The following is a 226,141-nucleotide window of genomic DNA, read 5'->3' as shown; positions in this document are numbered from 1 at the left end:
CCAGCAGGGCGGAGGACGGGTCGCCGCGCCAATCCGCGCCGAGCTTGTCGATCTCGTCCAACAGGAAGAGCGGGTTGGAGGTCTTCGCCTTCTTCATCCCCTGGATGACCTTGCCCGGCATGGAGCCGATATAGGTCCGCCGGTGGCCGCGTACCTCCGCCTCGTCCCGCACGCCGCCCAGCGACATGCGGACGAAATTGCGGCCGGTGGCCTTGGCGATGGACTTGCCGAGCGAGGTCTTGCCGACGCCGGGCGGGCCGACGAGGCAGAGGATCGGACCCTTGATCTTCGGCGAGCGGCTCTGCACCGCCAGATACTCGATGATCCGCTCCTTGACCTTGTCCAGGCCATAATGGTCGGCGTCCAGCACCTTCTCCGCCTCGACGATGTCGTTGCGGACCTTGCTGCGCTTCTTCCACGGGATGGAGAGCATCCAGTCGAGGTAGTTGCGCACCACCGTCGACTCGGCGCTCATCGGCGACATGGTACGAAGCTTCTTCAGCTCCGCCATCGCCTTCTCGCGGGCTTCCTTGGAGAGCTTGGTGGCCTTGATGCGCGCCTCGATCTCGGCGCTCTCATCCTTGCCGTCCTCGCCCTCGCCCAGCTCCTTCTGGATCGCCTTGAGCTGCTCGTTCAGGTAGTACTCGCGCTGCGTCTTCTCCATCTGCCGCTTGACGCGGTTGCGGATGCGCTTCTCCACCTGCAGCACGCCGATCTCGGATTCCATATGCGCGAAGACGCGCTCGAGCCGGCCGGTGGTGGAGGGGGTCTCCAGCAGCTCCTGCTTCTCGGGAATCTTCAGGGAGAGATGCGCGGCGACGGTATCGGCCAGCTTGGTCGGGTCGTCGATCTGGTTGATCGAGACCAGCACCTCCGGCGCGATCTTCTTGTTCAGCTTGATGTACTGCTCGAACTGGCCGACCACGGTGCGGGCCAGCGCCTCGGTCTCGGCGGCCGGCGGCGCGGCTTCCTCGATCGTGGTGGCGTAGGCTTCGAAATGGCTCTCCGTCTCCTTGAAGGCGACGATGCGGGCGCGGCGGCCGCCCTCGACCAGCACCTTCACCGTGCCGTCCGGCAGCTTGAGGAGCTGCAGCACCGTGGAGACGGTGCCGACCTGGTAGAGATCCTCCGCCGCCGGGTCGTCCTGCGCCGCGTTCTTCTGGGCGACGAGGAGGATCTGCTTGTCCTCCCGCATCACCGCCTCCAGGGCGCGCACGGATTTCTCCCGCCCGACGAAGAGCGGTACGATCATATGGGGAAAGACGACGATGTCCCGGAGCGGCAGAACGGGGAACAATTCGCCGCGGAGTGTTTCTGGCTTATCCGCCATGATGGACCTCACGAAAGGACAGTCGACGCGGAAGACGCCCTATCGAGGCACGCCCCCCGCGTCACGGGCATGCAATGCAAATGGGCAGCGCGGCACCCCACAACAAGCCCAGATGGGACAAGCCCAGATGGGACAAGCCTGGGGGCCACAAGCCCCGGCAGCGCGCGGCACCGCCGGGGCCGCCACGCCAACTCAGGCGGAGCTCTGCTCGGCCGCCCGCTCCCCATAGATGAAGAGCGGCGTGGCGCGGCCTTCCGCCACTTCCCGGTTCACCACCACCTCATCCACATCGTCGAGCCCGGGCAGGTCGAACATGGTGGAAAGCAGGATGGCTTCCATGATGGAGCGCAGGCCGCGCGCCCCGGTCTTGCGCTGGATGGCGCGGGTGGCGACGGAGCGCAGCGCATCCTCGGTGAAGGTGAGCTTGGTCCCCTCCATCTCGAAGAGGCGCTGATACTGCTTCACCAGCGCGTTCTTCGGCTTGGTCAGGATCTCGACCAGCGCCTTCTCGTCCAGATCCTCCAGCGTCGCAACCACCGGCAGCCGGCCGATGAATTCCGGGATCAGGCCGAATTTCAGCAGATCCTCCGGCTCCACCTCGCGCAGCACGGCGCCGGTGCGGCGCTCATCCGGGTCGCGCACCTCGGCGCCGAAGCCGATGCCGCTGCCCTTGCCGCGGGCGCCGATGATCCGCTCGAGGCCCGCGAAGGCGCCGCCGCAGATGAAGAGGATGTTGGAGGTATCCACCTGCAGGAATTCCTGCTGCGGATGCTTCCGCCCGCCCTGCGGCGGGACGGAGGCGACGGTGCCCTCCATGATCTTCAGCAGCGCCTGCTGCACGCCCTCGCCGGAGACATCCCGGGTGATGCTCGGGTTGTCCGATTTGCGGCTGATCTTGTCGACCTCGTCGATATAGACGATGCCGCGCTGGGCCCGCTCCACATTGTAGTCGGCGGCCTGCAGCAGCTTGAGGATGATGTTCTCCACATCCTCGCCGACATAGCCGGCCTCGGTCAGCGTGGTCGCATCCGCCATGGTGAAGGGCACATCGAGGATGCGGGCGAGCGTCTGCGCCAGCAGCGTCTTCCCGCTGCCGGTCGGGCCGAGCAGCAGGATGTTCGACTTGGCGATCTCGACGTCGTTGTTCTTCGCCCCATGCGCCAGCCGCTTGTAGTGGTTGTGCACGGCGACGGAGAGCACCCGCTTCGCATGGTCCTGGCCGATCACGTAATCGTCCAGGACCTTGCAGATCTCCTTCGGCGTCGGCACCCCGTCCCGCGACTTCACGAGATGCGTCTTGTGCTCCTCACGGATGATGTCCATGCAGAGCTCGACGCATTCGTCGCAGATGAACACGGTGGGTCCGGCGATGAGCTTGCGGACCTCGTGCTGCGACTTGCCGCAGAACGAGCAGTAGAGAGTGTTCTTGGAATCGCCGGACTTGCTCATGGGCACTCCGCCTGAATGGGGTGGCCGGAGACGCCGGCAGGCGCATCCGGGGCCCCCTCCCCCCATAGCCAGGGGGGGCTGGTTCGATCGACTGTAGCCCCCTTGTCATCGAGGGGGAAGCATTCCGCGGCAGTCGGCCTCGGCCGCAACGAGCCGTGCGGGGGCGGGTTCCGCCCCCGGCCATGCGCCGTGCCGCGGGGCAGGGCGGGGGTCAGCTCTTCGCCTCGGCACCGGGGGCGGGCGGGCGCTGATCCACCACCTGGTCCACCAGGCCGAAATCCCGGGCCTCCTCGGCCGACATATAGGTGTCACGCTCGAGCTTTGCCTGGATCGCCTCGAGGGGCTGACCCGTGTGCCGCACATAGATCAGGTTCAGCTTCTCGCGCAGCTTCAGGATCTCGCGGGCCTGGATTTCGATATCCGTGGCCTGGCCCTGGGCGCCGCCGGAGGGCTGGTGCACCATGATCCGGCTGTTCGGCAGGGCGAAGCGCTTGCCCTTCTCCCCGGCCGTCAGCAGCAGGGAGCCCATGGAGGCCGCCTGGCCGATGCAGACCGTGCTGACCGGGGAACGGATATACTGCATCGTGTCGTACATCGCGAGGCCGGCCGAGACCACGCCGCCCGGGCTGTTGATGTAGAAGGCGATGTCCTTGTTCGGGTTCTCCGATTCCAGGAACAGCAGCTGGGCGCAGATCAGCGCCGAGACCTGGTCGAAGACCGGCCCGGTGAGGAAGATGATCCGCTCCTTCAGCAGGCGGGAATAGATGTCGAAGGCCCGTTCGCCGCGGGCCGTCTGCTCGACGACCATGGGCACCAGGGTGTTGTTGTAGACTTCGACCGGATCGCGGTCCCGCATGATCGTGCCTTTCACTCCACCGGGCGGGGCCTGCGCGATGCCGGCCAGCCGCCCCTTCGGCCTGTCCCGGTCGGGCTTCCTGGCGGGCTGCCCCGGGGGAAGGTCACCCTGGCGACCTATCCGACCTGGACCATGCCCGAAACCTATCCCGGGAATCTTAATGTGGGCGAGCCCCACCGGGGGCGGAAGCCCCCCATTCGGCGGAGCCCGCCCCGGGGAAAGGACGGGCGGCGCCGGACCGGCCGCCTCGCCCCCGGGGGCATCAGGCGGCGGTCAGCGCCGCCGGCGGCACGGTGCGATCCGTCACCTGGGCCAATTCCAGCATGAAATCCACCACCTTCTCCTCGAAGATGGGGGCGCGAAGGTTCTCCGCCGCCTGCGGGTTCTTGCGGAAGAACTCCATCACCTGCTGCTCCTGCCCCGGATAGCGCGCCGCTTCCTGGCGCATGGCGCGGGACAATTCCTCATTCGTCACGGTAATGTTGTTGGTCCGGCCGATCTCGGACAGCAGCAGGCCGAGGCGGATGCGGCGCTCCGCGATGCCACGATACTCGGCCTTCAGCGCCGCCTCATCCTTGCCCTTATCCTCCTCATCCGCCCGGCCGGCCTTCAGATCGGCCTCGATCCGCTGCCAGATCTGGGCGAATTCCTGCTCCACCATGCCCTCCGGCACCGGGAAGCTGGCCTGGGCCGCGAGCCCGTCCAGCAGCGCCCGCTTCACCTTCATGCGGGAGAGGCTGTCGAACTCGCCCTGGAGCTGGCCGCGGATCGCCTCCTTCAGCTTCTCCAGGCTCTCGAAGCCGAGGGTGGCGGCGAAGGCGTCGTCGATCGCCGGCAGCACCGCCTTCTTCAGCCCCTTGGCCGTCACCTCGAAGGTGGCCGCCTTGCCGGCCAGATTGCGGGAGCCGTATTCGGCCGGGAAGGTCACGGCGATGGTCCGCGTCTCGCCCGGCGCTAGCCCTTCGAGCTGCTCGCTGAAGCCCGGGATGAAGCCGGGGCCGGCCACCTCGATCGGCGCGTCGGTGGCGCTGCCGCCGGGGAAGGCCTCGCCCTCCCCGGTCGCGCTGCCCGGCTCCGCCAGCTTCGCCTCGGCGATGCGGAGCGTGAGGTCGAAGGGCCCGGTGCTGGCCAGGACCAAGCCGGTGCTCACCGCAGCCGTCTCCTCCCGCTGCAGCGTCGCCTCCACCCGGGCAGAGGCGGTCCCGCCCCCGGCCAGCGCCGCCACCAGATTCTCGCCGCCGACGATGTCGAGCGAGCCGCCATCGGCCTTGCCGCCACGGATGCGGAGCGCGAGGCTCCGCAGCCCCTCCGTGCTGCCGCCCACCAGGGTGATCCGCGCCGAGGCCTGCCAGGTGCTGCCCGGCTGGGCCGGAATCTCCCGCAGCGCGTCGAAATTCAGCACCTGATTGCTCAGCGCTTCCTCGCCATGCAGGCGGATATCGATGCTGCCCTCGCCGCGCCCGACCACCTCCAGCCTGGCCTTCATCTGCGGCACCCAATGCTCCGGCAGCGCGCCTTCCGCCGCGCCCGGGGCGGCGGCGCCGCCCGGGTTGCGCAGCCGGTTCGCCGGCTCCGGCGCCAGCCGCCCGACGAAATCGCAGACCAGGATGTCGCCCTGCACCGCCGGGCGGCTCTCCGCCACCTCTTCCAGGCTGCGGTTGCGGCTGGCGATCTGCTCCAGCGTCTTCTCCACCTCCGCCTCGTCCGGCGCGGCCTTCAGCCGCTCCAGGCTGATGGCGGCGAAATCCGGCAGCGGGATCTCCGGCATCAGCTCCAGATCCACCTGGAATTCCAGGTCGGCATCCGGGGCGAAATTCACCAGCTCGATCTTCGGCTGCAGCGCCGGGCGCAGGCCGCGATCGGTCACGATCTGGTCGGTGGCCTTGCTCACCGACTGCTCCAGCACCTCGCTCAGCACCGCCTGGCCGTAGCGCTGCTGCACCACCTTCGGCGGCACCTTGCCGGGGCGGAAGCCGGGCAGGCGCAGGTCGCGGCCGAGCTCGGCCAGGCGTTTGTCGCGCTGGGCCGCGATGTCCCCCGCGGGCACCACCACCTTGAAGCCCCGCTTGAGTCCTTCGTTCGCGACCTCGGTCACCTGCATCTTCGTTCCACCCAATCCTGAAAACGGGCTGGCCCTGCTGGTGCGGGCGGAGGGATTTGAACCCCCACGGCTTGCGCCACTGGAACCTAAATCCAGCGTGTCTGCCAGTTCCACCACGCCCGCGCCGCCAGCCCGCGCATGCAAGAGGGCGCGTGTAGCGCAGCGGCGGCCGGTTTGAAAGGCGGCGGGGCGCCGCCGCGCGCGGTTCCGTCGCCGTGGCGGTTTCCTTCCCTGGCCCGCGAGGCCCCGGCCTTCGCGCCCGCCGGCGCCCGGGCCTTCGCTTCCGCTGAACTCCCCGCTTCTGTCCCCAGGGACGGCTCTGGTTGCAGCGGGCCGCCCCCCCTCCCGCAAACTCACTCGCCAAAGGCCAGTTGGACGCAATGCGTCCAACCCTTGGCACCCGTGAGCCTAGCCGAGCAGGGCCTGCGCGCAGGCGTCCAGGATGGCGTCGCTGTCCAGGCCGTACTCCCGATAGAGGTCGGGAATGTCGCCGGCCTGGCCGAAATGGTCCACGCCCAGCGGCACCACGCGCTGGCCACGCACGGCGCCCAGCCAGGCATGCGCCGCCGGGTGGCCATCCAGCACCGTCACCAGGGCGGAACCGGGGGCCATCGGCGCCAGCAGCGTCTCGATATGGCTCGGCGCCCCGAAGCCCTGCCGCGCCTTCCGCCGCGAGGCCAGCCATTCCGCATGCAGCCGGTCCGGGCTGGTGATGGCCAGCAGCCCCGCCCCGGGCTCCTCGCTGCGCAATTCCTCGAAGGCGGCCATCGCCTCCGGCGCCACCGGGCCCTGATAGCCCAGCGCGATCCGCGCCCCCGGCGCCGGCGGCACCAGCCAATGCGCGCCCGCGATCACCGCGGCCGGGTCCAGTTCGCGCTCCGGCTGCTCCAGCCCGCGGGTGGAAAGCCGCAGCCAGACGGCGCTGCCCTCCGGCTTCTGCATATGCTCGAAGCCCCAGCGCATCAGGATGCTCAGCTCATCCGCGAAAGCCGGCTCGAAACTCGCCAGCCGGTCCTGCGCCATGCCGATCAGCGGGGTGTTCACCGATTGGTGCTGCCCGCCCTCCGGCGCCAGGGTGATGCCGGACGGCGTGCTCACCAGCATGAAGCGCGCATCCTGGTAGCAGGCATAGATCAGCGCATCGAGGCCGCGATTGACGAAGGGGTCATACACCGTCCCCACCGGCAGCAGCCGCGCGCCATACAGATCATGCGCCAGCCCCAGCGCCGAGAGCAGCAGGAACAGGTTCTGCTCGGCGATCCCCAGCTCGATATGCTGCCCTTCCGGTGACATCCCCCAGCGCTGCGCGCTGGCCAGCTTGGCGTCGCGGAACACGTCGTTCTTCTTGTGCCGGTCGAAGACGCCGCGGCGGTTCACCCAGGGGCCGAGATTGGTCGAGACCGTCACATCCGGGCTGGTGGTGACGATGCGCCGGGCGATCGCCGCCGCCTCACCCTGCCCGCGCCCCAGCTCCGCCAGCACCTCGCCGAAGGCCGCCTGGGTGGAGAGCTTCCGCCCCGCGGGCACGCGCGGCCGCGGGAAGCTGGCCTCGCCGGGCACCGGCACTGCCGGCGCCGCCAGCCGCCGCCCTTCCGGCGCCAGGGGCCGGGCGAAGGGCACGCCGTCGAGGAAGGCCTGCAGCCGGGCCTCGGGAATCCCCAGCCCCTCGAAGCGGTCCCATTCTTGGCCGTCGCGGATGTTCATCTCCGCCTTGAAGCCGGCCATCTGCTCCTTGCTCATCAGCCCGGCATGGTTGTCCTTGTGCCCGGCGAAGGGCAGGCCCATGCCCTTGATGGTGTAGGCGATGAAGCAGGTCGGCTGGTCGCCGGCGGCATCCTGGGCGCGGAACGCCTCCAGCAGGGTCGCCACGTCATGCCCGCCGAGATTGGTCATCAGCGCGCCGAGTTCCTCATCGGAGAGCGGGTCGATGATCGCCCTGATCCCCTCCTCGCGCCCCAGATCGGTCAGCAGCGCCGCCCGCCAGGCGGCGCCGCCCTGGAAGGTCAGCGCGGAGTAGAGGCTGTTCGGGCAATCGTCGATCCAGCGGCGGAGCGATTCCCCGCCCTCCCGCGCGAAGGCCGCCTGCAGCTTGCGGCCGTATTTCAGGGTGACGACGTTCCACCCCATGTCGCGGAACAGCCCCTCGATCCGGCCGAACAGCCGGTCCTGCACCACGCTGTCCAGGCTCTGGCGGTTGTAGTCGATGATCCACCAGACATTGCGGATGTCGTGCTTCCAGCCTTCCAGCAGGGCCTCGTAGATATTGCCCTCGTCCAGCTCGGCGTCGCCGACGATCGCGATATGCCGCCCGGCGGGGATCTCCGGCCGCCCCAGCCCGTGCAGCTTCACGTAATCCTGCACCAGGCTGCCGAAGCTGGTCAGCGCCACGCCGAGGCCGACGGAGCCGGTGGAGAAATCCACCTCCACCCCGTCCTTCACCCGGCTGGGATAGGGCTGGATGCCGCGGAATTGCCGCAGCGTCTCCAGCTTCGCCCGGTCCTGCCGGCCGAACAGGTAGTTCACCGCGTGGAACACCGGCCCGGCATGCGGCTTCACCGCCAGCCGGTCCTCCGGCTTCAGCATCTCGAAATAGAGCGCCGCCATGATGGAGATGACGGAGGCGCAGGAGGCCTGGTGGCCGCCCACCTTCAGCCCGTCCCGGCTGGGGCGGACATGGTTCGCATGGTGGATCATCCAGGCGGAAAGCCAGAGCAGCTTCCGCTCCAGCGCATGGAGCAGGGGGAGCTGCTCCGCCTCCTCACCCGGTTGCAGTAACTGCACCGGCCGTTCCAGCGTCATCCCCGCCTCTCCTCCCCGGCTGCGTTCCGGCCGGCAGCATAGACGGCGGCGCGGGGAAGGCGAAGCGGCGGCTGGGCCCGGGGGGCCGGACGGCGTCCCTCCCCAGGCGCCGGCCTTTCCCGCGGGCCCGGAGGCCGGCCGCCGCGCCCGCGCCCAGGCTCCTCCGCCCAGGCCCGGCCCGCGCGGCGCCGCAGCCCCGGCGAGGCCGAGCAGCCCCGCGCCGAGCAGCGCGGCGCTCATCGGCTCCGGCGCCGGGGGTGACCACCACCTCCTCGATATCGTCGCCAAGGACATAGGCAGAGGTGATGGTGGCGGACTCTCCGGCGGCGAGGTCGCCGATGAACCGGCCATGTCGAGCCCGTAATCGCCGACCACGGTGCCGGGAAAGGTGGCGCCGCCCCCGGCGAGGATGGCGAAGGGGTCGTCATGGGCCGCAGCAGCCGCCATCGCTCCGGGTGTTGGAGGTCAGCCCCTCCGTGGTGTTCAGCAGAGCCAGGACGTAGCCGGTGGCGCCGCGGTATCCGGCCCGTGTCTCCGGCGGTCGCCTGTCCGCCCCGCCTGTCCGCCCCGTCCGCCGGAACTCCGGCGGGCGCCGCGGTCAGGCCATCGGCTGGGCAGCATGTGACGATTCGGCAATAGAATGCAACCTTACAACGATCATGCTAATTTGGCAAAGACCTGATTTCACGGACTCTTCAACCCGACCCGCGTCCCGCCTGGCTCGGTCTGTAAAATTATCCGACAGGCCCGCCATCCGCCGGCTTTCCCGCCGCCGATCGCCGCCCGCCCCTCCCGCCGGTCTCGCTTGCCCTCGGCGGCCGGAGCCGGTAGCGGTGGCGGATACCGTGCGAGACCGGCTTGCCCCTCACCAGGACCACCTTCGGCCGCGTAACCCTCCTCCTGATGGCGGTCGGCTTCGCCGCCCTGCTGGCGGTCGGGGTCGGCCTCGTCTGGCTGGTCGAAAGCTCCCGCGGCTTCAGCCAGGCGGTGACCGCCACGCAGAATGTCCGCCTCGCCTCGGTCCGCGTCCTCTCCCTCATGCAGGACGCCGAAACCGGCCAGCGCGGCTACCTCCTGACCGGCGACCGCAGCTACCTCGCCCCCTATGAGGCGGCGGTCGCCGCCCTGCCCGAGGCGCTGCCGGACCTCGCCCGGCAGGTCATCGCCGATGGCGGCCTCGCCGGCCCGGTCGAGGCGCTCGCCCGGAATGCGCAGCGGAAGCTCGACGAGCTGGCGCATACCATCGCCCTCGCCGAAACCGGGAACCGCGAGGCGGCGCTCGCCGCGGTGCGGAGCGGCCTCGGCCAGGCCAGCATGCAAGACGTCCGCGCCGAGCTGGCCGCCCTCGAGACCCGCAGCGCCGGGCGCCTCGCCGCCCGCACCGCGGCGGTGGAGCGATCCGGCCGGGCGCTGCTGGCCGGCGCCGCCCTCGCCCTCGCCCTGATGTTCGCCGTCACCTTCGGCGCCGGGCTGATCAGCCACCGCTACCTGCGGGCGCTGGAGCGGGCCGAGGCCGCCACCCGCGTGGCGAATGAGGGGCTGGAGGCGCGGGTCGCCGAACGCACCGCCTCCCTGGCCGCGGCCAATGCGGAGATCCAGCGCTTCGCCTATATCGTCTCGCACGACCTCCGGGCGCCGCTGGTCAACGTCATGGGCTTCACCGCAGAACTGGAAACGAGCCTCGGCGAGCTGCGCGGCCTGGTGGAGCGGCTGCAGCAGGAGGCGCCGGCGCTGCTGACCCCGGCCATCCAGGCGGCGGTCACCGAGGAGGTGCCGGAGGCGATCCGCTTCATCCGCAGCTCCACCGAGCGGATGGACCGGCTGATCAACGCCATCCTCCGCCTTTCCCGGGAAGGCCGCCGCGCCCTGAAGCCGGAGCGGGTGGAGCTGGCGGCGCTGCTCGATGCGCTGCTGGCCACCATGCAGCACCAGCTCGAGGAGGCGGGCGCCACGGTGGAGCGGCAGCCCAGCCTGCCCGCCCTCGTCACCGACCGGCTGGCACTCGAACAGATACTCGGAAATTTGATCGACAACGCAGTGAAATACCTGGACCCCGCGCGGCCCGGCCGCATCACAATTACCGCAGAGCGCCGAGGGACGAGGATCGAGATCGAGGTCGCCGACAATGGCCGCGGCATCGACCCGCGCGACCATGCCCGGGTCTTCGAATTGTTCCGCCGTTCCGGCCGGCAGGACCAGAAGGGGGAGGGCATCGGCCTCGCCCATGTGCGGGCCCTGGCCCGACGGCTGGGCGGCGAGGTTTCGCTGCAATCCACCCCAGGCCAAGGCTCGCGCTTCCGTGTCATCCTGCCCGCCATCCTGGCCCCGGAGCCGGCCGCTTCCGAGGAGAATTACGCATGAATGCCGTCCCTCTGGCCGTGACCATCGTCATGATCGAGGACGACGAGGGGCATGCCCGGCTGATCGAGAAGAACCTGAAGCGTGCCGGCGTGTACAATGAGGTGCGGCATTTCGCCGATGGCACCTCGGCGCTGGACTACCTGCTCGGCCCCTCCCATGGCGGGCAGCGGCCGCTGCTGGTCCTGCTCGACCTCAACCTGCCGGATATGAGCGGTTTCGACATCCTGGCGAAGATCAAGGACGACCCGGTGCTGCGCCCGGCCCCGGTCATCGTCCTCACCACCACGGATGACGAGCGGGAGATCCGCCGCGGCTACGAGCTGGGCTGCAACGTCTACATCACCAAGCCGGTGAACTACGAGAGCTTCGCCCAGGCGGTGCGCCAGCTCGGCCTGTTCCTTGCCGTCATCCAGGTGCCGCCCCCGACATGACCGGCCACCGCATCCTCTACATCGATGACGAGCCCGGGCTGCGCCGCCTGGTGCAGCGGGACCTGATGCGCCACGGCTATGCGGTGGAGACCGCGCCGGATGGCGAGGCCGGCCTCGCCCTGGCCCGGGCCGGCGGCTTCGACTGCATCTGCCTGGACCACTACATGCCCGGGCCGGACGGGCTTCAGATCCTGCCCTCGCTGCGCGCCCTGCCGGAGACGCCGCCGGTCATCTTCGTCACCGGGGCCGATGACGGCAGGCTGGCCGTTGCCGCGCTGCGCGCCGGCGCCTCGGACTACGTCATCAAGGAGGCGGGGGAGGATTTCCTCGTCCTGCTGCGCTCCGCCATCGAGGCGGCGATCGACCGCGCCGCCCTGCGCGCCGCGCATTACCGGGCCGAAGCCGCGGTGCGGGAGGCGCGGGACCGGGCGGAGAGCCTGGCCCGCCAGCGCGCCGTGCTGCTGCGGGAGGTGAATCACCGCGTCGCCAACAGCCTGCAGCTCATCGGCTCCCTCGCCCGGCTGCAGGAAGGCAGCGTGACCGACCCCGGCGCACGCGCCGCGCTGGCCGCCATGCGCAACCGCATCGCCGCCGTCGCCCAGGTGCATCGCCGCCTCTACACCTCGGAGGATGTGCAGAGCGTCGCGCTGCACGACTACCTGGCGGGGCTGATCGAGGAGATCGGCCGGGCGGGGGATGCGCATGCCATCTCGCTGGAGGCGGAGCCGCTGGTGGTGCCGACCGACCGCGCCGTCTCGCTCGGCGTCATCCTCTCCGAGCTCGTCACCAATGCGATGAAATACGCCTATCCGGACTCCGGCCAGGGGCCCATTCGGGTGCGGCTGCAGGCCACGCCGGAGGGGGGGGAGATGGCGGTGCAGGATGAGGGGGTGGGCTCCACCGGCGCCGAGCCGGGCGGCACCGGGCTCGGGCGGCGGATCGTCGAGGCGCTCTCGGCCGGGATCGGCGGGACGGTGGAACATGCCTCCGGCCCCGGCGGCACGCGGGTGAGCGTGCGCTTCGCGCTGGACTAGCCGGCCCGTCCCGTCCAGCCCCGGCCCGCGCGGCCTGAGGCCGCACACGAGGCTCGGGCCGGGCATCGCCGGTTCAGACAATGGGCAAACCCATATCGGCGCGGCCAGGGCGGTGCGGGTGCAGCCTCTTCGGGGCTCGCCTGCCGCGGCCGGCCGCCAGCGGCGCGGCTGGAGCGTGATCGGCTGAGGTCAAATCGACCGAAACCTTGAATCACGCGACCACACGATGAGCCGGAGCGGGACGGGTGAGCGAAGCTCAGCCGATCCCGCTCCGGGGACCCACGCCGCGCGGCCGGCCGTGGCGCCGCGGCGCCCCTCGGCGCCGGCCTCGGCCGGGCGACTCGCGCTTCCGGCTGACAGCCCGGGCGAGGCAGGGTTGAATGCCGGCATGAGTGCCTCACCCCAGCCAGCCGCCAGGGTCAGCCTGAGGCTCGATCTCGCCTCCGGGGGGCGAATCGGGCCAGGGAAGATTGCCTTGCTCGAAGCCATCGCCCGCAGCGGGTCCATCGCGGCCGCGGCCCGGGAACTCGGCATGTCCTACCCGCGCGCGCTGCGGCTGGTGGAGGCGCTGGACGCGGCGCTGGGCGTCGCCGCCGTCACCCGGGCGCCGGGCGGGCAGCGGGGCGGCGGCGCCAACCTGACCTCGGCCGGCCACGCGCTGATCGCCCGGTACCGGGAGGTGGAAGCGGCGGCGCAGGCGGCGGCGGGGCCGGTACCGGGGAAGGGCGTGGTGCCGGAGTAGGTCGGGGCTTCGGCCCCGAACCCCAGCAGGGGGCGCCGCCCCCATCGAACGCATGCGTTCGATCCCCGCCGGGGACCGGACCGGTCCCCGGACCCCGGTGTGGGTTTCAGACCCGACGGTTGAACCAGCCGGGCCAGGGCGGGAAGTTTCGGCGGGGCATGGTCGTCCCGCCACAGGCTGGCGCTCCTGGGGCCCTGCCCCGTGCTCCGGCCCGGTTTGCCGCTCGCCGCCCGGTCTTTTCTTCGCTGTGAATGGCGGGCAATATCGAAGGACGCCAGCAAGGATCCCCCCATGCGACGCCGCCTGCTTGCCCTGCTCGCCCTGGCCCTTCTTTGCCCCGCCCCGCTCCGCGCCCAGGGGACGTCCGGGGGCAGCGACCAGCCCCTCACCCTCTTCGCCGCCGCCTCCCTGCAGGATGCGCTGCGGGCGCTGGAGCCCGCCTGGCGCGCCGCCGCGCCGGGCAATCGGCCGCTGCGCCTCTCCTTCGCCGCCTCCTCCACCCTCGCCCGGCAGATCGAGCAGGGAGCGCCCGCCGATCTCTTCCTCTCCGCCGACGAGCCCTGGATGGACTATGTCGCGGAGCGCAAGCTCATCGTGCCGGAGACCCGCGTCAGCCCGCTCGGCAACGCGCTTGCCCTGATCGCCCCGGCGGACAGCCCGGCCCGGCCCCTCGCCCTCGGCCGCGGCACGGATCTCGCCGCCCTGCTCGGCCCGCAGGGGCGGCTGGCGGTGGGCGACCCGGCGCATGTGCCGGTGGGCGTCTATGCCCGCGCCGCGCTGACCTGGATGGGCCAGTGGGACTCGCTGCAGCCCCGCCTCGCCCGCGCCGAATCGGTGCGCGCCGGCATGCTGCTGGTGGAGCGCGGCGAGGCGCCGCTCGGCATCGTCTACGCCACGGATGCGGCGGCGAGCCAGAAGGTGAAGCTGCTCGGCACCTTCCCGGCGGAAAGCCACCCGCCGGTCAGCTACCCCTTCGCCGTCACCACCCGGGCGGCGAATGACGCCCAGGCGCGCGCCCTGCTCGCCTGGCTCGCCGGGCCGGCCGCGGCCGGCACCTGGCAGCGCTTCGGCTTCGTGGTCCGCGCCCCGTGAACTTCCCGCTGCCAGATGCGCGGCTCGCCGCCCTGCTGGCCGAGGATGCGCCCTATGGCGACCTGACCACGGCGGGGCTCGGCATCGGGGAGCGGCCCGGACGCCTCGCCTTCCGCGCCCGCGGCACCATGACGCTCGCCTGCATCGAGGAGGCGGAGCGGCTGTTCCAGCTTGCCGGCTGCGCGGAGACGCGGCGCTATGCCGCGAGCGGCGCGCAGGTGGAGGCGGGGGGCGATCTGCTGTTCGCCACCGGCCCGGCCGCCGCGCTGCACCGCGCGGCGAAGGTGGCGCAGGTGCTGGTGGAGATCGCCTCCGGCATCGCCAGCCGGGCGCATGCGCTGGTGCAGGCGGCGCGCAGCGCCAGGCCGGGCATCGCCGTGGCCTGCACCCGCAAGCATCTGCCGGGGGCGAAGGACATCATGCTGCGCGCCGTCACCGCCGGCGGCTGCATCGCGCACCGGCTGGGGCTTTCGGACAGCCTGCTGGTCTTTCCGGAGCATCGCGCCTTCCTCGGCCGCACCCCGCCGCATCTCTGGGTGGCGGCGCTGCGCGCGGCGCAGCCGGAGCGCAAGGTGGCGGTGGAGGCGGACGGCATCGACCTCGCTTTGCAATTCGCCCATGCCGGCGTGGATACGCTGCAGCTCGACAAGCTGCCGCCCGAGGATGTGGCGGCCGTGGCCCGCGCTATATCCGGCATGCCGCGCCGGCCGCTGCTGGTGGCGACGGGCGGGGTGAATGTGGCGAATGCCGCCGCCTATGCGGCGGCCGGGGCGGATCTGCTGGTCACTTCCTTTCCCTATGCCGCGCCGCCGGCCGATGTGGCCGTGGCGATGCTGGCGCTGGATCGCTGAGCGCCGAAAGGATCAAGGAACCAGGGGAAGATCGGGGGCGCTGCCCCCGAACCCCCGCCGGGGAGGGGACCCCTCCCCGGACCCCGGTGTGGGTTTTGCGGTTCGACCTGCTGGCTCGGGCCGGGATCCGGGGGGCCCACCCCCGGTGGGGGTCCAGGGGGGCGGAGCCCCGTCCCCTAATCCACCCCGACGATGACGTCCGATGCCTTCACGATCGCCGTTGCCGCCTTGCCCACCTCGAGTCCCAGCGCTTCCGCCGCCTCATTGGTGATGGAGGCCGTGACGACGAATCCGGCCGCCACCTCGATCTTCACATGCGCCGTGGTCGCCCCCTTGGTGACCGAGACGACCTTGCCCGGCATGACGTTGCGTGCGGACAGCTTCATGGCGTGCTCCTCCGTGCTGGCCGGCGGCCGCGGCGCGGCGCCGGCGCCCTGCCTCCTACCCCCGATTCCCCGCCGGGGCGAGGCCGCGGCATTCCGGCCACGCCGCGCGCCCGCCAGGGCCGCCCCGGCAACGCCAGCTTGGCGCTGTTGCGCCGCTTCGGTATCAAGGTCGCGTGCGCACATTTCCCGCCTTAGGCCTTGCCCTGGCCCTGATCGGCGCCGCCGTCCCGGCTTTCGCCGATCCCCTACCCGCCCCTGCCCTGCCCCTGGCGGCGCGCGCGGAAGCGCAGTCCCGCCTGGCGGAGCGGCTGCGGCGGCTGGAGGAGGACGGGCTGGAGCCGCGCCTCTACGCCATCCCCGAGGAGAGCCAGGCCCAGGCCGACCCCGCCGCCTTCCAGGCGGCGCTGCTGCGCGCCGCCGGCCAGGCGCTGGCCGATCTGCTGCATGGCCGGGTCGCCGGCCTGCACAACCGCCCGGATCTCCGCCGCGACACCGCCGCCCTGCCGCTTGCCCCCTGGCTGGCCGAGCTGGCGGCGAGCCCCGAGCCGGCCGCCCTCATCGACCGCGCTGCCCTGCTGCCGCCCGAAGCCGCGGCGCTGAAGCGGGCGCTGGCCGCCGCCCGGGCCCAGGTCGCCGCCGGCGGCTGGCCGGGCGTCCCCGCCGGCAGCGATACGCTGGAGCCGGATGCCATCGACCCGGTCCGGGTCCCGGCGCTGCGCGCCCGGCTCTCCGCCACGGACGCCCTGGTGCCGGCGACCGGCAGCGACATCTACGACCCCGAGCTGGTCGCCGCGGTGAAGCGCTTCCAGGCGGCGGAGGGGCTGGAGCCGGATGGCCGCATCGGCCGCCTCACCTTCCTCGCCCTGAACCGCCCGGCCGAGGCCAAAGTGAACCAGCTCCGCGTCGCGCTGGACATGCGCCGCGCCGCCGCCGCCGAGCCGCGCGAGCGGCATATCGAGGTGAATGTCGCGCATCAGCGCCTGGCGGTCATCGAGGCCGGCCGCACCCTGCTGGCGATGAACGTCATCGTCGGCAAGCCGGCGCGGGCCACGCCGATGATGCGCGTGCGCCTCACCAGCGTGCAGTTCAACCCGCCCTGGGGCGTGCCGGTGCGCAATGCGCGGGAGGATCTGCTGCCGCGCTTCCGCCGCGACCCGCGGGCGATGATGGAGAAGGGCTTTCGCGTCTTCGGCATGGTGGAGGGGCAGCGCGTCGAGATCGACCCGACCACGATCGACTGGCGCAGCGTGAACCCGGAGCGCTTTCCGTACTTCATCCGGCAGGATGCGGGCGATGCGAACGCCCTCGGCCGAATCAAATTCGTGATGCCGAACACCGAGGACATCTACATGCACGATACGCCGGACCGGCACCTTTTCCGCCGCCCCGACCGGGCCTTCTCCTCCGGCTGCATCCGGCTGGAGCGGCCGATGGAGCTGCTCGACATCGTGCTGCAAGGGGCGGCGGGCTGGGACCGGGCGCGGGTGCAGCGGGTGCTGGACGGCCGGCAGACCACCAACGTCACCGCGCCGCGCAGCCTGCCGGTACGGCTCTACTACAGCACCGCCGTGGTGGAGGGGGATGAGGTGACGCTGCGGCCGGATATCTACGGACTGGACGAGGCCTATCTGCGGGCCCTGGACTCCACCCGCGCGCGGATCGCCCAGCGGTGAGGGCGTGGCGTTGCCCCTGCTGCGCCGGAGAGGCGCAGGGCCTGCTGCACCGGCGCGGCCTGCTGGGCGCGGCGCTGGGCCTTGCCGCCGCCTCGGTGCTGCCGCCGGCGGCCATGGCCCAGCTCATCACCGGCGGCGCGCCGCGGCGGCTGGCGATCCAGCGCATGGTGACGAATGAGAGCTTCGACGGAATCTACTGGCAGGATGGCCGCTACGACCGGGAGGCGCTGAACAGGCTGAACTGGGTGCTGCGCGATCCCACCCGGGACGAGGCGACGCCGATGGATCCGCGCCTGTTCGACGTGCTGTTCACCATGGCGGAGCGGCTGGACGCCACCGAGGGCTACCAGGTGATCAGCGGCTACCGCGCGCCGGAGACCAATGCCGCCAAGGCGCGGCAGAGCCGGCGGGTCTCCCGCGCCTCGCTGCACATGTCCGGCATGGCGGCGGATGTACGGCTGCCGGGGCGGGACAGCTACGCGCTGGCGCGGCTGGCGGCGGAGATGCAGGTCGGCGGCGTCGGGCTGTACCGGCGGGACGGCTTCGTGCATCTGGATTGCGGCCCGGCCCGGCGCTGGTGAATGGCTGCCCTCCCTCCCTCGCTGGCGGGGGAGGGCTGGGGTGGGGGTGGGACCTGCGGCGAGGCGTAGAGATGGAGGCCGCCGGGCCGTGGCTGCGGGACTGGCGGCGCCGTGCCCTGCATCGCCGCCCGGCCGGCCGGCCTAGCCGCACCCCCTCCCCGCTCCGCCGGGGGAAGGAAACCGCCTACTCGGCGTAGATCATCTTCCGTACCATCCCGCCATCCACCACGAAATCCCCGCCGGTGACGAAGCCCGAATCCGGCCCCAGCAGCCAGGCGGCCAGCGCCGCCACATCCTCCACCCGGCCGACGCGCCCGGCCGGGTGCTGGATATGGTCCTCCGGCCGCGGCGCACTGCCCCTGGTGTGGATCCAGCCCGGGCTGATGCAATTCACCCGCACATCCGGCCCCAGGCTGATCGCCAGCGCATGGCTGAGCGCCACCAGCCCGCCCTTGGAGGCGGCGTAGCTCTCGGTATCCGGCTCCGACTGCCGGGCACGGGTGGAGGCGATGGTCACCACCGCGCCATGCGCCGCCCGCAGCATCGCCTCCGCCGCCCGCACCAGCAGGAAGGTGCTGGTCAGGTTGGTCGCCAGCACGCTGTTCCATTCGCCGAGCGTCAGCGCCCCGAGCGGCTTGCGCAGCATGAAGCCGGCATTGCAGACGAGCCCGTCCAGCCGCCCTTCTTCCACGTGAATGCCCCGCACCAGGGCGCCGACCGCGCCTTCATCGGCCACATCCGCCATCACGGCGCGGCCGCCCGGCGGCGGCGGCGCCTCGTCGCGGTCGGCGACCACCACTCGCCAGCCGCCCTCCGCCAGCCTTGCGGCGATGGCTGCGCCGATGCCGCGTGCCCCTCCGCTGACCAGCGCCACACGCTGTTGCCCCGCCATGCCGGCCTCCTTCGCCACCGCTATGAACCGAGACGGCTAGGCCAGGGTTCCCGCCGGCGCATTGCGCTGTAGCATGGACGCCGACGCGAAATGAGGAAATCGCCCATGGCCCAGCCCCTGCTGTTCACCCCGATGGAATTGCGCGGCGTGACGCTGAAGAACCGCGCGGTGGTGGCCCCCATGCACCAATATGCCGCGGTGCGGGGCTTCGCGACCGATTGGCACCTGATGAATGCCGGGCGCTATGCCGCCGGCGGCGCCGGCCTCGTCATCGTCGAGAGCACCAAGGTGGAGCGGCGCGGCTGCGGCACCGTCGGCGATCTGGGCATATGGGAGGATGGGCATATCCCGGGCCATGCGCGCATCGTCGAGTTCATCCGCACCCATGGCGCCGTCGCCGGGCTGCAGATCGGGCATTCCGGCCGCAAGGCCCGCCGCTTCCGCCCCTGGGAGGGCGGCCGGCCGCTGGTGAACGGCCCGGGCATCGAGGATTGGGAGGGGTGGGAGCTGGTCGCCCCCTCCGCCATCAACAGCCCGGAGAGCGACCCCACCCCACGCGCGCTGACGCGGGACGAGATCCCGGCGGTGATCGAGCGCTGGGGCCAGGCCGCGCGCCGCGCCAACGCGGCCGGCTACCAGGTGCTGGAGGTCCATGCCGCGCATGGCTATCTCATCCACCAATTCCTCTCGCCCTTCAGCAACCGGCGCAATGACGATTACGGCGGCTCCGAGCTGAACCGCATGCGCTTCTGCATCGAGGTGGTGGAAAGCGTCCGCGCCCATTGGCCGGCGGAAAAGCCGCTGTTTGTCCGCTTCTCGGTGGATGACGATGCCGGCTGGGACCCGGACCAGAGCGTAAGGCTGGCGCGCCTCCTCAAGCCCAAGGGCGTCGATGTCATCGACTGCTCCTCGGGCGGCATGCGCGGCGCGCCGGTGGTCTCGGCCGGGCCCATCACCTATGGCTACCAGGTGCCCTATGCCGCGAAGCTGCGGCGGGAGGCGGAGATCATGTCCATGGCGGTCGGCCTCATCGTCCATGCCGACCAGGCGGAGGGCATCCTGCAGCGCGGCGAGGCCGATTTGATCGCTCTGGCGCGGGAGCTGCTCTACAACCCGAACTGGCCGATGGATGCGGCGCAGAAGCTCGGCGTCGATGCCGAATTCGCCCTGGTGCCGCCGCCGCAATCCTACTGGCTGGAAAAGCGCGCGCGGCAGGTGAAGGAGCTGGTGCCGAGCACCTTCCGGGAGAAGCTGGGCGCATGAGCCCGCGGCGCAACGGCGGCAGGCCGGAGGGCGGCGGGCGCGTCCCGGACGGGCGCCCGAAGGCTGGGCATGCTGGGGTCGGGCATGCTGGGGCCGGGCATGCTGAGGCAGGGCATGCTGAGGCAGGGCGCCGGCGGGTCGGGCGGCCGGAGGCTGGACACCTCAGGACGGGGCATCCCGGCGCGGGTTGCCCTGGGGCCGAGCATCCTGAGGCCGGGCATCTCGGAACCGGGCGCCCTGGAGTTGAGCACGCTGGGGCCGGGCATCGGGCGGAAGGCGGCCTCACCCGCCGCGCCGCCCTGGCCGCGGGGCTGGGCGCCGGGGCAGCGCTCGCGGCGCCGTCCCTCTGGGCCCAGGGCGCCTGGCCGAACCGGCCGCTGCGCATGATCGTGCCCTACACCCCGGGCGGCGCCACGGACGCCATGGCCCGCCTCGCCGCGCTGAAGATCGGCGAGGCGGTGGGGCAGAGCGTGGTGGTGGAGAACCGGCCGGGCGGCAATGGCGTGGTCGGCACCGCCGCGGTGCTGCAGGCGCCGGCGGATGGCTACACCATCCTCGGCAGCGCCTCCACCCATGTGCTGATGCACCTGGTGCTGAAATCCCCGGGCTATGACCCGCTGGCGGATTTCCGGCCGGTGGCCCGCACCGCCTGGGCGCCGGCCATGCTGGTGATGGACCCGAAGCGGCCGCAGCGGACGCTGCCGGAGGTGGTGGCGGCGGCCAAGGCGCGGCCGCGGGACTGGAGCTTCGGCGTCTCCTCCCTCGGCGCGTCCGGCCATCTCGCCGCCATCGCCTTCAACCGCGCGACCGAGGCCGGCATCGAGATCATCCCCTATCGCGGCACCGCGCCCGCGCTGACCGACTTGCAGGCGGGCAGCATCCAGCTCATGTTCGACAGCGCCTTCGCCCTGCTGCAGCCCGCCCGCGCCGGCAATGTCCGGGGGCTGGCGATCGCCTCGCGGGAACGGACGCCGCTGGCGCCGGAGCTGCCGACGGCCATCGAGACCGGGCTGCCCGACTTCGAATTCGCCTCCTGGTACGGGGTCTGGGCGGCGCGCGGCGTGCCGGACGGGATCGTGCAACGCATGCATGAGGCGCTGCGGGCCGGCTTCGCCGATCCCAGCGTGGTGCAGCGCCTGACCGCCCTGGTCTGCGAGCCGGTGACGGAGAGCCTGGCCGCGACCGAGGCCTATATCGCCGCCGATGTCGCCAAGAACGCCGCCCTGCTGCGCTATGCCCGCTTCGAGCCGGTGTGATGCCGCCGGCCGCGCGGGCCGGTCGGGATGGGTGGAGCGGCCATTTGCCGTGGCGGGCCGGCCGCATTTGGTGAAGCGCCCGCCTGCCGCGGTGGGATGGCCGGGCTGGGCGAAGCGCCCATTCGCCGCGACGGGACGGCGGGGATGGACGAAGCACCCACCTGCCGCGGCGGCGCGGCGGGGATGGGCGAAGCGCCCGCTCGTCGCGACGGGACGGCCGGGACGGGCTAAGCACCCACCTGCCGCGGCTGGGCGGCGCGGCGGGCGCTGCCGCAGGCCGGCCGGCCCCCTGGCATGAGCGCCATCATCCAGGGTGGTGCCGTGCCAGCTATCCGCCACCGCTTCCTCCGCATCGTCCTGCCCTTCGTGGGCATGAGCTTCATGAACCAGGCGGCGCGCAGCGTGGTGGCCACGGTGGGGCCCGCCATGGCGCTGGAATTCGGCCTCTCCGCCAGCGGCCTCGGCGCCCTCGCCGCGGTGTTCTTCTTTGCCTATGCGGCGACGCAGCTTCCCCTGGGCCTTGCCATCGACCTCTGGGGGCCGCGGCGGGTGCAGGCGGCGCTGGCGCTGGTCGCGGCGCTGGGCTTCGCCCTCTGCGCCCTGGCGCCGGACCCCTTCGTGCTCGGCATTGCCCGCTTCGTCACCGGCATCGGCATCGCCGGCGCGCTCATCGGCCTCATCAAGGCCAATGTGCAGTGGTACCCGCCGGCGCGGATCGCCGCGATCACCGGCGCCGGCGTCTTCATCGGCGCGGCCGGCGGGCTGGCGGCGACGGTGCCGGTGCAATGGGCGCTGCCCTTCTTCGGCTGGCGCAACGTCTTCCTGCTGCTCGCGGGCCTCTCTGCCGCCGTCTCGCTCTGGATCCTGCTTTCCGTCCCCAACCGGGCGCCGGGGGCGAAGCCGGCGCAGCGGCGGCGCCTCGGCGTCGAGATCGGCGAATTCGGCCGCATCTTCCGCCACCCCGTCTTCCTGCGGCACATGCCGGCCGTCGCCCTGCTGTCCGGCCTGGTCTTCACCTATCAGGGGCTCTGGGCCGGGCCCTGGCTGCGCGATGTCGGCGGGCTTGGCGACCTGCCGCGGGCCCAGGTGCTGCTGACCTATGCGCTCGGCATGATGACCGGCCAGCTCCTCGGCGGCCAGGTCGCCTCCGCGCTGCAGGCGCGCGGGCGCAACCCGATGGTGGTGCCCTTCTTCGGCCTCGGCGCCATGATGCTGGTGCAGGCGCTGCTGATCGCCGGGCCGCGCGACCTGCTGGCGCTGCACCTCCTCTGGTTCCTCTTTGCCTGCGTCGGCTCCTGCGGGCCGGTGGCCTATGCGGCGCTCGCCCAGCGCTTCCCGCCGGAGCTGACAGGGCGGGTGGCGACGGCGTTGAATGGCAGTATGCTGGCCCTCGTCTTCCTGCTGCAGAACCTGATCGGCTGGATCCTCGACCTCTGGCCGCGCACCGCGACCGGCGGCTGGGACCCGGCAGGCTATGGCTGGGCGCTCGGCGTCACCCTGGCCGGCCAGGTGCTGACCCTCCTCTGGCTCCTGCGAGGCCGCTGATGGACGCCAAGACCCGCCGCAAGCTGCTCGCCCGCTACCGGGTGGAACAGGGCAAGGGCTTCCGCCTGAAGGAGCACGACCCGGACGACACCGCCGGCTACAGCCTCGCCAAGCCCACCGCCGCCGCGCTGCTGCAGGAGGGCGTCGAGTACCTCTCCACCATGCAGGACAAGCTCTATGCCCAGGACCGCTGGGCGGTGCTCTGCATCTTCCAGGCGATGGACGCGGCGGGCAAGGACAGCGCCGTCAAGCATGTGTTCAGCGGGGTGAACCCGCAGGGCTGCCACGTCGCCGCCTTCAAGGCGCCCAGCACCCTGGAGCGGGACCATGATTTCCTCTGGCGCCACGTCACCGCCCTGCCCGCCCGCGGCATGATCGGCATCCACAACCGCTCCTGGTACGAGGAGGTGCTGGTGGTGCGGGTGCACCCCGAGATCCTGGCCGGGCAGAAGCTGCCCGATGCGGTACGCGGCAAGCAGATCTGGCAGGAGCGGCTGGCCGATATCGCGGCGTTCGAGGCCTATCTCGGCCGCCAGGGGGTGAAGGTGGTGAAGTTCTTCCTGCATCTGAGCAAGGAGGAGCAGCGCCGCCGCTTCCTGAAGCGGATCGAGGAGCCGGAGAAGCACTGGAAATTCGAGGCCGGCGACGTCGCCGAGCGGCGCCATTGGGCGGATTACCAGACGGCCTATGAGGCGGCGATCCGTGCCACCGCCACGCCGGAGGCGCCCTGGTACGTGGTGCCGGCGGACAACAAATGGTTCACCCGGCTGGTGGTGGCGGAAGCCCTGGCGGCGACGCTGGAGGGGCTGGACCTGCACTACCCGACGCCCGGCGCGGCCGAGCTGTCGGCGCTGGCGGCGGCCCGGAAGGCGCTGGACGAGGATGGCTGAGCCGCCGCGCGGCGTCGGCGGCTGGCTGCTTTTCCTCTGCCTGACGCTGACGGTGCTGATGCCGCTGGCAACGCTCGCCGCCAACCTCACCGGCTGGCCGGCGCCGGCGGTGCTGGAGATGTTCCCCCGGCTCGAGCTCGCGCTCTGGGCCGTGGTGTGCGGGGAAATCCTGGTCAATCTTTACGCCATCGTTACCGGGGTGGGGCTGTGGCGGGTCTCGCCCGGGGCGCTGCCGCGGGCGCGGCGCTTCCTGCTGGCGCTGCTGGGCTGGCGGCTGGCCGCGCCCTTCCTGATGGCCGGGCTGGCCGGGCTGCCGCCGGAAGGGACGCAGGCGCTGCTGCTGGACGGGCTGAAGGACACGGCACGGACGGCCGTCTTCGTGCTGCTCTGGTGGCTCTATCTGAAACGATCCCGGCGGGTGGCGGCGACATACGGCGCTTGACCTCTGCGGGAAGGCTGGCGAAGCTTCCTCCTGTGAGAGACCTTGTCAGCGTCAGGGGCGGCGACGAGGACACGCTCTGGGCCGTTTATGCCACGGTCGGGCGCACCCATCGCCTTGCGGAGGTCTTTCGCAGCCGGGCCGCGGCCCTGGCGGACCGGGACTGGCGGGCGCAGCAGGTCAGCGCCTATGCGGATTTCCTGACCCGTACCAAGCAGCCCTTGCCGCATTACAGCGTCGCGCCGATCCGCCGCAGCGACATGCCGCGCAAATGGACCCCGCTGCCCGCGCTGGGGTTTTTGCGGGGGCAATTCGTTTAATCCCCAAGGCGCCGCTCGCGCGGCGCCTTGGGGGCCTGGAGTCGCCGTTCTGACGAGGCCTCGCACAGCCTGACGCGGCAAAGCCGCGCCAGGCGCTGGGCGGCGCTCTTCGGGCGGGGGGGGCTTGAGGCCTGGCGTCTGGCCGGGGCTCGGGAGAAGCTGCCGCTCGCCGAGGTCCCCATCCCCTCCCCCGCTTTGCGAGGGGCGGGGTGGGGGCGGCAGCATCAGTGGCGGTGATGCGGGACGCCGGTCCCAGGGCCCCGCCTCCCCGTGAGACCTCGCGGCCGGTCCCACCCGCTCCCCGTTGGACGCGGTGCATCCACCCCCCCGCCAGCGGGGGAGGGAGACCGGCAGGCTGCCTTCACATTGCCCGGCGAGAGGCGCGGCGAGCCGGCCGAGACCGACCCTTTCTCCCACAGCCCCGCCCCTGCCGCATGACCGCCGCCGGCGATATGCAAGCTTGTCACTTGCATCATGATAGTGACTACCTCAGCCTCCGCCCATGCAGCACACCCGCCTGGCCGCCATGCCCTGCCCCATCGCCCGCAGCCTGGACCGGGTCGGCGAATGGTGGAGCATCCTCATTCTGCGGGACGCCTTCGCCGGCATGACCCGCTTCGAGGAATTCCGCGCGAGCCTCGGCATCGCCCCCAACATGCTGACGCGCCGGCTGAACGCCCTGGTGGAAGCCGGCCTGCTGGAACGCCGGCCCTATTCGGACCGCCCGCCCCGGCACGAGTACCTGCTGACCCCGCGCGGCCGGGATTTCCGCCAGGTGCTGCTGGCGCTGCTCACCTGGGGCAACCGGCATTTCGCGCCGGAAGGCGCCAGCGTGCAGATCCTGCATGCCGAGAGCGGCGCCTTGGCCGAGCCGGTGCTGGTGGACCGCGCCACCGGCCTGCCGATCGACGGCCCCGCCTTCCGCCTTGCCCCTGGCCCGGCGGCCAGCGCCGCCACCCATCGCCGCCTGGCCCGGTCCCGTACCGGCGCCGCTGGTGCCGATATGGCCGATCCTGCCCTCGCCGCGCCTGTCGGCGCCGCTGCCGGTCCTGCCGGCGCTGACGCTGTCGGTCCCGCGCTCCCTGGCGCTAGCGGCGGCGCTGCCGCCGCCCCCGGCCCGGCGGGTGCCGGCGCCACCCCCGCCGATCCCGCCCCCGCTGGCACTGCCGGTGCCGGTCCCGCGGCCGCTGGCGCCGCCCGGCCGCCTCTCGCCTAGCCCAACCCCGCCGGCCCGATCTGGCCCCCTCGCCTGGCCCAACCCCACCGGCCCGGCCGGCCCCCGCCCCCGACAGCGCCCCCCGAAGGACCCGCCGCATGAACGCCCTGGCCCCCGCCCGCACCGCCCCGGCGCCATCACCACCGCCAGCGCCGACGCAAAGCGCGATGAACCCGCGCACCCGCCGGCTGCTGGAAGGGCCGATCCTCGCCACCCTGCTGCGCCTTGCCTGGCCGAATACGCTGGTCATGCTGGCCCAGGCCTCGGTCGGGCTGATCGAAACCTGGTGGGTCTCGCATCTCGGCACCGAGGCGCTGGCCGGCCTGGCCCTGGTCTTCCCCGGCTACATGCTGATGCAGATGCTCTCCGCCGGGGCGATCGGCGGCGGCATCTCCTCCGCCATCGCCCGGGCGCTGGGCGCCAACAAGCGGGAGGATGCGGATTCCCTCTTCTCCCACGCCCTCATCATCAATGGCGGGCTCGGGCTGTTCTTCAGCGCGCTCTTCCTGCTCTTCGGCCGGGAATTCTACGCCGCGCTGGGCGGCGAAGGGGGCGCGCTCGATGCCGCCCTCGCCTATTCGGACGTGGTCTTCGCCGGCGCCGTGCTGGTCTGGCTGGGCAATGCCTTCGCCAGCGTGCTGCGCGGCACCGGCAACATGGCGCTGCCCTCCTTCGCCATCATCCTCGGCGTGGCGCTGCTGCTGCCGCTCTCGCCGCTGCTGATCTACGGGCTGGGGCCGGTCCCCGGGATGGGGGTGGCGGGCGCCGGCTGGGCGGTGGTTCTCACCTCCGCCCTCACCGCGGGACTGCTGGGCTGGGCGGTGTTCACCGGGCGCAGCATCGCCCGGCCGCGCCGCGGGAAGCCGCAGGCCAGGCTGTTCGGCGACATCCTCCGGGTCGGCGCCGTCGCTTCCATCAGCACCTTCCAGACCACGGCGACGGTGGCGCTGACCACCGCCCTGGTGGCGCATGCCGGCGGTACCGATGCGGTGGCCGGCTACGGCACCGGCAGCCGGCTGGAATACCTGCTGATCCCGCTGGTCTTCGGCCTCGGGGCGCCGCTGGTGGCGCTGGTGGGCACCAATATCGGCGCCGGGCAGCGGCAGCGGGCGCTGCGCATCGCCATGACCGGGGCGGGGATCGCCTTCCTGATCTGCGAGGCGGTGGGCATCGCCGCGGCGATCTGGCCGCGCGCCTGGCTGGGGCTGTTCGGCGCCGACCCGGCGATGCTGGACACCGGCAGCGCCTATCTGCGGCTGGTCGGACCGACCTATGGCTTCTTCGGCATGGGGCTGGCGCTGTATTTCGCATCGCAGGGGGCGGGGCGGCTGCTCTGGCCGCTGGCGGCGGGGTTCCTGCGGCTGGTGGTGGCGGTGGCGGGGGGATTCCTCGCCATCTCGCTTGGCACCGGGCTACAGGGGGTGTTCGCGGCGCTGGCGGTGGCGCTGGTGATCTACGGCGCGTTGGTCGGCGGGCTGGTGGGTGGCGGGGTGTGGTTCCGGGGCGATGGACGTTGGGGATAGCCAGGGGCTCTGCCCCTGGACCCCGGCAGGGGGCGCTGCCCCCTGCACCCCCGCCGGGGCCAGGACCTGGCCCCGGACCCCGGTCAGAGTTTCAGATCCGGGGTTTGAACCCGCAGACTCGGGGCGAGGTCCGGGGGCGATCCACCCCGGCGGAGGTGCAGGGTCGCGGGCACTGGCCGCGAGAACCACCTGCTGGGAGCGGAGCCCCGATCACCCCGCCCGGATGTCGAACTGCTGGATTACCTTGCGCCACTTCGCCGATTCCGCCGCGATCAGCGCCACAAATTCCTCCGGCGTGGAGGGCTGCGCCGGCGTGCCAAAGCCCTCGAACACCGCGCGGATCTCCGGCCGCGCCAGCGCCTTCCGCGCGGAGTCCGCCAGCGCCGCCAGCACCGGGGCGGGCGTGGCGCCCGGCGCCACCAGCCCGTAATAGATGATGGCCGCCGCCGCCGGCTGCCCCGCCTCCGCCACCGTCGGCACCCCGGGCAGCGAGGGCAGCCGCACCGGCCCGGTGATGGCCAGCGCCCGCAGCGTGCCGGCCTGCAGCAGCGGCACCAGGGGCGGCAGGCCGGAGAACACCATGTCCAGCCGGCCGGCCAGCAGATCGTTCGCCATCTCCGCATTGCCGCGATAGGGCACATGCACCAGCTCCAGCCCCGCCGCCGCGGCGAAGGCGGCGCCGGCCAGGTGGTTGGTGCTGCCGACGCCGGAGGAGCCGTAGCTGAGCTGTCCCGGCCGCGACTTCGCCAGCGCCACCAGCCCCGCCACGTCACGCGCCGGCAGCTCCTTCGCCACCGCCAGCACATTGGGCCCGATCGCCACCAGGCAGACCGGGGCAATCTCGGTGGCGGGGTCGAAGGGCATGCTGGGCATCAGATGCGGGTTGATGGAAAGCGGCCCGGGGGTGCAGAGGCCGATCACATGCCCGTCCTTAGCCGCCTTGGCCACGGCGTCGATGCCGACATTGCCGCCGGCGCCGGCGCGGTTCTCCACCAGCACGGGCTGGCCCAGCCCCTCCCCCAGCGGGCCGGCCATGGCGCGGGCCATGAGGTCCACCGTGGCGCCCGGGGCGAAGGGGGCGATCAGCCTTATGGGGCGGGTGAAGCGCGCCTCCGCCCGCGCCGCGGCGGGGAGGAGGAAAGGCAAGGCCAGCGCGGCGCGGCGGCAAATCATCGCTTCAGCCCCAGCTCGCCGGCGATGTCGTTGTGGATTTCGCGGTGGCGGAAGCGCCAGCCGGAGGGGGTGCGCACCAGCTCATCCTCATAGGTGCCGGCGAGGGCGAGCAGCGGGCCGGTTTTGCTCTCCCGTACCATCAGGAAGTTGGATTTCACCCGGGCGCGGTCGCCTTCCAGCGCGATGACGATGTTGGTGGTGAGGTGGCGGCGCTTCGGCCCCTCCCCCGCCACCGGCACGATGGAGCGGGCCAGCGCGGCGATCTCCCGCGGGCCGCGGGCCTTCTGCGGCAGGCGCTGCGGGCCCCATTCGGCATCCTCGGCGAAGAGGGCGCCGAATTCCTCGAAGCGGCATTCATCCAGCGCGAAGCAATAGGCAGCCAGCAGCTCCCTTATGGCCTCACGGTCCTCGAGCGCGGACGGCATGGCTTCCCCCCATAGATGCTTTGGGAAAGGCTCCGCGGCCCAGGAGAGGCTGTCAACCCGGCGCCCCTGGCCGGCCTGGCGCCGGCCGCCGCCCGGATGGCCCTGGCGGGCGGCGGAGCATGCGGATGGGTGGCTCCGCGCAGGGGCCTTATCACCGGAAGCCCAGGCGGCTCGCTCTCCGGCGCCGCATCGGGTCAGGCATGAACGCTTCGGCCTGAAAGAGCGGGCGCCGCGATCTCCGGTGCCGCATCGGGCCGGGCATGAACGCTTCGGCCTGAAAAAGGGCGCCGCGATCTCCAATGCCGTATCGGGCCAGGCATCCGCTCTGTCCTCGAAGGGGCCGCCGCCCCGGTTTCTGCCGCCACGGCGCGCCCGGCCGACACCCTGCATCGCCGGCGGCAAGCACCTCAGCCATTCAGCAGCCGGTCGATCTCGTCCTGGTCGAGGTCGGCGCTGGCCTGCGCCGCCTCGGAGACGGTGTGCAGCACCGCCTTCACCTCCAGCTTCTGCTCCGCCGGGGTGGCGCTGATGGCGGGGACGATGCTCTCCAGCATGGTCTCCACCTGCTGCAGATGCTGGATGGCCCGGCGGATGCGCTGGCTGGTGACGTCCTGGAAGGAGCAGGCCTCGAAGATCGAATTCACCTTGTCCGAGAGGGCGCGGAGCGAGGCGGTGTCGTGGCTGCCGCTGCTGATCCAGTCCTGGATCGCCTCGGCGGCTTCCATGATGGTGTTGGCGGCGGCCTCCGTCGCCTGCACCACCGCTTCCAGCTCCAGCCCGCTGTTGCGGCTGTTGGCGGCGGGGATGGCGACCAGCTTGACGATCTGGTCGTGGATCTTGCTGAGCTGGCCGGAGAGGTTGGCCTCGGAGAAATCCATAAGCTGGACCGTGGCCGCGACCTCGGCGCTCACCTCCTGAATGCGGCGGTCGAGGAAGCTGCGCAATTCCTCGAACATCGGGAGCAATTCCGCCCGCAGCCCGGCCCGCAGCGAGTCCGGCGCCGGCGAGGGGGTCTCAAGCAGCATCAGGCGGCCTCCAAAGGGGTGCGGGCAAGGCCCGCTACCCATGGCATGGAGAGTGTGAAGACCGGGTTATGCCTTGCTGCCCCGACCCGGCGGCTGCGTTGTCCCTGGCCTGCTGCTCCGCGCCATGCGGCGGAGGGCTGGCGAAGCGGGCGGGCGCGACATCGGCCGGCGCCGCGCTTTTCCCCCGGGCGCGGACGGGGTAGAGGCCCCCTCCATGGGGGCAGCAGGGGCTGGATGACGGTCGCGATCGAGCTGGGGTCGGCGGAAGGCGGCGCGCCGGCGGTGCCAGTGGTGATAGATCTGGAGGAATTGCTGGCCACCCGCCTGCTGGTGCAGGGCAATTCCGGCTGCGGCAAGTCCCACCTGCTGCGCCGGCTGATGGAGCGCAGCGCGCCCTGGGTGCAGCAGGTGGTGATCGATCCAGAGGGGGATTTCACCTCGCTCGCCGAGCGCTTCGGGCATCTGGTGATCGACGCCGCGGTGCAGACCGAGGCCGGGCTGGTGCTGGCCGGGGACCGGGCGCGGCGGCACCGGGTCTCCGTCGTGCTGGACCTGGAGGGGCTGGACCCGGAGGGGCAGATGCGCCGGGCGGCGGCCTTCCTGAACGGGCTGTTCGATGCGCCAAGGGAGTTCTGGACGCCGCTGCTGGTGGTGGTGGATGAGGCGCAGCTCTTCGCCCCCTCCGGCGCGGTGGAGGTGGGGGAGGAGGCAAGGCGGGCCTCGCTGGGAGCGATGACCAACCTGATGTGCCGCGGGCGGAAGCGCGGGCTGGCGGGCGTGATCGCCACCCAGCGCCTGGCGAAGCTGGCGAAGAACGTCGCCGCCGAGGCCTCCAACTTCCTGATGGGACGGACCTTCCTCGATATCGACATGGCGCGGGCGGCCGATCTGCTGGGGATGGAGCGGCGCCAGGCGGAGATGTTCCGCGACCTGGCACGGGGGCAGTTCATGGCGCTGGGCCCGGCGCTGAGCCGGCGGCCGGTGCGGGTGGCGGTGGGGGCGGTGGAGACGGAATCGCGCGGGGCGGGGCCGAAGCTGACGCCGCTGCCGGCGGCGCCGGTGGAGGATGCGGCGGCGCTGATCCTGGCGGCGCCGCCGGTGACGGAGGCGGTTAGGCCGGCACGGCGGGCGCCGGCGCCGCCCCCGCCGGATCTGCTGGCGCAATTGGCGGCCGCCCGGCCGGCGGCGCCGGTGGCGGCCGCGCCGGTTTCAGCGGAGGCGCTGGCGGAACGGGGGCGGGCGCTGGCCGCGATGGTGCGGGCGGTGCTGGCGGAGGAGGCGGCGGCGTTCCGGCCGGTGGCGGTGCTGTACCAGGATTTCCTGGTGCGCTGCCGGATCGCGGCGCTGCCCGGGCCATTGGCCGAGCTGGCCGAATTCCGCCGGCTGCTGGCGGTGGGCCGGGCGGAGGTGCCGGAGGAGGTGGCGGCGCGGGAGGAATGGCCCGAGGCGGAGCGGATGGCCGCCGCGCTGCCGGAGGAGCTGCAGGGGGTGTTCCTGAAACTGGCAGCCGCGGCGCTGGCGGGGGCGCCCTGCCCGGGGGATGCGGCGATCGCCCGGGCCTATGGCACGCGCAGCGTAGGGCGGGCGCGGCGGGCGGTGGGATTCATTGAGGAAGCGGGGCTGGTGGTGGTGCGGGAGGATGGGCAGGGGCGGCGGGTGGTGGCGGTTGTGGGGGTGGGGTGGGAAACGAGGTCATGAGCATAGCAATGCTCTACGTCTATGGGCTCTTTTTACCATCTATCTTCACTTCGTAAGGCGAACCATCCCGCACTTTCACCAGCAAATTCAAAGCATCCTTTGAATATTTATGAAATTTAGTTGTGTTGACCATCTCGGTCCTATGGTACCTATTGTCTGATATTTTTACATCAACCCCTGTTTCGTTTTTCATTCTTTCTAACAGTTCGTTTGCAAAATGCCATCCATTGCCACCAAGCAGCTTCCCGAGTTGAGTCGGGCTATAAATGTGATGTGCAGAGGCGGCACTCCAGTCGTCAATATAAGCAATACCAAATAGTTTCGCAAATGAATTAGAATCCGCAACCGAATCGGTGAGCGTTTTAAAATCAGCCTGTATAGGCATACTGGGGATATCATGTCGCACGAGATGATAAGAGCGCGCAAGCAGTGCGCGCAGCACCCTAGGGCTTACATTATTCAGGGTTGGATTGGCGGCGAACGCATCGAATACCCAAGAAAAATCTGTCGTCTCAATCAATTTGACTCGTATCGTACGGTCATCCTCCGTAGCTATGACCCTTTCCTTCGCTGGAGAACTGTCGTTCGTTAGGCTAGGATTCCATTGGAGAATATAGACATTCGGCACAATTCCGCCTTTTTCTGGGAGGGCTTCATCTATATCTGCGAGTATTGCCCTAATGTTTGGATCGGACGCGCTATATCCGACGAACAACAAAGGGTGCTCGTTGAAAAATGTGAGAAGCTTTGCGCTCAGGAATTTCTTTTTCCTTTCAAACGAACGGTAGTCACTTTCTATTATGACAAGACTATTTACATTACTTACACAACCATGTATTTTAAATATCTCTCCGATTGAAAATTGTTGGCCTCTCAGTATTTTTTGGCCTATGACAGGTTCATGCTCCGGAAAGAGCATTTCTAGCATTCTGTCATAATTTGTGGTTATAATCGCGTGTGGCCTTATATTGACGAAAGAATCTATTTCTGCTCCATGTGCAGCGCGGTTGAGTTTGTCGGGTGCTGGCGGAGTTACAGAGCGAAGGTGTTCAGATATTTTGAATTTAAGATAAACCTGAGAATCTGCACCAATCTCGAACAACGTCTTCGGGAACTCATTTCGCCCTGCTCCCCACGCCCATTCCTGATAAATTCTAGCAAACTCTTCCCCGATCGCCGGTGCCGTCCTGTACGCCTGCTTATAAAAGCCCAGTTCTTTTTTTATGTCCGAACAACTCGCCGCTATGTGAGCTAATAGCTCATCCCAATTCGGCGCATTCATGTATCTCTTAGAGAGGCCGCTACCAACAAAGAGAATGGGTTGGCATCCCATACTTCTCACCGTTTCAGAAATATCCTCTGATACTTCCTCGATATATCGAGCATATTTCTGTGAAGCTGGCGCGGTTTTTTCGTCGGTCATGGCATTACCTCGGCCGTGCTCCTTCGACTTGGACGCTCGTTCAAATAGCAGGTTTGTACCGACTCGACGTAGGCTGGACGGGAGAGGGTATCACACTTCCCGTTCGTTTCGCCAAACTCGGTATCAAGCACAGCTGCCGTCGCTGCTGTCTCTGGAAGAGGCTTCGCACAGGAAAACAGGCGCCGAAGCTAAGGCGAAGCACTCGCCATTGCTCAAGTAGAGCACAACCGGGACAGCGTTCCCACTGAAGCAGGCACGGCGCAGCGCTCGCGCTTCAACCGAACGCCCCCACCTCATGCGTAATCGCCGCCCCGCACCCCCGCACCAGCCCGAACAACCGCCCCATCGGCCCGAACAGCGCCGCGTGTTCCGCCGCATAGCTCAGCCCTTCCCGCGGCGCCGGCGGCTCGTGGAAATCCAGCCCCAGCACCTCGCCTGGCGCCGCGGGAAACACCTCCGCCAACAATTTCAGCGCCGGCTCCACATCAAGCTGCAATAGCCGCAGCACCAGCGCCTCCCGCGTCGCCCCATGCCGCGGCGAGAAATCCGGGATCGCCGCCGCCAGCAGCCAGATGCGGTGGATCAGCGCCAGGCGCAGCGCGTGCAGCAGCACCAGCCGGTCATTCATCACCGGCAGATCCGGCCAGGCCGCCTTCAGCGCCAGATGGTCCGCCTGCAAGCGCCGGAACAGCCGCCGCACCAGCGCGTCCAGATCCAGCTTCTCCACCGCATCGGCGACCGCCAGCAACTCCTCCCGCCGCCCCGGCCGCCTGGTGAACCCCGCCCTATCCAGCCAGGGGCCCGGGTCCAGCGTATCCACCACCGCCCGCAGCACGCCGAGGTCGCTGCACGCCACCGCCCGCTGCGCCAGCCGCATCGCCCGGGCGAAGCGGGGCGAGCGCGCCCGCAGATCGGCGAAGGCATCCGGGTTGGCGGAGGCCGCCACCCCCAGCCCATGCATGGAATTCGCCATCCAGCCGAGCTGCTGCAGGATGGCGTTGTTCGGAATGGCGCGTAGCTGCGAGGGGTGGCTGATCCGCACCGCCCCGCCCATCCCGTCGCTCTGCCGCACCGCGGGGCGGCTGCCCGTCCGGTCCAGCAGCCCCGGCCCGAAGGCGCCGAGCAGCGCGGCATAGCCCGGGTCCGCCACCAGCGCCTGCATCTCCCGCCGTACCGTTGCGAAGAAATCCGCGACGTAATCGGCCTCGGCATAAACCGGGTCGTCGCCCTCACCCGGCGGGGTGAAGGCGTGGCAGGCGATGCCGGCGATGGTCGCCTCCGCCAGCTTCAGCGTGCCGAACAGCAGGTAGCCATCGCCGCCCTGGAAGGCCGTCTCCTCCCGCAGCTTCAGCCCGGCCTTGTCCAGCGCCGCCCGCGCCAGCGGTGGGGAGAGATAGGCCAGCCGATCCGCCAGGCTGTCCGGATGGCCGCCGCGGCCGACGCTTTCGCCATGGGTGTCGAACAGCACCACCTCGATGCCGTCCAGCTTGTGCCGCCGCAGCAGTTCTACGAGTCGCAGCTTCAGCCGCTCTGCGAGATACGAGCCAGCGAGTTGCCCGACATATCGCCCGGAATCCGAATAGCCGAATTGCAGGCAGATACGGCCATGCTTGCGAAGGTAGTCGCGGTAATGCGGGCTGCGCAGCGCCTCCTCCAGCACCCGCTCGCCGCGGTCCAGCGCCTCCGCCGTCTCGAACAGCGGCGAGAGCTCCACCGCATGGTCGACGCCGAAGCGCCGCGCCAGCCACAGCGCCGCCAGCAGGGTGTAGCCCGTCTCCGTCTCGGCGATGAGGAAGCGGATCGGCGTGTCGCCATCCACATGCTTGGTGATCTGCGCGCAGGTCAGCATCAGCCGCACCGCGCTCGCCGGCTCGCCGAGCAGCGCGCCGTAATCCACCTTCTGCGCTTCCACCTCGGCCAGCGCGGCGTTGATGGCGGCCAGCAACCCGCGGCGCTGCGCCATATCCTCGGCGGAGATGGTCAGGCCCAGCCGCTGCCGCGCGGCATTGTGCACCTGCGCCGCGTTCAGCCGCATATGGGTGTGGGCCAGCGCCAGCCCATGCGCCACCAGCCCGGCCCGCGCCACCGCCAGCGTCAGCCGCGCCGCATCGTCCGGCGCCTTGGCGATCGCCTGCTCGAACAGCGTCAGCAGCGGCTCCACGGAGGTCAGCGCCGCCGCCTTCTCGCCGACCATCAGCGCAGCCAGGCGCTGCACCTTTACTGGTTCTGGCGCCTCCGGCACTGCCTCGATCTGCGCGGCGACGGCGGCGACCGCGCCCTCTACCCGCAGCAGCAGCGGCGTGGCGCATTCGCCGAGCGGCGCCACCTGCCCGGCCAGCCTTTCGAGCTGCAGCTTCTTCATCACCAGCCGCAGCCGCAGCGTGTCCCACCAGCCGATATCGGTGCGGCCATCCGTGTCGTAGCCCACCCAGGTGGAGAGCAGCACCGGCCGCGGCACCAGCCGCGCCCAACGGTCGGGCCACACCCCCTGCGCCGCGCGCAGCAGGGCAGCGGAAAGGCCATCCAGCGCGTCGCGGCCGCGGCGGATCGCCGCATTGGCCTGGCGGAACTCCTCCTCCAGCGTCGGGGCGGGCGGGCGATGCGCCAGCCCTGGCGGCAGCGGCGCGCCGCTCGCCGCCTCCGCCAGGGCGACGGCGGTGGCGTAGGGCAAGGAAAAGGTCGGGTGGGCGGTGAAGACGGCGGCGAAGCGCGGCTGCTCCACCAGGGCGCGGTAGCGGGCGAAGGGGATGGGGCTGTCATCCGGGTCGGGCCGGACCAGCCTGGCGGCCAGCGCATCCAGGCTGGGCACGCCTTGCTCCAGCGAGACGTAGCGGGCGAGGCGCCTCGCCCGGTCCGCGGCGGCGGAATCCGCCAGGCGCTGCACCATCTCCTCCACCCTGGGCAGGTCCAGCGTACCGTCATCCAGCCGGCGGCTGATGGCCAGGGCGATGAGCAGGACCGGATCGCCGAAAGGGTCCTGCGCCGCGGCGTCGCGGGCCTCGCGCAGGCGGAGGAGAAGCTCCTCCAGGGGGTCGGGGGCGCTGTCTGGCATGGGGGCCATGTTGCATCTGCGAAGGCGGCGGGCGCCAGGGTTTTGGCAGGGGGCGCTGCCCCCTGCACCCCCGCCAGGGGCGCTGCCCCTGGAGCCCGCCGGGGGGTGGACCACCCCCCGGACCCCGGTGGGAGTTTGCGATTCAACCTGCCGACTCTCCGGGGCCGCTCCGGTCCCCGGCGGGAGTGCAGGAGGGCAGCGCCTCTGCCGGGGGGGTTGGCGGCACTGCCGCCAACGGGCAAAGCCCCGATCTTCACCCCGCCGAAAGCGGCGGCCGCTCCCGCCGCACGGCATCCAGAATCGCCCGGGCCCGCGGCGAGGCGAACAGCGCTTCCACCGGCACCGGCAGGCGCCGGCGCCAATTCGGCCGCTGCCAATCCGTGCCGGGCAGGTTCACCGCCACGCGCTCCCCGGCCAGATCCTCCGCCTGCACCAGCAGCAGCGCGGCCGGCGTACGCGCCGCCAGGGCGTGGATCGCGGCGGGCAGATCGGCCTCATCCGCGGGCCACAGCCCTTCCGCCTCCAGCAGCCGGCGCAGCGCCGCGCGCTCCGCCTCCCGCCCGGCGCGGGCCGCCGCCATGTCGCCCAGCCCCAGCGCCTCGCGCTCCGCCAGATCCTCGCCGCTCCACCAGCCGAGCAGCGTCGGCAGGTCGTGCGTCGCCACGCAGGCGGCCGCCAAGGCCGGCCAGCGGGCCGGCGGGATGAACTCCTCGCCCTCGCGCTCGAACCACAGCACGCGGTAGGAGAGCACCCGCTCCGCCGCCAGCTCGGCCCGCAACCCGGGCGGCACGGTGCCGAGATCCTCGCCCACCACCAGGCAGCGCGCCCGGTGGCTTTCCAGCGCCAGCGCCGCCAGCCTTTCCTGCAACGGGTAGCGCAGATAGGCCCCCTCCCCGCCCCGCGCCCCGTCCGGCACCAGGAAGAGCCGCGTCAGCCCCAGCACATGATCGATCCTGAGCGCCGCGGCATGCCGCATATTGGCCCGCAGCAGCGCGGCGAAGCCGGCCTGGTCCGCCGGGTCCGGCGCCGGAATGCCCCAGACCTGCCCTTCCGGCGCGAAGGCATCGGGCGGTGCGCCGATGGAGAGGCCGGCGAGGAAGCGCGCCTCGCTGGACCACAATTCCGCGCCATCCGGCGCCGCCCCCACCGCCAGGTCGCGGTACAGCCCGGCGCCCTGCCGCGCCGCCTCGCCAAGCTGCCGGTCGGCGAGGAATTGCTGGAAGATCTCGAAGCCGATCTCCTCCGGATGCGCGGCGACGAAGCCGGCGACACCGGGCGCGTCGCTGCGGGCGAACTCCGCCGGCCAGGTCCTGGCATCCGTGCTGCCGCGCCAGGCGGCGATGGCGTTGAAGGCGGCGAAGCCTTCCAGCGCCGCCCCACCCGCCTGGCGGAAGGCCGCCATCTCCACCTGCCAGGGATGCGAGGCGGGGAAGGCCCGCCAGGCGGCCAGCAGCCCGGCCCGCTTCGCCTCCCATACCGCGGGGTAGTCCACCAGAGGCCCCTCCGGCAGCACCGGCGGCTGCGGGCCGAAGGGGATGGCGCCCAGGTCAATGAAAGCCGGTTCCAGGAAGCGCCGGTCGGAGGGCTGGTAGGGGCTAGCCCGGCTGCGCTCCAGCGGCGGCAGGGCGTGCGGCGGGGAAATGCCCAGCAGCATCGCCCCCGCCGCCTTCGCCCGCCGCGCCGCCTCCGCCAGGGCGGTGTAGTCGCCGATCCCCTGATCGCCCCCTTGGTCCCCTGGGCGCCGCAGTGCATAGAGCTGCGCCGCGACGCCGAAGCCGCGGCCGCCGGCCGCCAGCGCCTCCGGCAGGAAGCTCGCCGGCGGGGCGATGGTGACGGTGCAGGCCAGTTCCGGCCTGCCCTCCGGGAAGACCAGATGCCGGCCGAGGGGCAGCGGCGGCAGGGTCACGCGCCGCACCGGCTGCCGGCCGGGCGCCTGCTCCCAGGGACCGGTCACCGCCAGGGGCCGGGTGGTGCCATCCTCCAGCGCCAGCACCAACCAGCCTGCCACCCCGCAGGGCAGGGTCGCCGCCTCGCCCAGGCGGAAGCTGGCGGTCCCGGGCAGGGGGCGGGGCGCCGCCAGATGGGCCAGGCTCTCCCGCGCCTGCGCCGCGCTTTCCGCCGGCAGGCCGAGCGCCGCCAGGATGGCCCGCAGGCTGCCCTCCGGCACCAGATGCGCCTGGCCATCCAGCCCATGCCATTCGGGCGCGATGCCGGCCGCCTGCGCCAGCTCGCGCAGCAGGGCGGGCTCGGCCGCCGCCTTCGGCGCCAGCTTCTCCTCCGCCAGCAGCAGCACGCTGCGCGGGCCGATCGGCAGCCTTTCCGTCACCTGCCCTGCCCGCGCCGGGTCGGCGCTGTCGGCCAGCAGCCGCCAGCCCTGGCCCGGCCGGGGCGGCGGCAGCACCAGCTCCGCCGCTTCCTCCGCCCCGTGCACCGCCACCGCCACCCGGTCCCCGGCGGCGTAGAACACCGCCACCACGGCCCGGGTACGGCCCCAATCCTCGGATTGCTTCGGCCGCCCATCCAGATGCCGCCAGGCGACATCGGGGATGAAGCTGGCATCCACCGCCTGGCCGGTCAGCGCCGTGCCGGCGGTCAGCGCCGGGTGGTCCAGCCGGGCCCGCACCAGCCGGGCAGCGAAATCGCACAGCCCCTGGTCCATCCCGGCCCAGTCGAACCAGGAGGTCGCGTTGTCCTGCGCATAGGCGTTGTTGTTGCCGTGCTGGCTGCGCCCCGCCTCATCCCCCATGCCGAGCAGCGGCGTGCCGCGTGCCGCCAGCAGCGTGGCCAGCAGCGCCCGCTGGTCCGCGAGGCGCCTGGCCTGGATGGCGGGGTCGTCGGTCGGGCCCTCCACCCCATGGTTCCAGGAGTGGTTGCCGGGATGGCCGTCCCGGTTGTCCTCGCCATTCGCGGCGTTGTGCCGATGCACGTAGCTGACCAGATCGGCCAGGGTGAAGCCGTCATGCGCCGTGATGTAGTTGACGCTGTCCGCCACCCGCCTGCCGCTGCGGAACAGGTCGGCGGAGCCGGCGAGGCGGGTGGCGATCTCCCCGGCCATCCCGGCATCGCCGCGCCAGAAGCGCCGCACCGCGTCGCGGAAACGGTCATTCCACTCGCCCCAGCCGGCGGGGAATTCGCCCAGCCGATAGCCGCCCGGGCCGATATCCCAGGGCTCGGCGATGACGAGCCGGTCGCGCAGCAAGGGCTCCTGCCGCATGGCGGAGAGCAGGGGCGCGGCGGGGTCGAACCCTTCCTGCCGCCGCCCCAGAGTCACGCCAAGGTCGAGGCGGATGCCCTCGATGCCCGTCTCCGCCACCCAATGGCGCATCGCATCCATGGCGAGGCGCAGCGGCCAGGGCCGGTCCAGCGCCATGGTGTTGCCGCAGCCCGTGTCATTGCCATAGGCGCCGTCCGGCAGCAGGCGGTGGAATTCCGCGTCGGCCAGGCCGCGCAGGGAAAGGGTGGGGCCGGCCACATCCCCCTCCCCGCTATGGTTCAGCACCATGTCGAGGATCACGCCGATCCCCGCTTCCCGCAGCGCGGCGACCGCGGCGCGGATTTCCGCCATGCCGCCCGGCGCCAGGCGCGGGCAGGGGGCGAGCAGCGCCACCGGGTTATAATTCCAGTAATTCCGCAGGCCGAGCGGCGGCAGATGCCGCTCATCGATCCCCGCGGCGAGCGGCATCAGCTCCACATGCGTCACCCCCAACCGCTGGAGATGCGCGATGGCAGCAGGGTGGCCGAGGGCCGCGACGGTGCCGCGGACATCCTCCGGGATCTCCGGATGCAGCCGGGTGAAGCCCCTGGCGTGCAATTCGTAGATCACCCGGGGGCCGCGGCGGGGTGGCGGGGCCGGCTCCGGCGTCGCCCTGGCCACCACCACCGCCTTCGGCATCAGCGGCGCCGTCTCGGCGCCGAAGCGGCCGAGGTCAGGGTGGTAGGCGAAGGGCCGGTCGATGCGCCGCGCCCAGGGGTCCAGCAGCAGCTTGGCGGGGTCGAAGCGCCGGCCATGCGCCGGGTCCCATGGCCCCTCCGCCCTTAGCCCGTAGCGGGCGCCGGGGCCGATGCCGGCGATATGGCCATGCCAGACCTCGCCGCTGCGGGCGGGCAGGCGATGGCGGGCCAGCTCCTCCTGCCCCGCCCGGTCGAACAGGCAGAAGAAGACGGCGGTGGCGGCAGGCGCCACCACGGCGACGTTCACCCCCAGCGCATCGGCGGTGACACCGAGCGGCTCCGGCCGCCCTTCAGTCAGCAACGGCATGGGGCAGCAAAGGCATGGGGCCGGGCGGGTCCAGCAACGGAAATCGAAACCGGTCCGGGTGGCGCCCGCATCCTGAGGTCCTCTCTTGCCGCGTCGCGGCCTCCAACGGCGAAGACCGCGTCCGGTCGCATGCCGCGGGGCATGGGCGGAGCGGAATAGGCGGTGGCCCGGGGAAATGAAAATGAAAAGGCAAAAAAGGGCTTGCCCCCGAACCCCCACTGGGGGCCCCTCTCCGGGCCCCGATGGGAGTCTGCAGGTTGAACCCTCGGGGCCGAAACTCATGGGGTCCGGGGGGAAGCATTCCCCCCGGCGGGAGTGCGGAGGGCAGCGCCCTCTGCCGGGGGGTTGAGGGCGAAGCCCCCATTCCTGCCAAGTTGACCTCCTGGGGCTTTGCCTCCGGAGCCCGCCGGCAGTGCCGGCAGCCCCTTTCCCGGACCCCGGCGTGAATCGGCCTCACCCGCCCCGCGTCAGCGCCCGCTCCAGCGGCAGGATGATGTCGCAGACCAGCCCTTCCTGGTGCCAGTGCCGCTCCACCGTGCCGCCAAGCTGGTCGCGCAGCGTCGCCTCCAGCACGCGGGAGCCGAAGCCGCGCTGCGTCGGCGGACCCGCCACCAGCGGCCCGCCCGTCTCGCTCCAGCGCAGATGCAGCGTCCCCGCCGCCACCTCCTGCCACCAGCCGATGCCGAGCTGGCCGTCCGGCACGGAGAGCGCGCCGTATTTCGTGGCATTCGTCGCCAGCTCATGCAGCGCCATGGAAACCGCCTGGGCGGCGGTGGGGGCCAGGCGGAGTTCCGGCCCGCCGGTGCGCAGCCTGCCATGCGCGAAGGGCGCCATCTCCGCCGCCACCAGCGCGGCGAGGGAGGCGCCGGTCCAGCGGCCGCGCGCCAGCAGGGTATGGGCCCGGGCCAGCGCCATCACCCTGCCTTCCACCGCCTGGGCGAAGCTCACCACATCCGTCTTCGGCGTCAGCCGCAGCGCTGCCTGCACCACCGCCAGCGCGTTCTTCGCCCGGTGGTCCAGCTCCCGCGCCAGCAGCGTCCGCTCCTCCTCCGCCCGCTTCAGCTCGGAGAGGTCGCGCATGATGGCGGAGTAATTCTCCACCTCCCCGCCCGGCCCGTGATGCGCCAGCACGACGAGGGAGACCGGCACGTCCCGCCCGTCCGCGGCCATCACCAGCCCCTCCCCCACCCAGGATCCGTCCCTTGCCGCGACCGGCATCGCCTCCTCCAGCAGCGTCTGCGCCACTGCCGGCGGGTGGCAGGCGAGGAGCTGCACCGCCTCCGGCGGGGTGTTCTCGCCGAGGCCCAGCAGCCGGCGATAGGCGGTGTTCAGATAGACGGCGCGGCCGGTCCGGGCGTCGCTGATCGCCACCAGATCGGGCGTCGCTTCCAGGATGGCGGCCAGCCGGGCGAGATTCGCCTCTATCGCCTTGCGGCCGGTGATGTCGAAATGCGCCCTGTACGCGACCTCCCGCTCCCCCAGCCGGATGCCCTGCACCCGCACCAGCACGTCCCGCAGCAGGCCGGAGCGCAGGCGGTGCTGTGCCTCAAATTCCTGGGTGCCGGGGCGGATGGCATGGGCGCGGGCGCGGCGGCGGATGGCATCGACATCGCCCAGCGCATCGACATCGGCGATGTTGAGCCGGGTGAATTCCTCCGGCGTGTAGCCGAATTCCTCGCTGGCCGCGGTATTGACGTCGAGGATGTTCAACGTCGCCGCATCCAGCACGATGACGCCGAAGGGGGCGGAATCGAACAGCACCCGGTAGCGTGCCTCGGCCTCGCGCAGCGCCTGCTCGGCGCGTTTCCGCTCGGTGACGTCGAAGGTGATGCCGGCGGCCCGCAGCGGCCGGCCGGTCCCCGGCTCCCGCTCCGTCACCCTGCCCTGGCTGCGCAGCCAGCGCACCGCGCCATCCGCCCCGACCACGCGGAATTCCACCGCGTCGAAGGCCGCTTCCTCCGGGCCGCGGCCGATGGCGCGACGGATCGCCCGGGTCATCGCCGCCTGGTCGGCCGGGTGCGCCGCCGCCACCACCGCGGCCAGAGTGCCGAGGCTGCCGGGCGGGCGGCCATACAGCGCCTCCCGCCCCGCCGAGCCGGTGAGGCGGTCGCCTTCCGCCTGCCACTCCCAGGTGGCCATGCGGGCGGCGTCCAGCGCCAGGCGCAATTGCTGCTCGCGCGCCGCCAGCGCCGCCCGGCTCAGGGCAAGCTCGGCATTGGCCCGGCGCAGCGCCTCATTGGCCGCCTCCGCGGCGGCCAGGTCCCGCCGGACCCGCGCTGCCGCCGCCTCGTCATCTCCCGTCGCGCCCACCAGGCCCAGATCACCCATGGCGTTGCATAGGCGCCCCACCACGCCTTTCCCGCAACGGTTCTGCAAGCCGTTGCGGGATGACGAAATCGCGATCAGCCCGCCCGGGGCTCAGCGCCCCGGGACCGGGTTGGCGAAGCGGAAAGCGTCCAGGGCGAATTCCCCGACCCGGAACCAATTATTGGAGGAATCGAGGAAGGGCCGCCAGCTTGCATAAAGGGCGCGGAAATCCTCGTTCTGCGCCGCCACCTCCTCGAAGGTCTCGAAGCTGGCCTTGTAGGCGGCTTCCAGCACCGGGCGGGAGAAGCTGCGGAGTTGCGTGCCCTGGGCGACCATGCGGCGCAGCGCATCCGGGTTGCGGGCGTCGTAGCGCGCCATCATCAGGCTGTTCTGCTCCGCCGCCGCCACCTCGAACATCTCCTTGAAGACGGCCGGCAAGGCTTCCCAGGCGGCGACATGGACGATGCCGGTGATGCTGCCGCTGCCTTCCCACCAGCCCGGCGTGTAGTAGTAGCGGGCGACCTTGTGGAAGCCGAGCTTCTCATCGTCATAGGGGCCGACCCATTCGGCGGCATCGATCGTGCCGCGCTCCAGCGCCGCGTAGATGTCGCTGGCCGCGAGCTGCTGCGGCACGGCGCCGAGCTTCGAAAGGATGCGGCCGCCGAAGCCGCCGATGCGCATCTTGAGGCCGTTCAGGTCTTCGACCGTGCGGATCTCCTTGCGGTAGAAGCCGCCCATCTGCACGCCGACATTGCCGACGACATGGTTCACGATGTCGAACTTCCGGTACATGGCGCGGAGGAGATCCCTGCCGCCGCCCTCATTCACCCAGGTGGTCTGCTGCCGGGAATTGAGGCCGAAGGGCAGGCCGCCATCGAAGCCGAGGGCGGGCGACTTGCCGATGAAATTGGTGGAGAGGATGTGGCCGCATTCCACCGAGCCGGTCTGCACCGCATCGAAGGTCTGCAGGGCGGGGACCAGCTCGCCGCCCGGGAAGGGGCGGATCTCGAAGCGGCCCTCGCTGATCTGGCCGATGCGGCGGCACAGCGCCTCGGCGGAGCCATAGAGCGTGTCCAGGCTGCGCGGCCAGGCGGTGGCCATGCGCCAGCGCACCGCAGGGGCGGGCTGGGCAAGGGCGGGCGTGGCCAGGGTCGCGCCAAGAATGGCGCCCCGGGCAAGGCGGCGGCGATGAAGCGTCATGCGTGAAGGCCCCGGTGTTGTTGTGGGCCGTGCTTCTGGCGTGCCGTTGTCGAGGGGGAGCGCTGCTCCCCCTCGTTGGGCGCAGTGCGCCCAACCCCCTTCGCCAAGGGCCGAAAGGCCCCTGGAACCCTTGAGTCAGCGCCGGAACAGGCGGCTGCGCAAAATCCCCCACAGCAGCGCCAGCACGCCGATGGGGCGGGCCGGCGGCGGCGTCTCGCCGGCGATCAACGCCTCCAGATTGCGGGCGAAATCCTGCGCCACGCGGCGCACCACGTCGCGCACCAGGCCCGCGCGGTTGAACTGGGCGAGGCCGCCGGTCAGGCGCCAGCCCAGCGTCACCTCCACCTCGCTGCCGCCCGGCGCCGGCAGGAGCTGCCAGGCGATCTCGCCCTCGGCCCGGCTGCCGGTGCCGGCATCGCCGCCCTGGCCGCGCAGCCGACCAGCGCGGGCGGCGGCATCCAGGGCCACCTCGCCGCTGCCGGCGAAGCGGGCGCGGATCGGGCCGAGAGCGACGGCCACGCTGCCGGTGACCCGGTCGCCCTCAACCCGGTCCAGCACCGCGCCGGGCAAGCAGGCGGCAAGGCGCGGCAGATCGGAGAGCACCGCCCACACGGCATCGGGCGGGGCGGCGATGGCGACGCGCTCCGTCAGGCTGTTGCCGCCACCGGAGGGGGCGGGCCGCGGCGCCGGGGCGGCAGCCGGCGCCGCCGCTTCCGGCTGGGCCATGCGCCTCGCCTCCGGCACCAGCGGCACCGCGGCGGGCTGCGGCGCCCGGCCCGCCGCCACGGCCTGCACCGCCGCGACGATGCCGACATAGCCGGTGCAGCGGCAGAGATTCCCCGCCAGCTCCTCGCGCAGCCGCGCTTCCGGGATCTCGCCCAGCCGCAGCACGACATCCCGCGCCGTCACCAGCATCCCCGGAGTACAGAAGCCGCATTGCAGCGCGTGGTGCGCGGAAAAGGCCTCGCGCAGCGCCGCCATGGTAGGGTCGGCGTCGAAGCCCTCGATGGTCGTCACCGCACTGCCCTCGCAATCCACCGCGAAGGCGAGGCAGGCGCGCTGCGGCTTGCCGTCGATGAGCAGGGTGCAGGCGCCGCAGACGCCCTGCTCGCAGCCCAGATGCGTGCCGGTGAGGTTGAGCTGCTCCCGCAGCGCATCCGCCAGATGGGTGCGCGGCTCCACCAGCAGGGTGGCGGGGTCGCCGTTCACTGTGAGGGCGACGGGGCGCGGCCTCATGCGCCCGCAAGCCCGGCCAGGGCACGGCGCAGCGCGACCAGACGCAGCGCCTGCTCCGCCGCCGGCAGATGCGCCAGGCGCAGCGCGACCTCCTCCGGCAGCGCCGCCCCCGCCGCTGCCGCGCCGCTGGCGAGCAGCGCTGCGCTGCTCTCCGGCAGCAGGACCGGCGGGCCGTCCACCGCGCCGGCGACGATGCGCGCCAGGCCTCGCCCAGGATCCAGCACGGCGATGCCGATGGCCTTGGCAAATTCGCCCGTCTTGCGGCAGATCTTGTGGTAGCCCCAGCGCGCCTGCGGGCTCAGGCGCGGCAGTTCCACCGCCTCCAGCACCTCGTCCTCGGCGAGGTCGGTGGCGAAGGCGCCGTGGCAGAATTTCTCCACGGCGAGGCGGCGCTGCTCGCCGGCCCTGCCCTCGATGGTCACCGTGGCGCCGAGGCCGACCAGGGTGGCGAGCCAATCCGCCGCGGGATCGGCATGCGCCAAGCTGCCGCCGATGGTGCCGCGGTTGCGCACGGCGCGATAGGCGATGCCGTGCGCGACATGGCGCAGCAGGCCACGCGTGGAATCCTCCACCACGCCATCCTCGATCTCCGCATGGGTCCAGCCGGCGCCGAGGCGGAGCATCCGTGCATCCGCCGCCAGCGCGCGCAGCGCCGGGATGCGCTTCACATCCACCAGCCGCCGTGGCCTGGCGAGGCGGAGGTTCAGCATCGGCCCCAGCGACTGGCCGCCCGCCAGCAGCCGCGTTTCGCCCTCCGCCAGCAGCGCCGCCGCCTCGCCGATGCTGGCGGCGCGGAGGTGTTCGAAGGCAGCCGACTTCACGACGCGTCGCGCGCCGTTGCGCGCGCGGAGAGGGTCTGCGCCGTTGCGCGCACGGGGAGGGTCTGCGCCGTTGCGCGCACGGGGAGGGTCTGCGCCGTTGCGCACGCGGGGAAGGTCTGCGCCGTTGCGCGCGCGGGGAAGGTCTGCGCCGTTGCGCGCGCGGGGAAGGTCTGCGCCGTTGCGCGCGCGGGGAAGGTCTGCGCCGTTGCGCGCGCGGGGAAGGTCTGCGCCGTTGCGCGCGCGGGCAGGGCTTGCGCCTCTGTGCGCGTGGGCAGGGCTTGCGCCTCTATGCCTACGGCAGCGGCTTGCGCCTTGGCCAGCGCCGCCAGGATGCGCGCCGGCGAGGCAGGAATATCCGCCAGCACCGCACCGAGCGGCGAGAGCGCGTCATTGATGGCGTTCACCAGCGCGCCCGCCGGGGCGATGGCGCCGCCCTCCCCCACCCCCTTGATGCCATGCGCCGTATGCGGCGAGAGCGTCTCGCTGTGGCGGATGCGGAAGCGCGGCAGCTCCGCCGGGCCGGGCAGCAGATAGTCCAGCAGCGTCGCGGCCAGAGGCTGGCCCGCGGCATCATAGGGGCTTTCCTCGAACAGCGCGGTGCCGACGCCTTGCGCGGCGCCGCCATAGGTCTGCCCCTCGACGATCATCGGGTTGACCATGCGGCCGCAATCCTCGGCGATGCAGTAGTCGAGGATCTCGACCAGCCCGGTCTCGGCATCCACGGCGACCTTCGCGGCGTGGCTGGCGAAGGAGAAGACGCCGTTGTCGGTGGCTGGCTTGTAGGCCTCGGTCGCTTCCAGCCCGCCGCTGTCCACGCCTTCCGGGAGCTGGTCCGGCCGCATATACCAGACTCGGCCGATATCGGCGTAGGAGAGGCTGGCGGCGCCGGCATGGATGCGCCCTTCGGCGAAGGTCAACACAGCCGGATCCGCCTGCAGCAGATGCGCGGCAATGGCGCGGATGCGCCCCGCCACCACCTCCGCGGCGCGGGAGACGGCACCGCCCGCCATGACGATGCCGCGCGAGGCATAGGCGCCGGTGGAAAAGGGCGTGGTCGCGGTATCGCCCAAGGTCACGCGGATATCGGCGAAGGGCACGCCCGTCATCTCATGCGCGAGCTGCGCCAGCGTGGTTTCCAGCCCCTGGCCGATGGTGTGGATGCCGGCCTTCACCTCCAGCGCGCCATCGGGCGTGAGCTTCACGCTGGCCTGGTCATAGCCCGGCACCAGCGGCAGGCCCCAGGCGGCGAAGACCTTGGTGCCGTGTGCGGATTGCTCGGTATAGGTGGCGAAGCCGATGCCGAGCCAGCGGCCGCGCGCGTCGCGCTTCGGGCCCGCGCGGAATTCCTCCAGCCCGATCATCTCCCGCACCGTGGCGAGCGAGGCGGGGTAGTCGCCGCTGTCGTAGTGCTTGTTCGTGACGTTCACATAGGGCATCGCCGCACCCGGCACGAGATTCTCCGCCCGCACATCCGCCGCCTCCCGCCCGACCGCGCGGGCGATGGCGTCGATCGTCAGCTCGATGGCGAAGCACACCCCCGGCCGCGCCACGCCGCGATAGGGGGCGAAGGGCGGCTTGTTGGTGGCGACGGAGAAGACCTTGCAGCGATAGGCGCGGAAGTCGTAGGGGCCGGGGAGGTTGCCGCCGGCCTGCGCCGCTTCCAGCACGGCGGTGAAGGGCCAGACGGAATAGGCGCCGGTATCCACCTCCACCTCCGCATCCAGCCCCAGCAGGCGGCCGCGCCGGTCCGCATAGGCCGTCAGCTTGTAATGGTGCTGGCGGGCATTGGCGCCGGCGGTCAGATGCTCGCGGCGATCCTCCACCCAGCGGAAGGCCGCCTTGCGCGTCAGCGCCAGCCAGGCAACGGCGATCTCCTCCGGCTGCAGCAGGCATTTATAGCCGAAGCCGCCGCCCACATCCGGCGGCGCCACCCGTACCATGGCCTGCGGAATGCCCAGCACCTCCGCCAGCCCCGCGCGAATGAGATGCGGCACCTGGGTGGAGCTGTGCACCACGAGCTGCGCCGCGCGATGGTCCCAGAAGGCGACGACGCCCTTGCCCTCCATCGGATGCATCGCCTGCCGGGCGCAGGAGAGATCCAGCTCCACCTTCACCGGCGCGGTGGCGGCGACCTCGGCGATGCCGGTGTCGATGGTGGTCTGCAGGAAGAGGTTGTCGCCCCACTGCTCATGCAGCAGCGCGGCGCCGGGGGCGCGGCCTTCGGCGCAGCTCGTCACTGGCGGCAGCTCGGCGAATTCCACCTCCACCAGCTCCGCCAGATCCTCCGCCGCGGCGCGGCTGGGCGCGACGCACATGGCGATGATCTCACCGACATAGCGCACCCTATCCGCCGCCATCACCGGCCATTCGGAAAGCTTGTAGCCGGGGATGGCGGAGCGGGTGACGATGGGCGCGACGCCGGCGAGGTCATCCAGGAAGAAAATACGCCCTTCCATCCCTGCCGGCCGGCGGCGGGAGAGGATGCGCGCATGCGCCACCGGGCTGCGCAGGAAGGCGACATCCTGCATGCCGGCGATGCGGATATCGCCGACGAATTGCCCGCGCCCGGCCAGGTGCCGCGCATCCTCCTTGCGGCGGACCCGGGCGCCGATGCCCTCTCCCTGAACCGGCAGTCCGTCCATCTGCTGCTCCCGGCCGAATAGGGGGTATGCTGATTATGTCGCCTGCGCCCGTCAATCCGATTTGTCGGGAAGGCCGCTACGGACTACTGTGCCGCCATGCGAGGCAAAGGCGGCATGGCGCAAGGCAGCAGCGCGGAAGCAGCGGCAGCAACGGTCGCCGAGGCGGTTCAGGACCCGGAGCTGCGGCAGCTCATGGAACGCCTGCCGCTCTGGCGCCGGCCGGGCTTCCTGGTGCGGCGGCTGCACCAGATCCATACGGCCATCTTCGCCGAGGAATGCCAGCATTACGAAATCACCCCGGTGCAGTACGCGGTGCTCACCACGCTGTCCCTGCGGCCGGGAATCGATCAGGCGGGGCTGGCCCAGGAAGTGGGCATCGACCGCACCAATGTGGCGGATGTGCTGGCACGGCTGGCGCAGCGCGGGCTGGTGAAGCGGCAGCGCAACGCAGCGGACCGCCGGGCGGTGCTGGCGCGGCTGACGCCCGAGGGGGAGAAGACGACCCGGGCGATGCTCGCCGCCATGCGCAGGGCGCAGGAACGCTTCCTGGAACCGCTGGACGCGGCGGAGCGGGAGCAATTCATGGCGCTGCTGCTGCGGCTGGTGGATGCGAACAATGGCAGCGGGCGGGCGGCGCTGGGCCCGGCGGCCTGAGGGGAGCTCTGCTCCCTCGTTGGACGCAGTGCGTCCAACCCCCTCGCCAAAGGCCCGAAGGGCCTCTGGAAACCATGAGTTAAACGGGAATGCACAGGGCCGTCGGGATCAGCAGGTTGTCGTAGATGCAGCGGCGCTCGCGCAGCTTCAGCGCCCTGCCTTCGCGGACGAAGACATCGCGGTATTCGCCCATTTGCAGCACGCGCGCCTCGGGGCGGTCGGTCAGCACCTCGAACACCACGAAATTGGCCCGAGCGGCCACCTCGCCCTCGCCCGGCGTAACGCTGAGATTCGACACCATGTGCCGCAGGTAGCGCGGCCCGAACATCGCCGTCTTCAGCAGGGCGAAGGCGCGGTCCTGGATCATGCCGCGCCCCTCGCAATAGATCAGGCCGACCGGCTGGTTGCGCTCGAAATTCTCCCGGCTGATGACGGTGTAGAACCCGTCCTCGGCGAAGCACTGCACCCAGGCTTCCAGATCCTGGCGGTCCAGCAGCGCACAGTATTCGGTGTTGAAGGCTTCGATCTCGGCGCGCAGCAGCAGCGCTTCCAGGCGCGGATCGGTCACAGCCCCATCACCTCGCGCCAATGGCGGTACATGGCGCGGATGGCGGATTCGGAAATCAGGGTCTCCGAGGTGCCGAAGGGCGTCTCCGGATCCAGCGCCACGTAATGCTCCTTGCCCGGGACGCGCAGCATGCCGTCCTGGACGAATTTGATGGCCTCGTTGTCCTCCAGGCCGAGGAAGCCGGCCGGGCCCATGAGGTTGCCCTGGCGCAGCCGGTGCCGCGTCATCTCCTCGCTGTCGCCCGCGAAGCCGAACATGGTCCATTTCATGATGAACTCGTTCGGCCCCTGCGGGATGAGCTGGCGGATGCCCAGCGTGTTCATCTCCCGCTGCACGATCAGGTTCGGCCAGATCGTCGCCATGGTCACGGACCATGGGCTGTCGAATTCGTCGACGAATTCCATCATCCGCGGATCGGCGAGCCGCATGCCTTCGCGATAGGCGCGCATCTCCGCCTTGTCCTCGGCCTTCAGCTTGCTCGGGTCGGATTTCGCGCTGCACATCACACCATGGCGGCCGGAGCTGTCCGCCAGCATCAGCGACTTGTTCCCCGCCACCAGCAGCCCGAAGGCGACCAGGAAGGTGTGCAGCAAGGTGGCGTGGTAAGGGTCCTTCAGGTTCTCGTGGTACAGCTTCCAATTGCCTGGCAGGCTGTGCCGGTAGTGGCCCAGCACCACCAGCTTGCGGCCATCGAAGGTCGCCTCGAATTCCCGCATCACCTCGGCGCCGAGATACTCGGCCAGCGGTTCCATATCGGCGGCATAGCTGGCGAAGACGACGCCACGATGGGTGGTGACGGCAAGCTGGCGCGGGTTGTGCTCGCTTGGCCTGAATTCCTTCGGCATGCCGCCCTTGCCGGCGACGCCGCGGCGGAAGGGCACGCCCTGCAGACTGCCCTTCAGGTCATAGGTCCATTGGTGATAGGGGCAGACGAACTCCTTCACATTGCCCGTCAGCTCCCGGCAGAATTCCGCCGCGCGATGCGCGCAGCGATTCTCGAACACCGCAATGGAGCCATCCTTGGCGCGGGAGACGACGACCGGCGTCGGCCCGACATTGCTGCGGATGAAGTCGCCAGGGTTCGGGATCTCCGCCTCCAGCGCCACGTAATTCCAGCAGCGCCCGTGGAAGATCCGCTCCACCTCCCGCTCATAGACCCATGGGTCGGTATAGACCCAGTCGGGGATGCGGTTCAGGTCGTCGCCCGGCCAGACATAGCGGCCAGGCATGGGCGTGAGCTCGGGGGAGATGTCCATCGGGGTGTGTCTCCGGCGATTACTCAGTATGCCCCGCTTTTTTGCCCGAAGCAACGGATGCCGCATTGCGCGCCGCCGGCGCCGCGGCATAGCCTTGCCGCATCACCCTTGCGGAGAGCCCCCATGGCCCAGGAACCGCTGGCGACGCGCGGCAACTTCCTCCACATCTATGATTTCCGGGTGACACCGGGGAAGGAAGCGGAGTTCATCCGCCTCTTCGAGGAATTCGACTACGGCCCGGACAACCCGATGCACAAATCCTCGGCCCAGGTGAAGGACGGCGTGCTGTGCCGGGACACTACCGATCCGCAGCGCTTCTTCCTCATCGCCGAATGGGCGAGCATCGAGAAGCACGCCGCCATCCTGCCCATCCTGAAGGAGATGAAGCCCGCCTTCATCCAGCACATCGAGGGCGGGCCGGCGGCCTTCAAGCCGAAATACGTGGAAGTCGTCTCCTCCACGCCGGATGAGATCCTGAAGAAGGCGCAGGGCTAGCGTCCTGCCCGCGAAGCTCGCCGGATTTCCAGCGAACGCAGCGGACAAGCAGGCCACTAAAAAGCAAGGCTGGTGGCCCGAGAACGAAGCCCGCAGGACTGCGGAAGCGGGATATTAGAGCGTGATCGGTTGAGGTCGAATCGACCGAAACCGTGAATCACGCGACCGAACAATGAGCTAGAGCGGGGCGGGTGAGCGCAGCTCAACCGATCCCGCTCTAGCGCGCGATCGCTTTCGGTGGAATCGCCGAAAGCGTGACGCACGCGACCGGACAAGAACCCTGGAGCATGGGCCGTGAGCGCAGGCGAATGGCTCATGCTCCAGGGCGTGGCGGCGTCAGTCCAGCCTGGCCAGCTTGCCCTGCGCCACCATGCCCTGCCAGCGCGCCACCTGTTCGCGGTACCAGGTGCCGAAGGCCTGGCCATCCTGCGGCAGCGGCACCGCGCTGGCCTGGGCCAGGCGTTCCTGCACGGCGGGCGAGGCGATGGCGTGGCGCAGCGCCGCTTCCAGCTTGTCCCGCGCCGCCTCCGGCGTGCCGGTGCGGGCGAAGAAGCCGAACCAGGTGAGGAATTCGTAGCCCGGCAGCCCCTGCTCCGCGATGGTCGGCACGCCGGGAAAGGCGCCGGCCCGCGCCGTCGCGGAGATGCCAATGGCGCGCACCGCCCCCGCCACCGCCTGCGGCGCGGAACTGCCCATCACATCCAGCAGGAAGCTGATGCGCTGCGCGATCAGGTCCGGATAGACGGCGCCGGAGCCGCGATAGGGCACATGCGTCATCTCCACCCGCGCCTCCGAGGCGAGCAGCGCGCCCGCCAGATGGCTGCCGGTGGCCGGGCCGCTGCTGCCATAGGAGATCTCGCCCGGCCGCGCCCGCGCCGCGGCCAGCAGATCCTCGACGCTGCGGAAGGGGCTCTCCGGCGAGACGATCAGCAGGCTCGGGATGGCGCCGAGCCCGGCCACCGGCACCAGCTCCTTCACCGGGTCGAAGGGGATGTTCTGCAGCGCCGGCGCGGTGGAGAGGGAGATGGAGGCGAAGAGCAGCGTATGCCCATCCGCCCGCGCCGTATTCGCCACATAGGCGGCGCCGATATTGCCGCCGGCGCCGGGGCGCAGCTCGATGACGACGCTCTGGCCCAGTACCTCCGACATGACGGGGCCGATGGCGCGGGCCAGCACATCGGCGGAGCCCCCCGGCGCATAGGGCACGATCATGGTGACCGGCCGGTCGGGGAAGCCTTGGGCAAAAGCCGGCGCGGCCAGCAGGGCCGGCGCAGCAAGAAGGGTCCTGCGATGCATGCTCCATCTCCCCGGCGACGGGTGACGGCGCTTCGTCCCTAAGCCTCGGCGAGATTCTTGGCCGCCAGCGCGGCGAGCTGTGCCTTGTCGATCTTGTTCGTGCCCATCAGCGGCAGCGCGTCCAGGAACCAGATGCGGCGCGGATGCATGTAGGCAGGCGCGTTCGCCAGCGCATGGGCCTTCAGCGCGGCCTCATCCACCGGCGCGCGGCGCACGACGAAGGCGACCGGCTTGGTGCCCTTGATGTCGTCCGGCACGGGGATGACGGCCGACTGCTCCACGGCGGGGTGCGTCTCCAGCACCTTCTCCACCTCGCTGGGAAAAATATTCTCGCCGCCGGAGATGAACATGTCGTCCACCCGGCCGACGACGGTGAAGAAGCCGTTCTCGTCGCACCGGAAGACGTCGCCGGTGACATAGAACCCGTCCGGCGTCAGCGGCGGCTTCAGGTCGGGGCGGTTCCAGTAGCCATTCATCAGCGCCGGGCATTTCTGCTCCAGCACGCTGTCGGCGTTGAGGCGGAGCTGCACCGCGGGATGCGGGTAGCCGACGGAAAGCGGCGGCGTCGGGATACCCTGCGGATGCGGGCCGAACACCACCGGCCCGGCTTCCGTGGTGCCGTAGCCGTTCACGAATTTCGCCTGTGGGAAGGCTGCGTTGATCGCCGCCAGCAGCGCCGGCGAGACGGGGGCGGAGCCGCAGCGGACATGGCGCACGCTGCTGGTATCCGTCGCCGCCAGCGTCTCGCGCTCCTGCAGCAGCATGGCCATCATCGGCGGCACGCCGGTGATCCAGGTGGCGCGGTGGTTGCCGATGGCGCGGATATAGGCCTTGGCCTCGAAGGCTGGCAGCAGCACCACGGTGATATGCGCGGCGGAGCAGAGCTGCGCCAGCGCCAGCCCGTTCATGTGGTAGAGCGGCGCGGCGATCAGCGCGCGCTCTTCCGACATATCCGCGCCGGCCAGGCGCTGCTCCACCACCCAGAGATGCGATTGGTGGGAGAGCACCACGCCCTTCGGCCGCCCGGTGGAGCCGGAGGTGTAGAGGAAGAGCGCGGGCTCGCGCTCCTCCGGCAAGATGGCGGTGAAGGCGCCGGGGTCCAGCAGCGCGTCCCATGCGGCGCTGCCGAAGGTGATGGCGGAGAGGTCGGCGGGCACGGCGGTGCGGCGGGCCTCGTCGCACAGCACCAGGGAGACGCCGGCATTGTGCAGCACGTAATCCACCGTGGCGGGCGGGAAGCGGTAATTCACCGGCACCGCCACCAGCCCGGCCCGCATGGCGCCATGCGCCGTGGCGAGGAACTCTGTGGAATTCGCCGCCAGGATGCCGACCCGGTCGCCGCGCTTGAGGCCATGCCGCAGCAGCCCGCGCGCCGCCGCATTGGCCAGCGCATCCATCTCCGCATAGGAGATGTGGCGTGGCGCGGCGCCGGAGAGGTCGATCAGCGCCGTCTTCCCCGGGTCCTTCCCCGGGTCGATGAGGGCGCCGAGATTGGTAAAGCCCGTCACTTCGGCGGCGCGGTCAGGTAGGTGCCGCGGCCGGAGGCGCAGAGCTTGCCGTCCAGGTCGAAGATCTGCGCTTCCGCCGCCGAGACCATGCCGCCCTGGCGGATGACCTTGCCCTTGCAGATCAGATCGCCCGGCATGGCGGCGCGGTGGTAGTCCACGCGCATATCGACGGTCGGGATCCCCCGCCCGAGTTCCACGCCCAGCGCCCAATCGGCGGCGAGATCGACCAGCGCCGCCAGGATGCCGCCATGGGTGTAGCGGCGATCCGGGTTCACCACCCATTCCTCCCGCCAGGTGGCGCGGATGGTGATCTCGCCCTGCCCCACCTCCTCCACCTTCAGGCCGAGCCATTGATGGAAGGGCGCGCGGGTGAGGAGCTTCTGCGCTTCCTCGATGCTGATCGTCATGGCGTCACCACCACCTTGCCCATCACCTTGCGGTCGCGGATCAGCGCCAGCCCCTCGGCGGCCTTTTCCAGCGGCACCACGGTGTCGATGACGGGCTGCATCTCGCCGCGCTGGATCATGCCCAGCAGGCTCTCGAAATCCTCGTTGTAGAAGCTGTTGCTGCCGATGACCTGCAGCTCGAAGGTCCAGATGAAGCGGAGGTCCTCCTTCGGATCGAAGCCCGCCGTCGCGCCGCAGACCAGGATCTTGCCGCCGCGCTTCACGCAGCGCAGGCCGGGGCCCCAGGTCTCGCCGCCGGTGTAGTTGATGAGGACATCGACGCCGCCCTCATAGCTGCGGCGCTGCGGCTTGCCGAAGCGCTCGACGGCCCATTTGGAGAAATCGACCTCGTTGTAATTGATCGCCTCGTCGGCGCCGATTTCCTTCAGGCGCTCGCATTTCTCCGCACTGCCGGCGGCCGCGACGACATAGGCGCCGAGCTGCTTCGCCAGCAGCACGCAGCCGGTGCCGACGCCACCCGAGGCGCCGAGGATCAGCACCTTGTCCCCCGCCTTGATCGTCTTGTGCGTCACGATCATCCGGTGCGCCGTGCCATAGGCGACGGGCAGCGAGGCGGCCTGCTCGAAGCTCACGCCCTCCGGGATACGGATGAGCTGGTCGGCCTCAACCAGGCAGTATTCCGCCATGCCGCCATCCAGCATCTCGCCCATCAACCCCTTCTTCCGGTTGATGGGATTGACCATGACGCGGGTGCCGGCGGCCCAGCCGGAGACGCCCTCTCCCACTTCCGTAATTTCGCCGGCCATGTCGAGGCCGATGACGACCGGCATCGGCACCTTGATGCCGGGCATGCCCTTCACGGTGAAGACGTCATGGTAGTTGAAGGAGGAAGCACGAACGCGAATCACCACCTGGCCGGGGCCGGGCTTGGGCGTCGGGTAATCAGCTTCCAGCGTCAGGCGGTCGAGATCGCCGTGCTGGCGCAGGACAAGGGCACGCATCTTCGGTGAGGGTCCTTCCCGGGTTGGCCCGGGAGAGTGGGGCAGAGGGGCTTGGGGATCAAGGTGGGGGTCGAGGGAGGCTCTGCCTCCCTCTCGCATCGGACGCAGTGCGTCCGATCCGCCAAAGGCCGAAGGGCCTTTGGAAGGCAGGAGTCTGGCACCTCGACCGTCATGCCCAAGGAGGGAAGCAACGCTCGCCCTCAAGGCCCTAGAAGGCCAATTGCACCTTCATCGCCCTGCCACGGTCGCCGGCCAGCTCGAAGGCCGCCACCGCCTCCCCCGCCGGCAGCGTCGCCGACAGCAAGGGCAGCGGGTCGATATCGCCGCGCGCCAGCACCTCCACCGCCAGGGCGAATTCCTCATGGAAGCGGAAGGTCCCCCGCAGCGTGATCTCCTTCGCCACCAGCACGGAAAGCGGCAGGGGCACGTCGCCGCCCAGGCCAAGCTGCACCAGCACCGCCTGCGGCCGCGCCGCCTGGATCGCCGCCGCCAGCGCCGCGCCGCTGCCGGAGGCCTCGAACACCACGTCGAAATGCCCCTTCTCCAGGCTGTAGGGCGCCAGCGCCTCCGGGTCCTCATGCAGGGCGATGGTGCGGTCCGCACCCATCCGGCGGGCGAAGAGCAGCGGCGCGGCGTGCAGATCGGTCGCCACCACCTCCCGCGCCCCGGCATGGCGGGCGGCGGCGATGGCGAGGCAACCGATCGGCCCCGCCCCCATCACCAGCACCCGCGCGCCCAGCAACGGCCCGGCCTGGCGCACCGCATGCAGCACCACGGCAAGCGGCTCGGCAAAGGCCGCCAGCTCCAGCGCCATGCCTTCCGGCAGCTTCACCGCCCGCTCCGCCTCGCAGACCAGATGGCCGATGAAGCCGCCCTGCACATGCGGCAGCCGCATGGCGCTGCCGTAGAAGCGCATCTCCAGGCAGTGATTGGCCCGGCCGGCCAGGCAATGCCGGCAGGCGCCGCAGGCCAGGCTGGGGTTCACCGCCACCGCATCCCCCACCGCGAGCCTGTCCACGCCCGGCCCCAGCGCGGCGACGCGGCCCGCCACCTCGTGCCCCAGCACCATCGGCTCCCGCAGCCTGACCGTGCCGAAGCCGCCATGCTGGTAGTAATGCAGGTCGGAGCCGCAGATGCCGCCACGGACGATGCCGATGGCGATCTGCCCGGGGCCGGGCGCCGCTGCCTCCCGCGCTTCCAGCCGCAGATCGCGCGGCCCGTGGATGACGACGGCCTGGGTCATGGCCTGATCTCCGTCGGCAAGGGCTGACCGGCGAAATGCGCGGCCAGGTTGGCCTGCATCAGGGCGCCCATGGCCCTGCGCGTCTCCACCGTGCCGCTGGCGGCGTGCGGCGCCAGCAGGACGTTCGGCAGGGTGGTGAATTCCGGGTCGATCCCCGGCTCGTTGCGGAAGACGTCGAGGCCGGCGAGCGCAATCCGCCCCTGCCGCAGCGCCGCCAGCAGCGCCGCTTCATCCACGCAGCTTCCGCGGGAGACATTGACGAAGATCGCTCCCGGCGGCAGGGCCTCGATCGCCGCCCGGTCGATCAGCCCTTCCGTCGCGGCGCCGCCCATGGCGCAGCAGATCATGATCTCGCAATGCGGGGCCAGGGCGGCGGGGGTGGGGTGGTAGGCATAGGGGACGTCAGGCTTCGGGGTGCGGCCGCTATAGGCGATGGTCATGCCGAACCCCTCCGCCCGGCGGGCGACGGCGCGGCCGATGCGGCCGAGGCCGACAACGCCCAGGCGCCGCCCCCAGACACGGGTGGTGAGGGGCATGGAGCACTCCCGCCCCCAGCGCCCGTCGCGCACCCAGGCATCGGCCTGCGGGATCTGCCGCGCGACGCCGAGCAGCAGGGCGAAAGCCATGTCGGCCACGTCCTCCGTCAGCACGTCCGGGGTGTTGGTCACGGGGATGCCCCGGGCGGCGCACCAGGCGCGGTCGATGGCATCCACCCCGACGCCGTAGCAGGCGACGATCCCGAGCTGCGGCAGCCGCTCCATCAGCGCGGCGCTGGCGCCGATCTCGCCCTTGGTGACGATGCCGCTGATGCGCGGGGCGCAGGCGGCCAGCAGCGCCTCCGGGTTTTTCGCGCCGTAGAGCAGGTGCAGGGTGTAGCGCCCGGCCATCGGGTCGAGATCCCAATCGGGCAATTCGCCCATCACCAGCAGCTCTGGCTTGTCCATGGCCGTTTCCCCTGCTTCCCTGCCGGGCCTTTACGGGGAGAACGCCATGTCGCTCAAGCTTTTCGACCTGACCGGCAAGCGGGCGCTGGTCACCGGCTCCTCCCAGGGGATCGGGCTGGCCCTGGCGCGCGGCTTGGGCGCCGCCGGCGCCGCGGTGGTGCTGAACGGGCGGGATGCGGCGAAGCTGGAACGGGCGGCGGAAGGGCTGCGGGCCGAGGGGCTGAAGGTGGCGATCGCCGCCTTCGACGTGACCGACAGCGCTGCCGTGGAAGCCGGCGTGGCGGCGGTGGAGGCCGGTGGCCAGATCGACATCCTCTGCAACAACGCCGGCGTCAACCTGCGCGGGCTGCTGCACGAGATGCCGGACGAAACCTGGCACACGGTGATCGCCACCAACCTGCACAGCGCCTTCTACTGTGCCCGGGCGGTGGCGCGCGGCATGGTGGCGCGGGGGCGGGGCAAGATCATCAACACCTGTTCGGTGATGAGCATGCTGGGCCGCCCCACCACCGGCCCCTATACCGCCACCAAGGGCGCCATCGGCATGCTGACCAAGGCGATGTGCGCCGACTGGGCGAAGCACGGGCTGCAATGCAACGGCATCGCCCCGGGCTATTTCAGCACGGAGCTGACGGCGCCGCTCAGGGCCAATGCCGAGTTCAACGACTGGCTCTGCCAGCGCACCCCGGCCGGGCGTTGGGGGGAGCTGCCGGAGCTGGTGGGGGCGGCGATCTTCCTCGCCTCGGATGCCTCCTCCTACGTCAACGGCCACCTGCTCTATGTGGATGGCGGGCTGACCAGCGTGGTGTAGGCATCGCCACCATCGAATGTCGTCGGCTGAAGGCGACTTGAGGCGCCTTCGACACCGAAGGCGACCATTCGCGAACGCCATGGCCCGGATTTCGTGTCGAGGATGCCGCGCAGCGGCACCCCGCCTCGCGCGGCTGCGTCCTTGACACGAAATCCGGACCATGGCCTGGGCTTGAGGTGTGCTCGGTCGCGCCGGAGGCGCGCCTCTGGCGCGACGTCGAGCGCACGCAGAAGCGTGCCTCGGCCGACGACCTCGGCAAGGCTTCAGGGAATTTCCCATCGCAGCGGGCGCCCGGCGAAGAAGCAGTCCAGGCTCTCCTCCAGCGTCGCCTGCTGCGCCGCCTGCGCGGCGTAGGAAAGCGCTGCCATATGCGGCGTCAGCACCACATTGGGCAGTGCCCGCAGCCGCTCCGGCACATGCGGCTCCTCCGCATAGACATCGAGGCCCGCACCGGCGATCACCCCCTCCTCCAGCGCCTGGCAGAGCGCCGGCTCATCGACGATGACGCCGCGGGCGACATTGACCAGCACGCCCTCCCGCCCCAGCGCCTCCAGCACCTGGCGGTTGACGCTGCCGCGGGTCTCCGGGCTGGCGCGGGTGGCGACGACCAGCACATCCGCCCATTCGGCGAGGCCCAGCAGCGTGGGGAAATAGGCGTAATCCACGCCGGGATGGGGCGCGCGGCCGTGATAGCCGATCGCCATCTCGAACCCCGCGGCGCGTCGCGCCACCCGTTCCCCGATGGCGCCAAGCCCATAGACGCCCAGCCGCTTCCCCTCCAGCCCCGGCACCAGCGGCATGCGGTCGATGCGCAGGCTGGTCCAGCCGCCGCTGCGCACCAGCCGGTCCCCCGCCAGGATCGCCCTGGCGGTGGCGAGGACCAGCCCCATGGCGAATTCCGCCACCGCCGTCGCATTGGTGTCCCGCCCATGCGTCACCCGGATGCCCCGCGCCGCGACGGCGTCCCGGTCCACCCCCTCAATGCCGGTGCCGTAGCAGCAGACCAGTTCAAGCCGCGGCAGGGCGGCCAGCAGGGCGGCATCCGTCGCGAAGCCCCCCAGCGTGACCAGGGCCCGGGCGCCGGCGGCCTCCGGCGGCACCGCCTCCGGCACGACCCGCTCCAGCGGCCCCAGCACCTCGTACCGCCCGACCAGGCGGGCGACCAGATCCGCCGGCAGGGGCATGGCGAGAAGGATCGGGGGTTTCGGCATCGTCACCTCTCCTCGCCTGCTGCATGGCAGCATGCGGCCCGGGACCCGGCCGCGCAAGCGGCGCCAGGCGGGCGCCGGCACGGGGGGGGGCGGCCATTCCGCCCGGCCTTGCCGCCGCCCGCGCCGCCCGCCGGCCGCAACGCCGCGGCGCCATGCTTGACGCCGGCCGCGCCACAGGGAAGGCTGCGCCGCATTCGATAGCTAGCGAATGAAGGGAGAGGGCCAGAGCCCATGAGCATCAGCGGCAAGGCCTATATCGTCGGGGCCTATGAGCACCCGACCCGGAAGGCCGACGACAAATCCGTGGCGCAATTGCATGCCGAGGTCGCCTATGGCGCGCTGCAGGATGCCGGCCTGACCAAGGACGATATCGACGGCTATTTCTGCACCGGCGCCGCCCCCGGCCTCGGCCCGCTGAACATGGCGGACTACCTTGGCCTGACCAAGCTGCGGCACCTGGACAGCACCGATGTCGGCGGCTCCTCCTACGTGCTGCATGTGGGGCATGCGGCGGAAGCCATCGCCCTCGGCCTGTGCAACATCGCGCTGGTGACGCTGGCCGGCCGGCCGCGCGCCGAGGCGATGGCCACCGGCACCGCGCCGCGCACCTGGGGCGCCAACGTCCCGGACGACCCCTTCGAAATCCCCTATGGCCGCACGGTGGCGAATGCCTACGCCATGTGCGCCATGCGCCACATGTATGAATTCGGCACCACCTCCGAGCAGCTCGCCTGGATCAAGGTCGCCGCCTCCACCCATGCGCAGTACAACCCGCATGCGATGCTGCCGAAGGTCGTGACCGTCGAGGATGTGGTGAACTCCCCGATGATCTCGGACCCGCTGCATCGGCTGGATTGCTGCGTCATCTCCGATGGCGGCGGCGCGCTGATTCTGGCGCGGCCGGAGATCGCCAAATCGCTGAAGCGCCCGCTGGTGAAGGTGAAGGGCCATGGCGAGGCGACCAAGAACCAGAATGCCGGCTACACGGATCTCACCTATTCCGGCGCCCGCTTCTCCGGCCCCCGCGCCTTCGAGGAAGCCGGGGTGACGCCGCAGGACATCCAGTACGCCTCGATCTATGACAGCTTCACCATCACCGTGCTGATCCAGCTCGAGGATCTCGGCTTCTGCGAGAAGGGCCAGGGCGGGAAATTCGTCGCCGACGGCAACCTCATCAGCGGCGTCGGCAAGCTGCCCTTCAACACGGATGGCGGCGGCCTCTGCAACAACCACCCGGCCAATCGCGGCGGCATGACCAAGGTGATCGAGGCGGTGCGGCAGCTCCGCGGCGAGGCGCATCCGAAGGTGCAGGTGCCGGGCTGCACCCTGGCGCTGGCGCATGGCACGGGCGGGCTGCTCGGCACCCGCCATGGCAGCGCGACCGTGGTCCTGGAGAGGGAGTGAGACAGATGGCAACGCCTGCTTCCAACCGCGCCCTGCCCGCCATCCAGGTGGACCCGACCAACAAGCCCTATTTCGACGCGGCCCGCGAGGGCAAGCTGCTGATCGGGCTGTGCAAGGATACCGGGAAGTATTTCTGGTATCCGCGCGGCTGCTCCCCCTTCACCCTCTCCAACAACGTGGAGCTGGTGGAGGCGAAGGGCACCGGCACCATCTACACCTATACGGTGATGCGGACGAAGGAGCCCTACTGCGTCGCCTATGTGGAGCTGGAAGAGGGCGTGCGCGTCTTCACCAACATCGTCGATTGCGACCTGGACGCGGTGCGCATCGGCCAGAAGGTGAAGGTGGTGTTCAAGCCCACTACCGGGGATAGTCCGCCGGCCACCATGTTCACGCCGGCGTGACCCGGCGGGGGCGGCTTCGTTGCACGCTTTGGCGAGCGCCGTCGCCGCCCCTTGCCGGCTGACACGGAATTTGCATGTGCTCCGCCGCCATGCAGTCGATCGAACGCCTCCCCTTCTTCCGCGCCTTCAGCCCCGAAGCCCTGGCGCCGCTGCAGGCGGCCGCGAGCTGGCGGAGCTTCGAGGCCGGCCAGGTGGTGGTGGAAGGCGGCGACGCGACGCAGGAGGTGTTCTTCCTGGCGGAGGGCGTCGTGCGGGTGCTCGGCCGCACCTCCGGCGGGCATGAGCTGATCCTGAACGAGCTGAAGGCCGGCGACATGGTGGGCGAATACGCCGCCATCGATGGCGGGCCGCGCTCCGCCGCGGTGGTGGCGCTGACCCGCACGCGGCTCTGCGCCCTGCCCTCCGCGCCCTTCATGGCCTTCGTGCTGGCGACGCCGGCGGCGGCGCTGGAGCTGCTGCGGATGCTGACGGCCCGGGTGCGGGAACGCGATGCCCGGCTGATCGAGCTGGTGGCGCTGCCGGTGCGGCTCCGCCTTGCCTCGCTGCTGCTGCGGCTGTCGCGGCCGCGGGCGGCGGGCGGGCGGGTGATCTCCCCGCCGCCGCCGCATCACGAGCTGGCGGCGCGCATCGGCACGCGGCGGGAGGTGGTGAGCCGCATCCTCTCCCAGATGCAGCGGGAGGGGCTGCTGAGCTCCGACCGCAGGGCCATCGCCCTGCCGCAGCCGGAGATGCTGGCGGCGGCGGTGGAGGCGGGGTTCCAGCAGGCTTCGGGCGGGGGGTAGGGCGTGTTCGGTTGCGGTCGAATCGGCCGAAGCCGTGAATCGCGCGATCATTCGATGCGCTGGGGCGGGTGAGCGACGCTCAGCCGATCCTGCTTCAGGGGTCGCCGGCCATCGGGCCGGGACGATCCACGGGGCCAGGGCGCCGTGGCGCGCGTGGGGGCGCCGGCGCATGCATCCAACGGGCGAAGCCACCGACGACGCACCCCGCATGACCTCCGGCGGTAAAGCGCCTTACCGCCGCCAGCAGGGCCGTGCGGCATAGGCGGCCAGCGCGGCGCGGCTGGTGCCGAAATCCGCCAGCACCGCGTCCGGCTCCCGCAGCAGGGCATGCAGAGCCGCCCGCCAGCGGGCCCGGCGCCACCACAGCAGCGGCCAGGGAAGGCCATCCCGCTCGAACCCCGGGGCTGTGAGATTTTCGCCTGGGCCGGCCGCGTCCGACCGCTGCGGGCGCCGCGGCCGTCGCGCGGCCAGCACCACCACCTTCCCCGGGGCTGTCTCCGCTTCTGCCTGCATCGCCATGCTCCGCTGCGGCCTCTTCATGCCGCGTGCCGGCTTGTCGTGCATCCGAGTTCGGCGCAGCATGCTGTGCGGAACGCTCACATGCCCCGCCGCCGCCTGCCGCCCCTCTCCGCCCTGCCGGCCTTCGAGGCCACGGTACGCCTGGCCTCCATGAGCCGCGCCGCGGAGGAGCTGGGCCGCACCCACGGCGCCGTCAGCCGCCAGGTGCGGGCGCTGGAGGAGGCGCTACGCCTAACCCTGCTGGACCGCAGCGCGCCGGGGCTGCGGCCGACCCGGGCGGGGGCGGAGCTGTTCTCCGCCGTCAGCACCGCCTTCGCCACGCTGGAGGGTGCGCTGGAGCGGCTGGCACCGCGGGACGGGATGCAGGCGGTGCGGCTGGCCTGCGGCTCCACCTTCGCGGCGCGCTGGCTGGTGCCGCGGCTGCCGCGCTTCTACGCGCTGCATCCGGGGATTTCCGTCTCCCTCGTCATGGTCCGCCGCAGCTTCCAGGAGAGCGAGGAATTCGACGTGGCGACGAGCTGGGACCGGCTGGGCTATGCCGCGCCCAAGGGGCGGCATGTGCATGTCATCGGCGAGGCGCGGCTGGCAGCGATCGCGGCGCCCGCCCATGGCGCGCGCTGCGCGGGCGGGGTGCTGGAGGCGGAGTGCCGGCTGGTGGCGGAGACTACCATGCCGACGGCCTGGGACGCCTTCGCTGCGCGCTGCGGCCTGGCGCTGGCGACGCGGCGGGAAATGCGCTTCCCGCATCTGCACCATTGCATCGAGGCGGCGCTCTCCGGCCTCGGCGTCGCGCTGGTGGAGGAAAGGCTGGTGGAGGAGCACCTGGCGAGCGGCAGGCTGGTGGTGCTGGGGGAGGTGCTGCGCTTTCCGGAGGGGTTCGTGGCGATCGAGAACCGCCAGCGAGGGCCAAGTGCGGCGGTGCGGAAGCTGGTGGGGTGGTTGCGGACGGAGCTGTGTTGAGACGGGCTCTGCCCCTCTCGAACCCCCGCCCGTTTCCGGTGCGACGGTCCAGACGCCAAACTCAAGGTTTCCAAAGGCCCTTCGGCCTTTGGCGGGAGGAGTTTGAGGAGGGCAGAGCCCTCCTCAATGCGCGGTCTCCAGCGCCAGCGCGATCCCCTGCCCACCCCCGATGCACAGCGTCACCACGCCCCGCCGCAGCCCGTCCCGTCGCATGGAATGCACCAGCCGCGTCACCAGCACTGCCCCGGTGGCGCCGATCGGGTGGCCATGCGCGATGGCGCCGCCCTCCACATTGATGATGTCCTCCGGCAGGCCGAGTTCCTGCGCCACCGCCAGCGGCACTGCCGCGAAGGCCTCGTTGATCTCGATCCGCTCGATATCGGCCAGCGACCAGCCAGCCCGCGCCAGCGCCTGCCGCACCGCCGGCACCGGGCCCAGGCCGAACAGCCCCGGCTCCACCGCCGCCACGCCATAGGCCACCAGCCGCGCCGCCGGCGCCAGGCCCAGGCGTTCCGCCGTGTCCCGCGCCGTCACCAGCATCGCCGCCGCGCCGCTGTTCAGCCCCGGCGCATTCCCGGCGGTGATGGTGCCTTCCGGCCGGAAGGCCGGTTTCAGCTTCGCCAGCACCTCCACCGTGGTGTCCGGCCGCGGCGCCTCATCCTGGGCGAAGCGCGTCTCGGCCTTGCCGGCCTTCACCGTCAGCGGCAGGATTTCCGCCGCGAAACGCCCCGCCGCCTGCGCCTTGGCAAAGCGCTGCTGCGACCGCGCCGCCCATGCATCCTGCCGCTCCCGCGAAAGCTGCGCGCGGGTGACGAGATCCTCGGTATGCCAGCCGGAATGCTGGCCGGAGAAGGCATCGTTCAGCCCATCCGTCAGCACGCTGTCGAGGATCTCCGCCGGGCCCATGCGGTAGCCCCAGCGGCCATTGCCGAGCAGGTAGGGCGCGCGGTCCATATTCTCCATGCCGCCGGCGACCATCACCTTCGCCTGGCCCAGCGCCACCTCCTGCGCCGCGCTGACAATGGCCTGGGCGCCGGAGCCGCAGACGCGGTTGACCGTCATCGCTGGCACCGCCACCGGCAGCCCGCCGCCGATCGCCGCCTGGCGGGCCGGATTCATCCGGTTGCCCGCCTGCACCACATTGCCGAGGATGGCGCCATCCACCTGCTCCGGCGCCAGCCCGGCGCGGGAGAGCGTCTCCCGCACCACCGCCGCGCCCAGATCGGTGGCGGGGGTGCCCTTCAGGCTGCCGTTGAAGGCGCCGATGGCGGTGCGCACGGGGTGGCAAAGGACGATTTCTGCCTGGCTCATGCTCCGGTCTCCTGTCCCGCTGGCTTGAGATGATGGTTATCATATCATCCAGGTCAAGCGGAGGCCCGCGGAACCGGCCCCGCCTGACGCGCAACCCAGCCCCCACCTCGACAATGGGATGACGGCCGCCATAGCATCGCCACCCAACCCGGGCGGCGACCGCCCCCGGCAGGGCCAGGCCAAAGCCCGGTATTCAGGCAAGGAGCGTCCACCCATGAAGCTGCTCATCGTCGGCGCCGGTTCCACCGGCGGCTATTTCGGCGCCAGGCTCGCCGCCGCCGGGCGGGACGTCACCTTCCTGCTCCGCCCCGGCCGGGCGAAGCAGATCGCCGCGCAGGGGCTGCAGATCGTCAGCCCGCATCATGGCGACCTCAGCATCACCCCGCGCGTGGTGACGACGGGCAGCATCGACGGCGCCTATGATGCCATCCTGCTGACGGTGAAGGCCTATCACCTGGACCAGGCGCTGGAGGACATCGCGCCCGCGGTCGGGAAGGAGACGATGATCATGCCGGTGCTGAACGGCATGCGGCATGTCGATGCCATCACCGCCCGCTTCGGCGCCAAGGCCCTGATCGGCGGCGTCTGCAAGGTGGCGACCACGCTGGACGCGGAAGGCCGCATCCGCCAGCTCGCCCCCTTCCAGAGCCTGACCTATGGCGAGATGGACGGCAGCGAGACGCCGCGCCTCCGCGCCCTGGACGCGGCGCTTTCGGGTGCTGGCTTCGACGCCGTCCTCTCGCCCAGGGTGGTGGCGGAGATGTGGGAGAAATGGGTGCTGCTGGCCTCGCTGGGCGGCGTCACCTGCCTGGGCGGCGGGCCGGTGGGCCAGGTGGTAGCAACGCCGGGCGGCTCTGCCTTCATCCTCGGCCTGATCGACGAGGTGGTGGCGGTGACGAATGCGGAGGGCTTCCCGCCGGCGCCCGCCTTCCTCTCCCTGATCCGGACGCAGTTCAGCAACCCGGCCTCGCCCCAGGCCTCCTCCATGTTCCGCGACATGCAGGATGGGCGCTGGGTGGAGGCGGACCAGATCCTCGGCGACATGGTCGCCCGCGGCGCGCAGCACGGCATCGCCACGCCGCTGCTGAACGCGGCGCATACGCGGCTGCGGGTCTATCAGGCCGGCATCGGCCAGGCCTGATCGCCCGCAGCCGCCGCCGGATGACCGCGCGGCGCCGCCGAAGGATGGAGCGTGACCGGCGCCGCCGCATCACGCACAGGGGTTGAGCCGAAGCCGGATGCGCTACGACAGCGAACACAAGGCGCAAACCCGCGACCGCCTGCTGCAGGAGGCGGCGCGGGCCATCAAGGCAGCCGGGCCGGAAGGCGTCGGCATCGCCGAGGTGATGCGCCGCGCCGGCCTGACCCATGGCGGCTTCTACGCGCATTTCCCGAACAAGGAGGCGCTGGTCGCCGCCGCCCTGGACCGCATGTTCGAGGAAGCCGTGGCGCGCTTTGCCAAGCGCATCGACGGGCTCCCGCCGCGCGAGGCGTTGGCCCACACCATCGACGCCTATCTTTCCCCGTTGCACCAGGATTCCGTGGCGGAAGGCTGCCCGCTGCCGGCCCTCGCCCCGGATGTGGCGCGGCTGAGTCCCGCGCTGCGTGCCCGCTTCGGTGCCGGGCTGGCGCGGATGCAGGCGGGGGCGGCAGCGCTGCTCCGCGCCCTGGGCCATGGGGAGGAAGAGGCGGCGCAGCTCGCCGCCTCCCTCTACGCGGAGATGGCCGGCGCCATCGCCCTGGCGCGGGCCTGCGCGGAGCCGGCGCAGGCCGCCGCCCTCCGCAATGGCTGCCGCGTCGCGCTGAAGGCGCGCTTCGGCCTTAGAGCAGATCGCCGGAGGGCGGCATCGCCCGGAGGCGTGAATCTGCTCTACAATCCATGAGCTAGAGCGGTTTCGCGCTGCACAGTCAGCGTGAAACCGCTCTAGCGCGAGCAGGGCCTGATCACCTGCTCCCCGAAGCGGGCGAGGTTGGCTTCCAGATCCGGCATGAAGGCCGTCAGCGGCAGGACGACGCGCTGCACGCCCAGGGCGCGGCGCGCCTCCACCGCGGCGACGGGATCCTTGCCGGACGTGGGCAGCGCATCCGGGCAGCCGGTGATCATCTCGATCGCCGCGGGGTCGCGCCCCGCCTTCTCCGCCGCGGCACGGACGACATCGAACAGCGGAAAGACATCGGTCTGCGAGCCGATGGAGGGGAAGAAGCCGTCGCCCAGCCGCCCTGCCCGCTTCGCCGCCGCCTCGGAGCTGCCGCCGACGATGATGGGCACCTTGCCGACCGGCTTCGGATAGCAATGCAGGCTGGGGAAGCGGACGAACTCGCCCTGGAATTCCGTCGGACCGGGCGACCACAGGGCGCGCATGACGGCGACGAATTCATCCGCGCGCTTGCCGCGGCGCTCGAAGGGCATGCCCAGCGCCTCGAATTCCTCCTTCAGCCAGCCCACGCCGATGCCGAATTCGAAGCGGCCGCCGCTCATCATGTCGAGCGTCGCGACCTGCTTGGCCAGCACCACCGGCTCCCGCTGCGGCAGGATGACGACGCCGGTCAGCAGCTTCAGCTTCGTCGTGGCGGCGGCGAGGAAGGCCAGCCAGACCAGCGGGTCCGGCCAGTCGCCATCCATCTGCCCCGGCAGGCGGCCATCGGCGGAATAGGGGTAGCGGGTGGCGAAGCCCTCCGGCAGCACCACATGGTCCACGGCCAGGACGGAATCGAATCCCGCCGCCTCCGCCGCACGGCCGAGGCGCGCCGCGCCGGCGGCATCGGGGAACACCAGATTGCCGAAATGCAGCGCGAATTTCACCGTCATCCTCCCGCTCCTGCTTGCGGGCACTACCGCATGGCTGGCCGCCCGACGCAAGCCAGCGCGCCGCAGCGGCGCGACCCTCCGGCCTGAGACGCTACTCGACGAAGAAGGGCGTCTCCGCCCCGCCGCGCAATTGCAGGTCGAAGCGGAAGGCGCGGCAGCCCGCCGCCTCGCCATCCGGCTGCGCCAGCAGCAGGGGGCGGCGCGCCGCCGGCACCGCGGCCAGCACCGGGTCCGCTTCGTTCGGGCCGGGGAAATCCGGGAAGAAGACAGTGGTGAAGAGGGTGCGCATCAGCCCGCTCGCCATCACCGCCAGCTCGATATGCGGGGCGCGGGGGCCGGCGGCATCGGTGAAGCCGCCGGGCAGCAGGGTATGGAATTCATAGCCGCCCGCGGCATCGGTCCAGGCGCGGCCCCAGCCGAGGAAATCCGGATCCGCCAGCGCGCATTCCGGGTCCTTCGGGTGGCGGAAGCGGCCGGCGGCATCGGCCTGCCAGGCTTCCAGGATGGCGTTCACGCAAGGAATGCCCCCCTCCCGCCGCACCACCCCGCGCAGCAGGATGCGCTCGCCGCGCGTGCTCGGCGCCGCCGCGGCGGAAACGCGCGTCAGGTCGTTGTCGCCGGCCTGGAAGAAGGTCTGCGGAAAGAACGGCCCGATGGTCTGGGAGGGGGTGGGCAGCAGGGGCGCGTTGGGCTTCAGCATGGCGGCGTCGCCGCCCGGCCGCGCAGCACGATGTCATGGCGGAAGCCGAGCCAGCCGGCCCCCACCTCGGCCGGCGGCAGGGCGGTGGCGAGCAGCCGCTGCCGCGCCGCCGCCTCCGGCACCGCCATGAAGATGTGGTCGAAGGGGTTCAGCGGCTCGCCGGGGAAGAACATCTGCGTCACCAGCCGGCTGAGGCTGGCCGGGCCGATGACCGAGAAATGCACATGCGGCGGCCGCCACCACACCTCCTTCGTCGGCACCGGATAGGCGCCGGGCTTCACGGTGAAGAAGCCGAAGCCGCCTTCCGCATCCGTCCGCACCCGGCCATTGCCGATGAAATTCGGGTCCAGCGGCGCGTCCCGCGTGGTGTCATTCGGATGGAAATAGCGGCCGGCGGCATTGGCCTGCCACAGCTCCACCACGGCGCCGCGGACCGGGCGGCCATCCTCGTCCAGGATGCGGCCGGCGATGTGGATGAGCTGGCCGATGGCTGGCCTGCCGGGGTTGGGCGTGGCCAGGTTCATCTCGTCGCAGGGCAGCTTGCGGTCGAGGTCGAGCGGGCCGGTGAACTGGCCGCGGCCGGCCGGGCGGCGGATCGGCGCCTCGGCGGGGCTGTGGGTGAAGGTGCCGGGGTAGCCTGGCGTCGGCACCACGGGCTGGACGCCGGGCGGCCAGGGGTCGAAGCGGTCGGGCAGGCTGTCCATGGCGTTTCCCTCCGGCGGCGATGCTACCGCCCTGGCGCGGCGCATTGCCAGGGGCGGGCGGGATGCCGGGGCCCCCGCCGGCCGGAACCCGCGCCCCGTCGACCTGGCTGGGCTAGGCTGGTCCGGGATTCAGCTTGCCGGCGGATGGTGACGCCTGGCCTTTCCGGCCAGCCGCACCACGCGCCGGAAGGCGGGAGGAGACCGAAATGGCCGAACGCCGCATCCTCGCCCGGGGCGAGGCGCGCATCGAGGTGCTGGAGGAGGGCGAGGGCCCGCCCGTGCTGCTGCTGCCCTCGCTGGGCCGGGGCGCGGAGGATTTCGCCGCGGTCGCGCCGCTGGTCGCCGCCGCCGGCTTCCGGGTGATCCGGCCGGAGCCGCGCGGCATCGGTGCCTCCCAGGGCCCCATGGAGGGGTTGACGCTCTACGACCTGGCGGCGGATGCGGCGGCGGCGCTGCCCGGGCCGGCGGTGGTGGCGGGGCATGCCTTCGGCAATTGGGTGGCGCGGGCGCTGGCGGCCTCGCAGCCGGGACTGGTGCGGGGCGTGGTGCTGCTGGCAGCCTCGATCGGGGTGAAGGCGGCGCCTGACATCCGCGCCGCCATCGATGGTAGCTTCGACCCCGCCCTGCCGGAAGCGGAGCGGCTGCGCCACCTGCAGCGCGGCTATTTCGCGCCGGGACATGATGCGCGGGTCTGGCTCAGCGGCTGGCATCCGCCGGTGGCGCACATGCAGCGGGCGGCGACGGCGGCGACGGACGAGGCCTGGAAGCGCGTGGCCGACCGGGTGCAGACGCTCTATGTCGCAGCAGCCCAGGACACCATCGCCCCGGTGCCGACCGAAGCGGAATTGCGCCGCCTGATCGGCGCCCGGGCGGAGCTGATGGTGGTGCCCGATGCCGGCCACGCCCTGCTGCCGGAACAGCCCGAGGCGACGGCAGCGGCGCTGGTTGCCTTCGCCCGGGCGTGTTGACTGGTTGGGGGCTCCGCCCCCGAACCTTGCTGATTGGGGGCTCCGCCCCCCAACCCCCGCCAGGGGCTCTGCCCCTGGACCCCGCCGGGGGGTGGACCACCCCCCGGACCCCGGTCTGAGTTTGGGACCTGAGGTTTGAACCTGCCGACTCTCACCGAGGTCCTCTGGTGGGGCAAGGGGGGCGAAGCCCCGTTCCGGCCCGGATTGCCCCCGCCATCGCCCCGCGCCTATGCTTCCCGCAACGCGCCGCCGCAGGCGGACGAAGGGAGGAACCGCATGGCTCAGAGCCCATCAGCGGCCGCCGCGGACTCCGCCCGGGCCCCTGGCCCGGCGCAGGACACGCCGCTCGTCGACACCCACTTCCACCTCTACCTGCGGGACATGCCCCTCACCGGCTGGGCCTGGCACCACCCGCCGGAGGATGCGACGGCCGAGCAATTCCTCTCGGTCATGGATGCGCATGGCGTCGGCTTCGGCGTGGTCGCCGCCGCCAGCCTCCATGGCGACTACCACGACTACACCGTCCGTTCCCTGCGCCGGCATAAGCGGCTGCGCGGCACCGTCTTCCTGCGGCCGGAGACGGATCTCTACACCATGGAGCGGATGAAGGCGGACGGCATCGTCGGCATCCGCCTGTTCTTCCGCCGCGTGCCCAACCCGCCCGATCTGCGCTCCGCCGAATACCGGCTGCTGCTGCGCCGCGTGCGCGACCTGGGCTGGCATGTGCACACCCTGGTCGGCAGCCCGATGCTGCCGGACATCATCGCGGCGATGGAGGAGGCCGGGGTGAAGCTCGTCATCGACCATATGGGCCATCCCGATCCGGCGCAGGGCGTGAACTGCCCCGGCTTCCGGGCGATGCTCGCGGCGGTCGAGCGCGGCCGCACCTGGGTGAAGCTTTCCGCCGGCTTCCGCGTCGCCTCGCCGGAGGCGGCGCGGGCGCATGCCAGGGCGCTGCTCGCCGTCGCCGGCGGGGAACGGCTGGTCTGGGGCAGCGACTGGCCCTTCGCCGCCTTCGAGGGCCGCGTCACCTATGCCGACACCATCACCGCGCTGCGTGACTGGGTACCGGATGCCGCGCTGCGCCGGCAGATCACCGGCGATACGCCGATGCGCCTCTATTTCGCGGAATAGGACCTGTTGAGGAGTGGGAGAGGCGGAGGCCCGACGGGGAATTCTTCGCACTGGGCAGGGTTGCGGCACCGCCGCAACGGCGCGGCCAGGGCAGGTTGCCGCGGCGGGCCGGCTGCCGAACCCGGCCGCCGCAAGGACCCGCCAGAGCGACCCTCGCCGTTCCGCAATCGGCCCCGGGCACGGAAACGCAACACAAGGGAGGGATCGCCATGGGGGAGATCACGCGCCGCGGCCTCGGCGCCTTCGGCACCGGGCTCGGCCTCGCCGCCGCCCTGCCGGCCCTGGCGCAGCCCGGCTCGCCGCAACCCTGGCCCAGCCGCGCGGTGGCGCTGGTGGTGCCCTTCGTCCCCGGCGGCTCCGCCGATGTCATCGGCCGGCCCCTGGCGCAGCACCTCTCGGCGGCTTTCGGACAGAGCTTCGTCGTGGACAATCGCGGCGGCGCCAATGGCAATGTCGGCACCCATCTGGTGGTGCGGGCGGAGCCGGACGGGCAGATGTTGCTGGTCACCACCAACGGCCCGGTCTCGACGAACATGCTGCTGTTCCGGACCATGCCCTACAACCCGCTCACCGATCTCACGCCGGTCGCGCTGCTCTCCGACCTGCCGGTGATCGTCGTCGCACGGCGGGACGCGCCCTATGCCTCGCTGGCGGAGATGTTCGCCTATGCCCGGGCCAATCCGGGGAAGATCAATTGCGGCGTGCCGGCGACCGGCGCGCTCGGCCACCTGGCGGCGGAGCTGCTGCAGCGGCGGGCGGGGATCGAGTTCACCATCGTGCCCTTCCGCGGCGGCGCCACGGCGGCGACGGGGCTGCTGAGCGGCGTGGTGGAGGTCTCGATCGACCTGGTGCCGGCCTACCAGGCGCATATCCAGGCGGGGACGGTCCGCGCCCTCGGCGTCGCCGCGACGGAGAGGCTGGAGGCGCTGCCGGGAGCGGAGCCCATCGCCTCCCAGGGGCTGCCGGGCTTCGAGGCGCTGGGCTGGACGGCGATCCTCGGCCCGCCGGGGCTGCCTGCCGGAATCGTGCAGAAGGTGAACGAGGCGGCCAACCGCTTCCTGGACAAGCCCGAGATCAAGGCGATGCAGAGCGCATTGGGCTCCCGCATCCTGGGCGGCACGCCGCAGGACCTGGCGCGGCGGATGCAGGCGGAAGTGGCGCTGTGGCGGCCGGTGATCGCGGCGGCGGGGATCACGCTGGACTAGAGCGGGATCGGTTGAGCTGCGCTCACCCGCCCCGCTCTAGCTCATTGTTCGGTCGCGTGATTCACGGTTTCGGTCGATTCGACCTCAACCGATCACGCTCTAGGCGTTGGGGGCTTTGCCCGTTGCAGCGATGCCGCCCCCCCCCGCCACGGGCAAGGCCTCCCTCCGGACCCCGCCCCGGCTGGTTCAACCCACGGGCCTGAACCTCACATCGGGGTCCGGGCCAGGTCCTGATCCCAAAGCGGGGTTGGCGGCACAGCCGGCAACGGCAGCGCCCCGATCTTCCCCTTCGGTGCAACCACGCCCGCGGCCCCCCGTTGCTGCCCGAAAGCGAGAGGAGCCCGCGATGGTGCAAACCCGCAGCGATGCCGAGGCCAAGCGCAAGGTCTGGGACATGATCAAGGATGTCGAAGTCGCCATGATGGTGACGCAGGACAGCGAGGGCCGCTTCCGCGGCCGCCCGATGCGCGCGGTCAACCGCGAATTCGACGGCGTGCTGTGGTTCTTCGCCACCGCCGGCGCGCCGGTCACCGGGGAGACGGCGGAGGATGGCCGCGTGCTGCTGGCCTATGCCGATCCGCGCGGCCAGAATTACGTCTCCATCTACGGCACGGCGGAGGTGGTGAAGGATCCCGCGAAGCAGAAGCAGCTCTGGTCGGAGCCGCTGCGCGTCTGGTTCCCCGGTGGCGCCGAGGACCCGAAGGTGGCGCTGATCCGCGTGGACTGCGAGGGCGCGGAATACTGGGATGCGCCGAGCAGCACGCTGGTGCACGCCTATGGCTATCTGAAGGCCGTCACCACCGGCCAGCCGCCGCATCCGGGGGCGAATGACAAGGTGGATCTCAACAAGAAGGCGGGCTGAGCGGGCGCGGTCGCCCCCACCACCCCATATGCCATCCCCACCCTGACCTCCCCCGCTGGAGGGGGAGGGCTGGGGTGGGGGTGGCTGTCCACCCGCGAAACACCGTCAGGCGCGCAGCAGCACCCGCACATGCGCCGCCGCGCTGGCCGCCAGCGCCTCCAGATCGTAGCCGCCTTCCAGCAGGCTCACCACGCGGCCGCGGCAATGCCGCTCCGCCAGGGCGCAGATCTCCGCGGTCAGCCAGGCGAAATCCGCCTCCCGCACCCGTAGCTGGGCCAGCGGGTCGCGGGCATGCGCGTCGAAGCCGGCGGAGACCACCACCAGCTCCGGCGCGAAACCCTCCACCGCCGGCAGCAGCTCCGCCGCCCAGGCGGCGCGGAAGGCCTCGCCATCCGCGCCCGGCCGCAGCGGGGCGTTGAACACATTGCCCACCCCCCGCTCCCGCGCCGCCCCGGTGCCGGGGTAGAGCGGGAATTGGTGGGAGGAGGCGTAGAGGATGCTCGCATCGTCCTCCACGCAGGCCTGGCTGCCATTGCCGTGATGCACGTCGAAATCGAGGATCGCGACACGTGCCGCGCCATGTGCCCGCTGCGCCTGCCGCGCCGCGATGACGGCGCTGGAGAAGAAGCAGAAGCCCATGGGCCGGCGCGGCTCGGCATGGTGGCCGGGCGGGCGCACGGCGCAGAAGGCGCGGCGGACCTCGCCGCGCATTACCGCATCCACCGCCGCCACCGCGGCGCCGGCGGCGCGGGAGGCGGCCTCGGCGCTGCCATGGCTCATCAGCGTGTCGGCATCCAGCGGCACCGTCTCGCCCTCCGCCGGGCGGATGCCGAGGATCGCCGCCACATACTCCGCCGGATGCGCCAGGGCGAGCTGCTCCGCCGTCGCCTCCGGCGCCTCGCCGCGGATCAGCTCGGCGAATTCCTCGTCGTCCAGGGCGCGCAGCACGGCGCGCAGCCGGTCCGGCGATTCCGGATGCCCCTCCCCCGGCTCATGCCGCAGGCAGGCGCGATGGGTCAGCAGCAGCACGCTCATGCGGCGGGCTCGGCCCGCTTGCGCAGGACGAAGCGCAGCACCTCTCCCTCCTGCGCCTGGGTCACCAGGGTGTGGCCGGTCTCGGCGCAGAAGGCGGGGAAGTCACGGGCAGCGGCGGGGTCGGTCGCCAGCACCGTCAGCTCCGCCCCCGGCGCCAGGCCGCGCAGCGCCTTGTTCGCCTTCAGCACCGGCAGCGGGCAGGACAGGCCGCGGACATCGAGCAGGGTTTCCACCATGGCGGCCAGTCCAGCACCGGGGCGGCCCCGCCGCAAGGCTTGCGGCAGGGCCGGCGGCACCGCAATTTCCCGGCATGACGCTGCGCATCGGCATCGACCTCGGCGGGACCAAGACGGAGATCGTGGCGCTGGACGCCGCCGGGGTGGCGCGGCTGCGCCGCCGGGCGCCGACGCCCCCGGCCTATGATGGCGTGATCGGCCTGGTCGGGGCGCTGGTCGAGGCGGCGGAGGCGGAGCTGGACGCGCGCGGCACGGTCGGCATCGGCATCCCCGGCAGCCTCTCCCCCGCCACCGGGAAGGTGCGCGGCGCCAATTCCACCTGGCTGAATGGCGGCCGCCTGGACCGCGACCTGGCGGCAAGGCTGGGGCGGGAGGTGCGCGTGTCCAACGACGCCAATTGCCTGGCGATGAGCGAGGCGGCGGATGGCGCCGGCGCCGGCTTCGGCACGGTCTTCGCCGTCATCCTCGGCACCGGCGTCGGCGCCGGGATCGTGAGCGGCGGGCGGCTGCTGGAGGGGCGGAACCGCATCGCCGGCGAATGGGGCCACAACCCCCTGCCCTGGATGAATGCGGCGGAATTCCCCGGCCCCGCCTGCTGGTGCGGCCAGCGCGGCTGCATCGAGACCTTCCTCTGCGGCCCGGCCCTGGCCGCCGAGGCCGATGGGCCGGGCGCCCGCGACGCCAGCGCCCTGCCCGACCGCGCCGCCGCCGGCGACATGGCCGCCGCGGCGGCGCTGGAACGGCATGCGGACCGGCTGGCCCGGGCGCTGGCGCATGTGGTGAACATCCTCGACCCGGATGCCATCGTGCTGGGCGGCGGGCTTTCCAACATGGCGCATCTCTATGCGGAGGTACCGCTTCGCTGGGGCCGCTTCGTGTTCAGCGACGTGGTGACGACGAAGCTGCTGCCGGCGAAGCATGGCGACAGCTCCGGCGTGCTGGGCGCGGCGCGGCTCTGGGATGGGGTGGGATGATGCCGGTCCCCGGCTTCTGGGCAGGGGTGGCCTCCACCGTGCTGAGCAGCCTGATCGAGCTGATCACCTGGGCGCCCTTCGCGGCATCTCTAGAGGCCCGGCTCGCCCCGGCTGGCTATGCCCTGGCGGAAAATCCCGGTGGGCTGGCGAATGGCTGGATCGCCACGAGCCTGGCGGCGCGGCGCCTGCCCTATGGCCTCCGGCCCAGGCTCGGCATGCTGTCCGGGGCATGGGTCAGCCTGTGCCTTGCGGTTGTCGCGGTCCTGCTGCTCGACATCCTGTCGCCCGGCTTCTGGCCGCCGCCCGAGGATGAGGAGGTGGGCGAATTGACGGGGCGGGAGCTGGCCCGGCTCTCGCTGCACAGCCTTTGGATCTGCGCCCTCCCCTTCCTCGTCCGGCGCCGCTGATGCCCGCCCTCATGCCCGCCCTCTGCCGCGACTGCTGCCAGGAGGCTCCGGCGGACCGCCCCACCTGCCCCGCCTGCGGCAGCCGCCGCCTGGTGCGGCATGCGGAGCTCTTCACCCTCACCGTCGCCCATATCGATTGCGACGCCTTCTATGCCAGCATCGAGAAGCGGGACCGGCCGGAGCTGCTGGCGAGGCCCGTCATCGTCGGCGGCGGCAAGCGCGGCGTGGTCTCCGCCGCCTGCTACCTGGCCCGCACGACCGGCGTGCGGAGTGCGATGCCGATGTTCAAGGCGCTCCGCCTTTGCCCGGATGCCGTGGTCATCAAGCCGCAGATGGCGAAATACGTCGCCGCCGCGCGGCAGATTCGAGAGCTGATGGAGGCGCTGACGCCGCTGGTGCAGCCGCTCTCGATCGACGAGGCGGTGCTGGACCTGCGCGGCACCGAGGCGCTGCACCGCGCCCCGCCCGCCCTCACCCTGGCCCGCTTCGCGCTCGACGTGGAGCGGCAGGTGGGCGTCACCATCTCCCTCGGCCTCGCCCCCAACCGGCTGCTGGCCAAGCTGACGGCGGAGCGCGACAAGCCGCGCGGCTTCGCCGTGCTGGGCGCCTCGGAGGCCGCCGCCTGGCTGGCGCCGCAGCCCGTCTCGCTGCTGCCCGGCGTCGGCCCTGCCCTGCAGAAGCGGCTGGAAGCGGCCGGCTTCACCCGCCTCGGCCAGCTCGCCGCACTCGATGCGCGGGAAGCGCTGCGGCGCTTCGGCGAAGACGGGCCCAGCCTCGCTGCCCGGGCGCGCGGGGAGGACAGCCGCCCCGTCGATCCCAGCCGCGAGGTGAAGAGCATCAGCGCCGAGACCACCTTCGAGACCGACCTCGCCACCCTCGCGACGCTGGAAGCCCCGCTCTGGCGGCTCTGCGAGAAGCTGGGGCGGCGGCTGCGCGACAAGAGCCTCGCCGCCGCCGGCGTGGTGCTGAAGCTGAAGACCGCCGATTTCCGCCAGCGCACCCGCAACATGCGCCTGCCGGTGCCGAGCCTGGTGCCGGAGACGCTCTTCGCCGCGGCGCGCAGCCTGCTGGCGAAGGAGGTGGATGGCACGGCATTCCGCCTCATCGGCATCGGCGCCCAGCCTTTGGCCCCGGCCGCGGCGGCGGACCAGGGCGACCTTGTGGACCCCGACGCGCCGCGGCGCAGGGCGCGCTGGCAGGCGATGGAAACGCTGCGCGCCCGTTTCGGTGAGGGGGCGGTTGCACTCGGGCGTGGATTGAGGCCGCGCTGAAGGCAACCGCAACCAGCGGCGGCCGTTGCTCGGGCTCCCTCCCTGAGGAGAGCCACCCCATGTTCCTCCGCGTCAACAAGCTGCAGATCGAGCTGCCGGCGCCGAAGCGCCAGGACCCCAATGCCGCCGCCGCCCTGCAGGAGCTGCTGGGTGGGAAATACGGGGAGATGTCCACGCTCGGGAACTACCTGTTCCAGAGCTTCAACTTCCGCAGCAAGAGCAAGCTGCGCCCCTTCTATAGCCTGGTCGCCGCCATCACGGCGGAGGAGCTGGGGCATGTGGAGCTGGTCAGCAACGGCGTCGCCATGCTGAACAACGGTCCGGACAGCGCGGCGGATGACAGCGGCGACGGCGGCGACATCAGCCAGGCACCGCAGGAGGCGATGAAGGATATCCGCCTCGCCGCCGGCTTCTTCTCCAATGGCGGCGGCGCCATGCCGGTGGACAGCAACGGCGCTTCCTGGAACCGGGACTTCGTGACCACCACGGGCAATGTGGTCTTCGACCTGCTGCATAATTTCCACCTGGAATGCGGCGCGCGGCTGCACAAGCTGCGGGTCTACGAGTCGCTGAGCGACCCGACCGGGCGGGAGGTCTGCGGCTACCTGCTGGTGCGCGGCTCGGTGCACGCGCATTCCTATGCGCTGGCGCTGAAGAAGCTGACGGGCGTCGAAATCGAGAAGATGCTGCCGACGCCGAACATCCCGCTGGCGAAGATCCCCGAGGCGCAGAAATTCCTCGATGAGGGCTCGCACCGCCGGCTCTATACCTTCAGCCCGGCCGACTACAAGGAGATCGCCGGCATCTGGGGCCAGGGCGAGCAGGCGCTGCCGGGCGACCCGCCGGGCGAGCTGCAGGTGGTGGACGGCATGCCGGAAGGCGGCAAGATTCACGACCTGGTCGGCCAGCCCAACGCCTTCACCCCGGACTACGCGCCGGAGGAGATGTACGAGATCGCGGCGAAGCTGACCCAGGCGATGCGCTGACTCCCCGCGAAGTCGCTGCGCGCCTCGCGGGGACCCCGGTTGGCGCCGTCCTGTCGGCGCCTCGCACAGCCAACCGAGGCGAAGCCTCGGTTGGCTACGGGCGGCGGGGTTCGGGCTGGGCGCAGTCGGCCCAGCGTTCAGCGCCGCGTCCGCACGCCGTCCGCCACCAACGAACAGGCGGTGACGGTCAGCAGGATGGCGAGGCCCGGCCAGAAGGCGGTCCAGGGTGCGGCGAAGATCATCTCCTGCGCATTGGCCAGCATATTGCCCCAGGAGGGCGCGGGGGGCTGGATGCCAAGGCCGAGGAAGCTCAGCGTGCTTTCCGCCAGCACCGCGCCGGCCACCGCCAGCGCCGTCGCCACCGCGATGGGGCTGGCGATGTTGGGCAGCACATGGCGCAGCAGCACCCGCGCCTCCGTGGCGCCGGAGATTCGGGCCGCCGCCACATAGTCCAGCGCAAGCTGGGTCAGCGCCGCGGCGCGGGCCAGGCGGGCGACGCCCACCCAGCCGAACAGCACCAGGATGACGGTGATGCGGGCGATGTCGGCCAGGGCTTCGCCGCGCGGCAGGCCGAAGCGGCCGGTATCCACCGCCGCCAGCACCACCAGCAGCGGCAGGGCGGGCAGCGCCAGCAGCCCGTCGGCCAGGCGCATCAGCACCGCCTCCACCCAGCCGCCGCGCCAGGCCGCGAGCAGCCCGATGGCGGTGCCCAGCAGCGTCGCCCCCAGCGCGACGCCGAGCCCCACCGCGAGCGACACCCGCGCCCCGTAGAGCAGCCGCAGCAGGATATCCCGCCCCAGCTCGTCGGTGCCCAGCGGATGCTCGGCCGAGGCTTCGGCGTAGCGCAGGAAGAGGTCCGGCGCGAAGGGATCGTGCCCCAGCGCCTGCCGGAGGATGCCGGCCCCGGCCGCCGCCGCCGCGAGCAGCGCCAGGATGCCGAGGCCGAGGGCGAGCCGCAGGGTCAAGGGCTGCTGGGGCCTTCCGGCCCTTGGGGGAGGTTCGAGGAGGATCGCGCCACATGGCGCGCCTCGCGGCACGACGCCCTCCTCATTGCCCCAGCCTCATTGCCCCAGCCTCGGGTCGATCGCCCGCTGCAGCATGTCCGCCGCCAGGGTCGCCAGCATGGTGACCAGCGCCGCCAGCAGCAGCGCCAGCAGGGCCAGGTTGTAGTCATTCCCCATGATGCTGTCGTAGATCAGCTTCCCCATCCCCGGCCGGGCGAAGATGGTCTCCGTCACCAGCGCGCCGGAGACCAGCGCCCCGGCATCCAGCGCGGCGACCGTCACCAGGGGAATGGCCGCGTTGGGGAAGGCGTGCCGCCACAGCACCGCGGCTTCCCGCAACCCCTTCATCCGCGCCGTGCGGATATAGGGCGCCGCGAGTTCCGCCTGCATCGCCGCCAGGGCGTGCCGCGCATAGGACGCGCAATTCACCAGCGCCAGCGTCGTCACCGGCAGCAGCAGGAAGCGCAGCGCCTCGCCCACCCCCTGCCCCTCCGCCGTCCCGCCCGCCGGCAGCCAGCCCAGCGTCACGGCGAAGAGGATGATGAGCATGAGGCCGAGCCAGAAGCTCGGCGTGGATTGCGCGAGGATGGCGACGGCATCCGCCACCCGCCCCAGCCAGGGCCGCGCCGCCCCCAGCACGCCCAGCAGCACGCCGCCCCCCGCCGCCAGCAGCAGCGACCAGCCGAGCAGGGTCAGCGTCGAGAGCAAGGCCGGCCACAGCACCGCGCCGGCGCGGAGGGAGAACAGCCGGGAATAGCCGAAATCGCCCCGCAGCACCGCGGCGGCCCAGGCCAGGTAGCGTTCCTGCAGCGGGCGATCCAGCCCATGGATCGCCCGCAGCTTCGCCACATCCGCGGCGCTCAGCGCCGGGTCGCCGAGCATGGCGAGGTCCAGCGGATCGCCCGGCATCAGCCCCATGGCCAGCCAGGTGAGCGCGGAGAGCAGAACCAGCGTCACCGCGATCTGCGGCAGCCGCCATGCCAGCATCCGCGCCATGCCGGACGCAGCCTCAGCCGCCGCGCGCCGCCTTCACCGCGGCCTTCGCCGCATTCACCATCAGCCCGACCTCGTTGGAGATGGTGACGAGCTTGAAGCCCATCTGGATCATCCGGTGGGCATATTCCGGCGTGCCGTTGTGCAGCCCGGCGGCGATGCCGCGCTTGGCCGTCGCCGCCAGCAGCTTCTCATAGATGCCGAGGATGAAGGGATCCTCGACATCCAGCTTCGGCGTCAGCCCGTATGAAAAAGAAAGATCCGAAGGCCCGATATAGATGCCGTCGATCCCCGGGACGTCGAGAATGGCGTCGATATTCTCAATCGCCGTCTTGGTCTCGATCATTGGGATGACGAGGATATTTTCGTTTGCCGTCTTCTGGTAGCCGCCGGCTTCGCCGTAAACTCCAGCGCGAATTGGGCCGTTGGAGCGCGTGCCTTGCGGTGGATACTTGCAGTACTGCACCAGATTGGCCGCTTCCTGGGGCGTGTTGATCATCGGGCAGATCACGCCATAGGCGCCGGCATCCAGCACCTTGCCGATGATGCCCGGCTCGTTCCACGGCACCCGCACCATCGGCGTGACGCCGGAAGGCTGGATGCCCTGGAAGCAGGCGACGCAGGAGAGGTAGTCCTGCACCCCGTGCTGCATGTCCACCGTGACGCTGTCCCAGCCGCACTGGCTGTACATCTCGGCGCTGAACGCGTTGGGGATGGCGAGCCAGCCATTCACCACAGCCTTGCCCGCCTGCCACGCTTCCTTGACCTTGTTCGGCATCGCTTCCTCGCTCCGCGTCGCGCAACGGGGCGGGCCACCGGCAGCGTGGCCGGCGGCGAAGCGGCGGGGCCGATCGTCACCGGGGCGTGGCCGGTGCAGCCCGTCTCCCCTGCCAGGACTAAGCGGCGTGCCGGTCAGCGTCAACGCGCCATGCAGCGCGTGGGCGCGGCGCGGTTAAGCCCTCGCTCACGCTTTTCCCGGCGGCGTGAGGCCGGCCTTCACCGGCGGGCAAGGAACTTCTGCAAATTTTGAGACAGGGATCAAAAAAAGCGTCTCACTGCCGGAGTCCGTCAATGACAGAGACAAGCCTCGTCGCCTCCACCGCCGGCACCGCGATCGGGACCTTCACCCTGGAGAATGCCGGCACCGCCACCCTCGGCGCCGGCATCACCTCGCTCGGCCAGGTCTTCGCGGCGGGCGAGGTGCCGGCGGGCGGGAAGCTGCTGGCGCGGATCGGCACCAGCCTGGTGCCGGTGCAGCTCGACGTGAAGACCACCTGGCCGGACGGCTCCGCCAAGATGGCCGTGCTCACCGTCGAACGGCCGGCGCTGGCCGCCGGGCAGTCGGTGGAGGTCTCGCTGGTCGCCGGCAAGGCAGCGGCGGCGCCGGACATCGACCTCGCCACCGCCCTCGCCGGCCACAGCTTCACCCTCGATCTGGCCATGGCGGATGGCAGCACGCAGCATGTCGACGTGCTCGCCGCGCTCAAGCAGGCGCTGGCCGAGGGCACCGCCAGCTTCTGGCAGGCCGGCCCGCTGGCCACCGAGGCACGGGTGGAAATCCCGGTCGCCGGCTCGCTGCGCCTGGTCTTCGACGTCACCGCCTACAAGGATGGCGGGTTCAACGTCTCCGCCCAGTTCAACAACGACGTGGCGATGCAGGCGGCGGGCGGGCGCGTGGCCTACGGCGTCACCGCCCGCCTGGATGGCCGGCAGGTGCTGGCGGAAACGCTGGACCAGGGCCAGTACCAGAATTGGCACCAGGATTTCTCCTCGACGGGCCGCGATGGCGGCCAGGGCCTCGGCGCGCCGGAAGCGGGCTGGCTGAACATCCGCCAGGATGTGGCGAAGCTCGCCGCCCTCGGCGCCGTCGCCGATTACGACCTGGCGCTGGAGGTGCCGGAGGCGAAGCTCGACGCCTATGCCACGGCGATGGCGGCGGCAGGCTGGGGCGACCCGCTCGCCACCAACGGCGTCGCCACCTTCATGCCGATGACCGGGGCGCGGGCGGATATCGGCTTCACCACCCAGGCCAACACCGCCTGGCTGCTGAGCCAGGATGCCCGCGCCGCCGGCTACGCGCTGGGCCAGGCGGAGACGGCCGGCGCGGTGCCGTGGAATTTCCACGATGCCGCCAACGGCACCTGGCTGAACACCGACAATTACGCCCAGCTCTGGACCGATTCCCGCGGCGGCACCGGCCGGGTGGGCGATACCAAATCGACCGGGCTGGTGCAGCAGGTGGACGGGCAGACCGGCTGGGTGACGGACCGGGCGCACCAGCCGGACCTCTCCTACGTCCCCTACCTGCTGACCGGCGAGCGCTGGATCCTCGACAACCTGATGGCCCAGGCCGCCTGGAACGTCATGGGCACCTGGGCGGCGATGCGCGGCGACGACGACATCCTGGTGAATGGCGGCCAGGTGCGCGGCTCCGCCTGGGCGCTGCGGCAGATCGACGAGGCGGCCTGGGCGGCGCCGGATGGCAGCGCGGAGAAGGCCTATTTCACCAAGGTCTCGGCGGCGAATTGGGCCTGGCTGGTCAGCCAGATCCCGGCCTGGACGGCGCAGCAGGGCGAGGCCCATGGCTGGCTGCCCGGCGATTACGGCACCGCTGGCAACATGGCGCCCTGGCAGCAGGACTACTTCGCCTCCACCGCCATCGCCGCCGCCGCCCGCGGCAACCAGGATGCGCTCACCTTCCTCGAATGGATGTCGAACTTCCTGGTCGGCCGCTTCCAGGCGGCCGACCAGGGCTTCCCCCTGCATGACGGCGCCGCCTACAACCTGGCGGTCAGCGACCCGGCGACCGGCCGCCTCTACCAGAGCTGGGCGGAGATCGGCGCGCAGACCGCCGCCCGCGGCCTGTCCAACGGCGATGGCTGGGCGCAGAGCAATGGCGATTACGGCCGCCTCGCCCTCGCCACCCTGGCCGGCATCTGGCACCTGACCGGCAACCCCGAAGCGCGCGCCGCCTACCACGCCCTGCTGATGGAGGTGCCGCCCTATACCAGCGAGGCGGATCTCGCCCGGTCGCTCGACCATCTCGTCACCATCCCGGACATCATGGATGGCGACGACGTGATGACTCCGGCGACGGCGCAGCCCGCCTTCGCGGTCGATCTCGGCAGCGGCAACGACCTGCTGCGCCTGTCCTCCGCCGGCAACAACGCAGTCACCGTCGCCGGCGCCGAGACCATCCTGGGCGGTGCGGCCAATGACCGCGTCACCCTCGCCGCCCCCGCTGCGGGGGTGCTGATCGACCTCGGCGCCGGGGCGGATACGGTGGTGCTGGCGGCGGGTGACGCCAGCCAGGTGACGGTCGCGGGGGCGGAGACGATCCTCGGCGGCGGCGGCGACGATTCGGTGCGGCTGACGACGCCGCTGGCGGCAGGCCTCGTCACCCTCGGCGAGGGGCGGGACCGGCTGGTCCTGGCGGATGGCGGCAATACCGCCACGGTCTCCGGCGCCGAGACCATCCTGGGCGGCAATGGTTCGGACGTGCTGATCTTCGGCGCCACCGCCGGCGCCCTGGAGATCGACCTCGGCGGCAGCCGCGACAGCGTCACCTTCGGCAATGCCGCCGTCACCGCCCGCTTCGCCTATGTGGAATCGGTGCGGACCGGCAGCGGCGCCGACGTCATCGCCCTTGGCGGCGGCATGCAGGATGCGGTGATCGACCTCGGCTACGGCGCCGACCGGCTGACCCTTGCCGCCGAGGGCGGCCGGGTTTCGGTTGCCGGCGCGGAAACCGTCCTCGGCGGCGGAGCCGCGGATGCGCTGGTGCTGACCCAGCGCGGCGGCGGCTTCGTCATCGATCTCGGCGGCGGCGCCGACCGGGTGAGCTTCGCCGATGGCGGCAACGGCGCCACGGTCAGCGGCGCCGAGACGATCCTCGGCGGCGATGGCGCCGATACCATCACCCTCGGCGCGGCGCAGCGCGCGGGGCTGATCGATCTCGGCGCCGGCGCCGACCGGCTCTACCTCGCCGCCGGCGGCAACCGCCTGACGCTGCGCCATGTGGAGACGGTGACGGGCGGGGATGGCGAAGACAGCCTGACTTTCGCCACCGGCTTCGCCGGCGGCAATGTCGCGCTCGGCGGCGGCGCGGACCGGGTGGTGCTGGCCGATGGCGGCAACACCCTCGCCCTCTCGGGCGTCGAGACGGTGACGGGCGGCGCCGGGGATGACGTCGTCACCATCGCCCTCGGCAGCACCGGGATGCTCATCGACCTCGGCGCCGGGCGCGACCGGGTGATCCTCGCCGCCGCCGCCGCCGCGACGATCTGCGGAGCGGAGACCGTCACCGGCAGCGCCGGCGCCGATGCCGTCACCCTCGCCGGCGTCATGTGGGACGGGCTGGTGGAGCTCGGCAGCGGCGCCGACCGGCTGGTGCTGGCCGATGGCGGCAACCGCCTGACGGTGAGCGGGGCGGAGACCATCCGGGGCGGCGCCGGAGACGACGCGGTCACCCTCGGCGCCGCCCTCTACAACGGCGTCATCGAACTCGGCGCCGGCGCCGGCGCCGACCGGCTGGCGCTGGCCACCGGCAACAACAACGTCACGGTCAGCGGCGCCGAGACCATCCTCGGCGGCGCCGGTGCCGACCGGGTGGTGCTGGCCCCCGGCACCACCCGCCTGGTGCTCGGCGGCGTGGAGTCGGTGGTGGGCGGGGACGGCGATGAGAGCCTCACCTTCGTCGCCGGCTTCGCCGGCGGCAATGTCGCGCTCGGCGGCGGCGCGGATCGGGTGGTGCTGGCGGATGGCGGCAACACCCTCACCCTCTCCGGCGTGGAGACGGTGACGGGCGGCGCCGGAGATGACGTGCTCACCATCGCCGTCGGCAGCGCCCTGCTGCTCGACCTCGGCGCGGGGCGCGACCGGGTGACCTTCACCGGCGCCGCCGCCAGTGCGACGATCCGCGGGGCGGAGACCGTCATCGGCAGCGGCTGGTCCGACGCCATCACCCTCACCAGCGCCATGCAGGACGGGCTGGTGGATCTGGGCGCGGGCGCCGACCTGCTGGTGCTGGCCGATGGCGGCAACCGGCTGACGGCGAGCGGGGCGGAGACCATCCAGGGCGGCGCCGGGAATGACGCGGTCACCCTCGGCTCGGTCATCTATTACGGCCTCATCGACCTCGGTGCCGGCGACAACCGGCTGGCCCTCGCCGTGGGCGGCAGCAGCCTGACGCTGCGCAATGTCGGGACCCTCCTCGGCAGCGCCGGCAATGAGGCGATCACCCTCGCCGCGCCGCTGATGGGCGGCGTCATCGATCTTGGCGCCGGCAGCGACCGGCTGGTGCTGAGCGGCGAGGGCGCCAACCGGGTGACGCTGGCCGGGGTGGACACCCTCCTCGGCGGCGCGGCGGCGGATTCCGTCACCCTTTCCGCCGCGGCAAACGGCATGACGATCGACCTCGGCGGCGGCCAGGACCGGCTGGTGCTGGCGGCCGAGGGGGCCAACCGCGTCTCCCTCGCCAATGTGGAATACCTCGCCGGCGGCGCGGGCGACGACACCGTCACCTTCGCCACCGCGCTGCTGCCGAGCACCGATGCGATGGTGCCAGGGGTGACGATCGATCTGCGTGGCGGCTATGACCGGCTGCAGCTTGCCAATGGCGCGAACACCCTCACGGTCAGCAATGCCGAATGGATCCTGGGCGGCAACGGCGCCGATACGGTCACCCTCGGCACGCCGAGCAATGGCACGCTGATCGATCTCGGCGCCGGGGCGGACAGGCTGGCCCTGGCGAATGGCACCAACACCGTCACCGTGCTGAATGTCGAGACCATCCAGGGCGGCGTCGGCAATGACACGGTGACGCTGAACGCCACCCTGACCACTGGCGCCATCGACCTTGGCGCCGGCTATGACCGGCTGGTGCTGGCCGGCGGCAATAACAGCCTCAGCCTGAGCAATGTGGAACTGGTGCTGGGGGCCGCGGGCAATGACCGGCTGACGCTGCTGGGCGGCACCGCCGCCTCGCTGTCCGGCGGCGGTGGGGCGGATACGCTGCTGGGCGGCGCCGGGGCGGATACGCTGGCCGGCGGCGCGGGGGCGGATTCGCTGACCGGCGGCGCCGGGGCGGACCGCTTCCTGTTCGCCGCGGCCGCCGATTCCACGGCCGCCGCGCCGGACCGGATCACCGACTTCACCCATGGCGAGGATCTGCTGGTGTTCAGCGGGCTGCTGCAGGGCAGCTTCGCCTGGCGCGGTGCCGGGGGCTTCAGTGCGGGGGGCGACACCCAGGCGCGCTTCGCCGACGCCACCCAGCAATTGCAGATCGACCTGAACGGGGATGGCAGCCTGGACATGGCCGTCGTGCTGCTGGGGATGAATGCGGCGAAGCTCGGCGCGGGGGATTTCCTGTGGAGTTGAGGCGAATGGGGCTTCGCCGCCCCACCTCGAGCAGGGGGCTCTGCCCCCTGCACCCTCGCCGGGGGGAAGGCTTCCCCCGGACCCCGCCCTGAATCTGCGGTCGACCTGCCGACCCTGAGGGGGTCCGGGTGGGAGGCAGCATTGCCGCTGGAGCGGGATCGGTTGAGCTTCGCTCGCCCCTCCCGCTCTGGCGCATTGTCTGGTCACGTGCTTCACGGCTTCGGTCGATCCGACCTCAATCGATCACGCTCCAGCGGGCGAAGTCCCGACTACCTGTACAGCAACCCTTCGATCAGCCCAGCATAGGCCTGGTACATCTTCTCCTGGTCGTAGTCGCGTTCCGCCTTGGCGCGGTTCGCCGCGCCCAGCCGGGCGCGCAGCGCGGCATCCAGCAGCAGCGGCCGCAGCGCCGCGGCCAGGGCGGCCGGGTCCCTCGCCGCCAGATGCGGCAGGTTCTCCGGCGCCAGCATGGCGCGGAGGTCGCCCACCTCCGTCGCCGCCACCGGCAGGCCGCTCGCCATCGCCTCCATGACGGAGAAGGGCATCTGCTCGGTATCCGAGGAGAGGGCGAGAAGGTCCATCCCGCCGTAGGCCGGCGCCGGGTCCGGCCAGTGGCCGAGGAAGCCGGTGCAGCCGAGGAGGCCCAGCTCCGCCGCCAGGGCTTCCAGCGCCGGCCGTTCCGGCCCGTCGCCGAGGATGGCCAGCCGGGCGGCGATCCCCTCCCGCCGCAGCAGGGCCAGGGCGTGCAGCAGCCGGGTAATGTTCTTCTCCGGCCGCAGCGCGGCGACGGTGCCGATCAGCGGCCCCGCCCCCGGCACCGCCAGCCGCGCGGCGGGCGCGCCGGGGCGGAAGCGCGCCAGATCCAGCCCGTTCGGGATGTGGTGCAGCCGTGCCTCCGGCAGGCGCCAGCCCTCCCGCGCCGCGCGCAGCAGCACCGTGGAGGGCATCGCCACCTCGGACCGGCGCAGCGCCAGGCGCCGCACCAGCATGCGCCGCGGCTTCTGCCCGGCGGCCTCGTCCGGGCCGAAGCCGTCCTCGGTATGCAGATGCGGCAGGCGGGGCGGCAGCCAATTGGCGAGGACGTATTCGATGGCGCCCCAATTGCTGGTCACCAGCAGCGCCGGCCGCAGCGCCCGGACCAGCCGCCTTATCGCCGCCAGCCGCGCCAGCGGCGCGCCGCCGCGCGGCGGCGCCGGCACCAGCGTATAGGGCACCGCCGCCGAGAGGCGTTCGGTGCAGGCGGTGTTGCCGTCCAGCGCCAGGATGGCATGGCGCCAGCGCGGGCCGAAGCGGTTGGCCAGCGCGGCGAAGCGCACCTGCGCCCCGCCGACGCCGAAGCCCGGGAACACATGCAGCAGCAGCGGGCCCGCCATGCCAGGTTTCCCCATGCCAGGCCGTGTCATGCCAGGCCCCGCCGCGCCCGCTCCGCCTGGAACAGGGCGGCGACGCGGCGGGCATTGCCGGCCCAGGTCAGGTCGCGCGCCAGCACCGCCGCCCGCGCCGCCGCGCCCAGCCGGGCGCGCAGCGCCGGGTCGCGCGCCAGCCGCTCCACCGCCGCCCACATCGCGCCGGGCGTCTCCGGCGCGAAGAGCAGCGCGGTCTCGCCATCCGCCAGCACTTCCCGCAGGTTGGGCTGGTCCGGCGCCACGATCGCCCGCCCCGCCGCCATGTATTCGAAGACCTTGAGCGGCGAGGCATAGGCGACAGCGGCCGGCTGCAGCGCGATATCGAAGCCGGCGACCAGGTCCGGGATCGCCTCCCGCCCCTGCAGCCCGGTGAAGCGCACCCGGTCGGCGATGCCGAGTTCGGCGGCCAGCTTTTCCAGCCCGGGCCGGGCCGGCCCCTCCCCCACCACCAGCAGCTCCAGCGGGACGTTGCCGCGGAAGCCGGCGATGGCCCGCACCACCGCATCCAGCCCATGCCAGTCCCGCACGAAGCCGACGAAGCCCAGCGTGACCACCGGCTTCGGCGCCGGCGGGGCGGGCGCGGGGAATTCCGCCAGGTCGATGCCGTTCGGCACCACCAGGATGCGCGCCGGCGCCACCCCGGCCGCACGCAGATGCCCGGCCAGCACCTCCGTCACCGGCAAGGCGCGGTCGGCGGCGCGCCAGACGAAGCGCTCCGTCCAGCGTGCCAGGGCGCCCAGGGCGAGGCCGCCGAAGCGGGCGCGCTCCTCCGCCAGCGGGGCGTTCACCTCCACCAGGAAGGGCAGCTGCAGCCGCCTGGCCAGCAGGGCGCCGGACAGGAAGAAGAGGTTGTAGCGCTCATACACCGCCTCCGGCCGGAATGCGCGGGCGGCGCGGGCCAGGCGGAAATAGGCGGGGATGGAATAGGCCAGCTCCGCCAGCTCCGCGGCGAAGCCGGGCAGCTTGCGGCGGACCAGGGCGGTCAGCCGGCTCTCCCCACCGAAGCTCGCTTCCGCATAGGCGGCGGGACCGACGACCAGCACCTCATGCCCTTCGGCACGCAGGGCGGCGACCAGGCTGTCCAGATGCACGCTCATCCCGTCCCGCGACTGGATGCGGTGGCTGTAGAGAATTCTCATGCGGCGTCCGGGCCCGAGGCAGGGCGCAGCGCGCGGCGGAGCCGGCCGGCGGCGTGGCGGGCCAGGGCCAGGGCGCCGGCCGGGTGAAGGGGGTCCACCAGCAGCAGGCCCAGACGCTGCCGCCTTTCCGCCACCCAGAGGCGCTTGTAGCCATCATCACCGCGGCCGAAATCCAGGGCCTGCACGCCATCCTCCTCGATCAGCCGCCGGATCATCAGCGCGGTCAGCACCGTGCCGGGGGAGGCGGCCCGCGCCGCCTCCAGGTGGAAGAGCTTCGGAATCGTGGCGCCGCCCCGGTGCAGCACCCAATACTGCGCGGCGAGCGGCCTGTCCTCCCTGTCCCGCAACAATCCGAGGCGGAGCGCGCCGCTGGGCGCCAGGGCGCGCATCAGGGCGGCGTCGAAGCCGGGGGCGGGTTCATCCGGCTTCCAGCTCCCGGCGCGCACCGCCTCGAAGGCGGCGATGCCCGGCTCCAGCGCCGCGCCGGGGGCGGCGAGGCATTCGAAGCGGAATTCCCGCCCGGCCCGGGCCAGCTTGCGGGCAATGGTGTTGCGCTGCGCCGGCGGCCGGGTGGCAAGATAGGCGGCCCATCCGGTGTCCGCCGGCAGCGCCTCCCGCCAATTGGCGAAATGCCCGTAGCGCAGCGGGACCAGCCCGCCCGCCCTGAGGCCGGCGAGCAGCGGGGGGAGGACGGGGTCCGCGGGGTCCAGCGCCTCCAGCCTGGTGGGCGGGCGGCGGCGCAGCAGCCTGGCCAGGGCGCGGCCGGAGTCGGTGAGGGCGGCGGCATCGGCGCCGGGGGCTGGCAGGGGGCGCCAGCCGAGGCTGTACTCGGTGGTGAGGCTGGAGAGCACGCCGCCGTCCCAGCGGAGCGGCAGCAGCACGGCCGTCGTCACCGCCGCCAGGGGGCTGGCGCCGGGCGGCAGGGCATGGGCCAGGGTGGCGGCGTACCAGAGCTCGCCGCCGAGCGGGTCCTCGACACCCTGCCAATAGGGGGCGCACCAGGGCGGCAGGGAGGCGCGCGGCAAGTCGCGGAACATGGCTTGCATCACGGCCTCACCGCGGCGCCAGGGGCTCCGCCCCCGGACCTCGGCAGGAGGTCGTCGCGGGCAGCGCCGGCCACCCTGCATCTCCGCCGGGGGCTGCCGGCGCCGGCAACAACCCCGCCGGACCGTGGTGCGAGAGCCTGTTGCAAAAGGGTCTGCGGCGCGCCCCGGCGGGTCCTTTCCGCCTTGGCAGCGTCCACCTCCCGGCCAGGACGCAAGACCCCTCGCCGGTCCGCTGCCGGACCCTTCTGCGACAGGCTCCGAGCTTCAGGGCGGCTATCGCAGCAAGAGGGCACGGCGCCGGGACAGGGCCAGCACGCCAAGCAGCCCGGCGCCGAGCAGCAGCAGCGCCCCAGGCTCCGGCACCACGGCGGCAAAATCGACGGTGACGGTGTCGCCCACCTCGAAATGCTGGCCGGCCAGGTCGATGAACAGGGTATTGCCCTGCAGGAAGGCGGTGACTGCCTGGCCGGCCGAGCCGATGACGGAAAAGGCCGGCCCGAAGCCCGGGCCGGACAGCATGGTGAGGCCGAGGCCGTTGAAGGCGGCCATGCCGTAATCCACCTGGGTGCCGGCGGTCAGCACCACCGCCGAGGCGCCGACATCCACCAGCGTGGTCACGGTGTAATCCACCACCAGCACCGCCTCCTGCCCCGCCCCCACGGTGAAGGGGTCGGGGGTGAGGCTGTAGGCCTCATAGGGCGTCGCCGTGCCGCCGTAGAACCAGGCGCCGGCCAGGAGGCTGCCGAGCAGATCGGCCCGGGCCGGCAGGGCCAGCAGGGCAAGGCCGAACACGGCCAGGAGAAGGCGGGGCATGCGGAAGCTCCGGCGGGCGGGGGCGGCTTACTTTATGATACGCCAGCCAGAATCGATAAAGTCTCGTTTCATCTCAAATGCGGGACATTATCGCCTACGTCCCGCAGTTCGAGACGGGGCTAGAGCGGTTTCACGCTGACTGTGCAGCGTGAAACCGCTCTAGCTTATGGATGGTAGAGCAGATTCACGCCTCCGGGCGATGCCGCCCTCCGGCGATCTGCTCTATCGCCACAGCCCCTTGGCGGCCAGCCAATCCTGGATCAGCCCCGCCACCTGGTCGCTGTTGCGGTCCATCATGATCATGTGGCTGTTGCCGCTTATGCCGCGCTCCGGCAGGTCGACCCAATCCACCGTGCCGCCGGCGGCCCGCACCGCCTCGGCGAAGCGCAGCCCGTTGGCGCGGATGGTCGGCCAGCGGGCATCGGTGGCGATGTAGTCGCCATAGAGCATCAGCACGGGGATGTCCTTCAGCGCCGCCACCTTGGCCGGGTCGCCCACCGCGGCGGGTTCCACCAGCACCAGGGCGCGGACCTTCTCCGGCCGCTCCTGCGCCGCACGCCAGCCGAATTGCCCGGCCTGGCTGTGCACCATGACGACGCTCGGCCCGACGCGGTCGAGCAGCGCCAGATAAGCCTCGAGCGTCAGCGCATCCGTGGTGGTGAAGCGTGGGACGTTCTGCCGGATGAAATTGCGGTAGCTCTCGGGGTCGGTGGGGAATTGCACGCCGGGATTCGTGCTGCCGCGGGCAAAGCTGCCGGGGCCGTCGCCGATGCGGAAGCGCTCCCAGGGGTTGTCGAGGGGCAGCACCACGGCGGTACCGCCGGTCTGCTCGGGGAGCATCCCCCAGCCGGCGCGGCCGCGCTCCACCGCATCGCTGGTATAGACGGGCCAACCGCGGCGGAGGAAGAAATGCTGCCAGCCTTCCCTGCCATCCGGCGTCGTCTCCCAGGTGACGCCGGTGAGGCCGCCGCCATGCCACATCAGCAGGGGGAAGCGGCCGCGCGGATTGGCCGGGATCATGTACTGGGCGTACATCCCGCCCATCAGATAGGTGCCGTTCGGGTCCACCTTCGCGGGGACGCCGCCGGGGGTGAAGGTCACCTCCCGCACCGGCTGGCCGCTGATGACCACCTCCCGCCCGCCGACATGGAAGCTGCCCCAGCGTTCCAGCGTCACGGGCTCCGCCCGGGCCGCGCCGCTCATCGCCAGCAGCCCGGCGAGGAGAAGCCCGGTCCCGGGCCGCGCCGGCCTGCCGCCGGGACGGCACCGCCCTGCCCCGGCCCGCCTTGCCGCAAGCCACCCTGCCCAGGAGCCTGCCGCCCCGAGACGCCCGCGCATGCCATGTTCCCTCCCGCCTGGTGTTCGGCCGCGGGATCATGCCGGGGGATGCGGGCCGGCGCCATGGGCGGTGGGGCGGCGCGAAGGGCCGGGCTTTTCCCCGCTGCCGATCCGGGCCAGCATGGCGCCCCTGCTCGGAGAAATCCCCCTTGCCCGACGCCCCACCGGCGCTGGTCCGGCCCAGCCATGCCGCGCTCTTCCTCGGCTATCTCAAGATCGGCCTGTTCGGCTTCGGCGGCGTCGCCGCCTGGGCCCGCCGCGTCATCGTCGAGGAGCGGCACTGGCTGACGGAGCGGGAATATGCCGAGATCCTCGGCCTGGGGCAGATCCTGCCGGGGCCGAATGTGGGCAATGCGGCGGTGATGATCGGCCGGCGCTTCCATGGGCTGGCGGGGGCGCTGCTGGCGACCTCCGGCCTCTATTGCGCGCCGCTGATCATCCTGGTCGGGCTCTGCCTCTTCTATGACCGCTACGGCCAGGCGCCGGCGGTGGAGCCGGTGATGAACGGCATCGCCGCGGGGGCGGCGGGGATGGTCATCGGCACGGCGCTGAAGATGACGGGGAAGCTGAAACTCTCCGTGGAGGCGCTGGCGGTGCTGCTGCTGGCGGCGGTCGCGGCCTTCGTCTTCCGCCTGCCCCTGCCGCTGATCGTGGTGCTGCTGGCGCCGGTCTCGATCGCCTTCTCGCTCTGGCGGGCGGGGCTGCTGGGCGGGGCGAAGGGGGCGGCGCAATGACCCTGGTGCTGCAGATCCTGCTGAGCTTCTCCATCCTCTCCCTGGTGGCGGTGGGCGGCGCCAATGCCGTGCTGCCGGAGATGCACCGGCAGTTGGTGGAGCTGCGGGGCTGGATGGATGACGCCACCTTCTCCCAGCTCTACGCCCTGGCCCAGGCGGCGCCGGGGCCGAACATCCTGGTGGCGAGCGTGATGGGCTGGCATGTGGCCGGCGTGCCGGGGATGGCGGCGGCGACGCTCGGCATGCTGGTGCCGGCGGCAGTGCTGGCCTGGGGCATGGCCGGGCTGATGCACCGGCTGCGCGGCGCGGCCTGGCTGAAGCCGGCCCAGGGCGGGCTGGTGCCGGTGGCGATCGGGCTGATCCTGGCGGCGGGGCTGACCATGGCGCAGGCCTCCTACAGCCATGGGGTGTGGCCGCTGCTGGTGGTGGTGGCGGTGTCCACGGTCTTCGTCTGGCGGACGGATTACAACCCGCTCTGGGTGCTGGCGGGGGGTGGGGTGTTGGGGGCGGTGCTGCTGGGGTAGGACGGGGCGCCACCCGAGCCCGGCAGGAGGCAGGTCACGGGCGGCGCCCGTGATCCCGCATCTCGGCCCCCGCCATCCTGGCTTGGCCGGGCGGCGCGCCGGGTCAGGCGGGGTTCATGGCGGCGAAGACCGCCTCGTAGCGACCGTCCCGTTCTGCCCATCGCCGGGCACGGTCGCGCTCCACCAGCACCTCGCCGCGGGGGTGATCTTCCCATCCCAGAAGCTGCATCACCTCCTCGACATAGGTTCCGAGAGGCATGGCGCGCGGGTCCGACGCCTGTCCGGGGCCGGTCAGCTCCGTCTGCACATAGGGTGGTGCGAGCTCCAGCACCTCGACCGGCACGGTGCGGAGCTGGTGGCGGAGCGACTGCAGCCAGGAATGCAGGAACGCCTTGCTGGCGCAGTAGGTCGGGAAATCCGCGCGCGGCACGAAGGCAAGGTTGGAGCTGGTGGCGATGATGGTGGCGTTCGGCCGCCGCTTCAGCACCGGCAGCAGCGCTGCCGTCACGCGCAGCACGCCCAGGATGTTGGTCTCCACCATCGCCTGGGCGTCGGAAGCGTCCCAGTCGTCAGCGGTCATGTCCTCCGGCCGCGAGATGCCGGCATTGGCGACGAGCAGGTTGAGCTCGGGGAAGCGCGAGCGGATTTCGGCGGCGAGGCGGGACAGGGAAGCCGGGTCGCCGAGGTCGAGCTGCACCCCGAACAGGCCGGGGCGACCCGCCGTGATCTGGTCCAGCAGGACCTGCCGCCGTCCCGCGACGATGACGCGATTGCCGCGCGCGTAAAATGCTTCGGCGAGCGCGCGGCCGATGCCGCTGCTCCCGCCGGTGATCAGGATCGTGTTGCCGGTCATCTTCATGGGTGCTGCCTTTCCATCGGTGCTGATTGCGGAAAGGCCACGGCGATACTGGAACCGCCCGCCGCGCGCGTGCCCCGGACGGCCAAGTGGCTGGGAGCGGGATTGCATTACCGTGGCGCCTTTCGTGCCGAGATCTCCCTGCTGGGACCCTCTCGACGAAGGACGCGTTGGATGACGGTAACGCCTACGGCAGCGCCATATGGACTGCGAGCGCCTGGCTAGACCAGCCGAGCGGTATCGTCAAGGCCCTGAGGCCAGGCCTGCAAGACCCTGGTTTCCAAAGGCCTTTCGGCCTTTGGCGGGAAGGTTGGACGCATTGCGTCGAACGAGAGGGCAGCGCCCTCCTCGATCTTGCCTACCCCGCCAGCACCCCCAACCCCTGCAGATCGCGGCGCAACGCCTCCGGCGTCGTGAAATGCACCCCATGCATCCCCAGCGCCGTGGCCGCCGCGGCGTTCTTCGGCTTGTCGTCGATGAACACCGTCTCCGCCGCCGCCAGCTCGAAGCGTTCCAGCAGCAGGCGGTAGATGCGCGGATCGGGCTTCACGACCTTTTCCGTGCCGCTGACCACCACGCCGCGGAACCAGGCCATGAAGTCGAAGCGCTCCAGCGCCACGGGGTAGGTCTCCGCCGACCAATTGGTCAGGCCGTAGAGCGGCGTGCCCTGGGCGTGCAGCTCCGCCAGCACCGCCACCGTGCCCTCGATGGGCCCGGCCAGCATTTCCGGCCAGCGCAGATGGTAGGCGTCGATCAGCGCCGCCTTCTCCGGGTGCTGCGCCTTCAGCAGCGCCGCGCCTTCCGCCCATGTCCGCCCGGCATCCTGGGCCAGGTTCCACTCCCCAGTGCACACCTCGGCCAGGAAGCGCTCCATCCCTGCTTCGTCGCCGGGGAAGAGCTTGCGGTAGAGGTAGCGCGGATCCCAGTCGATCAGCACCCCGCCGAGGTCGAAGACGACGTTCTTCGCCGGCATCACTCCGCCGCCGCCAGCCAGCTCTTCGCCTCGCCTTCATACATCGCGCCGGGATTGCCGCTGACCGTGGTGCGCCACATCACCCGCGCCTCGTGCTCAGCGTCGAACCAGGTGGCGGCGTGCAGCGTGCAGCGATTGTCCCAGATGACGAGGTCGCCCGGCGTCCATTCATGGACGTAGACGAAGCGTTCCTGGGTGCAGTGGGACATCAGCGCCTCCAGCAGCTTCGCCCCCTCGCCATGCGGCCCGGGCTCCATGCCGTAGATCGGGCCTTCCAGCCAATCCATCTGGCCATATTCGCACATGTAGAGCGCGCGCTTGCCGGTGACGGGGTGTTCCCGCACCAGGGGCTGGCGCTGCGGCAATTGATTCGGCTTCAGCGCCGGGGCCGGCGTGCCGGCCAGCACCGCCTCCCGCCTCCGGCCGAGCCCGCCGCCGATATGCAGCCCGTCCACCCCCTCGATCCGCGCCTGCATCTCGGGCGAGAGCGCCTCATAGGCGGCGGTGGCGTCGGCGAACAACGTCTGCCCCTGGCCCCGCGGCACGGTCTGCACGCCGAGGAAGAGCGAGACATCCGGCGGTGGCCGGCGGAAGCTCTGGTCGGAATGCCAGCCGCGGCGCTGCGGGAATTGCACCGGGAATTTGCCCTCCGGCGTCAGCTCCGGTTCCGGCTTCGCCGGCGGCTGGCGGCTGGCCGGCGGGGTGTTGGAGACGACGAAGATCTGCGGCACCTCCGGATGCACCAGGTTCGGGGCGGAGCCGGTCTCCCGGTAATTCTCCACCTCCGGACCGAAGATCCGGCTGAGGCGCAGGAGCAACTCAGGCGCCGTCGCCACGCCACCCATGCCAGGGATGAGCAGCACCCCGCCGCATTCGGCCAGCGCCGCGGGCAGCGCGCAGGGCGCTGCTTCCGCCGTCGCAACGAGGTCCGCCGCATCCGCCCCTGCCAGGGTCACGGTGCCGCCGAACCCGCCCGAAGTCAGGCCCCGTACCAGGGTGAAGCCGCCTTCCATCGCCCGCTCCTTCGCCGCAACGCGGGTAGCGTAATCCCACCGGGCGGGGGCGGTCACCTGGGGGTGAAGGGAGTTTTGCCTCGCCCAGCCCGCCCCTTCATGTCAGGCTGGCTGTCACAACCGCGCAGAAGACGGAGACAATGTCCGAGATTTCCCCGATCGCCAGCCCCGGCCCCGCCAGGGAGAAAAATGGCCCCGCCAAGGTGGAACATGTCGATGTGCTGATCGTCGGCGCCGGCATTTCCGGCGTCGGCGCCGCCTATCACCTCACCACCCAGCGCCCGGGAACGAGCTTCGTGGTGCTGGAGCGGGAAGAGACCTTCGGCGGCACCTGGTGGACGCATAAATACCCGGGTATCCGATCCGATTCCGACCTGCACACCTTCGGCTACCGCTTCAAGCCCTGGGTCGGCCCGCCCATCGCCACGGCGGAGGAAATCCGCAGCTACATGGGCGAGGTGATCGTGGAGAACGGCCTCGCCCCGCATATCCGCTACCACCACCGCATCGACCATGCGAGCTGGTCCAGCGAGACCAATCTCTGGACCATCGACGCGACGCGGACCGATACCGGCGAGGCGGTCTGCTTCACCGCCGGCTTCCTCTATATGTGCCAGGGCTATTACCGGCACAATCGCGGCTACATGCCGCAATGGCCGGGCATGCAGGCGTTCAAGGGCCAGATCGTCCATTCCGAGGAATGGCCGGAGGGGCTGGACTACGAAGGCAAGCGCGTGGTGGTCATCGGCTCCGGCGCCTCCGCCGCCACCATGGTGCCGGCCATGGCCGGGCGCGCCGCGCATGTAACCATGCTGCAGCGTACCCCCACCTATTTCCGCACCGGGCGCAACGCCATCGAGATCGCCGAGGAGCTGCGCGCGCTCGGCATCCAGGAGGAGTGGATCCACGAGATCACCCGCCGCAAGATCCTCTACGAACAGGCCAAGTTCACCGAGCGCTGCTTCACCGAGCCGGACAAGGTGAAGGCGGAGATGCTGGGCAATCTTAGAACTATCCTCGGCCCGGACTACGATATCGGCACGCATTTCACGCCCGGCTACCGGCCCTGGCGCCAGCGCATCGCCTTCGTCCCCGATGCCGACCTGTTCCAGGCGGTGGCGCGCGGCGATGCCTCCGTGGTGACGGACGAGATCGAATCCTTCGACGCCACCGGCATCCAGCTCAAATCCGGCGGGCATCTGGAGGCTGATCTGGTCGTCGCCGCCACCGGCTTCGACCTGAACGTGCTGGGCGACATCGCCTTCGAGATCGACGGCAAGCCGCTCGCCTTCCATGAGACCGTAACCTACCGGGGCATGATGTTCACCGGCATCCCCAACATGGTCTGGGTCTTCGGCTATTTCCGCGCGAGCTGGACCCTGCGCGCCGATCTGGTGGGCGACTTCGTCTGCCGCCTGCTCGGCCATATGGAGCGCAAGGGGGCGAAGCGGGTGGAAGTGGCGCTGCGGCCGGAGGACCACAACATGCCCCAGCTGCCCTGGATCGACCCGGAGAATTTCAATCCGGGCTATCTGATGCGCGGCCTGCATTTGCTGCCGAAGCGCGGCGACAAGCCGGAATGGCAGCACAACCAGGATTACTGGGCGGAGAAGGACGCCTTCCCGGCCATCGACCTGGAGGACGCCGCCTTCCGCTACGCATGACGGCATTGCGAATATAATTGCAACAGGCCTTGCCCGCTTGCGCGGGCAGGGCCAAATCACGACCCTAGAGGTTTGTCGGCTGGGGTCGCCTCGCGCCCCCGCCGCCCGGCCGCCACTTCAGGCGCGGCGCGGCAGCGGGTGCCCCCGCTCGCCGCGCCGCGTCCCCGACCGGATATGGACGCATGCTACTGACGCGCTTTCTTCTCCTGCTCATCCTGTTGGCCGGAGGGGGGGCGGCGCAGGCGCAATTCGGTCCACAGGGGCCGCCCGCCGTGGGCGTCATCACCGCGGACCGCCGGCCGGTGACGGAAAGCACCGAATTCACCGGGCGGATCGAGGCGGTGAACCGCGTCGATGTCCGCGCCCGGGTCACCGGCTTCCTGCAGGAACGCCTGTTCCAGGAGGGGCAGGAGGTGACGGCGGGCGACGTCCTCTTCCGCATCGAGAAGCCGCCCTTCGAGGCGCAGCTCGAACAGGCCCGCGCCAATGTAGCCTCCGCCCAGGCGACGCTCGAGAATGCCCGCGTCTCCCTCACCCGGGCGCGGGAGCTGCGGCAGACCGGCGCCGGCACCCAGGTGAACCTGGACAATGCCCAGGCGCAGGAACGCACGGCCAATGCCCAGCTCCTCGGCGCCCAGGCGGCGGTACGCACGGCCGAGATCAATCTCGGCTACACCGACATCATCTCCCCGATCGACGGCAAGATCGGCCGCGCCATCCTGACGCCGGGCAATGTGGTGACGCCCACCCTGACGGACCCGCTGGCCACCATCGTCAGCCAGGACCCGATGCGCGTCGCCTTCACCGTCTCCTCCCGCGCCGGGCTCGAGATGCGCAACCGCTATGAGAGCCGCGGCGGGGTGAACGCCGTGGTGGTGCGCATCCGCCTGACCGATGGCCGCGTCTACCCTCAGGCCGGGCGGATCGACTTCATCGACACCCAGGTGGACCGCAACACGGACAGCCTCCTCATCCGTGCCCTGATCCCCAACCCGAAGCGGGAAGGAGCGCAGGCCGGCGCCGGCGACCGGGAGCTGATCGACGGCCAATTCGTCACCGTGGCGGTGGAGGGGGCGGAGCCGGTGCAGGCCATCGTCCTGCCTCGCGCCGCCGTGCTGCAGGACCAGGGCGGCTTCTACGTGCTGGTGGTGGGGGAAGGGAATCAGGCGCAGCGCCGCACCGTCCGCCTCGGCCAGGCGCTGAACGAGAATGTGGTCATCGAGGAGGGGCTGCAGGGCGGCGAGACGGTGATCAGCGAGGGGCTGCAGCGGGTGCGGCCGGGCGAGCCGGTGAACCCGAGCCCCGCCGGGCAGCCGCCGCGGCCGCCAGGCGGGGCACCTGGGGGCGCGCCAGGCGGCGCCCCCGCCGGCGGAAGGCAGGGCTGAGCCGGCATGATCTCCGGCGTCTTCGTCGACCGGCCGCGGCTGGCGATCGTCATCGCGATCGTCACCACCCTCGCCGGCGCCCTCGCCCTGCTGCGCATCCCCGTCGCGCAGTTCCCGGACATCGTGCCGCCGCAGGTCTCGGTGCAGGCCACCTATCCCGGCGCCTCGGCGGCGGTGGTGGAGGCCACCGTCGGGCAGATCATCGAAAGCGCCGTCAACGGCGTCGAGAACATGATCTACATGCGCTCGAACAGCGCCAATGACGGCACCTACCAGCTCAACGTCAGCTTCGCCCTGGGCAGCAACCCGGACATCAACACCGTCAACGTCAACAACCGCATCCAGGCCAACCTGGCGCGGCTGCCGACCGAGGTGCAGCGCGCGGGCCTCATCGTCCGCAAGCAATCCTCCTCGGTGCTGCAATTCATCGCGCTGACCTCGACCAGCCCGGACCACCCGCCGCTCTTCCTGTCCAACTACGCCACGATCAACATGATCGACCGGCTGGCACGGGTGCCCGGCGTCGGCCAGGTGAACCTGTTCGGCGCGCAGAACTACTCCATGCGCGTCTGGTTCGAGATCGACCGGCTGACCAGCCTGAACCTGACGCCGCAGGACATCGTCACGGCGATCCAGAGCCAGAACATCCAGGCCGCGGTGGGCCGCATCGGCGCCCAGCCGATGCCGGACAGCCAGCAATTCCAGATGAACATCCAGACGCTCGGCCGTCTGGTCTCGCCGGAGCAATTCGGTAACATCGTCATCCGGGCGAATCCCGACGGCTCCGTGCTGCGGGTGCGGGACGTGGCGCGGGTCGAGCTCGGCGCCCAGGCGCAGGACACGATCAGCCGGCTGAACGGCCAGCCGGCCGTCACCATGGGCGTCTACCTCTCCCCCGGTGCCAACGCGGTCACCGTCTCGAACGCCATGAACGCCGCGCTGGACGAGCTGGCGACGCGCTTCCCGGACGGGATGAAGGCGCAGGTCCTCTATGACAGCTCGACCTTCGTCGTGGACACGATCCAGGAGGTCATCAAGACGCTGCTGGAGGCCTTCGTCCTCGTCGTCGTCGTGGTCTATCTCTTCCTCGGCAGCCTCCGGGCCACGCTGATCCCGACCATCGCGGTGCCGGTCAGCCTCATCGGCTCCTTCGCCGTGCTGCTGACCATCGGCTACAGCGCCAACACCATCTCCCTGCTCGGCATGGTGCTCGCCATCGGCATCGTCGTGGACGACGCCATCGTGGTGGTGGAGAATGTCGAGCGGGTGATGGAGGAGCATCCGGACTGGACCCCGGCCCGGGCGGTGAAGCAGGCGATGGCGGAGATCACCGCGCCGATCATCGCCATCACCCTGGTGCTGCTCTCGGTCTTCGTGCCTATCGCCTTCATCCCGGGCCTCTCCGGCGTGCTGTTCCGGCAGTTCGCCGTGACCATCTCGGCGGCGATGGTGATCTCGGCGATCAACGCGCTGACGCTCTCGCCCGCGCTCTGCGTGCTGTTCCTCCGGCACACCGGGCCGAAGCGCGGACCCATCAAGTACGTGCTGCGCGGCATCGACAAGGTACGGGACGGCTATGCGGCCATCGTCCGGCGCATCGTCCGCGTCTCGGTCCTCTCGCTGGCCGTCACCGCGGGGCTGGCCTTCGCCATCTTCGCCATCGGCAGCAAGACGCCGCAGGGCTTCCTGCCGCAGGAGGACCAGGGCACCTTCTTCGTCCAGGTCTCCCTGCCCCAGGCCGCCTCCCTCTCCCGCACCCGCGCCGCGGTGGAGCAGGTGGAGGGCATCCTGAAATCCATCCCGGCGGTGGAGAATGTGCTGGCCATCGTCGGCTTCTCGCTGATCGACCAGGGGGCGCAGTCCAACTCCGCCTTCATCGTCGCCCGGCTGAAGCCCTTCGAGGATCGGACCGCAGCGGCGGATTCGGTCTTCGCCTCCATCGGCCGCGTCTTCCAGCAGGGGGCGGGGGTGAACACGGCGACGGTCGTCGCCTTCAACCTGCCGCCGATCATCGGCCTCGGTACCGGCGGCGGCTTCGAATACCAGTTGCAGGATCTGGCGGGGCGCGACCCGGCGGAGCTCGGCAGCGCCATGCTCGGCCTGATCGTCGCGGCCAACCAGGATCCGCGGCTGCAGCAGGTCTTCTCCACCTTCTCGGCTGCCACGCCCTCCATCTATCTCGATGTGGACCGCGACAAGGCGCAGGCTCTCGGCGTGCCCATCAGCTCCATCTTCTCGGCGCTGCAGGCCGCGCTCGGCGGCTTCTACGTGAACGACCTCAACCTGTTCGGCCGCACCTGGCAGGTGAACATCCAGGCGGAGGCGCAGGACCGCAACGAGATCGAGGATATCTGGCGCATCCGGGTGCGCAGCAGCAATGGCAGCATGGTGCCGCTGCGGGCCGTCGCGGATGTGCGGATCGTGGTCGGGCCGCAGACCATCAGCCGCTACAACAATTACCGCGCCGTGCTGGTCAACGGCTCGCCGCGCACTGGTGTCTCTTCCGGCGATGCGCTGGCGGCGATGGAGCAGCTCTCGGCCAATGTGCTGCCCGCCGGCTACGGCTTCGAATGGACCGGCACGGCCTATCAGGAGAAGCTCGCGGCGGGGCAGACCATCTACGTGGTCGCGCTGGCCGTGCTCTTCGCCTATCTCTTCCTCGTCGCCCTTTATGAGAGCTGGACCATTCCGGTGCCGGTGCTCATGTCTGTGGTGGTGGGCGGGCTCGGCTCCTTCCTCGCCATCCAGATCGCCGGGCTGAGCCTCGACGTCTATGCGCAGATCGGCCTCGTCGTGCTGATCGCGCTGGCGGCGAAGAACGGCATCCTCATCATCGAATTCGCCAAGGAGGCGCGGGAGCGCGGCATGCCCATCCGGGATGCGGCGATCGAGGGCTCCCGCCTGCGGTTCCGCGCGGTGATGATGACCTCCATCGCCTTCTGCCTCGGCCTGCTGCCGCTGGTGACGGCGACGGGGGCCGCCATGCTCTCCCGCCGCGCCGTCGGCACGCCGGTCTTCGGCGGCATGCTGGCGGCCTCGCTCTTCGGCATCTTCATGATCCCGATGCTCTATGTCGTGTTCCAGTCGGTGCGGGAGACGCTGAAGCGCTGGCTCGGCGCCGGCGGCCCGCCGCCTGGCCATCATGGCCCGGGGGCTGGCCCAGGGGCCGGCGCGGACAGCGCCGCCGGCGCGGGGCGGCACTGAGATGCGTGCCGCCCTCCTCGCCGGCTGGCTGCTTGCCGCCGCGGCCCTCCCGGCCGCGGCGCAGCAGCTCACGCTGCAGGCGGCGGATGGCCGGGAAGTGGTGGTGACGGCGGCCGAGCTTGCCGCCATGCCGCATCAGCAGCTTCGCGCCCCCGGCCGCGACCCGGCGTTCTATGAGGGCGTGCCGCTCGGCCTGCTGCTCGCCCGGCTCGGCGTGCCGCAGGGGGAGGCGCTGCGCGGCCGCGCCCTGGCGCTGGCGGTGGTGGTCAGGGCGGCGGATGGCTATGCCGCGGTGCTCGCCCTGGCGGAAGCCGATGCGGTGACGCGGGACGCGCCGGTGATCCTCGCCGATCGCCGGGCCGATGGGCCGTTGGCGGCGGAGGAGGCGCCCTTCCGCCTGATCGTCGGCGGCGACCGGCGGCCGGCGCGCTCCGCCCGCCAGGTGGTGCGGATCGAGCTGCGCGATTTGCGCTAAGGCCGGGAAGCCGGCTGCCCCTTCCCCTCGGCGCCGGCGGTGGCAGATAGTGGGGGCAGAAGATCGGGAGAGGCACCATGGCCAAATTCGGGCTGAGCCAGCCGCTGCGCCGCATCGAGGACCCCCGCCTGCTGAAGGGCGGCGGCCGCTACACGGATGACATCGCCCCGGCGGGCACGGTGCGCGGCGTGGTGCTGCGCAGCCCGCATGCCGCGGCGAAGATCCTCGCCATCGACACCGCACCGGCCCTGGCGGTGCCCGGCGTGCTGGCGGTGTTCACCGCGAAGGACTGGGAAGCGGAGGGCTTGGGCGAGATTCCCTGCGTCATTCCGCTGAAGAATGCCGATGGCACGGACCGCGCCGCGACCCCGCGCGGGGCGCTGGCGAAGGACCAGGTGCGCCATGTCGGCGACCCCGTCGCCTTCGTGGTGGCGGAAACGCTGGAAGCGGCCCGCGACGGCGCCGAGGCGGTGCTGGTGGATTACGAGCTGCTGCCGGCCGCCACCGAGCTGGCCACCGCCTACCGGCCCGGCGCGCCGCTGGTGTGGGACAGCATCCCGAACAACATCGCCTTCGACTGGGAGACCGGCGACAAGGCCAAGGCCGATGCGCTGTTCGGCCAGGCGGCGCATGTGACGAAGCTGAAGGTGGTGAACAACCGCGTCATCGTCGCCTCCATGGAAGTGCGGGCGGCGACGGCGGAATACGATGCGGCGGCGGAGAAATTCACCCTCACCTGCGGCACCCAGGGGAGCTGGCTGGTGAAGGACCTGCTGGCCGCCAGCGTCTTCCACCTGCCGCCGGAGAAATTCCGCGTCGTCACCCCGGATGTCGGCGGCGGCTTCGGCATGAAGCTGTATCTCTACGCCGAATACGCTTTGGTCTGCTGGGCGGCGCGCAGCCTGAAGCGGCCGGTGAAGTGGATCAGCGAACGGACCGAGGCCTTCCAATCCGACACCCATGGCCGCGACAACATCACCGAGGCCGAGCTGGCGCTGGACAAGGACGGCAGATTCCTGGCGCTGCGCACCACCAATTACGCCGGCATGGGCGCCTATCTGAACACTTTCGCGCCGATGATCCCGACCATGGCGGGCACCAAGGTGCTGGCCAGCGTCTATAATTTCCAGGCCATCCATGCCCATGTCATCGGCGTGCTGACCCATACCGTGCCGGTGGACGCCTATCGCGGCGCCGGGCGGCCGGAAAGCAATTACGTGGTGGAGCGGCTGATCGACGCCGCGGCGCGGGAGACGGGGATCGACCGCATCGAGCTGCGCCGCCGCAACATGGTGCCGATGGGCGCCATGCCCTACGTCTCCGCCATGGGCCAGCGCTATGACAGCGGCGATTTCGCCACGGTGCTGGACGCCGCCCTGCAGAAGGTGGACTGGGCCGGCTTCGCCGCGCGCAAGGCGATCTCCGAGGCGCAGGGCAAGCGGCGCGGCATCGGCCTCGCCTACTATCTGGAAGCGACGGGCGGCGGGCCCACGGAACGCGCCGAGGTGCGCTTCGCCGCCGATGGCTTTGCGGAAGTTCTGGTCGGCACCCAGAGCACGGGCCAGGGGCATGAGACGGCCTATGCCATGCTGACCAGCCATGAGCTGGGCATCCCGATCGAGAAGATCCGCATCATCCAGGGCGATTCCGACGAGATCCCGACCGGCGGCGGCACCGGCGGCGCGCGCAGCCTGTACTCGGAAGGCCAGGCCATCCTGCTCACCACCGCGACGGTGATCGAGAAGGGGAAGCAGGCCGCCTCAGAGCATCTGGAGGCCTCGGTCGCGGACATCGAATTCGCCCCGGCGGGCGGGCGCTTTACCGTGGTCGGCACGGATCGCGGGGTGGATATCCTGGAGCTGGCGCGCATCCAGCGGGACCGCGCGGCGAAAGGCGAGCCGGCGACGCTGCTGGATGCGGCAGAGGTGGCGGAGATCAAGTCGCACACCTTCCCCAATGGCTGCCACGTCGCGGAGGTGGAGGTGGAGCCGGAAACCGGCCTCGTCTCCGTGCAGCGCTACGTCGTCGTGGATGATGTAGGGCACGCGATCAACCCGATGATCGTGCGCGGCCAGGTACATGGCGGCGTGGCGCAGGGCATCGGCCAGGCGGTGCATGAACGCACGGCCTATGACCCGGAAAGCGGCCAGCTCCTCAGCGCCTCCTTCATGGATTACGCGCTGCCGCGGGCGGAGGACCTGCCGGATATCGAGGTGGAGTTCGTCTCCATTCCCTGCGAGACCAACCCGCTGGGGGTGAAGGGCGCCGGCGAGGCCGGGGCGGTGGGCTCGCCGCCGGCGGTGATGAACGCGCTGGTGGACGCGCTCTCCGGCGCGCATATCGATATGCCGGCGACGCCGGAGAGCGTTTGGAAGGCGCTTAAGCCCGCAGCGTAGTGTCGGGGGAGGGCTCTGCCCTCCCTCGAGCTCCCACCCGCCAAAGGCCGAAGGGCCTTTGGAAACCATGAGTCTGGGCGCGACGGTCGAGACGCGAAACTCAAGGGTTCAAACGGCCCTTGGCGGATGGGGTTGGGCGCACTGCGTCCAAGGAGGGGAGCAGCGCTCCCTCTCAACGGGCCACGAAGTTCTCGATCTGGCAGGCATTCACCCCGCGCCGTTCCTGGCTCTGCCCGCCCTCCATCACCCAGCGCATGTCGTAGCTGCACTCGCCCTGTGGCAGCCGCACGGCGAAGCGGGCGCCGGGTTGCACCATCTCCTCCCCCAGCCGGTCCGGGCCCCAATTGCTCTGCGACGAAGGCGAGGCGTAGAATTCCTGGATCACCCGGCCGGTCTGGTTCATCAGGTAGAAGCTGGGATTGCCCTGTTCCCCGCTGCCGCGCGGCGGGCGGGCCTGCTGCTGCGGCGCCGGGCCGGAACTGCCGCCCAGCAGCACATCGGTCAGGGCACAGGTGTTCAGGTTCCGCCGCTCCTCCGCCGTGTTGTTCTGGTAGACGATGCGGATGTCGTAGACGCATTGGCCATCCGCCGGCAGCCGCACGATATGGCTGGCGCCGGGCGCGATGACGGTCGTGCCGAGCCGGTCATGCCCCCAATTCCGCTGGGTGGAGGGCGAGGCATAGACCTCATTCACCACATTGGGCGTGTTGTTGACGATCCGGAAGGACGGATCATTGGACTGCGCCAGGGCCGTGCCGGCGGCCGAGGCGAGACACAGCGCGGCGAACAGCGCGCGACGAAGCATGCGGACCTCCCATAGTCTCTGGTACCCAGGCTAGCGCAACGAACAGGCCCCGGGCCAGGGCAGGGCGGAAGGCGCAACCGTCGCCGCCCCGGTGCGGCAGGATCACGTTGCGCGGAGGCAGGGACCCGATCCGGGATCAATCCGGCCCGTCCGCCGCTGCCTCGGCGCCCATTTCCGCCAGCCGGGCATCCAGCCGGTCCAGCAGCGCCTGCAGCGCGGCGGCCTCCGCCGCGCTGAACCCGGCCAGCAATTCCGCTTCCAGCGCCCTGGCATGCGGCACGATGCCGGCATGGATGGCGGCGCCCTGGCGAGTCATCGCCAGCCTTTGCACCCGCCGGTCCGCCGCATCCTCGCGGCGTTCCACCAGCCCACGGTCCAGCAGCAGCTTCACCGCGCGGCTGACCTTCACCTTGTCCATGGCGGTCCGCTCCGCGGCCTCGGTGGCCGAAAGCCCGCCGAACCGCCCGAGCACGGCGAGCACCCGCCATTCCGGCACGCTGAGCCCGAAGGCCTCCGCATAGCGGCGGGCGAACAGCCGCGAGGCCCGGTTGGCGATGACGGAGAGCCGATACGGCAGGAACGCCTCCAGCGCGAACCCACCCCTCTGCTGCCGCAAGCCCCCCACCTCCTCACCCATCGGCTGCCAAACTCAAGGGCTGCAAGGGCCCTTCGGCCCTTGCCGGGGTTCGCGGCACTGCCGCGAACGCGAGGGGGCAGCGCCCCCTCGCCCCGCTTCAACCCGGCCGGAGTTCGAGGGTCGCCCTCGCCACCAGATCGTCCCCGGCCGGCCGCATCGCGTCCGGATGCGGCTTCCGCGGCCCGGAAGGCCGTTTCGGCCACACCACCGCCTCGGTGACCTCCACCGCGAACCCCGCCCGCCGGAAGCGCGAGGCCATGGCCGAAAGCCCCAGCCGGTTCACATAGATGCCCGCCCGCCCGACCAGCGGGCTGGCCCAGAATTGGTCGCTGAAGCGCAGATGCTGCAGCCCGCCCCCCAGATGGTCCTGGAAATCCACGGTATGCAGCCCGACGCCATCCGCCGCCGTCACCCGCCGCAATTGCGTCATCAGCGGCGCCAGATCCTCCCGCCGGACATGCTCCAGCACCGCCTCGCTGACCACCAGGTCGACCGACCCGTCCGGGATGGCGGAGAGCGCCGCCGGCCCGCCGATCAGCAGCCTGGCATGGCTGCGGGCCAGCACCGCGGCGCGGTCGGCGCAGCCGGAAAGGTCCGGCGCCATCACCCCGTGCAGCCGCCCGGTGGCGGCCGCGGCCAGATAGGGCCCGGCCTCCCGCGGCGCGCTGTCCGCGGGGTCCACGAACCAGACGCATTCGGCGCCGAGGCCGGCGAGCAGCGGCGCCCGCAGCACCATCCGCCCCGGTCCCACCTCCAGCATGGTGCGCGGCGGGCGGCCCAGCAGCTCCGACGCCCGCTGGAACCAGAATTGCGGCGTGCCGACCAGCTTGGCAGGGTCCGAGGCGCCGAAGGAGGGCCGGGCGAGCCCCAGCAAGCGGGCCCTGGCCCCATGCACGCCGATGGCGGCCAGCCCCAGCTTCACGCCCAGCTTGACGAACCACGGCACCGGCATGCCGCGCGACAGGCCCCGCGGGGCTTCCACCAGCCGCCGCGGCCGCGCTGCTTCCTCCGCCAGATGTGCCATGACCATGGGGATGACTTGCCTCTGCCGCGCTTCTTAGCGCAGCGGGTGGGGTTTGCCCATCGTTCCTATACGTCGGATATTGCCAGGATGCTGCCGACACATCCCACTCCGATCGACCATATCCGCCGCTACCAGGAGGAGTTGACCGCCTGGCGCCACGATTTTCACGCCCATCCCGAAACCGGGTTCGAGGAGGTGCGGACCAGCGCCCTGGTCGCGGAACGGTTGGTGGCGATGGGGATCGAGGTGCATCGCGGCATCGGCCGCACCGGGGTGGTGGGCGTGCTGCGCAGCGGCCGGGGCAACCGCGCCATCGGCCTGCGCGCCGACATGGATGCGTTGGACATGCCGGAGGCGAACGAGTTCGCCCATCGCAGCACCATTCCCGGCAAGATGCATGGCTGCGGCCATGACGGGCACACCACCATGCTGCTCGGCGCGGCCAAATACCTGGCCGAGACCAGAAATTTCGACGGCATCGTCCATTTCATCTTCCAGCCGGCCGAGGAAGGCCAGGGCGGCGCCCAGGCCATGGTGGCGGAGGGGCTGTTCGAGCGCTTCCCCTGCGATGCGGTCTATGGGCTGCACAACCGGCCGGGCATGCCGGTCGGGCATTACGGCATCTGCGCCGGGCCGATGATGGCGGGCTGCGGCTTCTTCGACCTGGAAATCCATGGCAAGGGCGGCCATGGCGCGCGGCCGGAGAGCACGGTGGACCCGGTCGTCTGTGGCGCGGCGATCGTCGCCGCCTTCCAGTCCATCGTCGCCCGCAACGTGGCGCCGAACGATACGGCGGTGGTGAGCGTGACGGGCTTCACCGCCGGCACCGCCTATAACGTGATCCCGGAGAAGGTGGCGCTGCGTGGCACGGTGCGGGCCTTCCGGACGGAGACGATGCGGCTGGTGGAGGAGCGGATGCGGAGCCTGGCCACCGCCATCGCCACCGGCCATGGGGCGACGGCGGAGCTGGCCTTCCGCGAGATTACCGTGCCGGTGGTGAACGGGGCGGAGCAGACCGCGCTGATCGCCGATGCGGCGGCGGGGATGGTGGGGGAGGCGCATGTGGACCGCCACCGGATCCCCGCCATGGGCTCGGAGGATTTCTCCTACATGCTGGCGGAGCGGCCGGGCGCCTATATCCTGGTCGGCAACGGCGCCGGCGAGGCGGGGGGATGCGAGGTGCACAACCCGCGCTACGATTTCAACGACGCCGCCATCCCCTATGGCGCCGGCATCCTCGCCGCCGTGGTGGAGAAGGAGCTGCCCAGAGGCTAACTCCCCACAAAGCCGCTTCGCAGCTTTGTGGGGGCCCCGGAGTCGCTGAATCTCCGAGGCGTCGCACAGCCTGCCGCGGCCAAGCCGCGGCGGGGCATCAGGCGGCGCAGGTTCAGTGATCCTGTCTCAGCGCGGCAGATCCCGCCCGCCGGCATAGCGGGTGAGAGCGTCGATCCGCTCCGCCAGCGTCGGGTGGGTGGCGAGCCAGGCATTGCCCAGGCTCTCCTCCTCGCTGTCCAGCAGCATGGCCTGAAGCGAGGCGGGCAGGCGCGGCAGGGCGGAGTGGCCGGCGATTTTGCGCAGGGCGGAAATCATCGCGTCGGGGTCGTGGGTCAGCTCCACCGCGCCGGCATCGGCGAGGAATTCGCGGTTGCGGGAGAGGGCGAAGCGCAGCCCGATCACCGCCAGATGCACCAGCACGATCAGCAGCAAAGCGAGCAGCAGGAGCAGGATGGCGGCGCCCCCCTGCCCTTTCCCGGTCCTGCTCGAGGAGGAGGAGGAGGAGGTGCGGCGGCGGGGCAGGCCGATCCGCCAGGGCTCCGAGAGGCTGCGGCGCGTGCGGAAGATCATCTGGAAGGGCAGCGAGATGATGCCGGCGAAGACCGCCGCCACCACGGCGAGGCGGGCATCGCCGTTGCGGATATGCGTCAGCTCATGCGCCAGCACCGCCTGCAGCTCGCGGTCGTCCAGCGCCTCCACCAGGCCGGAGGTGACGGTGACGGCGCCCTGGCGCGCGGAGAGGCCGGAGGCGAAGGCGTTGCACGCCGGGTCCTCAATGATGGCGAGGCGCGGCATGCGCATGCCGCGGCTGATCGCCAGGTTTTCCAGCGCGTTCCACGGGCGCGGCTGCTGCTGCCGCGTGACCGGGCGGGCGCCGCTCAGCCCGTCCAGGATGCGCTGGTGCAGCGCCCAGGCGATGAGGAACCAGAGCAGGCTGACACCCGCCAGGAGGGGCAGCACCACCGGAAGCTGCCGCAGCGCCGCCGCCAGCCCCGCCGGCACATCCTCCGCGGCGAAGGCGATGAGCAGCAGGGCGATGGCGTAGCCCAGCACCAGCAGCAGCACGGGGAAGCCCGCCAGCAACAGGACGGTCTTCCACCAATTGTTCCAGATCCAGCTCCGGAGCCCGAAGGCGCCCATACGGAATGGGCCCCGCCCCCGGAATTACCGCGCCGGCAGGCCGGCAAGCGCCCTGGCGAAGGCGCTGAGGGTCTGGTCGTAATCCGCCTGATCGTGCGCGGTGGAGAGGTAGTATTTGCTGTCGCCCTTCAGGATGCCGCTCTCGCGCAGGCTGGCATTCACCGCCTTGGCGATATTGGCATCGGCGCGCATCACCGCGCGGTAGTCGCGCAGCTCCTCGGCGCTGAACACCACGTCGAACAGGGTGGGCTCGCCCAGCACCTGGCCGGGGACGCCGTGCTGCTGCAGCAGCCCGGTCAGCTCCGCCATCATCTTCTTCCCATAGGCGAAGACGCCGTCATAGGCGCCGGGGCGGGAAAGGATCTCCAGCGTCTTCAGCCCGGCCACCGAGGCGACGGGGTTGCCGGAGAGGGTGCCGACCTGCATCAGGAAGCCGTCATCGCCGACCAGCCCGCGGTCGAAATGCGCCATGATGTCGGCCCGGCCAGCGATGGCGGCGAGGGCGAAGCCGCCACCCACGATCTTGCCCAGCGTGCAGAGGTCCGGGGTGACGCCGTAATAGCTCTGCGCGCCGCCGTAGCAGAAGCGGAAGCCGGTCACGACCTCGTCGAAGATCAGCGGAATGCCGTATTGCGCGGTGACGTCGCGCAGCCCCTGGAGGAAGCCGGGGGCGGGCGGGATCAGGCGCTGGAAGGGCTCGACGATGACGCCGCCGAGCTCCTCGTGATGCGCGGCGATCATCGCCTTCGCGGTCTCGAGGTCGTTGAAGGGGGCGACCAGCACCTCCTCCTGGATGCTCTTCGGGATGCCGGCGGAATCCGGCACGGCGACGGGGAAATTCGCCAGCCGCTTCGGCGCCAGGCTCATCAGCCCCCAATCGGACATGCCATGGTAGCCGCCCTCGAATTTCAGGATGCGGTCGCGCTTGCGGAAGGCGCGGGCGACGCGCATGGCATACATGTCGGCTTCCGAGCCGCTGCTGACGAAGCGGATGCGCTCGGCGCAGGGCAGCGCGTCCACCAGCACCTCGGCCAGGCGGATGCCGTGTTCGTTGTTGGCGAAGAAGGTGCAGCCCTTGGGGATTTGGGCGAGCACGGCCTCGATGACTTCCGGATGGCCATGGCCGAGGAACATGGGGCCGGAGCCGAGCAGGTAGTCGATGTACTCCTTGCCGGCGACGTCGCGGACGCGGCTGCCCTTGCCCTCGCGGATGATGACCTCCGGCGCGAAATTGCCGAAGCCGCCGGCGGGCAGCACGCGCTTGGCGGCTTCGGCGAGGTCGGTCTCCGGGACGATCACGTTCATCGGGCGGGCTCCTGCTGCGTTGCGGCGAGGCTAGAGCAGAACGGCGCGGGGCGGAACCGCCGGCGGACCGAAAGGCGCGAGATTCAATGGGCTAACCCCGCCGTACCGGCGAAGGCGCCTCTGCGCGCCTTCGACACCGTCGAAGGCGACCATTCGCGAGAGCCATGAGGCTGTTTTCAAGTCAAGGATGCCGCGAAGCGGCACCGCGCTTCGCGCGGCTTCGTCCTTGACTTGAAAACAGCCTCATGGCTTGGGGCTCCGGGCGCGCTCGCCGCCGTAGAGCGCGCAGGGCGCGCCCGGACGCGACGGCGTTCTAGGAGCGATGCGGGTCGTCCTTCGGCAGCAGCGGGCGGATATAGTCGCGGCCCTTCCACTCCGGCGCCGGCGCGCTGCCATCCGGCCCCGGCAGGTAGGGCGAGGGCGTCGCCTGGCCGAAACCGGGCATGTAGCGCGGACAATTCGGGAAGATGTCCGTCACCGCCACCCGCACCAGCCGCCTGGCCCCGGGAATGGCCGCGATCCGCGCCGCATCCTCCACCAGCGCCGCCTGGCCGCGCAGGCGCAACCGCAGGGACCGTCCATCCGTCGGCAGGAACAGCATCCCGATCGACGGGCTGACCGCGATATTCCCCAGGGACAGATACATCGAATTGCCGTCGTAATCCGGCCATTCCAGCTCCGCCGGGCCGGTGACGCGGACGAAGCCCGGCGGCCCGCCCTTGAAGCTGCAATCCACCGCCCCCTCCGCCGCCGTGGCCAGGAAGAAGAAGGGCGCGGCCTCGATCATCGCCACATGCTCGGGCAGGAAACCCGCCACCCGCCGGCGGGCCTCCAGCGCATCCGCCACGCGGCGGCCATCGAAACGGTCCTGTAGGGCGCGGTTGCCCGCATGGAACAGCCGGGACATCGCCTCTCTCCTCCCTTGTCAGCCGCAACGCGGCACCGATAGCATCGCTGCAATGCCGCAATACTCCGCGTTCCGCATCTTCGCCGAGGGCCTTCGCGGCAATACCGGCTGGCAACCCGCCTGGCGCAAGGCGCGGCCGAAGCCGCGCTACCAGGTGGTAATCGTCGGCGGCGGCGGCCATGGGCTGGCCACCGCCTTCTACCTGGCGGAGCTGCACGGAATACGCGACGTGGCGGTGGTGGAGCGCGGCCTGGTCGGCCAGGGCAATACCGGGCGCAACACCACCATCGTCCGCTCCAACTACCTGCTGCCGGAGAACAACCGCTTCTACGAACACAGCCTGAAGCTGTGGGAAGGGCTGGAACGGTCGCTCGGCTACAATGTGATGATGAGCCAGCGCGGCGTGCTCAACCTCTTCCACAACGACGCACAGAAGGCCGCCTATACCCGCCGCGGCAATGCCATGCGGCTGAACGGCATCGATGCGGAGCTGGTGGACCGGGAGGGGGTGCGCGCCCTCTGCCCGATCATCGACCTGGACAATGGCCGCTACCCGGTGATGGGCGGGCTGCTGCAACGGCGCGGCGGCACGGCGCCGCATGACGCTGTGGCCTGGGGCTTCGCCAAGGCCGCCTCCGACCGCGGCATCGACATCATCGAGCATTGCGAGGTGACGGGGCTGCTGGTGGAAGGCGGCGCCATAAGGGGCGTGCGCACCACCCGGGGCGAGATCGCGGCGGCGAAGGTGGGGCTGGCCGTCGCCGGCCATACCAGCACCCTGACGGCCATGGCCGGCTTCGACGTGCCGATCGAGACGCATCTGCTGCAGGCCTTCGTCTCCGAGGGGCTGAAGCCGCTGGTGGATTGCGTCGTCACCTTCGGCGCCGGGCATTTCTACATCAGCCAGTCGGACAAGGGCGGGCTGGTCTTCGGCGGCGGGCTGGACGGCTATGCCAGCTACGGCCAGCGCGGCACGCTGAAGGAGGCGGAGCATGTCTTCGCCACCGGCTGCACCATGATCCCGGCGCTGAAGCGGCTGCGGGCGCTGCGGAGCTGGGCCGGGGTGATGGACATGACGCCGGATGCCTCGCCCTATGTCTGCCGCACGCCGATCAGCGGCTTGTACATGACCGCCGGCTGGTCCTATGGCGGCTTCAAGGCGACGCCGGCCAGCGGCTGGTGCCATGCCTGGACCATCGCCAGGGACGAACCCCACGCGCTGAACGCCGCCTTCACCCTGGACCGCTTCCGCGAAGGCCGCGCGCTGGACGAAAAGGGCGCCGGCCCCTTCCCCTGGCTGCAATAGATGCGCATCCCCTGCCCCTTCTGCGGCCCGCGCGACGAGGTGGAATTCACCTGGCGCGGCGATGCCTCCGTGCAACGGCCGGCGGCCGAGGCGGGGGTGGAGGCCTTCCACGACTATGTCTATCTGCGCCGCAACCCGCGGGGCTGGACGCAGGAATGGTGGCAGCACAGCGCCGGCTGCCGCGCCTGGCTGCGGGTGGAGCGCCACACCATGACGCACGAGATCCGCAAGGTGGAGGCGGCATGAGCCAGCGCTTCCGCCTGGCCGCCGGCGGCCGGATCGAGCGCGGCGCGACGCTGCGCTTCCGCTTCGATGGCCGCGACCTCACCGGGCATCCGGGCGATACGCTGGCCTCCGCCCTGCTGGCGAATGGCGTGCGGCTGGTGGGGCGCAGCTTCAAATACCACCGGCCGCGCGGCATCCTCTCCGCCGGCGTCGAGGAACCCAACGCGCTGGTGGAGCTGCGCAGCGGCGCGCGGCAGGAGCCGAATACCCGCGCCACGGTGATGGAGCTGTTCGAAGGGCTGGAGGCGCGCAGCCAGAATCGCGCGGGGTCGCTGGCCTTCGACCGCATGGCGGCGAACCAGCTCCTCTCCCCCTGGATCGGCGCCGGCTTCTACTACAAGACCCTCATGTGGCCCGCCGGCTTCTGGGAGCGGGTCTATGAGCCGCTGATCCGCCGCGCCGCCGGGCTCGGCCGGGCGAGTGGGCTGCCGGATCCGGATGGCTATGACAGCGCGCAGGCGCATTGCGACGTGCTGGTGGTGGGCAGCGGCGCGGCCGGCTTGGCCGCGGCACGCGCGGCGGGCGCCGGTGGCGCCCGGGTCATCCTGGCGGAGCAGGATTTCGAGCTGGGCGGCCTGCTGCTGGCGGAACCGGCGCAGGCGGGCTGGCGCGCCGGCATGCTGGCGGCGCTGGAGACGATGCCGGAGATCCGGCTCTGGCCCCGCACCACCGTGTTCGGCTTCTACGACCAGGGCGTGCTGGGCGCGGTGCAGCGCCTGGCGGACCACCTGCCGACGCCGCCGCCGAGCATACCGCGCCAGCGCTTCTGGACCATCCGCGCGCGGGAGGTGGTGCTGGCGACCGGGGCGCATGAACGCTTCCTCGCCTTCCCCGGCAATGACCGGCCGGGGGTGATGCTGGCCGGCAGCGCCGCGGTGTATGCGCGGCGCTTCGGGGTGAAGCCGGGCGAAACAGCCGTGCTCTTCGCCACCCATGACGCGGCCTATGACAGCGCCTTCGCCCTGGCGGGGGCGGGCGTGCGGATGGCCGGCATCATCGACCCGCGCGGCGATAGCGCGGCGATGCAGGCGGCGCGGGAGGCCGGGCTGCCGGTGCAGGCGGGCAGCGAAATCTGCGGCGCCATCGGCGGGCTCTCGCTGCGCGGGGTGCGCACGCGGCAGCATGGCGGCGCGGGCAGCGAGGCGGCGCTGCCCTGTGACCTGCTGCTGGTCTCGGGTGGCTGGAACCCGGCGGTGCATCTGGCAAGCCAGAGCGGCGCGGCGCTGGCATGGGACGAGGCCTTGCAGGCCTTCCTGCCCGGCGCTTCGGTGCAGCGGGAACGCAGCGCCGGCGCGGCGCGGGGCGTGTTCGGCCTGGCGGAGGCCGCGGCGGATGGCGCGTGGGCGGGGCGAGAGGCCGCGGCCGCGGCGGGCTTCGCCATGGACACCAGCTTTCCCCTGCCGGACGCGCCGACGCCCGATCCCCGCCCCTACCCGCTCTATGAGGTGAAGGCCCGCGGCAAGGCCTTCGTCGATCTGCAGGACGACGTGACCGCCGCCGATATGCGCCTCGCCCATCGCGAGGGCTTCGGCCATATCGAGCACGCCAAGCGCTACACCACCCACGCCATGGGCACGGACCAGGGCAAGAGCGGCGGCATCCTCGGCGCCGCGGTGCTGGCGGAGGCGCGGGGGGAATCGCTCGGCGTGGTGGGGCTGCCGCGCTTCCGGCCCTACGCCACGCCCGTCGCGATCGGCGCCGTCGCCGGGGAGGCGGTGGGCGCCGCGTACCACCCGGTGCGCCGCACCGCGCTGCACGCCTGGCACGAGGCGCGCGGCGCCGCCTGGCTGGACGCCGGGATGTGGAAGCGCCCCGCCTACTACCCGCTGCTGGAGGAGCGCGACCCCTGGGACAGCATCCTGCGAGAGGCGCGGGCGGTGCGGGAGGATGTCGGCCTCTGCGACGTCTCCACCCTGGGGAAAATCGACGTCCACGGCCCGGATGCGGCGCGCTTCCTGGACCTGATCTACGCCAACACCTTCTCCACCCTGCCCATCGGCCGGGCACGCTACGGCATCATGCTGCGGGAGGACGGCATCCTGCTCGATGACGGCACCACCAGCCGGCTGGGCGAGCACCATTTCTTCGTCACCACCACCACGGCGCAGGCGGCCACGGTGCTGCAGCACATGGAATTCCACCTGGCGAGCGCCTTCCGCGAGCTGGATGTCTCGCTGGCCAGCGTGACGGATCAATGGGCGGCGATGTCGCTGGCCGGGCCACGGGCGCGGGCGGTGCTGGCGAGGCTGGCGACGGGGCTGGACCTCTCGGGGCTGCCCTTCATGGGCGTGGCGGAGGCGGAGGTGGCAGGGGTGAAGGCGCGGATCTTCCGCATCTCCTTCTCCGGCGAGCTCGCCTATGAGGTCGCGGTGCGGGCCGGGCAGGCAGAGCCTGTCTGGCAGGCGCTGATCGACGCCGGAGCGACGCCCTATGGCGCGGAGGCGCTCGGCCTGCTGCGGATCGAGAAGGGGCATGTGGCGGGGGCGGAGCTGAACGGGCAGACCACGCCGGGGGATTGCGGGCTCTCGCGCATGCTGAAGAAGCGGGGGGATTTCATCGGCCGGGTGCTGGGGCAGCGGCCGGGGCTGCTGGACCCGGGGCGGCCTCGGCTGGTGGGGCTGCGCTCGGTGGACCCGGCGCGGCCGGTGCGCGCGGGCAGCCATTTCGTCGCGGCGCGGGGCGCCACGGAGAGTTTGGGCTGGATCAGCAGCACCACGCGCTCCGTCGCGCTGGGCGGCTGGATCGGCCTCGGCTTCCTGCGCGGGGGCGAGGCGCGGCATGGCGAGGAGCTGATTGCCGCGAACCCGCTGGCGGAAGAGGAGGTGCCGGTCCGCATCTGCAGCCCACATCACTACGACCCGGAGAATGCCCGTGTCCGCGGTTGAGTGGCGGCGGGAGAATCGGGCGCTGGTGCAGGTGCTGGCACGGCGCGGCGCGGAGATGCCGGCCTTCCCCAGGCCGGGCCGGGCCGCGGCGATGGGCGGCATGACCGCGCTACGGGTGCAGCCGGATGGCTGGATGGTGATGGCGGCGCCGGAGGTGCCTCTGCTGGATCGGCTGCGAGGGTTGGCGGGTTCGGCCGCGCTGGTGGAGCAGAGCGACGGCCGGGCCGTGTTTCGGGTTTCGGGGGATGGCGCGCGCGATATGCTGGCTCGCGCCTGCCGCCTGGATCTGCATCCGCGGGTGTTCGCTGTCGGAAGCTGCGCCTCGACGCTGATCGCACAGGTGAATGTGCTGCTCTATCAGCCATCAGACAGCGTGTTCGAACTGCTGGTCTCCTCGACGCTGGCCCAGCATCTGGAGGAGTGGCTGCGCGCCGCCAGCGTCGGGTGCTAGAGCAGATCGCCGGAGGGCGGAATCGCCCGGAGGCGTGAATCTGCTCTACCATCAATAAGATAGAGCGTCTTCACGCTGCGCAGTCAGCGCGAAGACGCTCTAGACTCAAGGTTTCCAAAGGCCTTTCGGCCTTTGGCGGGGAGAGTTTGAGAGGGGCAGAGCCCCTCTCAAGCCTGCGCGCTGGGCCGCGCCGCCATCATCGCGTGATGCGCCACCAGCGCGGTGAAGGCCGGGTTGATCGGCTGCTTCACCTGGTTGCCGAAATCGAGGAAAGCGAAGAGCAGGATATCTGCCAGGGTCAGCCTCTCCTGGCAGACGAACTGCTTGCCCGCCAGCAGCCCGTCCAGCTTCGCTAGATTATCCTGCGCGACCGCTTTCAGCCCCTCCGCCGCCTCCGGGATGCAGCGCACCCGGTCCTTGAACAGCTTCAACCCCTGGCTGAAGCGGAAGCCGTTGATCAGCGGCTCCACGATGTTGAGGTCGATGCGCCGCAGCCACATGCGGGTTTCCGCCCGCTCCCGCGGCGTGGCGCCGATCAGCGAGGGGCCGGGCGTGATCTCGTCCAGGTATTCGCAGATGGGAATGATCTCGGAAAGGTGGCTGCCATCGTCCAGTTCCAGGCAGGGGAGCTGCCCCATCGGGTTGCGCGCCAGATGCGGCGGAAGGCGGTTTTCCCCACCCATCAGGTCCAGCGTCTCGCGCGGCAGGTCGATGCCGCGCTCCGCTATGAAGATGCGCACGACGCGCGGATTGGGCCCGATGGAATCATAGAGCTTCATGGCGTCCCTCCCAGGTGTTTCCCGGGAGGCTAGCGCGCCCTCAGCGGCCGAGCCAGACCGCTTCCGCCTGGGTCTCGATCTGCCGGACGCGCGCCGCCACTTCTTCCGCAGTGATGGAGCTGACCGGGTGATCGATCACCACCGGCCGCAGCCCGGGCATTCCCAGGGCAACGCGGGTCAGCGCCGTCTCCTTCTCGAATTCCGTAGTGATGATGCAGGCGGCCGCCACGCCCAGCCTTTCCAGCGCGATGCTGTCGCGCACGCAGCAGGAGCAGCAGGAGCCGCAATCGCCGATCGCCGTCAGCACGATGTCGCATTCCGCGGCGATCTGCGCGATCAGCTCCGGCGCCGCATCCTTGGAGAAGCTGTGCTTCACGTAGTAATTCGCCGCGGCGAAGGCGAAGCGGCCGCCGAGCGCCGCCTGCGCCCCGCGCAGCAGCTTGTTGGCGTTCCACTTGCTGTTGTCGAGAATGCCGAGGCGGAGGCCGTCCAGCCTCGCCGGGCGCGGGGCCAGGGGCGTTTCCGTGCTGTCCACCCGCCCGCGCGGGTCGAAGACGAAGAGCCGGTCGGTGTCGATCTGCTGCAGCATGTCCTTGTTCTCCCGCATTGGCGGATGGCGAAACCTGTCGCTGCCCGGTGCCCTGGTACGGCTCTGCCGCACCAGGCTGTACGAAGTGCTGATCCCGCAGCGCCTCCGGGGCCCCCGCGGCGCCGCGCAGCGGCGTCGTGGGGAATGAATCAGATGGCGCAGACGCCGCCGGCGCAGTCCGGCCCGTCCGGCGCCACGCTCTCGCCCACCGGCTTCGTCACCGGCGTGTTCATATGCCCCCAGCCGGGGATGAAGGCGGAGAAGCGCCCGGCATCGCCGCCCACCACGAACAGATGGATGTTGTCCGGGCTCGGCACGATGGGGATGCGGCTCTCGGGCTCCCGCTTCACCCATTTCGGCAGGTTGCGGTTGTACACGCGGCCGTAGCGGTGGTCGCGGCTGATCAGGCGGAAGGCATTGCCGCTATGCATCCACAGATAGTGGCGGATATCGCTGCGGCTCCAGCCATGCTTGGCGATGGTCCGCGCATGTTCCAGCCCCAGCGCCACGGCGCAATGGCCGGACAGCACCGCGTTGTTGCTGGCGATGGTGCTCATCGCCGAGCAGATGGTGTCGAGGATGCCCTCCGGGTCGTTGCACTGGTGGTCGGTGACACTGTGCGGCGCCTCCGCCGCCATGGCAAACACCGTGCTGTCCTCCGGCTTCCAGCCATGCTCGACATGGTAGGGGGCGAAGGGCGATTGCGCCTCGTTCTCGCAGATGGCGTAGCTGTACTTCGCCGGGTTGCCGAGGGTGCATTTGTCGAGGTCCGGCGGATGCGCGCCGCCGACATTCAGCATCATCAGGCGGATGGCGCGGCCGATGGTGGCGTTGGCGCGGTTGCCGGGGCCGAAGGCGTTGGCGCCGCCATTCATGCCGATGGCGCGCGCCGCCGGCCCGTTCACGATGACCAGCGGCGCCGCCATATGCGTCGTCGCCTGCACGCCGTTGAGGTTGAACAGCGGGTCCATCAGCGCCTGCATGGCGGCGCGCAGCACCGGCGCATAGTCCGGCAGGCAGCCGGCCATGACGGCGTTGATGGCGAGCACCTCGCGCGTCAGCACGCCCCAGCGCGGCGCGACCTTGCCCTCCACATGGTCGGGCTCGCCGCCCAGGGCGGCGATGAAGGCCTCCACCTTGGCCTGGGTCGGCGGCACCACGGGCAGGCCGTCGGTCCAGCCTTGCGCGAAATAGTATTCGACGAGATCGGTGCCGGCTTCAACGGCGGTGGCGATGGACATGGCGTGCCCTCCCTGCCCCGCATCCTGCGCCGCCATCGCGGCTCTTGCCAGATACCGGGTGTTGCCGATTATTCTTGCATTTGGCGCATCAATCCCCGCAGCAACTCGCGCAACCCGGCCGCCGGCGGCGCCAGCTCCCGCCCCGTCAGGGTGACGATGCCGATGGCGCGCTTCAGCCCGGGCGGCGCCAGATCCCGCAGCACCAGGCCGGACTCCGCCGGCACCGCCCCCGCCGGCACGATGGCGATGCCGATCCCCGCCCGCACCAGCGCCAGCATGGTGGCGAATTGCGTCACCGTCGCCGCATGCCGCAGCGCCACCCCCGCCGCCGCTGCGGCGCCATCCAGCAGCCGGCGGGTGCGGGCCTCGGCAGGGAAGGAGATCAGCGGCTCCGCCGCCAGCGCCGCCAGGCTCACCCGCGGCGCCTCCGCCAGGGGGTGGCCGGGGGGCAGCACGGCACGGAAGCGGGCCTCGCCCAGCGCCTCCCCCGCCACCCCTTCCGGCAGCGCCTCCAGATAGGTGACGCCGAGATCGGCGACGCCGCTCCGCACCGCCTCCACCACGTCGCCATGCACGCCCTCGCGCAGATGCAGCTCCACCCCCGGCCGCGTCGCCCGCCATTCGGCCAGCAGCTTCGGCAAGGGGCCGGCGGCGACGGACATGATGCAGGCCAGGATCACCTGCCCCCGCTGCTCCTCCGCCAGCTCCCGCAGGGAACGGCCGGCGATGCGCAGATCATTCAGCACCCGCTCCGCCACCGCGACGAATTCCCGCCCCGCCACGGTCAGCGCCACCCGGCGCGTGCTGCGCTCGAACAGCGCGACGCCCAGCACATCCTCCACGCGCTGCACCACCCGGGTCAGCGCCGGCTGGGAGAGGCGCAGCCGCGCCGCGGCGGCGACGAAGCTGCGCTCCTCCGCCACCGCCAGCACCGCCTGAAGCTGCCGCGTGCCGAGATCGGGAAGCATCTCCATCGGGCCACTATGGCATGTCCGCCAATGGCGGTAGCATCCGATGCCCAGATGGGAGGGAGAACGAGATGGTCTACGAGCTTCGCATCTATCACTGCGTCCCCGGCCGGCTGCCCGCGCTGCTGGACCGCTTCAACACCATCACCCTGAAGCTGTGGGAGAAGCACGGCATCAAGCAGGCCGGGTTCTGGACGGTGCTGGTCGGCTCCTCCAACCAGGACCTCTACTACATGCTGGCCTGGGACAGCCTGGCGGAGCGGGAGCAGAAGTGGAACGCCTTCGCCGCCGACCCGGAATGGCTGACCAAGCGGGCGAAGACCGAGGAAAGCGGGCAGATCGTGGCCTCGGTGGAGAACCTTTTCCTTGCGCCCACCGCCTTCTCCTCGGTGAAGTAGCCGGGCGCCGCCACGGGGTGCCGGCGGTGCTTGTGCAATACATGGCATATGGGTGAACGCATGGCCGGCATTCCCACCTTCGCCACCGCGCCGGGCTTCCTGGGCCGGGCGCAGCGGGACGGCACGGCGACCTATGCGGTCGCCGGCATTCCGCTGGATCTCGGCACCACCAACCGCGCCGGCACGCGGGACGGGCCGGGCGCCATCCGCCGCGCCAGCCGCATGCTGGTGGATGGCATCCACCCGCATCACTGGACCGATCCGCAGCATATGGATCTGGTGGATGTGGGGGAATTCGCCATCGCCCTGGGCGACCTGGCGGGCAGCCTGAAGCTGATCGAGGCGCAGGCGGCGCGGCATGCCCACCTGATGGCGCTGGGCGGGGAGCACAGCGTCACCCTGCCGCTGCTGCGCGCCGCGGCGAAGCGGCTGGGGCGCCCGCTCGGCCTGGTGCAATTCGACGCGCATCTGGATACCTGGGAGACCAATTTCGGCCAGCCCCTCGCCCATGGCTCGGTCTTCTGGCATGCGCTGAACGAGAAGCTGGTCGATCCGCGGCGGATGATCCAGGTCGGCATCCGCTCCCCGGTCGATCGCGGCACCTGGGACTGGACCAAGGCCCAGGGCGTGACGATCGTGACGGGGCAGGAGGCGCAGGAGCTGGGGCCGGTGGCGCTGGCCGCGCGCATCGCCGCGGTGCTGGGGGCGGAGCCGGCCTATCTCAGCTTCGATATCGACTGCCTGGACCCCGCCTTCGCCCCCGGCACCGGCACGCCGGAGATCGGCGGGCTGGCGAGCTGGCAGGCCCAGGCGATCTTCCGCCGGCTCGGCGGCTGCCAATTCGTCGGCATGGATGTGGTGGAAGTGGCGCCCGCCTATGACCATGCGGAGATCACCGCCCTGGCCGCCGCCACCCTGGTCTGGGAGTACCTGGCGCTCCAGGGGGCGCTGCAGGGCGCCCGGGAAGGGGTTGGCCGATAAGATTCCGGCCATACCCGGAGGGCTCCGGTAGCCATGCCGGAAATTCGCCCTTCCCCCTGAAAAAAAACATGGCATTTCCCGCAGGGACCCACTATTTCTCCGGCCGTCGCCTCCCCGGGGGCGGCTGACGCCATCGCACGTGCCGCGAGCGGGCCTTCGCCCTGCACAGCAACGACGGGACGCGTCCTTTTCGTCCATGCCGTCCGAAAGGGCGGGGTCGTGAGGGATTGCCCATGCTGTTGAGACGCATCGCGGCGGTGACACCCCACCGCATCGCCTGAAGCCCGGGGCCGCAAGGCCCCTGTCTCCATTCGACTTCCTGGTCGCAACGCGCCGAAAGCGCGGCCGCGATGCCGTGAGGACTGCCTGATGAGCCTGCTGCGCGCCCGCACCGCCGTCTCCCCCCTCCGCCGCCGCTTCGAGGCCGCGGATCCGGTGCTGCCCAAGGTCGATGATCTGGTCGCGGTGGAGCGGCCGGAGGAGCCGATGCATTGCCTGCGCCCGGGGGTGATCGCCGCCGCCAGCGGCGCCTTCGTGCAAGGCTTTCCGGGCAAGACGCTCTATGCGGTGAAGTGCAACCCCGAGCCCGCCGTGCTGCGCGCGGTCTGGGCAGGCGGGGTGCGGCATTTCGACTGCGCCTCGGCGGCGGAGGTGGCGCTGGTGCGCACCCTGTTCCCGGAGGCGGAGATCCACTTCATGCACCCGGTGAAGTCCCGCGGCGCCATCCGCGAGGCCTGGACCCGGCATGGGGTGCGCGACTTCGTCCTCGACACCGCCGATGAGCTGGCGAAGATCGTGGCGGAGACCGGCGGCGACGCCGGCGAGCTGGGCCTCGTCGTGCGGCTGGCGCTGCCGAAAGGCCGGGCGGTCTATGACCTCTCCGGCAAATTCGGCGCGGCGCCGGAGGCGGCGGTGGCGCTGCTGTGCGCGGCCCGGCCGCAGGCGAAGCGGCTCGGCCTCTCCTTCCATGTCGGCTCCCAGTGCCTGGATCCGCTGGCCTGGCGGGAGGCGCTGGCGCTGGCCGGGAAGGTGATCCGCGCCGCCGGCGTGGCGGTGGAGATCGTCGATGTCGGGGGCGGCTTCCCGGTGGCCTATGAGGACACCCGGCCGCTGCCGCTCGGCGCCTTCTTCGCCGAGATCGAGGCGGGGTTCGAGGCGCTGGACCTGCCGGGCGCGGAGCTGTGGGCGGAGCCCGGCCGGGCGCTGGTCGCCGCCGGTGGCAGCGTCGTCGTGCAGGTGCAGCAGCGCCGCGGCGATGCGCTCTATGTGAATGACGGCATCTACGGCGCGCTGTCCGACGCCGGGCTGCCGGGCTTCGCCTTCCCGGTGCGGCTGATCCGGCCGGAAGGCGAGATGGCGGAGGGGCAGCGCGGCTTCATGCTGTTCGGCCCCACCTGCGACAGCGCCGACCGCATGAACGGGCCCTTCTGGCTGCCCGAGGATGTTCGGGAAGGCGACTGGATCGAGATCGGCCAGCTCGGCGCTTATGGCGCCTGCCTGCGGACGAGCTTCAACGGCTTCGACCGGGCGCGGCTGGTCGAGGTGCGGGACGCGCCGCTGCTGTGACGTTTCGAGAGGGCGTCGTGCCGTAAGGCGCGCCTTACGGCACGACGCCCTCTCGCGCTCACCCCGCCAGAGGCCGAAGGGCCTTTGGAACCCGAGGGGGTTGCGTCGCGCCCGTCGGCTCCAAAACGCAAGGGCTCAAAGGGCCTTTCGGCCCTTTGCGAGGGGAGTTTGAGGAGGAGCAGAGCTCCCCCTCAACCAGCCTGTGAAGTCAGGCGTTGCCACCCCGCCAGCCACCCCGGCCGGCGGGCATCTCTGACGCGTGCCCTGGAGGACCCTGTTATGATCCACGCTTCCTTCTCCGGCCGCCTGGTGATGCTTGGCTTCGGCAGCATCGGCCAGGGCGTGCTGCCGCTCATCCTGCGCCACATCAAGATGCCGCGCGACCGCATCACCATCATCACCGCGGAGCCCCGCGGGCGCGAGGTGGCGGCCGAATACGGCATCCGCTTCCTGCAGCAGCCGGTGACCCGCGAGAACTACAAGGACGTGCTGGTGCCGGAGCTGCAAAAGGGCGACTTCCTGCTGAACCTCTCGGTCGATGTCTCCTCCGTCGCGCTTATCGAACTGTGCCAGGAGATCGGCGCCCTCTACCTCGACACCTGCATCGAGCCCTGGGCCGGCGGCTATACCGACCCCTCGCTCACGCCCTCCCAGCGCTCCAACTACGCGCTGCGCGAGAGCGCGCGGGCGCTGCGCCGTGGCGCCAAGGGCGGCCCGACCGCGGTGCTGACGCATGGCGCCAATCCCGGCCTCGTCTCCCACCTGGTGAAGGAGGCGCTGCTGAACCTCGCCCGCGACCTGGAGCTGGACCTGGTGGTGCCGACCGACCAGGCGGGCTGGGGAGCGCTGGCCGAGCGGCTGGGCGTGAAGGTGATCCATATCGCCGAGCGCGACACCCAGGTGGCGGACCGTCCCAAGGCGCGGGGCGAGTTCGTCAACACCTGGTCGATCGACGGCTTCGTCGGCGAGGGCTGCCAGCCCTCCGAGCTGGGCTGGGGCAGCCATGAGAAGGCGCTGCCGCTGGACGGCAACCGCCATGATTTCGGCTGCGATGCGGCGATCTGGCTGGCCCGTCCCGGCGCCTCCACCCGCGTCCGCAGCTGGACGCCGCTGGAGGGGCCGTTCCACGGCTTCCTGATCACCCATAACGAGGCGATCTCGCTGGCCGACTACTACACGGTGCGGGATGCCTCGGGCGCGGTGCGCTACCGGCCGACGGCGCATTACGCCTACCACCCCTGCGACGATGCCGTGCTGTCCGTGCACGAGCTCGCCGGCAAGAACTGGGGGATGCAGCCGCAGAAGCGCCTGATGATGGAGGAGATCACCTCCGGCATCGACGAGCTCGGCGTGCTGCTGATGGGGCACGCGAAGGGCGCCTACTGGTACGGCTCGCGGCTGAGCATCGAGGAGGCGCGGGCGCTGGTGCCGCACAACAACGCCACCTCCCTGCAGGTGACGGCGGCGGTGCTGGCGGGGCTGGTCTGGGCGCTGGAGAATCCGCGCGCCGGCATCGTGGAGGCGGATGAGATCGACCATGCGCGCTGCATGGAGATCATGCGCCCCTATCTGGGCGAGGTGGTCGGCGAATATGCCGACTGGACCCCGCTGCAGGACCGGGAGGAGCTCTTCCCGGAGGATCTGGACCGCGAAGACCCCTGGCAGTTCAAGAACTTCCGGGTCGTGTGACCGCCGCTTCCCTCCCCCGCTCTGCGGGGGAGGGTCAGGGCGGGGGTGACAGGTGCCGGGCCAGCGCTGCCTGGATCGCCTGCACGACGCCTTCGGGGTTGGCCATCACCTCGTTGTTCCAGAAGCGGAGCACGTGCCAGCCCTGGGCGTGCAACGCGGCCTCCCGCTCAACATCCGCAACCGGATCGGCATGCGTCCAGCCGTCGATCTCGACGACAAGCCTCGCCGAAACACAGGCGAAATCCGCGACGTAGGGCGGAATGGGATGTTGGCCGCCGGAATCGCACGCCCAATGTGGCGTTCCGCAGCATCCGCCATAGCAGGCGCTCCGGCGGCGTTGCCTCCCGGCGCATGGCACGGGCGTGGCGCTGTAGCGCGGAATCCTTCGGCTGCATCGCACACCCCCACCCCAACCCTCCCCCGCAAAGCGGGGGAGGGAGACATGCCTGCACCTACATGTTCGGCCGCAGCACCTGGCGCAGCACCTGGCCCTCCGCCAGCCGGTCGAAGCCGGCATTGATCTCGGCAAGCGGCAGGAAGCCGCTCTTCAGCGAGCCCACCGGCAGCTTGCCGCGCTGATACATGCCAAGGAAGCGCGGAATGTCCCGCTCCGCGATGCAGCTCCCCATGTAGCTGCCGAGGATGCTCTTCTCATCCGAGACGAGCCCGGCATGCATATAGGAGAAATCCGCCCCCTGCGCCGGCAGCCCCGCGCTCACGACGCGCCCGCCGCGGCAGAGCACGGCATAGGCCAGCTCCATCGCCTTGATGTTCCCCGCCGTCTCGATGACGGTGTCCACCCCGCCATCCGTCGCCGCCTTCACCTGTTCCACCACATCCTTGTCGGTGGCGAGGAAGGTGTCGGTCGCGCCCCATTGCCGGGCGAGGCCCAATTTCTGCTCGCTGGTATCGATGGCGATGATCCGCTCCGCCCCGCCCGCCACCGCGGCGAACAGCGCATTCATGCCGACGCCGCCGAGGCCGACCACGGCGATGGTATCGCCCGCCCGCATGCCCGCCGTGTTCAGCACCGCGCCCGCGCCGGTCATCACCGCGCAGCCGAAGATGGCGGCATCCTCCAGCGGCACGCTCGGGTCGATCTTCACCGCGGAGCGCCGCCCCACCACCGCATATTGCGCGAAGAGCGACAGGCCGGAGCCGTGGTTGATCTTCTCGCCATTCAGCCGGCTGATCCGCTTCGCCCCGGAGAGCAGCGTCCCCGCCGCCCGCGCCGCGCCGCCCGCCAGGCAGATATTCGGCCGCCCGCGCACGCAGTTGCGGCACGAGCCACAGGAGGCGACGAAGACGGTGATGACATGGTCGCCCGGCTTCAGGTCGGTGATGCCCTGCCCCACCTCCCGCACGATGCCGGCGCCCTCATGCCCGATCACCACCGGCAGCGGCCGCGGCCTGATGCCCTCGATGGCCGAAAGGTCGGAATGGCAGAGGCCGGCGGCGGCGACCTCGATCAGGATCTCGCCCGGGCCGGGGCCTTCCAGCTCCACCTCCTCGATCACCAGCGCATTGCTGGTGGCGTAGGGGCGGGGCTTGCCCTGCTCGAACATGATGGCGGCCTGCATGCGCATGTCGGTCTGGTCCTGGCTACTCGATATGGATGTTGGCGGCGCGCGCCACATCCGTGTTGATGGCGATCTCGCGCGGGATGCGGGCGCGGAATTCCACCGGCCCTTCCCCCTCGACGATGCCGCCGCTGCTCTCGATGCGGTTGATGATATCCGGTCGCTTCAGCAGCGTCTGCACATCGGCGGCCATGCGGTTGACGATTGCCGCCGGCATCCCGGCCGGGCCGACGAAGCTGTACCAGGGGGAGGTATCGCGGATCTCCACCCCCTGCTCCGCCATGGTCGGCACATCCGGGAAGGACGGCGTGCGGCGCGGCGCGGCGATGGCGATGGGCTTCAGCTTGCCCTCCCGCGCCAGGCCGATTGCGCCGGACAGGGTGGAGAAGGTGATCGGCACCCGCCCCGTCATCACATCCTGCAAGGCGGGCGGCGCGCCGCGATAGGGCACATGCGTCAGCTCGATGCCGGCCGCCCGCATGAACATCTCCGTCGCGAAATGGCCGGAGGTGGCGACGCCGGAGGTGGCGGCGGCCATGCCCGGTTGCTGCTTCGCCGCCGCGATCACGTCCCGCACGTCGCGGTAGGGCGAATTCTCCCCGACGAAGAGCACGGTGGGGGAGGAGTAGATGATGACGATCGGGGTGAAGTCGCGCAGCGTGTCATAGGGCAGGCGCGCGAAGACCGCCGGGTTGGTGGTCAGGTTGCTGGTGCAGAGCAGCAGCGTGTAGCCATCGGGCGGGGATTTCGCCACCGCTTCCGCCGCGATCACCTGGCTGGCGCCGGGCCGGTTCTCGATGACCAAAGGCTGGCCCCAGACCTGCTGCAGCGCGTCCTGCAGGACGCGGGCGGCGAAATCCGTGGGGCCGCCGGCCGGGAAGCCGACCAGCAGGCGAATGGGCTTCTCCGGCCACGGGGCCTGGGCCCGTGCCGGCAGCGCCAGCATGGCCCCTGCCCCGACCAGGGCGCTGCGTCGCGTGGGCATCGGTTTCCTCCTCGTTTTGCCGCAGGTTCGGCAATGTGCGGCGCGGCGTCAAGCAAGCGCCGGCGGGGCAACCCCGCGGCCTGGCAGCCGTTCTCCGGCCACCAAAGCAGGGAGAGAGCCATGACCAGAGGCCTCGGCGGGCAGAGCCCCGCCAATATCACGCATCACCTGAAGGGCATCCACTTCCCGGCGCAGAAGCGGGACCTGGTGCAGCAGGCGAAGAAGAACGACGCCGAGCAGGACGTCATGGCGGTGATCAACGCCATGCCGGACCAGGAATTCGCCAGCATCGCCGAGGTGACGAAGGCGGTGGGCGAGGTGGAACGCGGCGCCGAGCGATAGGGAGAGCGGTATGGCGAATGCATTGCAAGGCTGCCGGGTCGCCGTGCTGGCAACCGATGGCGTGGAACAGGTGGAGCTGACCGAGCCGGTGAAGGTGCTACGCGAGGAAGGCGCCGAAGTGCATGTGGTGGCGCCGAAGCCGGGCACCATTCAGGGCTGGAACCATCTGGAAAAGGGCGACGCCATTCAGGTGGACCGCGCCTTGGACCAGGCGGCGCCGGCGGATTACGCCGCGCTGCTGCTGCCGGGCGGGGTGGTGAATCCGGACCAGCTCCGGCTGCAGCCCAAGGCCATCGAATTCGTCCGGCACTTCGTGCAGGAGAAAAAGCCCATTGCGGCGATCTGCCATGGGCCCTGGACGCTGATCGATGCCGGCGGGGTGCGTGGGCGGCGGGTGACGAGCTGGCCGTCCCTGCGCACGGATCTGACCAATGCCGGCGCGCAATGGGTGGATGAGCAGGTCGTCACCGACCAGGGCCTCGTCACCTCCCGCAAGCCGGACGACATCCCGGCCTTCAGCCGGAAGATGGTCGAGGAGTTCCGCGAAGGCCGGCACACCGGGCGGCAGGCCGCGGCCTAGATCCTGCCGCGCGGACGGAAGCGCGGATCCCGGCCCGGCCTGTCATCCCGGCGCGTGAGCTGCGCTCCCGGGCCCGGCGCGCCGGGGCTTTCCGTCCGGCCGCCTGCATGCTCACCTTCGCCTGTTCTTCGGGGAGGTCCGCATGCATCCGGCTTTGCGCAGCCACCGGCCGCTGATCATGGGCCGGCGCGGCGCCGTCGCCAGCAACCATCCGGTCGCCACCCAGGCGGGGCTGGATGCGCTGCGGGCGGGTGGCAATGCGGCGGATGCCGCCATTGCCACCTCCCTCACCCTTGGGGTGGTGGAACCGCATATGTCGGGCATTGGCGGGGATGGATTCCTCCATCTTTGCCTGGCGGGCGGCGGGGCGTCGTGCGTGAACGCCACCGGCGCGGCGCCGGGGGCCGCCACGGCGGAGCGGTACCGCGCCCTTGGCGGTATCCCGGCTATCGGCCCGCTGAGCGTGCAGACGCCAGGGCTGGTGGCCGGGCTGGCGCTGCTGCATGCGCGGCATGGCAGCCTGCCTTGGGCCAGGCTGGTGGCGCCGGCCGAGGAAGCGGCGCGGGAAGGTTTCGCCACAACCCATACCTATCGGCATTTCGCAGGCGAGATGCGGGCGCGTCTGCTGGCCGATGCCGGCAGCGCAGCGCGCTTCCTGCATGGCGGCGCGCCGCCGCCGCTCGGCGCGCTGGTGGTGCAGCCGGAATTGGCGGAGACGCTGGGCACGCTGGCGCGAGACGGGGCGGAAGGCTTCTATCGTGGCGCCCTGGCGCGGCGCCTGGCGGTCGGCCTCGCCGCTGCCGGCGGGCTGGTGGCGGCGGCGGACCTCGCCGCCTGCGCGGCGGAGATCCAGGCCCCCCTCGAAATGCCCTGGCGCGGCTTCACCCTGCGGCAGACGCCGCCGAATTCCACCGGCTTCACCTTCCTGCAGATGCTCCGCATCCTGGAGCGCTTCGACCTGCAGGCGCTGGGCCGGGACAGCGCGGCGCTGATCCACCTGATGGTGGAGGCGAAGAAGCGCGCCTTCCTGGACCGCGAGACGCATGGGCGCGACCCGCGCGGCGCCGCCATTCCCCTGGAAAAGCTGCTTTCCGCCGACCACGCCGCGTCCCATGCCGCCGCCATCGACCCGCAGCGCGCCGCCTCGCTGCCGGTGCGGGACATGGTGGAGAGCGACACCACCTATTTCTGCGTCGCGGATGCAGCGGGCAATGTCGTCTCCGCCATCCAGTCGCTGAACTCCGCCTTCGGCAGCGGCGTGACGGCGGGCGATACCGGCGTGCTGCTGAACAACCGCATGGCCTATTGGCACCTCAACCCGGGCCACGCCAATCTGCTGCGGCCGGGGATGCGGGTGCGACACACGATGAACGCGCCAATCGTGCTGCGGGACGGCAGGCCCTGGGCCGTCTTCGGCACGCCGGGGGCGGACAACCAGGTGCAGATCAATATGCAGGTGCTGGTCGCCATGGCGGTGTTCGGGCTGGACCCGCAGCAGGCGGTGGAAGCCCCGCGCTGGACCAGCAGCCAGCCCGGCCAGGCGGCGAATTACCCGCATGGCGGCGACGCCACGCTGACGCTGGAGCAGGGGCTGGCCGAGGCGGCGCCGGCCCTGGCGGCGATGGGCCACCAGGTGAAGGTGGTGCCGCCGCTGGAAGGGCCGTGCAGCGTCGCCGCCATCCGCCTGCTGGAGAATGGCGTGCGCATGGCCGCCAGCGATCCGCGCCGCGATGGCTGGGCCGGCGCCTACTGAGCGAACCGCCGGCCGCGGCGGCGCTTTCTCAGGAAGGGAGATCGCCGCCATGTCCACCACCCTGCTGATCCTGCTGCTGGCCGTCCTCGCTTTGCTGGTGCTGGCGCTGGTGCAACGGGCGGAGTTCCGCAGCGTCTTCCGCCGGCGGCCGCCGCCTGGGGCGTGATCGCTTCCGGTGGCGTCACCGCAAGCGTGAAGCCCGCGGCTCGACAACGCGCCGTGAGCGCCAGGGACCGGATCATGCTCCGGGGATGATCCATTCGCGCGTGCTCCCGGCTCAGGCTCCGGGGCCTCCGGCGATCGCGCCTACGCCCCCCGGAGGAACGGGTTCCGCAGCCTCTCATGCCCGAAGGTCGAACCCGGCCCGTGGCCGCAGAGGAATTGCATGTCGTCCCCCAGCGGCAGCAGCTTGCCATGGATGGCGGCCAGCAGCGCGGCATGGTCGCCATAGGGGAAATCCGTCCGGCCGATGGAGCCGCGGAACAGCACATCTCCCACCAGCGCCACCCGCAGCGCGGTGGAGACGAAGACCACATGCCCCGGCGTATGCCCCGGGCAGTGCAGCACGCCGAAGCTTTCGCCGCCGATCTCGACGGTATCGCCCTCCGACAGCCACTGGTCGGGGGTGGCGTTCTGCATCTCGAGGCCGTATTTCGCGCCCTGGGCTTCCAGTGACTCCAGCAGGAACTGGTCGCGCCGATCCGGGCCGATGATGGGCGGCGTGCCCGGCAGCGCCGCCTGCAGCGCTGTCGCGCCGCCGGCATGGTCCAGATGCCCGTGGGTCAGCAGGATGCGCTCCACGCCGATGCGCAGCTCGCCGATGGCGGCCTGGATCCGTTCCACCTCCCCACCCGGGTCGATGACGACGCCCTTGCCCGTGCCTTCCTCCCAGAGCAGCGCGCAATTCTGCTCGAAGGGGGTGACGGGGATGATGGCGGCCTTCAGCGCCATGGCGGGGCTCCATCCTGCTGCGTGCGGCGCGCCCGGTGCCGGCCACGCCGGCGCAGGATGCCCGAGGCCCCTGGCCAGGGCCAGAGGAAGCTGCCCCTGGCCGGGCTTTACGCGGCACGGGCCGCGCCCCACCCTGCCGTCATGCCGGATTCGCCCCGCGACTCGGCCGCAGGGGGCGCGCTGCCGCCCGCGGCGGTCGCCCTCATGCTGCTGCTCTGCCTGGTCTGGGGGCTGAACACGGTGGCGATGAAGGTGGCGGGCCAGGGCATTCCGCCCGTGCTGCTGGCCGGGCTGCGCAGCCTGGTCGGGACCGCCACCCTGCTCGCCTGGTGCCGCTGGCGCCGGCTCGGCTTCGGCGCCTGGCGGCGGGACGGGACGCTGCCGCTCGGCCTGTTGACGGGCAGCATCTTCGCGGTGGAGTTCATCGCCTTCTATGTCGGGGTCGGGCTCACCACCGCCTCTCGCGCCATCATCTTCATCTATGGCGCGCCCTTCTTCGTCGCCATCGGCGCGCATCTGTTGATCCCGGAGGACCGGCTGACCCACGCCAAGGCGTTCGGCCTGCTGGTCGCCTTCGCCGGGCTGCTGCTGGCCTTCGCTGACGGGCTGCTGGTGCCGGCGGGGCCGGAGGCGCTGCTGGGCGATGCGCTCTGCCTCTTCGGCGGCGTGCTCTGGGGCATGACGACGGTGCTGGTGAAGGCCAGCCGTCTGCGGCGTGCCCTGCCGCAGACCATGCTGCTCTACCAGCTTGGCGTCTCGGCGCCGCTGCTGCTGCTCGCCTCCCCGCTGCTGGGGGAGAGGTGGACGCTGCACCTGACGCCGCTGGTGACGGCCGCCTTCCTCTACCAGGCGGTGGCGATCGCCGGCATCAGCTATCTCGCCTGGTTCCGGCTGGTCTCCCGCTACTCCGCCTCCCGCCTTGCCGCCTTCTCAGTGCTCTCGCCCGTCTTCGGCGTGCTGGCCGGGGCGGTGCTGCTGGGGGATCGGCTCGGGCCGCTCTTCGGCCTGGCCGTGCTGCTGGTGGTGGCCGGGCTCTGGCTGGTGAACCGGCCGGCCAAAGCCGCCTGACGTTCCGGTACCGGACAGCGCATTCCAAGGCCGAAGGCGCGGTAAGCCTTTGTGAAAAGCCCGTATCACGCCGGGGCGCCGTGCATTGCGTGCCCCGGTGCGGCGCAGCATCAGGCCGGAATGGCAGCGCAATGCCCAAGGCTTGGGCAGCACCGCGGCAAGGCCCGGCTGCAGGCCGTTTTTGTCCTGGCACGCATCTCGCAAAGCCGTACCGCATCCCTCACCCGCCGGGGTGGTGCGGCTGCCTGCCGCCAAGGCCAGAACAGGAAGGAAAGCGATGTCCTCGACTACCCCCACCTTCACCCGCCGGGCCGCGCTGTCCGGCCTCGGCAGCGCGCTGGCCTTGCCCGCCATCCGCCCGGCCTGGGCGCAGGGCGCGCCGATCAAGATCGGCGTGCTGCATTCCCTCTCCGGCACCATGGCCATTTCCGAGACGGCGCTGCGCGACACCGTGCTGATGATGGTGGAATGGGCCAATGCCCAGGGCGGCGTGCTGGGCCGGAAGCTGGAAGCGGTCGTGGTCGATCCCGCTTCCAACTGGCCGCTCTTCGCCGAGAAGGCGCGCGAGCTGCTGCAGGTGCACAAGGTGGATGTCACCTTCGGCTGCTGGACCTCGGTCTCCCGCAAATCCGTGCTGCCGGTGTTCGAGGAGCTGAAGGGCCTGCTCTTCTACCCGGTGCAGTATGAGGGCGAGGAGGAGAGCCCGAACATCTTCTACACCGGCGCGGCGCCGAACCAGCAGGCGATCCCGGCGGTGGAATACCTGATGAGCGCCGATGGCGGCGAGGCGAAGCGCATCGTCCTGCTCGGCACGGACTATGTCTATCCGCGCACCACCAACCGCATCCTGCGCGGCTTCCTCAACTCCAAGGGCATCGCCAATGCCGACATCATGGAGGAATACACCCCCTTCGGCCATTCCGATTGGCAGGGCATCGTCGCCCGGGTGAAGCGCTTCGCCGGCGAGGGCAAGAAGACCGCCATCGTCTCCACCATCAACGGCGATGCCAACGTCCCCTTCTACCGGGAGCTGGGCAACCAGGGCATCAAGGCGGAGGATATCCCCTGCGTCGCCTTCTCGGTCGGCGAGGAGGAGCTGGCGGGCATCGACACCAGGCCGCTGGTCGGCCATCTGGCGGCGTGGAACTACTTCATGTCCGTCCCCGGCACGCCGAACGAGGAATTCAAGAAGCTCTGGCAGGCCTACATCAAGAACCCGAAGCGCGTCACCAACGACCCGATGGAGGCCACCTATACCGGCTTCCGCATGTGGATGCAGGCAGTGCAGAAGGCCGGCACCCCGGCCGTGGCGCAGGTGACGCCGGCGCTGATCGGGCAGAAGCTGATGGCGCCCTGCGGCTTCGAGGAGGAGATGCTGCCGAACCACCACCTCTCCAAGCCGGTGCTGATCGGCGAGGTGCAGGCGGATGGCCAGTTCAACATCGTCTGGAAGACGCCGAATGCGGTGAAGGCGGAGAACTGGTCGCCCTTCATCCCGGAGAATGCGAACCGCCGCCGCTAGACAGGCGGAAAGAAAGGCGCCGGGTTGCGGCCCGGCGCCGACCTTGTTCCAAGAGAGATCATGCGACGTCACCTCCTCGGGCTTTTCCTCGCCTTGCTGCTGGCCTGGCCGGCCGCGGCGCAGGACCGCTTCGCCTCCGCCCTCGCCGGACTCGGCGAGGGATTCGGCCAGACCGCGGAGGTGGTGGAGCGCCTCGGCGCCCTGGGCGACCCACGCGCCATTCCGCTGCTGCAGGCGCTGCAGGACGGGCAGTTGCGCCGCACCCCCGCCGGCACAGTGCTGCTGCCGGACGGCAGGGATGCCGCCACCGGCCAGCCCGGCGACGCCACGGGGGCGGAGGCGGTGCGCATCAACAACCGCGTCCGCCAGGCGCTGCGCGGGGCGCTCGGCCGGCTGCAGCTCCTCTCGCCTGATGCCGAGGCGCGGCGGCAGGCGGCGGAGGCGGTGTTCCGCAGCCCGGCGCCGGAAAACGTGCCGCTGCTGGACGCGGCGCTGGCGAAGGAGACCGATCCGGGGATCCGTGCCCAGCTCGAATTGGCGCTCGCCGCGTCGCAGCTCCGCGCCGATGACGCGGCGGCGAAGCGCGACGCCGTCGCCCGGCTCGGCACCGCCGCCACCACCGAGGCCCGCGCCCTGCTGATCGAGGCGCGCGCCGCCAACCCGGACCTCGCCACCGCCATCGACGTCTCCATCGCTGCCATCGAGCAGCGCCTGGCGGTGCGCCGGGCGGTGGAGACGCTGTTCCAGGGCCTCTCCCTCGGCTCCGTGCTGCTGCTGGCGGCGCTGGGGCTGGCCGTCACCTTCGGCGTCATGGGCGTGATCAACATGGCGCATGGCGAATTCGTCATGCTCGGCGCCTATGCCACCTTCGTGGTGCAGGAGCTGTGCCGCGGCATCCCCTGGCTGGCGCCCTGGTCCCTGCCGCTGGCCGTGCCCGCTGCCTTCCTCGTCACCGCGCTGGCCGGCGCGGCGCTGGAGCGCGGGCTGATCCGCCACCTCTATGGCCGTCCGCTGGAGACGCTGCTGATGACCTTCGGCGTCGGCATGATCATCCAGCAGGCGGTCCGCCTCGCCTTCGGGGCGCAGAACCGGGAAGTGACCAGCCCCTCCTGGATGCAGGGCACGCTGACCTTTCCCGGCGGCATCGCGATGACGCAGAACCGGCTCTGGATCATCGTCTTCGGCATCTTCGTGCTGCTGCTGGTGGTCGCCGCCATCCGCTTCACCCGCTTCGGCCTTGAGATGCGGGCGGTGGTGCAGAACCGCCGCATCGCCGCCACCATGGGCATCCGCACCGGAAGGGTGGACGCCATGACCTTCGCCTTCGGGTCGGGCTTGGCCGGGCTTGCCGGCGTCGCGCTCAGCCAGATCGACAATGTCTCGCCCAATCTCGGCACCGGCTACATCATCGACAGCTTCATGGTGGTGGTGTTCGGCGGCGTCGGCTCGCTGGCCGGCACGCTGGTCGGCGCGCTGACCCTCGGCGTGGTGAACAAGGTGCTGGAGCCCTATGCCGGCGCGGTGCTCGCCAAGGTCTGCGTCCTGGTCGCCATCATGCTGTTCATCCAGCGCCGGCCGAAAGGCCTCTTCGCGCTCAAGGGAAGGGCTGCGGAATCGTGAGCGCCACCCTCGCACCCCCGGCGCCGGCGGCAGCCGGCCGGATGACCCTGCGCCTGGTGCTGGCCGGCGCCATCCTGCTCCTCGCTTTGCTGCCGGTGCTGAACCGGATGCCGGCGGAGAGCGCGCTGCATGTTTCGGATTTCGTGGTCAGCGTCTCCGGCAAGTGGATCACCTACGCGGTGCTGGCGCTCGCCATCGACCTGGCCTGGGGCTATGCCGGCATCCTCTCCCTCGGCCATGGCGCCTTCTTCGCCCTCGGCGGCTATGCCATCGGCATGCATCTGATGCGGCTGATCGGGCCGCGCGGCGTCTATGGCCATCCGGTGCTGCCGGATTTCATGGTCTTCCTCGGCTATCAGAAGCTGCCCTGGTACTGGCTGGGTTTCGACCACTTCCCCTTCGCCATCCTCATGGCCATGGCGGTGCCGGGGCTGCTGGCGCTGGTGGTGGGCTACCTCGCCTTCCGCAGCCGCATCACCGGCGTCTACCTCTCCATCATCACCCAGGCGCTGACCTACGCGCTGATGCTGGCCTTCTTCCGCAACGACATGGGCTTCGGCGGCAATAACGGCTTCACCGATTTCAAGGAGCTGCTGGGCATGCCGCTGAACACGCCGAATGCCCGTTCGGTGCTGTTCTACGCCTCCCTGGTGCTGCTGGTGCTCTCGCTCTGGCTCTGCAGCGTCATCACCCGCTCCAAGCTCGGAAGGGTGCTGGTGGCGATCCGGGATGCAGAGAGCCGGGTGCGCTTCCTCGGCTATGACGTGACGCAGCACAAGCTCTTCGTCTTCGTCCTCTCCGCCGTGCTGGCCGGCCTCGCCGGCGCGCTCTACGTGCCGCAGGTGGGCATCATCAACCCCGGCGAATTCAGCCCGGGCAATTCCATCGAGGCGGTCATCTGGGTGGCGGTGGGCGGCCGCGGCACGCTGGTCGGCGCGCTGCTCGGCGCCTTCTCGGTGAATGCGCTGAAGACCTGGCTGACCACGGTGGCACCCGATCTCTGGCTGTTTGCGCTGGGCGGCCTCTTCGTCGCCGTCACGCTCTTCCTGCCGCGCGGCCTGATCGGCCTGTTCACAAAGGCGCCGAAATGAACGCCGCCGCCTCCCCCGCCCCCGCGCCGCAGCCGCTGCTCTACCTCGACGGCGTCTCCGTCGTCTTCGACGGTTTCAAGGCGCTGAACTCCCTCTCCCTCATCGTCGACCCCGGAGAGCTGCGCGCCATCATCGGCCCGAACGGCGCCGGCAAGACGACGATGATGGATGTCATCACCGGCAAGACCCGCCCGACCGAGGGCGTCGTCCGCTTCCGCGACCACGACCTGACGCGGCTGGATGAGGCGACCATCGCCAATCTCGGCATCGGCCGGAAATTCCAGAAGCCGACGATGTTCGACGCGCTGACGGTGTTCGAGAATCTCGAACTCGCCCTGAAGGCGCCGCGCGGGCCGGTCGCCTGCCTGCGCTGGGTGCTGGGCGGCGGCGACCGCGCCCGCATCGCGCAAACGCTGGAGGAGGTGGGGCTGACCGCCCGCGCCCATGACCGCGCCGGCGTGCTGAGCCATGGCCAGCAGCAATGGCTGGAGATCGGCATGCTGCTGATGCAGGACCCGGAGCTGCTGCTGGTGGATGAGCCGGTGGCCGGCATGACCGACCAGGAGACGGAGCACACCGCCGCCCTGCTGGTCCGCATCGCCGGCCAGCGCAGCGTGGTGGTGGTGGAGCACGATCTGGAATTCGTCCGCGCGCTGGGCAGCAAGGTGACGGTACTCTGCGAGGGCGCGCTGCTCTCCGAGGGCAGCATCGACCATGTGCAGAACGACCCGCGGGTCATCGAAGTCTATCTGGGGCGCTAGAGCGGGATCGGTTGAGCTGCGCTCACCCGCCCCGCTCCAGCTCATTGTTCGGTCGCGTGATTCACGGTTTCGGTCGATTCGACCTCAACCGATCATGCTCTAGCGGTACGATGACCGGAGCGCCGCAGGGCGCGGAGGTCTGAATCGTACCGCTCAACTGAAGGATCCTGCGATGCTGAGGGTGGAGAGCATCGACCTGTCCTACGGCGCTTCCCGCTGCCTGCGGGGCGTCTCGCTGGAAGCCGATCCGGGCCGGATCACCTGCGTGCTGGGCCGCAACGGCGTCGGCAAATCCTCGCTCATGCGGGCGATCGTCGGGCTGGAACGCATCCAGGGCGGGAAGATCCTCTGGGAAGGCCGCGACGTCGCCGGCATGGCGCCGGCGGAGCGCGCCCGGGCCGGCATCGGCTATGTGCCGCAGGGGCGGGAGATCTTTCCCTTCCTGACGGTGCAGGAAAACCTGGAGACGGCCCTGGCCGCCGCGCCGCGCGGCAGCAAGGTGCCGGAGGAGGAGATCTACGCCCTCTTTCCCATCCTGAAGCAATTCCTCAGGCGCCGCGGCGGCGACCTTTCCGGCGGGCAGCAGCAGCAGCTCGCCATCGCCCGGGCGCTTACCGCCCGCCCCCGCCTGCTGATCCTCGACGAACCCACCGAGGGCATCCAGCCCAACGTCATCAAGGACATCGCGCGCGTCATCCGGCTGTTGGCGCGGGAGAAGAATTTCGCCGTGGTGCTGGTGGAGCAGTATTATGAATTCGCCCGCGACCTGGCCGACCGCATCGCGGTGATGGTGCGCGGCGAGGTGGCGCTGGGCGGGCCGGTGGACAGCCTGGACGATGAGGAGGTGCGAAAGCTGCTGACCGTGTAGCGGGGCCGCGCCCATGCAAGCGCGATGGCGTCACGCACAGCCGCCCTGCCTGGCGGAGCGCTCTGCTTCCCGGCCGGGGACCGACACCCCGCCGCCGGTCAGCCCTGGTGGCCTCCGTTCCGCTTCCGCTCGCCATTCTTGCGCAGCAGGAATTCGCGGCCCAATTTCACCCGCGGCACCCCGTCATAGGCGACGATATCGGCGGTGGCGTAGGTCTCGGACCAGATGTCCGGGATGAAGCTGCCGGTCCCCACCACGTCGATCGGCGCCCGCGCTTCCGCCATCACCCGGCATTTCCCGACGCCGAAGCCGGAGGAGGCGACGATGCGCACCTTCGGGAAGCCGGCCGCATCCAGCTCGTCCCGCATCTTCCAGATGGCGGCGGCGGAGACGCCGGTGCCAACCAGATGGCGCAATTCCGTCTCGCTGCGATAGCGGCGGATGGCGCCCGGCGCGTGGCGTTCCAGCACCGCGTAGCTCTCGGCCGGATCCAGCCCTTCCAGGAAGCGCCCGCCATGCGTGTCCAGCCGGAAGGCCAGCTTCCCCGCCGCCGCCAGCTCCGGGAAGCGCTGGCAGACGGCGATGCCGTCCGTGACTTCCCGCCCGAAATAATCGACCAGCACGGTCAGCGGCTCGTTCGGATAGGTCTCGTGGAACATCTCCGCGGCGCGCAGCGTGCTGCCGGCATAGCCGATCAGCGCGTGCGGCATGGTGCCGTAGCCATGGGTGGCGCCGAACCAATGTGCCGTGGCATCCGTGGCGTTGCCGACGAAGCCCTTGGCCCCTTCCCGCTTCGCTGCCTCCCCGCCGACCGAGGCGGCATAGGCCATCATCTCCTGCATCTCGAAGCCGGCGCAGTGCCGCGCATCCATGGCGAGGAACCCCACCTGCGGCAGTTCCAGGCACATCTGATAGGCGTTGTGCGCCGCGACGCAGGGCGGCCCCAGCTTCTGCAGATATAGCGTCTCGAGGTCCGAGAGCTCCGCGAAGGAGCCGGTGAGATAGAGGATCGGGTCGCCGGCGCCGACCCAGGTCCCCTCCGCATGCATCAGCTCGATCTCGAATTCGGTGCCGCGCGCGGCGGCGACACCCTTCAGCCAATCCAGCATCAGCCGTGGCGCACAGACCACCGGGCGGCGCAGGAACACCGCATAGGTCACGCGGCAATCGCCGAAGCGCTGCACGATGGCGCGGGTGCGGTTGAAATAGGCGTCCGTCCGCGCCGTGATGATCGCGTTGCTGGCCTCCGCCCCCGGCCGCCCGGGCATTATTGGGCTGCCTGGGCCGGCTGCAGCGGCGAACGCCGCGCCTTCAGCTCGGCCGCGATCAGGAAGGCGAGTTCCAGCGACTGCTCGGCGTTGAGACGCGGGTCGCAGAAGGTCTGGTAGCGCAGGGAGAGATCGGCCTCGGTCAGGCGATGCGCGCCGCCGAGGCATTCCGTCACCTCCTGCCCGGTCATCTCCACATGCACCCCGCCCGGCCAGGTGCCTTCCGCCGCATGGCAGTCGAAGAAGCGCCGGACCTCGGTCAGCACCGCGTCGAAGGGCCGCGTCTTGTAGCTGCCGACGGTGGTGGTGTTGCCGTGCATCGGGTCGCTGATCCAGACGACGTTGCGCCCGGCCCGCTGCACCGCGCGCAGCAGCGGCGGCAGCTTCGCCTCCAGCTTGTCGGCGCCCATGCGGGTGATGAGCGTGAGGCGGCCCATGGTGTTGGCCGGGTTCAGGATCTCGGTCAGGCGGACCAGCTCCTCCGGGTCCATGCTCGGCCCGACCTTCATGCCGATCGGGTTCTTCACCCCGCGCAGGAATTCCACATGCGCTCCATCCGGCTGGCGCGTGCGGTCGCCGATCCAGAGGAAGTGGGAGGAGCAGGCATAATGGTCGCCGGTGGTGGAATCCACGCGGGTCAGCGCCTGCTCATAGGGCAGCAGCAGGCTTTCATGGGAGGTGTAGAATTCCGTCTCCTGCACCTGCGGCAGGTCGGACATGCCACAGGCCTGCATGAAGGTCAGGGTCTCGTCGATCCGGTGCGCCAGATCCTGGTAGCGGTCGCCGAGCGGGCTGCGCTCGACGAAGCCGAGATTCCAGCGATGCACCTGGTGCAGGTCGGCATAGCCGCCGGTGGCGAAGGCGCGCAGCAGGTTCAGCGTGCCGGCCGACTGCATATAGGCGAATTCCATCCGCGCCGGGTCCGGGATGCGGGCCTCCGGCGTGAATTCCGGACCGTTGATGATGTCGCCCCGGTAGGAGGGGAGCGTGACACCGTCCTTGGTCTCGGTCTCGCTGCTGCGCGGCTTGGCGAATTGCCCCGCCATGCGGCCGAGCTTCACCACCGGAATGCCGCCGCCATAGGTCAGGACGACAGCCATCTGCAACAGGACCCGGAAAGTGTCGCGGATCACGTTGGCGGTGAACTCGGAAAAACTCTCGGCGCAATCGCCGCCCTGGAGGACGAAGCCCTGGCCGGCGCCGGCCCTGGCCAGCGCCGCCTGCAGCCGCCGTGCCTCGCCGGCGAAGACGAGGGGCGGCCATTTCGCCAGACGGGCCTCCACCTCGGCGAGTTTGGCGGCATCCGGGTATTCGGGCACCTGCCTGATGGGCAGGCCCCGCCAGCTTCCCGGGTGCCAGGCGCGCGCAACCATAGTCGTTTATCTCCCTAAGAATTGGGGATGATAGCGGAGGGAGAGGGAGGGTGGAACCCTACTGCCGGCGTTGGGGAAGGGCTCTGGTTGCGGCAGTGCCGCACCCCCCAAACCCCACCCGCCAAGGGCCGAAAGGCCGTCGGAACCCTGAGTCGGCAGGTTCGACCCGCCGGGCTTAAATTCAAGGTTTCCAAAGGCCTTTCGGCCTTTGGCGGGATCGGACGCACTGCGTCCGATGTGAGAGAGGGGTCGCGCCGCGAGGCGCGCCTACGGCGCGACGCCCCTCGAGGCGCGCCTACGGCGCGACGCCCTCTCGAACACCTACTCCGCCGCCCTGGCCTCCACCCCCGCCACCCGCGTCCGCGTCCGCAGCGTGACGAATTCCTCCGCCGCCGTCGGATGAATGCCGATGGTCCGGTCGAAATCCTCCTTGGTCAGCCCCGCCGCCACGGCGATGCCGATGCCCTGCATGATCTCGCCGGCATCCTCGCCCAGCATATGGGCGCCCAGCACCTTCCGCGTCCGCTGGCAGACCACCAGCTTCATCAGCGTCTTCCGCCCTTCCCGCTTGCTCAGCGTGTGCCGCATCGGGGTGAAGCGGGTGACGAAGATATCCACCGGCCCGCGCGCCGCCGCATCCGCCTCCGTCAGCCCCACCGTGCCGATGGGGGGCGAGGTGAAGACGGCGGTGGGGACATTCTCATAGCTCGCCCGGCGCGGGTTGCTGCCGAAGAGCGTATCGGCCAGCGCATGCCCCACCGCCGTCGCCATGGGCGTCAGGTTCAGCCGGTCCGTCACATCGCCGATGGCGTAGATATGCGGCGCCGTGGTGCGATGCTCCGCATCCACCTCGATGGCGCCCTTCGCGGTGCAGTCCACCTTCGCGGCGGCCAGGTTCAGCCCTGCCGTGTTCGGCTCCCGCCCCGTGGCGAAGAGCACCGCATCGCCCTCCAGCACCCCGCCGCCCAGCAGGCTGAGCCGGAGATGCCCCGCCTGCCGGTCCAGCCGCGCCGAGACCTGGCCGGCATGCAGCCGGATGCCCTGCGCCTCCAGCGCCTCGACCAGCGCCGTGCGGATGTCCTGGTCGAAGCCGCGCAGCGGCAGGTCGGCGCGGTACACCACATCCACCTCGGCGCCGAGGGCGCGGAAGACGCAGGCGAATTCCAGCGCGATATAGCCGGCGCCGACGACGATCAGCCGCTTCGGCACCTCCTGCAAGGTGAAGACGTCATCGGACAGCATGCCGAGTTCGGCACCCGGGATCTCCGGCCGCACGGCGCGGCCGCCGACGGCGATGACGATCTTCTCCGCCGTGACGCGCTTGCCGCCGACATCCAGCGTATGGGCATCGAGGAAGGTGGCGCGGGCATCGAAGCTGGTGACGCCGGCATTGCCCAGCAGCCGGCCATAGATGCCGGAGAGGCGCTGCACCTCGGCATCCCGCGCCGCGGCGAGCTTCGCCAGGGAGAAGCCCTTCACCTCCATCTCCCAGCCGAAGCCGGCGGCCTCGGCGGCCCAGCCGCCATATTCGGCGGCGTTGACCATCAGCTTCTTCGGGACGCAGCCGACATTGACGCAGGTGCCGCCCCAGAAGCGCTCCTCCGCCACGCCGACCTTGGCGCCATGGCCGGCGGCGATGCGGGCGCAGCGCACGCCGGCGGAGCCGCCGCCGATGACGAAGAGGTCGAAATCATAACTCATCTGTTCCGCCCTTGCGAATCATTCGCGACGACCACCGAGCCGTCTTCCTCGACCCAGAGCATGGCGATCCCGAGAGCCGCCATGGCGGACCTGACCTTGCCCACGTAGAATTCTGCCAAGGCGGACCGAGGGATGGCCAGCCCGACCCTGGCAGCGCCCCGCCCCTCTGCCTCGGCCATCGCTGCGGCTGTGAAGAAGCCCTTCATCACCCGATCAATGATTTGGTTCGAGGTGAAGCCTTTTCCATCCCTGATCGATCCCCGCCGGGAACTCGTGCCGCCCTTCACCTCGATATGCCAGCGCCCCGCCGGCCCATTGGCGACCAGGTCGACCCCGCGTCCCGTCGGCTTCAAGGCCCGGATTTCGTCCGCCTGGAAGCCCTCCCGGAGCAGCCATGCCCTCACGCGTTCGGTCGTCTCTGCCTCGTCGAAGGCTATGGATCGGGGCTCAGCCATGCTGGCGCGGCCGCTTCGGCACAATCAGCCGCACGGTGAAGACCTGCACCTCCTCCCCCGCCTGGTTCAGGGTGCGGTTGCGCATCAGGGCGGCGCCGCGATCGGGGCGGGACCGGCTGGGCGAGACCTCCAGCACCTCGATCTCCAGCCGCAACTGGTCGCCCGGCCGCACCGGCTTCGTCCATTGCAGCTCCCCGCCGCCGCCGATGATGCCGCCGGCGAGGTTCCCCGCCGCCTGCACCACCATGGCCATGGTGATGGCCGCAGTGTGCCAGCCGCTGGCCGCCAGCCCGCCGAAGAAGCTGGCCTTCGCCGCTTCGGGGTCGGTGTGGAAGGGCTGCGGGTCGTAGCGGCGGGCGAAGTCGATGATCTCCGCCTCGGTGACCGTCACCGGGCCGGCGGTGAAGAGCCGGCCCGGGGTCAGGTCCTCGAGGTAGATCTTGGGCCCCTGAGGCGGCCGATTCACGCCCTCGCTGACGCTCGGACGGTCGGACGCCCCTTGGGGCGGCCGATTCACGTCCTCACTTGCGCTCGGACGATCGGGCGCTGTCACGTCCCGATGCCGCCGAGGGCGAGGTACTTCACCTCCAGATATTCCTCGATGCCGTAATGGCTGCCCTCGCGACCCAGGCCGCTTTCCTTCACGCCGCCGAAGGGCGCGACCTCCGTGCTGATCAGCCCCTCATTGATGCCGATCATGCCGGTCTCCAGCGCCTCCGCCACACGGAAGATGCGGCCGACATCGCGGGCGTAGAAATAGGCAGCCAAGCCGAAGGGCGTGTCATTCGCCAGCGCGATCGCCTCCTCCTCCGTCTTGAAGCGGAAGAGCGGCGCAACGGGGCCGAAGGTCTCCTCGCGGAACATCAGCGCGTCATGCGGGACATTCGCCAGGATGGTCGGCTCGTAGAAATTGCCGCCGCGGCTGTGGCGCTTGCCGCCGGTGACGACGCTCGCGCCATGCTGCAGCGCGTCGGCGACATGCTCCTCCACCTTCGCCACCGCATCGGCGTTGATGAGCGGCCCCTGGGTGACGCCGGACTCGAAGCCGTCGCCCACCTTCAGCGCCTCCACCGCCGCCTTCAGCTTGGCGGCAAAGGCGTCGTAGACGCCGTCCTGCACCAGGATGCGGTTGGCGCAGACGCAGGTCTGGCCGGTGTTGCGGTACTTGCTGGCCATGGCGCCCTGCACCGCGGCGTCCAGATCGGCATCGTCGAAGACGATGAAGGGCGCGTTGCCGCCGAGCTCCATCGAGGTCTTCTTGATGGTGCCGGCGCATTGCTGCAGCAGCACGCGGCCGACCTCGGTGGAGCCGGTGAAGGTCAGCTTGCGCACCAGCGGGTTGGAGGTCAGCTCCTTGCCCGTCTCGCCGGAGGGGCCGGTGATGACGTTGCAGACCCCCGGCGGCATGCCCGCACGCTCCGCCAGCACGGCGATCGCCAGCGCGCTGAACGGCGTCTGCGAGGCCGGGCGGATGACGCCGGTGCAGCCCGCCGCCCAGCCCGGCCCGGTCTTCCGGGTGATCATCGCGGCGGGAAAGTTCCAGGGCGTGATGGCGGCGAAGACGCCGATCGGCTCCTTCGTCACGATGATGCGGCGGCCCTTGGCGTTCTGCGGGATGGTGTCGCCATAGACGCGCTTGGCTTCCTCGGCGAACCACTCGATGAAGCTCGCGGCATAGGCGATCTCGCCCTTGCTCTCGGCGAGCGGCTTGCCCTGCTCCGCGGTCATGATCGCGGCCAGGTCGTCGGTGTTCGCCAGCATCAGGTCGAACAGCTTGCGCAGGATGGCGGCGCGGTCCTTCGCCAGCATGGCGCGCCAGGGGCCCTGCGCCTTGTGCGCGGCCTCGATGGCCCGGCGGGTCTCGGCGGCGCTCATGGCCGGGACGCGGCCCACCACCTCCCCGGTCGAGGGGTTGCGGACCTCCAGCGTCTTGCCGCTATCGGCCTGCACCCATTCGCCATTGATGCAATTCGCCTGGCGGAACAGGTCCGGGTCCTTCAGCGGCAGGCGGGCAACGGCGTCGAGCATGGCGTGTCTCCTTCCCGAGATGCCGAAACATAGGCAGGGGCCGGGGTTTTGTCAGCCGCGCCCGCCCTTCGCCGCCCCGATCCGGGAGGAGGTGCGCAACCCGGCGGCATTTGCCAACCCGGCCCGCCCCATGTCCTGATGCGCCATCGCCGCCAGGGGAGGGCCGCACCATGCCGCGCCGCATCATCGACATCTCCGTGCCGCTGAAGGCCGGCATCAAATCCGACCCGCCCTGGGCCCTGCCGAAGATCGACTACCATGACCACAAGATGACGGCCCCGCCCATCGCCGAGTATTTCGGCATCGCCCTGGACCAGTTGCCGGAGGGGAATTACGCGGCGCGGGAGCAGGTGCAGATCTCCACCCATGCCGGGACGCATCTCGACGCGCCCTACCATTTCTTCCCCCGCCAGGATGAGCGGACGGTGCCGGGCGGCCGCCCCTCGCTCCGGATCGACGAGGTGCCGCTCGACTGGTGCTTCCAGCCCGGGGTGAAGCTGGATTTCCGGGAGTTGCCGGATGGCTACACGGTGCAGCCCGAGGATGTGCAGAAGGAGCTGGCGCGGATCGGCCACACCCTGCAGCCGCTGGAGATCGTGCTGGTGAACACCCGCGCCGGCAGCCGGTACGGCGAGGACGACTATGTCGATGTCGGCTGCGGCATGGGCAAGGCGGCAACGCTGTTCCTGCTGGAACAGGGGGTGCGGGTGGCCGGCACCGATGCCTGGTCCTGGGACGTGCCCTTCAGCGTCACCAAGCAGCGCCTGGCGGAGGGCGCCGACCCCGGGATCATCTGGGAAGGCCACCGCGCCGGGCGGGAGATCGGCTACTGCCACATCGAGAAGCTGCACAACCTGGAGGCGCTGCCGCCGGACGGCTTCATGGTGGCCTGCTTCCCGGTGAAGGTGCATCGCGGCTCGGCCGGCTGGACCCGGGCGGTGGCGATCTTCGAGGAATAGCGGCCGACGCCGGCCTCGTCGGGGCTGGCCGTCTCGGCGGGGCGGCGAGGCGGGTCCGCCCGGGCTGAAAATGCGCCGGCCCGGTTGCCGGGACCGGACGGGCCGACTATGGTCCGCGCCCCGCGCCCCCCCGGTGGTCTCAACCTGAGGGCGCGGCCCGGATGGGTGGCCGAGCGGTCGAAGGCGCGCGCCTGGAAAGTGCGTATACGTCAAAAGCGTATCGTGGGTTCGAATCCCACCCCATCCGCCAGTCCCCTGAGGCGTCCCGTTCTCTGCCTGGTCGGCGACCGCGCTGAGTGGCAGGTTTCCTGGGGTTCTTGGGGCCGACCTGTTGACTGGCCTGAGCCGGTCACGCCCGAAAATCGCTCTCCGGAGGCCAGTTCTCTCCGGACCTCCTGACTCGGGCGCTTTGGTACGGAACACAATAACCCAGGTCGAAAGCCGGCTTTGCCGCGGCGGGCGCTTGCCACGGTTCGAACCTCACTTGCCCGAATTCCATGCTGCGAGAGCAAACACTTCGGTACGTAGGCGCCGATCAACGCTCATACTCACCGTGCTTCAACGAGGCCCTGCGCAGGCCGCGTCCTCCTGAAGCCACGCAGGCAATGGCAGCCAGGTGCACCATCGCCGGCTGGACCATGATGGGCACAACCGTATCAGAAGGGATCAGGCTGCGGACCTCCGAACAGCTTGGAGGTCAACGCGAAACTCGCTACACGAGCTTAACCGATGTTCTTGGTCGGGGTGCGAACGGATGTTTAGCAACCGCGCCCAAACCGTGAAGTCGCTCATGCAATACGTTGAAGGTTTAGGCCAGTTGCAGCGCCGCAACGACGAGTATGCCAAGGAACGAACCACCGAAGCAGTGGTGGTGTCCTTCCACTCTTCTTGGCAGGAAAAGATAAAGAAGAGTGCGTTTACAACCATATTGCGAAAGAGAATTCCATTAAACTCGCGCCCTCAGCGCATATATTTTCATGTAAACTCGCCGATCGGAGCGATATGTGCCCGCGCAAAAATAGAAGATGTTAAGACTATTTCGAAATCAGAGGCGTTGAACTTAGAGCTCTCGATAAATCTTACCGCCGAAAAGATCCTGCAATACATAGGAAACGACAATCAAATTGGCGCGTATTTCGTTTCTCATATTGATTATGCACCACGCGAGGCGAAGTCTTCGGAAATTAATCGTATCTTTCCGTACTATCCGCCACAAAGTTTTGTTTCGTTAAGTTCGGACCATGAAAAAATAATTATCAATATGTGTGGATACAGTGCGATCGCCGAATAGCACGCATTCAGAAGTTTGAGCGCAGCAGGTCGTCAGCACCTACCTCTAGCCAGCCCAGGAGATCCGCCGAGAACGAGCCCCCCGCTGCAAGCAAGCCGCGATGCTGAAGCTCGCGGTGCAATGCTGGCTCTGCGAACTCCGCCAGGAAGCGCCGACGCTCAGCCAGGTTGAGGAAGCCATCAGTTGGCGGTCGATCCAACATCCGCTCCGGCAACCGCTCCATGGCCGCCGACCGGCCACCGCTGAGCCCCATCGCAAGGGCCAGCACCTGCGTTTTCCGGTCCCCCTGCGCTGTTGACGCTTCGAACAACCACCAGCACAGAACGGCACCCTCGCCACCAGCCTGGCGCACGCTGGAGCCCAAGCGTTCGGGCGGCGTGCTCCGCCACTTCGTCAGCTGACTGGCGACCAGCGGATGGTCCAACCCTAGGAGCCCCAAGCCATCCGTCGCCATTGCCCGTTCGCGGTCATCCGTGAACTGCGCTACCGTCGTCCCAGTCTGATCGACAACCTCGAAAAGCCCATCCCCGGCCTTCCTGAGTGCCCAGCCCTGCTCCGCCAGAGCTGCAGCCAGGAAGTCATGAATGCGGCCCACGCTGCTGGCGAGATCAGAAAATGGTCGGTAATCCTCCAGGCTGAAGCCATCGAGGTCCTGGAACAACTCGAACACCACCTGCCTCGCCTCGCTGGCATTCGCCAGCGCAGCGTCGAGCTCGACCTTGGTCCGCCGCAACTCTGGATCAGACAGCGCCGCCTGGTACAGCCTGTCGTAGTTCAGTCGTTCCGACAGCTGGCCCAGCACTTGCGCCCGCAAATCCTCCGCGACATTACCGGCCTCATCCACCTTGCCGAGCGCGCGCGCGATCTCTGTCAGCTTCTGATCGAGCATCAGGAATATGCGTCCCTCGATCGTGTCGGATAGGATGAGGTTGTAGACCTGCGCTGTGTCGCGCTGGCCGTAGCGGTGGATGCGACCAATGCGCTGCTCCACGTCCATCGGATTCCAGGGCAGATCGAAGTTGAACAGCACGCGTGCGAACTGGAGGTTGATGCCCTCCCGTCCCGCCGCGGTGCAGACCAGGACCCGCGGACCGTCCTTCTGCCGAAACCGGCGTTCCGCCGCCAGCTTCGCGCCGTGGTCGCCGCCGCGTAGGACGGCGACACCTTGGCCTGGATACTCTGCCTCAATGTCGCGCGCGATCTGCTCAACGGTGCCGAGGTAGGTGGCGAAGATAACCACCTTTTCCTGCGGATTTTGTCGCCACAGCACGCCGAGGCCGGCCAACAGCTTCGCAATCTTCGTTTCGCGCGCCGCTGGGAACGTCGCCAACATCTCTGCGATGCGCAGCCGCTCCTCCGGCAAGTGGACCGAGACAGCAAGGCTGGCGAGGTCTTCCGACGATTGAGCCGCAGCCTCGTTCCCATAAGGATCAGAGGCCTCCGCGAGCGCCTCCTCCTCGTTGTCCAGGCGGCGCACCAACCGAAGTTTCAAATCCGCCAGCACCTGGTCCACCTGCCCGCGGCCGACGGGATCCTGCGGCAGCCCGTATTCCTCGTGAATGAGAGCCCGCGCTTCGCCGTAAAGCAAGTCGCGTCCATCGATATCCAGGGCACGGTCGCGCAGCACGGCTTCATGGATGGTCAGCGCGAGCATCCGGCGACGCAGGGTGCGGCGCACAGCAGCGAAGCTCGACGCCGCGATCTTCTGGAAGATCGCCATCAGGAAGCCAAGCGCTCGGCCCTTGCCGCCCTGGCGCTTGGCCAGGTCAAAGCCGTCCTGAAGGTAGCGCTGCAAGGCCTCGTAGAATTTTCGCTCCGCGTCGGACATCACGAAGGACTCGGTGTGCACCCAGCGCCGCGCAAAGAGCGGCGAGCCATCCGGTCGGCATGCATCGGCCTTGGTCCGCCGGAACACTACCGTCGAAAGCCGGTGCCGCTGCGTCACCATCTCGTCCACGCTGCGGAACAGGGTCGGGTTCAACAGCTGGATCAGCATCCAGAAGGGGAAATGGTGCCCCTGATGCGGCGTGGCAGAGAGCAGCAGCAGGTCTCGTGCGTGGTCCTTCAGCGCCTCTGCCAGCTTGTAGTTTTCCGTCCGGCGGACACGCTTCCCTTCCTGGACCGCCGTCAGGTGATGCGCTTCATCGAAAACCACGAGATCCCAGCGCGGGGCCTCCAGCAGACGCTTTACGCGCGCGGGCCGTTTCAGCGTGTCGATGCTTGCGATCAGACGGTGGTGCTTGGCGAACGCGTTGGTTTTGCGGTCGGTCACATCGCCTTCGCTACCGAAGACCTCAAAGTCGAGACCGAACACCTCATTCAGCTCGCGGTGCCAGTTGTTCACCAGGCCCGCGGGAACCACCATCAGGGCGCGCTCGAGCTCCCCACGGCTCGCCAGCTCGCGCAGGATCAGCGCCGTCTCGACGGTCTTGCCCAGGCCGACCTCGTCGGCAATCAGAAAGCGGCGGGGGCTCGCGGTGGCCACGCGATGGGTCAGCACGACCTGATGCGGGAGCAGGTCGATCCGCGCCGAGGTCAGCGCGGCCGCGTCCTCCATCAGAGGCAGCATGTGCGCCTGCAAGGTCAGGCGGATGGCACGCAATCGCTCCGGCGTGCCGGCGACATTGGCCAGGATGCGATCGGCCCGGGAGAGCGCAGGACGCAACGCTGCCAGCGGCACCCGACGCTCGCCGGCGCCGAAGAAGGCGCGGACGTAGCCGTCCCGCGACGCCTCCAGCACCACCCCTTCGCCCAGCTCCGCATGCGACACCCGCACGCCGGGTGTCAGCTCCAGCGCTTCGCTCATCAGGATAGCCGCGCCTGGCGCAAGCCGATTAGTCCCGGCCCCTCCGCTGGCCCTCGCCAGCCGGCTGGCGAGACTCGCTCGACATCGCGCTCAGCACCCGAGAAGAGCAAGCGGCCGAGCGGCAGGCGACCGTTATCCGCTGTCGCCCACAGCCACGCGTCGTTTGGCGCATCGTAGGTGACACGCTGCGCGCCGCTGGGCAGCCACAGCACCAGGGCGCGCTCACCTTGGTATGCGTCCTGAAACTCGCGGACGAGGTCGCGAAGGTCCGTAGCGATCCAGGTTTCTGCATCCGCCGGTGCCAAGCAGTCCAAGGACGCTTCGAGACCTGTCGCGACCAGCGCGCGCCCTCCATTGCTGACGAGGTCGACGGGCCAGTTGAGCCGCTCGCCGAAGAGCGCACGCAGCGGCATCACCTGGTCAGGGCTGGCTAACTCGCGGAATGCGTCAGCCCCCCAGAGCAGCGTGAGGCCGCGGCGTGCCCAGGCATCGGCGAGCGGCATCAGCTAGCTGTCCCCGAACAGCGACATCTGTGCGCTCGTCGGCTTGGCAGGCTGGGCCTTCTGCCACGCATCGAACCGCATCTTGGCAACCTTTGCCGCGTCGCGAATGACGGTGGTGTGGCCCCGCCGCTCGAACCATTCCAGCAGCGGCCGCAGAGCCGGATGCGGCTTGAAGTTCGGGTTGCGAAGCGTGTCATTGGCGTCGAGGCCGCTGCCGGGATGACAGGCCCCGATCAGCACCATGGCCTGGTCGTAGTCGCTGTCGAGCTTTCGCTTTTGGCGCTTGTGCCACGACTGCGCGATCTCAAGCGGCGAGGTCAGATGGTAGACCTTGGCCTTCTCCGAGCACCAGCCGCGCTCCTCAAATTCATCCGGGCTGCTCCCTGTCCCTCGGAGGAACTTCTGCATTTGGTCGCGCTTCTGCTCGGCGCCGTCGGCAAAGATGCGAAGGAACTGCCGCGTGTATGGTTCTGCGTCGACAGGCGGAATCTCTGCGGCCGTCGATCCCTCGTCGAGGATCTGGTTGATGCCGATGATGGCTTCCTTGACCGAGATGGTTTCGCCCTCAGCCTTAAAGACCTGACCGTAGTGGCGGGAGAAGTACTCGAGCGCCTTGCCTCGCTTGATGACCGCAAGATCTGCCGCGGGCAGACCCTCCTTCGCATGCGCCTCCAGCACGCCCTGAAGCTGCTTCACGTCTTCCAGCACCTCACGCCTCATGCGCGCCCAAGAAACTGGCTTTGGATCCTCGGTGCGCTTTCGGCATACGTGAATGATGTCGTACTCGACGCGCTGCGACCCGTATTCGCCGTCGCCCTTCGTCTCATCGCCCCGGATCGGGTAGGTAGCCTCCAGCACGAAGCCCGCATCAAAAAGGCTTGCAAGCACGTCGATCCAGGGTTCGTCCTGATCATGGTGAAACGTGAATGCGAGCAAACCTCCAGCTTTGAGCTTGCGATGTACCTCGTGCCACGATTGTGTCAGGAGGCGCCGGTAGAAGGCGTCCGCTTCATCACCCTGCCGTGCCTTGTTGGAGACTACCTCAAGGGTCTTCGGGGTAGCCTCGGGCCTGAAGCACGCGTGCTGCTCTCGCAAGAGAGGCCGCATCCAGCTGTAAAAAAAGTCAGCCCACTCCGCATACTGCATCAGGTTTCCAAAGGGCGGATCCGTTACACAGAGATCGAGGCTTCCATCTTCGATATCGGTAAGGTTCGTCGCCGATCCACAAATCAAGCTCTCGACTGGGAGCAGAGGATCGCGCGGATAGATCTTCGTGCTCTTTGCTGCTCCAGCATCGCGCGTCGAGTTTTCATTTACCAAAATTTCCCAAGGATCAGATGACCACTCGAGGGTTTCAAATATACCTTCGATACAAGAAGTCCAGTTGCCGCGACCTTCAGCACAAAAGAACGAATTTTCGACAGGCATAATCTTCGGCCGAAAATTGTTCTTTGCAAATTGCGGCTCCAAAGAGTCTCGCTGCAAATTCCATATCGTCATCATGCACTGGTTGCGGATATATTGTTGAAATGCCGCGATAACAATGTCGACGCATTCGTCTGAATATCGTCCGCGCTGTTCATCGATTCCCTTGGCAAGAATGGACAGACAGAGGAGCTGTCTCGGATTAAACATCGTATACCAATGCGTATAGCCGTGACGACGAACTGACCAGAAATCTGCCTCAAGTCCGTAAGGCAGCTCCTGTCGCGGCCAGTATTTCGCCAGATCGGTGTTTTTCCTCTCTTGCCATTCGCGCTCGGCCGCCGTGATTGCAGCTTGGTTGTTAAGGGGGGAAAAGAACCGTCCCCCATAAGCCGCGCCACTCGCGTCGCGGGTATAGGACATTCCCTGAATGAGTGCGGGAACGTATGGCGCGCCCTTGCCCGTTCTGGATGTGCTATCGAGAACGTCCTGCACCGTACCGCACCGAGCACATTCGAAGTGGGCCTTCTTCGGCACGGTGCCAGTTGCGGCGCCGGTCTTCAGTGTCTCCCCGGTCGTCGGACAGATGATTTCTGCGGGAACGCGACCACGCACCTCGAGCAATTCCAGCGCCGCCCCGCGCTTGACGTTCCATCGCACGTTGCTTTCAGCGTCGTCCTGCGGTGTGCCGCCGAGAGGGAAGCCGTCGTCATCGACGCTGGCGCATCCTGTCAGCCAAGACGGATGGATTAGCAAGGACAAGTCGACCTTCTTGCGAGACGCCTTGCCTAGCCGCGGCAGATCTGTGTGCCGGCAGTGCGGGCAGACCACGCCTTTCCGAGCGTCCAATACGGCGTAGGGGCCCTCACTGTCGGCCACGACGAGCGGAACGTCTGGCGCCATGCGCGCCGGCTTTTCCTCTATGTCAAATGTGGATTGGCACGCCACGCATCGGTGTGCCCAGAACCGGATCGATATTGACTTCACCGCGACTATATTCGTGTTGACGATCGGGGTGCGGTGGCCACAACCAGTTACCTGGCAGTGTCCGTGCTTGATCCAGAAGGTGTAGACCATCTCTGGGCCGCTATACGCATAGCCCTTGCGTTCTTCTGGCTTCAGCGCGAGTGGGTCGAAATCATCTCCCATAGCGATCTTGTCAGAGAGACGAGTCCAGACGCCCTTTTCCCCAGCGGGGCCCTCGCAAGCATAAAAGGGCATGATCTGCGGCTTCACCTCGGCCTCGACGTCGGCCAGCAGCCGCTTCACCGCGTCGAGGTCGGGCTTGGCGAATTCCTGCTTCACGACGAACCAGGCCACCGGATTCAGGTCCACACCAGACATCTGCATGCCCAGGCGCGAACCCTCCACCAGTGTGGTGCCACCGCCCATGAAGATGTCGGCGACCTTCAGGTGCTTTAAAGCGCCTTTCTTCTGGTGGTTGGCGTAGTAGGCCTCCCACACTGCCTTCGCGGCCTGGGCCGGGTCGTCCGGCGCCTTCATAGCGCTGGCCAGCAGCATGGCGCGGAACACGGACGATCGGCGACGCGCCCACCACTTCGACATCTGGTAAATCGGCTTGCCGGCGTTGCCTTCGATCTGCGCAATCTGATTGATCGCCAGGATCGGAAAGTCGACCTCGATGCAGGTCTTCGGGCGATTGGGATCCGAGAAGTCCACCGTCTCCACGGCCATCGGGCGGCCGGCACCGACTGCCTTGGCGATGTCCTGAGCGAGCTTGTCCTTGGCCGATACGGTGGCGCCATCACGGGGCATTCGGGGAATCCTGGAGTCGGAGTTCGATGAAAGGGGAGAGCGCTTCGAGCAGCGTTAGCCCGCCATGGCCGAGATTGGCATTGCCGCCCGGCACCGGCCATTTCCGGCGGCCCAGCGGCAGACGCACACGCTCCTGGCGGCCCTGGAGCGACAGCGCCAGTGGCGGGGACCACCCGCCCGTCTCGCCATCTGCTGCAGTACGCCCGCCAGCGAAGACGCCTCGAAGCCACGCCTTCTGATCTTCGTAGGTATCGTGGAAGCCACCGATGTGGGCATAGCCGTGGTCGGACGTGACCAGCAGTCGCCGCCCTGTGGCGAGGCGCCGCAAGAAGCCCCAGAAGGCGGCGTCGGAGAATGTGTCGGCGACGTTGCGCGCCAACGCCTGGAAGCTGCTCCCGGCGTGAAAGCGCGCGTCGGGCCATTCGTGCCAAAACAGCCATCGGGGCTCCGCCTTCACCAGGGCGGCGCAGTCGGCCCAAGGGAGGTCGGCAACCTCTGTCGTGGCTCCGAGCAGACGAAAGCCAGCAGGAGGGTGGTTGTTGGCAAGGGTGTTGCGAGCCGGGACACCGAGCGCTTGGGCGAAGGAGTTCGTGTCGCCGGGCAGCTCAGCGGCCGTGGCTTCAGCCCTCACGACAGCGAAGCCATGCCCCAGTGCACCCTGGGTTAGCAGTGGCAGTTCCCGGAGCGATAGGCCATCCAGGATAAGGACCGCAGCACCAGCGCCATGCGGGACTGCGTTCCACCAATCGACCAGACGGTCGGCGGTTCGGGGCATGGCATCACCGAAAGCAGCCCACAGATCCCAACCGGCACCCGCCAGCCATGCATCAACCGCCTGCAAGGCTTCGTCCCGGAGGCGGGCCGCCGTATCAGACGCCTTGCCCTGCCCGACACTGTCGCACACGTCGAGCGCATGCTGCGCGAGTGCGGCCCATGCTGCCGCCGGATCGGCTTCCTGGAGCTGGCGCAGCAACGGTAGGGGCAAGGATGCCATCACGTGGGCGGATCCTCGCGATCGAGCGACAACCCGTAAATCAGCCCGTCAGGCAGCTTCTCCAGCAGCTTCTTGATCTGCGCCCCGGTGGCCGAATCAATCGTGATCGTCACGGATTGAAGCGGTGTCGCTGCGCCGATCTCCCACATTTCCAGCTGACCGGCGAGGTTCAATCCTGAATTCGGCTTGGGAGACTGGAGGCGCGTCCGCTTGGGCGGTGCGTTTCCGCTCCCGCCAAAGATGCCGGCTCCGCCGCCGAAGAGGCCACCAGCAGGCCCCTCGCCGAAACCGGGCGTGCCCGCGCTTCCGCCCGCCGGCGGCGTGGTCGGTGGGGCGCCCGGAAAGCCGCCAGAGGATGATGGCGACGAGCCTAAAGAGGCGCCTGTGACGCCGGGCGTCACTCCCGGTGGGATAGGCGCACCGGGTGTGGGCGCGCCTGCGTTCGTGGCACCTGTCTGTGGGGCGGGCCCGTGCGCGGCTACACCGACGCCAGGCAAACTGAGGATCACCTCCTCAAGCTGCTTTCCATCAGGAAGCTTGCCGCGGAGGCGCGTGAAGGCGTCTTTGATGTCCTCGCCCGGGCGACGTTCCAGTCGCTCGCGGCCCTGGACGTCGATGGTGATCTTGCCCTGCGCGCAAACGGAGATCAGCTTCTCCTTCATCGCGACGTCGCCGAGCCATGGAATGGTGTCGGCGGGCGCGGGGCGCGGCTCGCGGAGCTCGTCGAGCACCTTCCTGACCGACGCCGCGCTCTTGGCGGCTTCCACCGCGTAATCCGCAAAGGCTTCTGGCTCGAAGAGATCGTTGGCGATGGTGGTGTCCATCGCATTCGGGATCTCGCTGCCGCGAACCTTGAGCTTCTCCTCGGTGAAGCGAGACTTTGCGGGCGTCTGGTTGTCCCAGGCTGCGAGGATGGCAAAGCGGTCGTATCGGTCCTTCAGCGCGTCACGGAGGAGCTTCTGGTACTTCGTCTTGAGCTTCGCATACTCGGCGCCCTGCCATTCCGTCGCTTTGACGACGGCTCGTGCATAGAACAGCAGTGTCGGATCGTCGAAGACGGGCTGTGCCGGCTTGCCGTCTGCAGTCTGCGTCCGCGGCAGCAGGAAGCGCGGAGTGTTCCGCCTCTGCGGCAGGTGATCCTTGAGCCACTGCGCGAGGCGCTCGCTGAGGCGATCAGGTGTCTCCGGCAAGACAAGAATCGGGATGCGGTTGCTCCACATCGCCGGCTGGTCTTCTTCTGCCAGGCCGGACCAAGGGTCCGTCAGCCAAGCCTTCGGCAGGGGGATGACTCGGAACGGCAGAGTCACGCCGGGATCGCCGTAGATCACATAGCGAATCTCCAGCGCGAGATGCGCGATGTCGGCACCGCTCGCGAACAGCTTCGCGTTGCGAGCCGCCGCCTTGAGCTTTGCCTCAGCGTTTTCCTCTTCGCGGAAGATCAGTCGATCAGCCACCTCGTGTAGGTTGAAGCTATTGTCGAGGATGGTGTCGAGTTCAGCCGGAAAAGCATTTGCATCGAGGGCCACACTGCGCGTGCAGTCCATCTGAAGCTGCGCTCGCGTAGCCCCAACCGTCTTCTCAACAGCGATCGAGCGTAGCCAGAGCGACGCAATGACGTCCTCGAGGTGGGGCACATCCTTCGCCGCATTGTCGACCGCCTCGGCTACCGCCTCCCGGTTTCGACGCGCCTTGTCGCGCAGGGCGCGGTGCTCCGGATTGTTGACCGAGTCCAGGAGCGGTCCGATCCCGCTATCCTCGTCATCAATGTAGAAGTCCGCGGCAGTCAGGACCGGTGATGCGTTGCCTCGGCTCTTGTAGAGTCCGGCGAGAATCTTGATGAGGTCGCGGTTTTCCTGAGCAGAGGTCGCGACCAGGATTTGGTCCTCCAGGAGCTGAAGCAGCTGTGGCGAGAACGGCCATGCTTCAGTGAAATCCTGGCGGACGCTGGCGTGCTGTGCGGCCGGCACCTCCCCAAGCCTTAAGCATTCGGCCACGTGGACCGCGGTGAGTGCTTCGATGTCGGCGTCGGCGACCTGTAGCCGGTTCTCGAACAGCCGATGCAGCAACAGATGACGCCGATCTCGCTTCGCGTGCGCGCCGCTGAAGTTCTGGAGTACGGGATTGATGCGCTGCACCTGCTTGAATGCGTCGGTCGTACCGTTGCGGATGGAGACGACCAGGAGGAAGAGATCCGGGCGTTGGTCCCCGATCTCTGAGAGAATTTGGATGAAGTTGAAGGCCCAGGTCTTGTGGGGCTTGTTCGGCGCATCGACGAGGCCGTCGAACCAGGTCTGGAACTCATCCAGGATCAGGGCGGTCGGCCTCTGCTCAAACATCTTGAGCAGCAGCTCCATCGAAGGAACTGGCGTCTTGTGGGCTGAGCCGTGCTCCCAGATCCCCCTGTACACCTTGCCCTCGGGATGCTGGTCGAAGAGGACATCCCATAGGAACGGAAAGCGCTGCTGGTGAAGGCTCGCGGTCACTACCTCCAGGCCAGAGCGCAGCGGAATCGTGGCTAACGATGGATCATTGAGTACCCCGGCCCAATGCGTCAGCCATGCTGCCGCTGCTGGGCCATCGGTCAGGGTGTGGTAGAGCGCTCCAAGGAGGTGGGACTTACCGAGGCCACGCTCACCCATTAGCGCGATTGGGCGGCTGAGGCCCGGGCCCGCTGCGCGCAGCATGCCGACAAGATCGGACGTGGGGTAGGTGATCGAAAGGAAATCAGCGGCGGGAAGCTGAGTTGCGCCCGTCTTCTTGGTATTTGTCAGATCAATCTGTGTGCCCTGGAGTAGCTTTCCCCGGAATTCAGGCCGCAGCGTCAGTCCAAGCATAAGCCACTATTCCCCCTTGCCAACACAAAGCGGCGCCTTTGCTTGCGCTGGCGACCTTAATAGCGACCAGGGGCAACCCGCGTGCGGATCGGCGCGCGGGACCACGATGGTCTGCGTCATGATACTCATTATAACGAAGAAATTCCATCGCTGCACGCGGCCTATGGGCGGCTAGCCACGGGATGCGCTTTGTTCACCCCAGGTTGCCGGAAAAGGCACCAGCAACCGCGGCAGCGTCATCCCCTCCGGCTGCCGCCCGTCCAGGATCGCCTCGACCATGTCCGGCGCCAGCAGCGTCAGCCGCAGCACGCGCGAGACATAGGACGAGTTGATCTTCTCTGCCGCGGCCAGCTCGTTGATAGTGGCGAAGCGCCCGGTCTCCAGCATTCGCCGCCACCGGAAGGCTCGCGCCACAGCCTTGATGAGCGTGAGGTCCTGCCGGCGCTCCAGCGCCAGTACGCCGGGTGTGACCATCGCCTTCCGCCCTCCCCGGGGCTTCACCCGAAGCGGGATGACCACGATGAGGGTCTGCGCGGTGTCGCTCATACTGCCGCCCTCCCGGCCTCGGCTCCCCGGGCAGCGAGGTCCCGCACCAGACTGCCGAGCCCGTCGAGCCGCAGCCGCACCGCGGCGCCCTCCGCCCGGACGTCGACCCGATCCACCAGCAGCCGCACGATGCGTGCCCGCTCGGCCGGGAAGAGCTCGTCCCAGAGCGGCTCTATGCGCTCCAACGCCAGCAGCACCTCCTGCTCAGTGACCTCCGGTGCCGTCGCGCGGGCCGCCCGCCAGGTGCCGACCACCATCTCCGGCTGCCGCAGCAGTGCGCGGACCTGTGCGACCACCGCCGACTCGATCTCCCCGGCTGGCAGCCGCGGGATCGCCGGCCGCTCGGTCCCGCCGCCCTTCAGCACCGCCTGGCTGACATAGTAGCGGTACATCTGCCCGCCCCGCCCGCGGCTGTGGCTCGGCGACATGGCGCGGCCGTCGCTGTCAAAGATCAGCCCGCGCAGCAGCGGCGCCGTCGTGTTCCGCGTCCGATTAACCCGCACGCGCGGGCTGACCTGCAGGATGGCGTGCACCGCGTCCCACTGCTGCTGGGTGACGATGGCGTCGTGCTCGCCGGGATAGGCCGTTCCCTTGTGAACCGCCTCGCCGAGGTACACGCGGTTGCTGAGGATGCGGTAGACGTCACTCTTCGTCAGCGGGCGGCCCCGCTTCGTGGTGGCGCCCTCGGCTCGCAGGGCCTGCACCAGCTTGGTGCAGGACTCCGTCTCGACGAAGCCCTGAAAGATCCTCCGCACCAGCGCGGCCTCGGCCTCGTTCACCACCAGCTTCCGCTCGCGCACGTCGTAGCCGAGCGGCACGTACCCACCCATCCACATGCCGCGCTTGCGCGAGGCCGCGACCTTGTCGCGGATCCGCTCGCCGATGACCTCTCGCTCGAACTGGGCGAAGCTGAGCAGGATGTTCAGTGTCAGCCGCCCCATGCTGGTGGTGGTATTGAAGCTCTGCGTCACAGAAACAAAGGTGACGTTGTTCGCATCGAACACCTCGACCAGCTTGGTGAAATCGACCAGGGAGCGGCTCAGGCGGTCGATCTTGTAGACCACCACCACATCCACCAGCCCCTCCTGGATGTCAGCGACGAGGCGCTTCAAGGCGGGGCGTTCCAACGTCCCGCCAGAGATGCCGCCGTCGTCGTAGCGCTCCCGGACGAGGACCCATCCCTCGGCGCGCTGCGACGCGATGAACGCCTCACAGGCCTCGCGCTGCGCGTCGAGGGAGTTGAACTCCATGTCGAGCCCTTCCTCGCTCGACTTCCGAGTATAGACCGCGCAGCGGAGCTTCCGCACGGTCGCCGGCATCGCACCGGCCGGCTTCGCGTCACGCTTCATACTGCGCTCCGGCTCGGGCGCAGCCCGAAGAACACGCGCCCGTTCCAGCGGGTGCCCGTGATGGCGCGGGCGATGGCGGAGAGGGACTGGTAGGGCTGGCCTTGGTACTCGTAGCCGGCGCGCGTGACGGTCACCACGTGCTCGACGCCCTGGTATTCCCGGATCAGCTGCGTGCCGGCGATCGGCTTGTCGTCGCCGCGCATGCGGCGGACGGTGACCTTCCCGCCGTCGAGCTGCTCGCCGAGCGCCTCGAGGCGGGCCAGCGTCTCCGGCTTCAGGCCGCCATAGACAAGCTCTTGAATCCTGTAGGCGAGCCGGCTTTCCAGGAAGCGCCGATTGTAGGGCGGCGGCTCGGCGCCGAAGAGTTCCCGCCACTGCTGCTTCAGCGCAGGCGTGGCGGCGGTCTTCAGGGCGGCGAGTCGGCCGAGCACGTCGGCGGGCGGGATGGCGGGGGCGGTGAACGCCGGCCGGGGGGTGGGCTTGGGCTTCGTGGTGCGCGTCATGCGTCTCTCCGGGTGGTCCGGTTCGCATGCAGGCGCTGGGCGGCCGGGAAGTGTAGCAACCGCTCTCCGCGGTCCGCGGAATCAGGCGCGGCTTCCTCGCCAGCGCGGCTGCGCAGCCGCAGCAGGCCGCGGGCAAGCAGGTCGCAGACCTCGCGGAGGTGGGGCGGCAGTTGGGGGTTCGGTGGGGGCGAGAGCATGGTTCGAACCGAACATCGGACCAGACCGCTGCAAATCGAAGTGCAATCAATCGCTTGGCGAACGCACGCGAAAACAAAGGAAGCGATGCGCAGAGCGTGCCGGTGGCGGATGCCGGTGCCAGGGAGCTGCGAGACCTGCCCGGCGTGCACGAATCGGGAAACCTGATCCGCTCCGCCGAACAGCCGCACTGCGAAATTGCCCTTGACCCCCAGGGGGGCGCATGACTACGGCAATCCGCGAAGCCGCATGGGAACGGACAACTCAGAATGCAAGAGCCATGACTACGCGAACGGCCTCCCTCGGGCAGGCGATCGTGGCGGCCAGAAAGGCGAAGGGGCTCAGCCAGAAGGACCTCGCCGCCGCCATCATGAAGGATGACGATTCGGGCGCGATCTCTCCCCAGTACCTGAACGACATAGAGCACGACCGCCGCAGCCCGACCTCTGACCATCTGATCCGACAGTTCGAGAAGGTGCTCGGGATCGAGGAGGGATACCTCTTCGTGCTGGCAGGCAAGATCCCCGACGAGATGCGCCGCAAGGCGCGCGATCCTGCGAAGGTTTCCGAGGCATTCCGGGCCTTCCGCAGAACCCTGACGAAATAGCGGAGCCGCCTTGATGGTTGCCTGGGTCCCGGATCGCTCTGGTCGCTTCCCCAAGCGTCCGCACTACACCCAGCAGGAGCTCGACCGTGAATGCGAGGCGATCGTCGGGCGCTTCCTCCGCGAGAAGTACGGCAAGGTCGAGTATCCCCTGACCACCAATGATCTCACCATCCTTGTCGAGAGCTTCTGCTCCGACGTGGACCAGTACGCCGACCTCTCTGCCGAAGGAGCCGACGTGGAGGGGATGACCGAGTTCTTCCCCGACATCGCACCCAAGATCTACATCTCGGAGCGAATCGCGGCGGACGAGCGGCGCGAAAACCGCCTGCGGACGACGCTCTCGCACGAGCTCGGCCACGCCCACTTTCACCGGCTTCTCTTCGCCGAGCTCTTCGCACCCGGCGCCTTGTTCTCCCGCCGACCCTCCGAAGCCAAGATGGTGTGCAAGCGGGACAACATGTTGGGCGCCAAGGAGGTGGACTGGATGGAGTGGCAGGCTGGCTATGCCAGCGGCGCCTTCCTGATGCCCGCCTCCGCCCTGCGGCGGCACCTGTCCGCCTTCTGCTCCAGCCGGGGGCTCCATACGGCCATCCCCGTCGATTCGCCCGATTCGCGGGAAATGCAGCAGGCGGTCATGGAGGGCTTCCAGGTCTCAGCGGATGCTGCGCGCGTCCGCCTGCTGAAGCTCGGGTTCCTCACGAATCAGGCGGGTCCGCCGTCTCTCTTCGGCTGAGACAGGGCTTCTACGCGCATCAGCGTATCTTTTCGCTTGCTTGCGATCATGCGCTTTTGATACGCCGATTAGCGGAGCGCCGGATCGTCCGGTGCTGACCTGATCGAAAGCCCTCCCCCGTGCCCACCGTTCCCGACTTCATCCGGAGGACGCCGCCGGCGTCCCTCCGCACTTACTTCACCGCCATCGGCGCCGAGTTGCCCCAGGATATCGCCTGGGACGGACCCGCCAACGACGTCATCGCGCCCCTGCTGCGTGCCGTCGACGACATGGCCGATGCCGATCGCCTGCGCGTCGTGAACGATGCCGAGCGGGTCGGCGCCATGGCCGACGAGCCCGGGCAGGCAGCCCTCTACGCGGTCTGTGACGATCATGCGCGCCTCGACGCCATGGAAAACGGGCATGCCCGCGCGCTCTGGGTGTTCCTGAACGACTCCACCACCTTCCGTCACGCCGAGGAGGTGCGCTTCGCCGACGACAAGCGGTTCGGTCGGATGTGGGACGGCTTCCTGAGCCAGCGTGCGCTCCCCGTCGCGCGCGACACCGCTGCGATCGGCCGCTTCAGGCAGGCCGTCGCGGAGCGCTTCGGCAGTGCCAATGTCGAGGTCGAGATCTGCGACCGCTCCCGGCCGATGCTGGACGGGCCCGATGCAGCGCTCGTGCAGGCCGCGGTCTATCGCGAGGGCCGGGCGGGCGACGTGCTGGAGTTCGTCAATGGCCGGCTCTCCCGCCGCCCCCACAGGCCGGTGGTCGAGGCGGCCCTGACCTATGAGCCGGCGACAGGTGCGATCGAGGTGGTGGCGGCAGCGCGGGAAACGCGTGAGGCGCTGGTCCGCCTGTTTGCGGAGCACCTCCTGGGCACGGCCTTCCAGGGCGAGCGGCTCCCCATCCGCCAGTTCCGCCTCGATCGGCTGCGGCAGACGTTCGACTTCCCGACCGACATGGCCGACGGCATCGACTCGGTGCGCATCACGATGATGAGGCTGATGCCCCTCGAAACGCAGCGCGAGCGCATCACCCTCGAATGCATGCGCGGCGCCGAGAGCACGATCTGGCAGCTGGCGGCGGACCGCCTGAACGGCCAGGAGCAGGGGATCGAAGGCTACGCGATCACCGCCGTGCGGCTGACCATCAAGTTCCGCGCGGCGCCCGGGACCCGTGGCGGCCGCACCCTGCCGGTGACCATCACCATGCCCAAAGGCTGCGATCTCAAGGACCGCACCGAGCGGGAGCGCATCATCGGGGAGAAATACCTCCGCCGCTGGGGCCTCCTGCGGGATGTCTGATCGCCCGCCGCAGCTCGACGCCGAGGCGGTGGACCTGCTGCTCCAGGTGCTGGAGCTCAGGGAGCCGGTCCTGTCCGGCGCTGCCGCCGAGCTTTCGCCCCGGCCGGCGGCGGTGCTGGCGGCGGCCGGCCTGCTCGTGCCGCATGGTCATGAGGACGTCAGCGCATCCCAGGCCGATCACGACGATACGCCTGTTTCACTGATCTGGTCCGAGGCGCATGGGGGATTCGCCTACTTCAGTCCCGCGGTCGGCTTGGCGCCCGTTCCTCCGGAGCGGCAGGTTCGGTATCGGGTCGATGCCGCGGCCATGCTCGATGCCTTGGCCGCGCGACTGGATCGCCCGAGCAACCAGGCGGCCTTTCCCCTCATCGATGGGGTGCTTTGGGAGATCGGCGAGGTGCGCCTCGGTCGGCGCCCCGCGCGCGTGCCGCTCTGGTTTGCCCGGCGCCTCGTCAACCCTGCGGTGGTGCAGCAGGTTGTCGGCGCCGCGCGCGCTCGGCCGCACAATCGGCTGCGCGTGATCCTCACCAGCGCGCGGCCTTCCCGCGTGGCTGAAATCGAGATTCCCGGTGCCGCGGTGGTGGCGCTGCGCGACGTATTGGCCGCACCGGACAACCTCGCCATCAGCCCCGATATCCTCGATGCCCGGCTGCGCGGCGTGCCAGCTGAGCAGGACGGCCGGCCTCTCGTCCTGTCGTCCGATGGCCGGCAGCTGCGCATCGGCACCCAACCCCCGATCGCCTTCACGTCGGACGCCCACATCGCCGCCATCCGCAAGCTGGTGGATGCCTACTATCGCGGCGAGAGGCTGCCGATCCGCGAGCTCACCGACCTCGGCAGCCCCGCTCGTCTGTTCGGCGCCAAGAGATGGGCCGTGCTCAAGCGCCACATCACCACGGTGAATGGCCTGTGGGGCTTCGACCTATAGGCCGTTTTCTCCCTGTTCTTCTCCCGACTGCCGGCTCGTTCTTCTCCCTGCCGTGACGCGACCTTCCCCGCAGTTCTTCGAGGGAAGTCGCCATGTCCGTCAGGCACCTGCACCAGGCCGATCTGGCCCGCCGCTGGAATGTCAGCCCGCGCACGCTGGAGCGCTGGCGCTGGCTCGGCCAGGGGCCGCGCTTCCTGAAGATCGGCGGCCGCGTCGCCTATCGCCTCGAGGACATCGAGGCGTTCGAGGCGGCGCAGATCCGCACCATCAGCGGCAGCACCGGCGAGCATCGCCCTGCCGCCTGATCGCACCCGGCCTTGCTGCCGGGTCCTCCTGGGAATGCAACACCGCCGCAAGGCGGAAATACCAGGACGGTCAGCTCCGCCGCGTCGGGGCCCGGCAGCACCTTCACCGACGGAACCGGAGCGCGACGACGAAGGAGTCACGCTTCCATGTTCAAGCCCAAGCCACCGCCGCTCGACCAGCTGCGTCAGTCCTACGGGATGGCGTCGCTGCCGGACTGCATCAAGACCGATGCCGTCGGCGAGTACGGCCACGCGATCAGCAAGCCGATCGGCCAGTCCACGATCGACGACATCGCCTTCGCCATCCAGTCGCTGAGCACCGAGAGCACCGCGCTCTTCAGGCGGCTCGACGCGCTGCGCCAGCTGCATGATCGCACCCGCCGCGCCGGTGGTCTGGGTGCGCACCTCGCGATCGAGAGCGCCATGCGGGTCCAGGAGGGCGGCCAGTGAGCACGCCCTTCAACCAGACGCAGCCGGGTGGCTTCCGCATCATCACCGCCGACGAGCGGATGGCCGAACAGCGGGGCATCAAGGGCGTGCTCACTGGCATCTCGGGCATCGGCAAGACGTCGCAGCTCTGGACGTTGGATGCGGCCCGGACGCTGTTCGTGAACCTCGAGGCCGGGGAGCTCGCCGTGCAGGGCTGGCCCGGCGATGAAGTCCGCGTGCGCAGCTGGGAGATGGCGCGCGACCTGGCGTGCTGGATCGGCGGCCCGAACGCGGCCATGCGGCCCGACCAGCCCTACGACACGACCCACTATGAGCGCGTCTGCGCCGCCTTCGGCAGCCCGGAGCAGCTGGCGAAGTATGATACCATCTTCGTCGACAGCATCACCGTCGCCTCGCGCCTCTGCCTGCAGTGGTGCAAGGGCCAGCCGCAGGCGGTGTCGGATCGCAGCGGCAAGCCCGACCTGCGCGGCGCCTACGGGCTGCTGGGCCAGGAGATGATCGGCTGGCTGACCCACCTGCAGCACACGCCGAACAAGAATGTCTGGCTGGTCGGCCTGCTCAACAAGCAGCTCGACGACTTCAACCGCCCGTACTTCTCGCTGCAGGTCGAGGGCAGCAAGACCGGCCTCGAGCTGCCCGGCATCGTCGATGAGGTCATCACCCTCGCCGAGCTTCCGCGCGAGAAGGAGGCGCCGATCCGCGCCTTCGTCTGCACCACGCTGAACGCCTTCGGCTACCCGGCGAAGGATCGCAGCGGTCGCCTCGCCACCCTGGAGGAGCCGCATCTCGGCCGGCTGATGGAGAAGATCCGCCGGCCGCTGACGACGCCGCCGACGGCGCAGTTCCAGATCACCCTGCCCGCGGCGGAGCCCGCGATCCCCACCAACTCGACGCCGCAGGAGGGCTGAGCCATGTCCGGCAGCTTCACGCACGACTTCAACGGCGCCGAGGCGCAGCAGAACGCCTTCGAGGTGATCCCCGCCGGCACGCTGGTGAAGGTCCGCCTCACCATCCGGCCCGGTGGCGTTGGCCCGGAGGGCTGGGTCACGCAGAGCCGCACCAGCGACGCGCAGTACCTCAACACCGAGGCGGTGATCCTGGAGGGACCGCACACCAAGCGCCGGATCTACACGCGCATCGGCCTGCGCGGGAAGGGTGCGCAGGGGGCGGACGACGCCTACGGGAACCGCGGCCGCTCGCTAATCCGCGGCATCCTGGAGAGCGCCCGCGGCATCGCCTCTAAGGATGCCTCCGATCGCGCCCGTGCCGCGCGCACTATCCGCGGCTACGGCGACCTGAACGGGATGGAGTTCCTCGCCCGTGTCGGCGTCGAGAAGGACAAGACCGACCCGCGTGACGAGGGGCGCAACGTCATCGCCGCGGCGATCGGCCCGGAGCACGCGGACTACGCCCGCCTGATGGGTGCGGCACCGGCGGCGACGCAGCCCATGCTGCCCGGCCCGACGACGCCGGCGATCGGCGGCACCGCGCCCCCCTGGGCCGCCGCCCAGCCTGCCCAGCCGCCCGCGGCGGCGGGCAACGCGCCCTTCTGGGCGCGCTGAGCGGGAGGCCCACCATGATCCCGCGCGACTACCAGCGGGCGGCGGTGGACGCCGCCCGCGCCAAGACGGCGGCGCACGGCAACACGCTGGTCGCGCTGCCGGTCGGCGCCGGCAAGACCGCCGTCGCCGGCTTCTTCATCGGTGAGGAGGCGGCAGCAAAGCCCGGCTCCCGCTTCCTGGTGCTGCAGCACACGGACGAGTTGATCGAGCAGAACCGGGCCACGATCGGCCGGGTCGCCGGCCTCCCCGCCTCGGTGGTGAAGGCCGAACGCGACGACTGGTCCGGCCAGATCGTCTTCGGGAGCGTGCAGACGCTGGCGCGCTCCGCGCGGCGCGCCCGCATGGGGCAGGTCTCGCACCTCGTCATCGACGAGGCCCACCGCGCGGCCGCGGACAGCTACCAGGCCATCATCGCCGACGCCCGCGCCGCCAACCCGAAGCTCAAGCTGCTCGGCCTCTCGGCCACGCCGGAGCGCGGCGACGGGCGCAGCCTTCGCAAAACCTTCTCGAACATCGCCTACCACCTGCCGATCTCCGCGCTGATCGCCCAGGGCATCCTGGTGCCGCCGCGCACCTTCACCATCGACGTTGGCGTCTCCGACGACCTGGATCAGGTCGGCGCGACGGCCGGCGACTTCGACATGGACGCCGCCGCCAAGGTGCTGAACCGGGCAGTGGTCAACGAGGCGGTGGTCGAGCACTGGCACGAGCGTGCCGGCGACCGCCGCACCATCGCCTTCTGCGCCACCGTCGCCCATGCCGAGGCGGTCGCCGCGGCCTTCCGTGCTGCGGGGATCACCGCCGAGACGGTCACCGGCGAGATGCCGGCGAAAGAGCGCGCCGCGCTGCTCGCCCGCTTCGACCGCGGGGAGGTGCAGGTCATCACCAACTGCATGGTGCTGACCGAGGGCTTCGACAGCCAGCCGGTCGCCTGCATCGTCGTGCTCCGCCCGATGCTCCACCGCGGCACCTTCATTCAGGCGATCGGTCGCGGGCTGCGGAAGGTCGATCCGGAGCGCTTCCCCGGCGTGGTGAAGACCGACTGCGTCGTCCTCGACTTCGCCGGTGCCGCGCACCGGCATGGCTCGATCGAGCACGATGGTATGCTCGCCGAGGAGAAGGACGAGGGGCCGGGCCAGGCGCCGTACAAGACCTGCCCGGACTGCGAGGCGGAAGTTCCGCTCGGAACCATCGCCTGCCCCTTCTGCGGCCATGTTTGGGAGCGAATGCTCCGCGAAAAGCGCCCCCTGCAGTGCTTCGGGCTGACCGAGATCGACCTGCTGGACCGCTCGCCCTTCCGCTGGTGGGACATGCACGGCGACGGCCACGCGATGATCGCCTCCGGCTTCGACGCCTGGGCCGGCGTGTTCTTCGACGGGGAGCACTGGCACGCGGTCGGCAAGCTGCGCCAGGGGCGCCTCCGGCATCTCGGCGTCGGCGAGCGCGCCCAGGTCCTGGCCGGGGCCGACGACTTCCTGCGCCAGGCTGAGACCGGGGCCGCCGCCACCAAGAGCCGCCTCTGGCTGAACCACCCCGCCAGCCCGCGCCAGCGCGAGCTGCTGGTGAAGGCCGGGGACGCCGATCCGGCGCTGGACTTCGGCCTGTCGAAATACGCGGCGAACTGCCGGCTGAACTTCCTCTGGCACCGGCCGCAGATCCTGGCCGCGGTGTTCCCCGGCGGCCTGGGGAGGGCGGCATGAGCCGGGAGCACGACGATGTCCCTCGCGCCCGCGCCTCGCTCGCTCTGCGCCGTGTGCAGGCGGCCCGCGCGCGGCTTTGGCTGGTTCGACCCGACCTCGGCGAAGCCGCCGCGGCCCTCGGTCTCCTTCTGCTCCATCACCTGCCAGGGCTGGTGGGTGCGCTTGGCGCGGCGATCCACCGCCATGGTTGATCTCACTGAACAGGAACGGGCCGCCATGCGCGCCGCGATGCGCGCGATGGCCGAGGTGATGGCGGAGATCGGCTGGACCACTCCGCTCAATGCGTTGTCGGAGCAGCAGGTGTTGACGCTCGCGGAGGTGGCCGTCGGCGCCTTCCAGGACGCCATGCGGGCCTCTGCCTCCCCCTCGACGCCGGAGGTCCCGTTCTGATGACGGACGCCAGCCTCGACTTCAATCACCGCCCGAAGCCGCCGACCGCGGCAGAGGCGATCAACGACCTGATCGATGCAGCGCTGGTGGCGGAGAACGGCACGCGAGCGCGCCGCGAGTATCTTGGCGGCTCGCGGCTGGGCGATCCCTGCGCGCGGCGCCTGCAGTACGAGTTCCTCGACGTCCCGCGCGACCCCGACACCAGCTTCTCGGGTCAGACGCTCCGCATCTTCGCGGTGGGGCACGTCTTCGAGGATCTGGCGATCGGTTGGCTCCGGCGCGCCGGTTTCGACGTGCGCACCCGCAACCGTGCCGGCGAGCAGTTCGGCTTCTCGGTCGCGGGCGGGCGCGTGCAGGGCCACATCGACGGCGTGGTCGTCGCGGCGCCCACGCCGGCGCAGGCCGTCGTCGCCGTGCCGGCGCTGTGGGAGTGCAAGTCGGCCAACGCCCGGAACTGGAAGGAGATGGTCCGGCGCGGCGTGGCCGCGGCGAAGCCAATCTACGCGGCGCAGATCGCGCTCTACCAGGCCTACATGGGCCTGACCGAGGTGCCTGCCCTGTTCACCGCGGTGAACAAGGACACCGCCGAGCTCCACCACGAGCTCGTGCCCTTCGACGGCGCGCTCGCCCAGGCCACCAGCGATAAGGCGGTGCGCGTCCTGCAGGCCTGCGACGCCGGCGAGTGGCTGCCCCGCGTCGCGGCCGAGCCCGAGCACATCGAGTGCACCCGCTGCCCCTGGCGCACGCGGTGCTGGTCATGAGCGCCGCCGAGGTGATCCCGCCCATGCCGGTCGCCCCCGATGCCGCTATGGTCGCGGCCTATGCCGACATGGTCTTCGGCTGGTGCGAGGGCTGGGTCGCGGTCCGCGCCCTCGCCGAGAAGGGTGGGCCCGACCGCGCACCGCACACCCCCTTCCTGCCCGCCGATGCCGAACTGCCGGCGAAGCTCGCCGTCCAGGCGCAGTGGGCTGCCGAGACGGGCATGGCGCTCTACGTCATCCCCGGCACGGTCACCGAGCCCGGCCAGGCCAGCGCTGAGCACATCGCGCAGATGCAGGTGGTGCTGGTCGATCTCGACGGCGGCGATATCGCAGCCAAGCGGGCGTACCTCCTCCAGCACCTTGGCTCGCCCACCCTCGAGGTCGCCTCGGGTGGCATCACGCCGGAGGGCCAGGAGAAGCTCCACCTCTACTGGCGGCTGACTGAGCCCGCCACCGGCGAGGACCTCGCAACCATCTGCCGCCTCCGGCACGCGATCGCGGTGAAGGTTGGGGGCGACCCGGCCTTCCGGTCGGCGCACCAGCCGATCCGCGTCGCTGGCTCGGTGCACGCGAAGGGCGGCCACCAGCGGCTGGTCGCCATCCGCGAGAGCACCGGTCGGGACCGCGACCTGACCGAACTGGCCGAGGCGGTGCTGGCCATGCCGCCGCTGGCCGGCATCGGCGCCGCAGTAGCCATGGACACGGGCGGCGATCCCCTCGACTTCAACGGCGCGGGCTCAGCCCGCGGCGATGTCACGGAACTGTTCGGCCGGCAGATTCGGGAAGGCGGCGCCGACGGGGTCACCCGCTTCGAGGCGCTGTCCCGCATCATCGGCTACTGGATCCGCCGCTGCCAGGACGGCTTCGTCACCGCGGCCCAGGCCTGGCAGGAGATCTGCGACTACAACACCGCGCGGATCAGCCCGCCCTGGCCCGAGGACCGGCTGCGTCACGAGGCCGAGCGGCTGTGGCGCAGGGCAGAAGCCAGCCATGCCGGTGCGGGCGCCGCCGACCCCGACCATGACGAGGTTGGTGGCGACGGCACCGGCGATGATGGCGCGCTGCCGATCGGATTCACCGAGGACGCGCTCGCGGCCGAGTTCAGCGAGCAGCACGGCGAGGACTGGCGGCACGTCGCGGTCTGGGGTGCCTGGCTCAACTGGACAGGCTGCCGGTGGGAGCGCGAGGGCACCCTGCGCGCTTTCGATCTGGCCCGCCGCGTCTGTCGCGCCGCGGCCAACCGCGCGAACAGCAACAAGGTCAGGACGAAGCTGTCGCAGGCATCGACGGTCGCGGCCGTCGAGCGCCTGGCCCGCGCCGATCGCCGCCACGCCACCACCGCCGAGGTCTGGGACCGCGATCCCTGGCTGCTGAATACCCCGGCCGGCGTCGTGGATCTGCGCACGGGCGCCGTCGCCCCGCACGACCGCGCTCTCTGCATGACGAAGATCACCAGCGCGGCATCCCATGGGGAATGCCCGGCTTGGGTTGCCTTCCTCGCCCAGGTGACCGGCGGGGACGTCGAGCTGCAGGCCTACCTCCGCCGGGTGGTCGGCTATGCGCTCACCGGCGTCACCACCGAGCACGCGCTCTTCTTCCTCTACGGCACGGGTGCGAACGGCAAGTCAGTCTTCGCCAACACGCTGACGGCGCTGCTCGGCGATTACGCCACTGTCGCGCCGATGGACATGTTCATGGCGACCACCGGCGATCGCCACCCGACCGACATGGCCGGGCTTCGGGGCGCCCGCATCGTCACCTCGATCGAGACCGAGCAGGGCAGCCGCTGGGCAGAGAGCAAGCTGAAGGCGCTCACCGGCGGCGACCGCATCACCGCGCGCTTCATGCGGCAGGACTTCTTCGAATTCACCCCGCAGTTCAAGCTGCTGGTCGCTGGCAACCACAAGCCGTCCATCCGCAACGTCGACGAGGCGATGCGGCGGCGGCTGCACATGGTGCCCTTCACGGTCACGATTCCGCCCGCCCAGCGCGACAAGCGCCTTCCCGAGCGGCTGCTGGCGGAACGCGACGGCATCCTGGCCTGGGCGCTGCAGGGCTGCCTCGAATGGCAGCGTGTCGGGCTCCGCCCGCCCGCAACGGTCCTGGCCGCCACCGACGAGTACTTCGAAGCCGAGGACGCCCTTGGCCGCTGGTTGGTCGAGTGCTGCGAGCGCGGCGTCAACCACGTCGAGGCGACGGCGGTGCTCTTCGCGAGCTGGAAGGCGTGGGCGGAGGCAGGCGGCGAGTACGTCGGTTCGGTCAGGCGCTTCTCCGACAACCTCCTCAATCGTGGCTTCGAACTGCACCGCAAGGGCTCCGCACGCCAGCTGCGCGGGCTTCGGCTTTGCCAGTCGCCGGCGCCGGCTGGCGCCATCCAGTTCTGAAAGGGATGCAGCGCATGAACGCGAAAAACGGCCAAGGCTCGGCCCTTCGAGTGACGCAGATGACGCAGGCTACCCAAATACCCGTTCGCGCGCGCACACGCGCACGCGTGACGGGTGTTTCCGGATCCAGCGTCATCTGCGTCATCGACCCGGCACCGCCGACGGGAAGCCTGCTCGCCCTAGACCTCGGCAGCACCCTCGGCTGGGCGGTGCGACTGGCCGACGGCACCGTCACCTCCGGCACCGCGACCTTCCGGCCGGGACGCTTCGAGGGCGGTGGCATGGGCTGGCTGCGCTTTCGCCGCTGGCTGGACAGCATGGCTGCCAGCGCCGGCCCGCTCGGCAGCATCGTCTTCGAGGAGGTCCGGCGCCACGCCGGGACGACCGCCGCCCACGTATATGGCGGCTTCCTCGCGCACCTCACCGCCTGGTGCGAGGGCAGCGGCGTCCCCTACCAGGGCGTACCGGTCGGCACGATCAAGCGCTTCGCTACCGGCAAGGGCAACGCGCCGAAGGACGCGGTGATCGCCGCGATGCGGGCCCGCGGCTTCACGCCGACGGACGACAACGAGGCGGATGCCCTCGCGCTGCTGTTGTGGGCAATCGATGCCCAGGGCGGTGCGCAGTGAGGCTGCAGGGGGGGCCATCCTTCCCGCGGTCGCCGCTCGGGCGGGAGCCGAGCCCGGCGAATGCCGTCGACCTCGAGGCCATGCGCCGGCGCGTCTGGCGCGAGCAGGGCGTCGTCGCGCTCCGCCTCGATGACATCACCGATCCCTGGCTTCGCCAGGCACTTACCAACGAAGCGATGCGGCGCTGGGGGCCGCGGAACGGAGGCACGACCCATGGCCGCTAAGCGCAAGAAGAAGATCCGTGTCCAGCAGGAAAGCCTCGCCATGCCGAGCCGGTGGCGCCTTCAGCATGGCGGGTTCAGTGAGCCGATCCGTGAGGCCGATCCGGAGACCGGCGTACCCGTCGTGCATCGGCGCGCGGTCGACACGCTGGGTCAGATGCTCGCCAACGGCACCATCACCCAGGAAATGCATGACGCCGGCGCGGTCTTCCGGCGGCAGTTCCGCGCGGCTGCACTGGATGCGCTGCGTGGTGCGGCCCTGGTCCGCCTGCCTGCTGCGACGGGCGAGACCATGACCGAGCGGCAGGTTCAGGCCCGTCGTCAGGTCTCCGCTGCAATGGAGGTGCTGGGTGGCCCTGGCGGGGCCGCGGGTAGCTGCGTCTGGCACGTGGTCGGCCTCGAGTGCTCAGTCCGCGAGTGGGCCATGCGGCGAGGATGGGGCGGTCGGGCTGTGCCTGCCAGCCAAGCACAGGGAATGCTGGTCGCGGCACTCTCCGTGCTGGCGGGTCACTATGGACTGATCCTTCCCTCATCGCCCGGCAGCGGTATGGTATCGAGCAGGAACTGTGCACCCTGAAAATTGGCGAGTTCGTCATTAGGCCATGGCTGTTTTTCGGATTGCTGATCTCCCTGCTCCAGTCACAGCGGCCAAGGCTGACTGGCTTGTAGCGTCGGACTGGATTGGCTTCACACCGGTCGGCGACAGTCCAGATGCAGCAGGACGATGCCAGGCAACCATCGCGGCGCAGGCAGGCAACGGCTACGTCATCGAGTACATAACGCGCGACTTCGGAACGCCGAAGGCGGGCTACTTGACCGATCCCGCTTATCTGGAGGAGCGAGCTGCGCATGCTGCCGTCGCCGGACGGCTCGTGGCCATTCATCGCCTTCGCGCCTCTTCGCTGCCGCTTCGCACCATCATCGGCGAAGACGACTACAACCGTATACAGGACATGTGGGACGAAGATGGTCGGCGGCGTCGGTGGTCGGTGGCGTTTCCGATCGTCGAGAGTTACGAGATCCCGACGAAGCCTCTGGCCCGCGACGTCCTCGGGCCAGAGGCGATGCAGCGAGTCTTCGCGCATCCGTCAGCGACGCTACGACCCCTGAATGACGACGAGCGAGCCCGCATCGCCGCCCTGCCACTATCGGTCAGGACCACGCGAAATGCCTGGATCGGCATACAGGCTGACATCATGGCCGCCGAGCGCAGCGAGATCGATTCCCGCATTGCCCGCGAGATCGATCGCGACTTGGGTTCGAAGGCCGCGGAAGGCATGACTGTCGAGCAATGGACGAAGGTGCGACTACGGGCGGCGTGGCTTGCACAGCGCTTTGTCCGTGAACGCCAGAAGGACAACTCGCTCAAGTGCGATGACTGCGGCTTCGATCCGGCATCGCGGATCGACGGCACGCCCGTCAAGGCGCGATCTCTTCTGGATGTTCACCACCTTCATCCTCTGGAGGAGGGCCGACGCGTCACAACCCTCGCCGACTTCAGGCTGCTGTGCCCGACCTGCCATCGGTTGGAGCATGCACTCGTTCGTGCGAGGCTTTCGCAGTCCGCTTGAGCAAAACGAAAAGAAGCGTGGCACAGCGAATGAATGTCGCGTTGCCCGCTGAAACTCGCTCGGGCTACTGTTCGGACACTCGTTGAACTGCGCACGCGCCGCGGCTCACCAGCCACAGCGTAGCTCTGTCGAGACAGTGGCTCGCGAACCGCAGGGTCCTTCCTGGCCCCGCTGTATGCGGGGGGCGGAAGCGCGTGACATCGCTAGCGCTTGGCCCGAAATATGGTTCGCAGTTCGCACCAGTTGGCCGTGATCTCAATCGCTTAGCTGCGAACCATGGCCGCGTCGGTTCGCAGCCGCGGTTCGCACGGTTCGCACCCCTCCTGATCCCGGATGGTTCGATGACGCTCCCCTGGATGGCAGCGAAGATCCTGCTGCGCCCGGTGGCGGAGCTGCGCGCGCATTCCGGCAACGCGCGCGTGCACGGCGCTGCGCAGATCGAGCAGATCAAGGCCAGCATGCTGGCCTTCGGCTTCACCAACCCGCTGCTGGTGGACGAGGGGGGCGTGCTGATCGCCGGTCACGGCCGGCTCGAAGCCGCGGTGGCACTCGGCATCGATAAGGTGCCGACCATCGTGCTGCGGCATCTCTCCGCGGCGCAGAAGGAAGCGCTGCGCCTCGCCGACAACCGCATTGCGGAGAACGCGACCTGGGACCAGGCGCTGCTGCGCGACGCGCTCGCCGCGGCGCAGGCGGCGCCGGACCTCGACCTCGCGACGCTTGGCTTCTCGGCCGCGGAGCTCGACGACATCCTCGCGGCGGCTGGAGATGCCGTGTCCGACGGCGACGCGCCCGAGGCCCTGTCGGCGCCCGCGGTCCAGGGGGGCGGGGACGGCGCGGCGGAGACGGAAGCGCAGGCGGAGGATGATCCCGCCGATGCCGAACCCGACCCGCCGCGCCAGGCCGTCACCCGGCCAGGCGACCTCTGGACCCTCGGCGAGCACCGGCTGCTCTGCGGCGACAGCACCGATGCCGCGTCGGTAGCCCGCGTCATGGGCGAGGACCGCGCGGCGCTGCTCTTCACCAGCCCGCCCTACGGGAACCAGCGCGACTACACCACAGGCGGGGTCTCGGATTGGGACGCGCTGATGCGCGGCGTATTCCAGCACCTGCCGGCGGCCCTGACCGAGGATGGCCAGGTGCTGGTGAACCTCGGCCTGATCCACCGCGAGGGCGAGTGGCAGCCCTACTGGCAGGGCTGGCTCGACTGGATGCGCGCGCAGGGATGGCGTCGCTTCGGACTCTACGCCTGGGACCAGGGGCCCGGCCTGCCTGGGGACTGGAACGGCCGCCTCGCCCCGGCCTTCGAGCTGGTGTTCCACTTCAACCGGGAGTCCCGCGCGCCGAACAAGATCGTGCCCTGCAAATGGGCCGGCACGCCGAACAAGGGCAGCGGCCTCCGCGCCGCGGACGGCGAGGTGAAGGCCTACACCCACATCGGCCTGCCTGTGCAGGAGATGCGGATCCCGGACAGCGTGCTGCGGATCACCCGCCACAAGGGGCGCGGCATCGAGACCGGGCATCCGGCGGTGTTCCCCGTCGCGCTGCCCGAGTTCCTGATGCGCGCCTACACGGCCGAGGGCGACGCCGTGTTCGAGCCCTTCTCGGGGAGCGGGACCACCATCCTGGCTGGCCAACGCACGGGCCGGCGCGTGCGCGCCATCGAGCTCGCGCCGGCCTATGTCGACCTCGCGATCGCCCGCTGGCGGACGCTGCACCCCGAACTGCCGGTGACGCTCGCCGACGATGGCCGCGACTTCGACACCGTGGCTGCGGGCCGCGCGGAGGTGCTCCCCGATGCTGCGTGACCTCACGGTCGCCTCCATCCCGGTCGCGGCGCTCGTTCCCTACGCGGAGAATGCGCGCACGCACTCCGACGACCAGGTGGCCCAGATCGCTGCCTCGATCGCCGAGTTCGGCTTCGTGAACCCGGTCCTGGTGGACGCCGCCGGCGTGCTGGTCGCCGGCCACGGCCGTGTCATGGCCGCGAAGCGCCTGGGCATGGCCGCGGTCCCGGCGATCCGGCTCGCCCACCTGACCGAGGCGCAGGCCCGGGCGCTTCGTCTCGCTGACAACCAGATCGCGCTGAACTCCGGCTGGGACGAGGCCCTGCTCGCCGCCGAGATCGCCCGTATCCGCGACGAGGCGGTGGTGGACCTCGACGTCCTCGGCTTCTCGGGCATGGAGCTCGACCGGCTGCTGGCCGCCGCGGATGCCGGCGTCCAGGACGACGCCGACGATGCCCCCGAACCGCCGGCCACCCCCGTCACACGCGCCGGCGATCTGTGGCGCTGTGGGGACCACCGCCTGCTGTGCGGCGATGCCACGAAGCTCGGCGACGTGCAGCGCGCCCTCGGCGCCGACCGCCTCGCCGACATGGCCTTCACGGACCCGCCCTACAACGTCGCCTACCAGGGCGGCACCGCGGCCAGGATGACCATCGCCAACGACGCGCTCGGCTCCGGCTTCCTCGACTTTCTGCGCCCTGCGCTGGCGAACCTGCTCTCGGTGACGAAGGGCGCCTGCTACGTCTGCATGTCCTCATCCGAATGGCCGACGCTGCATCGCGCCTGGCAGGAGGCGGGCGGCAAGTGGTCGAGCACGATCATCTGGGCGAAGAACACCTTCGCCCTCGGCCGCGCCGACTACCACCAGCAGTTCGAGGCGATGCTCTACGGCTGGAAGGCGGGCGCGCAGCACTACTGGTGCGGCGCGCGGGACCAGGGGAACGTCTGGCACTTCGACAAGCCGGCCAGGAACGACCTGCACCCCACCATGAAACCGGTCGCGCTGGTCGAGCGCGCGATCCGCAACAGCAGCAAGCAGCGTGACACGGTGCTCGACCCGTTCGGCGGCTCCGGCACGACGATGATCGCGGCGGAGCGCACCGAACGGCGCGCGGTGCTACTCGAAGTCGACCCGGCCTATGCCGACGTGATCGTCCGGCGCTGGCAGGAGGCGACTGGCCAGGCTGCCATCCTGGACGGCGAGGATCGCGCCTTTGCGGACATCGCCGCGGCACGCGACGCCGCTGCACCCTGAGCGCGTGGGCGCGGCAGGCCACGGTGTTCCCCCGGCGTTACCGGCGCCAGAGGCGTCGGATCCGCAGGAAGGCGCGATAGCCGACCTCGAGGATGGGAAGCACGAGAGCGGAGGACGCGATCCGCCCCGCCCAGGCGAGTCTGGGGAGTTGCCGCCAGAGCTCCGCGAAGGCGGCTGCGCCGGAGGCCAACGTCCCGTCCGCCCGACGCACATGCATGCGCGCCAGCGCCGCGTCGCGCGACAGGTCCGGACCCAGGGCCTCGGCGCCGCAGGTCGAGACGTCGACGAAGGCGAGGCGGTCACCTCCGTCCGCCTTCCGGTACTGCGCGATCTCGTGCGAGCAGACCGGACAGGCGCCGTCGTAGTAGATCGTGGCGGTTGGCTGCGTGCTGGTGCGGTCCATGGCCGAGAGATGGCCCGCCGCTGGCGGCCCGCCAGGGTGCTGGTCGATGGCCGCCGCCCTGAGGATCGGCTAATCCGGAAACGCCAATCTTCGCAATAAGATAACGCTGCATCGTGCTTGGCTCGGGCGCGGCACAGCGCGAATGGTCCGTCACGCGCAGGGGATGCCCTGCACCAGAGGACGGAGACCAGCATGACCGACCGCGAAGCCCGCGCCACGCGCAACCAGCAGAAGAGCCTCGAGGCCTTCCTGCAGCAGAAGGCCCGCTTCGACGCGATGGTCGCCGAACTGCAGCAGATGAGCGCGGATCACTTCGGCGCGGATCCAGAGGAGGTCCTCTGGGGCAAGGCCGCGACGCTCGAACACTGGAACAGCCGGCTCGCGAGCGTGACGGATTGCTACTTCAAGCGCGGCGAATTCGCCGAGTAGTGCGCGGCACAACCCGCCGCGGCCCCGACCGGCAGCGCCGGCGGGGCTCCCGGCAGTAGGGGCCGATGGTCGGCACCCGACACCGGAGACCAGCACGATGACGAAGCTTTCCGACACCCAGCGCGTGATCCTGAGCGCCGCCGCGCAGCACGAGATGGGCCTGGCCCGCGCGCCGAAGACCCTGCCGGCCGCCGCCCGCAACGCGGTGTTCCGCAGTCTGATCAAGAACAACCTGCTGACCGAGATCAACGCCCCGCGGGAGCATGTCGGGCTCGGCTGGCGCCAGGATGAGGACGGGACCTGGATCGTGGCGCGCATCACCGACGACGGGCTGCGCGCCATCGGCATCGACCCGAACGCGGGCGACGCTGGCGAGGAGGACGAGCAGCGCGCCGAGGCCATCGCGCTCCGCAACGCCGAGCGCCGCGCCGCCGCGGAGGCCGGCGCGACGGGCGCGGACACGGCGCCCACGGGCGGGGCGGAGGAGGCGCCGCGGGACGAGGACGCCCCGGCGCCTGAGGCGACCCAGGGCGCGCCAACGCCCGCCCCGCGCGCGACCCTGCGCGACGCCGCCGCGGCGGTGCTGGCCGCCTGGGACGACGAGGCCAACCGCGAGACGGACATCATCGCAGCCCTCGACGGGCCGATGGCGGCCCTCCGCGCCACCCTGGCCGGCAAGCCGCCCCGCGCCGCGCGCGAGCCCGGCGCGCCGCGGAAGCCGCGCGAGGGCACGAAGCAAGAGGCGGTGCTCGCCCTGCTCCGCCGCGAGGAGGGCGCCACCATCGCCCAGATCTGCGAGGCCACCGGCTGGCAGGGTCACACGGTCCGCGGGTTCTTCGCGGGCCTGAAGAAGCGCCAGGGGATCGAGGTGCAGGTGCTGGAGCGGGTGCGCCAGGTCGGCCTGAACAAGGAGGGCGCCCGCGGGTCCTACACGATCTACCACCTGCCGGCCTGAAGGCCTGGTCGGACGCATCGAGGGCCCGCCGCCGGAAGGTAGCGGGCCCTTGCCCGTCATGGACACCACGGGCGGCGGGAGGTCGCCGCCATGCCCGAGCTGACGCCGTCCACCCGCGAGGCCGCCCGCCGCATCGGCATCACCGAGACGGCGCTCCGCAAGGCCGAGCAGACGAACCGCATCGCCCGCGAGCCGGACGGCCAGTGGGACATCGACAAGACCCGTCGGCGCCTGGTCGAGACTGCGGATCCCGCCCGCTCGCCGCTGGCCAATGGCGGGGGCGGCGGGGCGGAGGGAACGCCCTATGCCCGACTGAAGGTCGCGCAGCTCGCGCTGAAGGTCGAGGCGCAGCGGCTTGCGCTCGACGAGAACAAGCGTCGTCTGCTCGACGCCGCAGAGGCCAACGCCACGATCGACGAGATCGCCGGCGCGATGCGCGACGCGCTGCTGAACTGGCCGGCCCGCGTGTCCGGCCTGATCGCCGCGGAGCTCGGCGTCGACCCACACCTGCTGCAGACAATCCTGCAGGGGCACATCACCGACTTGCTCTCGGAGGCGGCCGATCGCTTCGACCCTCCAGGCCTCGGCGGAGATCGGGCCGCGGACCCGTGACCATGTCCGGCGCCGGGCGGGGAGCATGCTCCGCCCGCCGCCGCAGATCCGCGTGTCAGAATGGGCCGAGCGGCACCGGATCCTCGGCAGCCGCGCCTCCTCCGAGCCCGGCCCCTGGCGAACGAGCCGGACGCCGTACCTGCGCGAGGTGATGGACGCGCTCTCGGCGGTGCATCCGGCCCGGCGCGTCGTGTTCATGAAGGGGGCGCAGGTCGGCGCCACCGAGGCCGGCAACAACTGGCTCGGCTACATCCTGCACCACGTGCCCGCGCCGGTGCTGGCGGTGCAGCCGACCGTCGAGCTCGCGAAGCGCTTCTCGCGCCAGCGGGTCGACCCCTTGCTGGAGGAGACCCCGGCCCTCCGGGAGCGGGTGGCACCCGCCCGCGCGCGCGACAGCGGCAACACGCTGCTGTCGAAGGAATTCCCCGGCGGCATCCTCGTGCTGACCGGTGCCAACAGTGCGGTCGGGCTGCGCTCGATGACGGCGCGGTTCCTGTTCCTCGACGAGATCGACGCCTATCCCGGCGACGTCGAGGGCGAGGGCGACCCGATTGCGCTGGCGGAGGCCCGCGCCCGCACCTTCGGCTGGCGGCGCAAGGCCTTCCTGGTCTCGACGCCGACCATCGCCGGTCGCAGCCGGATCGAGCGGGAATATGCCGCCTCCGACCAGCGGCGCTACGTCGTGCCGTGTCCCCACTGCGGCGAGATGCAGTGGCTGCGGTTCGAGCGGCTGCGCTGGGAGAAGGGCGACCCGCGCACGGCGCGCTACCACTGCGAGACCTGTGACGAGCCGATCGAGGAGCACCACAAGACGGCCATGCTGGCCGGCGGCCAGTGGCGGGCCACGGCGGAGGCGCAGGACCCGCACACGGTCGGGTTCCACATCTCGTCCCTCTACGCGCCTGTTGGCTGGTATTCGTGGGAGCAGGTCGCGCGGGACTGGGAGGCGGCCCAGGGCAAGCCGGAGGACCTCAAGACCTTCCGGAACACCGTGCTCGGCGAGACCTGGCAAGAGCGCGGCGAGGCGCCGGATTGGGAGCGCCTGGTCGAGCGGCGCGAGGACTTCCGGATGGGCGTCGTGCCCGCCGGCGCGCTCTGTCTCACCGCCGGCGTGGACGTCCAGGACGATCGCCTCGAGTGCGACGTCTGGGGCTGGGCCGAAGGTTTCTCGTCGTGGCTGGTCGACCATGTCGTGATCCCCGGGAGTCCGCGGGAGCGGGCGCCTTGGGACGCGCTGGCGACGCTGCTCGCGCGGGACTGGCCGCGCCAGGGCGGCGGCGCGATGCGCATCGCGCGGCTCTGCGTCGACACAGGCGGCCGCGACACCGCGGCGGTCTACGGCCATCTCCGTCGGCTACGGGATCCGCGGATCGCGCCGACCAAGGGCGTGGACGGCTGGAACCGGGCGCAGCCTGTGCAGGGCCCGACGCCCGTGGACGCGATGGTCGACGGGCGCAAGCTCCGCCGCGGTCTGAAGCTCTGGACCGTCTCGGTCTCGACCTGGAAGGCCGATCTGTATCGCCGCCTCTGGCTCGGCCGCGGCGACGCGGCGGAGTTCCCGCCCGGCTGGGTGCACGTGCCACAGGGCATCGAGGCGGAGTGGGTGAAGCAGCTCGTCGCCGAGCAGCTGCACACCGTGAAGGACCGCCGCGGCTTCGCGCGGCAGGAATGGGCGAAGCTCAGGGAGCGGAACGAGGCGCTAGACTGCGCGGTGCTGGCGCGCGCGGCGCTCTGGCTCCTCGGCGCCGACCGCTACGGCGAGCGCTTCTGGGCGCAGCTCCGCGAGCAGGTCGCCAACGCCCCGCTGCAACCGAGCGAGCTTCCCACTAGCGGGAATGTCGCTCCGCTACCGCCGCCGCAGGTCGCGACCGACACCCACCGCCCGCGCGGCTGGCTCGCGCCGCGCTCGGGCTGGCTGCGCTGAAAGGGAGGACGCACATGGACCCGACCGTCCTCGCCTGGGCGCTGGCGCAGCCAGCCGGCAGCCGGGCCGCCGCGCTCGCCGCGGCCTACACCGGCGGCACCACGCGCGTGACCTTCGACGGGCGCACCGTGGAGTACCGCAGCCTCGATGAGCTCGGCCGTGCGCTGGCCGTCCTGCGCGGGGCAGAGATGACAGCGGCGCGCCGGCCGTCCGTAACGCTGGCCAGCTTCTCTCGCGGGGGAAGCAGGTGATGGGCCGACTGCGAGACGCGTGGAACGTGCTGCGCGGCTATGCCGCGGCACAGGACCAGCGTGCCTCCGCATGGGCGCCCTCGGGCGGCAGCGCGACGGCCGAGGTCGGCACCGCCGCGGAGACAGTCGCGCGCCGCGCGCGCGACGCCGTGCGCAACGATCCCTACGCGAGCCGCATCGTCGACCTGTGGACTGGCAACGCGGTGGGCGCCGGCATCACGACGCGCTGGCCGGATCAGCGTCATGCCGATGCCTGGAGGCGCTGGGCGGAGAGCACCGCCTGCGACGCCGAGGGCCGACTGGACCTCTACGGCCTCCAGGCCCTGGTCATGCGCGCAGTCGTCGAAAGCGGCGAGTGCTTCGTGCGTTTCCTGATGACCGCGCCGTCGCCCGCGAACCCGATCGGCCTGCGGCTGCAGGTGCTGGAGAGCGACCACCTCGACACAGCGCGGAATGGCATGGTGGGCGGCGCCGCGACCATCCAGGGCATCGCCCTCGGCGAGGCCGGAGAGCCGATCGGCTACTGGCTGCACCGCGTGCACCCCGGCGCGACGTGGATCCTGCCAGGGGCGACCTGGCTGAGTAGCGAGCGGATCCCCGCATCGGAGGTGCTGCACGTCTACCGCAAGCGCCGCCCCGGCCAGCTGCGCGACGTGTCCTGGCTCGCCCCCGTCCTGCTGCGCCTGCGCGATCTCGGCGACTACGAGGCCGCCCTGCTCATGAAGGCCAAGATCGAGGCATGCCTTGCCGCGGTGGTCACGGAAGAAGGCGACGAGGCCCTCACCGGCGCCGCGGCCGGCCTGCTCCGCGACGCCCAGGGCCGGACGGTCGAGAGCTTCGAGCCGGGGATGATCCTCTATCGCCGCGGCATGGGCAGCGTGGAAGTGGTGAACCCTTCGGGCGGAGGCAGCCACGCCGCCTTTGCCCGCCGCGCGTTGGAGGCCGCCGCGGTCGGCGCGGGCCTGACCTACGACCAGGTCTCCGGCGACCTCACCCAGGCGAACTACTCCTCGCTCCGCGCCGGCAAGATCGAGTTCCGCCGCCTCTGCGAGCAGGTGCAGTACGGGATGCTCATCCCGATGCTGGTGCGGCCGATCGCGGACCGCTTCCACGCCCAGGGCGCGCTGCTCGGTCTATGGGGCGCGGAGATGCCGGACGGCGTCAGCCACGTCCCGCCGGCGCACGAGATGATCGACCCGCTGAAGGACACCACCGCCCTCATCGCCCAGGTGCGCGCCGGCTTCGTGCCGCAGCCCGAAGCGGCCGGCGCCTTCGGCTACGACTTCCGCGCCGCCGTGGAGATGATCCGCGAGGCCAACGCCCTGCTCGACGAGGCCGGCATCTCGCTCGACACCGATCCGCGCCGCGTCGCGAAGTCCGGCGCCGCCCAGGACGCCGCGCAGATGGCCGCCGTCGAGATCGCCGCCACCGGCGCCGCCGCGCCACCCCGCGCCGAGCCAACCCCAGGAGCCCCCGCATGACCGCCGGCGCCTACGACTGGACTGACGACATGCTCAAGATCAAGAGCATGCAGAAGAAGTTCCGCGACAGCTTCAACGGGACCGAGATCAACCCGGCCCGCTGGGACGTCGCGGCCAGCGGCAGCGGCATGGCGCTCGCGGTCGCCGACGGCACCGTCACCATCTCCACCGGCACGACCCTCGACGACGAGGTCGTGCTGACCAGCCGCACCGCCTTCACCATCCCGCTCCGCGTCATGGTCGCGGTGAACCTCAGCCAGCGCATCGCCGGCCAGTCGGTCTGGCTCGAGCTGGTCTCGGTCGATCCGACCTCCGCCCAGCCCGACGGCCGCAGCGCCGCCGCGTGGCGGCTCGACGGCACCAGCCCGACGCTGGCGAATTACGAGGTCCAGAGCGAGGGCGCCCCGCGGCTCGTCACCGCCTCCGCCTCGACCATCCCGACCACGGCGCCAGCGGGCTGGTCGGTGCTGGAGATCGAGCTGACCAACGACGAGTGCTGGTTCCACGGAAGGCAGCTCGACACCACGGCGGCTCGCTCGAACTCCTATGTCCGCCACCAGCAGATCCCGGAGCCGAATGCGCTCTACCGCTTCCGGATCCGCGTGCGGAACCGGCAGTTCGTCAACGGTATCTCGGCGGTCGCCAACAACGGTTCCGGCCTGGTGCGGATCACCCGCGCCGCGCATGGCTTCGCGACGAACGACGTGGTGACGGTGGCGGACGTCTCCGGCGTGCCGGGGGCGAACGGCACCTTCACCATCACGGTCATCGACGCGAACAACTTCGACCTGGTCGGCTCGACCTTCTCCGGTGCCTACCTGAACACCGGCTGGGCGTCGGTCTCGCGGAACCTGGCGCCAGCCTCGAGCATAGATGTGAAGGTGCAGTTCGTCACCATCGCGGATTACGCTGAGCTCACCACCGAGATCACCGCCGGCCGCGGCCAGTCGGTCGCCGGCCAGGGGCTCGGGGTGAACGTGCTGAGCACCATCGCTCCGACGCTGACGGCAGTGGGCGGCCAGGCGCGCAACACGAACGGCGCCCTGCCGGTGCTGGTCGCGACCGGCCTGTCCGCCAACCCGACCGCGGTGACCACCGGCCGGGGCATCGACCTGCTGGCGACGCTGATCGGCGCGCTGGTGAACAAGCCCTTCTCGATCCCGGAGGCCGACTGGCAATACGCGGCGGCCGCGGGTGGGATCATCAATACCACCGACGTCGTGCTGAGGGCCGCGGCCGCCGCCGGCGTTCGGAACTACGTCACCTCGATCGACATCCGCAACGCGCACGCGACCGTGGCGACCGAGGTGGTGATCAAGGACGGCGCCACGGTGATCTGGCGGCAGCTGCTGCCTGCGGCGATGGCCGCACCCGTCGAGATCACCTTTCCCACGCCGCTGCGCGGCACGGCGGCGACGGCGGTGAACTTCGCCTGCCTGACCACGGGCGCGCAGGTCTACGTCAACGCGCAGGGCTACGCCGCGCCGTAGCGGCGCCGACCACCAGGAATCCACCATGACTGAGACGACCGAGCCGGGCGGCAGCGATGCCGCGCCGGCGACTCCTGCCATGCCGATCGTGGCGCAGCGCGCGCTGGCGGCCCCGGCCACCGTCGATCGTGCCGCGCGCACCGTCGAGGTGGTGTGGTCGACCGGCGCCCGCGCCCGCAACTTCGTCCCCGCCTTCGGCCTGATCACCGAGGAGCTGGAGATGTCGCCCAACGCGGTGCGCATGGACGCGCTGCGCTCGGGTCAGGCCCCGGTGCTGAACACCCACCGGCGCGGCGATGCCCGCGACGTGCTGGGCCGCGTCACCGCCGCCCGCCTCGAGCGTGGCCGCGGATACGCGACGCTGCAGTTCTCCGCCGCTGCGGACGTCGAGCCGGTCTGGCAGCGCATCGCCGACGGCACGCTGCGCGCGGTGAGCGTCGGCTACCGCGTGCACCGCTACGAGCCGCGGCCGGACGCCGCCACCGGCGAGACCGTCCACCGCGCGGTGGATTGGGAGCCCTTCGAGATCTCCGTCGTGCCGGTCCCGGTGGACCGCGATGCGGCGGTCCGCGCGCAGGGGGAGCAGGGCCTCTCCGCGCCGGCGATCGAGCCCGCCCTGCCTGACGAGGAACCCACCATGCCCGAGACGACGCCGGAGACCCCGGCTGCCCCGCCTGCGGCGCCGCCCTCCGCCGCGCCGTCCACCCCGTCCCAGGAGACCACCGTGACCACCACGCCCAGCCCTGCGCCGACCGCGCCGCCCGAGCCCATCCGCGGCGCACCCGCGCCGGCCGCCCCGCCGGTCGACCTCGACGCCATCCGCGCCGAGGCCGAGCGCGCCGTCGCCGAGCGCATCGCAAGCTACGAGCCGGTGCTCGCCGCCGCGCGCGGCCTGCTCCCCGCCGACACCATCGACGCGCAGCGCCAGGCCGCGATGCGCGATCGCGCCAGCCCCGAGGTGCTGCGCGCCCGGCTGTGGGAGGCCTTCACCCAGGCGCAGACGGCCCGCCCCACGCTCCCGGCCCGCCCGGAGAGCGGCCCCGGCCACGATGACCCGGCGCAGCTGCTCGACGCCATGGCCGAGGCGCTCGCCGCCCGCTCCATGCCGGGCTACCAGCCGCCCAGCACCGGCCCCAGCGCTGGCCGCCACGCCGAGTTCATGGGCTGGCGCCCCTCCGACATGCTGCGCGAGCTCCTCGCGCGCCGGGGCGATCGCAATCCGCCGCGCAACCCGACGCTCCTCGCCGAGCGCGCCTTCCACACCAGCTCCGACTTCCCGGCGCTGCTCTCGGCCGCCGCCAACAAGATGCTGCTCGCCGCCTACGCGCCGGCGCAGCCGACCTACCGGCAGATCTTCCTCCGCCGCGACTTCCGCGACTTCAAGCCGCACCGGCACCTGCGCATCGGCGACTTCCCGACCCTTCTGCCGCTGCTGGAGAACGGTGAGATCCAGGTCGGCACCATGTCCGAGAGCCAGGAGATCGTCGTCCTGCAGACCTTCGCGCGGCGCATCCGCGTGACGCGACCGATGCTGGTGAACGACGACCTCGGCGCCTTCACCGACTTCGCCGCGGCGATCGGCCGCCGCGTCGCCGAGTTCGAGAACGCGACGGCCTACCAGCTGCTGAACAGCGGCAATGGCGACGGCCCGACGCTCACCAGCGGCAACGCCACCGTGTTCGGTACGGGCGCGGGGCGCGCGAACAAGGCCGGCGCGGGCTCCGCCCTCGACCTGCCGAACCTCGCCGTCGGCCGCGCGGCCATCATGCGCCAGAAGACGCTGGACGGCCTGCCCATCTCGATCGGCAGCACCATGCGGCTGCTGGTGGGCCCGAGCCAGGAGCTCGCGGCCCGGCAGCTCACCATCAGTGTCGCCGCTAACCAGATCGGCAACGCGAACGTCTTCGCGGGCTTCGTGCAGCCGCTGGTCGAGCCGTTGATCGGGGCCAACCGCTGGTACCTGTTCTCCGACCCGCTGAGCGCGCCGGTCTACGTCTACGGCTACCTCAACGGCGCCGAGGGGCCGCAGGTGACCACCGGGCCCGTCCAGGGCGCGGACGGGATCGAGGTCAGCGTGATCTTCGACTTCGGCGTGGGCGCCATCGACTGGCGCGGCGCCTGGTTCAATCCGGGCACCTGACCGCCCAACCACCCCTCGTGAACCGATGCAGAGGCCGCCCACAGCCGGGTCCCCGGCCAAGCGACAGCTTGGCTGGGTGGCTTGGGCGGCTTCTGCGTTTCTGGAGACCCCATCCCCATGCGCAACTGCATCCGTCCCGACGCCCGCTCCGTCCCCATGGTCGTGCCCTATGCCGGCGGCATCCTCTCCGGCCAGGGCATGCTGGTCGGCGCCTTCTTCGGCGTGGCCGCGGCCGACGCCGCGCAGAACGCCACCGTCGAGTGCGAGACCCGCGGCGAGTTCGAGCTCACCAAGGATCCGACCCAGGCCATGGCCGCCGGGACGCGCGTCTTCTGGGACAATACCAACCGTCGCCTGACCACCACCGCGACGGGCAACTTCCAGGTCGGCGTCGTCACCGTCGCCGCCCTCGCTGCCGACGCCACGGTCCGCGTCATGCTGGCCCGCGTGCCGGCCTCGGGGGCGTGACCATGGATCCCAAGGCCAGCCGGGGCTACCGCAACCGCAACCCCGGCAACATCGAGCACGTGGCCACGAACAAGTGGCTCGGGCTCGTCGATCCGCCTTCGGACGGGCGCTTCTGCCGCTTCCGCTCACACCAGCACGGCATCCGCGCGCTGGCCCTGCTGCTGCAGAGCTACCAGGACCGGCATGGGCTGCGCACGGTCCGCGGCATCGTCGCGCGCTGGGCGCCGAGCAGCGAGAACGACACCCGCGCCTACCAGGCGGCGGTGGCCGCGCGGCTCGGCGTCGCGCTCGACGATCCCGTCGACCTGCACGACGCGGCGACGATGCGCGGGCTGGTGGAGGCGATCATCCGCCATGAGCTCGGCGGCATGCCCTACGCGCCGGAGACGATCGCAGAGGGCCTGCGAATGGCGGGCTTGGTCCAGCCCGGCCTCGCCCACAGCGGGACGGTCCGTGCTGCGGCGGGCTCGGTGGTCGCCGGCGTCACGGCCGCGGCGGTGGTCGACGCCGTCACCACGCTCGCGCCGCATGCCGAGGGGCTGGCCGCGGTGCTGCGGGCGCTCGGCCCCTGGGGCGTCGCCGCCGCGGTGATCGGCGTCGCGGCCTGGACCATCCATCAGCGGCTGCAGCGGCAGCGGGAGGTCGCCCGATGACGGACCACGACCGCGAACTCGGCACCATCGTCACCCGCCTGACCGAGATCGAGCGGCGCCTGGCGGAGGGCGACAAGGACATGCGCGAGCTCACCCGCACCGTGACCGAGCTGGTCAAGGCGATGGCGGGTCTCACGGCGCGGCTGTCGCTGGCGGCCGGCGGCGTGCCGAGTGCGTCGCCGGCGATCCCGGCGACCGGGGCTGCCGCAGCCGGCGGCATCGTCGGCGCGGCGGTCGGCGCGAAGCTCGCCTCCTGGCTCGGGCTCGGCTGAACCGGGATGGGCGTGTTCGACGATGCACTGGCGGTGCTCGCCGCCGACCCGAACTTGGGCGTCGAGGCGACCTACCGCGCCGCAGGTACCGGCGCGCCCGTGCCCCTCCGCGTCCTGCGCTCCAGCCCCGATCGCGTGGTGGACGCCTTCGACACGCCGATGCTGCGCGCGACCGATGTGCTGACCGTCGCCATCGGCGCCCTTCCGGCGATCGAGCCCGGCGATACCTTCACGATCGGCGCGGACCTGCTGACGGTGGACAGCGCCGAGCGAGATGCCGCCGGCGTCGCCTGGCGCGTGCTCTGCCGGCGGTAGCATGCGCCTCTCCGCTGTCGTCGGCGATCTCCGGAAGGTGCTGGCCGAGGAGGTCCGCGCCGGCGAGCGCGCCGCCTCCCGCGCCGTGCGCGCCGAGACCGACGCGCTGAAGACTGAGCTCCGCGGCCAGGTCACCGGCTCGCTCGGCGGCAAGGCGCGCGGCATCGCCAATGCCTGGCGCTCGCAGGTCTTCCCGCGCACCGGCGTGTCCATGCGCGCGGCCGGCCTCGTCTGGAGCAAGACGCCACTGGTGATCGACGCCTTCGAGCGCGGCGCGCTGATCCGCCCCAAGGGCGGCGGGCGGTTCCTCGCGATCGCTACCGGCTTCAACGCCGCCCGCGGCTGGCGCGGGCGCGGCGACAAGGGGCTGCGCGTCACGCCTGCCCAGATGGTCGCCTCCGGCCAGGGCTTCCTCCGGCCCTTCCGCTCGGGGCGAGGCTTCGTCTGGTGCCTGCCGCTGCGTCAGGGCGCGGCAACGGGCAGGCGTCGGCGCACCCGCCTGATCGCCGGCGGCGTCGCCGAGGTCGGCACCGCCAATCGCAAGGGCCGCGAGGCCTGGGCGCGCGGCCTGCTCGAACAGGGGATGGTGCCGATGTTCCTGCTGCTGCCGCAGGTGAAGCTGGCCAAGCGGCTCGACGTGCGCGGGGCGTCGCTGCGCGCCCTGCGGCGCCTGCCGCGGCGCTTCGTGGCGGCCTGGGAAGCCGAAGCCGGACGCGCGGCATGAGTGCGCGCGAGACGGCCCTGGCCGCCCTGTCCGCGCGCCTGGGCGCCGTCCTGGCCGCCCGGAGCCCGGCCCCGAAGGTCCTCCGCAACGAGACCGTCCCGCAGCGCCTTCCCGCCGGCGGACTGGTTGTGGTCCGCGACGGCGAGACGGTGGAGGAGACCGCGATCCTCTCGCCGCTCGCCTGGGCGGTCGATCACAGGGCGGAAGTCGAGGTCGTCGCGGCCACCGGCGCACTGCTCGACGCGCTGCTGGTCGACATTGCGACCGCGGTCGCCGGCGACCGCACCCTCGGCGGCGCGGTCGAGTGGGCGCAGCCCGGCGCGCCCTCCTTCGACGACGCGGAGGTCGAGGGTGCCGCCGCGGCGCGCGCCGCCTCGGTCCCCGTCACGCTGTCCTTCACCGTCGCCGGCTCGCCGCTGGCCTGACCCCGCTCCCGGAGACGCCCCATGCCCCGTGCCATCGGCGCGAATTCGCGCCTGCTTATGCTCCCCGAGGTCACCTACGGCACCGCGCCGGGCGGCAACTGGCGGCGCGTGCCTTTCCTCTCCTGCAACCTCGGCGCCGAGCAGCCGCTGCTCGACGCGGACGTCATCGGCCTCGGCGGCAATCGCGATCCCGCCGCGCCGTTCTTCGACACCGTCACCGTCGAGGGCGACGTCGTCGTGCCGGTCGACCTGGTTAACATCGGCCACTGGCTGCGCCTGCTGCTCGGCGCGCCGACCACGACCGGCACCAACCCGAACTTCACCCACACCTTCGGATCCGGCGCGGCCACGCTGCCTTCGCAGGCGATCGAGATCGGCTACCCCGACGTGCCCAGCTATGACGTCTGCGCTGGCGTGCGGGCGGATGCGCTGGAGATCGACTTCAGCCCAACCGGACCGGCGACCGCGACGATCAAGCTCATCGCCCAGGGCTCGACCCGCTCGGGCTCATCCTCGGGCGGCACGCCGGTCTCGGCCGCCTACACTGCCTTCCACAAGGCGCAGGGCTCGATCAGCCGTGCCGGCTCGGCGCTGGCCCAGGTGACCGGCGCGCGGCTCGCCTACTCGAACAGCGTCGAGGCGGTGCGCACGATCCGCGCCGACCGACGCATCGAGGGCGCGGATCCCGGCATCGCCCGCGCCACCGGCCAGATCACCGTGCGCTTCGAGAACACGACCCTGCTGGCCCAGGCGCAGAACGGCACGCCGGCGGAGTTCGCCTTCGCGTTCACCATCGACGCCAACCGCAGCCTCACCTTCACGCTGCACGAGGTCTATCTCGCGCTCGCCAAGACCCCGATCGAGGGACCCGCCGGCGTCGAGGCGAGCTTCGAGTTCCGCGCGGCCTTCAACGCCACGGCGACGCGGATGATGACCGCGGTGCTGAAGAACCAGCAGGCGGGGACAGAGTATGCGTGAGTCCGTCAATGTGACGGACGCGCCGTAGCCGGGCCGCGGTCGTCATCTTCGTGCCCACTGCACGCGCTGTGATGATCAGCACAACGCTCGCCGCAGGTGCTTGAGTAGCTCCTTCTGCAGCCAGGGAGCAGTGAGCCGCTCGCCGTCGATCTGACATTCGCGCACGCAGTTCGGCTCCTGCGCTATCGTCACACCGATCGAGCGTCGAATCAGATCATAGAAGACGGTCGTGTCCTCGGGAGACATTGACTGTCTGGTATTGAACGCGTCCAGGTCAATGTCGAGGATAAATGGCAGCTCGAAGAGGTACGGCACGTTGCCCGTTCGGCAAATTCGCTCGATGAGGTCGAGACGACCCTTCAGAAATTCTCCACCGATGACTTGATTGCGCCAATGACGATAGGCTGCTTCGTCCGGTCGCTGGGTATCGTCATCCAGTATGATTAACCGGTTCTCTGGGATGCTATACGTCGAGGAGGCGTTCTGGCTCGGTCGCACCAAGCCGCGCATCTGCATCTCAACAAAATCTAGATGCTGCCACTTCCGGTCGAATGCTATTTGCTCGTTCGAGAGGAGGTAGCCTTGGTCTTCACGTGAGGCAACAAAGGCGAGATCGATGATGCCGCTGCGTAGTGCCGCATCGATATGCTCGTCATGCTGCAGGTCGAGAACGGCAGCAGCTACCGAGCCCGTGTCCTGCGCGGACAGTGACTCTAGTCTCGTTCGTCGAGCCTGCTCCGCAGCCGTGTCGCAATCATCGCAGTTTTCCGCGACTGTGCGATACCCATAGCGGAGAAAGGCGCGGTGCTTGTCGGTGTGGTAATCGAGACTTAGGACGCGCACCGGCTCGCTCTGCGTTGCCGCCCACCGCTGCCAGGGAAGCAGCGCGTAGTGGTGACTCTTGAAGATGGCGACCGGCTTTCCACAGATGGCGCTGAACGCGATCTGGGACTGCACTACTGCGAGCGGTGAGGCGGTCGGCTCAGGCAAGTTCATCTGATCAATCTCTTGCTGCTATGGCGGTCAGAAATTGGCGCCGCTTCGTCAGGGCCACCAAGACGCATGCTCGCACGATGGCCCGTGCCGTCGTTAGTCAACCGCAATCACACAGGGACGCAAGATGCTCACCCTCGACCTCCCGGCCGAGCCGTACTGGCTCGACCTGCCGCGCGGCGTGCGCGTCGAGATCCGGCCCGTGACCACCGCGGTCATGGCCGCCGCGCAGGCCGCCGCCGCGCGCCGGCTCGCCGCGAGCCGGATCGCCGATCCGGAGCTCGATCCCGACATGTCGCGCGGCTTCTCCTTCGCCTTCCTGGTCAAGGCGCTCGCCCGGCATGCGGTGGTGGCCTGGGAGGGCGTAGGCGACACCGCCGGCAAACCACTGCCGCTCTCGCCTGAGGCGGTCGAGCGGCTGATGGACCTCGACGACATCGCCGCCGCCTTCTGGGACCGCGCCACGGCCCCTGTCGCCACGGTGGCCGCTGAGGGAAACGGCTGAGGGCCCGCGCCGCGTGGCACTTCGGCCGCGGGCCCGAATACTGCCGCGGCTGCGCCGCCCTTGGCCGCGACTGCGCCTACGCCTGTCCCTACGCCACGAACGCGCCGACCAGCATCGAGGGCCAGGCTTGCTGGGCTGCGGGCACGGCCTGCGCCGAGGCGACCATGGCCGGCCTGACGCTCGACACCGCCGGCGCGCTCGCCACGGCACGCGATCTCGGCGCCGCTGGCTGGGCCGCAGCCGAGCTGCTGCTCGCCATCCGCGCCGGCATGGCCGAGGGCGCTGCCGCCCGCCGCGAGGGGGAGACGACCTGAGATGGCCGACGCCACCCGCCGCGTCTCGGTCCGCCTCTCGCTGGACGACGCTGCCCGGGTCAAGGCCGGGCTGCGTGAGGTCGGCGAGACCGGCCAGCGCTCGCTCGACCAGATCAAGGGCGGCGCCGAGCGCGCGTCGCGCTCGCTGGAACTGCTCGACGTCGCCATCCGCGGCATCCAGCTCGCCGGCGTGGCCGTCGCCGCGCGGGCGCTCGTCCAGGCCGGCGACGCTCTCACCCAGGGCCTGTCGCGCCTGCAGAACGCGACCGGCTCGGTGGAGCGCGCCGGGCAGGTCTACGAGGCGCTGTACCGCAACGCGCTGCAGACCGGCGTCGCGGTCTCCGAGAGCGTCGACGCCTTCCAGCGCTTCTCGATCGCCGCCCGCGAGATCGGCGCCACCTCCGACCAGGTGGTCCGCCTCGTCGGTGGGCTGCAGCGCGTCGCCATTGTCTCCGGCGCCTCCACGCAGGAGATCTCCTCGGCGACGCTGCAACTCGCCCAGGCGCTGGCCTCGGGCGTGCTGCAGGGCGACGAGCTGCGCTCCATCCTCGAGGCCATGCCGCTGTTGGCCGAGGGCCTGGCGCGCGAGCTCGGCGTTTCGATTGGCGAGCTCCGCAAGCTCGGCAGCGAGGGCAAGCTCACCGCCGAGCGGGTCTTCCCCGCGCTGCTGCGCGCCACGGAGCGCCTCGGCGCCGAACTCGACCGCGCACCGCTCTCCCTCGGCCGCGCCTTCGGGCAGCTGAGCGCCGCCACCGAGAACTTCCTCGGCCAGCTCGACCGCGCCATCGGCCTGTCCAACGCGCTGGCCCGGGCGCTGTCGGCCGCCGCCCGCGCCGTGGACAGCGTCCGCCAGGGCGCCGGCCTGCGCAGCGAGGAGGAACGCCTCGCCGGGCTGCGTCGCCAGGCCGAGGCGCTATCGGCGCAGATCGGCCGGCTGGAGAGCGAGGGCGACGGCCGCGACAGCCTGCGCGCGCCGGTCCGCCGCGGCAGCATCCGCCCTGGCCTGGTTGGCGTTGCCGAGCAGCAGGCCGGCGTCGACAGCCGGGCGCGGCTGGAGGAGCTGCGCCGGGACTACTTCGCCACGCTGGCCGAGATCGACACCGCCGAGCGGGAGTCGCTGAACCGCCGCCTGGAGGAGGGAGAGCGCGCCGGCCAGGCCGCCGCCAACGCGCGCCGCCGCCGCGCCACGCAGGACGTCCAGGAGCTCACCCGCGACCTCGACGACCGCTTCCGGATCAACCGGGAATACGAGGAGCGGGTCCGCCGGCTGCGGGAGGCCGAGGCCGCGGGTGGCGTCACCGCCGCCGAGCGGACCCGCCTCGAGACCCTCGCCCTGCAGGAGCGCGACGAGGCGCTGCGCCGGCTGGAGCCGCGCGTCGCCGCCGTCCGCCGCGCCAGCACCGAGGGCGCGCGGGAGGCACGGGACGCCGAGCGGCAGCTGAACGACCTACTGCGTGAGCGCGAGCGGCTGATCCAGGACAACGAGACCGCCTATGAACGCTACCAGCGCCGGCTGGAGCGGCTCGGCGACCTGGTGCAGCGCGCCGAGCGCGCCGGCCGGCCGATCCCGGAGGAGACGATCGGGCGCGAGGCGCAGCGCGCGCTGGAGGATCTGGAGGAGGCCGAGCGCCGGCTGCAGCGCAGCACCGAGGGCACGCGGGAGGCGGCGCGGGAGCTCGGCTTCGCGTTCTCCTCCGCGTTCGAGGACGCGATCGTGCGCGGCGACAAGCTGTCGAAGGTCATGCAGGGCCTGCTGCAGGACATCACCCGCATCATCGCGCGCCGCACCATCACCGAGCCGCTGGGCAACGCCGTCTCGGCCGGTCTCACCAGCCTCGGCGCCGGGGGCTGGTTCGACGGCATCGGCTCCTGGCTCGGCGGGCTCTTTCGGGCCGAGGGTGGGCCGGTCGCGGCCGGCCAGCCCTACATCGTCGGCGAGCGCGGCCCCGAATGGTTCGTGCCCGACCGCGGTGGCACGGTGCTGCCCAACGGCATGGCGCCGGGCGGGCCGGTCATCCAGCAGACCATCAACATCGACGCGCGCGGGGCGGACGCCGGCGTCGAGGCGCGGCTGCGGCTGCTCGCCGGGCAGATCGCCCGCCAGGCCTCGGCGATGACGCTGGATGCCATCCGCCGCGGCGGCAGCGCCTACGAGACGGTACGGGGATGACCGAATACGCCTGGCCCGAGGCGCTGCGCCCGACGCGGCTGACCTTCTACCTGCAGCACAACACCACGCGCTTCGTGTCGCCGGTCACGCGCGCCACCCAGGTGCTGCGTCGCGAGGGCGCGCGCTGGGTGGCGCAGGCCACCTTCGACCCGCTCGACCGCGTGCGCGCGGGCCTGCTCGAAGGGCTGCTCGCCGCGCTGGCCGGCTCGGTGAACACGGTCCGCGTCTGGGACTGGCGGCGCGAGTTCCGCACCGGCGATCCGCGGGTGCAGGGCGACGTGCCGAGCGGGCCATTCTCCTACTCGGACGCCACCATCTTCACGGACGGCACCGGCTTCGTGGTGGGCTCCGGTAACCCGGCGCTCGCGGCCGGCGCGCCGCGCGGGGCGCTGGCGATCCAGACCGGGGGCTGGTGGCCGAACGGTGTGGCGGTTGGTGCGGGCGACCTGATCGGCCTGGCGGGGCGGCTCTACATCGCCACCGAGACCGTCACCGCCGCGGGCGCGGGCACGGCGACGATCCCCATTGCGCCACCGCTGCGCGAGGCGCTGCTGATCAACCAGCCGCTGGTGCTGACCAGGCCCACCGTCGCCATGCGCCTGGTCTCCGACGACGAGGCCGCCAACCCGACCCGGCCGGGCCGCTTCACCGCGATCACCATCCGCCTCGAGGAGGCGCTGTAGTGTCCGACACGCACGGCACGCCGCGGCTGTCGCCACACGCGACTGCCTCGGCCACCTCGCCGGTCGCCGCCCCGGTCGTGCTGGTCGAGCTCGACTTCGCGTCGGGCCCCTTCCGCGCCTGGACCGGGCTCGGCCAGCTGAACTGGGCGGGGAAGGTGTTCGAGGGCGTCGGCTCGATCGGTGCTGTCGGCGAGGTCGAGGAGACGGTCGAGCTGCGCGCCGTGCGCCTGACGCTTGCGCTCTCCCCCGTGCCGCAGGAGGTGGTGGACATCGCACTCGCCGAGCGGAGCTTTCGGCTGCGCCCGGCGCGGCTGTGGGGCGCGCTGCTCGATGCCGAGGGCGCCTTTGTCGCGGATCCGTTCCCGCTCTGGGCGGGGCTGATGGACACCATGGAGGTGACGGACGGCGCGGAGCCGCGCGTCGGGCTCACCTGTGAGAGCCGGCTCGTGGACCTCGAGCGCGCCGAGGTGCGGCGCTACACCGACGCAGACCAGCAGGCCGAGTATCCCGGCGACCGCTTCTTCGAATACGTTCCCGCCCTGCAGGAGGCGGAGATCCGGCTGCCCGCCCAGTGACGCGGCGGCCGGATTGGGCGGTGCGGCTGGCAGCCCTGCTGTCGACGGTGGAGACGCGCGCCTTCGACGCCCATCGCTGGAACTGCGGGCGCTTCGCCCTGGCGGCGGTGGAGGCGGTGACGGGAGAGCGGCCTGCCTTCCGGGTGCTGCCCGACCTCCAGGCCTCCGCTGACACCGCTGGCTTCCCGCGCGAGGCGCCGTTGCGGGCCCGCATGGGCGACATCGTCCTCGCGCCCGATCCCGAGCGCCTCGGCGTGGTGCTCGACGCCGGCCGGGTCGCCTTCGTCGGGCCGCGCGGGCTGGTCCGCGCGCCGATCACCCTCTGCACCATCGCCTGGAGGATCGGCTGACATGCCCGCCGCCGTTCCCCTCATCGCCGTCGTCGCCGGTGGCGTCGCCTCCGCCGCGGTCGGCGGCGGCATCATCGGCGCGATCGTCGGCGCCGGCGCCGCCTTCGTCGTCTCGACCATCGGCGCCTCGGTGTTCCCCGCCAAGCGGCCGACCGCACCGTCCACCATCTCCATGCGCTCCGGCGACGACCCGACCGCGCCTGGCGCCGGCCGCACGCAGTCCTTCCGCCAGCCGATCACCGAGCACCAGATCGTCTTCGGACGCTGCAAGGTCGGCGGCCCGATCGTCTTCATCCACTCCGCCACCGACGACGACGGCCGCGCCGATGGCTGGTTCTACGCCGTCGTCGTGCTCGCCGCGCACCGCGTGCGCGCCATCGGCGATGTCTGGCTCGGCGACAGCCTGGCCACCGATCCGAAGTTCGCCGGCCTGGTCCGTGTCGATCGCCACCTGGGCGACCCCGACCAGGCAGCCAACGCTAACCTGATCGCCGAAACCGGCGGCAAGTGGACCGCCGAGCACCGTGGCCTCGGTCGCGCCTATGTCGCCGTGCGGCTCAAGATCACCGCCGAAGCCTTCCCCTCCGGCCCGCCGAACATCGCCGCGCTCGTCGAGGGCGCGGACACCATCCTCGACCCGCGGACGGGGGCCATCGGCTGGTCCGACAACCCGGCGCTCTGCCTCGCCTGGTACCTGACGGCTCCCTTCGGCTGGAAGGCGTCCTGGGATGACATCGATATCCCCGCCATGATCGCCGCGGCCAACATATGCGACGAGCTGATCGGCACCCGCGCCGGGGTTACCGAGCGGCGCTACACCGTGAATGGCCGCGTCTCGCTCGGCGAGGGCAAGATCGCCATCACGCGCAAGCTGGTCGCCGCCATGGCCGGCGCGCTGGTGGTCTCGGGCGGGCGGTTCTTCATCCATGCCGGCGGGCCTGCGCTGCCGGCGGCGACGCTGACCTCAGACGACCTGCGCGGCGACGTCACCATCCAGGGCAGCCGGCCGCGGCGGGATCTCTTCAACGGGGTGCGCGCCGTCTACGTTGACCCGGCGAAGAATTGGCAGCCGACCGATGCGCCGCCGCTGCTCGCCTCGAACTACGTCGCCGAGGATGGCGGCGAGCAGATCTACCGCGACCTCGAGTACCCGCTGACCACCTCGGTCGCGACGGTGCAGCGCCTGATGAAGGCTGAGCTCGAGCGCATCCGCCGCCAGCGCGAGGTCGCCTTCCCAGCGAACCTCTCGGCGCTGCGGCTGCGGCCGTGGGACGGCGTGACCGTCGCCCTCGACCGGGTCGGGCCCTTTCCGGCGCGGGTAACGGGCTGGCGGCTGTCGCCGGATGGCGGCGTGGACCTCACCCTGTCGGAGGAGGACCCCGCCGTCTGGGACTGGAACCCGGCGGAGGACGAGCGCGCCGCCGGCGACAGCCCCTCCGTGGTGCTGCCGAACCCCGGCGTCATCGCTGCGCCGGCCTCGATCGCGGTGGACACGCCCACCGGTGCCGCCTTTGCCGCCCTCGGCGTGTCCTGGTCCGCGGTCGGCAGCGCCTACCTGGCCGGCTACGAGCTCGAGTTCCGCCCCGCCTCCGTCGCCACCTGGCAGGGCTACGGCGGCGCCCTGGGCGCGACTGCGGCCTCGATCCCCACCACCGAGCCGACCGCCTTCCGGGGGCGCGCCGTGGCGCGCAGCGGGGCGGTGTCGGGCTGGCGGGAGGCGGCCATCCCCGGCGCCGTCACCGCGCCCGCGGCCCTCGGCATCGCCGGCGGCGTCCGGCTGTCGGGCGGCTTCCCGGCCGACGTCGTGCGGCTGCAGGTCTTCGAGGCCAGCAGCGCCAGCCTCGCCGCTGCCGTGAAGCTCGTCACCGAGCCGACCGCGCTGCCCTGGGACCGCACCGGCCTGACCGCCGGCCAGACCCGCTGGTACTGGCTTCGTGCCGTCTCCGCCGAGGGCAACGTCTCGGCCCTCGCCGGGCCTGTCACCGCCACCGCGCTCTGATCGGAGGCAGCCATGGCCGCCCGCATCGACGACCTGATGGTCCTCGGCCAGAACATCTCCAAGACCGACCTGGCGAAGTACCTGCGTGACCGCGAGGCAGTACTGCCGCGCGACTTCGGCGGCCTCGGCGACGGTGCCGCCAACGACCGCGCCGCCATCCAGGCCGCCTTCGACCGGGCCGCGGCAGACGGAAAGTTCGCCGTCATCCCGCCCGGCACCTGGAACGTCGATGCCGGCGTCACGCTCGGCGGCGGCGCCCGCGGGCTGATCATGCAGGGCGTGATCCAGTACACCGGTGCGGCCAACGCCCCGGCCACCGTGCTGACGCTGGGCGACGGCGGCACCACGCGCAACGGCGAGAAGCTCTACCTCAACCTCCAGGTCACGCGGCAGCTCCAGTCGGACTGGGCGAGCGAGGCCGACATCGGCATCCTCGCCCGCAACCTCGACTCCTCGCTCCTCGACCTGCGCCTGGTCTCGGGCTTCACGATCGGGCTGCGCACGCTGGGCGACGGGCGCGGCTTCGAGGACACCACCCTGATCCTCGGGCGCATCCTGAACAACCGCTACGGGCTCGACGCGCACTGCGCCACCGCCACCGCCTGGAACACCTCGATCCGCTACTACGGCGGCCACTTCGCCTGCGCGACCGGGATCAATCCCGCGATGGACCGCTTCGGGATCCGGCTCAGCCAGGCGCCGGGGGCCTACACCAACCACAACCGGCACGTCTTCGACGGGCCGAACTTCGAGCTGCGCCAGCTTGATCCGAACGTCGCCATCCCGTTCCTCAACGAGACCAACGGCTCGGCGATCATCGGCCGGGCGCTGCGCATGGAGGCCTGCTCGCCGATCGTCGCCCGCCACACCGGGGCGGCGCAGGACTGCGAGTACGAGGTGGCCTGGGCCAACACCTACCGGGTCGGCATCGAGCACACGGCGACGGCCACCCGCTGCGGCAACGCGGTCCTCAACCGCCACCGTGCCCCGGCCTCGCGCCACCTCCGCCTGCTGGGTGGGGTGCCGAACCTGCGCGCCGCCGCCTTCCGGCACAGCACCGCCGAGATCGGCGTCGAGGGGTTGGCGGCGATCGCCACCTCGACCACCAGCGCGACCACCCTGGCCGGGCTGTCCTTCAACGGGCTGGACGGCATCACGCCGACCGCCCGCGGCCTGCTGCTTGACGCGCAGAAGGGCTTCGCCTTCGTGGTGGACTGCTCCCGGGCGAAGGAATTCTCCCTGGCGCACTGGCTGGTCGGCGGCGCCGACGGCGGGCGGCTGTTCGTGCGCTGCTTCGACGCGGCGATGAACGTCCGAGAGAACCTCGCCGGCGACGTGCTGGCCTCGCTGACCACCATGCTGTGGAACACCCCCTCCAAGGCTTGGACCGGCGGCGCCACCATGGCCGATTCCTCGCTCAACCGCCGCATGACCGTGCGGCTCGGGCCCGGCGTGGCCTTCGCGCAGATCGGCGTCGTCGGCCTGGACGGGGCGATCGAGCTCGAGGCGCTGCGGCTCTACGGCCTGCCGGAGGACGCGCCGGCGCTGCTCTGCGGCACGCCCGCATTACCGGTGGGTCAGCGGGAGCTCGCGGCCGAGGTCGCCTGGGACCTGCCCTCGCTGGCCCCGGGCGCGACCAGCCTGCTCGACGTCACCGTCACCGGCGGCCGGCAGGGTGACCTGGCCCACGCGGCGCTGGCCGCCTCCACCCGCTTCGTCGAGCTCGACGCGACGGCCTGGAGCAACAACACGGTCCGGGTGATGGCGCGCAACATCTCGCCCACCGCCACCTTCGACCTGGGCGCCGCGACGCTGTCGGTCGCGGTGGCGAAGCGGCGGGTGCCGTAGGGTCAAGGCCGAACAGGGTGCGCCGCCGAGCTGCGGAAAAGGTAGAGGGGACGCCACCGCGGCCCGGTGCGCGTCCCCTCTCTCCGCGCCCACCGCAGCGCGCCGGGCCTCGGCCGGCCCTATGCCGGCCGGCCTGGTGGGCTCCGGGCGGGTTCGCCGCCATCCCCACCACCGCCGTCGATCCGCCCCGCAGTGCGGCGTCTCCGGCGGTCCCCGCGCTTTCGAGTCGCCGAACACGCTTGGCCATGATCCGCATCATGCTTCGCCGCCCCGCCGTAACGCGCTCCGCGTGGATCCAAACTCTCCAGATGGGCTCTCAGAATCCCTTGATAGGGTCAGTCAGCTGATCCCTCTGACTTTTTGGCTTCTTGGTTTTTGGAGCCGATTTGCCGGCCCTAGACCTAGATCTGGTCGCGACGTCCGCTCGCTGCCTGTCTTCGGGACCACGAGAGGAGGCAGCTTCTGCTGAGCTCTCTGCCTCCGGGCTTACCGGGCAAGGGGGGAGAGGATAGCCAAGTAGATCGGGCGCTGAGGCAGATCGGCGGCGGCGCGCGGCGTTGAGCGGGGCTTCGTCCTCTTGCAGTGGCTCGGTGACAGCATCGCTGGGAACGAAGGTCGAAGCTTCGGCTGAGACAAAGACCGAAGTCACGACGCCAGCGCCGGCAGACTGTTCGCTCGTGGCCTCTGGCAGCATCGGGCGCTCCAGGGGAGGCGTCGCTCCCTCGATCGGTGTCGGAGGATGCGGATTGATGGTCGGAACGACGTCCGCACAATCGTCCTGATCCGGTACCCGGGCCGCGTCGTCGCCTGCCGAGGTGGGCACCGCAGTCGGCGCAACGGCGCAGGTCGCGCATCGAACCTTCAGCGCGCGGATCAGTTCGCTCGGCACTCGCTCGCCGAGGGACTGGACGAGGAACCCCGCCGCGCCAGCGTCGAGCCCCTCCAGAATGCGGATGTCGTCGAGTAGGCTCGGGAGGTCGAGAGCGGCGCCCTCCCGCTTAATGACATAGCGCTCGTGTTGTTTCAGCGACGCCATCGCAAGGAGATCCGACGGTCGGTCTCCCTCGGCAGCCAAGGTGGCAACAAAAGCGCGCAACCGTGGCGCTCGGGCGAGGAAGGGCTGATCGACATCGAAATCCCGCCGCAGGGCGTCTGCCTCGTCCTTGACGTCTGCCGGCAGGATCGGTGCTACGCCGGTCCTCACCTTCTCCGCATTGAGTACGCAGGCCCAGCCGAAGAACATGCTGTCGCGGGCCCGGACGATGTCATTGGGCACGATGCACCGTTCTCGGTCAGCGAGCCGATCCGTAGCCTGACCGAAGCGGTCGCACGGCGGCACGCCGAGCAGCGCCAGCAGCGCCTCACCTTTGGCCCGGCGGTCTGCTGCCTCCACAGCCGCTGCCCAACCGGCCCATCCCGCGGCAAGTGGAGTGAGGTCGATGAAGACGCCGGCCGCCTCGGCATCGGGGCGGTGGACGGCCAAGGCCGTGTCGCTGAATGAATGGAACGAGCGCACCGTCTCAAGATTCAAGCGCTGTCCGAGGTCGATCCCGCCCTCCCGCATCCGATCGAGCACCTCCGGCTCGAGCATCGCTAGGACAAAGCTTGTGGCGGAGGTCCCTAGGTCTGGCGCGCCCAACATGAGGTTGGCGACCACCTCGGCCGGATCAGCCCGATCCGGCCGCCATCGGACGATCCGCGCCTCGGCGAGGCGAATGGCGCCGGTTCCGATTAGCCGGACCCATTCAAGATAGCTGAGCGCGACGGCTTCCTGGCGCATCAAAACAGCGCATCCTCTTCTTCGGCCGACGTCTCGCGGTGCTCGCTGAAGGCCACGGCGTCCCGCGGTAGCCCCTCAACGAAGGGATGCGCTCGGCTTCCGGAGTAAGTCATGACTAGTCGCTCGCGCGAGCGGGTCATGGCGACGAAAAAAAGCGTCCGGTCAAGGTCGGGTGCTTCCAGCAAGGCGCGGGGCGGAACGATCTGCATAGTGGAGACGAGTCCGGGCATATGAACGACGTCGAAGTCGAGCCCCTTCGAGCTGTGGTAGGTCATGACGAAGACGAGCGGACGTCCATCGGCGTCCGACAGCTCGCCTATCCCGTTGCCGAAGTATCGTATCGGCATACGGTGAGCCTCAAAATGGGCGTTCAATTCCCGGTAGTCTACGACCCTGCCGTCCTTCACCTTGATCGCGGGGCCCGTCGCGGCGATTCCCAGATCTTCGGCCAACTCGCGGCAGAAATCGAATATAGCGCGATGGTTGGGCAGGAGGATGGCTGAAGGGTACTTCGGTCGCGCGAGCGCGAGGGCCTCGTCATAGGTCCAACGTACCTCACGCCTTGGACTGTCAAACCGCTTCACCGCAGCGGTGACGTCGCGCAGCTTGCGGACGTCGTTCTCCGCGAGACGGGTGCTGGGAAGGACTGTCCTGACGGCCCGGACGATGAACTTGGTGATCCGGAAGAGCTCGAGCAGGCGACCCTTCTCGAACCGGATCACCTCGTCGATGGCGGCCTCGGTGTTCATGACCTCGTAGATGCGCTGCTCGCAGTCGCCAGCGACCACGAGGTGGGTGCAGCGCCGCCGCATCGCCTCAAGGTCTACGCGCTTAACGTCTTGGATTTCGTCGAGCAGTATGACGTCAGCGCGTCCCTGCTGGGAATGAAGGAAGTTGAGGTGGGTCGAAACCTCCGCGTGGACGCCCGACCCCCTAACCGCCTGCCGGATCATCCCTGCCAACGCGTGAGTGTACGTCAGGAACACAACACGCAAGCCCGGTTGCTCGGCCTTCAGACGCCGAGCGATATGCGCGAGCACGATAGTCTTGCCCGAGCCTGCGCCACCTTGCACCCAGAAAGCGGCGCCGTCCGGCGTTGCACGGATCCGGTCCACGGCCAGCTCGACCAGCTTTAGCTGCAACTGGCTCAGGTCGCTCGCCACCTTGAACCAGGACATGTCAGCCGTCCCGCCCGAGAAGACGACCGCTGCTCCGGCCCTGCGCCAGGTTCTCCTCATGGAAGACCGCGTCGCGCGTCGCCACCTCCCTCTCGCGACGCTCGATCTCGGCCGTCGCCCGGCTGGCAACCGCAGCTTGACCCGTGTCGCGGGCTGCGTCGCGCAGCCGCCGCAACTCGCTCAGGTCCGTGTCCGGCGAGCGGATCTCGGGCTCGAGCGCCGCGACGATGCCTTCACGCAACTGTCTCGCCTCGGCCGGACTGCGACCCTCGATCATTTTTGCAAGGATCGCAGCGGACGAAGTGTAGCCGGGGTCACGGTCGAGCGCCTCCCGCAGAAGCCGTTCCTTTGCCGCCGCGTCCCGTTCTCCACAGGCGAGGTTGTGCGCGGTCAGCGCTGTCGGCCTGCGCCGGTGAGCGATGGCCGCCCATTCGTGGCTCGCCCGATCGCGACCGGCCATCGAGTAGTGATAACAGATGCTGGTCGCGTGGTCGCTGCCCGGCGTGATCCGCTCCAGCGCCACCAAAAGATCGGCCGCCAACTCGTGCTCCCCCGCCTTGGCAGCTGCCCGGCTGTAGGCTTGGACCACGCCCGCTTCGGGTCGACCGTTGTTGCGAAGCATCGACTCATTGAATCGCTGCCGCTCGCGCAGCATGGCCAACTCGGCCGGCGAGGTGGCCGAATTTGAGAGCGGGTTCATGATCTCCGCCCGCGCCGTTCTCCCCGCCACAGTCACTGTTACATCAAGCAGCTTCTCTTTGCTCAGCCGCCCGGTGACAATAACAGCATCCCCGCGTGCGAAACCGCTGGAGCCGACCGGCTTGACCGACACGATCCCAACCAGTTTTTCGCGGCCACCCGAACAGATCGGCACGTCGAGCTGCCGCTGGCCGTCGTCGGGGATTGACAGTTCGATCACGAAGGGAGCTTCGGTTGGTACCGGCGTCGAGGCTGGAATCAGGGTTTCAACTGAACCGCCGCGTGCCACCACCGAGATCGCCTCGGAGGTGATCGGGGCGATGAAGTCGAAACCGAAGCCGTGCAGGCCCAGGCTATGGATGGCCGCACCTTGCGACACGAGGGCGCGAAGGTTTCGAGGCACCACCTCGCGCACCTCAGGTGGGAATAGGTCCATCACCGCCGCACGAACCAGCGGGTTCTGGGCGCTCCCACCGATGAACAGCACCGCATCCACTTCGCCCGGATCGAGTGAGGCTTTGTCAAGGACGTCGTGAACTGGACCTACTAGGTGTCGGCTAGCGTCCGCACCGCTCCGCGGCCCGCAGAACGGACCCAAGATGTCGAGGAACTGATGCAGCGACAGCGCCGGGGTCTCGATGCCCACCACAGCCCCGCGCAGCTTGAAGGGGGGCACGGCCTGTGTCTCGAACACCAAGTCAGGTAGTCGCCGGGCCGCGTCTAGACGCCCAACGTTCTTGTCGGCCATCATCTTTGAGATCGCCACTTTGAGCTTCTCTGCCGCTGGGGCGAGGGCAGGGACGACCTTTTCCTCGATGTCGAGGGCCGTGAGCTCGACCACCGATCCGTCCGCCTGTTGCAGCTGGCCGAGAAGGATCCGCCGCGCGATCTCGCGGTCGATGTCATCGCCGCCCAGAGCGGTGAATTTGGAGATCGCCCGATTGCGGGACGTCACCCTATTGGCCGAGATCGAGAAGTCGAGAAGCGATACGTCACACGTCCCGGCCCCCAAGTCGTAGACCAGAACGCTGATCTGGCCGGCCTTAGCGCGGACAAGCAGGTCCTCGCCGTCGGGCGAACGGGCGACCTCATGGACGTAGCTGAGGAACGCCGCGTTGGGCTCATCGATGAGACAGCTCTCGTCCACCTCGATCCCGCAACCGCGGATGGCGGCCATTAGGTCGCGACGCTGATTGGCCTGGAAGGCCGCGGGCACCGAGAATGCGAAACGGGCTCCCCGCGTAAGTCCAAATTCTGCGAGCTCGTCATGTACCGCGCGCATCAGCAGCTTGAAGAACTCGCGCGCCGCGTCGGCTGGCCGCTCGATAGTAATACCGGGCACGCGACCGGCTGGCAGGGCCGTGGCCCCGAACTCGGGTCCGAGATCGAGGCCCAGGCCCATCTTGAACGACGAAAAGGTGTTGCGGCCTTCGGTTAGGCGGGACCGAAGGTTGTAGGCGTCCCGACCGAAGAGAAGTGTGTCATTGCGGAACGCCAGAACCGTATTGACGATCTCGTCGCGCACTACCCCGCCATGCAGGCTCGGCTGTGAAAGAGTCAGCGGCCGAACAGCGATCGATCGATCTGGATCGTCGCGAACGACGAGGCTTGCGACGGTCGTGGAGGTACCAAAATCGACTCCGACGAAAGCAATTCCTTCGAGAGAGCCCAAGCGCTGTGCAAGGCCTCGTTCAGGCCGAACCAGCCAAGTTCCTCCTTCAACATCATGGGATGTGCCCATAGGTAGATATCGCTCACTGGCTTTGCTACTGCCAGCGTGCACTAATTATGAGTTCGAATCCACTCCCTTCGGTGGTGAGGATGGTCAGTGGCAGCTGTACCGCACCCGGTTTCCTGGACACGCGTTAGCACGATGCCGCGCGGCCGAGGGTGGCGTCCAGCCATTTTGCTAGCGCGTCAGTTGGGCTGAGGTAGCCGTTCTTCTCGATCAACCAGTCTGCGGAGCAGCGGCCGGCGCCGGCACCGACGACGCCCGCTCTACAGGCAGCGACGGTTCGAATCCTGGTGCACTCCCTCCGCCAGCATTCCTCCTACATCCTCAAACCTTGCCGGGCGCTTTCCCCGCAATTGGAGACGCGGCTGATTCGCTGCCATGAAGGGTGAAGCTGCCTTGCCCCCCGCGAGTCGGACGCCCCCACCATGCCCTTCCACGCCGATCTCCACGTCCACTCGAAATATTCCCGCGCCACGAGCCGGGATCTCGACCTGGAACACCTCGCCTGGTGGGCGGCGCGCAAGGGCATCGCCGTGGTCGGCACCGGCGATTGCGTGCATCCGGCCTGGCTTGCCGAAATCAAGGACAAGCTCCTGCCCATCGGCAACGGCCTGTTCCGCCTCCGGCCCGAGATCGAGACGGCCCTGTGGGCCACCCTGCCGCCCGCCTGCCGGCAGCCGGTCTCCTTCATGTTCTCCACCGAGATCTCGACTATCTACAAGAAGGGCGACCGGACCCGGAAGATCCACCACCTGATCTACGTCGCCGATCTCGACGCGGCCGACCGGCTGGCGGCGAGCCTCGCACGCATCGGCAACATCGCCTCCGACGGGCGGCCGATCCTCGGCCTCGACTCCCGCGACCTGCTGGAAATCGCGCTGGCCTCCGGCCCGGACTCCTACCTGGTTCCGGCGCATATCTGGACGCCCTGGTTCGCCGCGCTCGGCTCGCAATCCGGCTTCGAGTCCATCCAGGACTGCTACGGCGACCTCGCCCACCACATCTTCGCGGTGGAGACCGGGCTCTCCTCCGACCCGGCGATGAATTGGCGCGTCTCCTTCCTCGACCGCTACCGGCTCACCTCCAATTCGGACGCCCATTCCCCCGGCAAGCTCGGCCGCGAGGCGACGCGCTTCACCTGCGAGCCCGGCTACTTCGCGATCCGCCACGCGCTGGAAACCGGCGAGGGCTATGGCGGCACCGTCGAGTTCTTCCCCGAGGAGGGCAAGTACCACATGGACGGGCACCGCGCCTGCGGCGTGCGGCTCGACCCGAAGGAGACGCTCGCGCTCGATGGCCGCTGCCCGGTCTGCGGCGGCCGCGTCACCGTGGGCGTGGCGCATCGCGTCGAGCTATTGGCCGACCGCGCCGAGGCCGAAGCCGCTCCGCCGCCCACGGCAGGCGAGGTGTCGAGCCTCGTGCCGCTACCGGAAATCCTCTCCGAGATCGTTGGCAGCGGCGTCGCCTCCAAGGCGGTCAATCATGCCTATGACCGCGCCACCGCTGCACTCGGCCCGGAACTCTCGATGCTCGGCGAGGTCCCGGTCGAGGACATCGCCCGGGTCCATCCGCTGATGGGCGAGGCGGTGGCGCGGCTGCGCGCCGGCACGGTGATCCGCCAGGCGGGCTATGACGGCGAATACGGCGTGATCCGGCTGTTCGAGGAAAGCGAGCGCGCCCGCTTCTCGAAGGGCGACCTGCTGTTCGAGGCTCCGTCCATCCGCCATGCGCAGCCGGCCAAGGCGCGAGCGAAGAACGCGGCGCCGGCGGCAGCGGCCGCCGCGCCCACGCCCGCCGCCGAACCCGCCGCGCCGCCGCCCTCCGGGCATAGCGGCCTGCTCGCCGGCCTCGACGCCGACCAGGCGCGCGCCGCGGCGGCGGTGGACGGCCCGCTGATGGTCATCGCCGGCCCCGGCTCCGGCAAGACGCGGATGCTGACCCATCGCATCGCCCATCTCATCCGCGAGCGCGGCGTGCCGGCCGCCGCCTGCCTCGCCGTCACCTTCACCCGCAAGGCGACGGAGGAATTGCGGGCGCGGCTCGCGGTCCTGCTGCCCGAGCAAGCGCGGGAAGTGACGGTGCACAGCTTCCACTCGCTGGGCCTCGCCATCCTCCGCGCCCATGGTGCGCTGATCGGCCTGGCGCCGGATTTCCGCATCGCCGGCGAGGCGGAGCGGCAGGCCGCACTGGCCAAGGCGCTCGGCGTCAGCGAAAGCCGCGCCGCCCGGCTCGTCAGGGCGGTCTCGGTGCTGAAGCGGACAGGCGCGGCCGGAGAGGGGGAGGAACGCGACGCAAGCGAGCTGCTCGACCGCATCGGGCGCGAGCGGAACTGGGTCGATTTCGACGACCTCGTCGCGCGCGCCGTCGCGCTGCTCGACACGCATGCGGAGGTCGCGGCGCGGTGGCAGGCGCGCTTCACCCACATCCTGGCCGACGAGTTCCAGGATGTGGATGAGCAGCAATACCGCCTGCTGCTGGCGCTTGCCGGCACCGGCGGCAGCCTCTGCGTGATCGGCGATCCCGACCAGGCGATCTACGGCTTCCGCGGGGCCGACGCCGCCTGCTTCGCACGCTTCGGGCGTGACTTCCCTGCCGCCCGAACCCTGCGGCTCACGCGCAATTACCGTTCGACCGGCACCATCGTGGCGGCGGCCGCGGGCTTCATCGGCGCATCGGCGGCGGGCGCCACCCGGCCGATGCAGGAGCCGATCCTGCTCCATGTCGCGGCAAATGAGGCGGCGGAGGCGGAGTTCGTCGCCACCACCATCGAGGATCTGCTCGGCGGGCACGACCTGCTGACCGCCAGTCGCAGCGGCCGCGGCCTGGCCGGGAGGCCGCTCGGCTTCGCCGACTGCGCCGTCCTCTACCGCACCGACGCGCAGTCCGCCGCGCTGCGCGCGGCGTTCGACCGCGCCGGCATTCCGTTCAGGAAGAGCTCTCCCGCCCCGCTTGCCGGACATCCGGGTGTGGCAGCGATCCTTGAGCTGCTGGCGCAGGACGAGGGCGAAGCCGGCCTGCCGTTGCGCATCGCCGCGGCGGCGGAAGCCGCACGCAGGCTGGGCAAGGCCGACGCCGCCGCCCTGGCCGAGGCCAGGGGCTGGCTGGCGACCCTCGCCGCCGCGGAGACGGTCGCCGGCGACCTCGCCCGGCTGCGGGAGGCGGCCGCCCTGTCCACGGAGGCCGATTTCCGCGACGCCCGCGCCGACCGCGTGTCGCTGCTCACCATGCACGCGGCCAAAGGGCTGGAATTCCCGGTCGTGTTCGTGGTGGGCATGGAGGCGGGGCTGGTGCCCTTCTCCTGGGGCGCTGCCCAATCGGCGGGCGAGGCAATGCCGGCCGAGGAGCGGCGGCTGTTCTACGTTGCCATGACCCGCGCCAGGGACAGGCTCTTCCTCAGCCGGGCGGCGGAACGGCCCTGGCGCGGCGCGACCCGTTCGCTGCCGCCCTCGCCCTTCCTCGAGGTGATTTCCCGGCACCTGACGATGAGCGGCGGGCCAGGGGAACGGCAGCGGCGCCAGGGGCGGCAACTCAGCCTGTTCTGAAACGGCCGGACCAGCAGGGGTACAGCCGCACGGATCGGGCCCCTGTCGGCTTCAGGGGAGACAACATCGCAAAGCGGAAGGCATCCGATTTCCGAGCATCCCGCCGCCATCACACAAGGCTCGCGCCCGATCGGCCTGAGCGTGCGTATCGGAGGTGGGGCAGGCCCCGGCCATGAAGCGCCGCCGCAGGAACCTCCGGATCCGTACCGGCCTGACATGGCCGGGCCGGTACGGCCCGCCCGCTGCCCGCCGGTAACGGCCGCCACGCCAGGAACCGCGCAATGCACGCCGCTTCGACCTGCCCCCTGCCTGGCCGTCACCCCCGCCCGCACAATTACCGCCACGCCATCCCGCAGCCGAGACGACCAAACCCCTCCGCCAGCGTTGCATGAAGCCACCGTCCGGCGCATCTGACGACATACCGAGGCGATGAACGATGCACCGCACCATTGAGACCTGGCCCGGCGCGGCCCGATTCCCTTCCCCGGGACGCCTGCCGGTCGGTCGCCGCCTCTGCGCCGTGCTCGGCGCCGCCCTGGTCACGCCCCGGCTGGCCGGCGCGGCGCGGGACGCCACCTGGCAGCAATTCCGGGACCGCTTCATCACCGCCGACGGGCGCGTGGTGGATACCGGCAATGGCAGCGTCTCGCATTCGGAGGGGCAGGGCTGGGGCATGCTCTTGGCCCAGGCCCATGGCGACCGCGCCACCTTCCGCCTGCTCTACCAATGGACCCGCAGCACCCTCAAGCGCCGGGGTGACGCGCTGCATTCCTGGCGCTTCCGCCCGGGCGCGCCGGTCTCAGTGGATGACCCGAACAACGCCACGGATGGCGATCTCTACATCGCCTGGGCCCTGGCGCGCGCCGGGGAGGCCTGGGCGGACCCGGCCTTGACGGCGGCGGCGGCGGCGATCGGCCGGGACGTGCTGCGCCTGCTGACGCGGAGCGTGCGCGGCCATCTCGCCCTGCTCCCCGGCATCACCGGCTTCGAGGATGAACGGCGGCTGGTCCTGAACCCCTCCTACCTCGTCTTCCCCGCCTTCGCGGCGCTGGAGAGCGTGGTGCCGGATGCCCGCTGGCGGCAGCTCCGCACCGACGGGCTCGCGCTGCTGCGGACGGCCCGCTTCGGGCGCTGGGGGTTGCCGCCGGATTGGCTCGCCATCGCCCGGTCCGACTACCGCATGACCCCGGCCGAGGGATGGCCGCCCCGCTTCTCCTTCGACGCCGTGCGGGTGCCGCTGCTGCTGGCCTGGGCCGGCTACGCCAGGGAGCCGGCGGCGCTGGCGGCGCTGCAATTCTGGACCGACCCGGCGCATCCCGCCCCGCCGGCCTGGGCGGATCTCAGCACCAATGCGCTGGCGGATTACCCGGCTTCGGGCGGCGTCCGCGCCATCGCCGGCCTCATCGCGGAAGCGGCGGCCGGCCGCGCCTATTCGGCCCCACTCCGGATCGAAACGGCCGACGATTACTACTCTGCCGCACTGAAGATGCTCGTAATGGTTGCAAGCCGCGCAACATGAATCATTTTTTGGTGGCAGGGGGGCTTAGGATTTTCTAGCTATTAAGGAAGTCTGCCGGCGATTTCCACCTCGGCGACCGAGTGAACGGAGTTGGTGGTGACGGCTCGCGACCCGGATATCGGCCGCCTGGCGCAGTTCACAGGGGTCGGGCGACTCCCCTATCGAAGCTTCCACAACGCGCCGGTCCGGCGCGCGCCGCCCGCCCCGCCACCGGCCGAGGCGGAGCCGGCGACCGAGACCGCGACCGTCCTGACCTTGTCGCCCGCCGCCCTGTCGCCCGCCCAGAGCGAGGGCACGCCCGTGCTGCGCGTCATCGCCGGCCTCGGCGGCGCCGGGGCGCCGGCGCGGCCCGCGCCAGGTCCGCGGCCGACGGCCGAATCGCCGCCGGAAGCCCCGTTCATGGCGCCGCCCCCCGCCGCGCTGCCCATCCCGGATCCGCGGATCGGCTTCAGCCTGCTGGCCCGCGCCATCGGCCAGGAGCCGCCGGCTCCCCCTGCCGCGCCCATCCAGGCATCGCCCGCCCAGGCGCAGGCGGCCGCGCCCGCGGCGACGCGGCGGAGCTTTCCCCTGCTCGATGCGGCCCTGTCCGCGGACGGAGTCTCGTCATGGCGCTGATCTGCGTTTGCTCGCCCAAGGGCGGCGTCGGCAAGACCATGCTGGCGGCCAATATCGCCCATGGGCTGCACCGGGCCGGGCGCCGCGTGCTGGCGGTGGACCTCGATCCGCAGAACGCGCTGCGCCTGCATTTCGGCCTGTCGCTGGCCGAGGAATCGGGCTTCGCGACCGGGATGGAGCGGCCGTCGGACTGGCGCGCGGCGCTGCGCCGCACCGCTTCCGGCGTCAGCCTGCTGCCCTATGGCTCGCTGGACGCGGCGGCGCGGCTCGCCCTGACCCGCGCCATTGAGGCGGATCCCGAGCGGCTCGTCGCGCCGCTGCGCGAGGCCTCGGCCGATCCGGGACTCACCATCGTAGCGGACACCGCCCCCGGGGTCTCCCGCACCCTGTTCGCCACGCTGCCGCTCGCCGACATCATCCTGGTGCCGCTGCTGGCCGATGGCGGCAGCGTCGCCACCCTGCCGGAGATCGATTCCGGCCGCTTCTTCGGCCGCGGCACCATGGGCGCCATCCTCGCCGCGAAGCTGCGCTTCGTGCTGAACCAGGTGGATCAGGGCGAACGGCTCTCCGCCTCGGTGACCGCCTCGCTCATGCGCCATCTCGGCGCCCGGCTGCTCGGCCTCGTCGCCCGCGACGAGGCGGTGGCGGAGGCCCTGGCCTGCGAGGCCCTGCTGGCCGACCACGCGCCGAAATCCCGCGCCGCCTGCGACCTCGCCGAAATCGTCGCGGCGCTGGATGCGGCCCTGCCCGCGGCCGGCGCGGCGGCGGGCGTGCTGGCCGGGGTCGGCCGTTGACGCTGCGTCGGCTGGCGCGCCGGGCCGCGCGCCGCCTGCCCTGGCTCGTCGCGCGGCCGGTCGCCATCGGCGCCGCGGCGCTCGGCTTCGCGCTGCTGCCCGGCATCCTCTTCGTGCCGCTCTCCGCCGAGGATCAGCTCGTCTTCGCCATCGGCTGCCTGCTGCTCTTCCTCCTCGTCAACCGCATCGAGGGGCGGGCCGCCTCCGCCTTCCTCGTCGTGCTGTCGCTCTGCGTCACCGCCCGCTACCTGCACTGGCGGCTGACCGAGACGATCGAACCCGACACGCCCTGGCAGGCCTTCTTCATGTACGGGCTGGTGCTGGCGGAGATCTATGCCGGCATCGCCATGTTCCTCGGCTATTTCCAGACGCTCTGGCCGCTGAACCGCAAGCCGGTGCCGATGCCGCGCGAGGTCGAAGCCTGGCCGGAGGTCGATGTCTATGTCCCGACCTACAATGAAAGCCTCGACGTGGTGCGGCCCACCGTGCTCGCTGCCCTGGCGATGGACTGGCCGCCGGAGAAGCTGAAAGTCTGGATCCTGGATGACGGCCGCCGCCCGGAATTCCGCCGCTTCGCCGAGGAATGCGGCTGCGGCTACATCATCCGCGGCGACAATCACGGCGCCAAGGCCGGCAACATCAACCATGCGCTGAAGCACACCAGGGCGCCCTTCATCGCGATCTTCGACTGCGACCACGTGGCGACCCGCGCCTTCCTGCAATGCACCCTGGGCTGGCTCATCCGCGACAGGCGGCTGGCCATGGTGCAGACGCCGCATCATTTCTACTCGCCCGACCCCTTCGAGCGGAACCTGACCGCCGGCCGCGACGTGCCGAATGAGGGCCAGATGTTCTACGGCGTGGTGCAGCCGGGGAACGATCTCTGGGACGCCGCCTTCTTCTGCGGCTCCTGCGCCGTCATCCGGCGGGAGGCGCTGGAGGAGGTCGGCGGCGTGCCGCACCAGACGGTGACGGAGGATTGCCACTGCTCGCTGAAGATGCAGCGGCGCGGCTGGCGCACCGCCTATCTGCGCGTGCCGCTGGCCTCCGGCCTCGCCACCGAAAGGCTGCTGATCCATATCGGCCAGCGCATGCGCTGGGCGCGCGGCATGATCCAGATCTTCCGGGTGGAGAATCCGCTGCTCGCCTCCGGCCTCCGGCTGACCCAGCGGCTCTGCTATTTCAGCGCCACCTTCTACTACCTCTTCGCCATTCCCCGCCTGGTCTTCCTGACCTCGCCGCTGGCCTTCCTGCTGCTCGGGCAGAACGTCATCGCCGCCTCGCCGCTGGCCATCGCGGCCTATGCCGGCTCCCACGTCGTCCATGCCGTCGGCACCGGCAGCCGGCTCTCCGGCCGCGTCCGCCACTCCTTCTGGAGCGAGATCTACGAGACGGTGATGGTCTTCTACCTGCTGCCCCTCACCTTCGTGACGCTGCTCAACCCGGCCAAGGGCAAGTTCAACGTCACCGACAAGGGCGGGCTGCTGCCGGAAGGCTATTACGACCTGCGCGCCGTCTGGCCGAACATGATCCTCACCGCCCTGCTGCTCACCGGCGTCGGCTTCGGCATCCGCGGCCTCATCATCCACCCCTCGGACAGCCTGGAATTCCAGGCCTACCTGCTGAACGGCCTCTGGGCCGCCATGTGCCTGGTGCCGGTCATCGCCGGCGTGGCCGTGGGGCGGGAAAGGCGGCAGATCCGCGTCAGCGCCCGCTCCCGCGCCAGCGTCCCGGTCGAGCTGACCGGCGAGGGCGGCGCGGCGGTGGCGGGCATGACGCGCGACCTCTCGCTCGGCGGCGCCGCCATCCTGCTGGACGGCGATGCCGAGCTGCAGGCCGGCGCGTTGCGCGCGCGCTTCACCCTGGGCGACGGCGAGGTGGAGGTGCCGGCGACGGTGCTGCGCGTCGCCGAGCGGCATGTCTCGCTCAGCTTCTCCCCGGTCACGCTGGAGGACCACGGCGCCATCGTGCGCCTGGTGTTCAGCCGCGCCGATGCCTGGATGGAGGCGATGGAGCATGGGCAGGACCGGCCTCTCCACTCGCTGGTGAATGTGGTGCGCGCCGCCGGCGCGGCCTTCGTCGGCAAGACCGGCCTGTTCCGCCCGGTGCGGCGCCCCGCCGCGGCCGCCCGCGCGCCGGCCGCCGCGGCCCGGCCGCAGGTGCCGCGGCGGACGGATGTGCTGCCGCCGCGCATCTCGGGCGGCGGCGCCCTCGGCGCGGCGCTGCTGGCCTGCCTGCTGGCGGGCGGCGCGGCAGCGCAGTCGCCGGTGCGGATCCCGCAGCTGCGCCTGCCCGAGGCGCCGGTGGAAGGCGTGCAGCTCCCCCCCGCCGGCGCGCCGCAGCAGCCCGCCCCGCCGCAGGCGACCGCGCCCGCGCCGCCCGCCGCGGCGCCGCCCGCCGCCGCCGCGCCCTCGCCCGGGGTGCGCCATGCCACCCTCACCCTGCGCCAGCTCGGCATCCGCGGGCCGATGCAGCTCCGCGGGGTTTCCGACCTGCAGGGCGTGCTGTTCGGGCTGCGCGGCGATGAGGTGGTGACGGAGGCGCGGCTGGTCGTCTCGGGCGCCACCTCGCCGGCCCTGCTGCCGGAGTACAGCCAGATCGCCTTCACCCTGAACGAGCAATTCATCGGCGCCGTGCAGCCGGACCGCACCGCGCCGCGCTTCGGGCCGGTGGAATTCCCCATCAGCCCGCTCTTCTTCACCGACCTGAACCGGCTGAACGTCCGCTTCTCCGGCCGCTACACGCAGGAGTGCAACGACCCGCTCTCCGGCCTGCTCTGGGCCAATGTCTCCGACCTCTCCGCCCTGCACCTGACGATCGAGCGGTTGCCGATGCCGCGCGACCTGGCGCGCCTGCCGGAGCCCTTCTTCGACCGTCGCCGCTTGCGCCTGCCGCTGGTCCTGCCCTTCGTGTTGCCGGGCGACGCCTCGCCGGAGGCGCTGCGCGCGGCGGCCATCGCCGCCTCCTGGTTCGCGGTGCAGGCGGAGTATCGCGGCGCGCAATTCCCGGTCGCGGCCACCCCGCCGGCACAGGGCAATGCCGTCGTCATGGTCGTCGGCGGCCAGGGCGCGGCCGGGCTCGAACTGGGGCCGATCGAAGGGCCAACCCTGGCGGTCCTGCCCAATCCCAACGATGCCTTCGGCCAGCTTCTGGTGGTGGGCGGCCGCAACGCGGCGGAGGCGGCGACGGCGGCAACCGCCCTCGCCTTCGGCCGCGCCGCGCTGAGCGGCGAGCGCGCCCTGGTGGAGGCGCCGGACGTCGCGCCGCGCCGCCCCTATGACGCGCCCCGCTGGATCAGCGATGAGCGCCCGGTGCGCTTCGGCGAGCTGGTGGATACGGATCTGCTGCAGGCCTCCGGCTTCGCGCCGGGGCCGGTGACGGTGCCGCTGCGCACCGCGCCGGATCTTTACGTCGCGCGCGGCCATGGCATTCCCATCGAGGTCGGCTTCCGGGCGCCGCCCGGGCCGGTGACGGATATCCGCGTCTCCCGCCTCGACCTCTCCTTCAGCGATTTCTACCTGCGCAGCCTGCCCTTCCGCGGCGAGGTCGGGCCCTGGCCGCTCTCCTGGCTGCTGGCGCGATTCGGCTGGCCGGCGGAGGTGCAGCGCGGCAGCACGGAGGTGCCGCCCTACCTCATCAGCGGCCAGAACGAGGTGCAGCTCCGCTTCGACATGCGGCCGCTGCACCGTGGCGACTGCGCCGCCGTGCCGAGCGAGGTGCGGGCCTCGATCGACCCGGACAGCACCATCGACCTCTCGCGCGCGCATCGCTTCGCGGTGCTGCCGAACCTCGCCTTCTTCGCCGGCGCCGGCTTCCCCTTCACCCGGCTGGCGGATCTCTCGGAAACCGCCATCGTGCTGCCGGACCGACCGAATGCGGTGGAGATGAGCGCCTTCCTGGAAGTGGTCGGCCGGCTGGCCGCGACGGTCGGGCTGCCGGCGACCGGGCTTGCCGTGGTCGGCCCGTCGCGGCTGCAGGAGGTCGCGGAGCGCAACCTGATCCTGCTCGGGCCGCTCGGCCGGCAGCCGGCGCTGAACGCGCTGCTGCGCGAAGGCCAGGCGCCGGTCCGGCTCGAGGGCACCCGGCTCGCCCTGGCCCTGCCCACCCCGCTCGAGAATTTCCGCCACGCCCTGACCTCGCCCTTCGGCCTCACGCCGGATACCGAGCGGCAGCGTGCCGCGGCGCGGCTGGCCTCGCTGCCCGAAGGCTTCGGCGCGCTGCTCGGCTTCGAATCGCCGCTGGCCTCCGGCCGTTCGGTGGTGGCGCTGGTCTCCGCCGTGCCGGCCGGGCTGCAGGCCGTGCTGGCGACGCTGCGCGACCCGCAGCGCCAGCCGCTGGTGCAGGGGGATGTGGTCCTCGTCACCCCCGCCGGGGTGGAGGCCTTCCGCAGCGGCCGCACCTACTGGCATGGCAGCCTGCCCCTCTGGCTCTGGCCGGAATTCTATCTGGGCACGAGGCCGCTGGTGATGCTGCCGGTCCTCGCCCTCGCCTGCCTGCTGATCGCCCTGCCGCTGCGGCGCGCGCTGCGCGCCCGGGCGGCGCGGCGGCTGCGGGAGCGAAGCTCGTGAGCCGGCGCCTCGCCGCCGCCCTCGCGGCCGGGCTGCTGCTCGCCCCCGGCGCCGCCATGGCGCAGCAGAACGCGCTCGCCACGCTGCTGGCGCAGGGCGAGCACTGGCTGCGGGAGAACCGGCCGGAGCTGGCGATCACCGCCTTCAACCGCGTGCTCGGCGCCGACCCCGCCAACCCGGATGCGCTGGCCGGCGCCGCGGCGGCCGAGGCGGCGCAGGGCAACCGCGCCGCGGCCGAGGCGCTGCTGGCCCGGCTGCGCCGCGCGGTCGGCGCCGGCGATCCGCGCCTCGCCGCGGCGGAGAGCCGGCTGCGAGGCGCCGCCATCGACCGCGAGGCCCTGGCGGAGGCCAGGCGCCTGGCCTCGGCCGGGCAGACCGCCGAGGCGGTGGCGCGCTACCGCGAGGCCTTCGGCGCCGCGACGCCGCCCGACCCCCTGGCCGTCGAATTCTACACTGTGCTCGCCGGCACGGAGCAGGGCTGGGCCGCGGCGCGGGAGGCGCTTGCCGCCCTCGCCGCCCGCCAGGCCGGCGACCCGCAGGCCCGGCTCGCCCTCGGCCGCATTCTGACCTATCGGGAACCCTCCCGCGCCGAGGGCATCGCCCTGCTGCGCCGCCTGGCCGGCGATCCCCGCATCGGCACCGCGGCGACCGCCGCCTGGCGGCAGGCGCTGCTCTGGATGGGCACCGGCCGCGAGGCGATCCCGGAGCTGGAAGCCTTCACCGCCCGCAACCCGGGCGATGCCGCCATGGCGCAGCGCCTGGCCGAGGCGCGCGCCACGCCGAGCGGCGAGCCCTCCCCCGCCGACATGGCGCGGCAGCGCGGCTTCGAGGCGCTGGAGGCGAATCGCGGCCGCGATGCCGAGGCGGCCTTCCAGGCCGCCATCGCCGCCGATGGCAGCGACGCCGATGCGCTGGGCGGCCTCGGCATCGTGCGGCTGCGCCAGGGGCGGGCGGAGGAGGCGCGGGCGCTGCTGGAACGCGCCGTGGCCGCCGCGCCGGGGCGGGCCGGGCAATGGCGCCAGGCGCTGGACGGCGCCAGCTACGTGACCGAGCTGGCCGATGCCCGGGCGGCGATGCGCGCGGGCCGCACCGAGGCCGCCGAGGCGGCGCTGCGCCAGGCCGTGGCGCGGGAGGTGCCCGACCGCGCCGATGCCGAGGCGCTGCTGGGCGATATCCTGCTGCGGCGGGGCGAGGCCGCGGCGGCGGAAGCGCGCTACCGCGCCGCCCTGGCCCGCCGCCCGGATTTCGGCGCGGCCTCCATCGGGCTGGAGCGCGCGCTGCGCGACCAGGGCCGCATCGCCGAGGCCGACGACCTGGCACGCCGCCGCCGTGGGCCTGCCGGCCCGGCCGTGGCCGGCCCGGGCGCCGCGCTGCGCGCCCAGGCCGCCCGCACCGCAGACCCGCAGGAGGCGGTGGCGCTGCTGCGCGCCGCGCTGGCGGCGGAGCCCGGCAATGCCTGGATCCGGCTGGACCTCGCCCGCGCCGTGACGCGGCAGGGCCGCGCCGCCGAAGGCCGTGCCCTGATGGCGGAAGGGCTGGGGCGCGGCGGCGCCGAGGCGCGCTTCGCCGCCGCCCTCTTCGCCGAGGATGACGGTCGCCTGGCGGAGGCCGCCGCGCTGCTGGAACAGGTGCCGGCGGCGCAGCGCACGCCGGACATGGTGCGGCTGCTCGCCCGTGCCCGGGCCAGCGCCGAGGTGGCGCTGGCGGCCGAGGCGGCGCGCGGCGCCCTGGGCTATGAGGGGCGCAACCGGCTGCTCGCCATCGCCGCGCGGCCGGACCCCTCCGGCACCATGGCGGCGGAGGTGGTGCGCGCCTTCGGCCGGCTGCGGGACCGGCCGGGCGCGGATGAAGCGGCGCGCGTCGCGCTGGCCGCCAACCGCCAGCTCCAGCCCGCCGGCCGGCTGGCCATCGCCGCCGCGCTGGTGGAGGCCGGGCGGCCGGAGGCGGCGCAATCCCTGCTCGCCGCGGCCGGCGGCGGCAACCTCACCGCCGAGCAGCGGCGGCAGGTCGCCGCGCTGCAATCCGGCATCGCCGTGCGCGCCGCCGATCTGGCGAATGAGGCGGGCGACCAGGCCGCCGGCTTCGAACAACTGCGGCCGGCGCTGGAGCGCGACCCCGCCGACCCCGCCGCCAACCTGGCGCTCGCCCGGCTCTACACCGGTGCGAACCGCTCCGCCGAGGCGGTGCGCGTCGCCGAGACGGTGCTGGCGCGCGACCCTGGCAATCTCGAGGCCCGCGCGGCGGTGGTGGAGGCGGCGATCGCCGCCGGCAATCTGCGCCGCGCCGAGGCCGTGCTGACCGAGGGCCGCGCCGCCGCCCCGCAGGAGCCGCGGCTGCTGCTGCTGGAAGCGCGGCTGGCCCGGGCGCGCGGCGACAGCCGGACGGCCGAGCGCGCGCTGGACGCCGCCGCGGCGCAGCGCCGGGCGCAGACCGGGGCGGATCGCCGTCCGCAGGTCACCGTCGCCGGCATGACGGCCGCCCCCGCCGACAACCCCTTCCTGCGCCGCGCCGCCGGCCCGGAGCCCAGCCCGCCGGGCGATCCCGTCGCGGCGGATATCGAGCGCGAGCGGGAGGCGCTGCGCGAGGAGCTGGGGACGCGCATCCTCGCCGCGCCCACCATCCGCGCCCGCTCCGGCAGCGGCGGCGTCGACCGGCTGGACGAGGTGGCCACGGCCGCGGAGATCTCCGGCGTGCCCGGCCGGCTCGGCGGGCGGCTGGCGCTGCGCGCGACCGGCGTCGCCATCTCCAGCGGCGACATGCAGAACGACGTGGATACCCGCCGCCGCTTCGGCAGCAATGCGCTGGCCGGGCCGGAGGGGGGCCGCGCCAATGGCGACACCACCGCCTCGGGCCTCGGCCTGGACCTTGCCTGGCGGCGGCGGAATTTCGCGGTGGATGTCGGCACCACGCCGCTCGGCTTCCGCCGGACCAATGTGGTGGGCGGGGTGGAGCTGGCGCCGCTGCTGACCGAGAAGCTGCGCCTCCGCGTCACCGGCGAGCGCCGCGCCGTCACCGACAGCCTGCTCTCCTGGGCCGGGCAGCGCGACCCGCTATCCGGCCAGGTCTGGGGCGGCGTGGTGCGCAGCGGCGGGCGGGCGCAGCTCGAATACGCGACCGGGCCGGCGAGCTTCTATGCCGGCGGCGGCTATGCCGAGTTCAGCGGCTCGGGCGTGGTGGACAACAACCGCATCGAGGCCGGCGCCGGCATGTCCTACGCCGTCTATCGCCAGCCGGAGGAGGAGCTGACCGCCGGGCTGGACCTGGTCTATTTCGCCTATGACCGCAATCTGCGGCACTTCACCCTGGGCCATGGCGGCTATTTCAGCCCGCAATCCTATGCGGCGCTGAACCTGCCGGTGGATTGGCGGGCGCGCTCGGGCGATCTCTCCTGGCGGCTCGGCGCGACGCTGGGCTTCGCCAATTGGCGGGAGGATGCCGTCGATGTCTTCCCCGGCGATCCGGCGCGCCAGGGGCAGCTCAACGCCGCGGCGGCGGGGGATGCGACGATCCGCCCGCGCTATGCCGGGCAGAGCCAGTCCGGCTTCACCGGCGGCGTGCGCGGCGATGTGGAATATGCGCTGACGCCGCAGCTCAGGCTTGGCGCCGCCCTGCGCTACGACCGGGCGGCGGATTGGAACGAGGCGCGCGGCACCTTCTACCTGCGCTACCGCGTGGAGGAATAGGCGGGGCCGGCGGCGCGCGCCGCCGCCTGCGGGTCAGCCCCGCTTCCGGCGGGCGGCGCCGAGGCCGAGCAGGCCCAGGCCGAGCAGGGAGAGGCCCAGCGGCTCCGGCACCGCGGTGCTGTCGACGCCGATGGTGTTGGTGAAGCTGAAGCTCAGGTCGTTGTAGTCGAAGGGCCCGTTCAGCAGGTCCTCAAAGCTCACCAGGCTGCGGCCCGGCTCCCAATTCGCCTGGACCCGGGCATGGGCGACGCCATCGGCATTCAGCTCGCCGGGGCCGGTGTAGAAGATATTCCCGGTATTGATGACATGAATGCTGAAGCGCAGCACGGTCCCGGCGGCGAAGCTGCCGAGGCTGACCTCGGTGCCGACCGGCGTCGCCTGGTTGTTGAAGATATCCGCGATGACGGTCGGGCCTTCCAGCCAGAGCATGTCGGTATAGGAGGCGGAGGTTCCCTCGTAGCGGGCGAAGACCTCGCCATCCGTCGCCACGACGATGTTGAAGCCTTCGCTCCCCGCAGCGGCGATGGGGAAGGCCTCGGCGGCGGGCGGGGTCGCCAGGGCCAGGCCCACGACGGCCAGCCCGGCAAGCAATGCGTTGCGCAAGTGAGATGTCCTTTCCTTGCCGGGGGCGGCTTCCATGGCCGCCCCGGCAGGGTCCGGAGCAATCTCAGTGCCACTGGCCAATTATTTGATTTCCAGGTGATTTTTTCCTGAGCTTATCGGGATTGTAAAGTTCTCCGACTTACCCCTTGGCCAGCCGCCGGATCGCGCTCGCCGCCGCCCGCTTGCCCTCGCCGACATAGGCCTCGTGGTATTCCTCGATCTTCGCCGGGTCGTAGAGGTAGTTCACCATCAGCCCGGCGCTCTCCTTCAGCCCCTTGTCGGAGGTATCGCCGCGCCAGTTCAGCCGCTCCACCCGGGCGCCGTTGGACAGGTGGAAATGCGCCACCGGGTCGCGCGCCCGCTTCGGATGGCGCGGCGAGGCCTCGTTCAGCAGGTACTGGGCGCAGAGGCGGAGCAGCACCGGCTCCAGCGCCTTGGCCACCGCCTCCTCCCGCAGCCAGCTCCGCCGGGCGAGGATGCGGGCTAGGGTCTGGGCGGGGGTTTCGATCAGGGCCGGCGCGGTGGCGGCACCGCCCTCCGCCGGCGCCGGCAGGGCGGCGAGCGGCGGCGCGACCTCGCGCAGCGCCTTGGCCTCGTCCTCGGTCAGCGGCGGCGCCGCATCCTCCGCCGCCAGCCTGCCCTGCAGCCAGCGGCTGAATCCCGGGATGGGGGAAAGGGTGGCGAATTGCTTGACGTTCGGCAGCTCGTTCCCCAGCAGCGCCACCACCCGCTTGATGAGGAAATTGCCGAAGGAAATGCCGTCCAGCCCGCGCTGGCAATTGTTGATGGAGTAGAAGATGGCGGTATCCGCCGCCGTCACCGCCAGCACCGGCGCCTTGGGGTCCAGCAGGCGCTGCACGCTTTCCGCCAGCCCCTTCACCAGCGCCACTTCGACGAAGATCAGCGGCTCCGCCGGCATGCGCGGGTGGAAGAAGGCGTAGCAGCGGCGGTCGCTGTCCAGCCGGTTCTTCAGGTCCCGCCAGGTGCGGATGCGGTGGACCGCCTCGTAATCCACCAGCTTCTCCAGCAGCGCGGCCGGGGAGTTCCAGTCGATGCGGCGCAGCTCGAGGAAGCCGACATCGAACCAGCTCGCCAGCAGCCCCTTCAGGTCGGTCTCCAGCGCCTGCAGCAGCGGGTCGTCATCCATCACCCGCAGCAGCTCGGCGCGCAGGTCGACGAGGAATTTCACGCCATCGGGGATGGTGGTGAATTGCGTCAGCAGCTTCACCCGCGGCGTTTCCAGCACGCGGCGCAATTTCGACTTGGCGGCGGCGCGGGCGGCCGGGCTTTCCGCCTTGGCCAGCGCGGCCATGGCGGCGCTCAGCGCCGCATCGTCGGAATCGAAGCCGGCCAGGGCGCGCAGAAAATCCCGCCGCCCGGCCTGGTCCAGGGTCAGGTAGCTCTGCGCCAGCTTCGCCGCGCGGTTGCGGGCGGAGACCTCGCCGCCGCGGCCGGCGAGGCAGGCGCGCATCTGCGCCTCCGCCCCTTGCTCCTCAGCGCCGACCACCCGGTCCGCCATGTCCCGCCAGAGGCTGGTGACGCGGCGCAGCGCCCGATCCAGCAGGCCTGGAGCTTCGAGAACTTCGGACATCGCGATCATACCCCCCGACGCTCGAGCCCTATCCGAGCCTATGAAACATTAAGAAATCTAGCGCGATGGCAAGGGGGCGATCAGTCGCAAAGTGCGAATTCCATCGCGGCCGGCAGGAAGGTGATCAGGTCGGAGGCGATCAGGCCGGGGCCGTGGCGCCGCGCTGCCTCGCCCTGCAGCCAGGCGGCGGCGGCCGCGGCCTCGAAGGGCGGCACGCCCTGGGCCAGCAGGGCGGCGATGATGCCGGCCAGCACATCCCCCGTACCGCCGGTGGCAAGGCCGGGCGGCGCGTGGTCATTGATGACGAGGCGGCCATCCGGCGCGGCGATGCAGGTATCCGCGCCCTTCAGCAGCACCACGGCGCCGGTGGCCCGGGCGGCGGCGCGGGCGGCTTCCGGCTTGTCCGTGCCGGGCGGGCCGAAGACCGCGGCGTATTCGCCGGCGTGCGGCGTCAGCACGGCGGCGCCGCGCAGCGCCCCCGGCGCGCCGGCGCAGGCGGTGATCGCCCCGGCATCCGCCACCACCTGCCGCCCTGCTGCGACGAGCTGGCGCAGGCGCGCGCGGGTCTCCTCGCCGGGCGGCTGGCCTGGGCCGAGCAGCCAGACCTGGCGGCGGGCATCCTGCAGCAGCTCATCCGGCGGGGCTTCGCTGACGATGGTGCCGGGGTCGCCGGCGCGGTAGGTGGCGGCGCTGGCGGCATCCGGCGCGGCGATGGTGACGAGGCCGGCGCCGGCCCGATGCGCCGCCCCGGCGGCCAGCCGCGCCGCGCCCGTCATCGCCGCCCCGCCGAGGATGGTGAGATGGCCGCGGCTGTATTTGTGGCCGGCGGCGCCGGGCCGCGGCAGGGGCCAGAGGGCGGGGGCGTTGCGCCAGGCGTTGCAGCCGGTGCCGGGCAGCACGCTGGCGGGCAGGCCGATATCGGCCAGCAGCGTCTCGCCGCAGAGGGAACGGCCGGGCAGCAGCAGATGGCCGGGCTTCAGGCGGAAAAAGGTGACGGTCAGCGCCGCTTGGGGCGCGTAGCCGGGGGGCTGGCCGGTGGCGCCGTCGAGGCCGGAGGGGACATCCACGGCGAGGATCGGGCCGCCAGCGGCGGCGAGGGTCTCGGCCACCAGGCCCTCCACCGGGCGGGCCAGTCCGGCGCCGAACACCGCATCGATGACGAGGCCGGCGCGGGCGGCCTCCGCCGGGGCGAAGGCGGCGACGGGGCCGCGCCAGCGCGCGGCGGCCCAGGCGGCGTCGCTGCCGGGGCGGGGCGGCGCCAGCGGGGCGACCGCGACGGGCCAGCCCGCCTGCTCCAGCCAGCGGGCGGCGACATAGCCATCGCCGCCATTATTGCCGGGGCCGGCCAGCACCAGGGTGCGCACGGGGCGAAAATGGCGGCGGGCGGCCTCGGCCACTGCACGGCCGGCCGCCTCCATCAGCCGGGGGCCCGGGATGCCCCCGGCGATCGCCAGGGCATCGGCGCGGGCCATCTGGGCAGGAGTAAGGAGTTCGAGCGGCATGGCGAGGCCTGCTGGCAGTAGCATGCTGGGGGCTTCGCCCCAAACCCTCACCAGGGGCTCTGCCCCGGACCCCGCCGGGCGGGGTTGGCGGCGGTGCCGCCAACACTTCCCCCCGGACCCCGCTCTGAAGCTGCTGGAAACACGGACCGGGTCCGGGGCCAGGCGGGGTTCAGCACTGCCGCCAACGGGCGAAGCCCCGGGTCAAAGCCGCGGCATCGCCCCAGCCGGAGCGAACCCGAAGGGGTACGGCGCGCTCCGCCCCCGGACGATCGCCGGAGCCCGACCATGCCCCGCCGCCACCCCCGCCCGCCCCCACCGCCAAATCCCTGAGCCCGCCACCGCTTCGGTCCCCATCGCGATTTCCTGTAGCCTGACTCCCAGGCAGCGGAGTCGCGCGCATGGCCTTTGTCGTGACGGTGGCGCAGCAGAAGGGCGGGGCGGGGAAATCCACCCTCGCCGCGAACCTTGCCGTCGCCCTGGCGCAGCAAGGCCACAAGGTGGCGCTGCTGGACACCGACCCGCAGGCCTCGCTCGGCCATTGGCATACGGCGCGGCAGAAGCAGGGCGAGAAAGCCGCGCCCCTGCTCTTCGAGAATCCCTCCGGCTGGCGCACCCCGGGCGCGCTGGACCGGCTGCGGCGGGAGACCGGCTTCGTCATCGTCGATACTCCGCCGCATGCCGAGACCGACACCCGCCTTTCCGTCCGCGCCGCCGATCTGGTGCTGCTGCCGCTGCAGCCCTCGCCGGCGGATTTCTGGGCCAGCGACGCCACGCTGAAGCTGGCCGCGGCGGAAGGCCGCTACGTCGCCGCCGTGCTGAACCGGGTGCCGCCGCAGGGAAGGCTGAAGGAGAGCATCGCCGCGGCGCTGATGGAAAAGGGCGTGACGCTGATGGCGCAGAGCCTCGGCAACCGGGTGCATTTCGCCACCGCCTTCCTCGACGGCCTGGGCGTGACGGAAGCTGCGCCGAAAAGCCCGGCGGCGGCGGAGATCCGCGCCCTGGCGGCGGAGATCGCCGGGCTGGCGCGCTGATCCTTCTCCCGCCCTCCGGCCGCCCGGCGGTTGACAGGACCGCCGGGCGGGGGGCTTTCCTGCTGCATGAGCGAAGACGGCATCGAGATCAGCGAGGATGAGTACCCGGAGCTGGAGGCGGTCGCCGCCATCCAGCGCGGGCTGCACGCCTACAACCAGGAAATGGGCGGGCCCTATGACCGGGAGCCGGTGACCCTGCTGGCGCGCGATGCGGCGGGCGAGGTGCGCGGCGGTCTGCTGGGCCTGACCTACTGGAATTGGCTGTTCATCGACTGGCTCTGGCTGGCGCCGGAGCAGCGCGGCAGGGGGTTGGGCGCGGCGCTGCTGGCGCGGGCGGAGGCGATCGCCCGCCGCCGCAATTGCACGGATGCCTATACGGACACCTTCGATTTCCAGGCCCCCGGCTTCTGGCTGCGCGCCGGCTATGAGGAATTCGGCCGGCTGGACGGCATGCCGCCGGGCCATGCGCGGATCTGGTTCAGGAAGCGGCTCTAGAGCGTGATCGGTTGAGGTCGAATCGACCGAAACCGTGAATCACGCGACCGAACAAAGAGCTAGAGCGGGGCGGGTGAGCGCAGCTCAACCGATCCCGCTCTAGAGCATGCTGTGTTTGCTCTGAATCGGGGGTTCCGAAACGGGCTGAGATCTGATTCAAGCTCTGGGCTGGGCGATGGAGGCCAGCCAGGATGCGGCCATACTCCGAGGATCTGCGTGAGCGTGC

At 70.7% G+C, this 226,141-nt stretch carries 193 protein-coding genes, 2 tRNA genes and 2 pseudogenes (1 of these 197 cut by a window edge); 112 read left to right on the top strand and 85 right to left on the bottom strand.

Going from position 1 to position 226,141, the window contains the following annotated elements; genetic code table 11:
* From lon to E5N76_RS11030, 7 genes and pseudogenes are all read right to left on the bottom strand, one after another.
* Positions 1–1,330 carry the 5' portion of an endopeptidase La gene (gene lon, locus E5N76_RS11060; protein ID WP_149537350.1) on the bottom strand. Its footprint begins 1,085 nt before the window's first position, so the window shows 1,330 of its 2,415 coding nt (coding positions 1–1,330); the start codon lies at positions 1,328–1,330; its stop codon lies beyond the left edge, outside the window.
* A gap of 192 nt (positions 1,331–1,522) precedes the next feature.
* Positions 1,523–2,779, bottom strand: a complete 1,257-nt coding sequence (clpX, locus tag E5N76_RS11055) for an ATP-dependent Clp protease ATP-binding subunit ClpX (RefSeq protein ID WP_149537349.1) — start codon at positions 2,777–2,779, stop codon at positions 1,523–1,525.
* Between the two features lie 211 nt (positions 2,780–2,990).
* On the bottom strand, positions 2,991–3,635 hold the full coding sequence (clpP, locus tag E5N76_RS11050; RefSeq protein ID WP_149537348.1) for an ATP-dependent Clp endopeptidase proteolytic subunit ClpP: 645 nt from the start codon (positions 3,633–3,635) through the stop codon (positions 2,991–2,993).
* 262 nt (positions 3,636–3,897) lie between these two features.
* Positions 3,898–4,689, bottom strand: a pseudogene (gene tig, locus E5N76_RS30455) (trigger factor); the annotation flags it as partial.
* 627 nt (positions 4,690–5,316) lie between these two features.
* Positions 5,317–5,736, bottom strand: a pseudogene (locus E5N76_RS11040) (trigger factor); the annotation flags it as partial.
* A gap of 38 nt (positions 5,737–5,774) precedes the next feature.
* Positions 5,775–5,859: transfer RNA gene (locus tag E5N76_RS11035), tRNA-Leu, on the bottom strand.
* A gap of 285 nt (positions 5,860–6,144) precedes the next feature.
* Positions 6,145–8,535, bottom strand: a complete 2,391-nt coding sequence (locus E5N76_RS11030) for a 1-deoxy-D-xylulose-5-phosphate synthase N-terminal domain-containing protein (protein WP_149537347.1) — start codon at positions 8,533–8,535, stop codon at positions 6,145–6,147.
* A gap of 858 nt (positions 8,536–9,393) precedes the next feature.
* Here E5N76_RS11030 and E5N76_RS11025 point away from each other — a divergent pair.
* The 6 genes from E5N76_RS11025 (at position 9,394) to modD (ending at position 15,046) form a co-directional block, all read left to right on the top strand.
* On the top strand, positions 9,394–10,896 hold the full coding sequence (locus tag E5N76_RS11025) for a sensor histidine kinase (protein WP_149537346.1): 1,503 nt from the start codon (positions 9,394–9,396) through the stop codon (positions 10,894–10,896).
* The gene (locus tag E5N76_RS11020; protein WP_149537345.1) at positions 10,893–11,327 is read left to right on the top strand and encodes a response regulator; all 435 of its coding nucleotides are present in this window, start codon (positions 10,893–10,895) and stop codon (positions 11,325–11,327) included. The genes E5N76_RS11025 and E5N76_RS11020 overlap by 4 nt, the downstream gene beginning before the upstream one ends.
* A complete protein-coding gene (locus E5N76_RS11015) occupies positions 11,324–12,361 on the top strand; it encodes a sensor histidine kinase (protein WP_149537344.1) in 1,038 nt (345 codons plus the stop codon). The genes E5N76_RS11020 and E5N76_RS11015 overlap by 4 nt, the downstream gene beginning before the upstream one ends.
* A gap of 475 nt (positions 12,362–12,836) precedes the next feature.
* The gene (locus E5N76_RS11010) at positions 12,837–13,103 is read left to right on the top strand and encodes a winged helix-turn-helix domain-containing protein (protein WP_207791943.1); all 267 of its coding nucleotides are present in this window, start codon (positions 12,837–12,839) and stop codon (positions 13,101–13,103) included.
* A 291-nt stretch (positions 13,104–13,394) separates the two neighbouring features.
* The gene (modA, locus tag E5N76_RS11005; RefSeq protein ID WP_149537342.1) at positions 13,395–14,195 is read left to right on the top strand and encodes a molybdate ABC transporter substrate-binding protein; all 801 of its coding nucleotides are present in this window, start codon (positions 13,395–13,397) and stop codon (positions 14,193–14,195) included.
* Complete coding sequence (gene modD, locus E5N76_RS11000) at positions 14,192–15,046, top strand: ModD protein (RefSeq protein ID WP_149537341.1); 855 nt, start codon at positions 14,192–14,194, stop codon at positions 15,044–15,046. Before modA ends, modD begins: the two co-directional genes overlap by 4 nt.
* Before the next feature lie 176 nt (positions 15,047–15,222).
* On the opposite strand, the gene E5N76_RS10995 is transcribed toward modD, so the two are convergent.
* On the bottom strand, positions 15,223–15,432 hold the full coding sequence (locus tag E5N76_RS10995; RefSeq protein WP_149537340.1) for a TOBE domain-containing protein: 210 nt from the start codon (positions 15,430–15,432) through the stop codon (positions 15,223–15,225).
* 173 nt (positions 15,433–15,605) lie between these two features.
* Here E5N76_RS10995 and E5N76_RS10990 point away from each other — a divergent pair, with 173 nt between their 5' ends.
* Together E5N76_RS10990 and E5N76_RS10985 are read left to right on the top strand one after the other, a co-directional pair.
* A complete protein-coding gene (locus E5N76_RS10990; RefSeq protein ID WP_149537339.1) occupies positions 15,606–17,105 on the top strand; it encodes a L,D-transpeptidase family protein in 1,500 nt (499 codons plus the stop codon).
* On the top strand, positions 17,102–17,686 hold the full coding sequence (locus E5N76_RS10985) for a YcbK family protein (RefSeq protein WP_235907660.1): 585 nt from the start codon (positions 17,102–17,104) through the stop codon (positions 17,684–17,686). Before E5N76_RS10990 ends, E5N76_RS10985 begins: the two co-directional genes overlap by 4 nt.
* Positions 17,687–17,870: 184 nt before the next feature.
* Here the strand turns inward: E5N76_RS10985 and E5N76_RS10980 are convergent, their stop codons facing one another.
* A complete protein-coding gene (locus tag E5N76_RS10980; RefSeq protein ID WP_149537338.1) occupies positions 17,871–18,578 on the bottom strand; it encodes an SDR family oxidoreductase in 708 nt (235 codons plus the stop codon).
* 105 nt (positions 18,579–18,683) lie between these two features.
* Between E5N76_RS10980 and E5N76_RS10975 the strand changes: the two genes are divergently transcribed.
* The 8 genes from E5N76_RS10975 to E5N76_RS10940 all read left to right on the top strand — a co-directional run bounded on the left by E5N76_RS10975 (position 18,684) and on the right by E5N76_RS10940 (position 27,030).
* Positions 18,684–19,841: an NADH:flavin oxidoreductase/NADH oxidase gene (locus E5N76_RS10975; RefSeq protein ID WP_149537337.1), complete on the top strand. Its 1,158-nt coding sequence runs from the start codon at positions 18,684–18,686 to the stop codon at positions 19,839–19,841.
* Between the two features lie 383 nt (positions 19,842–20,224).
* A complete protein-coding gene (locus E5N76_RS10970; RefSeq protein WP_235907659.1) occupies positions 20,225–21,097 on the top strand; it encodes a tripartite tricarboxylate transporter substrate binding protein in 873 nt (290 codons plus the stop codon).
* A 294-nt stretch (positions 21,098–21,391) separates the two neighbouring features.
* A complete protein-coding gene (locus E5N76_RS10965; RefSeq protein WP_149537335.1) occupies positions 21,392–22,642 on the top strand; it encodes an MFS transporter in 1,251 nt (416 codons plus the stop codon).
* Positions 22,642–23,532, top strand: a complete 891-nt coding sequence (locus E5N76_RS10960) for a polyphosphate kinase 2 family protein (RefSeq protein ID WP_149537334.1) — start codon at positions 22,642–22,644, stop codon at positions 23,530–23,532. Before E5N76_RS10965 ends, E5N76_RS10960 begins: the two co-directional genes overlap by 1 nt.
* A complete protein-coding gene (locus tag E5N76_RS10955; RefSeq protein WP_149537333.1) occupies positions 23,525–23,974 on the top strand; it encodes a DUF2569 family protein in 450 nt (149 codons plus the stop codon). Before E5N76_RS10960 ends, E5N76_RS10955 begins: the two co-directional genes overlap by 8 nt.
* A gap of 32 nt (positions 23,975–24,006) precedes the next feature.
* Complete coding sequence (locus E5N76_RS10950; RefSeq protein ID WP_149537332.1) at positions 24,007–24,291, top strand: hypothetical protein; 285 nt, start codon at positions 24,007–24,009, stop codon at positions 24,289–24,291.
* A 502-nt stretch (positions 24,292–24,793) separates the two neighbouring features.
* Positions 24,794–25,507 carry a winged helix-turn-helix transcriptional regulator gene (locus E5N76_RS30450; protein ID WP_149537331.1) on the top strand — a complete coding sequence of 238 codons (714 nt, stop codon included), beginning with the start codon at positions 24,794–24,796 and terminating at the stop codon, positions 25,505–25,507.
* A gap of 98 nt (positions 25,508–25,605) precedes the next feature.
* Positions 25,606–27,030: an MATE family efflux transporter gene (locus E5N76_RS10940; protein WP_207791942.1), complete on the top strand. Its 1,425-nt coding sequence runs from the start codon at positions 25,606–25,608 to the stop codon at positions 27,028–27,030.
* 210 nt (positions 27,031–27,240) lie between these two features.
* Here E5N76_RS10940 and E5N76_RS10935 read toward each other — a convergent pair whose 3' ends face one another.
* The 3 genes from E5N76_RS10935 to E5N76_RS10925 all read right to left on the bottom strand — a co-directional run bounded on the left by E5N76_RS10935 (position 27,241) and on the right by E5N76_RS10925 (position 29,653).
* Complete coding sequence (locus E5N76_RS10935) at positions 27,241–28,203, bottom strand: Bug family tripartite tricarboxylate transporter substrate binding protein (RefSeq protein ID WP_149537330.1); 963 nt, start codon at positions 28,201–28,203, stop codon at positions 27,241–27,243.
* Complete coding sequence (locus E5N76_RS29475) at positions 28,200–28,628, bottom strand: nuclear transport factor 2 family protein (RefSeq protein ID WP_187830103.1); 429 nt, start codon at positions 28,626–28,628, stop codon at positions 28,200–28,202. Before E5N76_RS29475 ends, E5N76_RS10935 begins: the two co-directional genes overlap by 4 nt.
* Before the next feature lie 407 nt (positions 28,629–29,035).
* Positions 29,036–29,653, bottom strand: a complete 618-nt coding sequence (locus tag E5N76_RS10925) for a protein phosphatase CheZ (protein ID WP_235907658.1) — start codon at positions 29,651–29,653, stop codon at positions 29,036–29,038.
* A gap of 234 nt (positions 29,654–29,887) precedes the next feature.
* Between E5N76_RS10925 and E5N76_RS10920 the strand changes: the two genes are divergently transcribed.
* Positions 29,888–31,351, top strand: a complete 1,464-nt coding sequence (locus E5N76_RS10920) for a helicase HerA domain-containing protein (protein WP_149537328.1) — start codon at positions 29,888–29,890, stop codon at positions 31,349–31,351.
* Positions 31,352–31,370: 19 nt separating this feature from the next.
* Here the strand turns inward: E5N76_RS10920 and E5N76_RS10915 are convergent, their stop codons facing one another.
* The 8 genes from E5N76_RS10915 to E5N76_RS10880 all read right to left on the bottom strand — a co-directional run bounded on the left by E5N76_RS10915 (position 31,371) and on the right by E5N76_RS10880 (position 48,290).
* The gene (locus E5N76_RS10915) at positions 31,371–32,774 is read right to left on the bottom strand and encodes an SIR2 family protein (RefSeq protein WP_149537327.1); all 1,404 of its coding nucleotides are present in this window, start codon (positions 32,772–32,774) and stop codon (positions 31,371–31,373) included.
* A gap of 274 nt (positions 32,775–33,048) precedes the next feature.
* A complete protein-coding gene (locus tag E5N76_RS10910; RefSeq protein ID WP_207791941.1) occupies positions 33,049–35,826 on the bottom strand; it encodes a phosphoenolpyruvate carboxylase in 2,778 nt (925 codons plus the stop codon).
* A 253-nt stretch (positions 35,827–36,079) separates the two neighbouring features.
* Complete coding sequence (glgX, locus tag E5N76_RS10905; protein ID WP_149537325.1) at positions 36,080–40,084, bottom strand: glycogen debranching protein GlgX; 4,005 nt, start codon at positions 40,082–40,084, stop codon at positions 36,080–36,082.
* 453 nt (positions 40,085–40,537) lie between these two features.
* Positions 40,538–42,412, bottom strand: a complete 1,875-nt coding sequence (locus tag E5N76_RS10900) for a PAS domain S-box protein (protein ID WP_149537324.1) — start codon at positions 42,410–42,412, stop codon at positions 40,538–40,540.
* Between the two features lie 90 nt (positions 42,413–42,502).
* Positions 42,503–43,591: a TRAP transporter substrate-binding protein gene (locus E5N76_RS10895; RefSeq protein ID WP_149537323.1), complete on the bottom strand. Its 1,089-nt coding sequence runs from the start codon at positions 43,589–43,591 to the stop codon at positions 42,503–42,505.
* Between the two features lie 135 nt (positions 43,592–43,726).
* On the bottom strand, positions 43,727–44,827 hold the full coding sequence (locus E5N76_RS31255; RefSeq protein WP_149537322.1) for a xanthine dehydrogenase family Fe-S subunit: 1,101 nt from the start codon (positions 44,825–44,827) through the stop codon (positions 43,727–43,729).
* Positions 44,824–45,648, bottom strand: a complete 825-nt coding sequence (locus E5N76_RS10885) for an FAD binding domain-containing protein (RefSeq protein ID WP_149537321.1) — start codon at positions 45,646–45,648, stop codon at positions 44,824–44,826. The genes E5N76_RS31255 and E5N76_RS10885 overlap by 4 nt, the downstream gene beginning before the upstream one ends.
* Complete coding sequence (locus tag E5N76_RS10880) at positions 45,645–48,290, bottom strand: molybdopterin cofactor-binding domain-containing protein (protein WP_149537320.1); 2,646 nt, start codon at positions 48,288–48,290, stop codon at positions 45,645–45,647. Before E5N76_RS10880 ends, E5N76_RS10885 begins: the two co-directional genes overlap by 4 nt.
* A gap of 114 nt (positions 48,291–48,404) precedes the next feature.
* On the opposite strand from E5N76_RS10880, the gene E5N76_RS10875 reads away from it, so the two are divergent.
* A complete protein-coding gene (locus E5N76_RS10875; protein ID WP_207791940.1) occupies positions 48,405–48,944 on the top strand; it encodes a MarR family winged helix-turn-helix transcriptional regulator in 540 nt (179 codons plus the stop codon).
* Between the two features lie 79 nt (positions 48,945–49,023).
* Here the strand turns inward: E5N76_RS10875 and E5N76_RS30435 are convergent, their stop codons facing one another.
* The gene (locus E5N76_RS30435; RefSeq protein WP_235907657.1) at positions 49,024–49,512 is read right to left on the bottom strand and encodes an aromatic-ring-hydroxylating dioxygenase subunit beta; all 489 of its coding nucleotides are present in this window, start codon (positions 49,510–49,512) and stop codon (positions 49,024–49,026) included.
* Complete coding sequence (locus E5N76_RS30430) at positions 49,509–50,768, bottom strand: aromatic ring-hydroxylating oxygenase subunit alpha (RefSeq protein ID WP_235907656.1); 1,260 nt, start codon at positions 50,766–50,768, stop codon at positions 49,509–49,511. The genes E5N76_RS30435 and E5N76_RS30430 overlap by 4 nt, the downstream gene beginning before the upstream one ends.
* Positions 50,769–50,891: 123 nt before the next feature.
* Between E5N76_RS30430 and E5N76_RS10860 the strand changes: the two genes are divergently transcribed.
* The gene (locus E5N76_RS10860) at positions 50,892–51,263 is read left to right on the top strand and encodes an antibiotic biosynthesis monooxygenase family protein (protein ID WP_149537317.1); all 372 of its coding nucleotides are present in this window, start codon (positions 50,892–50,894) and stop codon (positions 51,261–51,263) included.
* A gap of 336 nt (positions 51,264–51,599) precedes the next feature.
* Here E5N76_RS10860 and E5N76_RS10855 read toward each other — a convergent pair whose 3' ends face one another.
* The 6 genes from E5N76_RS10855 to E5N76_RS10830 form a co-directional block, all read right to left on the bottom strand.
* The gene (locus E5N76_RS10855; protein WP_149537316.1) at positions 51,600–52,559 is read right to left on the bottom strand and encodes a Bug family tripartite tricarboxylate transporter substrate binding protein; all 960 of its coding nucleotides are present in this window, start codon (positions 52,557–52,559) and stop codon (positions 51,600–51,602) included.
* A gap of 38 nt (positions 52,560–52,597) precedes the next feature.
* A complete protein-coding gene (locus tag E5N76_RS10850) occupies positions 52,598–54,067 on the bottom strand; it encodes a class I adenylate-forming enzyme family protein (protein WP_149537315.1) in 1,470 nt (489 codons plus the stop codon).
* Positions 54,064–54,474 carry a PaaI family thioesterase gene (locus E5N76_RS10845; protein ID WP_149537314.1) on the bottom strand — a complete coding sequence of 137 codons (411 nt, stop codon included), beginning with the start codon at positions 54,472–54,474 and terminating at the stop codon, positions 54,064–54,066. The genes E5N76_RS10850 and E5N76_RS10845 overlap by 4 nt, the downstream gene beginning before the upstream one ends.
* Positions 54,471–55,475, bottom strand: coding sequence for a quinone oxidoreductase family protein (locus tag E5N76_RS10840; RefSeq protein ID WP_149537313.1), 1,005 nt, complete (start codon positions 55,473–55,475; stop codon positions 54,471–54,473). The genes E5N76_RS10845 and E5N76_RS10840 overlap by 4 nt, the downstream gene beginning before the upstream one ends.
* Positions 55,476–55,683: 208 nt before the next feature.
* On the bottom strand, positions 55,684–56,718 hold the full coding sequence (locus E5N76_RS10835) for an L-idonate 5-dehydrogenase (protein WP_149537312.1): 1,035 nt from the start codon (positions 56,716–56,718) through the stop codon (positions 55,684–55,686).
* On the bottom strand, positions 56,715–57,662 hold the full coding sequence (locus E5N76_RS10830; RefSeq protein ID WP_149537311.1) for a 2-hydroxyacid dehydrogenase: 948 nt from the start codon (positions 57,660–57,662) through the stop codon (positions 56,715–56,717). The genes E5N76_RS10835 and E5N76_RS10830 overlap by 4 nt, the downstream gene beginning before the upstream one ends.
* A 46-nt stretch (positions 57,663–57,708) precedes the next feature.
* Here E5N76_RS10830 and E5N76_RS10825 point away from each other — a divergent pair, with 46 nt between their 5' ends.
* The gene (locus E5N76_RS10825) at positions 57,709–58,473 is read left to right on the top strand and encodes an SDR family oxidoreductase (RefSeq protein ID WP_149537310.1); all 765 of its coding nucleotides are present in this window, start codon (positions 57,709–57,711) and stop codon (positions 58,471–58,473) included.
* Positions 58,474–58,736: 263 nt separating this feature from the next.
* On the opposite strand, the gene E5N76_RS10820 is transcribed toward E5N76_RS10825, so the two are convergent.
* Positions 58,737–59,684 carry an NAD(P)-dependent oxidoreductase gene (locus E5N76_RS10820; RefSeq protein ID WP_149537309.1) on the bottom strand — a complete coding sequence of 316 codons (948 nt, stop codon included), beginning with the start codon at positions 59,682–59,684 and terminating at the stop codon, positions 58,737–58,739.
* A 231-nt stretch (positions 59,685–59,915) separates the two neighbouring features.
* Here E5N76_RS10820 and E5N76_RS10815 point away from each other — a divergent pair, with 231 nt between their 5' ends.
* The 3 genes from E5N76_RS10815 (at position 59,916) to E5N76_RS10805 (ending at position 62,274) form a co-directional block, all read left to right on the top strand.
* Complete coding sequence (locus E5N76_RS10815; protein ID WP_149537308.1) at positions 59,916–61,088, top strand: thiolase domain-containing protein; 1,173 nt, start codon at positions 59,916–59,918, stop codon at positions 61,086–61,088.
* A gap of 5 nt (positions 61,089–61,093) precedes the next feature.
* A complete protein-coding gene (locus E5N76_RS10810; protein ID WP_149537307.1) occupies positions 61,094–61,492 on the top strand; it encodes a Zn-ribbon domain-containing OB-fold protein in 399 nt (132 codons plus the stop codon).
* Positions 61,493–61,581: 89 nt separating this feature from the next.
* Positions 61,582–62,274 carry a Crp/Fnr family transcriptional regulator gene (locus E5N76_RS10805; RefSeq protein ID WP_235907655.1) on the top strand — a complete coding sequence of 231 codons (693 nt, stop codon included), beginning with the start codon at positions 61,582–61,584 and terminating at the stop codon, positions 62,272–62,274.
* Positions 62,275–62,505: 231 nt separating this feature from the next.
* On the opposite strand, the gene E5N76_RS29470 is transcribed toward E5N76_RS10805, so the two are convergent.
* Complete coding sequence (locus E5N76_RS29470; protein ID WP_187830102.1) at positions 62,506–62,814, bottom strand: hypothetical protein; 309 nt, start codon at positions 62,812–62,814, stop codon at positions 62,506–62,508.
* A gap of 60 nt (positions 62,815–62,874) precedes the next feature.
* On the opposite strand from E5N76_RS29470, the gene E5N76_RS10800 reads away from it, so the two are divergent.
* On the top strand, positions 62,875–63,753 hold the full coding sequence (locus E5N76_RS10800; RefSeq protein ID WP_187830101.1) for a LysR substrate-binding domain-containing protein: 879 nt from the start codon (positions 62,875–62,877) through the stop codon (positions 63,751–63,753).
* A gap of 123 nt (positions 63,754–63,876) precedes the next feature.
* Here E5N76_RS10800 and E5N76_RS10795 read toward each other — a convergent pair whose 3' ends face one another.
* The gene (locus E5N76_RS10795; RefSeq protein ID WP_149537304.1) at positions 63,877–65,064 is read right to left on the bottom strand and encodes a thiolase family protein; all 1,188 of its coding nucleotides are present in this window, start codon (positions 65,062–65,064) and stop codon (positions 63,877–63,879) included.
* A 214-nt stretch (positions 65,065–65,278) separates the two neighbouring features.
* Here E5N76_RS10795 and E5N76_RS10790 point away from each other — a divergent pair, with 214 nt between their 5' ends.
* Together E5N76_RS10790 and E5N76_RS10785 are read left to right on the top strand one after the other, a co-directional pair.
* On the top strand, positions 65,279–66,205 hold the full coding sequence (locus tag E5N76_RS10790; protein ID WP_149537303.1) for a ketopantoate reductase family protein: 927 nt from the start codon (positions 65,279–65,281) through the stop codon (positions 66,203–66,205).
* A gap of 97 nt (positions 66,206–66,302) precedes the next feature.
* On the top strand, positions 66,303–66,947 hold the full coding sequence (locus tag E5N76_RS10785) for a TetR/AcrR family transcriptional regulator (protein ID WP_149537302.1): 645 nt from the start codon (positions 66,303–66,305) through the stop codon (positions 66,945–66,947).
* A 41-nt stretch (positions 66,948–66,988) separates the two neighbouring features.
* On the opposite strand, the gene E5N76_RS10780 is transcribed toward E5N76_RS10785, so the two are convergent.
* The 3 genes from E5N76_RS10780 to E5N76_RS10770 form a co-directional block, all read right to left on the bottom strand.
* Positions 66,989–67,873 carry an LLM class F420-dependent oxidoreductase gene (locus E5N76_RS10780; RefSeq protein WP_187830100.1) on the bottom strand — a complete coding sequence of 295 codons (885 nt, stop codon included), beginning with the start codon at positions 67,871–67,873 and terminating at the stop codon, positions 66,989–66,991.
* Between the two features lie 91 nt (positions 67,874–67,964).
* On the bottom strand, positions 67,965–68,573 hold the full coding sequence (gene pcaG, locus E5N76_RS10775; RefSeq protein ID WP_149537300.1) for a protocatechuate 3,4-dioxygenase subunit alpha: 609 nt from the start codon (positions 68,571–68,573) through the stop codon (positions 67,965–67,967).
* Entirely contained in the window at positions 68,567–69,277 is a 711-nt protein-coding gene (locus E5N76_RS10770; RefSeq protein WP_187830099.1) for a dioxygenase family protein, read from the bottom strand. Before E5N76_RS10770 ends, pcaG begins: the two co-directional genes overlap by 7 nt.
* Before the next feature lie 206 nt (positions 69,278–69,483).
* Between E5N76_RS10770 and E5N76_RS10765 the strand changes: the two genes are divergently transcribed.
* From E5N76_RS10765 to E5N76_RS10750, 4 genes are all read left to right on the top strand, one after another.
* On the top strand, positions 69,484–70,245 hold the full coding sequence (locus tag E5N76_RS10765; RefSeq protein ID WP_149537298.1) for an alpha/beta fold hydrolase: 762 nt from the start codon (positions 69,484–69,486) through the stop codon (positions 70,243–70,245).
* A gap of 276 nt (positions 70,246–70,521) precedes the next feature.
* Positions 70,522–71,379, top strand: coding sequence for an amidohydrolase family protein (locus E5N76_RS10760; RefSeq protein WP_149537297.1), 858 nt, complete (start codon positions 70,522–70,524; stop codon positions 71,377–71,379).
* A 209-nt stretch (positions 71,380–71,588) separates the two neighbouring features.
* Entirely contained in the window at positions 71,589–72,584 is a 996-nt protein-coding gene (locus E5N76_RS10755) for a Bug family tripartite tricarboxylate transporter substrate binding protein (RefSeq protein ID WP_149537296.1), read from the top strand.
* Positions 72,585–72,930: 346 nt separating this feature from the next.
* Complete coding sequence (locus tag E5N76_RS10750; RefSeq protein WP_149537295.1) at positions 72,931–73,446, top strand: pyridoxamine 5'-phosphate oxidase family protein; 516 nt, start codon at positions 72,931–72,933, stop codon at positions 73,444–73,446.
* A gap of 105 nt (positions 73,447–73,551) precedes the next feature.
* On the opposite strand, the gene E5N76_RS10745 is transcribed toward E5N76_RS10750, so the two are convergent.
* Together E5N76_RS10745 and E5N76_RS10740 are read right to left on the bottom strand one after the other, a co-directional pair.
* Entirely contained in the window at positions 73,552–74,481 is a 930-nt protein-coding gene (locus tag E5N76_RS10745; protein ID WP_149537294.1) for a histone deacetylase family protein, read from the bottom strand.
* Positions 74,478–74,717, bottom strand: a complete 240-nt coding sequence (locus E5N76_RS10740) for a sulfurtransferase TusA family protein (protein ID WP_149537293.1) — start codon at positions 74,715–74,717, stop codon at positions 74,478–74,480. The genes E5N76_RS10745 and E5N76_RS10740 overlap by 4 nt, the downstream gene beginning before the upstream one ends.
* A gap of 74 nt (positions 74,718–74,791) precedes the next feature.
* On the opposite strand from E5N76_RS10740, the gene E5N76_RS10735 reads away from it, so the two are divergent.
* The 4 genes from E5N76_RS10735 to E5N76_RS10720 are packed head-to-tail and all read left to right on the top strand — an operon-like array spanning position 74,792 to position 78,355.
* Complete coding sequence (locus E5N76_RS10735) at positions 74,792–75,691, top strand: ROK family protein (RefSeq protein WP_149537292.1); 900 nt, start codon at positions 74,792–74,794, stop codon at positions 75,689–75,691.
* Positions 75,688–76,098: a hypothetical protein gene (locus E5N76_RS10730; RefSeq protein WP_149537291.1), complete on the top strand. Its 411-nt coding sequence runs from the start codon at positions 75,688–75,690 to the stop codon at positions 76,096–76,098. The genes E5N76_RS10735 and E5N76_RS10730 overlap by 4 nt, the downstream gene beginning before the upstream one ends.
* Positions 76,098–77,369 (top strand): DNA polymerase IV, encoded by a 1,272-nt coding sequence (locus E5N76_RS10725; RefSeq protein WP_457852676.1) that lies wholly within the window; start codon positions 76,098–76,100, stop codon positions 77,367–77,369. Before E5N76_RS10730 ends, E5N76_RS10725 begins: the two co-directional genes overlap by 1 nt.
* A gap of 59 nt (positions 77,370–77,428) precedes the next feature.
* Positions 77,429–78,355 (top strand): manganese catalase family protein, encoded by a 927-nt coding sequence (locus tag E5N76_RS10720; protein ID WP_149537290.1) that lies wholly within the window; start codon positions 77,429–77,431, stop codon positions 78,353–78,355.
* Between the two features lie 137 nt (positions 78,356–78,492).
* Here the strand turns inward: E5N76_RS10720 and E5N76_RS10715 are convergent, their stop codons facing one another.
* From E5N76_RS10715 to E5N76_RS10705, 3 genes are all read right to left on the bottom strand, one after another.
* On the bottom strand, positions 78,493–79,320 hold the full coding sequence (locus E5N76_RS10715; RefSeq protein ID WP_235907654.1) for an ABC transporter permease: 828 nt from the start codon (positions 79,318–79,320) through the stop codon (positions 78,493–78,495).
* Positions 79,321–79,416: 96 nt separating this feature from the next.
* Complete coding sequence (locus E5N76_RS10710; protein ID WP_235907653.1) at positions 79,417–80,346, bottom strand: ABC transporter permease; 930 nt, start codon at positions 80,344–80,346, stop codon at positions 79,417–79,419.
* Positions 80,347–80,368: 22 nt separating this feature from the next.
* Positions 80,369–81,130, bottom strand: coding sequence for an HpcH/HpaI aldolase family protein (locus E5N76_RS10705; RefSeq protein ID WP_149537288.1), 762 nt, complete (start codon positions 81,128–81,130; stop codon positions 80,369–80,371).
* 293 nt (positions 81,131–81,423) lie between these two features.
* Between E5N76_RS10705 and E5N76_RS10700 the strand changes: the two genes are divergently transcribed.
* A complete protein-coding gene (locus E5N76_RS10700) occupies positions 81,424–86,730 on the top strand; it encodes a beta strand repeat-containing protein (RefSeq protein WP_149537287.1) in 5,307 nt (1,768 codons plus the stop codon).
* 269 nt (positions 86,731–86,999) lie between these two features.
* Here E5N76_RS10700 and E5N76_RS10695 read toward each other — a convergent pair whose 3' ends face one another.
* The 5 genes from E5N76_RS10695 to E5N76_RS10675 form a co-directional block, all read right to left on the bottom strand.
* The gene (locus tag E5N76_RS10695) at positions 87,000–88,103 is read right to left on the bottom strand and encodes a glycosyltransferase (protein WP_149537286.1); all 1,104 of its coding nucleotides are present in this window, start codon (positions 88,101–88,103) and stop codon (positions 87,000–87,002) included.
* 26 nt (positions 88,104–88,129) lie between these two features.
* Positions 88,130–89,275, bottom strand: coding sequence for a glycosyltransferase family 4 protein (locus tag E5N76_RS10690; protein ID WP_149537285.1), 1,146 nt, complete (start codon positions 89,273–89,275; stop codon positions 88,130–88,132).
* Positions 89,272–90,321 carry a GNAT family N-acetyltransferase gene (locus E5N76_RS10685; protein ID WP_207791939.1) on the bottom strand — a complete coding sequence of 350 codons (1,050 nt, stop codon included), beginning with the start codon at positions 90,319–90,321 and terminating at the stop codon, positions 89,272–89,274. The genes E5N76_RS10690 and E5N76_RS10685 overlap by 4 nt, the downstream gene beginning before the upstream one ends.
* 273 nt (positions 90,322–90,594) lie before the next feature.
* Positions 90,595–91,134, bottom strand: a complete 540-nt coding sequence (locus E5N76_RS30070; protein ID WP_207791938.1) for a PEP-CTERM sorting domain-containing protein — start codon at positions 91,132–91,134, stop codon at positions 90,595–90,597.
* Between the two features lie 222 nt (positions 91,135–91,356).
* Positions 91,357–92,337, bottom strand: coding sequence for an alpha/beta hydrolase family protein (locus E5N76_RS10675; RefSeq protein WP_149537283.1), 981 nt, complete (start codon positions 92,335–92,337; stop codon positions 91,357–91,359).
* A 284-nt stretch (positions 92,338–92,621) separates the two neighbouring features.
* On the opposite strand from E5N76_RS10675, the gene E5N76_RS10670 reads away from it, so the two are divergent.
* On the top strand, positions 92,622–93,206 hold the full coding sequence (locus E5N76_RS10670; RefSeq protein ID WP_187830097.1) for a chromate transporter: 585 nt from the start codon (positions 92,622–92,624) through the stop codon (positions 93,204–93,206).
* Complete coding sequence (locus E5N76_RS10665; RefSeq protein WP_149537281.1) at positions 93,203–93,730, top strand: chromate transporter; 528 nt, start codon at positions 93,203–93,205, stop codon at positions 93,728–93,730. The genes E5N76_RS10670 and E5N76_RS10665 overlap by 4 nt, the downstream gene beginning before the upstream one ends.
* 103 nt (positions 93,731–93,833) lie before the next feature.
* Here E5N76_RS10665 and E5N76_RS10660 read toward each other — a convergent pair whose 3' ends face one another.
* The 3 genes from E5N76_RS10660 to E5N76_RS10650 all read right to left on the bottom strand — a co-directional run bounded on the left by E5N76_RS10660 (position 93,834) and on the right by E5N76_RS10650 (position 96,629).
* Positions 93,834–94,589: an SDR family oxidoreductase gene (locus E5N76_RS10660; RefSeq protein ID WP_149537280.1), complete on the bottom strand. Its 756-nt coding sequence runs from the start codon at positions 94,587–94,589 to the stop codon at positions 93,834–93,836.
* Between the two features lie 355 nt (positions 94,590–94,944).
* Positions 94,945–95,559, bottom strand: a complete 615-nt coding sequence (locus E5N76_RS10655) for an HAD family hydrolase (RefSeq protein ID WP_149537279.1) — start codon at positions 95,557–95,559, stop codon at positions 94,945–94,947.
* Entirely contained in the window at positions 95,559–96,629 is a 1,071-nt protein-coding gene (locus tag E5N76_RS10650) for a TauD/TfdA dioxygenase family protein (protein WP_149537278.1), read from the bottom strand. The genes E5N76_RS10655 and E5N76_RS10650 overlap by 1 nt, the downstream gene beginning before the upstream one ends.
* An 83-nt stretch (positions 96,630–96,712) precedes the next feature.
* On the opposite strand from E5N76_RS10650, the gene E5N76_RS10645 reads away from it, so the two are divergent.
* From E5N76_RS10645 to E5N76_RS10625, 5 genes are all read left to right on the top strand, one after another.
* A complete protein-coding gene (locus E5N76_RS10645) occupies positions 96,713–98,236 on the top strand; it encodes a flavin-containing monooxygenase (RefSeq protein ID WP_149537277.1) in 1,524 nt (507 codons plus the stop codon).
* Between the two features lie 182 nt (positions 98,237–98,418).
* The gene (locus E5N76_RS10640) at positions 98,419–99,621 is read left to right on the top strand and encodes an efflux RND transporter periplasmic adaptor subunit (protein WP_149537276.1); all 1,203 of its coding nucleotides are present in this window, start codon (positions 98,419–98,421) and stop codon (positions 99,619–99,621) included.
* Positions 99,622–99,627: 6 nt separating this feature from the next.
* Positions 99,628–102,825: an efflux RND transporter permease subunit gene (locus tag E5N76_RS10635; RefSeq protein WP_149537275.1), complete on the top strand. Its 3,198-nt coding sequence runs from the start codon at positions 99,628–99,630 to the stop codon at positions 102,823–102,825.
* A gap of 1 nt (position 102,826) precedes the next feature.
* Positions 102,827–103,300, top strand: coding sequence for a hypothetical protein (locus tag E5N76_RS10630; protein ID WP_149537274.1), 474 nt, complete (start codon positions 102,827–102,829; stop codon positions 103,298–103,300).
* 77 nt (positions 103,301–103,377) lie between these two features.
* Entirely contained in the window at positions 103,378–105,696 is a 2,319-nt protein-coding gene (locus tag E5N76_RS10625; protein ID WP_149537273.1) for a xanthine dehydrogenase family protein molybdopterin-binding subunit, read from the top strand.
* 172 nt (positions 105,697–105,868) lie between these two features.
* Here E5N76_RS10625 and E5N76_RS10620 read toward each other — a convergent pair whose 3' ends face one another.
* From E5N76_RS10620 to E5N76_RS10610, 3 genes are all read right to left on the bottom strand, one after another.
* On the bottom strand, positions 105,869–106,501 hold the full coding sequence (locus tag E5N76_RS10620) for a hypothetical protein (protein WP_149537272.1): 633 nt from the start codon (positions 106,499–106,501) through the stop codon (positions 105,869–105,871).
* A 136-nt stretch (positions 106,502–106,637) separates the two neighbouring features.
* A complete protein-coding gene (locus E5N76_RS10615) occupies positions 106,638–107,117 on the bottom strand; it encodes a MarR family winged helix-turn-helix transcriptional regulator (protein ID WP_235907652.1) in 480 nt (159 codons plus the stop codon).
* Positions 107,118–107,235: 118 nt separating this feature from the next.
* On the bottom strand, positions 107,236–108,168 hold the full coding sequence (locus E5N76_RS10610; protein WP_149537270.1) for a class I SAM-dependent methyltransferase: 933 nt from the start codon (positions 108,166–108,168) through the stop codon (positions 107,236–107,238).
* An 81-nt stretch (positions 108,169–108,249) separates the two neighbouring features.
* Here E5N76_RS10610 and E5N76_RS10605 point away from each other — a divergent pair, with 81 nt between their 5' ends.
* Positions 108,250–109,437 carry a M20 aminoacylase family protein gene (locus E5N76_RS10605; RefSeq protein WP_149537269.1) on the top strand — a complete coding sequence of 396 codons (1,188 nt, stop codon included), beginning with the start codon at positions 108,250–108,252 and terminating at the stop codon, positions 109,435–109,437.
* A gap of 126 nt (positions 109,438–109,563) precedes the next feature.
* Here the strand turns inward: E5N76_RS10605 and E5N76_RS10600 are convergent, their stop codons facing one another.
* From E5N76_RS10600 to E5N76_RS10590, 3 genes are all read right to left on the bottom strand, one after another.
* Positions 109,564–110,577 carry a M48 family metalloprotease gene (locus E5N76_RS10600; RefSeq protein ID WP_149537268.1) on the bottom strand — a complete coding sequence of 338 codons (1,014 nt, stop codon included), beginning with the start codon at positions 110,575–110,577 and terminating at the stop codon, positions 109,564–109,566.
* A gap of 24 nt (positions 110,578–110,601) precedes the next feature.
* Positions 110,602–111,882: an aspartate aminotransferase family protein gene (locus E5N76_RS10595; RefSeq protein ID WP_149537267.1), complete on the bottom strand. Its 1,281-nt coding sequence runs from the start codon at positions 111,880–111,882 to the stop codon at positions 110,602–110,604.
* A gap of 313 nt (positions 111,883–112,195) precedes the next feature.
* Positions 112,196–112,789 carry a pyridoxamine 5'-phosphate oxidase family protein gene (locus E5N76_RS10590; RefSeq protein ID WP_149537266.1) on the bottom strand — a complete coding sequence of 198 codons (594 nt, stop codon included), beginning with the start codon at positions 112,787–112,789 and terminating at the stop codon, positions 112,196–112,198.
* A gap of 52 nt (positions 112,790–112,841) precedes the next feature.
* On the opposite strand from E5N76_RS10590, the gene E5N76_RS10585 reads away from it, so the two are divergent.
* Genes E5N76_RS10585 through E5N76_RS10570 form a run of 4 tightly spaced genes read left to right on the top strand, consistent with a single transcriptional unit; the run spans position 112,842 to position 117,716 of the window.
* Positions 112,842–114,095, top strand: a complete 1,254-nt coding sequence (locus tag E5N76_RS10585; protein WP_149537265.1) for a sarcosine oxidase subunit beta family protein — start codon at positions 112,842–112,844, stop codon at positions 114,093–114,095.
* Positions 114,096–114,341: a sarcosine oxidase subunit delta gene (locus E5N76_RS10580; protein ID WP_149537264.1), complete on the top strand. Its 246-nt coding sequence runs from the start codon at positions 114,096–114,098 to the stop codon at positions 114,339–114,341. It begins immediately after the preceding gene.
* On the top strand, positions 114,338–117,265 hold the full coding sequence (locus E5N76_RS10575; RefSeq protein WP_149537263.1) for a sarcosine oxidase subunit alpha family protein: 2,928 nt from the start codon (positions 114,338–114,340) through the stop codon (positions 117,263–117,265). Before E5N76_RS10580 ends, E5N76_RS10575 begins: the two co-directional genes overlap by 4 nt.
* Positions 117,252–117,716 (top strand): sarcosine oxidase subunit gamma, encoded by a 465-nt coding sequence (locus E5N76_RS10570; protein WP_187830096.1) that lies wholly within the window; start codon positions 117,252–117,254, stop codon positions 117,714–117,716. Before E5N76_RS10575 ends, E5N76_RS10570 begins: the two co-directional genes overlap by 14 nt.
* A 167-nt stretch (positions 117,717–117,883) precedes the next feature.
* On the opposite strand, the gene E5N76_RS10565 is transcribed toward E5N76_RS10570, so the two are convergent.
* The 4 genes from E5N76_RS10565 to E5N76_RS10550 all read right to left on the bottom strand — a co-directional run bounded on the left by E5N76_RS10565 (position 117,884) and on the right by E5N76_RS10550 (position 121,299).
* Positions 117,884–118,495: a glutathione S-transferase family protein gene (locus E5N76_RS10565; RefSeq protein ID WP_149537261.1), complete on the bottom strand. Its 612-nt coding sequence runs from the start codon at positions 118,493–118,495 to the stop codon at positions 117,884–117,886.
* A 40-nt stretch (positions 118,496–118,535) separates the two neighbouring features.
* Entirely contained in the window at positions 118,536–119,102 is a 567-nt protein-coding gene (locus E5N76_RS10560; protein ID WP_207791937.1) for a UGSC family (seleno)protein, read from the bottom strand.
* Positions 119,103–119,233: 131 nt separating this feature from the next.
* Entirely contained in the window at positions 119,234–120,325 is a 1,092-nt protein-coding gene (locus tag E5N76_RS10555) for a hypothetical protein (protein WP_149537260.1), read from the bottom strand.
* 68 nt (positions 120,326–120,393) lie between these two features.
* The gene (locus tag E5N76_RS10550; RefSeq protein WP_149537259.1) at positions 120,394–121,299 is read right to left on the bottom strand and encodes a LysR family transcriptional regulator; all 906 of its coding nucleotides are present in this window, start codon (positions 121,297–121,299) and stop codon (positions 120,394–120,396) included.
* 65 nt (positions 121,300–121,364) lie between these two features.
* Between E5N76_RS10550 and E5N76_RS10545 the strand changes: the two genes are divergently transcribed.
* The 4 genes from E5N76_RS10545 (at position 121,365) to E5N76_RS10530 (ending at position 125,927) form a co-directional block, all read left to right on the top strand.
* A complete protein-coding gene (locus E5N76_RS10545; RefSeq protein WP_149537258.1) occupies positions 121,365–121,691 on the top strand; it encodes an NIPSNAP family protein in 327 nt (108 codons plus the stop codon).
* Positions 121,692–121,739: 48 nt separating this feature from the next.
* Positions 121,740–122,672, top strand: a complete 933-nt coding sequence (speB, locus tag E5N76_RS10540; protein WP_207791936.1) for an agmatinase — start codon at positions 121,740–121,742, stop codon at positions 122,670–122,672.
* A 369-nt stretch (positions 122,673–123,041) separates the two neighbouring features.
* Entirely contained in the window at positions 123,042–124,238 is a 1,197-nt protein-coding gene (locus tag E5N76_RS10535) for a type III PLP-dependent enzyme (RefSeq protein WP_149537257.1), read from the top strand.
* Between the two features lie 279 nt (positions 124,239–124,517).
* Positions 124,518–125,927: a homospermidine synthase gene (locus E5N76_RS10530; RefSeq protein ID WP_149537256.1), complete on the top strand. Its 1,410-nt coding sequence runs from the start codon at positions 124,518–124,520 to the stop codon at positions 125,925–125,927.
* A 34-nt stretch (positions 125,928–125,961) separates the two neighbouring features.
* Here E5N76_RS10530 and E5N76_RS10525 read toward each other — a convergent pair whose 3' ends face one another.
* Genes E5N76_RS10525 through E5N76_RS10515 form a run of 4 tightly spaced genes read right to left on the bottom strand, consistent with a single transcriptional unit; the run spans position 125,962 to position 128,492 of the window.
* Positions 125,962–126,189 carry an endonuclease domain-containing protein gene (locus E5N76_RS10525; RefSeq protein WP_268921298.1) on the bottom strand — a complete coding sequence of 76 codons (228 nt, stop codon included), beginning with the start codon at positions 126,187–126,189 and terminating at the stop codon, positions 125,962–125,964.
* Positions 126,095–126,322: a DUF559 domain-containing protein gene (locus E5N76_RS31250; protein WP_328593058.1), complete on the bottom strand. Its 228-nt coding sequence runs from the start codon at positions 126,320–126,322 to the stop codon at positions 126,095–126,097. The genes E5N76_RS10525 and E5N76_RS31250 overlap by 95 nt, the downstream gene beginning before the upstream one ends.
* A gap of 57 nt (positions 126,323–126,379) precedes the next feature.
* On the bottom strand, positions 126,380–127,513 hold the full coding sequence (locus tag E5N76_RS10520) for a zinc-dependent alcohol dehydrogenase family protein (protein WP_149537255.1): 1,134 nt from the start codon (positions 127,511–127,513) through the stop codon (positions 126,380–126,382).
* A gap of 16 nt (positions 127,514–127,529) precedes the next feature.
* Entirely contained in the window at positions 127,530–128,492 is a 963-nt protein-coding gene (locus tag E5N76_RS10515) for a Bug family tripartite tricarboxylate transporter substrate binding protein (RefSeq protein ID WP_149537254.1), read from the bottom strand.
* A 120-nt stretch (positions 128,493–128,612) separates the two neighbouring features.
* Here E5N76_RS10515 and E5N76_RS10510 point away from each other — a divergent pair, with 120 nt between their 5' ends.
* The 3 genes from E5N76_RS10510 (at position 128,613) to ggt (ending at position 131,167) form a co-directional block, all read left to right on the top strand.
* Entirely contained in the window at positions 128,613–128,834 is a 222-nt protein-coding gene (locus E5N76_RS10510) for a DUF2795 domain-containing protein (protein WP_149537253.1), read from the top strand.
* Between the two features lie 10 nt (positions 128,835–128,844).
* A complete protein-coding gene (locus E5N76_RS10505) occupies positions 128,845–129,414 on the top strand; it encodes a type 1 glutamine amidotransferase domain-containing protein (RefSeq protein WP_149537252.1) in 570 nt (189 codons plus the stop codon).
* A gap of 142 nt (positions 129,415–129,556) precedes the next feature.
* Entirely contained in the window at positions 129,557–131,167 is a 1,611-nt protein-coding gene (gene ggt / locus E5N76_RS10500) for a gamma-glutamyltransferase (RefSeq protein WP_149537251.1), read from the top strand.
* A gap of 306 nt (positions 131,168–131,473) precedes the next feature.
* Here the strand turns inward: ggt and E5N76_RS10495 are convergent, their stop codons facing one another.
* Positions 131,474–132,118, bottom strand: a complete 645-nt coding sequence (locus E5N76_RS10495) for an MBL fold metallo-hydrolase (RefSeq protein WP_149537250.1) — start codon at positions 132,116–132,118, stop codon at positions 131,474–131,476.
* Between the two features lie 141 nt (positions 132,119–132,259).
* Here E5N76_RS10495 and E5N76_RS10490 point away from each other — a divergent pair, with 141 nt between their 5' ends.
* The 6 genes from E5N76_RS10490 to urtE all read left to right on the top strand — a co-directional run bounded on the left by E5N76_RS10490 (position 132,260) and on the right by urtE (position 139,048).
* Positions 132,260–133,186 carry a DMT family transporter gene (locus E5N76_RS10490; RefSeq protein ID WP_149537249.1) on the top strand — a complete coding sequence of 309 codons (927 nt, stop codon included), beginning with the start codon at positions 132,260–132,262 and terminating at the stop codon, positions 133,184–133,186.
* A gap of 277 nt (positions 133,187–133,463) precedes the next feature.
* Positions 133,464–134,708: an urea ABC transporter substrate-binding protein gene (urtA, locus tag E5N76_RS10485; RefSeq protein WP_149537248.1), complete on the top strand. Its 1,245-nt coding sequence runs from the start codon at positions 133,464–133,466 to the stop codon at positions 134,706–134,708.
* 60 nt (positions 134,709–134,768) lie between these two features.
* Positions 134,769–136,328 carry an urea ABC transporter permease subunit UrtB gene (gene urtB / locus E5N76_RS10480; RefSeq protein ID WP_149537247.1) on the top strand — a complete coding sequence of 520 codons (1,560 nt, stop codon included), beginning with the start codon at positions 134,769–134,771 and terminating at the stop codon, positions 136,326–136,328.
* Between the two features lie 41 nt (positions 136,329–136,369).
* A complete protein-coding gene (urtC, locus tag E5N76_RS10475; RefSeq protein WP_149537425.1) occupies positions 136,370–137,419 on the top strand; it encodes an urea ABC transporter permease subunit UrtC in 1,050 nt (349 codons plus the stop codon).
* On the top strand, positions 137,416–138,180 hold the full coding sequence (gene urtD / locus E5N76_RS10470; RefSeq protein WP_149537246.1) for an urea ABC transporter ATP-binding protein UrtD: 765 nt from the start codon (positions 137,416–137,418) through the stop codon (positions 138,178–138,180). The genes urtC and urtD overlap by 4 nt, the downstream gene beginning before the upstream one ends.
* Before the next feature lie 172 nt (positions 138,181–138,352).
* The gene (urtE, locus tag E5N76_RS10465; protein ID WP_149537245.1) at positions 138,353–139,048 is read left to right on the top strand and encodes an urea ABC transporter ATP-binding subunit UrtE; all 696 of its coding nucleotides are present in this window, start codon (positions 138,353–138,355) and stop codon (positions 139,046–139,048) included.
* Positions 139,049–139,146: 98 nt separating this feature from the next.
* Here the strand turns inward: urtE and E5N76_RS10460 are convergent, their stop codons facing one another.
* The 6 genes from E5N76_RS10460 to E5N76_RS10435 all read right to left on the bottom strand — a co-directional run bounded on the left by E5N76_RS10460 (position 139,147) and on the right by E5N76_RS10435 (position 145,873).
* Positions 139,147–140,316 (bottom strand): beta/alpha barrel domain-containing protein, encoded by a 1,170-nt coding sequence (locus E5N76_RS10460; protein WP_149537244.1) that lies wholly within the window; start codon positions 140,314–140,316, stop codon positions 139,147–139,149.
* Positions 140,316–141,689, bottom strand: a complete 1,374-nt coding sequence (locus tag E5N76_RS10455) for a class II 3-deoxy-7-phosphoheptulonate synthase (protein WP_149537243.1) — start codon at positions 141,687–141,689, stop codon at positions 140,316–140,318. The genes E5N76_RS10460 and E5N76_RS10455 overlap by 1 nt, the downstream gene beginning before the upstream one ends.
* A 321-nt stretch (positions 141,690–142,010) precedes the next feature.
* The gene (gorA, locus tag E5N76_RS10450; protein WP_149537242.1) at positions 142,011–143,390 is read right to left on the bottom strand and encodes a glutathione-disulfide reductase; all 1,380 of its coding nucleotides are present in this window, start codon (positions 143,388–143,390) and stop codon (positions 142,011–142,013) included.
* On the bottom strand, positions 143,387–143,845 hold the full coding sequence (locus E5N76_RS10445) for a hypothetical protein (protein WP_149537241.1): 459 nt from the start codon (positions 143,843–143,845) through the stop codon (positions 143,387–143,389). The genes gorA and E5N76_RS10445 overlap by 4 nt, the downstream gene beginning before the upstream one ends.
* Positions 143,838–144,311 carry a MaoC family dehydratase gene (locus E5N76_RS10440; protein ID WP_149537240.1) on the bottom strand — a complete coding sequence of 158 codons (474 nt, stop codon included), beginning with the start codon at positions 144,309–144,311 and terminating at the stop codon, positions 143,838–143,840. The genes E5N76_RS10445 and E5N76_RS10440 overlap by 8 nt, the downstream gene beginning before the upstream one ends.
* 83 nt (positions 144,312–144,394) lie before the next feature.
* Complete coding sequence (locus E5N76_RS10435) at positions 144,395–145,873, bottom strand: NAD-dependent succinate-semialdehyde dehydrogenase (protein ID WP_149537239.1); 1,479 nt, start codon at positions 145,871–145,873, stop codon at positions 144,395–144,397.
* Between the two features lie 170 nt (positions 145,874–146,043).
* On the opposite strand from E5N76_RS10435, the gene E5N76_RS10430 reads away from it, so the two are divergent.
* From E5N76_RS10430 to E5N76_RS10420, 3 genes are all read left to right on the top strand, one after another.
* Positions 146,044–146,832, top strand: a complete 789-nt coding sequence (locus tag E5N76_RS10430) for a cyclase family protein (protein WP_149537238.1) — start codon at positions 146,044–146,046, stop codon at positions 146,830–146,832.
* 159 nt (positions 146,833–146,991) lie between these two features.
* A tRNA-Ser gene (locus E5N76_RS10425) sits at positions 146,992–147,082 on the top strand.
* A 504-nt stretch (positions 147,083–147,586) separates the two neighbouring features.
* A complete protein-coding gene (locus E5N76_RS10420; protein WP_149537237.1) occupies positions 147,587–148,123 on the top strand; it encodes a hypothetical protein in 537 nt (178 codons plus the stop codon).
* 7 nt (positions 148,124–148,130) lie between these two features.
* Here E5N76_RS10420 and E5N76_RS10415 read toward each other — a convergent pair whose 3' ends face one another.
* From E5N76_RS10415 to E5N76_RS10380, 8 genes are all read right to left on the bottom strand, one after another.
* The gene (locus E5N76_RS10415; RefSeq protein WP_149537236.1) at positions 148,131–150,929 is read right to left on the bottom strand and encodes an SNF2-related protein; all 2,799 of its coding nucleotides are present in this window, start codon (positions 150,927–150,929) and stop codon (positions 148,131–148,133) included.
* Positions 150,929–151,432 (bottom strand): hypothetical protein, encoded by a 504-nt coding sequence (locus E5N76_RS10410; protein WP_149537235.1) that lies wholly within the window; start codon positions 151,430–151,432, stop codon positions 150,929–150,931. The genes E5N76_RS10415 and E5N76_RS10410 overlap by 1 nt, the downstream gene beginning before the upstream one ends.
* Before the next feature lie 3 nt (positions 151,433–151,435).
* On the bottom strand, positions 151,436–154,633 hold the full coding sequence (locus tag E5N76_RS10405) for a DUF1156 domain-containing protein (protein ID WP_149537234.1): 3,198 nt from the start codon (positions 154,631–154,633) through the stop codon (positions 151,436–151,438).
* Entirely contained in the window at positions 154,623–155,627 is a 1,005-nt protein-coding gene (locus E5N76_RS10400; RefSeq protein WP_149537233.1) for a hypothetical protein, read from the bottom strand. Before E5N76_RS10400 ends, E5N76_RS10405 begins: the two co-directional genes overlap by 11 nt.
* Positions 155,627–158,461, bottom strand: coding sequence for a DUF499 domain-containing protein (locus tag E5N76_RS10395; protein WP_149537232.1), 2,835 nt, complete (start codon positions 158,459–158,461; stop codon positions 155,627–155,629). The genes E5N76_RS10400 and E5N76_RS10395 overlap by 1 nt, the downstream gene beginning before the upstream one ends.
* Positions 158,462–158,632: 171 nt before the next feature.
* Positions 158,633–159,007, bottom strand: coding sequence for a hypothetical protein (locus tag E5N76_RS10390; protein WP_149537231.1), 375 nt, complete (start codon positions 159,005–159,007; stop codon positions 158,633–158,635).
* Positions 159,004–160,356: a recombinase family protein gene (locus E5N76_RS10385; RefSeq protein WP_149537230.1), complete on the bottom strand. Its 1,353-nt coding sequence runs from the start codon at positions 160,354–160,356 to the stop codon at positions 159,004–159,006. Before E5N76_RS10385 ends, E5N76_RS10390 begins: the two co-directional genes overlap by 4 nt.
* On the bottom strand, positions 160,353–160,859 hold the full coding sequence (locus E5N76_RS10380) for a DUF2924 domain-containing protein (protein WP_149537229.1): 507 nt from the start codon (positions 160,857–160,859) through the stop codon (positions 160,353–160,355). Before E5N76_RS10380 ends, E5N76_RS10385 begins: the two co-directional genes overlap by 4 nt.
* 251 nt (positions 160,860–161,110) lie before the next feature.
* On the opposite strand from E5N76_RS10380, the gene E5N76_RS29465 reads away from it, so the two are divergent.
* The 18 genes from E5N76_RS29465 to E5N76_RS10285 all read left to right on the top strand — a co-directional run bounded on the left by E5N76_RS29465 (position 161,111) and on the right by E5N76_RS10285 (position 177,623).
* A complete protein-coding gene (locus tag E5N76_RS29465) occupies positions 161,111–161,281 on the top strand; it encodes a hypothetical protein (protein WP_187830095.1) in 171 nt (56 codons plus the stop codon).
* Positions 161,282–161,334: 53 nt separating this feature from the next.
* Positions 161,335–161,661, top strand: coding sequence for a helix-turn-helix domain-containing protein (locus E5N76_RS10370; protein ID WP_149537228.1), 327 nt, complete (start codon positions 161,335–161,337; stop codon positions 161,659–161,661).
* A gap of 13 nt (positions 161,662–161,674) precedes the next feature.
* Positions 161,675–162,394, top strand: coding sequence for an ImmA/IrrE family metallo-endopeptidase (locus tag E5N76_RS10365; RefSeq protein ID WP_149537227.1), 720 nt, complete (start codon positions 161,675–161,677; stop codon positions 162,392–162,394).
* Positions 162,395–162,513: 119 nt separating this feature from the next.
* The gene (locus E5N76_RS10360) at positions 162,514–163,680 is read left to right on the top strand and encodes a hypothetical protein (RefSeq protein ID WP_149537226.1); all 1,167 of its coding nucleotides are present in this window, start codon (positions 162,514–162,516) and stop codon (positions 163,678–163,680) included.
* Positions 163,673–164,608, top strand: coding sequence for a hypothetical protein (locus tag E5N76_RS10355; protein ID WP_149537225.1), 936 nt, complete (start codon positions 163,673–163,675; stop codon positions 164,606–164,608). The genes E5N76_RS10360 and E5N76_RS10355 overlap by 8 nt, the downstream gene beginning before the upstream one ends.
* Positions 164,609–164,700: 92 nt before the next feature.
* On the top strand, positions 164,701–164,913 hold the full coding sequence (locus tag E5N76_RS10350) for a helix-turn-helix transcriptional regulator (RefSeq protein ID WP_149537224.1): 213 nt from the start codon (positions 164,701–164,703) through the stop codon (positions 164,911–164,913).
* 147 nt (positions 164,914–165,060) lie between these two features.
* Positions 165,061–165,363 carry a hypothetical protein gene (locus E5N76_RS10345; RefSeq protein WP_149537223.1) on the top strand — a complete coding sequence of 101 codons (303 nt, stop codon included), beginning with the start codon at positions 165,061–165,063 and terminating at the stop codon, positions 165,361–165,363.
* Positions 165,360–166,271 carry an ATP-binding protein gene (locus tag E5N76_RS10340; RefSeq protein WP_235907651.1) on the top strand — a complete coding sequence of 304 codons (912 nt, stop codon included), beginning with the start codon at positions 165,360–165,362 and terminating at the stop codon, positions 166,269–166,271. The genes E5N76_RS10345 and E5N76_RS10340 overlap by 4 nt, the downstream gene beginning before the upstream one ends.
* A 3-nt stretch (positions 166,272–166,274) precedes the next feature.
* Positions 166,275–166,925, top strand: a complete 651-nt coding sequence (locus E5N76_RS10335) for a hypothetical protein (protein ID WP_149537222.1) — start codon at positions 166,275–166,277, stop codon at positions 166,923–166,925.
* Positions 166,926–166,939: 14 nt separating this feature from the next.
* Entirely contained in the window at positions 166,940–168,625 is a 1,686-nt protein-coding gene (locus tag E5N76_RS10330; protein WP_149537221.1) for a DEAD/DEAH box helicase, read from the top strand.
* A gap of 15 nt (positions 168,626–168,640) precedes the next feature.
* Positions 168,641–169,015, top strand: a complete 375-nt coding sequence (locus E5N76_RS30065; protein ID WP_207791935.1) for a DUF6511 domain-containing protein — start codon at positions 168,641–168,643, stop codon at positions 169,013–169,015.
* On the top strand, positions 169,015–169,776 hold the full coding sequence (locus E5N76_RS10320; RefSeq protein WP_149537220.1) for a hypothetical protein: 762 nt from the start codon (positions 169,015–169,017) through the stop codon (positions 169,774–169,776). The genes E5N76_RS30065 and E5N76_RS10320 overlap by 1 nt, the downstream gene beginning before the upstream one ends.
* Entirely contained in the window at positions 169,773–172,160 is a 2,388-nt protein-coding gene (locus E5N76_RS10315) for a phage/plasmid primase, P4 family (protein ID WP_207791934.1), read from the top strand. The genes E5N76_RS10320 and E5N76_RS10315 overlap by 4 nt, the downstream gene beginning before the upstream one ends.
* A gap of 14 nt (positions 172,161–172,174) precedes the next feature.
* Positions 172,175–172,789: a hypothetical protein gene (locus E5N76_RS10310; RefSeq protein ID WP_409349362.1), complete on the top strand. Its 615-nt coding sequence runs from the start codon at positions 172,175–172,177 to the stop codon at positions 172,787–172,789.
* Between the two features lie 213 nt (positions 172,790–173,002).
* Entirely contained in the window at positions 173,003–173,587 is a 585-nt protein-coding gene (locus tag E5N76_RS10300) for a DUF6456 domain-containing protein (RefSeq protein ID WP_149537219.1), read from the top strand.
* Between the two features lie 25 nt (positions 173,588–173,612).
* Positions 173,613–174,581 carry an HNH endonuclease gene (locus E5N76_RS10295; protein ID WP_149537218.1) on the top strand — a complete coding sequence of 323 codons (969 nt, stop codon included), beginning with the start codon at positions 173,613–173,615 and terminating at the stop codon, positions 174,579–174,581.
* 341 nt (positions 174,582–174,922) lie between these two features.
* Entirely contained in the window at positions 174,923–176,389 is a 1,467-nt protein-coding gene (locus E5N76_RS10290; protein ID WP_149537217.1) for a site-specific DNA-methyltransferase, read from the top strand.
* Positions 176,379–177,623 (top strand): site-specific DNA-methyltransferase, encoded by a 1,245-nt coding sequence (locus E5N76_RS10285; protein ID WP_149537216.1) that lies wholly within the window; start codon positions 176,379–176,381, stop codon positions 177,621–177,623. Before E5N76_RS10290 ends, E5N76_RS10285 begins: the two co-directional genes overlap by 11 nt.
* A gap of 37 nt (positions 177,624–177,660) precedes the next feature.
* On the opposite strand, the gene E5N76_RS10280 is transcribed toward E5N76_RS10285, so the two are convergent.
* Complete coding sequence (locus E5N76_RS10280) at positions 177,661–178,026, bottom strand: thiol-disulfide oxidoreductase DCC family protein (protein ID WP_149537215.1); 366 nt, start codon at positions 178,024–178,026, stop codon at positions 177,661–177,663.
* Between the two features lie 192 nt (positions 178,027–178,218).
* Between E5N76_RS10280 and E5N76_RS10275 the strand changes: the two genes are divergently transcribed.
* The 15 genes from E5N76_RS10275 (at position 178,219) to E5N76_RS10200 (ending at position 191,143) form a co-directional block, all read left to right on the top strand.
* Positions 178,219–178,455, top strand: a complete 237-nt coding sequence (locus tag E5N76_RS10275; RefSeq protein WP_149537214.1) for a hypothetical protein — start codon at positions 178,219–178,221, stop codon at positions 178,453–178,455.
* Positions 178,456–178,552: 97 nt separating this feature from the next.
* Positions 178,553–179,410, top strand: a complete 858-nt coding sequence (locus tag E5N76_RS30425) for a DUF3489 domain-containing protein (RefSeq protein ID WP_235907650.1) — start codon at positions 178,553–178,555, stop codon at positions 179,408–179,410.
* A gap of 90 nt (positions 179,411–179,500) precedes the next feature.
* Entirely contained in the window at positions 179,501–180,022 is a 522-nt protein-coding gene (locus E5N76_RS10260) for a hypothetical protein (RefSeq protein WP_149537213.1), read from the top strand.
* Positions 180,023–180,047: 25 nt separating this feature from the next.
* On the top strand, positions 180,048–181,946 hold the full coding sequence (locus E5N76_RS10255) for a phage terminase large subunit family protein (RefSeq protein ID WP_149537212.1): 1,899 nt from the start codon (positions 180,048–180,050) through the stop codon (positions 181,944–181,946).
* 14 nt (positions 181,947–181,960) lie between these two features.
* Complete coding sequence (locus tag E5N76_RS10250; RefSeq protein WP_149537211.1) at positions 181,961–182,197, top strand: phage head-tail joining protein; 237 nt, start codon at positions 181,961–181,963, stop codon at positions 182,195–182,197.
* Complete coding sequence (locus E5N76_RS10245; protein WP_149537210.1) at positions 182,197–183,678, top strand: phage portal protein; 1,482 nt, start codon at positions 182,197–182,199, stop codon at positions 183,676–183,678. Before E5N76_RS10250 ends, E5N76_RS10245 begins: the two co-directional genes overlap by 1 nt.
* Positions 183,675–185,168 carry a ubiquitin-activating E1 FCCH domain-containing protein gene (locus E5N76_RS10240; protein WP_149537209.1) on the top strand — a complete coding sequence of 498 codons (1,494 nt, stop codon included), beginning with the start codon at positions 183,675–183,677 and terminating at the stop codon, positions 185,166–185,168. The genes E5N76_RS10245 and E5N76_RS10240 overlap by 4 nt, the downstream gene beginning before the upstream one ends.
* 25 nt (positions 185,169–185,193) lie before the next feature.
* Entirely contained in the window at positions 185,194–187,308 is a 2,115-nt protein-coding gene (locus E5N76_RS10235) for a prohead protease/major capsid protein fusion protein (RefSeq protein WP_149537208.1), read from the top strand.
* Between the two features lie 117 nt (positions 187,309–187,425).
* Positions 187,426–187,776 carry a DUF2190 family protein gene (locus E5N76_RS10230; RefSeq protein WP_149537207.1) on the top strand — a complete coding sequence of 117 codons (351 nt, stop codon included), beginning with the start codon at positions 187,426–187,428 and terminating at the stop codon, positions 187,774–187,776.
* A 2-nt stretch (positions 187,777–187,778) separates the two neighbouring features.
* Positions 187,779–188,429 carry a structural protein gene (locus tag E5N76_RS10225; protein ID WP_223880756.1) on the top strand — a complete coding sequence of 217 codons (651 nt, stop codon included), beginning with the start codon at positions 187,779–187,781 and terminating at the stop codon, positions 188,427–188,429.
* Positions 188,426–188,701, top strand: a complete 276-nt coding sequence (locus E5N76_RS10220) for a hypothetical protein (protein WP_149537205.1) — start codon at positions 188,426–188,428, stop codon at positions 188,699–188,701. The genes E5N76_RS10225 and E5N76_RS10220 overlap by 4 nt, the downstream gene beginning before the upstream one ends.
* Positions 188,702–188,707: 6 nt before the next feature.
* Positions 188,708–189,016, top strand: a complete 309-nt coding sequence (locus E5N76_RS10215) for a head-tail joining protein (RefSeq protein WP_149537204.1) — start codon at positions 188,708–188,710, stop codon at positions 189,014–189,016.
* 1 nt (position 189,017) lies between these two features.
* A complete protein-coding gene (locus E5N76_RS10210) occupies positions 189,018–189,740 on the top strand; it encodes a DUF6441 family protein (protein WP_149537203.1) in 723 nt (240 codons plus the stop codon).
* Positions 189,737–190,165, top strand: a complete 429-nt coding sequence (locus E5N76_RS10205; RefSeq protein WP_149537202.1) for a hypothetical protein — start codon at positions 189,737–189,739, stop codon at positions 190,163–190,165. Before E5N76_RS10210 ends, E5N76_RS10205 begins: the two co-directional genes overlap by 4 nt.
* 21 nt (positions 190,166–190,186) lie before the next feature.
* Positions 190,187–191,143 (top strand): phage tail tube protein, encoded by a 957-nt coding sequence (locus tag E5N76_RS10200; RefSeq protein ID WP_149537201.1) that lies wholly within the window; start codon positions 190,187–190,189, stop codon positions 191,141–191,143.
* 75 nt (positions 191,144–191,218) lie between these two features.
* Here E5N76_RS10200 and E5N76_RS10195 read toward each other — a convergent pair whose 3' ends face one another.
* Complete coding sequence (locus E5N76_RS10195; RefSeq protein ID WP_149537200.1) at positions 191,219–192,139, bottom strand: UPF0489 family protein; 921 nt, start codon at positions 192,137–192,139, stop codon at positions 191,219–191,221.
* Between the two features lie 124 nt (positions 192,140–192,263).
* Between E5N76_RS10195 and E5N76_RS10190 the strand changes: the two genes are divergently transcribed.
* From E5N76_RS10190 to E5N76_RS10160, 8 genes are all read left to right on the top strand, one after another.
* On the top strand, positions 192,264–192,641 hold the full coding sequence (locus E5N76_RS10190; protein ID WP_149537199.1) for a hypothetical protein: 378 nt from the start codon (positions 192,264–192,266) through the stop codon (positions 192,639–192,641).
* Positions 192,642–192,805: 164 nt separating this feature from the next.
* Positions 192,806–192,955 carry a hypothetical protein gene (locus E5N76_RS29460; protein ID WP_187830094.1) on the top strand — a complete coding sequence of 50 codons (150 nt, stop codon included), beginning with the start codon at positions 192,806–192,808 and terminating at the stop codon, positions 192,953–192,955.
* 1 nt (position 192,956) lies between these two features.
* A complete protein-coding gene (locus E5N76_RS10185; protein ID WP_149537198.1) occupies positions 192,957–195,125 on the top strand; it encodes a tape measure protein in 2,169 nt (722 codons plus the stop codon).
* On the top strand, positions 195,122–195,808 hold the full coding sequence (locus E5N76_RS10180) for a hypothetical protein (protein ID WP_149537197.1): 687 nt from the start codon (positions 195,122–195,124) through the stop codon (positions 195,806–195,808). Before E5N76_RS10185 ends, E5N76_RS10180 begins: the two co-directional genes overlap by 4 nt.
* Positions 195,808–196,383, top strand: coding sequence for a hypothetical protein (locus E5N76_RS10175; RefSeq protein WP_149537196.1), 576 nt, complete (start codon positions 195,808–195,810; stop codon positions 196,381–196,383). Before E5N76_RS10180 ends, E5N76_RS10175 begins: the two co-directional genes overlap by 1 nt.
* Positions 196,380–196,733 carry a DUF6950 family protein gene (locus E5N76_RS10170; RefSeq protein WP_149537195.1) on the top strand — a complete coding sequence of 118 codons (354 nt, stop codon included), beginning with the start codon at positions 196,380–196,382 and terminating at the stop codon, positions 196,731–196,733. The genes E5N76_RS10175 and E5N76_RS10170 overlap by 4 nt, the downstream gene beginning before the upstream one ends.
* A gap of 1 nt (position 196,734) precedes the next feature.
* Positions 196,735–198,732, top strand: coding sequence for a phage tail protein (locus E5N76_RS10165; RefSeq protein ID WP_149537194.1), 1,998 nt, complete (start codon positions 196,735–196,737; stop codon positions 198,730–198,732).
* 12 nt (positions 198,733–198,744) lie between these two features.
* Positions 198,745–200,580, top strand: coding sequence for a pectate lyase family protein (locus E5N76_RS10160; RefSeq protein WP_149537193.1), 1,836 nt, complete (start codon positions 198,745–198,747; stop codon positions 200,578–200,580).
* Between the two features lie 316 nt (positions 200,581–200,896).
* On the opposite strand, the gene E5N76_RS10155 is transcribed toward E5N76_RS10160, so the two are convergent.
* From E5N76_RS10155 to E5N76_RS29455, 4 genes are read right to left on the bottom strand one after another with little or no spacing between them, the layout of a single operon-like run.
* Positions 200,897–202,360 (bottom strand): hypothetical protein, encoded by a 1,464-nt coding sequence (locus E5N76_RS10155; RefSeq protein ID WP_149537192.1) that lies wholly within the window; start codon positions 202,358–202,360, stop codon positions 200,897–200,899.
* Positions 202,360–203,538: a 3'-5' exonuclease gene (locus E5N76_RS10150; RefSeq protein WP_187830093.1), complete on the bottom strand. Its 1,179-nt coding sequence runs from the start codon at positions 203,536–203,538 to the stop codon at positions 202,360–202,362. Before E5N76_RS10150 ends, E5N76_RS10155 begins: the two co-directional genes overlap by 1 nt.
* A gap of 1 nt (position 203,539) precedes the next feature.
* Complete coding sequence (locus E5N76_RS10145; RefSeq protein ID WP_187830092.1) at positions 203,540–205,762, bottom strand: Hsp70 family protein; 2,223 nt, start codon at positions 205,760–205,762, stop codon at positions 203,540–203,542.
* A gap of 32 nt (positions 205,763–205,794) precedes the next feature.
* Positions 205,795–205,995, bottom strand: coding sequence for a hypothetical protein (locus E5N76_RS29455; protein ID WP_187830091.1), 201 nt, complete (start codon positions 205,993–205,995; stop codon positions 205,795–205,797).
* A 402-nt stretch (positions 205,996–206,397) separates the two neighbouring features.
* Between E5N76_RS29455 and E5N76_RS10140 the strand changes: the two genes are divergently transcribed.
* The 6 genes from E5N76_RS10140 (at position 206,398) to E5N76_RS10115 (ending at position 220,693) form a co-directional block, all read left to right on the top strand.
* A complete protein-coding gene (locus tag E5N76_RS10140; protein ID WP_149537189.1) occupies positions 206,398–209,514 on the top strand; it encodes a UvrD-helicase domain-containing protein in 3,117 nt (1,038 codons plus the stop codon).
* Positions 209,515–209,950: 436 nt separating this feature from the next.
* Positions 209,951–211,033 (top strand): glycosyl hydrolase family 8, encoded by a 1,083-nt coding sequence (locus E5N76_RS10135; RefSeq protein ID WP_149537188.1) that lies wholly within the window; start codon positions 209,951–209,953, stop codon positions 211,031–211,033.
* A 96-nt stretch (positions 211,034–211,129) separates the two neighbouring features.
* Positions 211,130–211,648 (top strand): hypothetical protein, encoded by a 519-nt coding sequence (locus E5N76_RS10130; protein WP_149537187.1) that lies wholly within the window; start codon positions 211,130–211,132, stop codon positions 211,646–211,648.
* Positions 211,639–212,442, top strand: a complete 804-nt coding sequence (gene bcsQ, locus E5N76_RS10125) for a cellulose biosynthesis protein BcsQ (RefSeq protein WP_149537186.1) — start codon at positions 211,639–211,641, stop codon at positions 212,440–212,442. The genes E5N76_RS10130 and bcsQ overlap by 10 nt, the downstream gene beginning before the upstream one ends.
* Positions 212,439–217,010: a UDP-forming cellulose synthase catalytic subunit gene (gene bcsA, locus E5N76_RS10120; protein WP_149537185.1), complete on the top strand. Its 4,572-nt coding sequence runs from the start codon at positions 212,439–212,441 to the stop codon at positions 217,008–217,010. Before bcsQ ends, bcsA begins: the two co-directional genes overlap by 4 nt.
* Positions 217,007–220,693, top strand: coding sequence for a cellulose biosynthesis protein BcsC (locus E5N76_RS10115; protein ID WP_149537184.1), 3,687 nt, complete (start codon positions 217,007–217,009; stop codon positions 220,691–220,693). The genes bcsA and E5N76_RS10115 overlap by 4 nt, the downstream gene beginning before the upstream one ends.
* Positions 220,694–220,726: 33 nt before the next feature.
* On the opposite strand, the gene E5N76_RS10110 is transcribed toward E5N76_RS10115, so the two are convergent.
* From E5N76_RS10110 to E5N76_RS10100, 3 genes are all read right to left on the bottom strand, one after another.
* Entirely contained in the window at positions 220,727–221,296 is a 570-nt protein-coding gene (locus E5N76_RS10110; protein ID WP_207791933.1) for a PEP-CTERM sorting domain-containing protein, read from the bottom strand.
* A gap of 139 nt (positions 221,297–221,435) precedes the next feature.
* Positions 221,436–222,887: a malonyl-CoA decarboxylase gene (locus E5N76_RS10105; RefSeq protein WP_149537182.1), complete on the bottom strand. Its 1,452-nt coding sequence runs from the start codon at positions 222,885–222,887 to the stop codon at positions 221,436–221,438.
* Between the two features lie 80 nt (positions 222,888–222,967).
* Positions 222,968–224,413, bottom strand: a complete 1,446-nt coding sequence (locus tag E5N76_RS10100; RefSeq protein WP_149537181.1) for an NAD(P)H-hydrate dehydratase — start codon at positions 224,411–224,413, stop codon at positions 222,968–222,970.
* Between the two features lie 374 nt (positions 224,414–224,787).
* Here E5N76_RS10100 and parA point away from each other — a divergent pair, with 374 nt between their 5' ends.
* A complete protein-coding gene (gene parA / locus E5N76_RS10090; RefSeq protein ID WP_149537180.1) occupies positions 224,788–225,420 on the top strand; it encodes a ParA family partition ATPase in 633 nt (210 codons plus the stop codon).
* A 66-nt stretch (positions 225,421–225,486) separates the two neighbouring features.
* On the top strand, positions 225,487–225,915 hold the full coding sequence (locus tag E5N76_RS10085; RefSeq protein ID WP_149537179.1) for a GNAT family N-acetyltransferase: 429 nt from the start codon (positions 225,487–225,489) through the stop codon (positions 225,913–225,915).
* Positions 225,916–226,141: the final 226 nt, after the last annotated feature.

The organism is Siccirubricoccus phaeus (genome assembly GCF_008360935.1).
Lineage (GTDB): Bacteria > Pseudomonadota > Alphaproteobacteria > Acetobacterales > Acetobacteraceae > Siccirubricoccus > Siccirubricoccus phaeus.
Note: the sequence above shows the minus strand (reverse complement) of the source record. Positions and strands in the feature narration are given on the sequence as shown.

Excerpts from the sequence above, each read along its gene's own strand:
- E5N76_RS10380 (WP_149537229.1), bottom strand. The coding sequence starts at position 160,859 with ATGACGCGCACCACGAAGCCCAAGCCCACCCCCCGGCCGGCGTTCACC.
- E5N76_RS10825 (WP_149537310.1), top strand. The coding sequence starts at position 57,709 with ATGTCGCTCAAGCTTTTCGACCTGACCGGCAAGCGGGCGCTGGTCACC.
- E5N76_RS10320 (WP_149537220.1), top strand. The coding sequence starts at position 169,015 with ATGACGGACGCCAGCCTCGACTTCAATCACCGCCCGAAGCCGCCGACC.
- E5N76_RS10535 (WP_149537257.1), top strand. The coding sequence starts at position 123,042 with ATGAGCCTGCTGCGCGCCCGCACCGCCGTCTCCCCCCTCCGCCGCCGC.
- E5N76_RS10705 (WP_149537288.1), bottom strand. The coding sequence starts at position 81,130 with ATGCCGAACAAGGTCAAGGAAGCGTGGCAGGCGGGCAAGGCTGTGGTG.
- E5N76_RS10205 (WP_149537202.1), top strand. The coding sequence starts at position 189,737 with ATGAGTGCGCGCGAGACGGCCCTGGCCGCCCTGTCCGCGCGCCTGGGC.
- urtA (WP_149537248.1), top strand. The coding sequence starts at position 133,464 with ATGTCCTCGACTACCCCCACCTTCACCCGCCGGGCCGCGCTGTCCGGC.
- E5N76_RS10445 (WP_149537241.1), bottom strand. The coding sequence starts at position 143,845 with ATGGCTGAGCCCCGATCCATAGCCTTCGACGAGGCAGAGACGACCGAA.
- E5N76_RS10980 (WP_149537338.1), bottom strand. The coding sequence starts at position 18,578 with ATGGCGGGGCAACAGCGTGTGGCGCTGGTCAGCGGAGGGGCACGCGGC.
- speB (WP_207791936.1), top strand. The coding sequence starts at position 121,740 with ATGGGTGAACGCATGGCCGGCATTCCCACCTTCGCCACCGCGCCGGGC.
- E5N76_RS10580 (WP_149537264.1), top strand. The coding sequence starts at position 114,096 with ATGCGCATCCCCTGCCCCTTCTGCGGCCCGCGCGACGAGGTGGAATTC.
- E5N76_RS10275 (WP_149537214.1), top strand. The coding sequence starts at position 178,219 with ATGACCGACCGCGAAGCCCGCGCCACGCGCAACCAGCAGAAGAGCCTC.
- E5N76_RS10195 (WP_149537200.1), bottom strand. The coding sequence starts at position 192,139 with ATGAACTTGCCTGAGCCGACCGCCTCACCGCTCGCAGTAGTGCAGTCC.
- E5N76_RS11015 (WP_149537344.1), top strand. The coding sequence starts at position 11,324 with ATGACCGGCCACCGCATCCTCTACATCGATGACGAGCCCGGGCTGCGC.
- E5N76_RS10295 (WP_149537218.1), top strand. The coding sequence starts at position 173,613 with ATGGCTGTTTTTCGGATTGCTGATCTCCCTGCTCCAGTCACAGCGGCC.
- E5N76_RS10390 (WP_149537231.1), bottom strand. The coding sequence starts at position 159,007 with ATGAGCGACACCGCGCAGACCCTCATCGTGGTCATCCCGCTTCGGGTG.
- E5N76_RS10915 (WP_149537327.1), bottom strand. The coding sequence starts at position 32,774 with ATGACCGACGAAAAAACCGCGCCAGCTTCACAGAAATATGCTCGATAT.
- gorA (WP_149537242.1), bottom strand. The coding sequence starts at position 143,390 with ATGAGTTATGATTTCGACCTCTTCGTCATCGGCGGCGGCTCCGCCGGC.
- E5N76_RS10550 (WP_149537259.1), bottom strand. The coding sequence starts at position 121,299 with ATGGAGATGCTTCCCGATCTCGGCACGCGGCAGCTTCAGGCGGTGCTG.
- E5N76_RS10735 (WP_149537292.1), top strand. The coding sequence starts at position 74,792 with ATGACGCTGCGCATCGGCATCGACCTCGGCGGGACCAAGACGGAGATC.
- urtE (WP_149537245.1), top strand. The coding sequence starts at position 138,353 with ATGCTGAGGGTGGAGAGCATCGACCTGTCCTACGGCGCTTCCCGCTGC.
- E5N76_RS10365 (WP_149537227.1), top strand. The coding sequence starts at position 161,675 with ATGGTTGCCTGGGTCCCGGATCGCTCTGGTCGCTTCCCCAAGCGTCCG.
- E5N76_RS10210 (WP_149537203.1), top strand. The coding sequence starts at position 189,018 with ATGCGCCTCTCCGCTGTCGTCGGCGATCTCCGGAAGGTGCTGGCCGAG.
- clpP (WP_149537348.1), bottom strand. The coding sequence starts at position 3,635 with ATGCGGGACCGCGATCCGGTCGAAGTCTACAACAACACCCTGGTGCCC.
- E5N76_RS10300 (WP_149537219.1), top strand. The coding sequence starts at position 173,003 with ATGGCCGCTAAGCGCAAGAAGAAGATCCGTGTCCAGCAGGAAAGCCTC.
- E5N76_RS10185 (WP_149537198.1), top strand. The coding sequence starts at position 192,957 with ATGGCCGACGCCACCCGCCGCGTCTCGGTCCGCCTCTCGCTGGACGAC.
- E5N76_RS10750 (WP_149537295.1), top strand. The coding sequence starts at position 72,931 with ATGGTGCAAACCCGCAGCGATGCCGAGGCCAAGCGCAAGGTCTGGGAC.
- E5N76_RS10965 (WP_149537335.1), top strand. The coding sequence starts at position 21,392 with ATGAGCGCCATCATCCAGGGTGGTGCCGTGCCAGCTATCCGCCACCGC.
- E5N76_RS10625 (WP_149537273.1), top strand. The coding sequence starts at position 103,378 with ATGGCCAAATTCGGGCTGAGCCAGCCGCTGCGCCGCATCGAGGACCCC.
- E5N76_RS10900 (WP_149537324.1), bottom strand. The coding sequence starts at position 42,412 with ATGGGTGATCTGGGCCTGGTGGGCGCGACGGGAGATGACGAGGCGGCG.
- E5N76_RS29470 (WP_187830102.1), bottom strand. The coding sequence starts at position 62,814 with ATGAAGAGGCCGCAGCGGAGCATGGCGATGCAGGCAGAAGCGGAGACA.
- E5N76_RS11020 (WP_149537345.1), top strand. The coding sequence starts at position 10,893 with ATGAATGCCGTCCCTCTGGCCGTGACCATCGTCATGATCGAGGACGAC.
- E5N76_RS10845 (WP_149537314.1), bottom strand. The coding sequence starts at position 54,474 with ATGACGATCAGCATCGAGGAAGCGCAGAAGCTCCTCACCCGCGCGCCC.
- urtB (WP_149537247.1), top strand. The coding sequence starts at position 134,769 with ATGCGACGTCACCTCCTCGGGCTTTTCCTCGCCTTGCTGCTGGCCTGG.
- E5N76_RS10690 (WP_149537285.1), bottom strand. The coding sequence starts at position 89,275 with ATGAGAATTCTCTACAGCCACCGCATCCAGTCGCGGGACGGGATGAGC.
- E5N76_RS10225 (WP_223880756.1), top strand. The coding sequence starts at position 187,779 with ATGGATCCCAAGGCCAGCCGGGGCTACCGCAACCGCAACCCCGGCAAC.
- E5N76_RS10720 (WP_149537290.1), top strand. The coding sequence starts at position 77,429 with ATGTTCCTCCGCGTCAACAAGCTGCAGATCGAGCTGCCGGCGCCGAAG.
- E5N76_RS30065 (WP_207791935.1), top strand. The coding sequence starts at position 168,641 with ATGTCCCTCGCGCCCGCGCCTCGCTCGCTCTGCGCCGTGTGCAGGCGG.
- E5N76_RS10855 (WP_149537316.1), bottom strand. The coding sequence starts at position 52,559 with ATGCATCGCAGGACCCTTCTTGCTGCGCCGGCCCTGCTGGCCGCGCCG.
- E5N76_RS10285 (WP_149537216.1), top strand. The coding sequence starts at position 176,379 with ATGCTGCGTGACCTCACGGTCGCCTCCATCCCGGTCGCGGCGCTCGTT.
- E5N76_RS10545 (WP_149537258.1), top strand. The coding sequence starts at position 121,365 with ATGGTCTACGAGCTTCGCATCTATCACTGCGTCCCCGGCCGGCTGCCC.
- E5N76_RS10585 (WP_149537265.1), top strand. The coding sequence starts at position 112,842 with ATGCCGCAATACTCCGCGTTCCGCATCTTCGCCGAGGGCCTTCGCGGC.
- E5N76_RS10400 (WP_149537233.1), bottom strand. The coding sequence starts at position 155,627 with ATGGCATCCTTGCCCCTACCGTTGCTGCGCCAGCTCCAGGAAGCCGAT.
- E5N76_RS10330 (WP_149537221.1), top strand. The coding sequence starts at position 166,940 with ATGATCCCGCGCGACTACCAGCGGGCGGCGGTGGACGCCGCCCGCGCC.
- E5N76_RS10620 (WP_149537272.1), bottom strand. The coding sequence starts at position 106,501 with ATGCTTCGTCGCGCGCTGTTCGCCGCGCTGTGTCTCGCCTCGGCCGCC.
- E5N76_RS10165 (WP_149537194.1), top strand. The coding sequence starts at position 196,735 with ATGCCCGCCGCCGTTCCCCTCATCGCCGTCGTCGCCGGTGGCGTCGCC.
- E5N76_RS10645 (WP_149537277.1), top strand. The coding sequence starts at position 96,713 with ATGTCCGAGATTTCCCCGATCGCCAGCCCCGGCCCCGCCAGGGAGAAA.
- E5N76_RS10200 (WP_149537201.1), top strand. The coding sequence starts at position 190,187 with ATGCCCCGTGCCATCGGCGCGAATTCGCGCCTGCTTATGCTCCCCGAG.
- E5N76_RS10760 (WP_149537297.1), top strand. The coding sequence starts at position 70,522 with ATGGCTCAGAGCCCATCAGCGGCCGCCGCGGACTCCGCCCGGGCCCCT.
- E5N76_RS10755 (WP_149537296.1), top strand. The coding sequence starts at position 71,589 with ATGGGGGAGATCACGCGCCGCGGCCTCGGCGCCTTCGGCACCGGGCTC.
- E5N76_RS10910 (WP_207791941.1), bottom strand. The coding sequence starts at position 35,826 with ATGCCAGACAGCGCCCCCGACCCCCTGGAGGAGCTTCTCCTCCGCCTG.
- E5N76_RS10655 (WP_149537279.1), bottom strand. The coding sequence starts at position 95,559 with ATGCCGGCGAAGAACGTCGTCTTCGACCTCGGCGGGGTGCTGATCGAC.
- E5N76_RS10355 (WP_149537225.1), top strand. The coding sequence starts at position 163,673 with ATGTCTGATCGCCCGCCGCAGCTCGACGCCGAGGCGGTGGACCTGCTG.
- ggt (WP_149537251.1), top strand. The coding sequence starts at position 129,557 with ATGCATCCGGCTTTGCGCAGCCACCGGCCGCTGATCATGGGCCGGCGC.
- glgX (WP_149537325.1), bottom strand. The coding sequence starts at position 40,084 with ATGCCGTTGCTGACTGAAGGGCGGCCGGAGCCGCTCGGTGTCACCGCC.
- E5N76_RS10795 (WP_149537304.1), bottom strand. The coding sequence starts at position 65,064 with ATGAGCCAGGCAGAAATCGTCCTTTGCCACCCCGTGCGCACCGCCATC.
- E5N76_RS10515 (WP_149537254.1), bottom strand. The coding sequence starts at position 128,492 with ATGCCCACGCGACGCAGCGCCCTGGTCGGGGCAGGGGCCATGCTGGCG.
- E5N76_RS10100 (WP_149537181.1), bottom strand. The coding sequence starts at position 224,413 with ATGCTACTGCCAGCAGGCCTCGCCATGCCGCTCGAACTCCTTACTCCT.
- E5N76_RS10410 (WP_149537235.1), bottom strand. The coding sequence starts at position 151,432 with ATGCCGCTCGCCGATGCCTGGGCACGCCGCGGCCTCACGCTGCTCTGG.
- E5N76_RS11030 (WP_149537347.1), bottom strand. The coding sequence starts at position 8,535 with ATGACGCTGGAACGGCCGGTGCAGTTACTGCAACCGGGTGAGGAGGCG.
- clpX (WP_149537349.1), bottom strand. The coding sequence starts at position 2,779 with ATGAGCAAGTCCGGCGATTCCAAGAACACTCTCTACTGCTCGTTCTGC.
- E5N76_RS10135 (WP_149537188.1), top strand. The coding sequence starts at position 209,951 with ATGCACCGCACCATTGAGACCTGGCCCGGCGCGGCCCGATTCCCTTCC.
- E5N76_RS10695 (WP_149537286.1), bottom strand. The coding sequence starts at position 88,103 with ATGGCGGGCCCGCTGCTGCTGCATGTGTTCCCGGGCTTCGGCGTCGGC.
- E5N76_RS10085 (WP_149537179.1), top strand. The coding sequence starts at position 225,487 with ATGAGCGAAGACGGCATCGAGATCAGCGAGGATGAGTACCCGGAGCTG.
- E5N76_RS10505 (WP_149537252.1), top strand. The coding sequence starts at position 128,845 with ATGGCGAATGCATTGCAAGGCTGCCGGGTCGCCGTGCTGGCAACCGAT.
- E5N76_RS10350 (WP_149537224.1), top strand. The coding sequence starts at position 164,701 with ATGTCCGTCAGGCACCTGCACCAGGCCGATCTGGCCCGCCGCTGGAAT.
- E5N76_RS10430 (WP_149537238.1), top strand. The coding sequence starts at position 146,044 with ATGCCGCGCCGCATCATCGACATCTCCGTGCCGCTGAAGGCCGGCATC.
- E5N76_RS10385 (WP_149537230.1), bottom strand. The coding sequence starts at position 160,356 with ATGAAGCGTGACGCGAAGCCGGCCGGTGCGATGCCGGCGACCGTGCGG.
- E5N76_RS10370 (WP_149537228.1), top strand. The coding sequence starts at position 161,335 with ATGACTACGCGAACGGCCTCCCTCGGGCAGGCGATCGTGGCGGCCAGA.
- E5N76_RS10675 (WP_149537283.1), bottom strand. The coding sequence starts at position 92,337 with ATGAGCGGCGCGGCCCGGGCGGAGCCCGTGACGCTGGAACGCTGGGGC.
- E5N76_RS10250 (WP_149537211.1), top strand. The coding sequence starts at position 181,961 with ATGGACCCGACCGTCCTCGCCTGGGCGCTGGCGCAGCCAGCCGGCAGC.
- E5N76_RS10840 (WP_149537313.1), bottom strand. The coding sequence starts at position 55,475 with ATGCGTGCCCTTGTCCTGCGCCAGCACGGCGATCTCGACCGCCTGACG.
- E5N76_RS30430 (WP_235907656.1), bottom strand. The coding sequence starts at position 50,768 with ATGGACATCTCCCCCGAGCTCACGCCCATGCCTGGCCGCTATGTCTGG.
- E5N76_RS10640 (WP_149537276.1), top strand. The coding sequence starts at position 98,419 with ATGCTACTGACGCGCTTTCTTCTCCTGCTCATCCTGTTGGCCGGAGGG.
- E5N76_RS10435 (WP_149537239.1), bottom strand. The coding sequence starts at position 145,873 with ATGCTCGACGCCGTTGCCCGCCTGCCGCTGAAGGACCCGGACCTGTTC.
- E5N76_RS10530 (WP_149537256.1), top strand. The coding sequence starts at position 124,518 with ATGATCCACGCTTCCTTCTCCGGCCGCCTGGTGATGCTTGGCTTCGGC.
- E5N76_RS10310 (WP_409349362.1), top strand. The coding sequence starts at position 172,175 with ATGAACGCGAAAAACGGCCAAGGCTCGGCCCTTCGAGTGACGCAGATG.
- E5N76_RS10520 (WP_149537255.1), bottom strand. The coding sequence starts at position 127,513 with ATGCGCATGCAGGCCGCCATCATGTTCGAGCAGGGCAAGCCCCGCCCC.
- E5N76_RS10495 (WP_149537250.1), bottom strand. The coding sequence starts at position 132,118 with ATGGCGCTGAAGGCCGCCATCATCCCCGTCACCCCCTTCGAGCAGAAT.
- E5N76_RS10560 (WP_207791937.1), bottom strand. The coding sequence starts at position 119,102 with ATGCGGGAGAACAAGGACATGCTGCAGCAGATCGACACCGACCGGCTC.
- E5N76_RS10660 (WP_149537280.1), bottom strand. The coding sequence starts at position 94,589 with ATGAAGATGACCGGCAACACGATCCTGATCACCGGCGGGAGCAGCGGC.
- E5N76_RS10280 (WP_149537215.1), bottom strand. The coding sequence starts at position 178,026 with ATGGACCGCACCAGCACGCAGCCAACCGCCACGATCTACTACGACGGC.
- E5N76_RS10955 (WP_149537333.1), top strand. The coding sequence starts at position 23,525 with ATGGCTGAGCCGCCGCGCGGCGTCGGCGGCTGGCTGCTTTTCCTCTGC.
- E5N76_RS10770 (WP_187830099.1), bottom strand. The coding sequence starts at position 69,277 with ATGGACAGCCTGCCCGACCGCTTCGACCCCTGGCCGCCCGGCGTCCAG.
- E5N76_RS10765 (WP_149537298.1), top strand. The coding sequence starts at position 69,484 with ATGGCCGAACGCCGCATCCTCGCCCGGGGCGAGGCGCGCATCGAGGTG.
- E5N76_RS10970 (WP_235907659.1), top strand. The coding sequence starts at position 20,225 with ATGATCGTGCCCTACACCCCGGGCGGCGCCACGGACGCCATGGCCCGC.
- E5N76_RS10420 (WP_149537237.1), top strand. The coding sequence starts at position 147,587 with ATGTTTAGCAACCGCGCCCAAACCGTGAAGTCGCTCATGCAATACGTT.
- parA (WP_149537180.1), top strand. The coding sequence starts at position 224,788 with ATGGCCTTTGTCGTGACGGTGGCGCAGCAGAAGGGCGGGGCGGGGAAA.
- E5N76_RS10335 (WP_149537222.1), top strand. The coding sequence starts at position 166,275 with ATGTCCGGCAGCTTCACGCACGACTTCAACGGCGCCGAGGCGCAGCAG.
- E5N76_RS10800 (WP_187830101.1), top strand. The coding sequence starts at position 62,875 with ATGCCCCGCCGCCGCCTGCCGCCCCTCTCCGCCCTGCCGGCCTTCGAG.
- E5N76_RS10455 (WP_149537243.1), bottom strand. The coding sequence starts at position 141,689 with ATGGTTGCGCGCGCCTGGCACCCGGGAAGCTGGCGGGGCCTGCCCATC.
- E5N76_RS10725 (WP_457852676.1), top strand. The coding sequence starts at position 76,098 with ATGCCCGCCCTCATGCCCGCCCTCTGCCGCGACTGCTGCCAGGAGGCT.
- E5N76_RS10245 (WP_149537210.1), top strand. The coding sequence starts at position 182,197 with ATGGGCCGACTGCGAGACGCGTGGAACGTGCTGCGCGGCTATGCCGCG.
- E5N76_RS10605 (WP_149537269.1), top strand. The coding sequence starts at position 108,250 with ATGCTGCCGACACATCCCACTCCGATCGACCATATCCGCCGCTACCAG.
- E5N76_RS10960 (WP_149537334.1), top strand. The coding sequence starts at position 22,642 with ATGGACGCCAAGACCCGCCGCAAGCTGCTCGCCCGCTACCGGGTGGAA.
- E5N76_RS10105 (WP_149537182.1), bottom strand. The coding sequence starts at position 222,887 with ATGTCCGAAGTTCTCGAAGCTCCAGGCCTGCTGGATCGGGCGCTGCGC.
- modA (WP_149537342.1), top strand. The coding sequence starts at position 13,395 with ATGCGACGCCGCCTGCTTGCCCTGCTCGCCCTGGCCCTTCTTTGCCCC.
- E5N76_RS30425 (WP_235907650.1), top strand. The coding sequence starts at position 178,553 with ATGACGAAGCTTTCCGACACCCAGCGCGTGATCCTGAGCGCCGCCGCG.
- E5N76_RS10665 (WP_149537281.1), top strand. The coding sequence starts at position 93,203 with ATGACCCTGGTGCTGCAGATCCTGCTGAGCTTCTCCATCCTCTCCCTG.
- E5N76_RS10745 (WP_149537294.1), bottom strand. The coding sequence starts at position 74,481 with ATGAGCGTGCTGCTGCTGACCCATCGCGCCTGCCTGCGGCATGAGCCG.
- E5N76_RS10940 (WP_207791942.1), top strand. The coding sequence starts at position 25,606 with ATGAACGCCCTGGCCCCCGCCCGCACCGCCCCGGCGCCATCACCACCG.
- E5N76_RS30450 (WP_149537331.1), top strand. The coding sequence starts at position 24,794 with ATGCAGCACACCCGCCTGGCCGCCATGCCCTGCCCCATCGCCCGCAGC.
- E5N76_RS10920 (WP_149537328.1), top strand. The coding sequence starts at position 29,888 with ATGACGGTCGCGATCGAGCTGGGGTCGGCGGAAGGCGGCGCGCCGGCG.
- E5N76_RS10600 (WP_149537268.1), bottom strand. The coding sequence starts at position 110,577 with ATGGGCGCCTTCGGGCTCCGGAGCTGGATCTGGAACAATTGGTGGAAG.
- E5N76_RS10780 (WP_187830100.1), bottom strand. The coding sequence starts at position 67,873 with ATGACGGTGAAATTCGCGCTGCATTTCGGCAATCTGGTGTTCCCCGAT.
- E5N76_RS10995 (WP_149537340.1), bottom strand. The coding sequence starts at position 15,432 with ATGAAGCTGTCCGCACGCAACGTCATGCCGGGCAAGGTCGTCTCGGTC.
- E5N76_RS10160 (WP_149537193.1), top strand. The coding sequence starts at position 198,745 with ATGGCCGCCCGCATCGACGACCTGATGGTCCTCGGCCAGAACATCTCC.
- E5N76_RS10830 (WP_149537311.1), bottom strand. The coding sequence starts at position 57,662 with ATGGACAAGCCAGAGCTGCTGGTGATGGGCGAATTGCCCGATTGGGAT.
- E5N76_RS10590 (WP_149537266.1), bottom strand. The coding sequence starts at position 112,789 with ATGTCCCGGCTGTTCCATGCGGGCAACCGCGCCCTACAGGACCGTTTC.
- E5N76_RS10230 (WP_149537207.1), top strand. The coding sequence starts at position 187,426 with ATGCGCAACTGCATCCGTCCCGACGCCCGCTCCGTCCCCATGGTCGTG.
- E5N76_RS31250 (WP_328593058.1), bottom strand. The coding sequence starts at position 126,322 with ATGCAGCCGAAGGATTCCGCGCTACAGCGCCACGCCCGTGCCATGCGC.
- E5N76_RS10790 (WP_149537303.1), top strand. The coding sequence starts at position 65,279 with ATGAAGCTGCTCATCGTCGGCGCCGGTTCCACCGGCGGCTATTTCGGC.
- E5N76_RS10555 (WP_149537260.1), bottom strand. The coding sequence starts at position 120,325 with ATGTCCATCGCCACCGCCGTTGAAGCCGGCACCGATCTCGTCGAATAC.
- E5N76_RS29475 (WP_187830103.1), bottom strand. The coding sequence starts at position 28,628 with ATGCCGTCCGCGCTCGAGGACCGTGAGGCCATAAGGGAGCTGCTGGCT.
- urtD (WP_149537246.1), top strand. The coding sequence starts at position 137,416 with ATGAACGCCGCCGCCTCCCCCGCCCCCGCGCCGCAGCCGCTGCTCTAC.
- E5N76_RS10150 (WP_187830093.1), bottom strand. The coding sequence starts at position 203,538 with ATGTCCTGGTTCAAGGTGGCGAGCGACCTGAGCCAGTTGCAGCTAAAG.
- E5N76_RS10260 (WP_149537213.1), top strand. The coding sequence starts at position 179,501 with ATGCCCGAGCTGACGCCGTCCACCCGCGAGGCCGCCCGCCGCATCGGC.
- E5N76_RS10835 (WP_149537312.1), bottom strand. The coding sequence starts at position 56,718 with ATGACCCAGGCCGTCGTCATCCACGGGCCGCGCGATCTGCGGCTGGAA.
- E5N76_RS10610 (WP_149537270.1), bottom strand. The coding sequence starts at position 108,168 with ATGGTCATGGCACATCTGGCGGAGGAAGCAGCGCGGCCGCGGCGGCTG.
- E5N76_RS10215 (WP_149537204.1), top strand. The coding sequence starts at position 188,708 with ATGGGCGTGTTCGACGATGCACTGGCGGTGCTCGCCGCCGACCCGAAC.
- pcaG (WP_149537300.1), bottom strand. The coding sequence starts at position 68,573 with ATGCTGAAGCCCAACGCGCCCCTGCTGCCCACCCCCTCCCAGACCATC.
- E5N76_RS10155 (WP_149537192.1), bottom strand. The coding sequence starts at position 202,360 with ATGCGCCAGGAAGCCGTCGCGCTCAGCTATCTTGAATGGGTCCGGCTA.
- E5N76_RS10880 (WP_149537320.1), bottom strand. The coding sequence starts at position 48,290 with ATGGACGGACTGCCGGTTCAGGGAGAGGGCATCGGCGCCCGGGTCCGC.
- E5N76_RS10220 (WP_149537205.1), top strand. The coding sequence starts at position 188,426 with ATGACGGACCACGACCGCGAACTCGGCACCATCGTCACCCGCCTGACC.
- E5N76_RS10925 (WP_235907658.1), bottom strand. The coding sequence starts at position 29,653 with ATGCTGCTTGAGACCCCCTCGCCGGCGCCGGACTCGCTGCGGGCCGGG.
- E5N76_RS10875 (WP_207791940.1), top strand. The coding sequence starts at position 48,405 with ATGGCGCAAGGCAGCAGCGCGGAAGCAGCGGCAGCAACGGTCGCCGAG.
- E5N76_RS10415 (WP_149537236.1), bottom strand. The coding sequence starts at position 150,929 with ATGAGCGAAGCGCTGGAGCTGACACCCGGCGTGCGGGTGTCGCATGCG.
- E5N76_RS10700 (WP_149537287.1), top strand. The coding sequence starts at position 81,424 with ATGACAGAGACAAGCCTCGTCGCCTCCACCGCCGGCACCGCGATCGGG.
- E5N76_RS10395 (WP_149537232.1), bottom strand. The coding sequence starts at position 158,461 with ATGCTTGGACTGACGCTGCGGCCTGAATTCCGGGGAAAGCTACTCCAG.
- E5N76_RS10405 (WP_149537234.1), bottom strand. The coding sequence starts at position 154,633 with ATGCCCCGTGATGGCGCCACCGTATCGGCCAAGGACAAGCTCGCTCAG.
- E5N76_RS10815 (WP_149537308.1), top strand. The coding sequence starts at position 59,916 with ATGAGCATCAGCGGCAAGGCCTATATCGTCGGGGCCTATGAGCACCCG.
- E5N76_RS10895 (WP_149537323.1), bottom strand. The coding sequence starts at position 43,591 with ATGACGCTTCATCGCCGCCGCCTTGCCCGGGGCGCCATTCTTGGCGCG.
- E5N76_RS29460 (WP_187830094.1), top strand. The coding sequence starts at position 192,806 with ATGGCCGGCCTGACGCTCGACACCGCCGGCGCGCTCGCCACGGCACGC.
- E5N76_RS10805 (WP_235907655.1), top strand. The coding sequence starts at position 61,582 with ATGCAGTCGATCGAACGCCTCCCCTTCTTCCGCGCCTTCAGCCCCGAA.
- E5N76_RS10740 (WP_149537293.1), bottom strand. The coding sequence starts at position 74,717 with ATGGTGGAAACCCTGCTCGATGTCCGCGGCCTGTCCTGCCCGCTGCCG.
- E5N76_RS10635 (WP_149537275.1), top strand. The coding sequence starts at position 99,628 with ATGATCTCCGGCGTCTTCGTCGACCGGCCGCGGCTGGCGATCGTCATC.
- E5N76_RS10820 (WP_149537309.1), bottom strand. The coding sequence starts at position 59,684 with ATGCCGAAACCCCCGATCCTTCTCGCCATGCCCCTGCCGGCGGATCTG.
- E5N76_RS10685 (WP_207791939.1), bottom strand. The coding sequence starts at position 90,321 with ATGCAAGCCATGTTCCGCGACTTGCCGCGCGCCTCCCTGCCGCCCTGG.
- E5N76_RS10630 (WP_149537274.1), top strand. The coding sequence starts at position 102,827 with ATGCGTGCCGCCCTCCTCGCCGGCTGGCTGCTTGCCGCCGCGGCCCTC.
- E5N76_RS10810 (WP_149537307.1), top strand. The coding sequence starts at position 61,094 with ATGGCAACGCCTGCTTCCAACCGCGCCCTGCCCGCCATCCAGGTGGAC.
- E5N76_RS10235 (WP_149537208.1), top strand. The coding sequence starts at position 185,194 with ATGACTGAGACGACCGAGCCGGGCGGCAGCGATGCCGCGCCGGCGACT.
- E5N76_RS10730 (WP_149537291.1), top strand. The coding sequence starts at position 75,688 with ATGATGCCGGTCCCCGGCTTCTGGGCAGGGGTGGCCTCCACCGTGCTG.
- E5N76_RS10315 (WP_207791934.1), top strand. The coding sequence starts at position 169,773 with ATGAGCGCCGCCGAGGTGATCCCGCCCATGCCGGTCGCCCCCGATGCC.
- E5N76_RS10860 (WP_149537317.1), top strand. The coding sequence starts at position 50,892 with ATGGCCCAGGAACCGCTGGCGACGCGCGGCAACTTCCTCCACATCTAT.
- E5N76_RS10240 (WP_149537209.1), top strand. The coding sequence starts at position 183,675 with ATGACCGCCGGCGCCTACGACTGGACTGACGACATGCTCAAGATCAAG.
- E5N76_RS10575 (WP_149537263.1), top strand. The coding sequence starts at position 114,338 with ATGAGCCAGCGCTTCCGCCTGGCCGCCGGCGGCCGGATCGAGCGCGGC.
- E5N76_RS10490 (WP_149537249.1), top strand. The coding sequence starts at position 132,260 with ATGCCGGATTCGCCCCGCGACTCGGCCGCAGGGGGCGCGCTGCCGCCC.
- E5N76_RS10710 (WP_235907653.1), bottom strand. The coding sequence starts at position 80,346 with ATGCTGGCATGGCGGCTGCCGCAGATCGCGGTGACGCTGGTTCTGCTC.
- E5N76_RS10595 (WP_149537267.1), bottom strand. The coding sequence starts at position 111,882 with ATGAACGTGATCGTCCCGGAGACCGACCTCGCCGAAGCCGCCAAGCGC.
- E5N76_RS10935 (WP_149537330.1), bottom strand. The coding sequence starts at position 28,203 with ATGATTTGCCGCCGCGCCGCGCTGGCCTTGCCTTTCCTCCTCCCCGCC.
- bcsQ (WP_149537186.1), top strand. The coding sequence starts at position 211,639 with ATGGCGCTGATCTGCGTTTGCTCGCCCAAGGGCGGCGTCGGCAAGACC.
- E5N76_RS10565 (WP_149537261.1), bottom strand. The coding sequence starts at position 118,495 with ATGAAGCTCTATGATTCCATCGGGCCCAATCCGCGCGTCGTGCGCATC.
- E5N76_RS10190 (WP_149537199.1), top strand. The coding sequence starts at position 192,264 with ATGCTCACCCTCGACCTCCCGGCCGAGCCGTACTGGCTCGACCTGCCG.
- E5N76_RS10460 (WP_149537244.1), bottom strand. The coding sequence starts at position 140,316 with ATGCCCGGGCGGCCGGGGGCGGAGGCCAGCAACGCGATCATCACGGCG.
- E5N76_RS10785 (WP_149537302.1), top strand. The coding sequence starts at position 66,303 with ATGCGCTACGACAGCGAACACAAGGCGCAAACCCGCGACCGCCTGCTG.
- E5N76_RS10140 (WP_149537189.1), top strand. The coding sequence starts at position 206,398 with ATGCCCTTCCACGCCGATCTCCACGTCCACTCGAAATATTCCCGCGCC.
- E5N76_RS31255 (WP_149537322.1), bottom strand. The coding sequence starts at position 44,827 with ATGAGGCCGCGCCCCGTCGCCCTCACAGTGAACGGCGACCCCGCCACC.
- E5N76_RS10255 (WP_149537212.1), top strand. The coding sequence starts at position 180,048 with ATGCTCCGCCCGCCGCCGCAGATCCGCGTGTCAGAATGGGCCGAGCGG.
- E5N76_RS10180 (WP_149537197.1), top strand. The coding sequence starts at position 195,122 with ATGACCGAATACGCCTGGCCCGAGGCGCTGCGCCCGACGCGGCTGACC.
- E5N76_RS10290 (WP_149537217.1), top strand. The coding sequence starts at position 174,923 with ATGACGCTCCCCTGGATGGCAGCGAAGATCCTGCTGCGCCCGGTGGCG.
- E5N76_RS10975 (WP_149537337.1), top strand. The coding sequence starts at position 18,684 with ATGGCCCAGCCCCTGCTGTTCACCCCGATGGAATTGCGCGGCGTGACG.
- E5N76_RS10345 (WP_149537223.1), top strand. The coding sequence starts at position 165,061 with ATGTTCAAGCCCAAGCCACCGCCGCTCGACCAGCTGCGTCAGTCCTAC.
- E5N76_RS10510 (WP_149537253.1), top strand. The coding sequence starts at position 128,613 with ATGACCAGAGGCCTCGGCGGGCAGAGCCCCGCCAATATCACGCATCAC.
- E5N76_RS30070 (WP_207791938.1), bottom strand. The coding sequence starts at position 91,134 with ATGCCCCGCCTTCTCCTGGCCGTGTTCGGCCTTGCCCTGCTGGCCCTG.
- urtC (WP_149537425.1), top strand. The coding sequence starts at position 136,370 with ATGACCCTGCGCCTGGTGCTGGCCGGCGCCATCCTGCTCCTCGCTTTG.